General features: G+C 71.2%; 191 protein-coding genes and 13 pseudogenes (2 of these 204 cut by a window edge). 109 read left to right on the forward strand and 95 right to left on the reverse strand.

Annotated elements, in window-relative coordinates; genetic code table 11:
- Together FPZ22_RS07795 and FPZ22_RS07800 are read right to left on the reverse strand one after the other, a co-directional pair.
- Positions 1–778, reverse strand: partial view of a Tex family protein gene (locus tag FPZ22_RS07795; RefSeq protein WP_144891904.1) — the 5' portion only. Its footprint begins 1619 nt before the window's first position; the window shows 778 of its 2397 coding nt (coding positions 1–778); its start codon is at positions 776–778; its stop codon lies beyond the left edge, outside the window.
- A gap of 96 nt (positions 779–874) precedes the next feature.
- Positions 875–1321 carry a putative signal transducing protein gene (locus FPZ22_RS07800; RefSeq protein WP_144891906.1) on the reverse strand — a complete coding sequence of 149 codons (447 nt, stop codon included), beginning with the start codon at positions 1319–1321 and terminating at the stop codon, positions 875–877.
- Positions 1322–1348: 27 nt separating this feature from the next.
- Between FPZ22_RS07800 and FPZ22_RS07805 the strand changes: the two genes are divergently transcribed.
- Complete coding sequence (locus tag FPZ22_RS07805) at positions 1349–2659, forward strand: sialidase family protein (RefSeq protein ID WP_144891908.1); 1311 nt, start codon at positions 1349–1351, stop codon at positions 2657–2659.
- Here the strand turns inward: FPZ22_RS07805 and FPZ22_RS07810 are convergent.
- From FPZ22_RS07810 to glyQ, 4 genes and pseudogenes are all read right to left on the reverse strand, one after another.
- Positions 2656–6576, reverse strand: a complete 3921-nt coding sequence (locus FPZ22_RS07810; protein ID WP_144891910.1) for a translocation/assembly module TamB domain-containing protein — start codon at positions 6574–6576, stop codon at positions 2656–2658. The two genes, FPZ22_RS07805 and FPZ22_RS07810, sit on opposite strands and share 4 nt — an antisense overlap.
- A 3-nt stretch (positions 6577–6579) precedes the next feature.
- The gene (locus FPZ22_RS07815) at positions 6580–8487 is read right to left on the reverse strand and encodes an autotransporter assembly complex protein TamA (protein WP_342779159.1); all 1908 of its coding nucleotides are present in this window, start codon (positions 8485–8487) and stop codon (positions 6580–6582) included.
- Positions 8488–8568: 81 nt separating this feature from the next.
- Positions 8569–10779 carry a glycine--tRNA ligase subunit beta gene (gene glyS, locus FPZ22_RS07820; protein WP_144891912.1) on the reverse strand — a complete coding sequence of 737 codons (2211 nt, stop codon included), beginning with the start codon at positions 10777–10779 and terminating at the stop codon, positions 8569–8571.
- Positions 10780–10859: 80 nt separating this feature from the next.
- A pseudogene (glyQ, locus tag FPZ22_RS07825) lies at positions 10860–11747 on the reverse strand (glycine--tRNA ligase subunit alpha); the annotation flags it as partial.
- Between the two features lie 103 nt (positions 11748–11850).
- Between glyQ and FPZ22_RS07830 the strand changes: the two are divergent.
- Both FPZ22_RS07830 and FPZ22_RS07835 read left to right on the forward strand, forming a co-directional pair.
- Positions 11851–12579 carry a glutamine amidotransferase gene (locus tag FPZ22_RS07830; RefSeq protein ID WP_144891916.1) on the forward strand — a complete coding sequence of 243 codons (729 nt, stop codon included), beginning with the start codon at positions 11851–11853 and terminating at the stop codon, positions 12577–12579.
- 65 nt (positions 12580–12644) lie between these two features.
- Complete coding sequence (locus tag FPZ22_RS07835) at positions 12645–13553, forward strand: hypothetical protein (RefSeq protein WP_144891918.1); 909 nt, start codon at positions 12645–12647, stop codon at positions 13551–13553.
- A gap of 7 nt (positions 13554–13560) precedes the next feature.
- Here the strand turns inward: FPZ22_RS07835 and FPZ22_RS07840 are convergent, their stop codons facing one another.
- From FPZ22_RS07840 to FPZ22_RS07860, 5 genes are all read right to left on the reverse strand, one after another.
- Positions 13561–14283: an RDD family protein gene (locus FPZ22_RS07840; RefSeq protein ID WP_144891920.1), complete on the reverse strand. Its 723-nt coding sequence runs from the start codon at positions 14281–14283 to the stop codon at positions 13561–13563.
- Positions 14283–15035: a twin-arginine translocase subunit TatC gene (gene tatC / locus FPZ22_RS07845; protein ID WP_144891922.1), complete on the reverse strand. Its 753-nt coding sequence runs from the start codon at positions 15033–15035 to the stop codon at positions 14283–14285. The genes FPZ22_RS07840 and tatC overlap by 1 nt, the downstream gene beginning before the upstream one ends.
- On the reverse strand, positions 15022–15501 hold the full coding sequence (gene tatB / locus FPZ22_RS07850) for a Sec-independent protein translocase protein TatB (protein WP_144891924.1): 480 nt from the start codon (positions 15499–15501) through the stop codon (positions 15022–15024). The genes tatC and tatB overlap by 14 nt, the downstream gene beginning before the upstream one ends.
- A gap of 24 nt (positions 15502–15525) precedes the next feature.
- Positions 15526–15750, reverse strand: a complete 225-nt coding sequence (tatA, locus tag FPZ22_RS07855; protein ID WP_144891926.1) for a Sec-independent protein translocase subunit TatA — start codon at positions 15748–15750, stop codon at positions 15526–15528.
- A 72-nt stretch (positions 15751–15822) separates the two neighbouring features.
- Positions 15823–16725 (reverse strand): lipid-binding SYLF domain-containing protein, encoded by a 903-nt coding sequence (locus FPZ22_RS07860; protein ID WP_144894039.1) that lies wholly within the window; start codon positions 16723–16725, stop codon positions 15823–15825.
- Between the two features lie 208 nt (positions 16726–16933).
- Here FPZ22_RS07860 and hemH point away from each other — a divergent pair, with 208 nt between their 5' ends.
- Positions 16934–17899, forward strand: a complete 966-nt coding sequence (gene hemH, locus FPZ22_RS07865) for a ferrochelatase (protein WP_144891928.1) — start codon at positions 16934–16936, stop codon at positions 17897–17899.
- Positions 17899–18744, forward strand: a complete 846-nt coding sequence (locus tag FPZ22_RS07870; RefSeq protein WP_246121019.1) for an alpha/beta fold hydrolase — start codon at positions 17899–17901, stop codon at positions 18742–18744. Before hemH ends, FPZ22_RS07870 begins: the two co-directional genes overlap by 1 nt.
- Before the next feature lie 16 nt (positions 18745–18760).
- On the opposite strand, the gene FPZ22_RS07875 is transcribed toward FPZ22_RS07870, so the two are convergent.
- The 5 genes and pseudogenes from FPZ22_RS07875 to FPZ22_RS07895 form a co-directional block, all read right to left on the reverse strand.
- A complete protein-coding gene (locus FPZ22_RS07875; RefSeq protein ID WP_144891929.1) occupies positions 18761–19267 on the reverse strand; it encodes a hypothetical protein in 507 nt (168 codons plus the stop codon).
- Between the two features lie 48 nt (positions 19268–19315).
- Entirely contained in the window at positions 19316–20119 is an 804-nt protein-coding gene (locus tag FPZ22_RS07880; protein ID WP_144891931.1) for a M48 family metallopeptidase, read from the reverse strand.
- Positions 20120–20198: 79 nt separating this feature from the next.
- Positions 20199–21104, reverse strand: coding sequence for a recombination-associated protein RdgC (locus FPZ22_RS07885; protein WP_144894043.1), 906 nt, complete (start codon positions 21102–21104; stop codon positions 20199–20201).
- Between the two features lie 153 nt (positions 21105–21257).
- Positions 21258–22121, reverse strand: a pseudogene (gene ttcA / locus FPZ22_RS07890) (tRNA 2-thiocytidine(32) synthetase TtcA); the annotation flags it as partial.
- A gap of 44 nt (positions 22122–22165) precedes the next feature.
- On the reverse strand, positions 22166–22729 hold the full coding sequence (locus FPZ22_RS07895; protein WP_425462994.1) for a hypothetical protein: 564 nt from the start codon (positions 22727–22729) through the stop codon (positions 22166–22168).
- A gap of 130 nt (positions 22730–22859) precedes the next feature.
- Between FPZ22_RS07895 and FPZ22_RS07900 the strand changes: the two genes are divergently transcribed.
- The gene (locus FPZ22_RS07900) at positions 22860–23075 is read left to right on the forward strand and encodes a YdcH family protein (protein WP_144891933.1); all 216 of its coding nucleotides are present in this window, start codon (positions 22860–22862) and stop codon (positions 23073–23075) included.
- Positions 23076–23094: 19 nt separating this feature from the next.
- On the opposite strand, the gene plsB is transcribed toward FPZ22_RS07900, so the two are convergent.
- From plsB to FPZ22_RS07920, 4 genes are all read right to left on the reverse strand, one after another.
- Positions 23095–25743, reverse strand: a complete 2649-nt coding sequence (gene plsB / locus FPZ22_RS07905; protein WP_144894047.1) for a glycerol-3-phosphate 1-O-acyltransferase PlsB — start codon at positions 25741–25743, stop codon at positions 23095–23097.
- Between the two features lie 97 nt (positions 25744–25840).
- Positions 25841–26746, reverse strand: a complete 906-nt coding sequence (locus FPZ22_RS07910) for a hypothetical protein (RefSeq protein WP_144891935.1) — start codon at positions 26744–26746, stop codon at positions 25841–25843.
- A gap of 712 nt (positions 26747–27458) precedes the next feature.
- The gene (locus FPZ22_RS07915) at positions 27459–28388 is read right to left on the reverse strand and encodes a 5'-nucleotidase, lipoprotein e(P4) family (RefSeq protein ID WP_144891937.1); all 930 of its coding nucleotides are present in this window, start codon (positions 28386–28388) and stop codon (positions 27459–27461) included.
- 49 nt (positions 28389–28437) lie between these two features.
- On the reverse strand, positions 28438–30447 hold the full coding sequence (locus tag FPZ22_RS07920; RefSeq protein ID WP_144891939.1) for a UvrD-helicase domain-containing protein: 2010 nt from the start codon (positions 30445–30447) through the stop codon (positions 28438–28440).
- Between the two features lie 59 nt (positions 30448–30506).
- Here FPZ22_RS07920 and FPZ22_RS13640 point away from each other — a divergent pair, with 59 nt between their 5' ends.
- Positions 30507–31130: a thymidine kinase gene (locus tag FPZ22_RS13640; RefSeq protein WP_168199024.1), complete on the forward strand. Its 624-nt coding sequence runs from the start codon at positions 30507–30509 to the stop codon at positions 31128–31130.
- 777 nt (positions 31131–31907) lie between these two features.
- Here FPZ22_RS13640 and FPZ22_RS14080 read toward each other — a convergent pair.
- From FPZ22_RS14080 to mutM, 3 genes and pseudogenes are all read right to left on the reverse strand, one after another.
- A pseudogene (locus FPZ22_RS14080) lies at positions 31908–33953 on the reverse strand (serine/threonine-protein kinase); the annotation flags it as partial.
- A gap of 23 nt (positions 33954–33976) precedes the next feature.
- The gene (locus tag FPZ22_RS07930; RefSeq protein ID WP_144891943.1) at positions 33977–34543 is read right to left on the reverse strand and encodes an ECF-type sigma factor; all 567 of its coding nucleotides are present in this window, start codon (positions 34541–34543) and stop codon (positions 33977–33979) included.
- A 35-nt stretch (positions 34544–34578) separates the two neighbouring features.
- Positions 34579–35403, reverse strand: a complete 825-nt coding sequence (gene mutM, locus FPZ22_RS07935) for a bifunctional DNA-formamidopyrimidine glycosylase/DNA-(apurinic or apyrimidinic site) lyase (protein ID WP_144891945.1) — start codon at positions 35401–35403, stop codon at positions 34579–34581.
- 149 nt (positions 35404–35552) lie between these two features.
- Here mutM and FPZ22_RS07940 point away from each other — a divergent pair, with 149 nt between their 5' ends.
- From FPZ22_RS07940 to FPZ22_RS07955, 4 genes are all read left to right on the forward strand, one after another.
- Positions 35553–36761 carry a DesA family fatty acid desaturase gene (locus tag FPZ22_RS07940; protein WP_144891947.1) on the forward strand — a complete coding sequence of 403 codons (1209 nt, stop codon included), beginning with the start codon at positions 35553–35555 and terminating at the stop codon, positions 36759–36761.
- A gap of 139 nt (positions 36762–36900) precedes the next feature.
- The gene (locus FPZ22_RS07945; protein WP_144894049.1) at positions 36901–37197 is read left to right on the forward strand and encodes an EF-hand domain-containing protein; all 297 of its coding nucleotides are present in this window, start codon (positions 36901–36903) and stop codon (positions 37195–37197) included.
- A gap of 138 nt (positions 37198–37335) precedes the next feature.
- Positions 37336–37644 (forward strand): DUF485 domain-containing protein, encoded by a 309-nt coding sequence (locus tag FPZ22_RS07950; protein ID WP_144891950.1) that lies wholly within the window; start codon positions 37336–37338, stop codon positions 37642–37644.
- Positions 37641–39311 (forward strand): cation acetate symporter, encoded by a 1671-nt coding sequence (locus FPZ22_RS07955; RefSeq protein ID WP_144891951.1) that lies wholly within the window; start codon positions 37641–37643, stop codon positions 39309–39311. Before FPZ22_RS07950 ends, FPZ22_RS07955 begins: the two co-directional genes overlap by 4 nt.
- Before the next feature lie 641 nt (positions 39312–39952).
- Here the strand turns inward: FPZ22_RS07955 and FPZ22_RS07960 are convergent.
- Positions 39953–41374, reverse strand: a complete 1422-nt coding sequence (locus tag FPZ22_RS07960; RefSeq protein WP_168198968.1) for a DcaP family trimeric outer membrane transporter — start codon at positions 41372–41374, stop codon at positions 39953–39955.
- Positions 41375–41574: 200 nt separating this feature from the next.
- On the opposite strand from FPZ22_RS07960, the gene acs reads away from it, so the two are divergent.
- Together acs and FPZ22_RS07970 are read left to right on the forward strand one after the other, a co-directional pair.
- On the forward strand, positions 41575–43518 hold the full coding sequence (gene acs, locus FPZ22_RS07965; protein ID WP_144891954.1) for an acetate--CoA ligase: 1944 nt from the start codon (positions 41575–41577) through the stop codon (positions 43516–43518).
- 6 nt (positions 43519–43524) lie between these two features.
- Positions 43525–44193, forward strand: a complete 669-nt coding sequence (locus tag FPZ22_RS07970; RefSeq protein ID WP_144891955.1) for a response regulator transcription factor — start codon at positions 43525–43527, stop codon at positions 44191–44193.
- A gap of 81 nt (positions 44194–44274) precedes the next feature.
- Here FPZ22_RS07970 and FPZ22_RS07975 read toward each other — a convergent pair whose 3' ends face one another.
- The 8 genes and pseudogenes from FPZ22_RS07975 to FPZ22_RS08005 all read right to left on the reverse strand — a co-directional run bounded on the left by FPZ22_RS07975 (position 44275) and on the right by FPZ22_RS08005 (position 52117).
- On the reverse strand, positions 44275–44631 hold the full coding sequence (locus FPZ22_RS07975) for a PDZ domain-containing protein (protein WP_168198969.1): 357 nt from the start codon (positions 44629–44631) through the stop codon (positions 44275–44277).
- A gap of 110 nt (positions 44632–44741) precedes the next feature.
- Positions 44742–48191 carry a hybrid sensor histidine kinase/response regulator gene (locus FPZ22_RS07980; RefSeq protein ID WP_144894053.1) on the reverse strand — a complete coding sequence of 1150 codons (3450 nt, stop codon included), beginning with the start codon at positions 48189–48191 and terminating at the stop codon, positions 44742–44744.
- A 129-nt stretch (positions 48192–48320) separates the two neighbouring features.
- Positions 48321–48485: a 50S ribosomal protein L33 gene (gene rpmG, locus FPZ22_RS13655; RefSeq protein WP_133322566.1), complete on the reverse strand. Its 165-nt coding sequence runs from the start codon at positions 48483–48485 to the stop codon at positions 48321–48323.
- 15 nt (positions 48486–48500) lie between these two features.
- Positions 48501–48731 (reverse strand): annotated as a pseudogene (rpmB, locus tag FPZ22_RS13660) (50S ribosomal protein L28); the annotation flags it as partial.
- A gap of 356 nt (positions 48732–49087) precedes the next feature.
- On the reverse strand, positions 49088–50020 hold the full coding sequence (locus FPZ22_RS07990) for a ParB/RepB/Spo0J family partition protein (RefSeq protein WP_144891961.1): 933 nt from the start codon (positions 50018–50020) through the stop codon (positions 49088–49090).
- Positions 50017–50805 (reverse strand): ParA family protein, encoded by a 789-nt coding sequence (locus tag FPZ22_RS07995; RefSeq protein WP_144891963.1) that lies wholly within the window; start codon positions 50803–50805, stop codon positions 50017–50019. Before FPZ22_RS07995 ends, FPZ22_RS07990 begins: the two co-directional genes overlap by 4 nt.
- 65 nt (positions 50806–50870) lie before the next feature.
- Entirely contained in the window at positions 50871–51512 is a 642-nt protein-coding gene (gene rsmG / locus FPZ22_RS08000) for a 16S rRNA (guanine(527)-N(7))-methyltransferase RsmG (protein WP_246120671.1), read from the reverse strand.
- An 8-nt stretch (positions 51513–51520) separates the two neighbouring features.
- Positions 51521–52117 carry a 4'-phosphopantetheinyl transferase family protein gene (locus FPZ22_RS08005; protein ID WP_144891967.1) on the reverse strand — a complete coding sequence of 199 codons (597 nt, stop codon included), beginning with the start codon at positions 52115–52117 and terminating at the stop codon, positions 51521–51523.
- Between the two features lie 63 nt (positions 52118–52180).
- Between FPZ22_RS08005 and FPZ22_RS08010 the strand changes: the two genes are divergently transcribed.
- Together FPZ22_RS08010 and FPZ22_RS08015 are read left to right on the forward strand one after the other, a co-directional pair.
- A complete protein-coding gene (locus FPZ22_RS08010; RefSeq protein WP_144891969.1) occupies positions 52181–53557 on the forward strand; it encodes an AMP-binding protein in 1377 nt (458 codons plus the stop codon).
- Positions 53558–53651: 94 nt separating this feature from the next.
- Positions 53652–53909: a GlsB/YeaQ/YmgE family stress response membrane protein gene (locus tag FPZ22_RS08015; RefSeq protein ID WP_144891971.1), complete on the forward strand. Its 258-nt coding sequence runs from the start codon at positions 53652–53654 to the stop codon at positions 53907–53909.
- Between the two features lie 4 nt (positions 53910–53913).
- Here FPZ22_RS08015 and xth read toward each other — a convergent pair whose 3' ends face one another.
- Both xth and FPZ22_RS08025 read right to left on the reverse strand, forming a co-directional pair.
- On the reverse strand, positions 53914–54687 hold the full coding sequence (gene xth / locus FPZ22_RS08020) for an exodeoxyribonuclease III (RefSeq protein WP_144891972.1): 774 nt from the start codon (positions 54685–54687) through the stop codon (positions 53914–53916).
- 35 nt (positions 54688–54722) lie between these two features.
- Entirely contained in the window at positions 54723–55649 is a 927-nt protein-coding gene (locus FPZ22_RS08025) for a hypothetical protein (RefSeq protein ID WP_144891974.1), read from the reverse strand.
- 111 nt (positions 55650–55760) lie between these two features.
- On the opposite strand from FPZ22_RS08025, the gene FPZ22_RS08030 reads away from it, so the two are divergent.
- Positions 55761–56303, forward strand: a complete 543-nt coding sequence (locus tag FPZ22_RS08030; protein WP_144891976.1) for a gamma carbonic anhydrase family protein — start codon at positions 55761–55763, stop codon at positions 56301–56303.
- 100 nt (positions 56304–56403) lie between these two features.
- On the opposite strand, the gene aroE is transcribed toward FPZ22_RS08030, so the two are convergent.
- The 3 genes from aroE to FPZ22_RS08045 form a co-directional block, all read right to left on the reverse strand.
- Complete coding sequence (gene aroE, locus FPZ22_RS08035) at positions 56404–57243, reverse strand: shikimate dehydrogenase (RefSeq protein ID WP_144891978.1); 840 nt, start codon at positions 57241–57243, stop codon at positions 56404–56406.
- 141 nt (positions 57244–57384) lie between these two features.
- A complete protein-coding gene (gene hemB / locus FPZ22_RS08040; protein ID WP_144891980.1) occupies positions 57385–58374 on the reverse strand; it encodes a porphobilinogen synthase in 990 nt (329 codons plus the stop codon).
- Between the two features lie 10 nt (positions 58375–58384).
- Entirely contained in the window at positions 58385–59473 is a 1089-nt protein-coding gene (locus tag FPZ22_RS08045) for a chorismate transformation FkbO/Hyg5 family protein (protein ID WP_246120672.1), read from the reverse strand.
- A gap of 90 nt (positions 59474–59563) precedes the next feature.
- Here FPZ22_RS08045 and FPZ22_RS08050 point away from each other — a divergent pair, with 90 nt between their 5' ends.
- The 9 genes and pseudogenes from FPZ22_RS08050 to fabG all read left to right on the forward strand — a co-directional run bounded on the left by FPZ22_RS08050 (position 59564) and on the right by fabG (position 66951).
- Complete coding sequence (locus FPZ22_RS08050) at positions 59564–59833, forward strand: phosphopantetheine-binding protein (protein WP_144891982.1); 270 nt, start codon at positions 59564–59566, stop codon at positions 59831–59833.
- Between the two features lie 11 nt (positions 59834–59844).
- Positions 59845–60537 carry a COG4648 family protein gene (locus FPZ22_RS08055; RefSeq protein WP_144891984.1) on the forward strand — a complete coding sequence of 231 codons (693 nt, stop codon included), beginning with the start codon at positions 59845–59847 and terminating at the stop codon, positions 60535–60537.
- A 60-nt stretch (positions 60538–60597) separates the two neighbouring features.
- The gene (locus FPZ22_RS08060; RefSeq protein WP_168199025.1) at positions 60598–61350 is read left to right on the forward strand and encodes a lysophospholipid acyltransferase family protein; all 753 of its coding nucleotides are present in this window, start codon (positions 60598–60600) and stop codon (positions 61348–61350) included.
- 16 nt (positions 61351–61366) lie between these two features.
- Positions 61367–61645, forward strand: coding sequence for an ApeI family dehydratase (locus FPZ22_RS08065; protein WP_144891989.1), 279 nt, complete (start codon positions 61367–61369; stop codon positions 61643–61645).
- A pseudogene (locus FPZ22_RS08070) lies at positions 61642–62669 on the forward strand (LpxL/LpxP family acyltransferase). The gene FPZ22_RS08065 and the pseudogene FPZ22_RS08070 overlap by 4 nt, the downstream one beginning before the upstream one ends.
- The gene (locus FPZ22_RS08075) at positions 62615–63274 is read left to right on the forward strand and encodes a LolA-related protein (RefSeq protein ID WP_168199026.1); all 660 of its coding nucleotides are present in this window, start codon (positions 62615–62617) and stop codon (positions 63272–63274) included. Before FPZ22_RS08070 ends, FPZ22_RS08075 begins: the two are co-directional and overlap by 55 nt.
- Positions 63271–65706, forward strand: coding sequence for an MMPL family transporter (locus FPZ22_RS08080; protein WP_144891995.1), 2436 nt, complete (start codon positions 63271–63273; stop codon positions 65704–65706). The genes FPZ22_RS08075 and FPZ22_RS08080 overlap by 4 nt, the downstream gene beginning before the upstream one ends.
- A complete protein-coding gene (locus FPZ22_RS08085; RefSeq protein ID WP_144891997.1) occupies positions 65703–66149 on the forward strand; it encodes a hotdog family protein in 447 nt (148 codons plus the stop codon). The genes FPZ22_RS08080 and FPZ22_RS08085 overlap by 4 nt, the downstream gene beginning before the upstream one ends.
- Before the next feature lie 7 nt (positions 66150–66156).
- The gene (gene fabG, locus FPZ22_RS08090; protein WP_144891999.1) at positions 66157–66951 is read left to right on the forward strand and encodes a 3-oxoacyl-ACP reductase FabG; all 795 of its coding nucleotides are present in this window, start codon (positions 66157–66159) and stop codon (positions 66949–66951) included.
- Positions 66952–66966: 15 nt separating this feature from the next.
- Here the strand turns inward: fabG and FPZ22_RS08095 are convergent, their stop codons facing one another.
- The 11 genes and pseudogenes from FPZ22_RS08095 to FPZ22_RS14085 all read right to left on the reverse strand — a co-directional run bounded on the left by FPZ22_RS08095 (position 66967) and on the right by FPZ22_RS14085 (position 75482).
- Positions 66967–67575 carry a DUF1294 domain-containing protein gene (locus FPZ22_RS08095; RefSeq protein ID WP_144892001.1) on the reverse strand — a complete coding sequence of 203 codons (609 nt, stop codon included), beginning with the start codon at positions 67573–67575 and terminating at the stop codon, positions 66967–66969.
- Positions 67576–67610: 35 nt separating this feature from the next.
- Positions 67611–67931 carry a type II toxin-antitoxin system RelE/ParE family toxin gene (locus FPZ22_RS08100; RefSeq protein WP_144892003.1) on the reverse strand — a complete coding sequence of 107 codons (321 nt, stop codon included), beginning with the start codon at positions 67929–67931 and terminating at the stop codon, positions 67611–67613.
- A pseudogene (locus FPZ22_RS08105) lies at positions 67919–68107 on the reverse strand (type II toxin-antitoxin system prevent-host-death family antitoxin); the annotation flags it as partial. The gene FPZ22_RS08100 and the pseudogene FPZ22_RS08105, both read right to left, overlap by 13 nt.
- A gap of 73 nt (positions 68108–68180) precedes the next feature.
- A complete protein-coding gene (istB, locus tag FPZ22_RS08110) occupies positions 68181–68957 on the reverse strand; it encodes an IS21-like element helper ATPase IstB (protein ID WP_144891716.1) in 777 nt (258 codons plus the stop codon).
- Positions 68954–69967, reverse strand: a complete 1014-nt coding sequence (istA, locus tag FPZ22_RS08115; RefSeq protein WP_144891714.1) for an IS21 family transposase — start codon at positions 69965–69967, stop codon at positions 68954–68956. Before istA ends, istB begins: the two co-directional genes overlap by 4 nt.
- Positions 69968–70057: 90 nt before the next feature.
- A pseudogene (locus FPZ22_RS08120) lies at positions 70058–70129 on the reverse strand (type II toxin-antitoxin system prevent-host-death family antitoxin); the annotation flags it as partial.
- Between the two features lie 939 nt (positions 70130–71068).
- On the reverse strand, positions 71069–71383 hold the full coding sequence (locus FPZ22_RS08125) for a hypothetical protein (RefSeq protein WP_144892005.1): 315 nt from the start codon (positions 71381–71383) through the stop codon (positions 71069–71071).
- Between the two features lie 1402 nt (positions 71384–72785).
- A complete protein-coding gene (locus FPZ22_RS08135; protein WP_144892007.1) occupies positions 72786–73244 on the reverse strand; it encodes a hypothetical protein in 459 nt (152 codons plus the stop codon).
- Positions 73245–73272: 28 nt separating this feature from the next.
- Positions 73273–73674 carry a hypothetical protein gene (locus tag FPZ22_RS08140; RefSeq protein WP_144892009.1) on the reverse strand — a complete coding sequence of 134 codons (402 nt, stop codon included), beginning with the start codon at positions 73672–73674 and terminating at the stop codon, positions 73273–73275.
- Between the two features lie 205 nt (positions 73675–73879).
- Positions 73880–75076: a hypothetical protein gene (locus tag FPZ22_RS08145; RefSeq protein ID WP_210412655.1), complete on the reverse strand. Its 1197-nt coding sequence runs from the start codon at positions 75074–75076 to the stop codon at positions 73880–73882.
- A gap of 250 nt (positions 75077–75326) precedes the next feature.
- Positions 75327–75482, reverse strand: a complete 156-nt coding sequence (locus FPZ22_RS14085; protein ID WP_425462995.1) for an FKBP-type peptidyl-prolyl cis-trans isomerase — start codon at positions 75480–75482, stop codon at positions 75327–75329.
- A 64-nt stretch (positions 75483–75546) separates the two neighbouring features.
- Between FPZ22_RS14085 and FPZ22_RS08155 the strand changes: the two genes are divergently transcribed.
- Positions 75547–76020, forward strand: coding sequence for a hypothetical protein (locus FPZ22_RS08155; RefSeq protein ID WP_144892011.1), 474 nt, complete (start codon positions 75547–75549; stop codon positions 76018–76020).
- A 48-nt stretch (positions 76021–76068) separates the two neighbouring features.
- Here FPZ22_RS08155 and FPZ22_RS08160 read toward each other — a convergent pair.
- The 7 genes and pseudogenes from FPZ22_RS08160 to FPZ22_RS08190 all read right to left on the reverse strand — a co-directional run bounded on the left by FPZ22_RS08160 (position 76069) and on the right by FPZ22_RS08190 (position 84916).
- Positions 76069–77322, reverse strand: a pseudogene (locus FPZ22_RS08160) (cation:proton antiporter).
- Positions 77323–77342: 20 nt separating this feature from the next.
- Positions 77343–78966, reverse strand: a pseudogene (locus FPZ22_RS08165) (NAD(P)/FAD-dependent oxidoreductase).
- Positions 78966–79793 carry a glycosyltransferase family 2 protein gene (locus tag FPZ22_RS08170; protein ID WP_144892013.1) on the reverse strand — a complete coding sequence of 276 codons (828 nt, stop codon included), beginning with the start codon at positions 79791–79793 and terminating at the stop codon, positions 78966–78968. Before FPZ22_RS08170 ends, FPZ22_RS08165 begins: the two are co-directional and overlap by 1 nt.
- The gene (locus FPZ22_RS08175; RefSeq protein ID WP_144892015.1) at positions 79786–80580 is read right to left on the reverse strand and encodes a beta-ketoacyl synthase chain length factor; all 795 of its coding nucleotides are present in this window, start codon (positions 80578–80580) and stop codon (positions 79786–79788) included. The genes FPZ22_RS08170 and FPZ22_RS08175 overlap by 8 nt, the downstream gene beginning before the upstream one ends.
- Positions 80577–81773, reverse strand: a complete 1197-nt coding sequence (locus tag FPZ22_RS08180) for a beta-ketoacyl-[acyl-carrier-protein] synthase family protein (protein ID WP_144894061.1) — start codon at positions 81771–81773, stop codon at positions 80577–80579. The genes FPZ22_RS08175 and FPZ22_RS08180 overlap by 4 nt, the downstream gene beginning before the upstream one ends.
- A 106-nt stretch (positions 81774–81879) precedes the next feature.
- Positions 81880–84135 carry a S9 family peptidase gene (locus FPZ22_RS08185; RefSeq protein ID WP_144894063.1) on the reverse strand — a complete coding sequence of 752 codons (2256 nt, stop codon included), beginning with the start codon at positions 84133–84135 and terminating at the stop codon, positions 81880–81882.
- 76 nt (positions 84136–84211) lie between these two features.
- On the reverse strand, positions 84212–84916 hold the full coding sequence (locus FPZ22_RS08190; RefSeq protein ID WP_144894065.1) for a glutathione binding-like protein: 705 nt from the start codon (positions 84914–84916) through the stop codon (positions 84212–84214).
- 117 nt (positions 84917–85033) lie between these two features.
- Between FPZ22_RS08190 and FPZ22_RS08195 the strand changes: the two genes are divergently transcribed.
- Positions 85034–86914 carry a putative bifunctional diguanylate cyclase/phosphodiesterase gene (locus FPZ22_RS08195; protein WP_144892017.1) on the forward strand — a complete coding sequence of 627 codons (1881 nt, stop codon included), beginning with the start codon at positions 85034–85036 and terminating at the stop codon, positions 86912–86914.
- A gap of 9 nt (positions 86915–86923) precedes the next feature.
- The gene (gene uvrD, locus FPZ22_RS08200) at positions 86924–89104 is read left to right on the forward strand and encodes a DNA helicase II (RefSeq protein ID WP_144892019.1); all 2181 of its coding nucleotides are present in this window, start codon (positions 86924–86926) and stop codon (positions 89102–89104) included.
- A 10-nt stretch (positions 89105–89114) separates the two neighbouring features.
- Here the strand turns inward: uvrD and mntP are convergent, their stop codons facing one another.
- From mntP to FPZ22_RS08215, 3 genes are all read right to left on the reverse strand, one after another.
- Positions 89115–89693 (reverse strand): manganese efflux pump MntP, encoded by a 579-nt coding sequence (gene mntP, locus FPZ22_RS08205; RefSeq protein ID WP_144892021.1) that lies wholly within the window; start codon positions 89691–89693, stop codon positions 89115–89117.
- 165 nt (positions 89694–89858) lie between these two features.
- Positions 89859–90569 carry a DUF502 domain-containing protein gene (locus FPZ22_RS08210; RefSeq protein ID WP_210412656.1) on the reverse strand — a complete coding sequence of 237 codons (711 nt, stop codon included), beginning with the start codon at positions 90567–90569 and terminating at the stop codon, positions 89859–89861.
- On the reverse strand, positions 90560–90847 hold the full coding sequence (locus FPZ22_RS08215; RefSeq protein WP_144892023.1) for a DUF2782 domain-containing protein: 288 nt from the start codon (positions 90845–90847) through the stop codon (positions 90560–90562). The genes FPZ22_RS08210 and FPZ22_RS08215 overlap by 10 nt, the downstream gene beginning before the upstream one ends.
- A 97-nt stretch (positions 90848–90944) precedes the next feature.
- Between FPZ22_RS08215 and polA the strand changes: the two genes are divergently transcribed.
- The 4 genes and pseudogenes from polA to FPZ22_RS08235 all read left to right on the forward strand — a co-directional run bounded on the left by polA (position 90945) and on the right by FPZ22_RS08235 (position 96597).
- The gene (polA, locus tag FPZ22_RS08220; RefSeq protein WP_144892025.1) at positions 90945–93710 is read left to right on the forward strand and encodes a DNA polymerase I; all 2766 of its coding nucleotides are present in this window, start codon (positions 90945–90947) and stop codon (positions 93708–93710) included.
- 815 nt (positions 93711–94525) lie between these two features.
- Positions 94526–95532 (forward strand): annotated as a pseudogene (gene glk, locus FPZ22_RS08225) (glucokinase).
- An 81-nt stretch (positions 95533–95613) separates the two neighbouring features.
- Complete coding sequence (locus tag FPZ22_RS08230; RefSeq protein WP_144892029.1) at positions 95614–96141, forward strand: hypothetical protein; 528 nt, start codon at positions 95614–95616, stop codon at positions 96139–96141.
- Between the two features lie 9 nt (positions 96142–96150).
- Positions 96151–96597 carry a DUF421 domain-containing protein gene (locus FPZ22_RS08235; protein ID WP_144892031.1) on the forward strand — a complete coding sequence of 149 codons (447 nt, stop codon included), beginning with the start codon at positions 96151–96153 and terminating at the stop codon, positions 96595–96597.
- A gap of 9 nt (positions 96598–96606) precedes the next feature.
- Here FPZ22_RS08235 and hemF read toward each other — a convergent pair whose 3' ends face one another.
- Together hemF and FPZ22_RS08245 are read right to left on the reverse strand one after the other, a co-directional pair.
- Positions 96607–97539 carry an oxygen-dependent coproporphyrinogen oxidase gene (gene hemF, locus FPZ22_RS08240; RefSeq protein WP_144892033.1) on the reverse strand — a complete coding sequence of 311 codons (933 nt, stop codon included), beginning with the start codon at positions 97537–97539 and terminating at the stop codon, positions 96607–96609.
- Positions 97540–97698: 159 nt separating this feature from the next.
- On the reverse strand, positions 97699–100086 hold the full coding sequence (locus FPZ22_RS08245; RefSeq protein ID WP_144892035.1) for a S9 family peptidase: 2388 nt from the start codon (positions 100084–100086) through the stop codon (positions 97699–97701).
- A gap of 167 nt (positions 100087–100253) precedes the next feature.
- On the opposite strand from FPZ22_RS08245, the gene FPZ22_RS08250 reads away from it, so the two are divergent.
- From FPZ22_RS08250 to FPZ22_RS08265, 4 genes are all read left to right on the forward strand, one after another.
- Positions 100254–101663: a cytochrome ubiquinol oxidase subunit I gene (locus FPZ22_RS08250; RefSeq protein ID WP_144892037.1), complete on the forward strand. Its 1410-nt coding sequence runs from the start codon at positions 100254–100256 to the stop codon at positions 101661–101663.
- Complete coding sequence (gene cydB, locus FPZ22_RS08255; RefSeq protein WP_144892039.1) at positions 101663–102676, forward strand: cytochrome d ubiquinol oxidase subunit II; 1014 nt, start codon at positions 101663–101665, stop codon at positions 102674–102676. The genes FPZ22_RS08250 and cydB overlap by 1 nt, the downstream gene beginning before the upstream one ends.
- A gap of 108 nt (positions 102677–102784) precedes the next feature.
- Positions 102785–103057, forward strand: coding sequence for a YcgL domain-containing protein (locus tag FPZ22_RS08260; protein WP_144892041.1), 273 nt, complete (start codon positions 102785–102787; stop codon positions 103055–103057).
- Entirely contained in the window at positions 103050–106319 is a 3270-nt protein-coding gene (locus FPZ22_RS08265) for an ankyrin repeat domain-containing protein (RefSeq protein WP_144892043.1), read from the forward strand. Before FPZ22_RS08260 ends, FPZ22_RS08265 begins: the two co-directional genes overlap by 8 nt.
- Before the next feature lie 693 nt (positions 106320–107012).
- Here the strand turns inward: FPZ22_RS08265 and rho are convergent.
- Both rho and trxA read right to left on the reverse strand, forming a co-directional pair.
- A pseudogene (rho, locus tag FPZ22_RS08270) lies at positions 107013–108771 on the reverse strand (transcription termination factor Rho).
- A 159-nt stretch (positions 108772–108930) separates the two neighbouring features.
- Positions 108931–109257, reverse strand: a complete 327-nt coding sequence (gene trxA, locus FPZ22_RS08275; RefSeq protein ID WP_144892045.1) for a thioredoxin — start codon at positions 109255–109257, stop codon at positions 108931–108933.
- Between the two features lie 206 nt (positions 109258–109463).
- Between trxA and rhlB the strand changes: the two are divergent.
- From rhlB to rpoH, 6 genes and pseudogenes are all read left to right on the forward strand, one after another.
- Positions 109464–111249 (forward strand): annotated as a pseudogene (gene rhlB / locus FPZ22_RS08280) (ATP-dependent RNA helicase RhlB).
- Positions 111250–111341: 92 nt separating this feature from the next.
- Positions 111342–112034 carry a cell division ATP-binding protein FtsE gene (locus FPZ22_RS08285; protein ID WP_144892047.1) on the forward strand — a complete coding sequence of 231 codons (693 nt, stop codon included), beginning with the start codon at positions 111342–111344 and terminating at the stop codon, positions 112032–112034.
- Positions 112027–112974 carry a permease-like cell division protein FtsX gene (gene ftsX, locus FPZ22_RS08290; RefSeq protein WP_144892049.1) on the forward strand — a complete coding sequence of 316 codons (948 nt, stop codon included), beginning with the start codon at positions 112027–112029 and terminating at the stop codon, positions 112972–112974. The genes FPZ22_RS08285 and ftsX overlap by 8 nt, the downstream gene beginning before the upstream one ends.
- 4 nt (positions 112975–112978) lie before the next feature.
- Entirely contained in the window at positions 112979–113827 is an 849-nt protein-coding gene (locus FPZ22_RS08295; protein WP_144892051.1) for a response regulator, read from the forward strand.
- Positions 113824–114537 (forward strand): uracil-DNA glycosylase, encoded by a 714-nt coding sequence (ung, locus tag FPZ22_RS08300; protein WP_144892053.1) that lies wholly within the window; start codon positions 113824–113826, stop codon positions 114535–114537. The genes FPZ22_RS08295 and ung overlap by 4 nt, the downstream gene beginning before the upstream one ends.
- A 200-nt stretch (positions 114538–114737) precedes the next feature.
- On the forward strand, positions 114738–115619 hold the full coding sequence (gene rpoH / locus FPZ22_RS08305; protein WP_425462996.1) for an RNA polymerase sigma factor RpoH: 882 nt from the start codon (positions 114738–114740) through the stop codon (positions 115617–115619).
- A 4-nt stretch (positions 115620–115623) separates the two neighbouring features.
- Here the strand turns inward: rpoH and zupT are convergent, their stop codons facing one another.
- Positions 115624–116433 carry a zinc transporter ZupT gene (zupT, locus tag FPZ22_RS08310; RefSeq protein WP_144892057.1) on the reverse strand — a complete coding sequence of 270 codons (810 nt, stop codon included), beginning with the start codon at positions 116431–116433 and terminating at the stop codon, positions 115624–115626.
- A 117-nt stretch (positions 116434–116550) separates the two neighbouring features.
- Between zupT and FPZ22_RS08315 the strand changes: the two genes are divergently transcribed.
- On the forward strand, positions 116551–117393 hold the full coding sequence (locus FPZ22_RS08315) for an NYN domain-containing protein (RefSeq protein WP_144892059.1): 843 nt from the start codon (positions 116551–116553) through the stop codon (positions 117391–117393).
- 28 nt (positions 117394–117421) lie between these two features.
- Here the strand turns inward: FPZ22_RS08315 and FPZ22_RS08320 are convergent, their stop codons facing one another.
- Positions 117422–119644, reverse strand: a complete 2223-nt coding sequence (locus FPZ22_RS08320) for a primosomal protein N' (protein ID WP_144892061.1) — start codon at positions 119642–119644, stop codon at positions 117422–117424.
- A 440-nt stretch (positions 119645–120084) separates the two neighbouring features.
- Here FPZ22_RS08320 and FPZ22_RS08325 point away from each other — a divergent pair, with 440 nt between their 5' ends.
- From FPZ22_RS08325 to FPZ22_RS13795, 7 genes are all read left to right on the forward strand, one after another.
- The gene (locus tag FPZ22_RS08325) at positions 120085–121536 is read left to right on the forward strand and encodes a DUF3106 domain-containing protein (RefSeq protein ID WP_168198971.1); all 1452 of its coding nucleotides are present in this window, start codon (positions 120085–120087) and stop codon (positions 121534–121536) included.
- Positions 121533–122915 carry an MATE family efflux transporter gene (locus tag FPZ22_RS08330; protein WP_144892065.1) on the forward strand — a complete coding sequence of 461 codons (1383 nt, stop codon included), beginning with the start codon at positions 121533–121535 and terminating at the stop codon, positions 122913–122915. Before FPZ22_RS08325 ends, FPZ22_RS08330 begins: the two co-directional genes overlap by 4 nt.
- Positions 122916–122988: 73 nt before the next feature.
- Positions 122989–124884 (forward strand): signal peptide peptidase SppA, encoded by a 1896-nt coding sequence (sppA, locus tag FPZ22_RS08335; protein WP_144892067.1) that lies wholly within the window; start codon positions 122989–122991, stop codon positions 124882–124884.
- Positions 124881–125666 (forward strand): SDR family oxidoreductase, encoded by a 786-nt coding sequence (locus FPZ22_RS08340; protein WP_144892069.1) that lies wholly within the window; start codon positions 124881–124883, stop codon positions 125664–125666. The genes sppA and FPZ22_RS08340 overlap by 4 nt, the downstream gene beginning before the upstream one ends.
- Positions 125667–125692: 26 nt before the next feature.
- The gene (locus FPZ22_RS08345; RefSeq protein WP_144892070.1) at positions 125693–126163 is read left to right on the forward strand and encodes a YciI family protein; all 471 of its coding nucleotides are present in this window, start codon (positions 125693–125695) and stop codon (positions 126161–126163) included.
- 22 nt (positions 126164–126185) lie between these two features.
- Entirely contained in the window at positions 126186–126743 is a 558-nt protein-coding gene (locus FPZ22_RS08350; RefSeq protein ID WP_246121020.1) for an NnrU family protein, read from the forward strand.
- Between the two features lie 40 nt (positions 126744–126783).
- Entirely contained in the window at positions 126784–129393 is a 2610-nt protein-coding gene (locus tag FPZ22_RS13795; RefSeq protein WP_210412657.1) for a hemolysin family protein, read from the forward strand.
- Here the strand turns inward: FPZ22_RS13795 and FPZ22_RS08365 are convergent.
- Positions 129335–129901, reverse strand: a complete 567-nt coding sequence (locus tag FPZ22_RS08365; RefSeq protein WP_144892074.1) for a hypothetical protein — start codon at positions 129899–129901, stop codon at positions 129335–129337. The two genes, FPZ22_RS13795 and FPZ22_RS08365, sit on opposite strands and share 59 nt — an antisense overlap.
- Before the next feature lie 111 nt (positions 129902–130012).
- Between FPZ22_RS08365 and FPZ22_RS08370 the strand changes: the two genes are divergently transcribed.
- Complete coding sequence (locus FPZ22_RS08370) at positions 130013–130972, forward strand: cation diffusion facilitator family transporter (protein ID WP_144892076.1); 960 nt, start codon at positions 130013–130015, stop codon at positions 130970–130972.
- A gap of 24 nt (positions 130973–130996) precedes the next feature.
- On the opposite strand, the gene FPZ22_RS08375 is transcribed toward FPZ22_RS08370, so the two are convergent.
- The 8 genes from FPZ22_RS08375 to FPZ22_RS08410 form a co-directional block, all read right to left on the reverse strand.
- On the reverse strand, positions 130997–131683 hold the full coding sequence (locus FPZ22_RS08375; RefSeq protein ID WP_246121114.1) for a DUF4124 domain-containing protein: 687 nt from the start codon (positions 131681–131683) through the stop codon (positions 130997–130999).
- Positions 131683–132531 carry a DUF4124 domain-containing protein gene (locus tag FPZ22_RS08380; RefSeq protein ID WP_168198972.1) on the reverse strand — a complete coding sequence of 283 codons (849 nt, stop codon included), beginning with the start codon at positions 132529–132531 and terminating at the stop codon, positions 131683–131685. Before FPZ22_RS08380 ends, FPZ22_RS08375 begins: the two co-directional genes overlap by 1 nt.
- 70 nt (positions 132532–132601) lie before the next feature.
- On the reverse strand, positions 132602–133168 hold the full coding sequence (tsaC, locus tag FPZ22_RS08385) for an L-threonylcarbamoyladenylate synthase type 1 TsaC (protein ID WP_144892080.1): 567 nt from the start codon (positions 133166–133168) through the stop codon (positions 132602–132604).
- A gap of 46 nt (positions 133169–133214) precedes the next feature.
- Complete coding sequence (locus FPZ22_RS08390; RefSeq protein ID WP_144892082.1) at positions 133215–134459, reverse strand: peptidoglycan-binding protein; 1245 nt, start codon at positions 134457–134459, stop codon at positions 133215–133217.
- Positions 134460–134734: 275 nt separating this feature from the next.
- Positions 134735–137254 (reverse strand): DNA topoisomerase I, encoded by a 2520-nt coding sequence (locus tag FPZ22_RS08395; protein WP_144892084.1) that lies wholly within the window; start codon positions 137252–137254, stop codon positions 134735–134737.
- Positions 137255–137412: 158 nt separating this feature from the next.
- Complete coding sequence (locus FPZ22_RS08400) at positions 137413–137886, reverse strand: DUF494 family protein (protein ID WP_144892086.1); 474 nt, start codon at positions 137884–137886, stop codon at positions 137413–137415.
- 27 nt (positions 137887–137913) lie between these two features.
- Positions 137914–139068 (reverse strand): DNA-processing protein DprA, encoded by a 1155-nt coding sequence (gene dprA / locus FPZ22_RS08405; RefSeq protein WP_144892088.1) that lies wholly within the window; start codon positions 139066–139068, stop codon positions 137914–137916.
- Between the two features lie 76 nt (positions 139069–139144).
- Entirely contained in the window at positions 139145–140317 is a 1173-nt protein-coding gene (locus FPZ22_RS08410) for a LysM peptidoglycan-binding domain-containing protein (RefSeq protein WP_144892090.1), read from the reverse strand.
- A gap of 141 nt (positions 140318–140458) precedes the next feature.
- Here FPZ22_RS08410 and def point away from each other — a divergent pair, with 141 nt between their 5' ends.
- The 5 genes from def to FPZ22_RS08435 all read left to right on the forward strand — a co-directional run bounded on the left by def (position 140459) and on the right by FPZ22_RS08435 (position 145453).
- On the forward strand, positions 140459–140971 hold the full coding sequence (gene def / locus FPZ22_RS08415) for a peptide deformylase (protein ID WP_144892092.1): 513 nt from the start codon (positions 140459–140461) through the stop codon (positions 140969–140971).
- Positions 140972–141011: 40 nt separating this feature from the next.
- Positions 141012–141929, forward strand: a complete 918-nt coding sequence (gene fmt, locus FPZ22_RS08420) for a methionyl-tRNA formyltransferase (protein ID WP_144892094.1) — start codon at positions 141012–141014, stop codon at positions 141927–141929.
- Entirely contained in the window at positions 141926–143230 is a 1305-nt protein-coding gene (gene rsmB, locus FPZ22_RS08425; protein WP_144892096.1) for a 16S rRNA (cytosine(967)-C(5))-methyltransferase RsmB, read from the forward strand. The genes fmt and rsmB overlap by 4 nt, the downstream gene beginning before the upstream one ends.
- A 115-nt stretch (positions 143231–143345) precedes the next feature.
- Positions 143346–144323: a glycosyltransferase family 2 protein gene (locus FPZ22_RS08430; RefSeq protein WP_246120673.1), complete on the forward strand. Its 978-nt coding sequence runs from the start codon at positions 143346–143348 to the stop codon at positions 144321–144323.
- The gene (locus FPZ22_RS08435; protein ID WP_210412658.1) at positions 144320–145453 is read left to right on the forward strand and encodes a glycosyltransferase; all 1134 of its coding nucleotides are present in this window, start codon (positions 144320–144322) and stop codon (positions 145451–145453) included. The genes FPZ22_RS08430 and FPZ22_RS08435 overlap by 4 nt, the downstream gene beginning before the upstream one ends.
- A gap of 7 nt (positions 145454–145460) precedes the next feature.
- Here FPZ22_RS08435 and FPZ22_RS08440 read toward each other — a convergent pair whose 3' ends face one another.
- From FPZ22_RS08440 to FPZ22_RS08450, 3 genes are read right to left on the reverse strand one after another with little or no spacing between them, the layout of a single operon-like run.
- Positions 145461–147041: a PH domain-containing protein gene (locus tag FPZ22_RS08440; RefSeq protein ID WP_144892102.1), complete on the reverse strand. Its 1581-nt coding sequence runs from the start codon at positions 147039–147041 to the stop codon at positions 145461–145463.
- Positions 147022–147555 carry a PH domain-containing protein gene (locus FPZ22_RS08445; protein ID WP_144892104.1) on the reverse strand — a complete coding sequence of 178 codons (534 nt, stop codon included), beginning with the start codon at positions 147553–147555 and terminating at the stop codon, positions 147022–147024. The genes FPZ22_RS08440 and FPZ22_RS08445 overlap by 20 nt, the downstream gene beginning before the upstream one ends.
- Entirely contained in the window at positions 147552–148478 is a 927-nt protein-coding gene (locus FPZ22_RS08450) for a lauroyl acyltransferase (protein ID WP_144892106.1), read from the reverse strand. The genes FPZ22_RS08445 and FPZ22_RS08450 overlap by 4 nt, the downstream gene beginning before the upstream one ends.
- Positions 148479–148519: 41 nt before the next feature.
- On the opposite strand from FPZ22_RS08450, the gene dtd reads away from it, so the two are divergent.
- From dtd to FPZ22_RS08470, 4 genes are all read left to right on the forward strand, one after another.
- Positions 148520–148960, forward strand: a complete 441-nt coding sequence (gene dtd / locus FPZ22_RS08455; protein ID WP_144892108.1) for a D-aminoacyl-tRNA deacylase — start codon at positions 148520–148522, stop codon at positions 148958–148960.
- Positions 148961–149014: 54 nt separating this feature from the next.
- Positions 149015–150898, forward strand: a complete 1884-nt coding sequence (gene rpoD / locus FPZ22_RS08460; protein WP_144892110.1) for an RNA polymerase sigma factor RpoD — start codon at positions 149015–149017, stop codon at positions 150896–150898.
- A gap of 103 nt (positions 150899–151001) precedes the next feature.
- Complete coding sequence (locus FPZ22_RS08465; protein WP_144892112.1) at positions 151002–152390, forward strand: MBL fold metallo-hydrolase RNA specificity domain-containing protein; 1389 nt, start codon at positions 151002–151004, stop codon at positions 152388–152390.
- A 98-nt stretch (positions 152391–152488) separates the two neighbouring features.
- The gene (locus FPZ22_RS08470) at positions 152489–152866 is read left to right on the forward strand and encodes a hypothetical protein (RefSeq protein WP_144892114.1); all 378 of its coding nucleotides are present in this window, start codon (positions 152489–152491) and stop codon (positions 152864–152866) included.
- 469 nt (positions 152867–153335) lie between these two features.
- Here the strand turns inward: FPZ22_RS08470 and FPZ22_RS13665 are convergent, their stop codons facing one another.
- Positions 153336–153500 carry a hypothetical protein gene (locus tag FPZ22_RS13665; RefSeq protein WP_168198973.1) on the reverse strand — a complete coding sequence of 55 codons (165 nt, stop codon included), beginning with the start codon at positions 153498–153500 and terminating at the stop codon, positions 153336–153338.
- On the opposite strand from FPZ22_RS13665, the gene fabA reads away from it, so the two are divergent.
- The 5 genes from fabA to FPZ22_RS08495 all read left to right on the forward strand — a co-directional run bounded on the left by fabA (position 153499) and on the right by FPZ22_RS08495 (position 158153).
- A complete protein-coding gene (gene fabA, locus FPZ22_RS08475; RefSeq protein ID WP_144892116.1) occupies positions 153499–154014 on the forward strand; it encodes a 3-hydroxyacyl-[acyl-carrier-protein] dehydratase FabA in 516 nt (171 codons plus the stop codon). The genes FPZ22_RS13665 and fabA overlap by 2 nt on opposite strands.
- Positions 154014–155222 carry a beta-ketoacyl-ACP synthase I gene (gene fabB, locus FPZ22_RS08480; RefSeq protein ID WP_144892118.1) on the forward strand — a complete coding sequence of 403 codons (1209 nt, stop codon included), beginning with the start codon at positions 154014–154016 and terminating at the stop codon, positions 155220–155222. Before fabA ends, fabB begins: the two co-directional genes overlap by 1 nt.
- 141 nt (positions 155223–155363) lie before the next feature.
- Complete coding sequence (locus tag FPZ22_RS08485) at positions 155364–156497, forward strand: alkene reductase (protein WP_144892120.1); 1134 nt, start codon at positions 155364–155366, stop codon at positions 156495–156497.
- Positions 156498–156676: 179 nt separating this feature from the next.
- Positions 156677–157249 (forward strand): NADPH-dependent FMN reductase, encoded by a 573-nt coding sequence (locus tag FPZ22_RS08490; RefSeq protein ID WP_144892122.1) that lies wholly within the window; start codon positions 156677–156679, stop codon positions 157247–157249.
- A 7-nt stretch (positions 157250–157256) separates the two neighbouring features.
- Positions 157257–158153 carry a pirin family protein gene (locus tag FPZ22_RS08495; RefSeq protein WP_425463040.1) on the forward strand — a complete coding sequence of 299 codons (897 nt, stop codon included), beginning with the start codon at positions 157257–157259 and terminating at the stop codon, positions 158151–158153.
- Between the two features lie 49 nt (positions 158154–158202).
- Here FPZ22_RS08495 and FPZ22_RS08500 read toward each other — a convergent pair whose 3' ends face one another.
- The 3 genes from FPZ22_RS08500 to FPZ22_RS08510 are packed head-to-tail and all read right to left on the reverse strand — an operon-like array spanning position 158203 to position 160084.
- On the reverse strand, positions 158203–158763 hold the full coding sequence (locus FPZ22_RS08500) for a YceI family protein (protein WP_144892124.1): 561 nt from the start codon (positions 158761–158763) through the stop codon (positions 158203–158205).
- Position 158764: 1 nt separating this feature from the next.
- A complete protein-coding gene (locus FPZ22_RS08505) occupies positions 158765–159349 on the reverse strand; it encodes a cytochrome b (RefSeq protein ID WP_144892126.1) in 585 nt (194 codons plus the stop codon).
- Positions 159350–159376: 27 nt separating this feature from the next.
- Entirely contained in the window at positions 159377–160084 is a 708-nt protein-coding gene (locus tag FPZ22_RS08510) for a pirin family protein (RefSeq protein WP_144892128.1), read from the reverse strand.
- Positions 160085–160392: 308 nt separating this feature from the next.
- Here FPZ22_RS08510 and FPZ22_RS08515 point away from each other — a divergent pair, with 308 nt between their 5' ends.
- Entirely contained in the window at positions 160393–160989 is a 597-nt protein-coding gene (locus FPZ22_RS08515) for a YceI family protein (protein ID WP_144892130.1), read from the forward strand.
- Positions 160990–161127: 138 nt separating this feature from the next.
- Positions 161128–161394: a hypothetical protein gene (locus tag FPZ22_RS08520; RefSeq protein ID WP_144892132.1), complete on the forward strand. Its 267-nt coding sequence runs from the start codon at positions 161128–161130 to the stop codon at positions 161392–161394.
- Positions 161395–161589: 195 nt separating this feature from the next.
- On the opposite strand, the gene FPZ22_RS08525 is transcribed toward FPZ22_RS08520, so the two are convergent.
- A complete protein-coding gene (locus tag FPZ22_RS08525; protein WP_144892134.1) occupies positions 161590–162231 on the reverse strand; it encodes a TetR family transcriptional regulator in 642 nt (213 codons plus the stop codon).
- 152 nt (positions 162232–162383) lie between these two features.
- On the opposite strand from FPZ22_RS08525, the gene FPZ22_RS08530 reads away from it, so the two are divergent.
- From FPZ22_RS08530 to FPZ22_RS08545, 4 genes are read left to right on the forward strand one after another with little or no spacing between them, the layout of a single operon-like run.
- A complete protein-coding gene (locus tag FPZ22_RS08530; protein ID WP_144892136.1) occupies positions 162384–163616 on the forward strand; it encodes an efflux RND transporter periplasmic adaptor subunit in 1233 nt (410 codons plus the stop codon).
- 6 nt (positions 163617–163622) lie between these two features.
- Complete coding sequence (locus FPZ22_RS08535; protein WP_144892138.1) at positions 163623–166793, forward strand: efflux RND transporter permease subunit; 3171 nt, start codon at positions 163623–163625, stop codon at positions 166791–166793.
- Positions 166786–168255: an efflux transporter outer membrane subunit gene (locus FPZ22_RS08540; RefSeq protein ID WP_144892140.1), complete on the forward strand. Its 1470-nt coding sequence runs from the start codon at positions 166786–166788 to the stop codon at positions 168253–168255. Before FPZ22_RS08535 ends, FPZ22_RS08540 begins: the two co-directional genes overlap by 8 nt.
- A gap of 10 nt (positions 168256–168265) precedes the next feature.
- Positions 168266–169570: an NAD(P)/FAD-dependent oxidoreductase gene (locus FPZ22_RS08545; RefSeq protein WP_144892142.1), complete on the forward strand. Its 1305-nt coding sequence runs from the start codon at positions 168266–168268 to the stop codon at positions 169568–169570.
- An 18-nt stretch (positions 169571–169588) separates the two neighbouring features.
- Here the strand turns inward: FPZ22_RS08545 and FPZ22_RS08550 are convergent, their stop codons facing one another.
- Entirely contained in the window at positions 169589–170842 is a 1254-nt protein-coding gene (locus tag FPZ22_RS08550; RefSeq protein ID WP_144892144.1) for a TerC family protein, read from the reverse strand.
- 343 nt (positions 170843–171185) lie between these two features.
- On the opposite strand from FPZ22_RS08550, the gene FPZ22_RS08555 reads away from it, so the two are divergent.
- The 6 genes from FPZ22_RS08555 (at position 171186) to hemC (ending at position 178038) form a co-directional block, all read left to right on the forward strand.
- On the forward strand, positions 171186–172547 hold the full coding sequence (locus FPZ22_RS08555) for an OpgD/OpgG family glucan biosynthesis protein (RefSeq protein WP_246121021.1): 1362 nt from the start codon (positions 171186–171188) through the stop codon (positions 172545–172547).
- Entirely contained in the window at positions 172535–174460 is a 1926-nt protein-coding gene (gene mdoH / locus FPZ22_RS08560) for a glucans biosynthesis glucosyltransferase MdoH (RefSeq protein ID WP_144892146.1), read from the forward strand. The genes FPZ22_RS08555 and mdoH overlap by 13 nt, the downstream gene beginning before the upstream one ends.
- 68 nt (positions 174461–174528) lie before the next feature.
- Positions 174529–175524, forward strand: coding sequence for an energy transducer TonB (locus FPZ22_RS08565; protein ID WP_144892148.1), 996 nt, complete (start codon positions 174529–174531; stop codon positions 175522–175524).
- Positions 175525–175582: 58 nt separating this feature from the next.
- Entirely contained in the window at positions 175583–176251 is a 669-nt protein-coding gene (locus FPZ22_RS08570; protein ID WP_144892150.1) for an alpha/beta hydrolase, read from the forward strand.
- Positions 176252–176364: 113 nt separating this feature from the next.
- On the forward strand, positions 176365–177096 hold the full coding sequence (locus tag FPZ22_RS08575) for a LytR/AlgR family response regulator transcription factor (protein ID WP_144892152.1): 732 nt from the start codon (positions 176365–176367) through the stop codon (positions 177094–177096).
- A 24-nt stretch (positions 177097–177120) separates the two neighbouring features.
- Positions 177121–178038: a hydroxymethylbilane synthase gene (gene hemC / locus FPZ22_RS08580; protein WP_144892154.1), complete on the forward strand. Its 918-nt coding sequence runs from the start codon at positions 177121–177123 to the stop codon at positions 178036–178038.
- On the opposite strand, the gene FPZ22_RS08585 is transcribed toward hemC, so the two are convergent.
- The 5 genes from FPZ22_RS08585 to FPZ22_RS08605 all read right to left on the reverse strand — a co-directional run bounded on the left by FPZ22_RS08585 (position 178035) and on the right by FPZ22_RS08605 (position 185138).
- Positions 178035–178715 carry a DUF481 domain-containing protein gene (locus FPZ22_RS08585; protein WP_144892156.1) on the reverse strand — a complete coding sequence of 227 codons (681 nt, stop codon included), beginning with the start codon at positions 178713–178715 and terminating at the stop codon, positions 178035–178037. The genes hemC and FPZ22_RS08585 overlap by 4 nt on opposite strands.
- An 80-nt stretch (positions 178716–178795) precedes the next feature.
- A complete protein-coding gene (locus FPZ22_RS08590) occupies positions 178796–179752 on the reverse strand; it encodes a dimethyl sulfoxide reductase anchor subunit family protein (protein ID WP_144892158.1) in 957 nt (318 codons plus the stop codon).
- A 6-nt stretch (positions 179753–179758) separates the two neighbouring features.
- Positions 179759–180487 (reverse strand): 4Fe-4S dicluster domain-containing protein, encoded by a 729-nt coding sequence (locus tag FPZ22_RS08595; protein ID WP_144892160.1) that lies wholly within the window; start codon positions 180485–180487, stop codon positions 179759–179761.
- A gap of 5 nt (positions 180488–180492) precedes the next feature.
- Entirely contained in the window at positions 180493–182250 is a 1758-nt protein-coding gene (locus tag FPZ22_RS08600; RefSeq protein ID WP_168198974.1) for an SLC13 family permease, read from the reverse strand.
- 8 nt (positions 182251–182258) lie between these two features.
- A complete protein-coding gene (locus FPZ22_RS08605) occupies positions 182259–185138 on the reverse strand; it encodes a molybdopterin-dependent oxidoreductase (RefSeq protein ID WP_210412659.1) in 2880 nt (959 codons plus the stop codon).
- A 118-nt stretch (positions 185139–185256) separates the two neighbouring features.
- Between FPZ22_RS08605 and FPZ22_RS08610 the strand changes: the two genes are divergently transcribed.
- On the forward strand, positions 185257–186225 hold the full coding sequence (locus tag FPZ22_RS08610) for a helix-turn-helix transcriptional regulator (RefSeq protein ID WP_144892166.1): 969 nt from the start codon (positions 185257–185259) through the stop codon (positions 186223–186225).
- Between the two features lie 28 nt (positions 186226–186253).
- On the opposite strand, the gene FPZ22_RS08615 is transcribed toward FPZ22_RS08610, so the two are convergent.
- A complete protein-coding gene (locus FPZ22_RS08615) occupies positions 186254–186874 on the reverse strand; it encodes a lipocalin family protein (protein WP_144892168.1) in 621 nt (206 codons plus the stop codon).
- Positions 186875–186997: 123 nt separating this feature from the next.
- On the opposite strand from FPZ22_RS08615, the gene FPZ22_RS08620 reads away from it, so the two are divergent.
- The 12 genes from FPZ22_RS08620 to FPZ22_RS08675 all read left to right on the forward strand — a co-directional run bounded on the left by FPZ22_RS08620 (position 186998) and on the right by FPZ22_RS08675 (position 198075).
- Positions 186998–187249, forward strand: coding sequence for a hypothetical protein (locus FPZ22_RS08620; RefSeq protein ID WP_144892170.1), 252 nt, complete (start codon positions 186998–187000; stop codon positions 187247–187249).
- A 100-nt stretch (positions 187250–187349) separates the two neighbouring features.
- Positions 187350–189464 (forward strand): prolyl oligopeptidase family serine peptidase, encoded by a 2115-nt coding sequence (locus FPZ22_RS08625; protein ID WP_144892173.1) that lies wholly within the window; start codon positions 187350–187352, stop codon positions 189462–189464.
- Between the two features lie 58 nt (positions 189465–189522).
- A complete protein-coding gene (locus FPZ22_RS08630) occupies positions 189523–191706 on the forward strand; it encodes a S9 family peptidase (protein WP_210412660.1) in 2184 nt (727 codons plus the stop codon).
- A gap of 10 nt (positions 191707–191716) precedes the next feature.
- The gene (locus FPZ22_RS08635; RefSeq protein WP_144892175.1) at positions 191717–192136 is read left to right on the forward strand and encodes a YbaN family protein; all 420 of its coding nucleotides are present in this window, start codon (positions 191717–191719) and stop codon (positions 192134–192136) included.
- 9 nt (positions 192137–192145) lie between these two features.
- Positions 192146–192397 (forward strand): LPS translocon maturation chaperone LptM, encoded by a 252-nt coding sequence (gene lptM / locus FPZ22_RS08640; RefSeq protein WP_144892177.1) that lies wholly within the window; start codon positions 192146–192148, stop codon positions 192395–192397.
- On the forward strand, positions 192384–193253 hold the full coding sequence (dapF, locus tag FPZ22_RS08645) for a diaminopimelate epimerase (protein WP_144892179.1): 870 nt from the start codon (positions 192384–192386) through the stop codon (positions 193251–193253). Before lptM ends, dapF begins: the two co-directional genes overlap by 14 nt.
- On the forward strand, positions 193250–193924 hold the full coding sequence (locus FPZ22_RS08650) for a DUF484 family protein (RefSeq protein WP_144892181.1): 675 nt from the start codon (positions 193250–193252) through the stop codon (positions 193922–193924). Before dapF ends, FPZ22_RS08650 begins: the two co-directional genes overlap by 4 nt.
- Before the next feature lie 121 nt (positions 193925–194045).
- Positions 194046–194906, forward strand: coding sequence for a tyrosine recombinase XerC (gene xerC, locus FPZ22_RS08655; protein WP_246121022.1), 861 nt, complete (start codon positions 194046–194048; stop codon positions 194904–194906).
- Between the two features lie 89 nt (positions 194907–194995).
- Entirely contained in the window at positions 194996–195463 is a 468-nt protein-coding gene (locus tag FPZ22_RS08660; protein ID WP_144892185.1) for a DUF1203 domain-containing protein, read from the forward strand.
- Positions 195464–195572: 109 nt separating this feature from the next.
- Complete coding sequence (gene hslV / locus FPZ22_RS08665) at positions 195573–196124, forward strand: ATP-dependent protease subunit HslV (protein ID WP_144892187.1); 552 nt, start codon at positions 195573–195575, stop codon at positions 196122–196124.
- Between the two features lie 2 nt (positions 196125–196126).
- Positions 196127–197518 carry an ATP-dependent protease ATPase subunit HslU gene (gene hslU, locus FPZ22_RS08670; RefSeq protein ID WP_425462997.1) on the forward strand — a complete coding sequence of 464 codons (1392 nt, stop codon included), beginning with the start codon at positions 196127–196129 and terminating at the stop codon, positions 197516–197518.
- 104 nt (positions 197519–197622) lie between these two features.
- Entirely contained in the window at positions 197623–198075 is a 453-nt protein-coding gene (locus tag FPZ22_RS08675; protein WP_144892189.1) for a hypothetical protein, read from the forward strand.
- Positions 198076–198091: 16 nt separating this feature from the next.
- On the opposite strand, the gene FPZ22_RS08680 is transcribed toward FPZ22_RS08675, so the two are convergent.
- Positions 198092–198439 carry a hypothetical protein gene (locus FPZ22_RS08680; RefSeq protein ID WP_144892191.1) on the reverse strand — a complete coding sequence of 116 codons (348 nt, stop codon included), beginning with the start codon at positions 198437–198439 and terminating at the stop codon, positions 198092–198094.
- Between the two features lie 49 nt (positions 198440–198488).
- Between FPZ22_RS08680 and FPZ22_RS08685 the strand changes: the two genes are divergently transcribed.
- On the forward strand, positions 198489–198914 hold the full coding sequence (locus FPZ22_RS08685) for a hypothetical protein (protein WP_144892193.1): 426 nt from the start codon (positions 198489–198491) through the stop codon (positions 198912–198914).
- Between the two features lie 31 nt (positions 198915–198945).
- Here the strand turns inward: FPZ22_RS08685 and FPZ22_RS08690 are convergent, their stop codons facing one another.
- On the reverse strand, positions 198946–199401 hold the full coding sequence (locus FPZ22_RS08690) for a nucleoside deaminase (protein WP_144892195.1): 456 nt from the start codon (positions 199399–199401) through the stop codon (positions 198946–198948).
- A gap of 35 nt (positions 199402–199436) precedes the next feature.
- Here FPZ22_RS08690 and ubiE point away from each other — a divergent pair, with 35 nt between their 5' ends.
- The 3 genes from ubiE (at position 199437) to FPZ22_RS08705 (ending at position 203114) form a co-directional block, all read left to right on the forward strand.
- The gene (gene ubiE, locus FPZ22_RS08695; protein WP_144892197.1) at positions 199437–200195 is read left to right on the forward strand and encodes a bifunctional demethylmenaquinone methyltransferase/2-methoxy-6-polyprenyl-1,4-benzoquinol methylase UbiE; all 759 of its coding nucleotides are present in this window, start codon (positions 199437–199439) and stop codon (positions 200193–200195) included.
- A 94-nt stretch (positions 200196–200289) separates the two neighbouring features.
- Positions 200290–202350, forward strand: a complete 2061-nt coding sequence (locus tag FPZ22_RS08700) for a M1 family metallopeptidase (protein ID WP_144892199.1) — start codon at positions 200290–200292, stop codon at positions 202348–202350.
- A gap of 14 nt (positions 202351–202364) precedes the next feature.
- Positions 202365–203114, forward strand: coding sequence for a hypothetical protein (locus FPZ22_RS08705; RefSeq protein ID WP_144892201.1), 750 nt, complete (start codon positions 202365–202367; stop codon positions 203112–203114).
- Positions 203115–203130: 16 nt separating this feature from the next.
- On the opposite strand, the gene FPZ22_RS08710 is transcribed toward FPZ22_RS08705, so the two are convergent.
- Complete coding sequence (locus tag FPZ22_RS08710; RefSeq protein WP_144892203.1) at positions 203131–204063, reverse strand: carbohydrate kinase family protein; 933 nt, start codon at positions 204061–204063, stop codon at positions 203131–203133.
- A gap of 280 nt (positions 204064–204343) precedes the next feature.
- Here FPZ22_RS08710 and FPZ22_RS08715 point away from each other — a divergent pair, with 280 nt between their 5' ends.
- The 14 genes and pseudogenes from FPZ22_RS08715 (at position 204344) to rarD (ending at position 220133) form a co-directional block, all read left to right on the forward strand.
- On the forward strand, positions 204344–205387 hold the full coding sequence (locus FPZ22_RS08715; protein WP_144892205.1) for a rod shape-determining protein: 1044 nt from the start codon (positions 204344–204346) through the stop codon (positions 205385–205387).
- Positions 205388–205410: 23 nt separating this feature from the next.
- A complete protein-coding gene (mreC, locus tag FPZ22_RS08720) occupies positions 205411–206256 on the forward strand; it encodes a rod shape-determining protein MreC (protein ID WP_144892206.1) in 846 nt (281 codons plus the stop codon).
- Entirely contained in the window at positions 206253–206738 is a 486-nt protein-coding gene (gene mreD / locus FPZ22_RS08725) for a rod shape-determining protein MreD (RefSeq protein ID WP_144892208.1), read from the forward strand. The genes mreC and mreD overlap by 4 nt, the downstream gene beginning before the upstream one ends.
- Entirely contained in the window at positions 206735–208708 is a 1974-nt protein-coding gene (mrdA, locus tag FPZ22_RS08730; RefSeq protein WP_144892210.1) for a penicillin-binding protein 2, read from the forward strand. Before mreD ends, mrdA begins: the two co-directional genes overlap by 4 nt.
- Positions 208705–209817 carry a rod shape-determining protein RodA gene (gene rodA / locus FPZ22_RS08735; protein ID WP_144892212.1) on the forward strand — a complete coding sequence of 371 codons (1113 nt, stop codon included), beginning with the start codon at positions 208705–208707 and terminating at the stop codon, positions 209815–209817. The genes mrdA and rodA overlap by 4 nt, the downstream gene beginning before the upstream one ends.
- Positions 209818–209892: 75 nt before the next feature.
- Positions 209893–211026: a lytic murein transglycosylase B gene (mltB, locus tag FPZ22_RS08740; protein WP_144892214.1), complete on the forward strand. Its 1134-nt coding sequence runs from the start codon at positions 209893–209895 to the stop codon at positions 211024–211026.
- Positions 211023–212309, forward strand: a complete 1287-nt coding sequence (locus FPZ22_RS08745) for a septal ring lytic transglycosylase RlpA family protein (protein ID WP_144892216.1) — start codon at positions 211023–211025, stop codon at positions 212307–212309. The genes mltB and FPZ22_RS08745 overlap by 4 nt, the downstream gene beginning before the upstream one ends.
- A 76-nt stretch (positions 212310–212385) precedes the next feature.
- Positions 212386–213609, forward strand: coding sequence for a D-alanyl-D-alanine carboxypeptidase family protein (locus tag FPZ22_RS08750; RefSeq protein ID WP_144892218.1), 1224 nt, complete (start codon positions 212386–212388; stop codon positions 213607–213609).
- A gap of 107 nt (positions 213610–213716) precedes the next feature.
- Positions 213717–213929: a DUF493 family protein gene (locus FPZ22_RS08755; RefSeq protein WP_425462998.1), complete on the forward strand. Its 213-nt coding sequence runs from the start codon at positions 213717–213719 to the stop codon at positions 213927–213929.
- On the forward strand, positions 213917–214633 hold the full coding sequence (gene lipB, locus FPZ22_RS08760) for a lipoyl(octanoyl) transferase LipB (RefSeq protein WP_144892220.1): 717 nt from the start codon (positions 213917–213919) through the stop codon (positions 214631–214633). The genes FPZ22_RS08755 and lipB overlap by 13 nt, the downstream gene beginning before the upstream one ends.
- A gap of 109 nt (positions 214634–214742) precedes the next feature.
- Positions 214743–215753, forward strand: coding sequence for a lipoyl synthase (gene lipA, locus FPZ22_RS08765; RefSeq protein WP_144892222.1), 1011 nt, complete (start codon positions 214743–214745; stop codon positions 215751–215753).
- A gap of 157 nt (positions 215754–215910) precedes the next feature.
- Positions 215911–218098: pseudogene (locus FPZ22_RS08770) on the forward strand (carboxy terminal-processing peptidase).
- A gap of 143 nt (positions 218099–218241) precedes the next feature.
- Positions 218242–219228, forward strand: coding sequence for a drug/metabolite exporter YedA (gene yedA / locus FPZ22_RS08775; protein ID WP_144892224.1), 987 nt, complete (start codon positions 218242–218244; stop codon positions 219226–219228).
- Positions 219229–219230: 2 nt separating this feature from the next.
- Positions 219231–220133, forward strand: coding sequence for an EamA family transporter RarD (gene rarD / locus FPZ22_RS08780; RefSeq protein WP_144892226.1), 903 nt, complete (start codon positions 219231–219233; stop codon positions 220131–220133).
- A gap of 45 nt (positions 220134–220178) precedes the next feature.
- Here the strand turns inward: rarD and FPZ22_RS08785 are convergent, their stop codons facing one another.
- From FPZ22_RS08785 to FPZ22_RS08800, 4 genes are all read right to left on the reverse strand, one after another.
- A complete protein-coding gene (locus FPZ22_RS08785; RefSeq protein ID WP_144892228.1) occupies positions 220179–221504 on the reverse strand; it encodes an ABC transporter permease in 1326 nt (441 codons plus the stop codon).
- A gap of 24 nt (positions 221505–221528) precedes the next feature.
- Positions 221529–222695, reverse strand: coding sequence for an ABC transporter permease (locus FPZ22_RS08790; RefSeq protein ID WP_144892230.1), 1167 nt, complete (start codon positions 222693–222695; stop codon positions 221529–221531).
- A gap of 64 nt (positions 222696–222759) precedes the next feature.
- Positions 222760–223452, reverse strand: a complete 693-nt coding sequence (locus FPZ22_RS08795) for an ABC transporter ATP-binding protein (protein ID WP_144892232.1) — start codon at positions 223450–223452, stop codon at positions 222760–222762.
- Positions 223453–223487: 35 nt separating this feature from the next.
- Complete coding sequence (locus FPZ22_RS08800) at positions 223488–224732, reverse strand: efflux RND transporter periplasmic adaptor subunit (RefSeq protein WP_144892234.1); 1245 nt, start codon at positions 224730–224732, stop codon at positions 223488–223490.
- A gap of 149 nt (positions 224733–224881) precedes the next feature.
- On the opposite strand from FPZ22_RS08800, the gene FPZ22_RS08805 reads away from it, so the two are divergent.
- Positions 224882–225779, forward strand: the 5' portion of a protein-coding gene (locus FPZ22_RS08805; protein ID WP_144892236.1) for an ABC transporter ATP-binding protein. It continues 17 nt past the right edge of the window; the window shows 898 of its 915 coding nt (coding positions 1–898); its start codon is at positions 224882–224884; its stop codon lies beyond the right edge, outside the window.

The following is a 225779-nucleotide window of genomic DNA, read 5'->3' on the forward strand; positions in this document are numbered from 1 at the left end:
CCTCGGCGTACGCGTTGCCGGCCTCCACGTCGGCGCCGGGCTCGAGCTCGAGCTGCAGGAACTCCTCGCGGCGGCCGCGGAACAGGGCCAGCAGGCGGTGCGAGGGGATCTTCGCCAGCGGTTCGGCGTGATCGAAGTAGTCGCGGAACTTCTCGCCGGCGGCCTCCTTGCCCTCGACCACCTTCGACCGTATGAGGCCGCAGTCGGCGAGCCAGTCGCGCAGTTCGCCGATCAGCGCCGCATCCTCGCCCCAGCGCTCGAGCAGGATCGCGCGCGCGCCCTCCAGCGCGGCCTTCGGATCGGCGACGCCCTTGTCGGCGTCGACGAACCGCAGCGCGAACTCCTCCGGCACCTGCGTCGGATCGGCCAGCAGGCCGTCGGCCAGCGGCTCCAGTCCGGCCTCGCGCGCGATCTGCGCGCGCGTGCGGCGCTTCGGCTTGTACGGCAGGTAGAGGTCCTCCAGCCGCGCCTTGCTGTCGGCGCCCTCGATGTCGGCGCGCAGCTCGTCGCTCAGCTTGCCTTGCTCATCGATGCTGGCCAGGATCGCGGCGCGGCGATCCTCGAGTTCGCGCAGATAGCCCAGGCGCGTTTCCAGGTCGCGCAGCTGGGTATCGTCCAGGCCGCCGGTGACCTCCTTGCGGTAGCGGGCGATGAAGGGCACGGTCGCGCCTTCGTCGAGCAGGCCGACGGCGGCCTCGACCTGGGCGCGCTGCGCGCCGATCTCGCCGGCGATGGTCTGGGCGATCTTGCGCGCGAGCGCGGGGGAGAGTTCAGGCATCACGTTGCTGCATCGTGCGACAGGCGCCGCGGAACCACCGATTGTCCCCCCCGTCCGCCGCCTGCGGAACCCGTTGACAGCGCGCTCCCTCCGCGGTCAGGCGCGCCGGACCACCGTGTCGTCGTCGGTCCGGCGCCGCCATGGCAGCGGGATGCCGAACAGCATCAGCGCGGCCCAGGCGAGGCGGCTGGACAGGCTTTCGCGGCTGGGTGGCTGCAGCGCGGGGTCGTGCCCGCGTTCGCCGTCCCGGCCTTCATGGGCGCCGCCCGCGACCTCTCCGCGACCCTCGATGCCGGCCTCGGGCCAGGCGGTGTCGTCGAGTGCGTAATCGCCCGCATCCAGCGCCGCCAGCACCCGCCGCGCATGCACCACCTGCTCGTCGGGCACGCGCAGGCGCATGCCGCCGATCGCCAGCCGCCACTCCCAGTTGGCGATCGCGGTGCCGGTGTCGTCCAGGCGCGCCGGAATGCCCTCGGCCTGCAGCAGGCCGAGCGCCAGCTGGGCCTCGATCGGATCGGTATAGGCGGCGACGGTGGTGAACATGGGCGGGGCCTACGGTACGCTCGCGCCATGCGTATCGCCATCCTCGCTTCTGTCGTGCTTGCCCTCGCCGCGGGCTGTGGGGCCGAAGCGCCCGCGCCGGCCGCCTCCGTCCCTGATTCCGCCCCCGGCGCCGATCCAGCCGTCGAGCGCCTGGTGGAGCAGTGGCCTCTGCCAGCCATGCTCGCCGGGTCCGCGATGCCGGACCTCGTCGCCGCCGGCGACCGCAGGCTGCTGCTGTCCTGGGTGAACTCGCAGCGCGGGCGCCGCCACATCCTGCAGTTCTCCAGCTACGACCTGAACGCCTCGCGCTGGGAAATGGCGCCCGCGACCATCGCGGTGGGCAACAGCATGTTCGTGAACTGGGCCGACACGCCGCACATCATGTCCACGCCCGACGGCGCGCTGTGGGCGCACTGGCTGCAGAAGAACGGCGAAGCGCCCTATGCCTACGACGTCCGGCTGGCGCGCTCGAGCGACGGCGGCCGCAACTGGAGCGCGCCGGTGAGTCCGCACGACGACGGCACGCAGACCGAGCACGGCTTCGTGTCGATGTGGCCGCAGGGACCGGGCGCGCTCGGCATCGCCTGGCTCGATGGCCGCAATACCGCCGGCGGCACGCACGCCGGGCACGCCACGGGTGCCATGTCGCTGCGCGCCGCGAGCTTCGACGGCGCCCTGCGCAAGGATGCCGAGGTCGGGATCGACGCCAGCGTCTGCGACTGCTGCCAGACCAGCGCCGCGGTCACCGCCCGCGGCCCGCTGCTGGTCTACCGCGACCGCACCGACGGCGAGGTCCGCGACATCTTCGCCACGCGCCTGGACGGGGACGCCTGGACCGCGCCGAAGCCGGTGCACGCCGACGGCTGGGTGATGCCGGCCTGTCCGGTCAACGGCCCGGCGGTGGCGGCCGAAGGCGAGGCCGCGGTGGTCGCCTGGTACACCGCCGCGGACGGCGACACGCCGGAAGTGCGCATCGCCCACAGCGTCGACGCCGGCGACGGTTTCTCCGCGCCGCTCACGCTCGACCGCGGCGAGGCGGTGCAGGGACGCGTGGCCGTGGCCCTGGGCGCTGGCCAGGCCTGGGTCCTCTGGATGCGCGAAGACGGCGACGGCCAGTCGCTCTGGCTCTCGCGGCGTTCGCCCGACCTGGCGATCGAACACCAGCGCATCGAGGTCGCCAGGCTCGCCGGCCGCGGCCGCGGCACCGGCTTTCCGCAGCTGGCGGTGGCGGACGGCATTGCCCATGTGGTGTGGACCGATGTGGAAGACGGTGTCGCCGGACTCCACGGCGCCCGCATCGTCCCTCGCGGCCCGGGCGGATCCGGCGCGGCCCGCTAGCGCTCGTGGCGGTAGTTGATCGAACCGCGGCTCTCCACGGTGCTCGATTCGATCTCGACGTCGAAGCCCTTGCGCAGCAGGTACTTGAGCGTCAGCACCTGGCCGGTGCCGAGCAGCGACACGCCGAAGCCGACATAGAGCCGGGGTGAAAGCTGCTTGCCGATGCCGAACACGCTGCCACCGAGCGCGCGCGACTGGGTGACGCCGGCATCGTCGAGGCCGATCTGCTTTCCGAGCTGCCCGGCCAGCAGGCTTCCGCCGGCATTGAGCGCGGCCGACGCGGCATCGAGGTCGCTGGCCTGGCGACCGCTCAGGCTCGACAAGGGCCGGCCCAGGGCGAGGTAGGCCAGGGCCTCGGACTCGTCGCTGGCGGGATTCGTCCACACCTGCGCGCGTGGAGCCGAGGCGCGGCCGCTGACGTCGATGCCGGCGGTGATCTCGCCCACGCGGCGTTCGGCGCGGATGTCGAGCACCGGGTCGGAGACCGGCGTGTTCGACCAGACCATCCGGCCGCGGGTGATCGCCAGCTCCTGGCCGTAGGCCTCGTAGCGCCCGGCGACCTCGAGCAGGCCGTGGCCGGTCATCTCGCGGCCGGCGCGCGAGACCACGCGCAGTTCGCCGGTCAGCCGCCCTTCGAGGCCGAAACCGTCGAGATGGACGTCGTCGCCCATGGCCAGCGCAAGGTCGAGTTCCATCGGCAGCGCCGGCCCGGCCTCGGGATCCACCGGATCCAGGACCACCACGTCCGGCGAGGCGGAGACGCCGTCGCTCAGCCGCTCGAGGTCCATGCGCGCGCTCGGCACCAGCACCCGGCCGGCGACCTGCAGCGGCCGGCCGGCGGCGTAGCGCAGCTCGACGTCCGGGCTGGCCACGGCGCGCAGGTCGCGGGTGTCGGAGACCAGCACGTCGTCGCCGTGCACCCGCAGCAGCAGCGGCGCGCCCGGGGTGCGCCAGTCGAGGCTGCCGTCGATCGCCAGCCGGCCCTCGCCGCCGGTGCCCAGGCGACCGCTGATCGACGCGCTGCCGTCGGGCCGCGCATCGAGCCGCGCCTCGCCGTCAACGATGGCGATCGCCAGCGCGGGGATCTCGGCGCCGAAACCGGTGAGCGCGGCGCTGCCGCCGATGGTGGGCTGCGCGCGCGTCCCGGCGAGGCGGATGTCGGCGTCCAGGCGCCCGGTGGGCGAAACGATGTCGGGCGAGAACAGCTCCAGCCAGGTCAGCTCGCTGGTGGCCGCGGCGACCGAACCTTCCAGCGGCGCCCAGGCGTCCCAGCCGGTGCGCAGCGTCGCATCGATCCGGCCGCTGCCGTTGAAGCCCAGGCCCAGGGTGGCGGAGATGCGGCGGGCATCGAACCCGGCCTCCAGCGTCAGGCCGGCGTAGGACATCACGTCGCGGCCCGAACGCGGGCCGGTGCGCAGCGCTCCCCCGGCGGAGGCGACGTCCAGATGGCCCTGCCAGGCCCGGCCCGCGGGACGCAGCCGGCCGTCGAGGTCGATGTCTCCCTCGAGATGCCAGGGACGCCCGGTTTCCTGCTTCGGCAGGTAGGGTGCGAGCAGGGCCAGCGGCAGCTGCCTGCCGTCGATGGACAGGCCCTGCCGGGGCCAGTCGGCGCTGGCGCAGAGATATCCGCCGACGTCCGCCGCCAGGCAGGCCGGTGACAGCGTCCAGCGTGCGCCCGCGCCCTGCGCCAAGATGGCCGCGGACTGCAGCCGCCAGGCCGCGCCCGGCGACGGCGCGATCTCCAGTGCCTCCAGCGCGCCCCGCCACAGGCCGTTGCCGCCGCGCCGCGCGCTGCCCGACAGCGCGGCCCGGCCGATGTCGCCGCTGGCCGCGGCGTCGAGCCGCAGGTCCTCCACCGCACCGCGCGCGCGCAGCGTCAGCGTCTCCAGCGCGAGGCCGGCCTGCACGCCGTCGGCGTCGAGGGCCAGTTCGCCCCCGCCACCGCGCCAGGGCAGATGTCCGCGCAGGCGGAGGCGGCCGGCCGAGTAGTCGCCATGGCGCAGGCCGCTGCCGTCCAGGTCGGTGTGCAGGTCGGGACGGTCGCGGGCCCCGCTGAGCTCGAGCCTGCCCTCGAGGCGGCCGGCCGCCCCGGGCACCAGGTCGTCGAGGCGCAGCGGTGCCAGCGAGGCCTGGATGTCGAAGCGTTCGCCGACCCGGCCACGGGCGTCGACGCGGCTCCCGCCGATGCCGAGCGCGGCCTCGCCTTCATAGCCCGCCTGCGCCGTGCCGCCGGGCGCGGCGCCGTGCATGGCGAAGCGGGCCTGGCCCGCCAGCCGGCGCCCGCGCAGCTGTCCTCCAAGCTGCCCGACCTCGACCGCCAGCTCCAGGCCCCCGTCGTCGCGCGTGCTGCCGGTACTCGCGAGCCGGCCGTCGATGGCGCCGTCGAAGCCGGGCGCGAAGTAACCGGGATCGAAGCCGGCCAGCCCGGCGTCGATCGTCCATGCCAGCGATGGCGACCAGTCCACGCGGCCGCTGCCTTCCAGGCGCCCGCCGGGCGTGCGCGCGACCAGGCGGTCGAATCCGACGCCCCCCCGGTTGCCGCGGCCGCGAAGCTCCACCTCGGCCGCATCGCCGTTGCGGCGCAGCGTGGCCTTGCCCACCAGCGCCCAGCGCGCGGCGGTGCCTGCCAGGCCGATGTCGGCGTCGGCGCGCACCGTGGCCGCCGGGTCGGGCGCGGCGCCCTCCGTGGCCGGTGCCCAGGCCAGGCCCCGTGCGGCGAGGGCGTAGCGGACGTCGGCGGCCGCCGGGTCGGCGAAGTCGCCGCGGCCGGTCACGGTGATCCGTCCCTCCAGCAGGTCCACCACCAGGGGGTCGAACTCCAGTACCTGCCCGTCCAGCACCACCACCGAGGGCCGGATCGTGGCGCGGTATCCGCCGCGGGCGATGTCCCCCCGCACGGTCGCGCGGCCGCCGGTGCCGCTGGCGGCGAGGTCGAAGACCAGCGGCGTACCCGGCTCGCCGGCGCCGGCCAGCAGCGTCGGATCCAGGCCATCGCTCGCGGCGGCGAAGCTCCAGCGCGGCGCCTCCCGGCCGCCGCGCAGAGCGATGCGGGCGCGCACCCGGGCCGGCGCATGGCCGGACAGCGCCACGTCCAGCGCGTCGAGGTCGCCGCGCGCCACCAGGCCCAGTCGTGGCCGCGTGGTCCCCGCCGGCGCCGGCAGCAGCGCGGAAGCCGTGAGGTCCATGCGGTAGCCCTCTCCCGGGGCGTACTCGCCGCGCACGGTGAACAGGCCGCGGTCGCTGTCGACCACAACGTCGTGCAGCTGCAGCAGGCCGCTGCGCGCGTCCATGCCGCCGCGCAGGCGGGCGATGTCGATCATCGGCTCGCCGCCGCGCAGCACGCGGAAGCCGTCGATCACGATCACGTCGGCCTGCAGGCCCAGCGGCGGCTCGATCCGCGGCAGCACCTCGGGCCAGCGGGGCAGCGAGAATGGTTCATCGTCCGCGGGCGGCAGCTCCAGCACCGCTTCTTCGACCTGCAGCGCATCCAGGCGCAGCAGGCGGCCGAGCAGCGGGCGCAGGTCCGGGTCGATGGTGATGCGCCGGGCGCTGAAACGCAGTGTGTCCGGGGCGGCGCACCGGCCGTAGGGCACCGGCTGGCCGTCGACGTCGGGGCAGACCCGCTGCTCGAAGACGAGGTCGTGCAGGGTGAGCGGTCCCGCCGCCGGACCTTCGACATCGCGCCATTCCAGCGTCGTGCCGGCGGGCAGGCGCGCCACCACCTGCGCGAGCAGGAAATCGCGCCCTCCCAGGGTGGCCAGCAGCCACCACGCGGCCATCAGCAGCAGCGCCATCGCCGCCGCGCCGCCGATCGCGCTGCGCACCGCCAGCATCCGCATGCGCGCCTGCCGCCGCGCGCGCAGCGCCGCGATCCGCGCCTCGCGCTCTTCCGGCGTGATGTCGGGCGTGCTGGCCATGCGCTACAGGCTGGTGCCGATGTTGAGGTGCAGGGTGAACGGCGAGTCCGGATCGTTCAGCCCGCGCGCGACGTCGAGGCGCAGCGGGCCGACCGGGGTCTGCCAGCGCAGGCCGAATCCGACGCCGGTGCGCAGCTCGGCGGAGCCGTCGTGGGCGCTGCCGGCGTCGACGAAGGCGGCCACGCCCCAGGGGCCGCCGCGGAAGTAGTGTTCGTACTCGGCGCTGGCGGTGATCACGTGCCGAGCGCCGAGCGCGAAGCTGTCCTCGTCCGCGTCGACCACGCGCGGGCCCACCTCGCGCCATTCGTAGCCGCGGATGCTGCCGTCGCCGCCGGCGTAGAAGCGCAGGCTCGGCGGCATGTCGATCAGGGCGTCGGTCTCCGTGCGGCCGACCTCGCCGCGCAGGATCAGGCGGTCGCTGTCGCCGATGCCCAGGTACCAGTGCGCGCGCGCGTGCATCTGGATGAAGCCGGCCTCGGAGCCCGCGCCCTCGATGCCGCTGCGCAGCAGCAGGCTGCCGCTGTAGCCGCCGCGCGGGAACAGCGGGTCGTCGAGGTCGACGTACGTGGCGCGCACCGACGGATAGGTGAAGGTGGCATAGCGGTATAGCGGCGGCGTCGACGGGTCGTCATCGTCCTCGTATTCGTAGGCCCAGCGCTCGCGCAGCGCGTGCAGCGAGGCCACCAGGTTGAGGTTGCGGCTGTACTGGCCGCTGCGGCTGGCGACGAACTCGATGCGCCGGGTGTCGATGTAGTCCGTCTGCTCGTCCGCGCCCTGCAGGCTGGCGGTGTACCAGCCGTCGAGCCAGCGGAACGCGGGGATGCGGTACTGCAGCGTCATGGTCTTGCGGTTGCGGGCGTAGTCCAGCTGCCACAGCGCCTTGTGCCCGCGGCGGTTGACGTGGCGCCGCTCCTGGCCGAGGCGCACGCCCGGCCCGCTGTCCGTGCCGTAGCTCAGGCCGGCGGTATGGACATCGCGCCTGGCCGGCGTGAGGGTGACCTCGACCGGGACGCGGCCGTCCACCGCGTCCTCCGGTGCCGGAGCGATGTCGATGCGGCTGAAGTAGTCCAGGCCGGTGAGCGAGGTGCGCAGGCGGTCGAGACGGCCCTGGTGGTAGTACTGGCCTTCTTCCCAGTACACCAGGCGCTCCAGCAGGCCGGGATCGACCACCTCGTGCGGCGTCTGCACGAAGCGGGTCGGGCCCATGTCGTAACGCTCACCGCTGGTCCAGACCAGTTCGATGTCGGCGGCGTATCCGGCGCGGGTCACCGCCACCCGGCGCGCGGAGAAGTCGGCGTCGAAATAGCCGCGCTCGGCCAGGCGGCGGCTGATCCGGGTCTTGCTGGCCTCGTAGTCCGGGTGGTGCAGGATCGAGCCCTGGCGCGGGATGAAGTCGTCCAGCTCCTGGCGGAGATACGGGTCATCGTGGCCCTCGCCGATGATGGCGATGTCGGCGCGGCGCACGCGCACCGGGTCGCCCGGCTCCACGGTGACCACGACCGACAGCGGCGCCTGCCCGTCGCGCGCGTCGCCCGCGTCGCCGGTCCCGCGCACGCTGGCGACCGTGGCCGCGGCGCTCTCGCGGGAGGCGTCCCCGTCGTCGGCCGCGGTGTCCAGCACCACCCTGCGCTCGCCGTTGCGCACGCGCTCGACCACGATCCGCGGCGAGTAGTAGCCGAAGGGTTCCAGCGCCTCGCGGGTCTCGTCGCCGGCGGCATGCAGCATGTAGGCCAGGCGTCGCCAGGACAGTTCGGTGCCGATGGCATCCACCAGCGACAGCGAGGTGCGGACGTTTTCCTCCATCTCCTCGTCGAGTCCGCGGATCTCCACCGAGGTGACGCTGGCCGCGTGGGCGCCGCCGATCGCGGCGAACAGGAACAGGGCTGCGGCGGCGCGGGGGAACGACGGCATCGCGTGAGCATACCGGGCGGCGTCGGCGCGCGATCGACGCCGTTGCCGGGCGCGCGGTGCCCGCGCGACCCGGCCCCGCGTTCAGGCGGAGAGCTGGCCGAGTTCGGCCACGCTCCCCAGCCGGCGCGCCAGACGCTGCAGCAGGGCCAGGCGGTTGCGGCGCAGCGCCGGGTCATCGACGTTGACCATCACCGCGTCGAAGAAGGCGTCGACTTCGGGTCGCAGCCGCGCCAGTCGCGCCAGCGCCGCGACGTAGTCGCCGCCCTCCAGCGCAGGGCCGGCGTCGGCCCAGGCCGCGTCCATCGCGGCCGACAGCGCCTGCTCGGCCGGCTCGGCCAGCAGGGCCGGATCGACCGCCTCCGGCACGGCACCTTCGACCTTGCGCAGGATGTTGCGGATGCGCTTGTCGGCGGCGGCGAGGGCCTCGGCCTCGGGCAGCTTCGCGAAGCTGGCGATGGCGTCGACGCGGCGGTCGAAGTCGAGCAGCGAAGCGGGGCGCAGCGCGGCCACGGCGTTGAACTGCTGGACGGGCACGCCGCGGTCGCCGTAGTAGCCGCGCAGGCGATCGAGGATGAAGTCGTAGAGTTCACCGACCGGGTTGTTCCGCGTCAGGTCCAGCGCCGGGTCCGCAAGCGCCGTACCACGCGCTGGATCGCTGGACGTGGGGTGGAGGCCTTCGATCGCATCCGATACGGACCGCTGGAATTCGACGACGTTCGGGTCCAGAGCCGGCAACGCGATGATTGCGGCCGCCAGCACCGCCGGAAGATCGAGCTCCATCTCGCCCTCGATCATCGTCCGCGCCAGCCCCAGCGCCGCGCGCCGCAGTGCGAATGGATCCTTGTTGCCGGTGGGCTTCAGGCCTGCGGCGAAGCCGCCGGCCAGGGTGTCGATGCGCTCGGCCACGGCCAGCACCCGGCCCAGCGGCGAGGGCGCGATGGCGTCGCCGGCGCCGCGCGGTTGCCAGGCCTCGTCGAGGGCCACCGCCAGCGCTTCGCGGTCGCCCTGGGCGAGGTCGGCCAGCGCCGGATCCTGCATCGCGTAGTGGCGCCCGGCGACACCCTGCAGCTCCGGGAACTCGTTGACCATGCGCGACTGCAGGTCGGCCTTGGCCAGCCGCGCCGCACGCTCCGCAAGCGCCGGATCGACGCCGGCGGCGGGCGCCAGCGACCCGGCGAGCGTCGCCACGCGCGCGGACTTGTCGGCCACGCTGCCGAGCTTCGCCTGGTAGGTCACCGTGGCCAGGCCTTCGTTCATCGCCGTCAGGCCCTGCCTCATGTCCTCGAGGAAGAAGAACCTGGCGTCGGCGAAGCGCGGCCGGATCACCCGCTCGTAGCCCTTGCGCACCTCCGCCGCGTCGCGGGACTCGATGTTGGCCACGCCGATGAAGCGCTCGGTCAGGCGGCCATCGGCGTCGAGCACCGGGAAGAACTTCTGGTTGGTCTCCATCGTCGCCACCAGCGCTTCCTGCGGTACCGCGAGGAACTCCGGCTCGAACGAGCAGGCGACGGCCGACGGCCATTCCACCAGGCACTCCACCTGGGCGAGGTTGCCGGGGTCGATGCGCGCCACGCCGCCGCCCGCGGCGGCCGCGGCCTGCACGCCGGCGACGATCGCGTCCCGGCGCTCGTCGGGATCCACCAGTACCCTGGCCCCCCGCAGCGCGTCGACGTAGTCGTCGGGAGCGTTGATCCACACCGGCTTGTCGTGCATGAAGCGATGGCCGCGGCTCATGCGGTCGGCGGCGACGCCGAATGCCGTGGCGGGCACGACGTCACTGCCCAGCAGCACGACCAGCCAGTGCACCGGCCGTGCGAAGGCGTGCGCATGCGCACCCCAGCGCATCGGCTTCGGCACCGGGATGGCGGCGATCGCATCGTCGAGCACCGCCTGGAGCAGGTCGCGGGTGGCGGCGCCCGGCGTGACCGAGCGGTGCACGAAGCGCTCGCCCTTCTGGTCGCTGGTGCGCTCGAGCGCGGTCCACTCCACGCCGGCCTTCTGCGCGAAGCCCTGAAGTGCGCGCGTGGGCCGGCCTTCGGCGTCCAGGGCGATGTTGAGGTAGGGGCCGAGGACCTCCGAAGACTGCTCGGGCTGGGTCGTGGCCACGTCCTGGAGCAGCACCGCAAGGCGCCGCGGCGCGTACAGCGGCCGGGCGCCCTCGGCGAACGCCACGCCGCGCCGCGACAGCGCCTCGCGCACGCCGTCGAGGAAGGCGCGGGCCAGGCCGGGCAGCGCGTCGACCGGCAGCTCGTCGGTGCCGAGCTCGATCAGGAGGGGGGCGGTGTCGGTCACTGCAGGTCCTTCTCGATCGCGAGATGGTGGTCCAGGGCGTTGTCGCGGGATGCCGGCATGCGATCGACGCCGGGAGCCGGCTTCAGGCCGGGGAACCCGAGCTTCTCGCGCTGCGCGTAATACGCTTCGGCGACCGCCTGCGACAGCCTGCGGACCCGCAGGATGTAGCGCTGGCGCTCGGTGACCGAGATCGCGCGGCGGGCGTCGAGCATGTTGAAGCTGTGGCTGGCCTTCATCACCTGCTCGTAGGCCGGCAGCGGCAGGCCGAGCTCCACCAGCTTCATCGCTTCCGCCTCGCAGGCGTCGAAGCGGTGCGACAGCTCCGCCACGTCGGCGTGCTCGAAGTTGTAGGTGCTCTGCTCCACCTCGTTCTGGTGGTAGACGTCGCGATAGGTGACGGGGCTGCCATCGGGGCCCAGCGTCCACACCAGGTCGAAGACGTCGTCCACGTTCTGCAGGTACATGCACAGCCGTTCCAGGCCGTAGGTGATCTCGCCGAGCACCGGGCGGCACTCCAGGCCGCCGGCCTGCTGGAACCAGGTGAACTGGGTCACTTCCATCCCGTTGAGCCAGACCTCCCAGCCGAGGCCCCAGGCGCCGAGCGTGGGCGACTCCCAGTTGTCCTCGACCAGGCGCAGGTCGTGCACCAGCGGGTCCACCCCGAGTGCCCGGAGCGAGTCGAAGTACAGCTCGACGATGTTGTCGGGGCTGGGCTTCATCACCACCTGGTACTGGTAGTAGCGCTGCAGGCGGTTGGGGTTCTCGCCGTAGCGGCCGTCGGTGGGGCGGCGGCAGGGCTGCACATACGCGGCGTTCCACGGCTCCGGGCCGAGCGAACGCAAGAAGGTCGCCGGATGGAAGGTGCCGGCGCCGACCTCGAGGTCCAGCGGCTGGACGAGCACGCAGCCCTGCGCAGCCCAGAAGTCGTTGAGCCGCTGGATCAGCTGCTGGAAGGTGGGTGCGGGCATGCGTGCTCCGGCCGGCGGAAGGGCGCGACGAATGTGGGCGCGCTAGTATACCGGGGCCCCTCCGCGCGACCGCGCGGCAGCGTGACTTCCTACGGTGTCGTGCATGCTCAGAAATTCGCGTCCGTTCCTGGTCGTGGAGACCGGGACTCCGGTTCCCTCGATGCGTCGCCACGGGCGTTTCCCGCACTGGATCCGCACCGCCGCCGGCCTGTTCCGCGGCGAGGTCGACGTGGTCGACGTGCAGTCCGGCGAGGAGCCGCCGGCGCACCAGGGCTACGCCGGGATCCTGGTCACCGGTTCGGGTGCCATGGTCAGCGACCGCGAACCCTGGAGCGAGCGCACCGCCGACTGGTTGCGCGATGCCGCCCACGATGGCGCGCACGTCCTGGGCATCTGCTACGGCCACCAGCTGCTGGCGCACGCGCTGGGCGGCGAGGTCGCCGACAACCCGCGCGGCATCGAGATGGGCACCATCGGCCTCGACCTGCATCCGCATGCGGCCGACGATCCGCTGTTCACCGGCCTGCCCGCGCGCATCCTGGCCCAGGCCACGCATGTCCAGAGCGTGCTGCGCCCGCCCGAGGGCGCGGTCGTGCTCGCCGCCTCGTCGCTGGACGACTGCCATGCCTTCCGCTGGGGCGGGTCGGCCTGGGGCCTGCAGTTCCACCCCGAGTTCAGCGCCGGCCACATGCGCGGCTACGTCGCCGCGCGCGAACACCGGCTGGCCGAAGGCGGCCGCGATCCGGCGGCGATCCACGCCGCCGTGCGCGCGGCCCCGGATGCGCGCCGCGTGCTGCGCCGCTTCGTGCGTCGGGCACGCCGGCACGCCTGAAACCATCGGTTAGGATGGCCGCCGGGTGGCGCGGCCACGCACGAACGAAGGGGAAACGGATGGGCATGCGCAGCTTGGGTCCGGCGGCCGGCTGGAAGTGGCTGATGTTCGGCATCAACCTCGGCCGCGGGAATCCGCGGGCGATCTTCGGCGGCGCAGCGCTCCTGGTGCTGGCGGTGCTGGCGCTGGCGATCGTGCTCAGCATCGCGCTCGGCGCGATCCAGGCCTCGGCCGGAGGCGGTGGCGACCTGTGGCTGAGCCTGGTGATCACCGTGCCGCTGATGGTGGCGATGGGCGGCATGATGGTCGGCTATCTGCGCGTCATCGATGCCGTCGAGCACGGCCGCCCGGCCACCGCCGGCGCGGTCTTCGCCGGCTTCCGCGACCGCGGCGCGTGGCTCAACGCGAGCGGCCTGCTGCTGATGCTGGCCGTGATCCAGAACCTCGCCATCTACGGCCTGGTCACCTGGCTGGCCCCGGACGTGGTGTCCTGGTACATGGAGAACCTCGCCGCGGCCGGCGCCGAGGTGCCGGCGGAGACCATGGAGCTGCCCACCGGCTTCGGCCGCGCCATGGCGGTGGCCAGCGTGATCGGCCTCCTGGTGTTTGCGGTCCAGGCGATCGGCCTGGGACAGGTCGCGCTGCGCGGCCGCGGCGCCCTGGGCGCGCTGGGTGACGGCGCGCAGGGCGCACTTCGCAACATGCTGCCGCTGGTCGTCCTGTTGTTCCTCGCCCTCGCGGTCCTCCTGGTCTTCAGCCTGGTGGCGGCGGTGATCGCGCTCCTGTTCGCGGCCATCGCCGGCGCTGCGGGCGCGGCCGGCGCGGTGCTGGCGGCCGTGGTCGGCATCCCCCTGTACCTGCTGGCGATGCTGGCGGTGTTCGTGGTGATGATGGGCGTGATGTACGCCGTCTGGCGCGATGTCGCCGGGGACGGCGGCGCGCCTGCCGCGGAAGACCACACCGTCGCGGCCTGAGGCCGCCTCAGGGCCCGCCGTAGGGACCGCGCCCCGCGAGGGCAGCATCGAGCGCGTCGATCACGGCGCGTTCGAATCCGGCCAGCAGCCAGGCATTGGCGGCCAGAGCGGCCGCCGCCCACAGCAGCAGCCAGCACACGGCCCAGAAGGGCATGCGCGACGGAGTGCCCTCGGCAAGGCGCACGCGCGTGCCGCTGAGGCGATCATGCAGCGCCGCGTGCAGGGGCGGGAGCGCCGCCATCAGGTGGCCGAGGTTGAGCGTCAGCCAGGACAGGGTGCCGGCCACGAAGCGCAGCACGACGGCGCCGGTGGTGGCGCGTCCACCGTCGGCGGCGACCACGCGCAGGCCCAGCGCCCGCTTGCCCGGGGTGGCCTGCCAGCGCGAGCGCTCGAAGCCGACGCACCAGGCCAGGAACAGCGGCACGAATGCCAGCAGGGCCGGAAGCAGCATGGCCACCACGGCCGCGCGGATCCCGGACGCGGCGGCGTGCAGCGCCGGATCGCGCATCCAGCCCAGGGCGATCGCCAGCGGTGCGCGGCCGGCGTCGAGGGCCTCGAGCGCGTCCATCATCCGCCAGGCCAGTGCGTGCACCAGGGTGGCCCCGGCGGTGTCGAACGCCTCGGCGGCGTCGCGCAGCGCCGCCTGGCACAGGACGAACGCCGGCAGCGCCACCGCACACGCGTCGAGGCTCCACGCGGCGCTGCGCCGCCAGAAGCCGGCGGGGCGCATCACTCCGTCCCGTTCTCACCCGCGGCGGTCCCGCGCGGCGCAAGCATGCGCGCGGCGACGATCCCCGCCTCGTACAGCAGGCACATCGGGACCGCCAGCATCAGCTGCGAGATGACGTCGGGCGGAGTGATGACGGCGGCCAGGATGAAGATGCCGACGATCGCGTAGCCGCGCCCTTCCTTCAGCTGCGCCGGCGTCACCCAGCCCAGCAGCACCAGGATCACCAGCGCCACCGGGAGTTCGAAGCTCAGGCCGAAGGCGAGGAAGATCACCAGCACGAAGTCGAGGTAGGCGTTGATGTCGGTCATCATCGCCACGCCCTCGGGCGTGACCATGGTGAGAAAGCCGAACACCGAGGGCAGCACCACGTAGAAGGCGAACGCGCAGCCGGTGTAGAACAACAGCAGCGAGCTCGCCAGCAGCGGCAGCGCCAGGTTCTTCTCACGCTTGTACAGCCCCGGTGCCACGAAGGCCCAGGCCTGGTAAAGCAGCCACGGCATGCTGGTCACCATCGCGGCGAAGAACGCCAGCTTCAGCGGCGCGAAGAACGGCGAGGCGACCTCGACCGCGATCAGGTGCGCGCCCTCCGGAAGCTTGGCCACCAGCGGCGCCGACAGCCAGGCATAGAGCTTGTTGGCGAAGGGCAGCAGCGCCAGCAGCACCACGCCCAGGCCGGCCAGGCCGCGCATGATGCGGCTGCGCAGCTCCAGCAGGTGGTCGAAGATGTGGCCCTCGCCGTCAGCGCCGGTCATCGGCGTCTCCGGACGGGATGGGCGGGGTGGAGGGGGCGGTTCCATCCGCGGAAACGTCCGGGCGGGGCGGCACGGTGGCGTTTCCCGGAGCTTCCGGCGCGGCCGGATCCGCCGCGGATGTCGCGCTGCCGTCGCCCGTCACGCCCTCGAACCGGTCGCCGAGTTCCTTCACTTCCCGACGCGCATGCGCACCGGCGTCGCGCACGCCCGTCTCGACCCGGCCGGCGGCCTCGCGCACCTCACGGTCGAGGTCGGTGGCCGCGGTGCGCACGGCATCCAGGTTCTGCTTGAGCTCCTCGGCGGCCATCTCGCGCTCGAGCTCGGACTTCACCGAGTACCACTGCGCGCGCGCGCGGCGCACCCACAGCCCGGCGAAGCGCGCGGCCTTGGGCAGGCGCTCGGGACCGAGCACCACCAGCGCCACCAGCCCGATCATCAGCAGTTCGCTGAAGGCGAGGTCGAACATGTCCCAGTGCCGGGTGCGGCGCGGTCAGCGCTGCACGCTGTCGTCTTCGCGTTCGGTCTTGCGCTCGCCTTCGCGCGACTGGTCGCCGAGCTGGCCGGCCGGCTTGTCGTCGTCGTCGGCCATGCCCTTCTTGAAGCCCTTGACCGCCTCGCCCAGGTCGCGGCCGGCGCCGCGCAGGCGCTTGGTGCCGAAGATCAGCAGCACGACCACCAGGACGATGATCCAATGCCAGATGCTGAAGCTGCCCATACTGCGTTACCTGGATGTGTTCGGGCGCTCAGGATACCAATTCGCCCGTGGCTGCCGACGCTGCCGCCGGCCTCAGTCGATGGGGTCGGGCAGCGGGGCCGGCAGGTCGTCGGCCGGAAGCGGCTCCGAGGTCACAGACGGACCGTCGACCGGCTGGAAGCCGCTGGAGGCCTGTGCGGCGGGGACGCCCTGGCCGATGGGCGAGGTTTCCACGGTCGGCGCGCGGGCGGATGCCGGCGCCGATGCCGCGGCCGTGGTCGCGGCGCTGCCGCTCGTTCCCCGGTTCAGTCGCGCATGCGAGGTCGCCTCTTCCAGGCTGTCGCGGAAATCGACCACGGCGCTCGAGGGCCGTTCCCGGGCGCGGCCTTCGAAGATCATCCGCGGCGTGGTGTCGCGGCCGTAGACGGCCTCGTTGGCCTTGTCGTCGATCGACAGCACCGCGCCGTCCAGGGCCACGCCGGCGAACAGTCCGCGGGCGCGCGACCAAGACCAGATCTCGGCCTTGAGCTCGCCGTCGGTGGCCGTGGACGCGTTGCGCCCCACCGGGCCGGCGGCCACGCCGGCGTCGGCGCCAAGGGTGAACTTGCCGTTGACGATCGACTCCAGCCCGCGGTCGCTGCGGAACACCAGCACCACGTCCGACGACTGCACGCCGGCCTGGAAGCCGATGCTGCCTCCGGTGAGCTTGACGAAGCTGGGGTTGGACCAGGTGCCGTCGGGATTCTTCACCGACATGAGGCCGTGGCCGCGGCGGCCGCCGATCACCAGTCCGGCCTTGATCGTGTCGGGCACGACCACGATCGCGCGGCCCTCGTCGAACAGCTTCTCCGGGATCGCCGATTCCGGGATCGCCTGGATCTCGCCCAGCACGCGCACCGCGTTGCGCGCGCGTGCGTCCTCTCCGGGTCCGGCGGACGCGGGCGCGGCGGCCACGGCGAAACACAGCGCGGCGGCGAGGGCGGGCAGGCGGAGCATGGAGCGCTTGGGCATGGGGAACTCCGTGGCGGAATGCACAGGAAGGATGCGACGACGGTGGCGCGATGTCGACCGCGCGCAGGGCCTTCGAGCCTATGCGGGCCGCGATGAATCGGCCATGAGCCTCACCGTTCCGCGTGCCCGGCGTGCCGGGTCCGGGCCCCGGTCCGTACACTGGCCGCCGTCACCGCCCGCAGCCGGAATCCGCATGACCGACACCGTACGCCCCGCCAGCGATGTCCTGCTGCTGGCCAACCTCGGCACGCCTTCGGCGCCGACACCCCCGGCCGTCGCGCGCTACCTCGGCGAGTTCCTTGCCGACCCCCGCGTGGTGCAGCTGCCGCGCCTGTTGTGGCTGCCGCTGCTGCGCCTGGTGGTGCTGCCCCTGCGCTCGCGCAAGGTCTCGCACAAGTACGCCGAGATCTGGATGGACGAAGGCTCGCCGCTGGAGGTGCACACCCGGCGGCTGGCCGCGGCCGTCCGGGCGCGGCTGCCGGGCGTGCGCGTGGAGCACGTGATGCGCTACGGCGAGCCGTCGCTCGCCCGGCGCCTGAAGGCGCTGCGCGACGACGGCGCGCGGGTGCTGGTGCTGCCGCTGTACCCGCAGTACTCGACCACCACCACGGCCTCGGTGGGCGACGTCATCGCGCGCGAGCGGCCGCAGGCGCGCATGGTCGACGATTACCACGTCGATCCGGCCTGGGTGCATGCGGTCGCGGACTCGATCCGGGCCCACTGGGACCGCCATGGCCGCGGCGAGCGGCTGCTGTTCTCTTTCCACGGCATCCCGAAGCGCCTGGTCGACGGCGGCGATCCCTATGAGCGCCAGTGCCACGCCAGCGCGCGCGCGATCGCCGCCGACCTCGGCCTGTCCGGCGACGCCTGGATGACCACCTTCCAGTCCCGTTTCGGCGGCGGCAAGTGGCTGTCGCCGGCCACCGATGCCACCGTGGGCGCGCTGCCGGCGGAGGGCGTGCGCCGCATCGACGTCGTCTGCCCCGGCTTCTCCGCCGACTGCCTGGAGACCCTGGAGGAGATCGCGCTGCAGAACGCGGAGATCTTCCGCTCGGCCGGCGGCGACACGCTGTCCTACATCCCCTGCCTCAACGATTCGCCCGCGCATGCGCTCGCGATCGCCGGCATCGCGACCCGGGCCTTCGAGGCATGGCGCTGATGCGCGGATTCGAGCTGTCGCTGCCGATGGGCACGGTGCGCGGCCTTCGCGCCGGCACCGGGGGCGCGCCGCGCGTGCTGGCCCTGCACGGCTGGCTCGACAACGCCGCGAGTTTCGTGCCCCTGGCGCCGCACCTGCCCGGCATCGAGCTGGTGGCGCCCGACCTGCCCGGCCACGGCGCCAGCGACCACCTGCCGCGCGGCATGGACTATTCGTTCGCCGGTGCCGTGCACACGGTGCTCGACGTCGCCGACGCCCTGGGCTGGGAGCGCTTCGGCCTGCTCGGGCATTCCATGGGTGCCGGCATCGCCAGCCTGGTGGCGGCCGCCTGCCCGGACCGCATCGACCGCCTGGTCGCGATCGAGGCCCTGGGCGCCCTGGCCGAGGAGCCTGCGCGTACCGTCGAACGCCTGCGCGAGGCGGTCGTGGCCACGCGCGCGCTGCCGGGCAAGCGCTTGCGCGTCTTTCCGGACATCGGGGTCGCGGTGCGCGCCCGGATGAAGGCCAACAACCTCGGCGAGGAGGCGGCACGGCTGCTGGTCGAGCGCGGCACGGTGGCGGTGGACGGCGGCTGGAGCTGGAGCAGCGACCCGCGCCTGACCCTGCCGACGATGGTGCGCATGACCGAAGCCCAGGTCGAGGACCTGGTGGCCGGCATCGTCTGTCCGACGAAGGTGCTGTTCGCCGATCCGGCGCAACCCTACCTGCCGGACCCGTTGCGGCGGGCGCGCGCGGCGCTGCTGCCGGCGGGCGAGCTGGTGGTGCTGCCGGGCGGCCATCATCTGCACATGGAAGAGCCGTGGGCGGTCGCGGCCGCGATCGGCGGCTTCTTCGCCGCAGGCTGAGCGACGGCTTCGCCGGCTATGGATGTTCGCCGTTGTCGCGCAGCTGGATGCCGATCATCAGCTGGTCACCGTTGCGGCGGGTGAAGCTGTAGGTCGCTTCGCGCCGGCCGCGCCTGAAGCCGAGCATGGCGCTGTCGGCCTGCTGCATGGACAGGGTCTGCGACCAGCCCTTGCGCTCCATTTCGGCGCGCGCGGCTTCGAACATCGACGCCACCGAGCCGTTGGACTCCAGGTTCACCAGCCGCGCACCGCCGATGTCCATCACGCTGCTGACCCCATAGGTCGTCGGCAGGAACAGATCGTCCGGGAAGTCCGCCGGCAGCAGGACGCCGCTGCCGGAGGCGATCGCCCTGACGCCCTCCTCATCCTCGTCCCGCACGCGGTTGCCGTCGCGGTCCTCCTCCGCCTTCTGGCCGCTGGCGCTTTCTAGGGCCGCCTCGGCCGCAGCGTCCGTGCCCCGCTGGCAGCCGGCGATGGAGAGTGCGGCACAGGCCACGACCAGCAGAAGCAGCAGTGGATGCATGGAATCTCCCGGGCACGCCGAGATGGAAGCCTGAACACGTCAACGGCCTCAGGCCGCGGGACCGGACAGCACCCGCAGCATCGCCTTGAGCCGCCTCCCATGGACGCGGAACCAGTCGCGCTCGTTGCGCCAGTCGGGGCAGCGGGCCTCGACTTCGGCCCAGAACGCCGGCGAATGATCGGCGTACAGCAGATGGCAGAGTTCGTGCACCAGCACGTACTCGAACGCGGACGGGCGGCCCAGCACCAGCGCCAGGTCGAGTGCCAGGGTGCCGTCGGGCGCCAGCGAACCCCATTGCGAGGACATGGCCCGCAGCCGGATGCGCACCGGTGCACGCGGCAGCTCCGGCAGGTAGCGCGGCAGCCAGGCACCGACGTCGGCGCGGGCCTCGCTTTCATAGAAATCGCGCAGGGCGCGGCGCAGCGCGTCGTCGCCGCCGCGGCCGGTGTGGCGGAACAGCAGGCCCTCGCCGTCGCGCACGACGCAGGCGTAGCGCCCGGCTTCCCAGCGCAGCGGCACCATGGCGCCGCGCAGCGGCAGCGCCGGCGTGACGCCGCACTCGAGCGGCGCGACCAGGTCGTCGATCGAGTGCGCGCGCAGTTGCTCCTGCAGCCAGTCGCGGTGCTGTTCGAGGAACCGGTCGCCCGATGCGGCGCTCGCCCGCGGTGGCAGGGTCAGGCGTGCGCCGCGCTCGTCGACCGACAGCCGCAGCCGGCGCGCACGCGGATCGCGCACGCGCACCACCGCGACCTCGCTGCCGTCATCCATGGCGAGCGCGACGGTGTCGCGCTGGACGTTGCGGGTGCCCGGTGCGGCGGACTTCGTGAGCAGCAGGCGGAGCAGGGACGACATGCTGCAATTCTACCGGCGCTGGCGTCGCTCGATGTGCATGCGTGCGAGGCGCACGATGGCCATCGCCGCGCGAGCGCGTTCAGGCATCCACGCGCGACAGCTTCAGCGCCGGCTCGAGGATCTCGAACAGCCGCCGCACTTCGGCCGACATCAGCGCGAAGCGCGCATCCAGCTCCGCATGCAGGTCGTCGCGGTCGCCGGACTCGAGCTGCTCCACCGCGCCGTCGAGGAACTTGAGCTTGCGCACCACCAGGTCCTCGCCGAGCACGAAGGAGACATGGTCGTCGAGCACCAGCGCCAGCCGCGTGACCTGCTTGCCGGCCTCGAGGTGGTGGGCGATCTCGTCGCTGCCCAGGTCCTGGCGCTGGCACTTCACGATCGCGCCGGTGTCGCTGCCGTCCTTGAGCTCGCACTCCTCGCCCAGCGACAGCCCCTCGGGCAGCGGCTCGCCCGCGATCCAGCCGGTCAGCACGCTGCGGGGCGCGATCTCGGCGTTCGCCGGCAGCGCCGGGAAGCTGCCCAGCGCCTGGCGCAGCGCCGAGACCACGGCCTCGGCGTTCTTGCGCGAGGAGGTGTCGACGATGCACAGCCCGTGCTTCAGGTCGAGCATGGCGTCGGTGCGCGAGGGGCGCACGAAGGCGCGCGGCAGCAGCTCGTGCACCAGCTCCTCCTTCATGCGCTTGCGCGCGCGGCCGCCGGGCCGGCGACCCTCGCGCTCCTCGGCTTCGTCGAGCCTGTGCGCGAGCATGTCGTTGACCACGGCGGCGGGCAGCAGCCGGTCTTCGCCGCCCACCGCGATCCAGGCGGCGTCGCCGATCCGGTGCGCGAAGGCTTCCGAGTCGCGGCCGAGCGCCGGCACGAAGCCGCGGGAGGACAGCTCGAGTGGGCCCACCGGCTTGAGCGGCTGCGTGGCCAGGGCCTCCTCGAGGCCCTCGAGATCGAGCGAGAGGGGGAAGCGGAACAGGGTCAGGTTGCGGAAGAACATGCGGGATGGGTGCCGTTGTGGGGGTAGGGAGTCGAGGTCAGCTTGGGCGCGCCGGCGCGCGGCCGACACGGCGGTCGGCCCGCGCATGCGGGTCGGGGACTGCGGTACCGGGGCATCAGGCGGCGTCGCCGGAGAGGGGGCGTCGTGCGGTTCGCCGGCCAGCCAGCCGTGGGCGTCGGCGGTGGCCGCGGCATCGCGGTGACCGAGCCCGAGGAAGTCGAACAGCTTCGGGTCGGCCAACTGCGAAGGCCGGATGTCGCCCAGCGCGCGGGCGATCTGGTCGATGCGCCCCGGGGTCTCGCGCTCCCACTCGCGCATCATCTTCTGCACCTGTTTGCGCTGCAGGTTCTCCTGCGAGCCGCAGAGGTTGCAGGGGATGATCGGGAACGCCCTCGCGTCGGCGTAGGCCGCGATGTCGTCCTCGCGCACGTAGGCCAGCGGACGGATCACGACGTGGCGGCCGTCGTCGGACAGCAGCTTCGGCGGCATTCCCGACAGCTTCGCGTGGAAGAACAGGTTGAGGAAGAAGGTCGCGACCATGTCGTCGCGGTGGTGGCCGAGCGCGATGCGGGTGAAGCCGTGTTCGGCGGCGTACGTGTACAGCGCGCCGCGCCGCAGTCGCGAGCACAGCGAGCACATGGTCTTGCCCTCGGGCACCACGCGCGAGACCACCGAATAGGTGTCCTGCTCGATGATGTGGAAGTCCACGCCCTGCGAGCGCAGCCAGTCGGGCAGCACGTGCTCCGGGAAGCCCGGCTGCTTCTGGTCGAGGTTGACCGCCGTGATCGAGAACTCGACCGGCGCCTTCTTCCGCAGCTGCAGCAGGACGTCCAGCATCGTGTAGCTGTCCTTGCCGCCGGACAGGCAGACCATGACCCTGTCGCCATCCTCGATCATGCCGAAGTCGGCGATCGCGCGGCCGACCTGGTGGCGCAGGCGCTTGGCCAGGCGCTGCGCCTCGTGCGCGGCGCGGCGTGCGCGGGGCGCAGGTTCGGCGAGGGGCAGGACGATGCTCATGTGCGCTGCATTCTAGCCGTCCCGCGCCCCACCGTGCCGCCGGCTCAGTCCATCCAGACGCGCGTCCTGGTCGTCGGGCCGGCCACGATGTCGCGCACCTTGCCGCCGTCGTCGAACAGCACCTGGAACTCGTCGAAGCTGCTCAGCCAGAAGCGCCAGGTGGCGGCGTCGAGGTCCGGATTCTCGCTGCTCATCGGATAGCCGAGCGACATCAGGACCTGTTCACGGTCCATGCCCCGGGTCACGCGCGCGTTGCCGATCGCCTCCCGGATCTTCTGCGGCCAGGCGGCGGCCTTCACGCGCGGATCCTCGGCCACGATGTAGCGGCGCGCGAAGGTCTCGTTGTCGAGGTCGCGGCTGTAGTCGTTGCCGATCGCCTGGCGCTCGCCATCCACCAGCACCTTGACCCGGTAGCGGCCGTAGCCGGTGGCCTTGACCGGGGTGCCGTAGGGGATGACGCGTTTGCCGTTCTCGGCGTAGTTGCCATCGCTGATCCAGCTGCCGTCGGTGCGCATGTTGCAGCAGAGGTGGCCTTCGGGCGGCGAGGCGCGGGCGGCGGCGGCCGCGGTGCCGGCGATCAGTGCCAGCATGAGATGTCGGATTCGCAAGTGCAGCTCCTTCCCCTGGGGGCGGCCGGGCGCGCCGCCGGTTCGTCTGCGCGGGAACCCGGGTCGACCCCGGTTACCGGGCGCCGGTCTCCCCTCCGGCGCGGCGTCATTGTGTACCCTTTGGGCCACGATGCGACCCACCGACGCCAGCGAACAGGCACGGCTCTGCCGACGGCTGCTCGAGCTGCGGGAGGAGCATCGCGACCTCGACGCCGTGATCGCCCGCCTGCAGCTGGACATCCAGGTCGACGAACTGGTGGTCAAGCGCCTGAAGAAGCGCAAGCTGATGCTGAAGGACGCCATCGAGCGGCTGGACTCCGCGTTGATCCCCGACGAGCCCGCCTGATCCGCCCCCCAGCCGCTGCTCAGGATCCGGAGCCTGCCGGAGCGTCTTCCGCCGGCGCCGCTTCGGGGCTGATCTTTTCGATCGTATGTCGCAGCTCGCGACCCAGGATGATCTTGGCGTCGCGGGCGAAGGCGGCCAGGCGCTCGTCGAAGGCCAGCTTGCTGTTCCGGTCCAGCTTCACCAGCTCCATCTCGCGCAGCTTCTGGATGAAGCCGCGGAACAGTGCCCGGTCGAAGAACTCGGGCGCGGCCGGCGCGTACAGCAGGGAGAGCCGCTGCGCCGCGAGCTGGCACAGGCTTTCGAGTTCGCCCGCGCCGAGTGCGCCCGAGCCGTTCTTGGCCAGCACCGAGGTCGCGATGTAGTAGCGCTCGAACGCCTGCTGCAGCGGATGGCCGAGCGCGCGCAGGCGGAACACCTCGTCCGACTGCCCGGCCTGGCGGGCGAGGATGCCGCCGTCGTCCTCGCCCACGCGCTCGAGCAGGCCCTCGCGCACGAACAGCGCGATGGTGGCGTCGATGCGTTCGGCGAATCCGTCCTCGTCCCAGGGCAGGAACAGTTCGCCCTGCAGGAAGGGATACATGGTGCGGCCGATGCGCAGCAGGGTGTCGTGCGCCATGCGCCGGTTGTGCAGGAAGCAGCAGGCGATCCAGGCCGACGCCGTGAACAGGTGGACGACGTTGTTGCGGAAGTAGGACAGCAGGACGGCGGTGTCGCCGTCCACGCGCAGCACGTCGCCCAGCGGATGCACCACGCGGTGCAGCACGCCGATCTCCTCGCCGTGGGCGATGATCTGCTCCGGCGAATGCGGAGTCACCGTCACCAGCGGGCTGTAGGGCACCTCGGCCAGCAGCTTCTTGGACAGCACGATCTGTGCGGTCAGGTCGCCCTCGCCCATCGCGTGCTTGGGCGTGGACAGCAGGGCCAGCGCCAGCAGGTTGATCGGGTTGACGTCGGCGGCGCTGTTGACGTGCTCCTGGATCCGCTGGGTGGTGGCGTCGACGGTGTCCGACAGCCAGTCGGGCTTCTCGTCGTCGGGCAGCGGCTTCCCGTCCCAGCCGCCGGCGTGCTCGGCGAGCAGGCCGGCGAGCGGGATGGGCTCGCCGAAGTTCACCACCACCTGGCCGTAGTTCTGGCGCAGCACCTTCGGGATGCCCCACAGCAGCGCCCAGATCGACTCCTTCTCCTTGGGCTTTCCCGAAAGTTCATCGAAGTAGCTGTTGCCCTCCATCAGCTTCTCGTAGCCGATGTACACCGGCTGGAACAGTACCGGGCGCGTGGGCTGGCGCAGGAAGGCGCGCACGGTCATCGCCACCATGCCGCCCTTGGGCTGCAGCAGGCGCCCGGTGCGCGAGCGCCCGCCCTCGATGAAGTACTCGATCGAATAGCCGCCGGCCACCAGCTGCGCCACGTATTCGGTGAACACCGCCGAGTACAGAGCGTTGCCGCGGAAGCTCCGGCGGATGAAGAACGCGCCGCCCTTGCGCAGGATGGTGCCGATCACCGGCAGGTTGAGGTTGATGCCTGCGGCGATGTGCGGCGGCACGATGCCGCGGGTGTAGAGGAGATAGGACAGCAGCAGGTAGTCCATGTGGCTGCGGTGGCAGGGCACGTAGACCACCTCGTGGCCCGGCGCGGCGGCCTTGAGCTGATCGAGGTGGTGCACCAGCACGCCGCGGAAGATCCGGTTCCAGACCGTGGTCAGCAGGAAGCTGGCCGAGCGCACCACGGGGTGCGAATAGTCGGCGGCGATCTCGTAGGCGTAGCCGTGCGCCTTCTTCCAGGCCTCCGCCCGGGCCCTGTCGGCGTCGCCGCTCTCGCGGCGCGCCTGGTCGGCGATGGCCTCGCGCACCGGCGCCGAGGACAGCACCTTGTCCACGAGCAGGCGGCGGGTGGACAGGTCGGGGCCGATGACGGCGGCGCGGATGCGGTTGAAATGCGTGCGCAGCAGGCGCGAGACCTTGCGCACCTCGCGCTCCGGCTCCAGGCCCTCGGCGACGATGTCGCGCACCGCCACCGGTGGCGAGAAGCGCACCAGGGTGTCGCGTCCGTTGAGCAGGATCGCCAGCAAGCGCCGGAAGCGGCCGACGATCGCCCAGTTCTCCGAAAACAGCACCGAGAACCAGCCGCTGTTCTTGTCCGGCGCACGGCCGACGAAGATGGAGACCGGAACCAGCTGCACGTCCAGCGCCGGATCGACGCGGTGCGCCTCCAGCAGGCGGGCCAGCGAGTCGGAGTGGCTCTTCTTCTTCGGCTTGCGCGGAGTGGCGAGCCGGGTCGCCAGCTCCAGGGCGCTGCCGGCGTTGCGCCGCGACAGCGCCACGTAGGCGCGCTTGCGTCCCAGCGGGTCGCCGGCCAGCGGCAGCAGCGGCGACGGCAGCCCGGCTTCACCGCAGGCACGGTCCAGGATCAGCGCGTTGGAAAGACCGTAGTCCTCGAGCACATAGCAGACCGGACGGCCCTCCAGCGCCTCGCCGGGGCCCTGGGGTTCGATGCTGAGGTCGATCCACGGCGCCAGCACGCGGGCCAGCAGACGCGCCCACCAGGGCCGCGAGCGGCGACCCCCGGGGGGCCGCGGACCGCCGATGGGCTGGCGCGGCCGGCCGCCCGGGGACACGCCCGGGGCGGGGTCCTCGCCCTCGCCGGCCGGCGGACGGGCGTCGCCGGCCATGGCCGCACCCTGGGTACGTTCGGTCGCGGTGGGGTCGGAGTCGAAGAGGGAAGGCTGGTTCGGCATCTTCGGCATTATGCCCAAGGGCGGTCGGCGATCAGGGAACGGCCACCGGTCCCGGCGGATCGGCAGCCGCGGCGCCGGACGCGGCCGAGCGCGCATGGCGCAGGAAGTCGCTGAGATACCAACGGCCGTCGATGCGCTCGACCGGCACCACCGTGTCGATCGCGGTGCCGGCGAGCGTGTAGCGCAGGCGGACCGTCGCCTTGTCGCCCTGCTGGACCTGCAGCCCGGCCTCGACGCTGTCGAACGCGGCGTCGAGATCCAGCCCGTAGCCGGCCAGCACCGCCCTGACCTCGCTGGAGAACGCGCCCAGGCGCTGCAGCGACGCGTCCATGCCGGCGGCGGCGATGCCTTCCGCGGTGGTCGGGCCGGCCGCGCGCGCGGCCTCGGCGAGCCGGGCGATCGCGGCGGCGGCCTGCGCGCGGTCGGACAGCGGCGCCCGGGCGGCCCAGTGCGCGACCGCGGTCACCAGCTGGGCGTAATGCTCGCGTTCGTGGTCGCTGAAATCGCCCTGGTTGGAGACGTACTGGACGCCGAACATGCCCACGGTCGCGGCGGCCGCGCGGATCTCGCGGCCGTGGCCGGCGAACTGGCGCTCGAAGCCCGCCGTGAGCGCCGCTTCGGCGTCCGGGGCGGCCAGTGCGCCGAGGATCCCGGGCAGATGCTCCGAGAAGGGCAGTTCGTCGAGCGGCCAGCGCGTGTGCCCCGCCCGCCATGCGTCCTGGAGGCGGGCATGCAGCGCCGGCGGCACCGCGTCGCGGGCGAACGCGGCGAAATCGCCGCTGCGCATGTGCCCCGTCAGAGCCTGCACGGCCAGCGTGGGCCGGCTGAGGTCGCTGCGTAACGGCACCGCCGCGTCCGGCGGCGCCGGGCGGCACGCGACGAGCGCAAGGCCGGCCGCGGCGGTGGCGACCAGCAGCGGCCGCAGGAACGGTGGCATGGGCATCCCCCAAGGAGAAAGCCGGCATCTTGGCCGCGCGTCGTCGGACGCGGCAAGCCGACGCGGTCACAGGCCGGAAGACGCCCCGCCCGGCAGTTCCCCGGAAATTCCCTCTGGACGTCCCCCCTGCATCCGCGGCGGGCACGACCTTTGGTCGCGGTCTGGAGCGACGTCGACGTCAAAACGGAGAGCGTCAGGACCAGGACTTCCCCTGCTCGCGACCGCTCCTGCTCCTGATCTTCCCTCCCGAAGCCGGAGAACGCCGGAGCCCGTCCCGCGTACAGGGGGTGTGCGGACAGCCGGCCAGGGATGGCCGGCGGCCGGCCGTGGCAGCAGGACGCGGAGACGGCCGGGGGAGCACACCCCCTGTACGCGGGACGGGCGGCGCGGGCTCCAACGAAGCGGCCCCACGCCCGCGGGACGGGCGGCGCGGGGCCCAACGAAGCGGCCCCACCGCCCGCGGGACGGGCGGCGCGGGCCCCAACGAAGCGGCCCCACCGCGCGACGGTGCGCCAGGCGCGGGAGCGCGTGAGCGCGCCGACTGCCGCCATCACCCCCGGAGCCGGGAGAAGAACCAAAAAAAACGGGAAGCGCCGGGCCTCCCGTGGAAACCGGCCGGAGCCGGAGGACTGTGTTGTGGCGCGGAACAGCCTACTCCGGCTCAAATTCTTATGCAATACCTGAAGTATTCACCACTAACACATTGAAATTGTTACCTGTCGACGCGGAGCGCCTCGCGTTTCCGTGCGCGCCTCTCGGACCTCGGAAGGCGCCAGTCGTTGCCGAAGCTGGCCGGCTCCCAGGCCCCATACGACGGATTCGGGAGCACCCACCATCGCGCGCCGAACCAGTCCCGGTAGTCGACGTGCAACGCCTCATGCTGCTCCCGGGTGTTGGCCGCGGCCTGGACGAAGTCGCCCAACTGGTCGCCGAACTGCATCAGCACGCGGTGGCCGCGCCCGACCAGCTGCCGACGGCAGGTCTTGCCCGATCCGGCCTGCTCGCAGCCCGGCACCGGGGTGCCCAGCCCCAGGAACACCTCCCCGTGCTGGACCGGCAGCCCCTGGCTGCGCAGGTTGGCGAGCGTCGCATCGCCCAGCGCGGCGCTGCGGTTGGAGATGTAGAACACGGTGACGCCCTTCGCCGCCGCCGCCCGGGTGAACGCGACGGCGCCCGGCACCGCGATCGCCCGCCGTTCCTCCACCCAGGCGTCCCAGGTGGCGTCGGAGAACTCGCCGCCATCGATCACGAGGCGGGCCTGGTAGGCGGAGTTGTCGAGCACGGTCTCGTCGATGTCGAGGATCACCGCCGGGGGCAGCCCGGCCGCGTCGCCGGCGGCGGCACGTTCGGCGGGAACCAGCGCATCCCATGAGGGATCGGCGAGGGCGGCGTCCAGGCGCCCCGTGGCGGCATGGAACAGGGATTCCGAGATGGCCCGGTATTCCACCGAGCGCTGCAGCCAGAGCACGGCATTGAGGTTGTCGTCGGCGGCTGCGGCGATGGACGTCGCGGCCACCGCATCGGTCGCCGCGGCGGCCGGCACCTCGGTGGAAGCGGGAACATGCCGGCAGGCGGCCAGCGTGAGCGCGGCGGCGGCCAGGAAGGCGACGCGCGCCGGAGCGGCGCGGAGGTGGATGCGCATCGGGATGACCGGATCGGGAAAGCCCGGAGTCTACCCGCCGGGCGCGCGGTCAGCCTTCCAGCAGCGCCCGGATCGCGGCGAAGCCGACGTCGGCGCGCTCCTTCTTCCGGGCAGCGTCCGCCACCGGGTCGGCGCCGTCGCGCTGCAGCTCGGCGGCGGGCAGCTCGTCCAGGAACCGGCTCGGCGCGAGGCGCAGGCGCTCGCCCCAGCGCTGCGCCTCGCGCGCATACGACAGCCACAGCTGCTCCTTGGCGCGGGTGATGCCCACGTACAGCAGCCGCCGCTCCTCGTCGATGCGGCCTTCCTCGACGCTGGCCTCGTGCGGCAGGGTGTCGTCGTCCACGCCGACGATGAAGACGCAGCGGAACTCCAGGCCCTTGGCCGCGTGCAGGCTCATCAGCCGGACCTGGTTGCCGGGATCGCCCTTGTCGGCGTGGCTGAGCAGGGCCAGCGATGCGGCGAGCTCGCCCGGACCGGCGCCGCCGCGGGCACCGTCGAACCAGTCGGCCAGTTCGTCGAGGTTGCCGCGGCGGATGCGGAACATCTCCTCGGTCTTGCACTGCGCGCGCAGCGCCGCGAGCAGGCCGGAGCGCTCGTTGAGGCTGCGCACCAGCTCCGACGGCGGCAGCCGGGCCGCCTCCGCGCGCAGCCCGCGCACCAGATCGGCGAAGCCCGAAAGCGCCGCGGCCGCGCGCGGCGCCAGCTGTTTCAGCAGGCCGACCGATTCGATCGCCCGCGACATCGGCATTCCGGCGTGGCGCGAGAGTTCCGCCAGCTTCGCCAGCGTGGTCGCACCGACGCCGCGGCCCGGCGACTGCACCGCGCGCAGGAAGGCGGCGTCATCGTCCGGGTTGGCCAGCATGCGCAGCCAGGCCAGCGCGTCCTTCACTTCGCCGCGGTCCAGGAAGGCGGTGCCGCCGGACAGGTGATAGGGCACGCGCAGCAGCTGCAGGGCTTTTTCCAGCGCGCGCGACTGGTGGTTGCCGCGGAACAGGATGCAGAACTCGCTCCATTCCACCTTGCGCGCGGCGTTGATGAACTGGATCTCGGCGGCCACGCGCTCGGCCTCGTGGGCGGCGTCGCGGCATTCCCAGACGCGGATGCGCTCGCCGTCGGCGTTCGCGCTCCACAGCGTCTTCAGGTGTTCGTGCGGGTTGTTGGCGATCAGCGCATTGGCCGCGCGCAGCACCCGGTTGGAGCAGCGGTAGTTCTGCTCCAGCTTGACCACCTTCAGCGCCGGATAGTCGCGCGCCATCTGCGACAGGTTCTCCGGGTTGGCGCCGCGCCAGGCGTAGATCGACTGGTCGTCGTCCCCCACGCAGGTGAAGTTGCCCTTGTCGCCGGCCAGCGCCTTGAGCAGCCGGTACTGGGCGTCGTTGGTGTCCTGGCATTCGTCCACAAGCAGATAGCCGATGCGCTCGCGCCAGCCCAGTGCGCAGTCCTCATCGCCTTCCAGCAGTTGCACAGGGAGCCGGATCAGGTCGTCGAAGTCGACTGCGTTGAACGCCGCCAGGCGCGCCTGGTAGAGCTCGTACAGCATCGCGGCTTCGTGCTCGGGCGTGGAGCGCGCCAGCGCGCGCGCCTCGTCCGGCGACAGGCCGGCGTTCTTCGCGCGCGACACCAGGCCCTGCATGGCCTGCACGGCGTCGGGTTTGGCACCCGGCATGAGGTCCCTGAACTGGGCCGTCGCATCGTCGGCGTCGAAGATCGAGAATCCGCGGCGCAGGCCCGCCCGCTCATGCTCGATCTGCAGCATGCGCAGGCCGAGCGCGTGGAAGGTGGAGACGGTCAGGCCCTCGGCGGCGTCGCCCCGGAGCCGCCGGGTGACGCGCTCGCGCATTTCCTTCGCCGACTTGTTGGTGAAGGTGATCGCGGCGATCCGCCTGGCCGGGTAGCGTCCGGAGTCGACCAGGTGCGCGATCTTCTCCACGATCACCCGGGTCTTGCCGCTGCCGGCGCCGGCGAGCACGAGGAGCGGGCCTTCGCAGTGCATGACTGCGGCGCTTTGCTGGGGGTTGAGCGACAACGGTTCGACTGCCGGCGACGGGGGGCCGGGCATTCTAACCGGGCCCCGGCATGCCTTCGCGGGCCATGGCCGGACCGTCTTACACTTCGCGCATGGCCAAGCTCTACTTCTACTACTCGGCGATGAACGCCGGAAAGACCACCACGCTCCTGCAGTCCGCGCACAACTACCGCGAGCGCGGGATGCGGGTGCTGGTGCTGGCGCCTGCGCTCGACCATCGCGCCGGCCCCGGCATGGTGGCCTCGCGCATCGGGCTGCAGGCCGAGGCGCTGGCCTTCCGGCGCGACGACGATCTGCTGGCCCTCGTGGAGGCCGACATCGCCGCCCACGGCCGGCTGCACTGCGTGCTGGTGGACGAAGCCCAGTTCCTGTCGCGCGCGCAGGTCTGGCAGCTGTCCGAGGTGGTCGACGCGGTGGGCGTACCGGTCCTGTGCTACGGCCTGCGCACCGATTTCCGCGGCGAACTGTTCGAGGGCAGCCTGTCCCTGCTGGCCTGGGCCGACGAGATCCAGGAGATCAAGACCATCTGCCACAGCGGCAGCAAGGCGACCATGACCGTGCGCGTGGACGAGCGCGGCCGCGCGGTGCAGGACGGGCCGCAGGTCGAGATCGGCGGCAATGAGCGCTACGTGTCCGTGAGCCGGGCCGAGTTCAAGCGAGTGATGCGCGGCGAGGGCCGCATCGAGCCCCTGCAGCCACCGCTGCCGCTGGGCTGAGCGGGGATTCAGGCCGGCGGCGGATCGCAGCGCCGGCGCCAGCGCTGGACCTCGCGCACCACCACTCCGCCTTCGGGGCGGACCATGTCGATCCGTTGCCCGAGGGCGCTGAACATCGCCAGCGACTCCTTGCGCCGCGGGCCCCGGCAACGCAGCCCGGCGGCGGCGGCGCGCGCACTCCATACGATGCCGCGCAGCTCCGGATCCGATTCGGGCAGGCTGGCGAGGCGGTCCAGCCCGGCCAGCGCGCCCTCGGAGCCGTTCTCCGCCTCCAGCCGCGCCAGCGCCAGCTCCGGCGCGGCGCGCGGCGGGATGCGTCGAGCCGTGGGCCGCGCCGGTCAGCGCCGCAGCGCGCCGCAGCGTCGCCAGCGCCTTGTCGTACCGCCCGCGGGCAGCCTCCACTTCGCCCAGGAGCCGCAGGGTATCGCCGATGAGAGCGTGGTCGCGGTCGTGTTCGCCGCGCAGCCGCAGCGATTCCTCGAGCGCGGCCGCGGCCTGGGCCTGTGCACCGGCTTCATGCAGCACCCGTGCTTCGTTGAACAGCGCCGTCGCCAGCATGGCCGGCTCGTCCAGTGCGCGCCATGTCGCGGTGACGGCGCGCAGCCCGGCGATCGCCTCGTCGAGATCGCCGCGCTCCCAGGCCACCATCGCCATGCTTGTGCCGTTGCGGGCGACGTCGGCATGCCGGGTGCCCAGCCGCGACACCAGCCAGGCCTGGGCGTCGCGGAAGATCACATCGGCCTCGCCCAGGCGGCCACCGTCGAGGAGCAGCATGGCCAGCTGCCGGCGAGCGTCCACGGTCGCGCGATGATCCGTGCCGTGGACCTCCAGGGCGAGCTCCAGCGCTTCGCGGCAGTCGGCCTCGGCTGCGTCCAGGTCGCCGAGTTCGCGCTGCAGCAGGCAGGTCGAGCGCAGGATGTCGACCGCCTGCCGATGCCTCGGACCCACGCGCGCGCGCAGCAGCGCGAGCGCCGCGCGCTGTTCGCGCAGGGCCAGTGCGTTCTGGCCGGTGGCCGCGCGCAGGCTGGCGAGGTCGGAGAGGTTCTCGACTTCGCCGGCTTCGTTGCCGGGCAGGCCGCGGCGGATCGCCAGCGATCTCGCGAAGCCCGCGCGCGCGGCGTCGAACTCGCCGCGGTCGCGCAGGCATCGCGCGAACTGGGTATGGAAGTCCGCGGCGAGCGAGGACAGGCGCTCCTGTTCGCGCAGCGCCAGCGCCTGCATCGGCTGCATCACGTCGCGGCAGATGTCGGCCCGGCCGAGCAGGCGGTGGGTGCGGCCCAGGTCGGCGGCCGCCTGCAGCAGCAGCCCGGGCGGTGGCTCGGGGATGCCCGAGATGATCGCCGCCTGGCGCTGCTGCAGATGCAGCGCCACCGCGTAGTCGCCCAGGCTCGCGCGCAGGCGCCCGACCACGCCCAGCAGCTCGGCCAGCGCCACCGGCTGCTGCGCGAGCTCGAGCTCACCGCTGCGCACGCCGTCCTCGAGCAGCCAGCGCACGTCCAGCGGTGTTCCGCCGGGTGCGCTGCCCGCGTTCTCGAACAGGCCGATCATGAAGCTCTGCAGCGCGCGCGCCCGCGCCGCCTGCTGCATCGCCTGCTGCGCCTGCCAGGCCACGATCGCCAGTGCCGCGACCATCACCGACAGCACCGCGACGCCGGTCCCCAGCGCCCAGCGGTGGCGCACCATGTACTTGCGCGCGCGATATCCCAGGCTCTGCGCGCGCGCGCGCACCGGTCTGCCGTCGAGGTAGCGACGCAGGTCCTGGGCCAGGGCGTCGGCCGAGGCGTACCGCTGCTCCGGAGCCTTGGACAGCGCCTTGAGCACGATATTGTCCAGGTCGCCGGCGATCCGGCGGGCATCTCGCCGCAGCTGCGCCGGCGCGCCGCGGATGCGGCTCGTGTTCCGCTGCAGAGCCACCGACGGGCGCAGCGGATCGGCGCTCAGGATCGCCTCCTCCCACTCCGCGTCGCTGGGGCGGCGGAGCCGGTAGGGCTTGTCTCCGGCCAGCATCTCGTAGAGCACCACGCCCAGCGAGTACACGTCGGTCATGGTCGTGACCGGCTCGCCCCGGACCTGCTCCGGAGCGGCGTAGTGCAGGGTGAACGCGCGGGCATCGGCGCGCGTGCTCTCGGGGCCGCCGTCGGGCGTGTCGAGCAGTTTGGCGATGCCGAAGTCGAGCAGACGGACCTCGTCCAGCGGCGTCACCAGGATGTTCGAAGGCTTCAGGTCGCGGTGCACGATCAGGTTGGCATGAGCGTGGCTGACCGCCTCGCAGACCTGCAGGAACAGGCGCAGCCGCGCCTCCACGGAGGGTGCCCGCGAGCGGCACCAGTCCGTGATCGGTTCACCGTCGACGTACTCCAGCGCGAGGTAGGGCTGCTGGTCGGCGCTGATGCCGGCGTCGAGCAGGCGCGCGATGTGGGCGTGGCCGAGCCGCGCAAGGATCTGCCGTTCGCGGGTGAAGCGCAGGCGCAGGTCGGGGTCGGCCAGCCCGGGGCGCAGCAGCTTCAGCGCCACCTGGCGCTGGTACATGCCGTCGGCGCGGCTGGCCAGCCAGACCTGGCCCATGCCGCCCTCGCCCAGCATGCGTTCCAGCCGGTAGGGGCCGACGAGCACGCCGGCGCGGGCCAGCGGAAGCTGCGAGACCACGGGTTCGGCGAGGAAATCCTCCCGGCCTTCTTCCAGTCCGAGCAGGCCCTCGAGCTCGGCGGCCAGGGCCGGGTCGTCCGTGCGCATCGAGGCGAGCCTGTGGGCGCGCGCGCCGGGCTCGAGCTCGAGCAGAGCGTCGAGCAGCGGGGACAGGCGCTGCCAGCGGTCGGGATCCATGCCAGGCCCCGTCCCGCGCTCCGTCAGTCGGCCTTCAGCGAGGCGAGAAGATAGAGCCTCGCTTTCTGCCAGTCGCGGCGGATGCTGCGCTCCGAGCGTTGCAGCAGCTCCGCGATCTCGAGCTCCGAGAGGCCGGCGAAGTACCGCAGCTCCACCACGTGCGCCAGGCGCTCGTCGACCGCCGCCAGCCGGGTCAGCGCGGTGTCCAGGGCAAGCATTTCCTCGTCCAGGCGCAGGCCGCCCTCGATGTCCTCGGGCAGGTCGGTGACCCGGTGCAGGTCGCCGCCGCGCTTCTGCGCCATGCGCTGCCGCGCGTAGTCGACCACCACGCTGCGCATGGCGGAGGCGGCATAGGCGAAGAAGTGGGCGCGGTCGTCGAAATGCGCCTCGCGGCGGCCGATCAGCTTCAGGTAGGCCTCGTGGACCAGGGCGGTGGCATCCAGTGTCTGCCCGTACTGACCGGCCAGCTGGCGCCGGGCCATGCCGTGCAGCTCCTGGTAGAGCGCGGCGAGCACGTGGTCGAGCGCGCCGCGGTCACCGTCGCGGGCGGCGTCGAGCAACAGCGTGATGTTTCCTGCGGTGTCGGCCATGGGCCCCCTCTCTCAACCGATCATAGCGCCGCCGCTCAGCGCTGGCAGGCCGCGCACCAGACCGTGGTCCGCTGGGCGATCGTCGCCTGGCGGAGTGGACGGCCGCAGCGCGGGCAGGGCTCGCCGCCGCGGCCGTACGCGGAGAGCTCCTGTTCAAAGTAGCCGGGAGCGCCGTCAGGGGAGATGAAGTCGCGCAGGGTGGTGCCGCCGCGGTCGATGGCCCCGGCCAGGACCCGGCGGATCTCTTCCGCGATCCGCCCGTAGCGCTCCCGCGACACCCGCCCGGCCGCGCGCAGCGGCGACACTCCCGCGGCGAACAGGGCCTCGGCCACATAGATGTTGCCCACGCCGACCACCACCCGCTGGTCCATGAGGAAGGCCTTCACGGGGGCCCTGCGCCCGCGGCTGCGCTCGAACAGGTGGTCGCCGTCGAACGCCTCGCCCAGCGGCTCCGGGCCCAGTCCGGCGAGCAGCGGATGCAGTTCGCCCGGTGGCTGCCACAGGAGGCTGCCGAAGCGCCGCGGATCGGTGAAGCGAAGCACCCGCATGGGGCCGCCGCGGCCGGCAAGCGCGATGTCGACGTGGTCGTGAAGGCCGGCCGGAGTGTCCACCGGCAGCACGCGCAGGCTGCCGGACATGCCGAGGTGGAGCAGGGCGCTGCCGGCGGCGGTGTCGAGCAGGAGGTACTTCGCACGCCGGCGCACGGCGTCGATGCGCTGCCCGGGCAGCCGTTCGCCGACCTCGGGCGGGATCGGCCAGCGCAGGTCGGGGCGACGCAGCAGCACGCGTTCGACTCTCGCGCCTTCGAGGTGCGGCGCCAGGCCGCGGCGGGTGGTTTCGACTTCGGGCAGCTCGGGCATGAGCGGGAGCGTGGGGGCGCGGGCACCGCGCCACAAGCCGCGGTGGGAAGGTGAATCGGGGCGGCGCCATGCGCCGCCGCAGGGATGGCAATCGCCAGGGCCACGTCCCATCATGGGGCGGTACCTCCCGTCATCTCCTTCTCCCGCTCATGTCCGCTTCCCTGCTCGATTTCCTCGCCGGCGGCCTGGTCCAGTCCGGCTTCTGGGGCCTGTTCGCGTATTTCCTGGTCGTCACCCAGCTGACCATCTTCACGGTCACGCTCTACCTGCACCGCAGCCAGACCCATCGCGGCGTCGACTTCCACCCCGCGCTGGCGCACTTCTTCCGATTCTGGTGCTGGCTCACCACCTCGATGATCACGAAGGAGTGGGTGGCCATCCATCGCAAGCACCACGCGCGCTGTGAGACCGAGGAGGATCCGCACAGCCCGATGCACAAGGGCATCAAGGCGGTCTTCTGGCGCGGCGCCGAGCTTTACCGCGAGGCGCGCGCCAACCGCGCCGACATGGAGCAGTACGGCCGCGGCACGCCCGACGACTGGATCGAGCGCAAGCTCTACACTCCGCACGCGACCATGGGCCCGGTGCTGATGCTGGCCATCAACATCGTGCTGTTCGGCGCCGCGGGCGTCGCGATCTGGGCGATCCAGATGGCGTGGATCCCGTTCTGGGCCGCCGGCGTGGTCAACGGACTCGGCCACTGGTGGGGCTATCGCAACTTCGAGACTTCCGACACCGCCACCAACCTCAGCCCTTGGGGCGTATGGATCGGCGGCGAGGAGCTGCACAACAACCACCACGCCTTCCCGAGCTCCGCCAGGTTCGCGCTGCGCCGCTGGGAGTTCGACATCGGCTGGGCCGCGATCCGTGGCCTCCAGGCGCTGCGCTTGGCCAGGGTGCTGCGCGTCGCGCCCTCGCTCGACGTGCGGCCGAACATCCATGTTCCCGACTCGGACACCCTCAAGGCCCTGCTGGCCCTGCGCTTCCAGGCCATGACCGACTACCAGAAGCGGGTGCTCAAGCCGGCGCTGCGCGAGGAGGCCGCCAACGCCGGCGCGAAGCTGCGCGCGCTGCTCCCGCGCAAGCTGCGCCGCGGCCTGGTCGACGACGGCCGCTGGCTGCAGCCCGACGCGCGTGCGCAGCTGCATGACTGGGTCGAGCAGCGTCCGCGGATCCGGACCCTGGTGGAGTATCGCGCGCGCCTGGCGGCGGTGCTCGAGGCGCGCAGCCACACCGCCGCCGAGTCGCTCGCCCACCTGCAGGCCTGGTGCCGGGAGGCCGAGGCCAGCGGCATCCGCGCGCTGCAGGACTACGCGGCACGCCTGAAGGGCTATTCGTTGCAGCCGGCGCGAGGCTGACGGGGGCGACGCCGTGGACGCGTCGATCCAGTGCGACCCCTTCGGACGGCCCGGCTGGAAACAGCCGGGCCGTCGCATTGCGGGCATCACCCGTGGTGCGCTGGTCGTCTGGGTATCCGGCTCCGCCCTGGCTCTGGCCATGGCCGCGCCGGTGCGAGGCCAGGTCATGGCGACCGGTGACTACATCGCACGCATGGATGCCGACGGCGACGGCCGGGTGTCGCTGGCTGAATACCTCGACTGGATGGGCTACGCCTTCCATGCGATGGACCGCAACGGTGACGGCGTGCTCACGCCCGACGAAGTGCCGGGCGGACGCGGTCCCGCGCTGAGCCTGGAGGGGCATCGCGAGCGCCTCGCGGCCACCTTCGCGCGCCAGGACGTCAACCGCGACGGCTTCCTCGATGCCAGGGAGCTGGCCGCGCCGCCGCGGTAGCGCCGCCTTCCGGCATTCCGCCCGTCCGCCCGGAGGCCACGGCGGCGGCACGGCCCACCTACTACCAAAGTCGTCTGTCCGCTGCGTCGTTCCTGCTCCTACATTCGGCGCGAGTCCGAATTCCGGGAGGGACCTGCAATGACCAACGACGTGGTGGAGCGGGTGCTCGCGCACCCCAAGTACCAGGAGTTGCACAGGCGGCGCGGTCGCGCCAGCCTCGGCTTCTTCCTGCTGATGCTGGCGATCTATGCCGGTTTCATCCTGACCCTCGCCTTCTGGCCCGACGTGTTCGCGCAGCCGCTGGCGGCGGGCATGACCATGAGCGTGGGGGTGTTCACCGCGGTGCTGGTGGCGATCAGCGCGGTCGCGATGATCGCGGCCTACGTGCGCCTGTCGAACAAGCACTACGACCCGCTGATCGCCGCCATCGTGAGGGACGTGACATGAGGGCCGCGCACGCCATTGCCGCGGCGCTCGCCGCGGCCCTGCTCCCGCTTCCGGCGTTCGCGCAGGCGCCCGGGCAGGCCAACACGCCGGCCATCGTGATGTTCCTGATCTTCATCGTCGCGACCATGTACATCACGTACTGGGCGGCCAAGCGCACCCGGACCACGTCCGACTTCTACACCGCCGGCGGCGGCATCACCGGCTTCCAGAACGGGCTGGCGATCGCCGGCGACTACCTGTCGGCGGCGTCCTTCCTCGGCATCGCCGGCATGGTCTACGTCAGCGGCTTCGACGGCATGATCTATGCCATCGGCTTCCTCTTCGGCTGGCCGGTGGTGATGTTCCTGATCGCCGAACGGCTCAGGAACCTGGGCCGCTACAACTTCGCCGACGTGACCTCGTACCGGCTGTCGGAGACGCCGCTGCGCGTGCTCGCGGCCAGCGCCTCGCTGCTGGTGATCGCGCTGTACCTGATCGCGCAGATGGTGGGCGCGGGCAAGCTGATCGTGCTGCTGTTCGGCATCCGCTACGAGCTGGCGGTGGTGATCGTGGGTGCGCTGATGATCCTCTACGTGGGCTTCGGCGGCATGACCGCGACCACCTGGGTGCAGATCATCAAGGCGGTGCTGATGCTGTTCGGCGCCACCCTGATGGCCTTCCTCGTGCTGGCGGCGTTCAAGTTCAACCCCGACGCCATGCTGGCCGAGGCGGTCCGCGTGCACCCGACCGGCAGCGCGATCATGGCCCCGGGCTCCCAGGTCAGCAGCAACCCGCTGAATGCACTGTCGCTCGGCATCGCGCTGGCCTTCGGCACCGCGGGCCTGCCGCACATCCTGATGCGCTTCTTCACCGTCCCCAATGCCAAGGAGGCGCGCAAGTCGGTGATCTGGGCCAGTTCCTTCATCGGCTACTTCTACCTGCTGACCTTCATCATCGGCTTCGGCGGCATCGCCCTGCTGGTGCGGAACCCGCAGTTCTTCGAAGTCGCGTCGGACGGTTCGTTCGACATGATCAAGGGCCTGATCGGCGGCACCAACATGGTCGCGGTGCACCTCGCCAACGCGGTCGGTGGCAGCCTGCTGCTGGGCTTCCTGGCCGCGGTCACCTTCGCCACGATCGTGGCAGTGGTGGCGGGCCTGACCCTGGCCGGCGCGGCGGCGATCTCGCACGACCTCTATGCCAACGTCTTCGCGCGCGGCAAGGCGACGGAGGCGAAGCAGCTGAAGATCTCGCGCATCTCCACGGTGACGCTGGGCGTGATCGCGATCCTGCTGGGCATCGTGTTCGAGAACCAGAACGTGGCCTTCATGGTCGGCCTGGCCTTCGCGGTCGCGGCCAGCGCAAACTTCCCGGTGCTGGTGCTGTCGATCGCCTGGCGCGGCTGCACCACGCGCGGGGCGACCATCGGCGGTTTCATCGGCCTGTTCGTCGCGACGCTCTGGGTCGTGCTGAGCAGCACGGTCTGGGTGGACGTGTTCGGCAACGCCGCGCCGATCGTCCCGTTCCCGAACCCGGGCATCCTGTCGATCCCGCTGGCCTTCGTCGCGATCTGGCTGTTCTCCACGCTCGACCGGAGCCAGCGGGCCGTGCAGGAACGCGCGGCGTTCGACGCGCTGCGGGTGCGCAGCGAGACCGGCATCGGTGCCTCGTCGGCGAGCGACCATTGATCCGCGTCGCATAGCGGCACTGCAATGAAGGAGGGGGCGTGCATGGTGCACGCCCCTTTTTTCTGGTTCTTCTCCCGATCGCGGAGACGCTCCGTTCGAGTCCGGGTCGGCCGCCACGGGCGCTCCGTTCGAGTGCTCGCCGCCCGCCACGGACGCAGGGGGGATGCCCAGCCGGATTCTCCGCGTCCTGCTGCCAGATCCGGCCGCCGGCCATCCATGGCCGGCTCTGGGCATCCCCCCTGCATCCGCGGCGGGCACGACCTTTCGCGGGGTCTGGAAGATTTTCAAGAGCGACGCCTACGTCGAAAAGGAGAGCGTCATGACCGGGAGCAGCCCGACTCTGCCGCTCCTGATCTTCCCTCCCGAAGCCGCAGAACGCCGGAGCCCGTCCCGCGTACAGGGGGTGTGCGGACAGCCGGCCATGGATGGCCGGCGGCCGGCAGTGGGAGCAGGACGCGGAGACTGCCGGGGAAGCACACCCCCTGTGCGTGGGGCGGGCTGCGCGGACCCCAACGAAGCGGCCGAACCGTTTTTTTGACCACAGCCCTGAAACGCGAAACGCCCGGCACCAGGAGTGCCGGGCGTGCATCGCAACGGGGGAGCGGAGACCCGCGGCGCCTGGCGGCGCTGCGGGGTGGGGCTCAGAACGTGTACTTCACGTGCGTCTGCACGCGGGTCAGGTCGCCCTCGCGGTCGTCTTCGAGGAAACGCTGGCCGAAGATCACCTCGGCGCCGACGTCCAGCTTCGGGAACGGCGAGTAGATCAGGTTGGCGTGGAACGAATGCGCCATCTCGGTCACGCCGAAGCCGGTGAGCGCCCTGTCGTTGTCGAACTCGGCGCGCGAGTACATCAGGTTGCTGCGCAGCTTCGGGGTGAAGGCGTGGCGCCAGGCGACGAAGGCGCCGTAGCCGTCGAGGGCGTGGATGTCGCCGTTGGCGTCCGCCAGCACGTCGGTACCCAGGCCGAAGGCCAGGTAGCGGCCGATGCCCTGGCCGACGTTGACCGCGTAGCGGATGTCGTCGCTGGTGCCGATGTTGAAGCGGCCGGACACGCTGACCGAGGCGCCGGTGTCGGTCTCGTCCGCCAGCTTGTACTGGCGGAGCAGGCCGGCCACGGCGAAGTGGCCCCAGTCGCCCTTGGTGGTCCAGCGCGCGGTGACGTCGGGCAGGCTGTTGTCGCCGCTGCGGAACTTGGTGCCGCCGCCGAAGGGCATGACCGTGGTCTCGGGATTCTCGATCGAGAACGACCACGGGCCCTTGGTGTAGCGCAACTGGGCCTGGCGCACGAAGATCGTGCCGTCCGTCGGGCCGACGAAGTCGACGGCTTCCGGCAGGGCCGCCACGTCCATGAAGTTCGACCAGGTCTGGCCGGCCAGCCACTCGTTCCAGCTGACGTAGGCGTGGCGCACGGTCACGCCATGGGTGTTGGTGGATTCCTCGTTGCCGAGGTTGGCGCTGCCACCGCCGAACATGTCGACCTCGATCAGCGCCTTGAACTTGTCGCCGCCGTCGGTGACGTGGTCGGCGCTCAGCCAGAAGCGCGAGAACGCGGCGTGGGTGTCGAAGTAGGGATCGCCACCGTCGGCGCCCGGGCCGCCCACCGGGATCGTCGCCGGCAGGTAGAACATGCGGCCGGCGCCGCCGTCGGCGATCCGCCCGTCGCTGGTGTCGGTCACAAGGGTGTCGAACTTGATCATGCCGCCGTACGAGAACGTGGTGCCGGCGTTGGCCGAGGGCATGATCGGCGAGGTCTGGATGCGCGGCTTGCCGTCGGCCGGGGCGGCAGGTGCCGCGGTCTGTGCGGTGCGCACCTCGGCCACGTCGGCGCGGGTGTCGGCGACGGTGGCGCTGGTCTGCTCCTGCTGCGCCAGCAGCTGCTCGACCATGCGCTCGAGCTGGGCCACGCGGGCCTCGAGCTCGCGCTCCTTGGCGGTCTGCGCCAGCGCCACTCCCGGCGCCAGCAGGGCGAGCGCCACTGCGGCGGCCAGCAGGCGACGCGGGGCTTTCACGACAGGCGCGTGCCTGTCCGGACGAGTCCCATGGGGGACGGGCAGTGCGGTCATGTTCCCTCCGAGTGCGCAGCACGGACATCGCCCCGGCCGGACGGATGCCGGGCCGGAGCCTTCGCGCGATGCTCGAGCGCATCGCGCGACCATCCTATTCGCCTTTGGTCGAATCGGGGCTTCGCCTATACCAAGGTCTAAACCCGGTCCCGCTGCAATGCGGCAAACTGGGGGCGACACGTTCCAGGAGGCGAGCCGCCATGACCGATCTCTATCCAGTTCCCGAGGCCTTCGCTGCGCAGGCCAACGTCACGTGGGCCGACTACGAGCGCGACTACGCCGAGTCCATCCGCGACCCCGAGGCCTTCTGGGGCCGCGTCGCCCAGCGCCTGGACTGGATGAAGCCGCCGACCCGGATCCGCGACGTCAGCTTCGACCGCCAGAACTTCCAGATCCGCTGGTTCGCCGACGGCGAGCTCAACGTCAGCGTGAACTGCCTCGACCGCCATCTCGCCACGCGCGGCGACAAGACCGCGCTCATCTTCGAGCCCGACAGTCCGGACGAGCCGCCGCAGCGCATCAGCTACCGCGAACTGCACGCCCGCGTCTGCCGCCTCGGGAACGCCCTGCGCAACCTGGGCGTGGGCAAGGGCGACCGCGTCACCATCTACCTGCCGATGATCGTCGAGGCAGCGGTCGCGATGCTCGCCTGCGCCCGCATCGGTGCCATCCACACCGTGGTCTTCGGCGGTTTTTCCTCCAACTCCATCGCCGATCGCGTGCGCGACAGCGGCGCGAAGCTCATCATCACCGCCGACGAGGGCCTGCGCGGCGGCAAGAAGGTGCCGCTGAAGGCCAATGTCGATGGCGCACTGAAGCTCGCCGGCACCACGAGCGTGGAAACCGTGCTGGTCGTGCGCCACACCGGCGGCGCGGTCGACATGCAGATGCCGCGCGACCGCTGGTACGACGCCGTGGTCGACGGCCAGCCCGACAGTTGCGAGCCGGAGCGCATGAACGCAGAGGATCCGCTGTTCATCCTCTACACCTCGGGATCCACCGGCAAGCCCAAGGGCGTGCTGCACACGACCGGCGGCTACCTGCTGTTCGCGTCGTACACCCACTGGGCGGTGTTCGACATCAAGGAAGACGACGTCTACTGGTGCACCGCGGACGTGGGCTGGGTCACCGGCCACAGCTACATCGTCTACGGTCCGCTGGCCAACGGCTCCACCTCGCTGATGTTCGAGGGCGTGCCCAGCCATCCCGACGCCTCGCGCTTCTGGCAGGTGGTCGACAGGCACCAGGTCACCATCTTCTACACGGCGCCGACCGCCATCCGCGCGCTGATGCGGGAGGGCGAGGAGCCGGTGAAGAGGACCTCGCGCACGTCGCTGCGCCTGCTGGGCAGCGTCGGCGAGCCGATCAACCCCGAGGCCTGGCGCTGGTACCACGACGTGGTCGGCGACGGCCGCTGTCCGATCGTCGACACCTGGTGGCAGACCGAGAACGGCGGCATCCTGATCTCGCCGTTGCCGGGCGCCTGGGCGACCAAGCCGGGCTCGGCCACGCTGCCGTTCTTCGGCGTGCAGCCGGCGATCGTGGACGCGGCCGGCAACCTCCTCGAGGGCGAATGCGAGGGCAACCTGGTGATCATGGATTCCTGGCCGGGCCAGATGCGCACCGTCTATGGCGACGACCAGCGCTTCTTCGACACCTATTTCGCCGCCTATCCCGGCATGTACTTCACCGGTGACGGCGCCCGTCGCGACGCCGACGGCTACTACTGGATCACCGGGCGCGTCGACGACGTGATCAACGTCTCCGGCCACCGCATCGGCACCGCCGAGGTGGAGAGCGCGCTGGTGCTGCACCCGAAGGTGGCCGAGGCCGCGGTCGTGGGCTTCCCGCACGACCTCAAGGGCCAGGGCATCTACGCCTACGTGACGCTCGTGGCCGGCGAGGTCGAGAGCGATGAACTGCTGAAGGAGCTGGTGGCGCACGTGCGCAAGGAGATCGGCCCGATCGCCTCGCCGGACTTCCTGCAGTGGGCTCCGGCCCTGCCGAAGACGCGCTCGGGCAAGATCATGCGCCGCATCCTGCGCAAGATCGCCGAGAACGCGCCCGACCAGCTCGGCGACACCAGCACCCTGGCCGATCCCTCGGTGGTCGATGCGCTGCTGGGCAACCGGCGGGGTGCCTGAGCGCCAGTGGCCACCCTGCTGATCGCCGACGACCACCCCCTGTTCCGCGAAGCGTTGCGGGGGGCGGTCGCGCGCGTGCTGCCGGAGGCCACGCTGAAGGAGGCCGACAGCGTCGAGAAGCTGTACGCGCTCGTCGAATCCGAGCCCGACGCCGACCTGCTGCTGCTCGATCTGAACATGCCCGGCGCCCAGGGCTTCAGCGCCCTGGTGCATCTGCGCGCGCAGCACCCGGAGCTGCCGGTGGTGGTGGTCTCGGCGCGCGAGGAGCCGGCGGTGATGCGCCGCGCGCTGGACCACGGCGCCATGGGCTTCATTCCCAAGTCGGCGGACTCGGCCACCCTCGGCCAGGCGCTGGCGCGGGTGCTGGAAGGCGACCGCTGGGCACCGCCGGCCGCGCTCGCCGCACCGGCCGCGGGAGCCGAGGAACACGATGCCGCCCAGCGCGTGGCCGACCTGACGCCGCAGCAGTTCCGCGTCCTGCAGATGCTCGGCGCGGGGCTGCTCAACAAGCAGATCGCCTACGACCTGGGCGTCTCCGAGGCCACCATCAAGGCCCACATGACCGCGATCCTGCGCAAGCTCGGGGCGAACAACCGGACGCAGGCAGTACTGATCGCCGGCAGGCTGGCGCTCGAGCCCGGCGCCATCACCCTCCAGCCCGACGAAGGCGACTGATCGACGCATGAGCCGCCTTGACGCCGCCCGATCTGGTGAATGGATGTGGACAGACCGCCTGCATGATTGAGCATGCGCCGCTCAAGTGCCGGCAATGATGTCGATTAGCATTACGCCCTCGCCCGCCCGCTGAACCTTCAGCAGGAGGTGCTCGCCCGGCTTGACGTCTGCCAGCACCTTCTTCATGGCTAGCCCACTGGCTCCCTTGATCGGGAGCCCGTTCACCTCGACGATCAGATCACCTGCCTTCAGTCCAGCCTTTTCGGAAGCACTTCCAGCATGCACTGATGCCACCTTGACTTCAGCAAGCGTGGCGCTGAAAAAGCCGTCCGTCGCAATTGCAACACTGAAGCCCAGGCGAGGTTTGGCAAGCGCAACGCCCGGTCCAAGGATGCCGACCAGGAGAAGGGCGTAAAGGATCGCGGAAAGGGGTTTCACGTGCCACCTTGCGAGGGAAAGGGCGTGCATTAACCTCCACCCGAATTGTTGCCTCGCGTGCCATAAGTACCAAATCTCCCTGTCGCCAGTGAGCTTAGCCCCGCCTTCTCTCAGGGCCCATGCCCGGCCACGTGCGCACTCCGTTGCGCCGCCAGGAACGCCCGCAGCGACGCCGGCTTGATCGGCTTGGTCAGCACCCGGTAGCCCCGCGCCCGCGCTTCGCGCTTGACCTGGTCGCTGCCGTCGGCGGTGACCAGGGCGCCCGGCACCCGCGGCCCCTGCTCGCGCAGGGCGTCCAGCGTGTCCAGCCCGTCCAGGCGGTCGTGCAGGTGGTAGTCCACCAGCAGCACGTCGGGCGACTGCAGCATCTTCTCCAGCGCCTCGTCGACCGTGGTGGCGCGCAGCACCTCGATCTTCCAGCGGCCCAGCAGCAGCACCATGCCGGCGAGGATGTCGACGTCGTTGTCCACGCACAGCACGCGCATGCCTTCCAGCGAGTCGGGCAGCCGCGCCTCGCGATCGGGTCCCGGTCGCGGATCGGCGTGGGCGGCGCGCGGTGCGCGGATCGAGAACATGCTGCCGTGGCCCACGCGCGAGCGCACGTCGAGCGGATGGCGGAGCACGCCCGAGATGCGCTGGCAGATCGACAGTCCCAGGCCCAGGCCCTGCGCGTCTCCGCTGCCGGGCTGTTCGATGCGGTAGAACTCTTCGAAGATCTGCTGCAGGTGGTAGTCCGGGATGCCCGGACCGGTGTCCCAGACCTGCAGCTCCACGTCCGCGCCCCGGGGCCGCGCCGCCAGGACCACGCGACCCTCGCGCGTGTAGCGCAGGGCGTTGGCGAGGAAGTTCTGCAGCACGCGGCGCAGCAGGCGGCGGTCGCTGCGCACCGGCAGGCGGCGCGCATGCACCCGCAGGTCGATGCCGCGTGCGGCAGCCAGCGGCGTGTACTGCGCGGCGAGGTCGGCCAGCAGTTCGGCGGCGTCGAAGTCCGACAGCTGGGGCGCCAGCGCGCCGGTGTCCAGGCGCGACACGTCGAGCAGGCCTTCGAGCAGTTCCTCGGCGGCACGCAGCGAGGTGTCGACGCGTTCGGCGAGGTGGTGCTGCTCGGCCGCGGTGTCGCTCTCGCGCAGCGCGGAGGCGAACAGGCGCGCGGCGTTGAGTGGCTGCAGCACGTCGTGGCTGACCGCGGCCAGGAAGCGGGTGCGCGAGGCCTGGGCCGCCTCGGCTTCGCGGGTGCGGGTGGCGACACGCTGCTCGAGGGTCTCGTTGACCTCGCGCAGCTCGCGCTCGACGCGCTTGTACTCGGTGACGTCGCTGTAGCTGGTGACGTAGCCGCCGCCCGGCAGCGGCTGGCCCCGCATTTCGACCACCTGCCCGGTGGAGCGCACGCGCTCGAAGACATAGGGCGAGCCGGCGCGCATGTACTCGATGCGCTTGGCCACCTCGGCCTCGATGTCCGGATTGCCGCCGCCGAGCTCGCCGCGCTCGGCGTTGTAGCGGATCAGGTCCGCGACCGGGCGGCCGACGTAGAGCATGCCCTCGGGGTAGTCGTAGAGGTCCTTGTAGCGCAGGTTCCAGGACACCAGGCGCATGTCGCGGTCGACCACGCTCACGCCCTGGTCCAGGTTGTCGAGCGTGGCCGAGAGGATGGCGCGGTCGAAGCGCAGATCCTCGCCGGCTTCGTCGAGCACCGCGACCACTTCGGCCACGTCCATGCCCGAACCCTTGAGTGCGCTGGTCATGACCAGGCGCGCGGACGAGGCGCCGATGGCCGCGGCCAGCAGGCGCTCGGTGAACTGCGCCCAGGCGCGGTCGGTGGGCGCGGAGGGGTCGAGCTGGCGGCCGCTGGCGCTGGCGTGGTCGGCGAAGGCGCGGCGCGCGGTGGACTCGCCGGTGATGCGCCCGGCCAGGGTCATCAGGTCGCCGACCAGGACGCTGCTGTGCGGGACGCCGCTGCCCATCGGAAGCTGCGCGGAGGAGTACGGGTCGAGGAAGGGGGCGGTGCGGAGCCGCTCCTCGAAGCTCGGTCGCCAGCGCGCGGACACCAGGAACAGCGCGCCGATGTTGACCAGCAGCGACCAGAACGTGCCGTGCGTCAGCGGGTCCCAGCCGGCCAGCCCGAACAGCTGCCGGGGACGCAGCCATTCGATCCCGAAGGGCCCGGCCAGCAGCCATCCGCCGTCGAACCAGCCGGCCTCGGTCAGCGTCGGCAGCAGCAGGGTGTAGATCCACATCGCGAAGCCGAGCAGCAGGCCCGCCTCGACGCCCTGCCGGCTGGCGCCGCGCCAGTAGAGCCCGCCGATCAGCGCCGGCGCGAACTGCGCCACCGCCGCGAACGACATCAGCCCGTAGGAGGCCAGCGTGGTATCGGTGCCGCTGACGCGGTAGTAGCCATAGGCCATCGCCGCGAAGCAGACGATGGCGATGCGGCGGATCCACAGCACGGTCGAGGCGACGTTGCCGCCGCGGCGCTGCGCCCAGCCGCGCGCCAGCAGGGGCGGCATCACCAGATCGTTCGAGACCATGGTCGCCAGCGCCACGCTGGACACGATCACCATGCCGGTGGCCGCGGAAAAGCCGCCCACGTAGGCGAACAGCGCCAGCAGGTCCCGGCCCTCGGCCAGCGGCAGCGCCAGCACCAGGGTGTCCGGCGAGGCGCCGCCGGCCATCGCCAGCCCGGCGGCGGCGATCGGCAGCACCGCCAGCGACACCAGGGCCAGGTAGCCGCCGAACATCCAGCGCGCGCGGCGGATGTCGCCGACGTCCATGCATTCCACCACGGCCACGTGGAACTGCCGCGGCAGGCAGATGATCGCGGTGAACGCCAGCAGGGTCTGCCCGATGAAGCCCACCGGCGGCGCCTGCGACAGCAGGGTGGCGGTGGCCTCGGCCAGCGGCAGCCCGCGACCGGAGAACCACAGCACCGCGAACGCGCCGACGAACACCAGCGCCACCAGCTTGACCATCGATTCCAGCGCGATCGCCAGCATCATGCCGGGGCGGTGCTCGGTGGCGTCGACCTGGCGGGTGCCGTAGAGGATCGCGAACAGCGCCATCAGCACCGCCACGTACAGCGCCGGATCGCCGATGCTGGCGAGCAGTGCATCGCCGCCTCCGAGCACGTTCAGGCTCAGGGTCACCGCCTTGTACTGGAGCGCGAGGTAGGGGACGGCGGCGATGAGCGCGATCAGGGTGACCAGGGCCGCGAGGCGCTGGGCGCGGCCGTAGCGGGCGGCGATGAAGTCGGCGATCGAGACCGTGTTCTGCGACTGGGCGATGAGCGCGAGCCGCTCGAGGATGCGCCAGCCGAACAGCAGCATCAGCAGCGGGCCGAGATAGATCGCGAAATAGCCGATCCCGTTGCGGGTGGCCGAACCCACCGCGCCGTAGAAGGTCCATGACGAGCAGTACACCGCCAGCGACAGGCTGTAGACCAGCGGCCGCAGCCAGTTGGCGCCGGCGCGCATGTGCACCGGATGGCGGTCGCCCCACCAGGCCACCGCGAACAGCAGCGCGGCATAGCCCAGCGACACCAGCAACAGGATCCAGCCCGGCAGCATCCACACCCCCGAAAAGCCCTGCAGCGGCAGCTGCAGCTGCAACCACGGTACCGCGAAACCCGGCGGATCGCGCCCACGAAAAAGCCCGCCTGGCGGCGGGCTTTCCGGGATCGCGCAGGGCCTGGGGCCTTACTTGATCTTGCCTTCCTTGTAGATCACGTGCTTCCGGACCACGGGATCGTACTTCTTGATCTCCATCTTGCCGGGCGTGTTCTTCTTGTTCTTGTCGGTGGTGTAGAAGTGGCCGGTGTTGGCCGAGGAGATCAGTCGGATCTTGTCGCGCTTGCTGGGCATGGTGTTCTCCTCAGACCTTTTCGCGCGCGCGCGCAGCTCGGCGAGCACGACGTCGATGCCGTTCTTGTCGATGGTGCGCATGGCAGCCGTGGAAACGCGCAGCTTCACCCAGCGGTTCTCGCTGGCGACCCAGAACCGGCGCTCGTGCAGGTTGGGAAGGAAACGGCGGCGGGTCTTGTTGTTGGCGTGGGAGACGTTGTTACCCGTCTGCACGCCCTTGCCGGTGACCTGGCAAACTCGGGACATAACGCACCTCGATGGTGTCTGGATGTACCCCATGGCCTGGGGGACGGCGGCCCCGGCGGATCCGGCGGGGAGGCCCCGTGGAATGCGCCATGCGATGCGGGTCGTTGTCCGCTGCCGAGGCGGGCGCCGGATCGCATTCCGGGCCGCCGGGGCCATCCACGAGGGTCGGCCGGGCGCAGCGAGCCCGGCATTATGCGGGGCCGCCTGCCCCCAGCGCAAGTTCCGCCCTCCCTTTGCAGGAGCAGCTACAGCTGCGACCCCGGGATTCCCGCCAGGCCAGGTCGCAGCTGTAGCTGCTCCTGCAGGGCAGAGGCGGGTGTGCCGGGGAAGATGGGGACCGTGGAAGGCGCCCGGGCTCAGCGCTGCGCGCGCAGCCGCTCCAGCACGCCGTCGAGCGTATCCAGGTCGCTGTAGTGGATCACCAGCCGGCCCTTGTTCCCGCGCCCGTGGGCGATGCTGACCCTGGCCGCCAGCACTTCGGACAGCTCATTCTCCAGCGCCACGATGTCGGCATGCGGGCGCGCCCTCTCGGCCCCGGCCTTCTTCCTGGCCGTGCCCGGAAGCCGTCCGGCCGCGAACTGCTGGGCGCGGTGCTCGACCTCGCGCACCGACCAGCCGTGTTCGGCGGCCTCGGCCGCCAGCCGGGTGGCCAGCTCCGGAGACAGGGTGAGCAGGGCCCGGGCGTGGCCCATCTCCAGCCGGCGGGCCTCGACCAGGGCGCGGATCGCCGGCGGCAGCTCCAGCAGTCGCAGCAGGTTGGACACCGCCGCGCGCGAGCGGCCCACGGCCTCGGCGGCCGCGGCGTGGGTCAGGTCGAACTCGTCGATCAGGCGCTGCAGGGCCTGCGCCTCCTCCAGCGGGTTCAGGTCCTCGCGCTGGATGTTCTCGATCAGGGCCATGGCCACGACCGTCCGGTCGTCGACCTCGCGCACCACCACCGGCACCTCGGCCAGGCCCGCCTCGCGCGAGGCGCGCCAGCGGCGCTCGCCGGCGATGATCTCGAAGGTGCGATCGGGCAGCTGGCGGACCACGATCGGCTGGATCACGCCCTGGGCGCGGATCGACTCCGACAGCTCGGTCAGCTTGGCCGGGTCCATCTGCCGCCGCGGCTGGTACTTGCCGGGCGCCAGCGCGTCCACCGGAAGGGTGCGCAGGGCGTCGCCGGGGCGCGCCTCCAGCGCCGGCGCCTCTTCGGCGGCCTTCGGACCGAGCAGTGCCTCGAGCCCGCGGCCCAGGCCGCGCTTCTTCGCCGCGGCGGCCTTGGCAGGCACCTTCCTGGCTGCGGTCATGCGACCTTCTCCTTCTGTTCGCGCTCGCGCTGGCGGCGGATCATCTCCCCGGCCAGGCCGAGGTAGGCGATGGCTCCGCGCGAGGCGCGGTCGTAGCCGACGATGCTCTGGCCGTGGCTGGGCGCCTCGGCCAGGCGCACGTTCCGCGGCACGATGGTCCGGAAGACCTTGTCGCCGAAATGCTCCACCAGCTCCGCGGACACCGCGTTGGCGAGATTGTTGCGCACGTCGAACATGGTGCGCAGCACGCCCTCGATCTCCAGTGCCGGGTTGAGCCTCTGCTTCAGCGCATCGATGGTCTGCAGCAGCGAGGTCAGGCCTTCCAGCGCGTAGTACTCGCACTGCATCGGCACCAGCACGCTGTCGGCGGCGGTGAGCGCGTTGAGCGTGAGCAGCGACAGCGCGGGCGGGCAGTCGACGAGGATGTAGTCGTACTTCGGGCGCAGTGGATCCAGCGCGCGCTTGAGGCGCTGCTCGCGGCCCTCCTCGTCCATCAGCTCGATCTCGGCCGCGGTGAGGTCGGTGTTGCCGGGGATCAGGTCGAAGCCCTCGGGCGTGCGCACCACCGCGTCGGTGGCGTGCACTTCCTCGAGCAGCACGTCGCAGGTCGAGGCCGACAGCTCGCGCTTGTCCACGCCGCTGCCCATGGTGGCGTTGCCCTGCGCGTCGAGGTCGACCAGCAGCACGCGCTTCGGCGTCTGCGACAGCGCGGACGCGAGGTTCACCGCCGTGGTCGTCTTTCCGACGCCGCCCTTCTGGTTGGCGATGGCGATGATGCGGGCCATGGGCTCGTCTGCCTCGTGCAGGATGCGGCGGGAATCCGGCCCGGAACCCCCGGCCGGGTCGGTGATTATGCCCCGGCGGGCGCCGTGCGGCCCACCACCACCAGATGGCGCTCCGCGGCCAGCCCCGGGACGGCCAGCGGATGCACGGCCTCGACCCGCCAGCCCGGGGGCAGGTCGGCGATCTCCGCATCCGGGCGAGCACCCTTCATCGCCAGCAGGCGACCGCCCGGCGCGAGCAGGTGCCCGCCTACCGTCACGAGGTCGGCCAGCGTGGCCATCGCGCGTGCGGTGATCGCATCGAAGGCACCAGGCATGTCCAGCGCCTCGGCGCGGGACTCGGCCACGCGCACGTTGGCCAGGCCGAGGGTGCGCACGGCCTCGCGCAGGAAGCGCGCCTTCTTGCCGTTCGACTCCACCAGGGTCACCTGCAGCTCCGGCAGGGCGATCGCCAGCGGGATCCCGGGCAGGCCGGCGCCGGTGCCGAGGTCGGCCAGGCGGGCGACGCCGCGCACATGCGCGTGCATGGACAGCGAGTCGAGCAGATGCAGGGTCACCATCTCGCCGGGGTCGCGGATGGCGGTGAGGTTGTAGGTGCGGTTCCAGCGCGCCAGCAGTTCGAGGTAGCGGCGCAGCGGCGCGGCCAGCGATGCGTCGAGGCCGAGCGCGGCGAGGCCCGCGTCCAGCGCGGCGTGCGGAGGGGTGTGCATGGGGGCCATTATCGGCTCCAGCGCGCCCGCCAGGCCACGGTGGCCAGGTAGTCCGGCGCCGGCCGGAAGGTTTCCAGGCTCCAGTCCTCGGGCATCCCGAGCACCGGGTCGCAGGCGGCCAGACGCCAGTTCCCCTGTTCGCAGGCGAACTCCAGCCGGTGCAGGCCGAAGGACAGGCCCTGGCCGTGCGCCTTCAGCACCGCTTCCTTGGCGCACCACAGGCTCACGAAAGCGGCCTCGCGGCCGGCAGCGGGCAGCGCCGCCAGCGCCGCGGCTTCGCCCGGGGCGAAGAAGCGCTCGGCGAGCACCAGCGCCCTGGGCCTGGGCCGCTTCACCTCCAGGTCGATGCCCACGCGCAGCCCATGCGCCAGCGCCATCAGCAGACCCTCGCCGCTGTGGCTCCAACTGGTGTCCCAGCCCGCATGCTCGCCGCCCAGCAACGGTCGCCCCTGCCGGCTGCGGCTGATCTCGAGCGCGCCCGGCGGTGTCCCGAGTTCGTCCGCGAGCCACTCGCGGGCCAGCGGTTCGGCGCGTTCGCCGTGGCGGTAGGGCCGCCAGGCGCAGCGGACGGGGCCGACCTGGAGCTGGCCTGCGGCGAGAGGCATCGGTGCGGAGTTCCTGTCCCGGCGGTGGGCGGCCAGCGTAAAGTAAGGAGGAGAATGGAGCGCATGTCGGCAGTCATCAACGTCCAGGGACAGCCCGCCGGCTGCGGCGCGGCCTCGCTGCTCGCCGCGGGACCCGCCGGCCGGCCGGTCGCCTTCGGTGGCGCCGGCGGCGTCGTGCTGGAGGATTTCCTGGCCGAGGTGCGGGGCGTGGCCGCGCTGCTTCCGGATCGTCCTTTCGCCGTGAACCTGTGCGAGGACCGCTACCGCTTCCTGGTCGCCTTCGCCGCGGCCGCGATCCGCGGCCAGGTCACCCTGCTGCCGCCTTCGCGCACGCGCGCGGCGATCGACGAGGTCCGTGCCCACCATCCCGACAGCTACTGCCTGGGCGATGTCGACGCCTGCGGTTGCGAGGCCATCGCGCCGGTCCCGCACTACCTGCGCCTGCCCGACGTGCTGCCGCGCAGGGAGGGCGATGCGCCGCGGGTGGCCGATGCCGCCACGGTCGCCATCGGCTACACCTCCGGCAGCACGGGGATGCCGAAGGCCAATCCCAAGACCTGGGGGAGCTTCGCCACCAGCACCGCGCAGAACATGGTCGCGCTCGCCGGACTCCTGCCCGCCGGTGCCACGGCGCACGTGGTCGCCACTGTCCCGCCCCAGCACATGTACGGCATGGAGATGTCGGTGCTGCTGCCGCTGGCCGGCGGCGTGGCGGTGCACGAGGCGCGCCCCTTCTTCCCGGTGGACATCGCCGCCGCCCTGGCCGAAGCGCCGGTGCCCCCGCTGCTGGTGACCACGCCGGTACACCTGCGCGCCCTGGTCGAATCCGGCGTGGCGCTGCCGCCGCTGTCCGGCATCGCCACCTCGACCGCGCCGCTGCCGCCGGCGCTGGCCGCGGCCGCGGAGGCCGCCTTCGGCTGCGAGGTGCGCGAGCTGTTCGGCTCCACCGAGACCTGCATCCTCGCCCGCCGGCGTACCGCCAGCGAAGACGCGTGGACCCTGCTGCCGGGCATCGAGCTGCAGCCGCAGCCGGACGGCACCCTGGTGCATGCCGCGCACCTGGGCGCGCCGGTGGTGCTGGCCGACATCGTCGAACTGCTGCCCGGCGGCCGGTTCCGCCTGTGCGGACGCCAGTCCGACCTGCTGGAGATCGCCGGCAAGCGCGCATCGCTCGGCGACCTCGGCCACCGTCTGCTGGCCATTCCCGGCGTGGTCGATGCCGCCCTCGTGCAACTCGAGCCCGACGCCTGCGGCGTGCGCAGGCTGGCCGCGGCCGTGGTCGCTCCGGGCCTGGACGAAGCCGGGGTGCGCGAGGCGCTGCGCCGGGCCATCGACCCGGTGTTCCTTCCGCGACCGCTGCGACTCGTGGAAGCGCTGCCGCGCAACGAGACCGGAAAGCTGCCGCGCGCGGCGCTGCTGGAGCTGCTGTCGGGGACCTGACGGCCTCCGCGGACCGCCGACGCGGCCATCACGATCCGGTCCCCAGACTGGCGTCCGCGCCGATCCGGCGAGGAACGCTCGGAGGACAGGACCCATGAACTTCATCATCTACCTGATCGTCGGCGGCATCGCCGGCTGGCTGGCCAGTCTCATCATGCGCACCGACGGGCAGCAGGGGCTTCTGCTCAACATCATCGTCGGCATCATCGGCGGATTCCTCGGCGGCTGGCTGCTGCCGGCGATCGGCCTGGGCCTGGGTGGCGGCTGGCTGGGCTTCCTGATCACCGCGCTGATCGGCGCGATCGTCCTGCTCGCGATCGTGAATCTGTTCCGGCGCGGCAGCGTGCGCTGACGGCTCAGCCGCCGAGCTGGACCCAGGCGGGAGCGTGGTCGCTTGGGCGCTCCCAGGTGCGGGGTTCGCGATCGATGCCGGAGGCGACGGCCGAACCCAGCACCGCGTCGGACACCAGGGTCAGGTCGATGCGCAGCCCCATGTCGCGGCGGAAGGCCGCCTGCCGGTAGTCCCACCAGCTGAACACCCCGCCCTCCTGGCTGTGCAGGCGGAAGGCGTCGTGCAGGCCGAGGTCGAGCAGGGCCTTGAGGGCGGCACGCTCCTCGGTGGAGGTCAGGATGTGGCCGTCGTGCCAGATCGCGGGGTCGTGCACATCGCGTTCGTCGGGCGCGATGTTGAAGTCGCCCAGCACGACCATCGCCGGATGCCGCCGCAGCTCGTCGGCGAGCCAGTCGCGCACGGCGGCCAGCCAGCGCAGCTTGTAGGCGTATTTTTCCGTGCCCACGGCCTGGCCGTTGACCACGTAGAGGTTGACGATGCGGAGGTCGCCCACGGTGGCCGCGATCACCCGCTTCTGCTCGTCCGCGAAGCCCGGGATGCCGTACTGCACGTCGCCGATGGCCTGGTCGCGGGCGAGGATCGCGACGCCGTTGTAGGTCTTCTGGCCCAGGAAGACGCTGCGATAACCGAGCTCGGCCAGGGCGCCGTCGGGGAAGCGCTCGTCGTCGAGCTTGGTCTCCTGCAGGCCGACGATGTCCGGTGCGGACGCCGCGAGCCACTGCTGCAGGTGGGGCATGCGGACGTTGAGGGAGTTGACGTTCCAGCTGGCGATTTTCATGGGTGAAGCAAATCCTTCGGTTCTGTTGTCCGGCCTCAGAGGTTGAAGGACGGCGCGTACCCGTCGGCGAAGCCGTATGTCACCGGGATGCGTACCACGCGCGGGGTTTCGCCGTCGAAAGGCTCGAATTCGTAAACGCGCGCGCAATGCGCAAGCTTCTCCATCGCCACGGGGTTGCCGGAGAAGCTTTCCGGAACCACCCTGCCTATCCGGCCGCTGGGCAGCACTTCCATGAGATAGACGACGCTGGCGGCGGTGACGCCCTTCATGCGAAGCGGCTTGCAGGAGCCGACGCGCTTCAGTCGCAATTCACCCGGTTCCTTCGGTGCGAACACACTTTGCTCCGCCTTCATCCGGCCGTGGATGCGCTCGGCCACTTCGTTCCTGTAACGGGTGACATAGGTGGAAAGGTCCTCGTCGATCAGCGCCCGGTCCAGCCGTGGCCGGGCCTTCCTCCAGGCCTGTTCCGCGCGCAGCAGCAGGTCGGCGTTGTAGCCCGCGCTTTCGAACTGGGTGCGTTCCTTGTTCATGTAGACCTTCCCGACGTTCTTCAGGAAGTACAGGTAGACCTGCGTCCACTTCATCGCCTCGCGTGCTTCGCCTTCGGCCAGCGCCATTTCGGCCAGGTCCGCATAGGTGGACAGGCGCCCAGCCTCTGCGCTGCGCACGAGCAGCTCGCGCGCCTTGGCCGTGTCCTTCGGCAGCAGGTTGCCGGGGAGGTCGGGGCCATGGCGGTACAGCTGGCCCATGGTGTGTATGTCGTTCGTGCAGTGGGCGAGCGTGGACGCCTTCTGGAAGCCGTCCAACGCAGCGGCACGCAGGTGCGCGGGCGCTGCGGGGTCGAACACGTCCATGTGAGGGGTCGCATGACCGGGATCGAAGAACTGGTGGCATTTCGGCAGCGGGTCGCCTTCATCGGCATGGCAGGCGAAGCTTGCCGCCAGGGTGGCGAGCAGCAGCATCCGGTTCCATTTCCTCATTCCATCCCCTCCCTGTCGTGAATGCCGCGACGAGCGTCCGTGGCGGGCGCCCATGCCGCTGGCGCCCCCGTGCCTCCGGGCTAGAATCGCTCCATGGCCAACAATATCCGACCCTGGCGCGGCACGCTGCCGACCCTCGGCGCCCGCGTCTACGTCGACCCCGCCGCCACCGTCATCGGCGACGTGGTGATCGGCGACGACAGTTCGATCTGGCCCGGTACCGTGGTCCGCGGCGACGTCAACTTCGTGCGCATCGGCGCGCGCTGCAACCTGCAGGACGGCACCATCGTCCACGTCAGCCACCGTGGCCCGCATTCGCGCATGGACGGCTACCCGACCCTGATCGGCGACGACGTCACCATCGGCCACGGCGCGATCGTCCATGCCTGCACGATCGGCCACGGCGCACTGGTCGGCATGGGCGCGACGGTGATGGACGGGGTCGTGGTCGAGGACCACGGCTACGTCGGCGCCGGCGCGCTGGTGACGCCGGGCAAGGTGGTGCGCAGCCGCGAGCTGTGGCTGGGCAACCCCGCGAAAATGGTGCGCGTGCTCGACGACGCGGCCGTCGAGGGGCTGCTGTACAGCGCTGCGCACTATGTGCGCCTGAAGGACGAGTACCTCGCCGCCGGCTGACGCTGCGCGCCCGGTCCGTGCCCTGTAGGAGCTACAGCTGCGACCATCGTTCGCTCGCGGACGGGATGGTGCGGGTCGCAGTGAGGCGGGGGATGGGGCGTCAGTCGGCGGTCACGAGGTGCGAATGCTCCGCGCGCAGTTCGCCGTAGATCTCGTCGGTCTCCGGCCGGACGCCGTGCCAGCGCGCGAACGACAGCGCCGCCTGCTCGACCAGCATCCCCAGGCCGTCGACCACGGCGTAGGCGCCGCTGGCGCGGCCCCAGGCGAGGAAGGGCACCGCCGCCTCGCCGTAGTTGAGGTCGACCGCGGCCATGCGCCGGCCGACCAGCGAACGCGGCAGCGCCGGCAGGTCGCCGCTGCGCGCCGCCGACGTGGCATTGACCACCAGCTCGAACTCGCCCAGCGAGCCGATGTCGTCCAGGTGTCGCGGATGCACGCGTCCGGGCTGGCCGAGCAGGTCGGCCAGCGCGTCGGCGCGGCTGGGCGTGCGGTTGACGATGAAGAGGTCGCCGATCCCGGCGTCCAGCAGGGCCGGGGCGACCCCGCGCGCGGCTCCGCCGGCGCCGATCAGCAGGGTGCGGCGGGCGCGCAGGTCCAGCGCATGGCGTCCGGTGAGGTCGCGCACCAGGCCTTCGCCGTCGGTGTTGTCGCCGTGCCACTGCTCGCCGTTGCGGACCAGGGTGTTGACCGCGCCGGCACGGCGGGCCCGTTCGGTCACGTCGGCGCAGAGCGCGAGCGCTTCCTGTTTCAGGGGCAGGGTGACATTGGCGCCGGCGCCGCCACGGGCGGCGAATTCCGCCAGGCGCGTCCGGAAAACGCCGATGTCGGCGTCGATGGCCTGGTAGTCGATGGCGATCCCGGTCTCGCGGCCGAAGGCGGCGTGGATGCGCGGCGACAGGGAGTGCGCCACCGGATGCCCGAACACGGCGTAGTGCTTCATGACTGCCTCCGAAGCCTGGCGGCGCGGGGCGCGCCGCCCTCTCCGGGCCAGTCTACGCCTCGCCGGTGTCGCGCATCTGCAGGAGCGGCCGATGATCGCGGCCATGGCCGCTCCCACGCGAGCCGCCCTTGCGGCGGGACGTCAGCGGTCGCGCAGCCAGCGCGCGGCGTCGAGCGCGAAGTAGGTCAGCACGCCGTCGGCGCCCGCGCGCTTGAAGCCCAGCAGGGCCTCCATCGCGCATTCGCGCTCGTCCAGCCAGCCGTTGGCGGCGGCGGCCTTGAGCATCGCGTACTCGCCGCTGACCTGGTAGGCGAAGGTCGGCACGCCGAAGGCGTCCTTCACCTGGCGCACGACGTCGAGGTAGGGCATGCCGGGCTTCACCATCACCATGTCGGCGCCCTCGTCGAGGTCGGCGGCGACTTCGCGCAGGGCCTCGTCGACGTTGCCCGGATCCATCTGGTAGGTGCGCTTGTCGGCCTTGCCCAGCGCCGCGGCGGAACCGACGGCGTCGCGGAACGGGCCGTAGAAGGCCGAGGCGTACTTGGCGGCGTAGGCGAGGATCCGCACGTGGACGTGGCCGGCTTCCTCCAGCGCCACGCGGATCGCGCCGATGCGGCCATCCATCATGTCGCTGGGCGCGACCACGTCGGCGCCGGCGCGCGCGTGCGACAGCGCCTGCTTCACCAGGGCCTCGACGGTGACATCGTTCAGCACGTAGCCGCCGTCGTCGACGATGCCGTCCTGGCCGTGGCTGGTGTAGGGGTCCAGCGCGACGTCGGTGATCACGCCCAGCTCCGGGAAGCGCGTCTTCAGCGCCCGCACCGCGCGCTGGCACAGGCCGTCGTCGTTCCAGGCGGCGGCGGCGTCGAGCGACTTGGCCTCCGGCGCGGTCACGGGGAACAGCGCCAGTGCGGGAACGCCGAGTTCGCTCGCCTGCTCGGCCTCGCGCAGCAGCTCGTCGATCGACAGGCGCTCGATGCCGGGCATCGACGGCACCGCGGCGCGGCCGTCGGGCTCGTGCACGAACACGGGGTAGATGAGGTCGTCGACGGTCAGCGTGTGCTCGCGCATCAGGCGGCGCGAGAACGCGTCGCGACGCATGCGCCGGAAGCGGGTGTCTGGGTAGGCCATGGCGGCCATTCTACGCCCCGTGCACCCCGTCGATCTCCACCGCCAGCTCCCGCCGGCAGATCGCCGCATGCAGCAGCAGCCGCGGCACGGCGTCGCCGAAGCGTCGGTCGAGCGCCTCGGCCACCAGCGGCAGATCGCGGGCGTCGCGGACGTAGACCTTGAGCCGGGTGCCGCCGCCGAAGCGCGGCGGAAGCGTCGGGTCGTGCATGCGTGCGGCGCCGACCAGGGCGTCGAAGTTGGCGAAGGTCTCGTCGAGCTGGGCCAGCAGCTCGCCGTCGTGCATCGAGGTGTGACCGATGATCGCCGCGGTGCCGGAAAGCAGCAGCGGCATGGCGCCTCCGGTCGGCGGCAGCATGGCGCGCGCGAAGCTGGGCGGCTGCGGACCGTACTGGCGCGGGTAGCGATAGGCGCTGAGCTGGCGAGGGTTTTCCACCGGGGTGCCCGGCGTCACCGAGGCCAGCCAGTACACCTGCACCACGCGCCGCCCGTCGCAGCGCCCGATGGCGGTGGCCGCGGGCAGGCTGCGTACGTCGAAGGCGCCGAGCCCGCGCGCGCGGCCGACGCAGAAGGCGCGGTAGCGTTCGTCGTCGCCTTCGCCGAAGGTGATCGCGTCCAGGTAGTTCCAGATCCGCAGCAGGTGCGGAGTGCGGCTGCCGGAGGTGAACTCCGACAGCCTGGCGTAGGCGCGGCGCGCGGCCTCGCCGATGCCGTCTCCGTCTTCGGCGACCTCGATCGCACCGAACAGCAGCCGGCCGTCGCTGGCCCAGCGCAGGTCGCCGTCGCGGCCGCGGACGACCGGCGCCCGCGCGTGCCAGACCTCGAAGCAGGCCCGGCCATGCGGTTCCAGAGGGACGCGCAGGTAGCGCGGGTCGTCCAGCGATGCCGGAGCCGAGCCGCCGAATCCGAAGACCGCCAGCACGTCGTCGCCGTCCAGCAGCGGTGCGGGCGAGTCCGCCGCGACGTACTCGACCGCGAGCCGCGGCCCGCCGGCGGGCGCCGCGGGGCCGCCGTCGATCGCCGGGACGTCGCAGGCGGCGGCCGGCGGGGAGGCGGGGATGTCTGCTGCAGGGTCGTGCATTTCGCGGCGCGCGGCGGCCATGCGATCATCGGAGGCCGTGCATGATAGCGTGCGCCGGCGTCCCCGCCGGCCCGCGGCAGGCACGTCCACCGTCGCCACGGAAGCCCGCGCATGACCAGCATCCAGTCCCCCGCCGAACGCGAACTCGCAGAACTCCTGGTCGAGGCCCTGAGCCTGGACGAGGTCGATCCGGCCTCGATCGATCCCGAGGCGCCGCTGTTCAACGCCGGCCTGGGCCTGGATTCCATCGATGCGCTGGAGCTGGCGCTGGCGGTGGGCAAGCGCTATGGCTTCCAGCTGCGCTCGGACAACGAAGAGAACCGCCGCATCTTCGCCTCGCTGCGCGCGCTGTCCGCGCACGTCGAAGCCAACCGCGCCTGAGGCCCATCGCGGTGCCGGCCCTGGGCCTGGCCTTCACGGTGGCGATGGCGGTGGCCTACGCCGCGCTCGCACACGTCGCCAGCGCGACGCAGGACGACCGTTACGCCTACGCCGCACTGCTCAGCCTGGTGGCGATGATGCTGGCCGCCGGCCTGCTGGCCCGCCGAGCCTGGGCCTGGGTGGCGTTGCCGCTGGCGCTGGCGGCCTGCCACCTGCTGTACCGCTCGGGGCAGGCCGGGCTGCCGCTGCTGCTGGCGCCGGTGGCCTTCGTGGCCGCGGTGGCCTGGCTGTTCGCGCGCAGCCTGTGGTCGCCGCATGGCGCACTGATCACCCGCATCGTCGCCGCGCTCGACGGCACCACGCCGGCGACCCTGGCCCCGGACCTGCTCGCCTACAGCCGCGGCCTGACCGCGGCCTGGGCGGTGGCGCTGGCGGTGCTGGGCCTCGCCAACCTGGCGCTGGCCATGGTCGCGGAGCCGGGCGGGCTGTTGGACAGCCTCGGCCTGCGCGGGCCGGTGACGATCACCCGCGAGCAGTGGTCGCTGTTCGCGAACATCCTCACCTACGGCATCGTCGGCGGCTTCTTCGCAATCGAGTTCGCGTACCGCAAGCGCCGCTTCCCGGGCCGCCACGGCAGCTTCGCCGGGTTCGTGCGGCAGATGGTGGGGCTGGGGCCGGCGTTCTGGCGCGACTTCCTCCGCTGAACATGGGGGAGGGGCATGCCCATTGGGTATGCTTCGCCCATGCAGCAGCGCGTCGAAAACATGGAAGTGGCCGAACCGGCCGCGCTCCGGCTGGCCTGGGCCGCGCACAACGCCGTCGGCTTCGCCTTCACCCTGCTCTGGACGGCCGCCTGGATCAGCCTGGCGCTTCTTGTCCTGGTGCTCACTGGACGCCGCGATATCGCGCTGCGCATGGCCGCGCGCTGCTGGGCGCCCGGACTGCTCGGCGGAGCGGGCGCGAAGCTCGACGTCGAGGGAGCCGACGCCATCGACTGGTCGCGGCCCTACCTGCTGGTCTGCAACCACCAGTCGGTGATCGACATCTGCGCGCTGTTCCGCGCGGTGCCGGTGCCGCTGCACTTCCTGCTCAAGCAGGAGATGACGAAGGTTCCGTTCGTGGGCTGGTACGCGCGCGCCTGCGGCATGCTGTTCATCGAGCGCGACAATCCGCGCGCGGGGCCCCGCCTGCGCCGTGAGGCCGCCGCGCTGCTGTGCGAGGGCGGCACGCTGTGCCTGTTCCCCGAAGGCACGCGCAGCCGCACCGGCGCGGTGGCGTCGTTCAAGGGCGGCGCCTTCCAGTCGGCGATCGACGCCGGCGTGCCGGTGCTGCCGGTGGCGATCGACGGCGCCGGCGCGGTGCTGCCGCCCGACGGTTTCCGCGTGCGCGCGGGGGTGATCCGGGTGCGCTTCGGAGCGCCGCTGGACACCGCCGGCGCCGGCGGTGCGTCCGGTCGCCAGGCGCTGGCCGACGCCGCCCATGCCGCGGTGGTCGCCCTGCTGCAGCGGGCGACCTGAGGAGTCCGCGCGGTCCATGGAGTTCGTTGTCGGGCACGACCATCCCAGTCTTCCGGGCCACTTCCCGGGCCGGCCGCTGGTGCCCGGCGTGCTCGTGCTCGACCATGTGCTGGCGGCCATCGAGCTCCGGCACGGCCCGCTCGGTGCGCTGCGCCTGCCGCAGGTGAAGTTCGCCAGCCCGCTGCTGCCCGGCGAGGCCGCGCGCGTGGAGCTCGAGGGCGGGGCGCCGCGCTGGCGCTTCCGGGTCCTGCGCGACGCGACGCTCATCGCATCCGGCGAGGTCGTGCAGTCATGAGCGGGAGCTGGAAGCAGCGCCGCGAGGGCGGCGGCCTGTTCGCGCTGTCGCTGCTGCGCAGCCTGAGCCTGCGCGGCGGCCGCGGCCTGGCGCGCCTGCTGCTGTATCCGATCACCCTGTATTTCCTGGTCCGCCGCGCCGAGGAACGCCGCGATTCGCGCGCCTACCTCGCCCGCGTGCTCGGCCGCCCCGCGCGCCTGCGCGATGTCGCGCGACACATCCACACCTTCGCCGCCACCATCCTCGACCGCGTGTTCCTGCTCGGCGGGGACATGCACCGCTTCGACATCCGCGTCAGCGGCCTTGATACGCTGCACGCCGCGCTCGATCGCGGCCAGGGCGTGCTGGTGTTCGGCTCGCACCTGGGGAGCTTCGAAGTGCTGCGCGTCCTCGGCCGGCAGCGGCCGGAGCAGAAGATCCGCGTGGTCCTGGACAAGGCGCACAGTCCGGCCGTCACGCAGCTGCTCGACGCGCTCAACCCCGAGATCGCGGCCTCGGTGATCGACGCCGGCCAGGACGGCCCGGCGATCATGTTCGAGATCCAGAAGGCGGCGTCCGAGGGTGCCCTGGTGGCGCTGCTGGTCGACCGCACGCAGCCCGGCGAAGCGTCGACGGAGGCCCCGTTCCTCGGGACCGGGGCGCAGTTCCCGGTGGCCCCGTGGCTGCTGGCGGCGGTGCTGAAGGTGCCGGTGCAGCTGGCCTTCGGCCTGTACCGCGGCGGCAACCGCTACGATCTCGTGTTCGAGCCCTTCAGCGACGGCATCGACATCCCGCGACGAGAGCGCGCGACGGCGGTGCCGGCGCTCATCCGGCGTTATGCGGCGCGGCTCGAACATCACGTGTGCGATGCGCCGTTCAACTGGTTCAACTTCTACGACTTCTGGGGCGACCGTGAGCACAGCCGAAGCCAGCAGGACGCCATGCCGTGCGACGACAGGCCGGACGCGTCCGCACCGCAGGGACAGGCGCATTCCAGTCGCTCGCCGGACGTGGCCGTGGGCAGGCCTGCTGCTGGCGGCGATGACGCTGTCCTCGGCCGCGCAGCCGGCGGCGGTCGATAGCGCCTGGATCCTGGAGCGGCTGGCGCGACCCGCACCCGTGCGCACCCCGTTCGTGGAGCTGCGCGGGTCGGCCCTGCTCAAGGCGCCGCTGCGGATCGAGGGCGAGTACGCGCGTCCCGATGACGCGACCCTGGTGCGCGAGGTGCGTGCGCCCTACGCCGAGACCACCACCATCCGCGGCGACGAGGCCACCGTCGCCCGCGAGGGCCGCAGGCCGCGCACGTTCGCACTGTCGCGCGCGCCGGAGCTCGCGGGGCTGCAGGCCAGCTTCGGCGCGCTGCTTGCCGGCGACGCCGCGGCGCTGGGCCGCGACTACGGCATCGAGGCCAGTGGCGCGCGCGAAGACTGGACCCTGGTGCTGGTGCCGCGCGAGGCCGCGCTGGCCACCAGCGTCCGCGACATCACCCTGCGCGGCCGCGGGGCCGAACTGCGCTGCATCGAAACCCGGCCGGTGGAGGGCGAACCCCAGCGCACCCTGCTCGCCGGAGCCGCGCGCGCCGCGATCGCCGAGGGCGACGCGGCAGACCACGAGGCCCTGTGCCGCGACCCCGGCGCCGCGGCGCGATGAGCCCGGCGCGCCGCACCGCGCTCGCCCTGCTCTGGCTGGCCGCGCTGCTGGCCGCGGGCTGGGCCATCGGCCAGCGGCTGGAGCTTAGCGGCGACCTGCGGCGCTTCATGCCGGAGCCGCGCACGCCCGCGCAGGCGCTGCTCGTGGACGAACTGGGCGACGGCCCCGGTTCGCGGCTGCTGCTGCTGTCGCTCTCCGGCGCGGATCCGGAGACGCTGGCGGATCAGTCGAGGGCGCTGGCCGCGACGCTGGCCGGAAACCCGGACTTCGAGTTCGTCGCCAACGGCGCCGATGCCGGCCTCGAGGCGGTGCCGGAGTCGCTGCGCCCCTACCGCTACCTGCTCTCGCCGACGCTCGACCACCGTCGCCTGGACGCGGAATACCTGGGCGAACAGTTCGATGAACGCCTGCAGGACCTTGGTTCGCCGATGGCTGCGCTGGTGGAGCCCTTGCTGCCCGCGGATCCCACGCTGGAGATGCTCACCCTGGCCGAAGCCTGGCAGCCGAAGGCGGCGCCGCGACGGCTGCACGGCGTGTGGTTCGACACGGCGGGCGAAGAGGCCCTGTTGCTGGCGCAGACCCGCGCCGCGGGCTTCGACCCCAGTGCACAGCAGCGCGCGTACGACGCGGTGCATGCCGCCTTCGCCGACGTCGCAAGCGACAGCGGGGCCACGCTGCGGATGACCGGCCCGGGCGCGTTCTCGGTCGAGATCGGCGGCCGCACCGCGCGCGAGGCGCAGTGGATCGGCACCATCGACAGCATCGCGCTGATCCTGCTGCTGCTCGTCGCCTACCGCAGCTGGCGCGCACCGCTGCTGGGCGTGCTGCCGCTGGCCACGGCGGGACTCGCCGGGCTGGGCGCGGTGGCGCTGGCGTTCGAGGCGGTGCACGGCATCACCGTGGCCTTCGGCTTCACCCTGATCGGCGTGGTCCAGGACTATCCGATCCACTTCCTCAGCCAGCAGCGCGCGGGGATCAGCCCGCGCGACAACGTGCGCGCGCTGTGGCCGGCGCTGCTGACCGGCGTGGTCGCGACCTGCATCGCCTACCTGACCTTCCTGTTCTCGGGCGTGGACGGGCTGCGGCAGCTCGCGGTGTTCACCATCTCCGCGCTGGCGGCGGCGGCGCTGGCCACGCGCTACGGGCTGCCGGCGCTGGTGGATCCGGCACCGCGCGACCTGGCCGGCTCGCGCGTGCTGCAGACGCTGTGGGGAGGCATCCAGCGCCTGCCGCGGCCGCGCTGGTCGCTGCTGCTGCTGGCCGCGGCCTGCGTGACGGTGCTGGCGACCGCGCGGGGTCCGTTCTGGGAGAACGACCTGTCGAAGCTGACTCCGGTGCCGACCGAGGGCATGGCGCTGGACGCGCGCCTGCGCCAGGAGCTGGGCGCGCCGGACGTGCGCTACATCGTGGTGATGCGCGGCGCTGACGCCGACGCCGCCCTGGCCGCGACCGAAGTGCTGCACCCGCGCCTGGACGCGCTGGTCGCCGAGGGCGCGCTCGACGGCTACGACAGCGCCGCGCGCTATCTGCCCTCCGCGGCCACCCAGCGCGCGCGGCAGCGGGCGCTGCCGGCGCCAGTGGAGTTGCGCGCCGCCCTCGACGCCGCGCTGGCGGGATCCCCGTTCCGCGCGGACGCCTTCGAACCCTTCCTGGCCGACGTCGAGCGCGCACGCACCGCGGAGCCGCTGCGTCCGGCCGATCTCGCCGGGACGCCGCTGGCGGCCACGGTCGAAGGCTTGCTGCTGCAGGGCGACGGCGCCGCGTCGGCCGCCGGCGGGAGCGCGGTCGCGGAAAGCGCGGCGAACGACGGCCACACCGCCGCCGGGACGCGAGGCGCCACGGCGCTGGTCTCGCTCAGCGGCCTGGAGGACGTGGACGCCGTGGTCCGCGTCGCGGCGGACGCAGGCGGCGAGCTGCTCGACATGAAGGCGGCGTCCGAGTCGCTGGTGGCCGAATACCGCGGCCGCGTGCTCGCCGCGCTGGCGGTCGCCGCGCTGCTGCTGGCGGCGACGGTGTGGATCGCGCTGCGCTCGCCCGGACGCGTCGTGCGCGTGCTGCTGCCGATGGCGCTGACCACCCTGGTGACCCTGGCGGTGCTGCGCGGCCTCGGCGTCGAACTCAACCTGTTCCACCTGGTGGCGCTGATCCTCGCCGCCGGCCTGGGCCTGGACTATGCGCTGTTCTTCGAGCACGCCGGCGACCGCCGCGACGACCAGCTGCGCACCCTGCACGCGGTGCTGGTCTGCAGCCTGATGACCCTGCTGGTGTTCAGCCTGCTGGCGCTGTCCTCGATCCCGGTGCTGCGCGCGATCGGCGGCACGGTGGCCATCGGCGTGCTGTCGAACTTCGTGCTCGCGCTGCTGGTCTCCCGCCACGACGCCGGCGCCGGGGCGGCGCCCGATGCCGTGGAATCCGCTGGAGGAAGCTCATGATCGGCCGTGCGGAGATCCTCGCGCTGGTGCCGCACCAGGGCGCGATGTGCCTGTGGGACGACGTGCTCGAGGCCGACGCCGGGCGCATCGTCCTGCGCACCCGTACCCACCGCGATCCCGCGCACCCGCTGCGCAGCGGCGGCCGCTTGTCCGCGGTGCACCTGTGCGAGTACGGCGCACAGGCGATGGCCGTGCATGGCGGCCTGCGTGCACGCGCCTCGGACGGCCAGGTGCGCCCCGGCATGCTGGTCGCGCTGCGCGGCGTCACCCTGCACCGCGCGCGCATCGACGACCTCGAAGGCTCCCTGGAGGGCGAGGCCGAGCTGCTGCTGGAAGGCGAGGCCAGCCAGCAGTACGTCTTCCGCGTCCACCACGCCGGCCTGCTGCTGGCCGAAGGCCGTGCGGCGGTGATGCTCGCCGACGCGGCGGCGATGCCGGGATAATCGACGCATGAACCAGGACAGCACGCCCGCTCCGGACAGCCGCCCGCACCCCGCCACCGGACACGGTGGAGACGCGCGGCCTTCACGCCGCGCGCTCGTCACCGGCGGCAGCGGCGACCTCGGCGGCGCGATCTGCCGCCAGCTCGCCGCCGACGGCCTGCACGTCATCGTGCATGCCAACGGAAACCTCGCGCGCGCGCAGCAGGTGGTCGCCGGGATCGTGGATGCCGGCGGCAGCGCCGAGGCCGTGGCCTTCGACGTCGCCGACGGCGAGGCCACCAGCGCCGCGATCGCGGCGCTGCTCGAACAGGGTCCCGTGCAGGTGGTGGTCAACAACGCCGGCATCCACGACGACGCGCCCATGGCGGGCATGTCCGACGCGCAGTGGCGCCGGGTCATCGATGTCTCGCTGCACGGCTTCTTCCATGTCACGCAGCCGCTGCTGCTGCCGATGGCGCGCACCCGCTGGGGCCGCATCGTCAGCGTGTCCAGCGTCGCGGCGGTGCTCGGCAACCGCGGCCAGGCCAACTACGCCGCGGCCAAGGCCGCGCTGCACGGTGCCTCCAGGTCGCTGGCACGCGAGATGGCCAGCCGCGGCATCACCGTCAACGTGGTCGCCCCGGGCGTGGTCGCCGGGCGCATGGCCGCGGACGCGTTCCCGCCCGAGGCCGTGAAGCAGATGGTGCCTGCCGGTCGTGCCGGCACCCCGGACGAGGTCGCGGCGGTCGTGCGCTTCCTGTGTTCCGAGGCGGCGAGCTACGTCACCGGGCAGGTCATCGGCGCCAATGGCGGGATGGCCTGAAGGAAGAGTTCCCTGTCAGCCACTGACGCGCCCAACCAGGTCTGCGAGAAAACCGGACTTCTGGAGCCAGGCAGCCGCGGCCAGGTTGAGGACGACGGTAATCCAGAAGACGAGCTGGAATGACCGCTTCGCAGTCTTGTGTCGGAACTGTTGCTGGGCAATCAGCGCCCCGGGCCACCCTCCAAGCAGGTCCATGAGGTGCAGGCTGGCTTCCGGAGTGCGTTGCGCATTGCGCTGGGCCGCCACCTTGTCGGACCTGTACATGAGGTAGGACACGACGCTGAGTGCAAGATACGCCGCTACCAGGAGCCCCGGGACGAGGCCGATCGCAGCCGCAGCAATGCCGCTGACCAAGGCGCAGGCGCCAACGGCCGCCCTTGGAACGCGAGAAGGAGCTCGTGGCACTTCGATTCTCTGCCCCGCGTGACGGATCTGCCGGGCACTGGTCCGGCCTCGCTGGTCAACGCTGGGGAGGTAGGAAATCATGTCGCCGGCAACGGGCCGCCGCGAGCCACGCTGGAACTCGTTGATATGGACGAACGCGCGAGTACCGCCACCGTGGGGTACCACGAAGCCGAAGCCTTTGTCGTCGTTCCAATCCGTGATCCGACCTGCAAGTCGCATTGATGCCTCCGTCAGCGGCTTCGGCTTGAACGCATTCAGGCCTTCGCCTGTCGAGAACGAAACGCCAGCCGCCCCTTGCGAAGCAAACGCTCCGCGCGCATGACGTACGGGATGAACACCTTGTGCCCATCGTAGCGATAGAAGACGCGACAGGGCGGCTCCACGACCTGCCGATACCGTGACCGCCCAAGCTCCCGTGGGCGGCTGCCGCTTTCTGGATGATCAGCGAGTTGCTCGACATGAGCAAAGATGCGCTTGACCCGCTCCGCGGCAGCAACCCGGTCCTCCAACGCGATGTAGTCGGCAATGGCATCCAGGTCGCTCAGGACTGATTCTGACCAGACTATTTCAGCCATCTGGCAAGGCGCTTCCTGGCTTGTGCATGAGTTGCCACGCGACCCTCGGCAATCGCCTGCTCTCCGCGTGCGATTCCCTCGAGCACGGTCATGCGCTGCAGCATGAGCTCGAAGCTCTCGACGTCCACGAGGTACGCGCTCGGCAGGCCGTGCTGCGTGATGAGGATAGGCTCCTTGTGTCAACGCCGACTGAAATCTGACCCACTTTGGCCCGTTATCGCCGATTGAAATCTGACCCACCTCGGGCGCTCAAGTGGTGCTTTGCGGCCGGATGGTTCCGGCCTTTCTCTTGTCCTTCAGCCTGTAGCTGTCGCCGGTGATCTGCACGATGTGGGCGTGGTGCAGCAGCCGGTCCAGCAGGGCCGCGGTCAGCGTGGCGTCGTCGGCCAAAGCGCCGGCCCACTGCGGGAACGGCAGGTTGCTGGTCAGGATCATGCTGCCGCGCTCATAGCGCTTGGCGACGACGTTGAAGAACAGGCTGGCTTCCTCGCGGCCGAACGGCAGGTAGCCGAGCTCGTCGACGATCAGCAACCGTGGCCCCAGCACGGCGCGGTTGAAGTACTCGCGCAGCCGCCCTTGGCCGTTGGCCGATGCCAGCTGCAGCATCAGGTCGGCGGCTGACAGGAACCGGGTCTTGATGCCGGCGTGGACGGCGCGCATGGCCAGCGCGATCGCCAAGTGCGTTTTGCCCACGCCAGACGGGCCCAGCAGCACCACGTTTTCGGCCCGCTCGATGAAGGCCAGACTGGCCAACTCCATGACCTGGGGCTTGGAGACGCCGGCTGCGAAGCCGAAGTCGAACGCCTCCAGCGTCTTGACCGAGGGCAGAGTGGCCAGCTTCTGCAGGGTCTGGCGGGTGCGCTCGGTGCGGGCCGCCATCTCGGCCTGCAGCGCCTGCTCCAGGAAGTCCCCATAACTGGCCTCGTTGGCGACCGCATGTTGGGCCAGGGCTGGCCACTGGGCGGCGATCGCCGGCAAGCGCAGTTGCTCGCACAGCGCCTGCACCGTGTCGTGCTGCAGGTTCATGCCATCGCCTCCATCAGCTCGCCGTAGACCGACAGCGGGTGCTGGATCGACGGGAACGGGAGCACCCGGGCGGTCGGCGGTGGGGGCAGCACCCTCGACATCACAGCCTCTGGCAGCGGCTGCAAGTGTTGGTGCTCGTGCACCAGCAGGTCGCAGGGACGGGCCTGGGTGGTGCCGTGGGTCCGACGGTTGGCTACGTCATCCAGCCAGCGGCGCACCTCCCGGTTGGCTGTGTGCACGTCCAGCACCAGTCCGCCGCTGCGCAGAGTGGCCGTTAGCGGGACCACGAAGCTGCCCTTCAGGTAGCCGTTGAAGCGCTCCACCTTGCCCTTGGTGCGGGCACGGTAGGGCCGGCACGCGCGAGGGGTGAAGGCGCATTGCTCGGCCAGATCCAGCATCTGCGGGTTCCAGCGATGCTGGCCAGGGCCGTACACGTCGCGATCCAGCAGCACCGGCTTGGCGTTGTCGAACAGGACGTGCTGTGGCACGCCGCCAAAGTAGTCGAACGCGCCGACCAGCCCGGCCTCCCACGCCGGGAAACTCTCTTCTTCGCCAAAGCGCACGTAGGTCGTGCGGCTGTAGCCGAGCGTGGCCACGAAGGCCACCAGTCGGTCACGACCGCGCCGCACGGTGGTGAAGTCCGCCTGCATCTGCTCGCCCGGCGCCGTCTCAAAGCGCACCACCGGGTCGGCTGCTGCACGACGCAGCGGCGCCATGAACGCCTTGAGCTGGCTGATGCCGCCGGTGTAGCCCTGCTCGGCCAACTCGCGCATCAGCACCGTCGCCGGGATCACATCCGGCTGGGCCGCGGCCAATCGTGCCCGGACGTAGTCCTCATACGGCGCCAACTTGGTCGGCCGCTTGGGCCGTGGCGTGTACTGCGCCTGGGCGCCTCGCAGGTACCGCCGAACCGTGTTCCGAGACACCCCTAGATCGCGTGCGATCTCCCGGATCCCCTTGCCCTGACGGGCCATCACTCTGACTTCCACTGCTTCCTCCTGGGCTAACATCCAGGCGGCCTCCAAAAGACCGCCATCCTCGCCCGGGTGGGTCAGATTTACATCGGCGCGGGTGGGTCAGTTTTACGTCGGCGGTGACACCTTGTCCCGCTCGATATCGGAAAGGAGCTCGGTCGCCTGGCGCTTGAGGGTGGTAACGAGTTCCGTACGCATGGAGTGACACTGCAGTATCACTCTGGGCCTGCGCAAGCGCATGGAAGAAAAGGCCTCAAAGCCCAGGCAAGGCGATCATGCACTCGGGGTTGACGGGGAGCTCCTTGCGGAATTGCCAGGGTCCAACCACCGACTTGCCCCGATGTGTGTGAGAAAGGCGACGCCTACGCCGCCGGCAATGCTGTAGCCCATCACCGCGACGTCCAGCAGACCCACCAGCGCCCCGCCGATGGCGCCGGCGATAACCGCCTGGAACCATGTGGCGCGTTGCGACCGCCAGAACAACAGATAGATGGGAGGGGCAACCAGGAGTGCCGGGCCGGCGCCCGCAAGGAAAGCCACTGCGAATACACCCGCGGCAGCGCCCAGTGGGGTGAGCGGGACCGTCAAGCCTCCAACCCCCAGCCCAAACAGGAGAGCCATGGCCCCCGCAACGATGAGCAGGGCCACGAGTGCGACCGCCGCAATCTTCAACAGTTGCCGGATCACATCCATTGGCCCATACCATATCAACGAATACGCCACGCCCGCGCTGCGCTCAAGCAAAGGCCTGGAACCCGTGTTCCAAGCCACCGTCCTCGCGTTGCTCCCTGAGCTCGGCCACCTCGACCAGGTGCCGCACGGCCTCGCGCTTCTGCTCCGGCCCTACAGTTTTTTTGTGGTGCCGCCGCATGACACGGCTGATCCCAGTGCATGGGCGAAACCGATGAATGAGAGAGGCCTTCGGGTGCGGTTTTTACCCTGGTCCGGATCAGCCCCGCCGATCCAACAAGACCGATTACGGAAGTGCAGTCTGGCAACGCTTCGATCACCCATCACTCTGGCCAGTGGCACCGCAGCGACCACAACAGGAGAACCGCAAATGCCTCAACGCCCGGGCAAGGAACTCATGCACTCGGAGTTGACGGGAAGCTCCTTACGGAATTGTTAGGCCAACTCCTACCGAAGCTGCTCAACCCTGACAGCCTTGTCGATTCCTTCGACCTTCATTTTCCAACCGCCGCCGGATTGGTAGATCAGAACGTCTGGCATATAGGCGTAGTGGTAATGGTAGTAGTACTCGGTTTGAATCCAAATCTGGCCATTCATGAGCTTTACAACCGTCTCGCCCGCCCAACCCTCGAACTCGCCATCGACTTGGGACTCAATTACGGACTGTGCGATCGCTGTGGAAGGGTAGATGGCAGACACAAGAGCGCCGCCTACTAGAGCGGCGGACAGTGCGAGCGAGAAAATGCCTTTTGTGCGATTCATTGTGGAATCCCCCCCTGTTGGCCTAACGCCAGAATTAAGCCGTGCCGCGAAGAGGCATCGGCTTGAATGACTTGTTAGGCATGCGTGCGCGTCTACGCGGTCCGCTCCATGCCTTTGTTAGCCTTCTCGCCATGACGACTGCTTTCCGTCCTAACAAGAATCACTGCTCGCACAGGCGCAGGCTCTTCTCCCCTACGGGATGTACCGTCCTCGACGCTACGCCCCAGCTCCAGCCCCGTGAGGAGTTCCTGAGGGAGTTGCGACTCACGGTGCTCGCGCCCGAGCGCGACAAGAGCCCCAGCCAGCCAAGCCCGCAGCTCAGCTGATCTGCTCAAAAGATGTAGAACAGGAGTTCCGACATGCCCCAACTCTAGGGCCTCTCCAAACTTCCGGATGCAGCATGTTCCCAACACTTCCGTATAGCCAGCGACCTTGCGAAGCTGATGCAGCGGATGTGTCCATTGAAGCGTCCCGGACCGACTAGGTCCGTTTCTCAACGGATTCAGTCGGTCGGCAACAAAGTATGCGAACTCGAATCCAGCACTAGCCGGATAGAAAACACCGAACGACCCTACTGACGGAAGAAGCGCGCCCGAGAGAAGGTCTGACGGTGGTTGGAAAGTCTTAGTTGCTGGCCGTACAAGTGGCCGATTAGAGAGAAGATCCCATTGCTCCAAGTTGGCGCCGAAGCTATATGGCTGGTGTAACGAGGCCAATCCAAGGCATCCAAGCGGTTTCGACGCGGCCTTTGCTTGGTTGAAGGTGAGACGAGCAGCGCTCGGGTTGCCTGCCGGATAGTGAATAATGAGGACGTCGCATAACTCGCAGCGCGGGGTCGAGCGTCCGGCGCCGCGCGCCTGCTGAAACGTTACTTGGTAACGGTTGCCGTGATACTCCTTCGCTAACGCCTCAGGCCCAAGCGCATTGAAGGATTTGATAAACGCGCGGAACAGCGCTACTTCACCACGTGCACCGATAGAGTGGGTGTGAAAGGCGCGCTGAAGTTTCAACCCTGTGGTCAAATCCGTTCCTTTCTGGCTAACGCTAATTAGGGCCTATTGGTGCATGTGGCAGTAGCTGCCCTGGAGCGCTACCCAGCGGTGTGGATCCACGCCAGAACCGCCCACCACGACATTCCTGCAAGGCTTCCCTGCGCGAGTCCTGCCGACGCAAAGGACTGAGTAGCCTGATTGATGCCAAGAAAGATACTGCGCCTTTGAGATCCGGTAGTGGGCGGCCAAATAGCCGGCGGGATCTCGAGCATAGAGCAGCAGCTCTTTTGGAGTTAGCGAGACCGAAGCTTGTCCACCGTAAGTCGGATGTGTGCAGTAAAACCCAACGTCGAGTTGAGCAAGCTCTTCAACGATTCGCGAGATGTCTGCCATAGGCCCTAACGCCTGAGTTAAGCCGCGCCGCGAAGCGGCGTCGGCTTGAATGAGTTGTTAGGCGGCACGCGACGCCATGCAACCAGCCATGCCGCGACAGGTAGAGGGGCAACCTGCATGACGAGGACCCATAACGTGTACCAAGACAGCGGAATCTGGCCCAGCAAGTGAGCTGCAGGAAGGTATGCCCAGGCCAGGAACGCAAGCAGGGCAATCAACACATACCAAGCGTAATGCCGGGGCTTGAGCAGGCGAAGCACTAGGACGGCTGGCATGGACAAGAGAACATTCAGCGCGAGATCGATGGGGAAAAGCATCGCGTTTGAGGCAACAGTACCCATTCCCAGCGAATGAATCCAAGCTGCCACGGAAAAGTGCACGGCCAGGTAGGCGTGCGCAACCGATAGAAGCATGCCGTGCACAACGCCAATTGCAACCGCGCTGCCAACAGAAACCAGCGCTTTCAATCTTGCCATATCGCCCTCCTGCCGCCTAACGCCAGAATTAAGCCGCGCCGCGAAGCGGCGTCGGCTTGAATGACTTGTTAGCGCTCGACCCGGGATCGGCGGGCGCCTGCCTTGAAGAGAACAGCATGCTGTTACCTGAGACAATATTGCGGATGCCAATGTCATTGAAGTAGCAACTATCAGCGACGCGAATCTGTCGGCCGTTGAGGCTGTAAACAATCTCAACACCCGGTTGGGCGCGGATCAAGCCATCTTCTTGTCCTGGTATGCACTCAATCGGCCGCGCTGCACGCAAATGGTCGAGCACGGGGCGCATGAAATTGTGGCAATTGGCGCCACAGGCGCGATACACGCGGATCGAAGACTTGGCCGCAACCTCATCTGGCGTGTAGCGCCACTCCTCGGTCCGAGAGAGGAAATAGAACTTTACGGCACTCACTGAGCGAAGCTGCGATTCAACGGAGTCAGCAACCTGATCGGGAGACGCGGGTGCGGACGAACAGCCAGCGGCCGGAGCCGCGAGGGCTGCAGACAAGAACAACGTTATGGCTAGTACCCGTTGCGACATTGTTCTCTTAGAGCGCTAACGCTTGAGTTAAGCCGTGCCGCGAAGCGGCATCGGCTTGAACGAATTGTTAGATTTGCTACTCCACATCCTCTGCGTAGTCCTCCAGGCCATGATTAGTGAGCAACGTTTCGAACTCATGGGTTGAGAGGATCTTTCGCTTTCTGAGTGCGGAGATAAGTGGGCCAAGCTCAAAGCTTCCGAGCACCTCGCCGTTGGCGGACGCATCCTGCAGGATCCTCCTCACATGATCTGCAGAAAAATCGCCAGAGTGAGTGATCATATGCTTTGCCCAGCTATTAGCTTGGTCGAAGGACTGTGAGTCTAGATATATATCCACGAACCGGTCGCCCACTTCGGACGGGAGATCAAAGAAGATGATCTCTGCAAGTTCCTTTCGAGTTGCCCTCTTGATTCTCCTCTGTGCCGCTTCTCTGAGCGGCGCGAAGCTAAGTGCCGCGTCGACGTAGTCGAAGTGGCTAGAGGGCATGTCCAGCACGTAGTTGCTGAGTTTCTGCCGAACGTCTACCGCCAAGAACTGCCATACGTCGGGAACTTGTTGGAAGAACGAGAATGTTGAGTAGAGCTCTGAATCGGCCACCTGTCTGACAAGCGGGGATAGCTTCTCCTCCAATGTGGCGTTGAAGAGAGATGGGTGCAGGTGAGCAGTTGCTTTCAGGGCCGCGGAGATGCGTCTCTTGTACTTGAAGTCTTTCGTGACAAGCAGAAATGTTTTTGCTAGCACGACAACAAGGTTTCGAACTAAAGACTCTCTCGGCCGCCTCAGTGGCCCTGTCGAGAGGAAATCTAGCGCATCCTGGAACTTGGTAGGGAAGTAGTCTGACTCCACTTCTTTGAGAAGGCGGTCAAGGGCGTATTTACCTTGTGCTGGAGCGTGCTGAAGCACGCTAACGACGGCCGATCTGATATGAAGTCGTGCGAGCTCTGCAGATGGGTTATATGCCTCGCCCTCAGCTACGAGCGAGGGGTGCGCGCATCTGTTCCTGTCCTCTTGGAGTCGGGAGAGGTCAAGATATTCTAGCGGTGATATCAGCTCAAACTTATCTCGGGCGGACACCAAGAGATCTCTCTCAAACCTCAGGGCGCGCGCCACATCTCCGCTGGAACGAATTTTCTCTAGCTCACTAACCTGGCCCTCCGCCTCCTTGTCACCAGCTAGCGCGAGCTCTTGTAGCTTTTCAATGAAGTCAAAACATACGGCGATCCATGTGGCCACGATCGCCGAGCGGAATGCTCCTGCGCGGTAGCTGGCCACTGCCTCTCGCAAGTATGCTTTGGCCCTATCGTCTCGACAGCGAAGGATTAGTTCATCGAGATCTGTCAGTGGGGTACTCAAGGAGCCTCCAAGAAAATCTAACGCTAAGTAGACCCCGAATGCGGGGCGGTAATGATGTTCCGACGGATTAGACCCCAAGAATGAAGCGGTAAGTCATACCGCCCCGAACCTGCCGGTATGCGCCGCGCCGCCCCCTCAGGCACCCCACGCATCCCCGTCCTCAACCCCCTCACCGCCGAATATCCAGCAACTCCACCTCGAACACCAGCCAGGCCCCCGGCGGGATCACCCCACTCGCACCGTTCGCTCCTTGTCCCGGGTCCGCCGGAATCAACGTCCGCCGCGCACGGGAGCGCGCGGCCGGCGTCCCGGCGGCGTCCGCCACACCGCTGACGCCGGATTCATGGCCATGGGAGGATCATCCCGACCGTCCGCCCCGGAAAGCCGCCATGCGCATCGCCCGTACGCTCCGCATCGTCGCCGCCAGCGCGTTCCTGCTGCTGGCCGCTTGCACCACCTCGCACATCCTCACCGGCACGCCGCGGCCGCCGATCGACCCGTCCCAGGTCCGCGTCTACTACGGCTCGCCCGGTGTGCCGTTCGAGGAAGTCGCGCTGCTCGAGACCTCCAGCGGCGCCTTCACCTACGGCGAGCAGAACAAGACCGACTCGGTGATGCGCAAGCTGCGCGAGGAGGCGGCATCGCTGGGCGCCAACGGCATCCTGTTCCAGGGCACGGCCGACAGCTACGGGGGCGGCGGGGTCAGCGTGGGCGCCGGCACCGGGCGCTTCGGCGGCCGCAGCTACACCAGCGGGGGCGTGGGCGTGAACATCAGTCCGCGGCAGAAGCACGGCCGGGGCGTGGCGATCTACATGGCGAATCCGCCGCCGGAGCATCGGGCGCCGCCGCCGCCGGTCGAATGATCAGCGAAGGCCACGGGCCTGCCCTGCGACCAGCCATCCCCCGCAAACCTATCCGCTGGAAACCGCGCCGTCGCCGGAAGGAGCCGTGCGCCGCCTCCCCAGTGACAGCGACAGCAGCGGCCCGGTCATCACCGTGGTCAGGATCGCCATCACCAGCAGCATGGTGAACAGGTCCGGCCCGATGATCCCCGCGTCCAGGCCGACCTTCATCACGATCAGCTCCATCAGCGCCCGCGCGTTCATCAGCGAACCCACGGCGAAGCTTTCCCGCCAGCCCTGGCCCGACAGGCGCGCGCCGATGGCACCGCCCACGACCTTGCCCACGACGGCCACCACCAGGATCAGCAGCATCGCGCCGAAGGCCGCGCCGGCGAAGGCGTCGCGCGTGGTGCTCAGGCCCGCCAGCGCGAAGAAGATCGGCATCAGCACCACGATCGCCAGGTACTCCACGCGTTCGATCAGCGACTTCAGCAGCCGGTCGTCGCGCGGCAGGCAGGCCCCGAAGAGGAAGGCGCCGAACACGGCGTGCACGCCCAGCCACTCGGTCGCCGCCGCACAGGGCGAAGGCACCGATCAGCAGCGCCGCCAGCACCATCAGCGAGGGCGCGCCGTCGGGCGCATGGAGGCCCAGCAGCCGGGCATAGAGCGGACGCACTGCGAGGAAGACGATCGCCGCCAGGATCGCCAGCCCCCGGTCGCGCGCAGGAAGCCGCCGTAGCCGTCGCCGGCTCCGACCAGGGCCACCACCAGCGCCAGCATCACCCACGCCAGCACGTCGGCGATCGCGGCACCGCTGAGCGCGAGCCGGCCCAGCGGGGTGTGGGTCATGTTCCGTTCCTTGAGGATGCGCGCCAGGATCGGAAAGGCGGTGATCGACATGGCCGCGGCCATGAACAGCGCAAACGGGAACAGGGCCACGCCGTCGGGTGCGTAGGGATGCAGCCAGGGCGCCACCGCGAAGCCCAGCCCCATCGGCACCAGCACGCTGGCCACGCCGACGAGGCCGGCGGAGCGCAGCTGAGCGCGCACCCCGTCGGGCGCGCGCAGTTCGACGCCGACGATGAACATGAACAGCACCAGGCCCAGCTGTGCCAGCGAGGCCAGGCCGGGAAGCGAGTCCGGTGCGAACACCGTGGCGTGGAACTCCGGGAACCATGCACCGAACACGATCGGTCCGAGCACCAGGCCCGCGGCCATCTCGCCGATGACCGGCGGCTGGCCGACATGGCGCAGCAGCAGGCCGCAGGCGCGCGCCGTGCCCAGGATGATGACGAGCTGCAGCAGCAGGGGACTGTGGTGCACGGGCGGATCCCCCGGGGTGGTCAGGCGGCGGCGTACCAGGCGGCGTCGAGCGAGCGCGGCGGGTCGGGCAGGCCGGCGAGCAGGGCGTCGAGCCCGTGGCCGTCGAGGCCCGCGTGCACGGCGCGCGCCCGGGCGAGGATCTCGGCGGCCAGCGCCTCCATGCGCGCGATGTTGCCGGCGATGCGCGCGTCGAAGGCGTCGTCGTCGAGCGCGTCGGCCAGCGCGCGGTTGAGCTCGTGGAACCAGTCGATTCCGTGCTGGTCGAGCTGGCGGCCCTGGGCGGGCGCCTCCGCGTCGCCCGCGGCGTTGCGCTCGCCCCACTCGCGCAGCAGCGGCTGCATCGCCGCGTTCAGCGCGCGTCCGCGCTCGAACAGCGGCCGCAGGCGGCCGTACATCGCGATGTCGGTGATGCGTCCGGCGGCGAACACCGGTGCCAGCAGCGCCCAGTAGAAGGTGTAGTCCCAGATCACCTTGACCGGCAGCACCTGCTCGTCCCCGAACAGCGCGTACTGGCCCTCGTAGAGGGTCATGGTGCTGTCGTAGAACGATTGATACAGCTGCCCGTACAGCGCCGCGTGCGCCGCGAAGGGCGTCCCCGCCCGGTCGCGCGCCACCAGGTCGGCGATGAAGGTGTTGGCGATGCCGATGAAGTCGCTGCCCGGCGAATAGAACGGATCGAGGAACAGTCCGGCCTCGCCGGTCAGCGCCCAGCGCTCGCCGAACACGCGACGGCAGCCGTACGAGAAGTGGCGCAGGTAGCGGAAGTCCTTGACGGCATGCCCCTCGAGCGCCGCCGCCACCCGCGGCTGGCGGGATCGCAGCCACTCCATCGCCTTGTCGTGGCTGTCCATCCCGTCGAGCGGGTGCAGCTTCGCGTCGCAGACGATGCCCAGCGAATGCGCGCCCGAGGCCAGCGGGATGAGCCAGAACCAGTAGCCGGTTCCGCACATGTGATTGGTCGAGCGCCAGCGGTCGGGCGGGGTGCAGCGGGCGCGCCAACCGTCGTCGTCGGACCAGTCGTTGGGGTCGATCAGGCCTTCCACCCGCCACCAGACCGCGTTGGCGTCGTGGTCGTTGGCTTCGGCCAGGCCGAGCTGGCGCTTGAGCATGCCGGCGCGACCGCTGGCATCCACCACCCAGCGGGCATGGACGGGAGGCTGTGGGGCGCCGTCGCGGCCCAGGTCCACGCAGTGGTCGTCGTCCCCCTTCGGCCAGCGCGACGTGGCGCACCACGGTGCCTGCCCGGACGTCGATGCCCATCGCGCGTGCGCGCTCGACGAGCATGTTCTCGAAGCGGCCGCGGTCGATCTGCCACGACGGCGTGGGCAGCAGGCGGCTGACCCCGATCTCGGTGCAGCGATCGATGTCGGCGCGACCGTCGGAAAAGAAGAAGCGGAAACCGAACTTGCGGATCTGCTCCTGCTCCAGGTGCTCGCGCAGTCCGAGCATGTCGGCGAAGTAGTGCGCACCGATCTCGACCGTGGACTCGCCGACCTTGAACGCCGCCTCGGGCGCCGGCTGCGCGCGGCGTTCGAACACCGTGATCGACATCCCGGGGTCGGCCTGGCGCAGCTGCAGCGCGAGGGTGAGTCCGGCCAGTCCTCCCCCGAGGATGGCGACGTCCACGCGCTGCGGGCTGTCCATCAGTGTCTAGCCTCCCCTCCGGTGGTTTCGAAGCCCACGGCAACCGGTGGACCGTCATCGTCGTCGATCACCGGAGGGCGTCGCCGCGCGCGGCCGTACTCGGCCAGGACATCGCCGTGGCGCCACACCTGGGCGACGACGTGCGAAGTGATCGCCCACAGGTCGCGCACCAGCCGGAAGTGGCTCTTGCGGAATTCGAGCGGCTCCCCGGCGCCTGCGTAGCGGGTCTCGATCGGCACCGCGACCACGCCGGCTCCGGCGCTGCGCGCGGCCGAGATCAGCATCTGCGCTTCGAACACGAAGCCCTCGCCCGGCACGTCCGCCAGGGTGAACACGCGGCGCGGATACAGGCGCTGCCCGCTCTGGCTGTCGACCACGCGGAAGCCGCAGGCCCAGCCGATGCCCCAGTCGCCGAAATCGTTGCCGAGCCGGCGGTACCCGGGCTGCGACGCGCGCTTGCGCAGCCGCGCGCCCACGATCACGCAGCCGGGATGGCGGTTGGCGGCGGCGACCAGGCGCGGGATGTCGGCGGCGTCGTGCTGGCCGTCGCCGTCCATCGTCACCACGGCGCGCGCGCCCAGGCGCGCGGCCTCGGCGAAGCCGTCGCGCAGCGCCGCGCCCTTGCCCATGCGGCGCGGGTGACTGACCAGATGCACCGGCAGGTCGGCGATGCGCTCGGCGGTGCCGTCGTCGGAGCCGTCGTCGACCACGATCACCGTCGGCGCCCGGGCCAGCGCGCCTTCCACCACCCCGCGGATGCGCAGCGACTCGTTCAGCGCCGGGATCACCACGGCGATGTCCTCGCGGCGCAGCGGCGGCTCAGTCATGGGCGAGCTCCACCCGCAGGCTGCGGCCGTGCCCGGCGTGCAGGAGGGCGAGGTCGCCGCGGACGGCGAGGGCATCGAACAGCGGCAGCATGGGCGCCATCGCGTTGTCGGCGCCCAGCCGGGCCAGCGGGCCGGGGCGCACCGGGGCCTCGCCCTCGACCAGCGTCGCGCGCAGGCTGATGCCCTCGCCCCCGCTTCGTCCGTCGCCGCCGCTGGCCAGCACGAGCGCCCCGCCCAGCAGGCCCCTGCTTCGCGCCACGTTGCCCAGCGGCCCGCTGCCCTCGGTGTCGTAGCCCACCAGCAGCACCGCCGGGTCGCCGCAGGCCAGCTGGGCCAGCGCCTCGAGCAGGCCCTGGGCGAAACTCGCGCGATGCGCGCTCAGCGCGGTGGCCGGCCGCAGGCAGCCGGCGCCGATGGTCCAGTAGCCCGCGGCGGCGTTGTGCACCGAGTTGTGGAACTTCGTGGGCGAGATCGCGCGCGGGTCGTCCGCGAGCGTGGCGCACATGTAGTCGGTGATGCCGAGATCGCCATGGGTCGAGGCGAACACCGAGGGAAGCGTCGCGGGATCGCGGGCGGCGTCCTCGCAGGCGGCGAGCGCCACGTCCAGTGCCACGGCCACCGAGGGCGGTGCGCGCCGACGCTCGTTGGGCGCCAGCAGCCGCGGAACCGGCCTTCCACCTTCGCCCGGCGGCCTGCCGTGCCGGACGTGGTCCAGCGCGGCATGCCACGACGGCAGTCCGCCGGCCCAGAAGCCGATGCCCTCGATGCGCGCGACGAGCGTGTTCATGCGCGTCCGAACACCAGCGAGGCGTTGTTGCCGCCGAAGCCGAAGGAATTGTTCATGGCGTAGCGGATGTCGGCCCCCTCGACGTTGTCGAAGCGGATCTGCGGCCCGCAGGCCGTGTCGGGCGTCGTGCTGTGCAGGATGCCCGGGAGCAGGCCGCGCTCCAGGGCGAGCAGGGCGATCACCGACTCCACGATACCAGCCGCCCCCAGGGTGTGCCCGGTCCATCCCTTGGTCGAACTGGCGTGCAGCGTGTCCGGGAACAGGGCGGCCACCGCCGCTGCCTCCACCGTATCGTTGGCCGGCGTCGACGTGCCGTGCAGGTTGAGGTAGCCGACGTCGGCGGCCCGGATGCCCGCGCGCGCAAGGGCATCGCGCATGGCCAGGGTAGCGCCGAGGCCTTCGGGATGCGGTGCCGACATGTGGTGCGCGTCGCTGGACTCGCCATAGCCGCACAGGCGCAGGCCGCGGCTGCCCGGCGCGATCCGCTCGAGCACGGCGAAGCCGCCGGCTTCGCCCAGCGACAGGCCGTCGCGGTCGCGGTCGAACGGCCTGCAGGGACGCGCCGAGACCAGTCCCAGCGCGTTGAAGCCGAACAGCACGCTGCCGCAGAGGGTATCGACGCCCCCCACCAGGGCCGCATCGGCCAGCCCGGCGTGGATCAGCCGGGCCGCCTGCGCGAACACCTTGGCGCTGGAGGAGCAGGCCGTGGCCACGGTCGCGCAGGGGCCGCGCAGGCCGGTGGCCGCCTGCACGAAATCGCCCAGCGAGTGCGGCGTGTGCACGATCGGCCGCGCGAGGTCGGCCGGGAACCCGGGTGTGCCATCGGCCCCGGGCTCGAGGCGCGTGTACGCCTCCTCGCTGGCCCCGATGCTGGAGGTCGAGGTGCCCACGACGACCGCCACGCGTTCGGCGCCGTGGCGCGCGCGGGCCGCGGCGACCACGTCCAACAGGCCGTCGCATCGCAGCGCCATCCACGCCAGCCTGTTGTTGCGGCAGTCCCACTGCGCGAAGGCGGGCGGCAGCGCCTCGTCCTCGAGCCCGTCCACGCGGCCGATCCACGCGGGCAGCGGGTCCGGGCCGAAATCGTTCGGGCGCAGTCCGCCGCGTCGTGCCCCCAGTGCTTCGAACTGGGCCTCGCGGCCGCGGCCGAGCGCGGTCGTGGCCGTCCAGGAGGTGATCGCGAGGGCCGGCATGGGCGGCAGCGACTGCGATGGGGGCAAGGCGGAGGTCCGGCGCTGGAAACCGGGCGAGTATAGCCACGGTCCCGACAGCGCCGGATGATCGGTGCCGGCGGCCTGCCTACTCCCGCAGGCAGCCGTGGAGGAAGCGTTCCGACAGCCGGTAGCGGTGCAGCGCGTCCGTTCCGCGCAGCCCGTGCTTGGCACCCGGATACGTCATCAGCCCGAAGCCGGTGCCCGCGGCCTGCAGCCGCGACATCAGCGCGGTGGAGTTGCTGAACAGCACGTTGTCGTCGGCCATGCCGTGGACCAGCAGCAGGGCGCCGTCGCGGATGCCGTCCAGGTGGGTGAACACGCTCGCGGTGCGATAGCCGTCGACGTTGGCCTTCGGCAGGCCCATGTAGCGCTCGGTGTAGTGCGTGTCGTAGAGCGCCCAGTCGGCCACGGGCGCGCCCGCGATGCCGCAGGCGTAGTGGTCCGGCGCCTGGCCGAGCAGCATCAGGGTCATGTAGCCGCCGTTCGACCAGCCGTGCACGCCGATGCGGTCGCCGTCGACCCAGGGCTGCGCCCGCAGCCAGTCCACGCCCGCGCGCTGGTCTTCGACTTCCACCGTGCCCTGCCTGCGGTACAGCGCGCCGCCGAAGTCGCGCCCGCGCCGCGGCGTGCCGCGGTTGTCGAGGGAGAACACCACGTAGCCCTGCTGCGCGAGGTACTGGTTGAAGAAGGCGTCGGCGCGGCCGGGCCAGGCGTCGAGCACGGTCTGCGCGGCGGGACCGCCGTATACGTGGACGACCACCGGATGGCGCTTCGCGGGATCGAAGCCGGCCGGCCGGATCAGGCTGTAATGCAGCGGCGTCCGGCCGTCGGCGGCGGTGAGGGTGCCGAACTCGGTGGGCAGGTGCGCGGCCAGGTGCTTCGCGTAGGGATGCGCCGGGTCGGCGGGATCGTTGTCCACCAGCGTGGCGATGCGCGTGCCGTCCGCGCGGTACAGCTCCAGCTGCGGGGGCGTGCGCGTGTTCGACCAGCTGTCGACGTAGATGCTGGCGTTGCCGGCGAAGGTGATCGCATGCATGCCGGGCGTCGACGTGAGTTCGACGATGTCGCCGCCCTCCAGCGGCACCGAGTACAGCGCGCGCTGAGTGGGCGATGCCCGCCCGGCCGAGAAGTACGCCAGGCCACGCTCCTCGTCCACCGCCTCCAGCGCGTCCACCGGCCAGTCGCCGCGGGTCAGCTGGCGCATGCCCGAGCCGTCTTCGCCGGCGATGTACAGGTGCTGGAACCCGTCGCGTTCGCTCGACCACAGGAAGCGGCCGTCGGTCAGGAAGCGCAGGTCGTCGTGCAGCGGCACCCAGGTGTCGGAGGTCTCGGTCACCAGCGTGCGCTGGCGGCCGCTGGCGAGATCGACCTCGACCAGGTCGAGCCGCTGCTGCTCGCGCGACTGGCGCTGGAAGGTGAGCCGCTGCGGGTCGCGCCAGTCCACGCGAGCGAGATAGATGTCGGTCTCGTCGCCGAGGTCGACGCGCACGGGCGACGCGCCGGGCGTCGCCGGACGCGCCACGAACAGCTCGACGCGGACGTTGTCGTCGCCGGCCGCCGGGTAGCGCTGCTCGACCACCTCGGTGCGGTCGGGGTAGACCTCGTAGCGCTTCTGCACGGGGACCGGCGACTCGTCGATGCGCGCATAGGCGATGGCGGAATCGTCCGGCGCCCACCAGTAGCCGGTGTGGCGGGCCATTTCCTCGTCGGCGACGAACTCGGCCACGCCGTTGCCGATCGCGCCGCCGCCGTCGCGGGTCAGCTGCACCTCGTTGCCACTGGCGAGGTCGACCACCCACAGGTTGCGGCCGCGGATGAAGCTGACGTAGCCGCCCTTCGGCGACACCTTCGGATCGGTGGCGAAGCCGCCGCCGGAGGTCAGCCTGCGCACCGCCTCGCGGCCGGACTTCGCCAGGTCGTACAGGTACAGCTCGCCGCCGAGCGGAAACAGCAGGCGCTGCGAATCCGGCGCCCAGTGGTAGTCGACGATGCCCGACAGCGCGGCGATGCGCTGGCGCTCGCGGCGGGCCTTCTCCTCGTCGCTGAGCACTTCCTCGCCGGGCAGGACCACGGCGGAATCCACCAGCATCGCCGTGTCTCCGGTGGCGACGTCGTAGGCCCAGAGGTCGAGGCGGTTGCGATCGCTGTCCTTGCCGCGCAGGAAACTGACGCGCGAGCCGTCGGGCGCGACCTTCGGCTTCAGCAGCGTCGGCCCCGAGAGCGGCGCGTCGCCGGTGATGGCCTCGAGCGTGAGCGGCACGGCGGGTGCGACGTCGGGTGGAGCGGCGTGGGCGTTGGAGAGCGTCAGGGTCATCAGGGCGGCGGCCAGCAGCAGGCGCATCGGAGCGGTCCGGAAGGGATCGAAGCCGACATGATGCCGCAGGATCGCCACCGGCCCTACCTCACGGCCGCGGCGGTCAGGTCGGGCGGGCGTCGTCCTGCCCGAACAGCACGGCCTTCTGCGCATCGCTCATCGGCTTGCCCGCGTCGGGATTCACCTGCTTCGCCAGCGCATAGGCGCGCTGCGTCGCCGGGCGGGCGGCGATCGCGGCATGCCAGCGGCGCACTTCGGGGAACGGGGCCATGTCCAGCGGCGCGCTGTCGTAGGCGTCGATCCACGGATACGCCGCCATGTCGGCGATGGAGTAGTCGTCGCCGGCGATGAAGGCGCGGCCCGCCAGGCGGGCGTCGAGCACGCCCAGCAGGCGCCGGACCTCCCTGGTGTAGCGCTCGATCGCGTAGGGGATCTTCTCCGGCGCGTAGACGTTGAAATGGCCGTACTGGCCGGTCATCGGCCCCAGGCCCGCCATCTGCCAGAACAGCCACTCGAGCGTCGTGATCCGGCCGCGCGGGTCCGCGGGCAGGAACCGGCCGGTCTTTTCCGCCAGATAGAGCAGGATCGCTCCGGACTCGAACACGCTGAGCGGCGCGCCCGGGTCGGCGGGCTCCGTGTCGACGATGGCCGGCATCTTGTTGTTCGGCGAGATCGCCAGGAAGTCCGGCTCGAACTGCGCGCCGGCGCCGATGTCGACCGGATGGATCCGGTAGGGCAGGCCCGCTTCCTCGAGGAACAGCGTGATCTTGTGACCGTTGGGGGTGGGCCAGTAGTAGAGATCGATCATGTGGGTCTTCCTGCGCGTCACCGGGCCGGCCAGTCTAGGCCGTCGGCCGACACCTGGCCGTGACGCGGCCGTCCCTAGCATGCCGCGGATGTTGCGTGAGAATCAGCCACGGTGGGCATGAACCCGGCCACGCTGCATGCGGCCTGGTGGACCTTCGCCGTCGCCCTGGCTCTCGGCATTCTGGTGGTGGCCGGGGCCTGGGGAGCGGTGGTGGGCCTGCTCGCGCGCGCCGCGCGGCGCGAATCGCGGATGCATCGGGAGATCGCCGCGGACGTCGCCGATCGCGAACGCGCGGAAGCCGACCTGCGCCTGCTGCGGAGGGCGGTCGAGGCCTCGGAGGAGGGAATGTTCATCCTGGACGGTGCGGACGGGGGGCTGGTGTACGGCAATGCCGCGTTCTCCAGCCTGACCGGAGTCGACCCCGGCCACGCGGGCCCGATCGAGCCGGCCGCGCTCGAGGACATCGTCGATCCCAGGGCCCGCCGCATCCTGGTCGAAGCCGTGGAGCGCGCGCAGGACGCGCGCGTGGAGCTGGAGCACAGGCGCGATCCCGGCGGCCCGCGCTGCCTCGAAGTGCGGCTGACGCCGGTGCTCGATGCCGCCGGCGCCGCCAGCCACTTCGTCGGCATCATCACCGACGTCACGCTGCGCAAGCGGGCGGCCGAACAGATGGCGTTCCGTGCCAGCCACGACGCGCTCACCGGGCTGGCCAACCGCGACCGCCTGATCGAGGAGATCGACCTGGCCGTCACCGCCGATGCCGGTCCGCTGGTGATCTGCCACCTCGACCTCGACCGTTTCCAGCTGGTCAACGACAGCCTGGGCCATGGCGTGGGTGACGAGCTGCTGGTCTCGGTGGCGCGCAGGTTGAAGGCCGCGGCAGGCGCGGATGCCTGCGTGGCGCGGCTCGGTGGCGACGAGTTCGGCGTCCTGATGCCGCTCGCGCCCGCAACGGCGGAGCAGTCCGCCATCGTGCAGACGCGCGTCGAGGCCCTGCGCGCGGGGGTGGCCGGGACCATCGAGGTCCGCGGCGCGGCCTTGCACGTCACACCCAGCCTCGGCTACAGCCGCCACCCCGCGGACGGCAGCGACGGCACCACGCTGCTGCGCGCGGCCAGCCAGGCCGGCGCGCAGGCCAAGCGTCTCGGGCGCAACCGCAGCGTGGGCTACCGGCGCCAGTTCGATTCCCACGCCGGCAACCGCCTGCGCCTGGTGCAGGAGTTGCACCGCGCGCTGGAGCGGGAGGAGTTCGAACTGGTCTTCCAGCTGCAATTCGACGCCGATGACAGACCCTGCGGCACCGAGGCCCTCGTGCGCTGGCGCCATCCCCGTCGGGGTCTGCTCGGTCCCGCCGAGTTCATTGACGCCTGCGAGGACTCCGGACTCGTCCTGCCGCTGGGCCGCTGGGTGCTGCGCGAGGCCGTGAGGCACTGGCGCCGGCTCGACGAGCGGGGCTGGGGCGCCCTGCGCATGGGCGTGAACATCTCGGCGCTGCAGTTCCAGGAAAGCCTGGTGGAAGATGTCGGGCAGCTGGTCGCCGAACTCGGCCTCCCGCGCGGTGCGCTCGAGCTGGAACTCACCGAGAGCGTGCTGCTGGCCAATCCGGTGGACGCCGGCCGCGCCATGGGGGCGCTGAACGCGATGGGCGCCTCGCTGGCCATCGACGACTTCGGCACCGGCTATTCCAGCCTTGCCTACCTCATGCACCTTCCGCTGCAGCGCCTGAAGCTCGACCAGACCTTCGTCCGCGACGTCGGCCGCAATCCGGACAGCGAAGCCATCTGCTCGGCGATCCTGCGCATGGCGCAGGGGCTGGGCCTCGGCGTGATCGCCGAGGGCGTGGAAGCCTGGCACCAGCTGGATTGGCTGCGCCAGCGCGGCTGTGACGAATTCCAGGGCTACCTGCTGGCGCGCCCGGCCGCGTTCGATGCCGTGCTCGAGCGGCTCGGTGCCAGCCCCGGCAGGGGCGTCGTGGGGAGCGCGGCACGGCTCGCGTAAAATGCCGTGATGGATGTTTCCCATCTGCTCGACGGGCTCAACGACGCCCAGCGCGAAGCCGTGTCCGCGCCGCCCGGCCATTACCTGGTGCTGGCCGGCGCCGGCTCCGGCAAGACGCGCGTGCTCACCCACCGCATCGCCTGGCTGAACGAGGTCTTCGGGGTGCCGGTGCACGGCATCTTCGCGGTCACCTTCACCAACAAGGCGGCCGCCGAGATGCGGCACCGCGCCGACGCCCTCCTGCGCCATGGCGCGCGCGGGCTCTGGATCGGCACCTTCCACGGCCTCGCACACCGCCTGCTGCGCCTGCACTGGCAGGACGCGAAGCTGCCGGAAGGCTTCCAGATCCTCGACTCGGACGACCAGCTGCGCCTGGTCAAGCGCGTCGTTCAGCAGCTCGAGCTCGACGAAGCGCGCTTTCCTCCGCGTCAGATCGCGTGGTGGATCAACGCGCAGAAGGACGAGGGCCGGCGCCCGGCGCACATCCAGGACGGCCAGGACGAGTGGGGCTCGGTGATGCTCAAGGCGTACGCGCTCTACCAGGAGCGCTGCGACCGCGCCGGCCTGGTCGACTTCGCGGAGATCCTGCTGCGCGCGCACGAGCTGCTGCGCGACACCCCGGCGCTGCTGGCGCACTACCGCCAGCGCTTCGCGCACCTGCTGGTGGACGAATTCCAGGATACGAACGCGATCCAGTACGGCTTCATCCGCCTGCTTGCGGGCGACTCCGGCCAGGTGTTCGTGGTCGGCGACGACGACCAGGCGATCTACGGCTGGCGCGGCGCCAGGGTCGAGAACGTCCAGCGCTTCCTGAAGGACTATCCCGGCGCCAGGACCATCCGGCTGGAGCAGAACTACCGCTCCACCGCCGCGATCCTCGACGCCGCCAACGCGGTGATCGCCCACAACCCGGGGCGCCTGGGCAAGAAGCTGTGGACCGACAGCGGCGCTGGCGATCCGATCGACCTGTTCGCCGCCTACAACGAGATCGACGAGGCCGAGTACATCGTCGGCCGCATCGGCGAATGGGTGCGCGACGGCGGCAGCCACGGCGACTGCGCCGTGTTGTACCGGAGCAACGCCCAGTCGCGCATCATCGAGGAAAAGCTGCTGCAGGCGCAGGTGCCCTACCGGGTCTACGGCGGCGTGCGCTTCTTCGAGCGCGCCGAGGTCAAGGACACCCTGGCCTACCTGCGCCTGGTCGCGAACCGTGACGATGACGCGGCCTTCGAGCGCGCGGTCAACACGCCCGTGCGCGGCATCGGCGGGCGCACGTTGGACGAGGTGCGGATGCGCGCGCGCGCCGACGGCGTGTCGCTGTGGGAAGCATCGCGACGCTGCGCCGCCGGCGGCGGCCTGGCGGCGCGGGCGCGCAACGCGCTGGCCGGCTTCCACCAGCTCATCGACACGATCGAGTCGGAGCTGGCCGACCTGCCGCTGAAGGACAAGATCGACCACGTGCTGCTGCGCTCCGGCCTGCGCGAACACTACGCGCGCGAATCGACCGGCAGCCTGGATTCGCGCGTCGACAACCTCGACGAACTGGTCTCGGTGGCCTCGCGCTTCGTGCGTGGCGACGAGGACGAATCCGCGGCGCTGACCGAACTGGTCGCCTTCCTCGCCTACGCCGCGCTCGAGGCCGGCGAAGGCCAGGCCCAGGCCGGCGAGGACGGCGTGCAGCTGATGACCCTGCACAGCGCCAAGGGCCTGGAGTTCCCGCTGGTGTTCCTGGCCGGCATGGAGGAGGGCCTGTTCCCCAACGCGCGCTCGATCGACGAGAGCGGGCGACTGGAGGAGGAGCGGCGGCTGGCCTATGTCGGCATCACCCGCGCGCGGCAGAAGCTGGTGCTCAGCCACGCCGAAACCCGGCGCCTGCACGGCCAGGACATGTACGGCATGCCTTCGCGCTTCCTGCGCGAGATCCCGCCGGCGCTGCTCAACGAGGTGCGGCCGAAGGTCCAGGTCTCGCGGCCGCGCTACGGCCAGGCGCCGCGCCGGGACTACGGCCACGCGGTTGTCGATGAGACGCCGGGCATCAGCGTGGGGCAGGGCGTGGTGCATGCGAGCTTCGGCACCGGCGTGGTCACCGACATCGAAGGCGCGGGCGCACATGCGCGCGTGCAGGTGAACTTCGACGGCGCCGGCAGCAAATGGCTGGTGCTGGCCTACGCGAAGCTGCAGCCGGCCTGAGGCCGGAGGTTCACGCGGCGCCGCTCAGGTGCTCGTACAGGATGAACGCCCCGATCGCGATCAGCAGCAGGCCGCCGCCGATCTCCGCGCGCTTCCCCGCCATTGCGCCCAGCACGCGTCCCAGCATGATGCCCGCGGTCACCATGACCAGGGTGGTCAGGCCGATGGTCGCGGCGACGGCCAGGATGTTGACGTCGAGGAAGGCCAGGCCGACGCCCACCGCCATGGCATCGATGCTGGTGGCGAACCCGGTGGCGGCCAGCACCCAGAAGCCGTGCCGAAGCGGAGCGTCCTCCGCTGCGACGGGATCCCCGTCGGGGCGTACGCCCGCCCAGATCATGCGCAGCCCGAGCAGGACCAGGAGCGTGAAGGCGATCCAGTGGTCCCATGCGGTCACGTAGGCCGCAGCCGCGAGGCCCAGCGCCCAGCCGATGATCGGCGTCACCGCCTCGATCGTGCCGAAGATCAGCCCCGCGCGCAGCGCGTCGCGGAACCGCGGCGTACGCATGGCGGCGCCCTTGCCGACGGCCGCGGCGAAGGCGTCGGTCGACATCGCGACCGCGAGCATGAGGATCGAAAACGGATGCATTCAGGGTCCAGGACCGGGCGCGCACGGACGGCGGCATGCCGGCGCGCCCGGGTCCAGCTGCGCCTGCATACCGATGGTCTCGCCAACCTGGAAACGGGTGTCGCGCGCCACGGCACGAGTGCTGCCGAGTGTGTTGACGCGGACGCTTCCGGCTACGGAAGCAGGCTACTCCCCAACGGGAGGGCGCACTTTACCACGCGCGGCGACGACGGGCCGGGGCGCGGTGATGCCCATGGACAGATAGACGCTGGTCAGGGTGTCGATGCCGATCTCGGCGGGCTTCACCCATTCCGCGGGCACGTACAGCAGGCCGCCGCCGACCGGGATCGGCGCGGTCGGCACCAGCACCGTGAGGTACGCGCGGCCCTGGAGTTCGATCGGCTCGGGGTTGGGCAGCAGGCCGAGCACCGCCACCCCGTCGCCGCCGAAGAAGCACCACACCGGGCCCATCGCCGCGATGTCGGCCTGCTGGCGGTCGCCGATCACCGAGACGAAGCGCTCGGCCAGGGCGTACACGCTCCCGACGAGCGGAATGCGGCGCATGGTGTTGCCCAGCAGGGTCTTGAACGGCGCGATCAGTCGCGAGCGCACCAGCAGGCCCAGCAGGTAGATCACGCCGAGGGTCAACAGGGTGCCCAGCAGCCAGGCTCCCATCGGGTTCGCGGCGAACCATTCGCCGAACACGGTGAACGAGCGCCCGAACAGGCTGCTCGGGCCGAGGAAGCGGTTGACCACGCCCACCGCCCAGCCCAGCAGCACCAGGGTGAGCACCAGCGGCAGCACCGCCAGCAGGCCGGTGAGCCATGTGGTGATGATCGGCTGCAGGTGCCGGCGCAGTCCGGAGTGCCCGCCGTCGGGAGGGGCGCTCAGTTCCACTCGAAGAGCTTGAAGTAGACCGGCGAAACGCCGTCGCGCTGGTTGTCGACCACGCCATCGCCGTTGCGATCGAACAGGTAGAACTCCGGGCCGCGCGCGGGCTGCACGCGGAGCGCGCGCAGGCGGCCATCGACCCGGTATTCGGTGACGATGTCGCCGTTGGCCTCGGTGCGGGTGGTTGCGACGGCATCGGCCGGGATGGCCTCGAGAGGATCACCGGCGCTGGCGCAGGCACCGAGCAGGAGGGCGGCGGCGAGCGCGAAGGCGAAGCGGTGCATGGCGGTCTCCGGAAGTGGGCCGGACGCGGTATGCGCCAGCGGTGCCCATTATGCGTCAGCCGGCGGCGGCGCCCGGCGACGACGTAGAATCCCGGGCATGACGCGCCTGGTCCTGATCGACGGTTCCTCCTACCTCTACCGCGCCTTCCATGCGCTGCCCCCGCTGTCCAACGCGGAAGGCGAGCCGACCGGCGCGCTGTTCGGCGTGGTCAACATGCTGCGCGCGACGCTGAAGGAGCGGCCCGACTACGTCGCCTTCGTCGTCGATGCGCCGGGGAAGACCTTCCGCGACGACCTGTACCCCGAGTACAAGGCCAACCGCCCGCCCATGCCCGACGACCTGCGCGCGCAGGTGCAGCCGATGTGCGACGTGGTCGAGGCCCTGGGCATGCCGATCCTGCGCGTGCCCGGCGTCGAGGCGGACGATGTCATCGGCACCCTGGCCCTGGCGGCCGCGGGCGAGGGCATCGACGTCACCATCTCGACCGGCGACAAGGACTTCGCCCAGCTGGTGCGGCCCGGCGTGGCCCTCGTCAACACCATGAGCGGCACCCGCACCGACTCCGACGAGGCGGTGATCGCGAAGTTCGGCGTGCGCCCGGACCAGATCGTCGACCTGCTGGCGCTGATGGGCGATGCCATCGACAACATCCGGGGCGTGGACAAGTGCGGGCCCAAGACCGCGGCCAAGTGGCTGGCGGCCTATGACAGCCTGGATGGCGTGATCGCCGCGGCGCCGGAGATCAAGGGCAAGGTGGGCGAGAACCTCCGCGCGGTACTCGAGCGGCTGCCGCTCAACCGCACGCTGGCGACGATCCGCACCGACGTGCCGCTCGACGTCGGTGCGGCCGACCTCCGCCTGCGCGAGCCCCACGTCGAGACGCTGCGCGCGCTCTACACCCGCTACGGATTCGTGCAGGCGCTCAAGGAGCTCGACGGTGGCAGCGCCAACGGCGTGGTCCCGGCGAGGGCCGCGATCGGGCGCGCGGGCAGCGGATTCGTCGCGCCGGCCGCGACCGCGGCGGATGCGGCGCTGGACCCCGCGCTGGCGGCTCCCGGCGCGTACGAGGCGATCTTCGACGCGGCCGCGCTGGAAGCCTGGATCGCGCGCCTGCGCGAGGCCGGCATCTTCGCGCTGGACACCGAGACCGATTCGCTGGACCCGCTGCGCGCCAGCCTGGTGGGCGTGAGCTTCTGCTGCGAGCCCGGCCGCGCCGCCTATCTGCCGCTGGCGCATGACTATCCCGGCGTGCGCGCCCAGCTCGATCGCGACCAGGCGCTGGACCTGCTGCGCCCGTTGCTGGAGGACGCCGCGGTGCGCAAGATCGGCCAGAACGGCAAGTACGACCTGCACGTGCTCCGCCGCCACGGGATCGACGTCGCCGGCTATGCCGACGACACCCTGCTGGAAAGCTTCGTGCTCGACTCCGGGCGGGCGCGCCACGACATGGATTCGCTGGCGCGGCGCGAGCTCGGCTTCCAGACCACCGCCTACGCCGAGGTGGCCGGCAAGGGCGCCAAGCAGATCCCGTTCTCCCAGGTCGCCATCGACGATGCCACCGGCTACGCGGCCGAGGATGCCGACGTCACCCTGCGCCTGCACCGCGTGCTTTCCGCGCGGCTGGAGGCCGAGCCGGGCCTGCTGCCGGTCTACCGCGATATCGAGATGCCGCTGGTCGGGGTGCTGGCCCGCGTCGAGGCCAACGGCGTGCTGCTCGACGGTGCCGAACTGCGGCGCCAGGGCGCGGACCTGGGGCGGCGCATGCTCGAGCTGCAACAGCGCGCCACCGGACTCGCCGGGCGCAGCTTCAACCTGGATTCGCCGAAGCAGGTCTGCGCGCTGCTCTACGACGAGCTCAAGCTGCCGATGCTGGTGAAGACCCCCAAGGGCCAGCCTTCGGCCAACGAGGAGGCGCTGGAGGCCATCGCCGACCTGCACGAGCTGCCGCGGGTGATCCTCGACTACCGCGGCCTCGCCAAGCTGCGCGGCACCTATACCGACAAGCTGCCGGAGATGGTCAATCCGGAGACCGGGCGCCTGCACACCAGCTACCAGCAGGCCGGCGCCGCCACCGGCCGCCTGGCATCCAGCGACCCGAACCTGCAGAACATCCCGATCCGCACCGAGGACGGCCGTCGCATCCGCACCGCCTTCGTCGCCCCGCCGGGGCGGAAGATCGTGGCCTGCGACTACTCGCAGATCGAGCTGCGGATCATGGCCCACCTCTCGCAGGACGCCGGCCTGGTCGCGGCCTTCGAGGCCGGCGCGGACATCCACCGGGCCACGGCGGCGGAAGTCTTCGGGCGCAGGCTGGAGGAGGTCACGGGTGACGAGCGTCGCGCCGCCAAGGCGATCAACTTCGGCCTGATGTACGGCATGGGCGCGTTCGGCCTGGCGCGCAACCTCGGCATCTCGCGGGGCGAGGCCCAGGACTACATCGCGCTGTACTTTTCCCGCTACCCCGGCGTACGTGACTTCATGGAGCGCACCCGCGCCCATGCCCGCGAGCACGGCCATGTCGAAACCGTCTTCGGCCGCCGGCTGTGGCTGGAGTACATCAGCCGCGGCACCCAGGCCCAGCGCGCGGGCGCCGAGCGCGCCGCGATCAACGCGCCCATGCAGGGCACGGCGGCGGACATCATCAAGCGGGCGATGGTCTCGGTGGACGGATGGCTGCAGCCGCACCGCGAACGCGCGCTGATGATCCTGCAGGTGCACGACGAACTGGTGTTCGAATGCGAGGAAGGCTTCGTCGACACCCTGCTGGCGGAGGTCACTGCGCGCATGACGGCGGCGGCTGAACTGCGGGTGCCGCTGGTGGTCGACAGCGGGGTCGGAGACAACTGGGAGCAGGCGCACTGAGTATTCAGGAGTCCGGTGGACCAGCGTCGCAAAGGGGCAGAACCGGACGTTCGCGGGCAGCCCTGCGGGCGCTGGTAAACCCAGCCTGAATCCAACAGGACTTTAACGCCGATCTTCACGAACCATCAATGTTCAAGGTGGTCATATAGCCCGTGACAGATGCAAGGTCTGTCGCAGATCACTCCCCTCCCCTGGAGTTGATCGACCCCGGAACGACGGCTTCTCCCCGAGCCCCGTTCTCCAGCCCCGCCGGCCCCCCCTGCCTGCGGGGCTTTTTCTTGCGTGCAGTTGGCGCGTTGTCGCGCCTTGGAGTCGCCTCGTTGGGGTCCGCGCAGCCCGTCCCGCGCACAGGGGGTGTGCTCCCCCGGCCGTCTCTGCGTCCTGCTCCCATCGGCCGGCCGCCGGCCATCCATGGCCGGCTGTCCGCACACCCCCTGTGCGCGGGACGGGCTCCGACGTTCTGCGGCTTCGGGAGGGAAGATCAAGAGCAGCAGGAGCGGTCGCGAGCAGGGCGGCTCCTGGTCATGACGCCCCACGTTTCGACGTGGACGTCGACGTGGCCCTCGTCCCGACCGCGACCCAAGGTCGTGCCCGCCGCGGATGCAGGGGGGATGCCCAGAGCCGGCCATGGATGGCCGGCGGCCGGATCTGGGAGCAGGACGCGGAGAATCCGGCTGGGCATCCCCCCCCTGCGTCCGTGGCGGGCGGCCAGCACTCGAACGGAGCGCCCCTGGCGGCCGGCCCGGACTCGAACGGAGCGTCCCCTCGATGGGGGAGAAGAACCTTTTTCTTGGTCCGGTGATTACAGTGGCCCCATGAGCCCGCCCGAACCGATCGGTGCCGACCTCGCCCTGATCGCCGACATCGGCGGCACCAATGCGCGCTTTGCCCTGTGCGATCCTTCGCGGCCGCTGCCCGAGCTGCTGCGACCGGTATCGCTGCGCGACGCGGACCACGCCAGCCTGCAGCACGCCGCGGAGGCCTACCTGGCTAGCGTCGGGATCCGGCCGCGGCGCGCCTCGATCGCGCTGGCCTGTCCGGTCGTGGGCGACGACATCCGCCTGACCAACCGCGCCTGGTCGTTCAACCGCCACGAACTGCGGGCCTCGCTCGGCCTGGACGAACTGCGCCTGATCAACGACTTCGGGGCCATCGCGCGTGCGGTGCCGCTGCTCGGGCCGGAGGAGCGGGAGGTGCTCCATGGCCCGGACCAGACGCTGGCGCAGGGACCGGTCAGCGTACTGGGACCCGGGACAGGCCTGGGCGTCGCCCTGCTCGTGGGCGACGCCACCGGGGGCTGGCGGGTCGTGGAGACGGAGGGCGGCCACGTCGGCTTCGCGCCACAGGACGAGGAGGAGCGTGCACTGGCCGACCGGGCCACCGTGCTCCACGGCCGGGCCTCGTGGGAGCGGCTGCTTTCCGGCAGTGGACTCGCGTTGATCGACGCGGTGCTCGGCGAGCGCGCCGGCGCGCCGGCATCTCCGCCGCGGGAAGCGCCGGAAGTCGTGGCTGCGGCCCTCGGCGGCGGCGATCCGGTCGCGCGGCAGGCGCTCGCGCGCTTCTGCGCCATCCTCGGCAGCGTGGCGGGCGACGTCGCCCTGGTGCACGGTGCGCGCGCGGTCGTGGTCGCAGGGGGATCGTGCCCCGCTTCCTGCCCTTCCTGCGCAGCAGCGCGTTCCGGGAACGCTTCCTCGACAAGGGCCGCTTCGCCGCCTGGCTGGAGCCGGTCGCCATCCAGGTCGTGACCCATCCCAACCCGGGCCTGCTGGGAGCGGCCGCGGCGCTGCGCGAGCCCGTACCCGATCCGATCGGACGCCCGTAGGGAGGGCGTCGCAGCCTACACGTGCCATGCACCGCGGCCGGGCCATGGTCCGACATCCGCGGGGCCGGCGAGGTGACGGGCATGACCCGGACGGGTGATGGAGGACAGAAGGCTGTCGCCGAAGCGCGACCCGAGGCCGTGATGCGCCATCATCGCGCGGCATGGCGCGTGGAGCGCATCGCCTGGGCGACGATGGCGCTGCTGTTGCTGGGGGCGGTGCTGGGCGCGTTCGGAGGAGGCCCCCTCAGTCACGCCCGCTCGGGTTCGCCGGAGGCGGTGCAGCTCGAGTACCAGCGCCTGCTGCGTGCCGCCGCGCCCACGGAGTACCGGTTGCTGATCCAGCCTTCGTTCGCGGCCGATGGGCGCGTGGCGGTGCGGATCGACCAGGCCCTGGTGGAGCTGATGCAGCTCGAGTCCATCGTCCCCGAGCCCGACGCGGTGGCGGCAGGTGCCGGCTACACGGAGTTCTCCTTCCGCATCGCGCCGGACAGGCGTTCGGTCGCGCACGTGGTCCTGCGCTTCAAGCCGGCCACCTTCGGGCGCTTCAGCGGCGAGCTGTCCGTGGACGGGGCGCCGCCGCTGGCGGTCTCCCATTTCGTCTATCCCTGAGGGCGTCCCATGGAACCCGTCTTCCGCGGCATCACCATCTATCTGTTCCTGTGGCTGATCTTCCGCGTGTCCGGGAAACGCACGCTGGCCCAGACCTCGCCCTTCGAACTGGTGCTGCTCCTGATCATCTCCGAGGTGACCAACCAGGCCATGGTGGACAGCGACCATTCGATCACCAATGCGATCCTGCTGATCATCACGCTGGTCGGGATGAGCATCCTGCTTTCGGTGATCAAGCATTACTCGCCGGCGGCGAGCCGCTGGCTCGAAGGCCTGCCGCTCCCGCTGGTGCGGGATGGAGAGCTGCTGCGGGAAAACCTGGACAAGACCCGGGTCGACGAGGCCGAGATCATGAAGTCGGCCCGCTGCACCCAGGGCGTGGACAGGATGGACGACGTCAGGGACGCCACCATCGAGAACGATGGAACGATATCGATCGTGCCCAGGGAGCCCTGAACCGCCGGCTCAGCCCAGCTCCGCCAGCCAGTCCCGCGGCCGCAGATAGTCCGCCAGGCGGGCCTCCGGAGTGCCGGGTTCGGGCTGGTAGCCGTACTCCCAGCGCGCCAGCGGGGGCATGCTCATCAGGATGGATTCGCTGCGGCCGCCGGACTGCAGGCCGAAGTGGGTGCCGCGGTCCCAGACCAGGTTGAACTCGACGTAGCGGCCGCGGCGGTAGAGCTGGAACTCGCGCTCGCGCTCGCCGTACTGCGTGGCGCGCCGGCGTTCGACGATCGGCAGCCAGGCGTCGAGGAAGCCGTCGCCGACCGCGCGCGTGTAGCCGAAGTCGCGTTCGAAGTCGTCGGCCAGGTCGTCGTAGAACAGGCCGCCCACGCCGCGCGTCTCGCCGCGGTGCTTCAGGAAGAAGTACTCGTCGCACCACGTCTTGTGCGCGTCATAGCGCGCCTGGCCGCCGAAGGGTTCGCACAGCCCGCGGGCGGTGCGGTGCCAGTGCAGCACGTCCTCGTCGAAGGGATAGAAGGGCGTGAGGTCGAAGCCGCCGCCGAACCATGACGCCACCGTCTCGCCGTCGCGTTCGGCGCGGAAGTGGCGCACGTTGGCGTGGGTGGTCGGGAGGTAGGGGTTGCGCGGGTGGAACACCAGCGAGACTCCCACCGCGCGCCATGAGGCGCCGGCGAGCTCGGGCCGGCTGGCGGTGGCCGAGGGTGGCAACCGGGTGCCGCGCACGTCGGAGAAGCCGATGCCGGCCTGCTCGAACACCGCGCCGTCGCGCATGACGCGGGTGCGGCCGCCGCCGGCGAGGCCGCCGCTGGCGCATTCGTCGGGCCGCGTCCAGGTGTCCTCGCGAAACCGGGCGGTGCCGTCGGCGCCCTCCATGGCGGCGCAGATGCGGTCCTGCAGGCCGGTGAGCCAGTCGCGTACGGCGTTGAAATCGTTCATGGGGCAATTGTAGGACGCCAGCGGAGACCGGTCCGCACCCCGGACGCACCCCGTAGGAGCTACAGCGGCGACCGGAATCGCCACGGACCGTGGTCATGCGTCGTCGCGTCGGCGGTCGCCGCTGTAGCGGCTCCTACAGGTGTTGGCGAGGTGCGGGTTTCAGGGCTTCAGCGCGCGCTCGAAGAGTTCGAAGATCCGCCGGTACTGGTCGTACCACGAGTCGGAGTGCACGTAGCCGTGCCGCTCCATCGGATAGCTCGCCAGCTCCCACTTGTCCTTGCGCAGCTCGATCAGACGCTGCGCCAGCATGACCGAGTCGCGGTAGAACACGTTGTCGTCGATCATGCCGTGCGCGATCAGCAGGTGGCCCTGCAGGCCTTCGGCGTATTCCATCGGCGAGGACTTCGCATAGGCCTCGGGATCGAGCTCCGGCGTGTTGAGGATGTTCGACGTGTAGCCGTGGTTGTACTGCGACCAGTCGGTGACCGGGCGCAGTGCGGCGCCGGCGTGGAACTTCTCCGGCTCGCGGAACATGGCCATGAAGCTCATGAAGCCGCCGTAGCTGCCGCCGTAGATGCCCACGCGCTCGCGGTCGCCCTGGCGGTTGGCCACCAGCCAGTCGATGCCGTCGAGATAGTCCTCGAGCTCGGGATGGCCCATCTGGCGGTAGATCGCCGTGCGCCAGTCGCGGCCGTAGCCTTCCGACGCGCGGAAGTCGAGGTCCAGCACGATGTAGCCCTGCTGCACCAGCAGGTTGTGGAACATCTGCTCGCGGAAATAGTTCGGATAGCGGTCGCTGACGTTCTGCAGGTAGCCGGCGCCGTGCACGAACAGCACGATCGGATAGGTGCGGCCCGGCTCCCTCGTCGCGGGGCCGTAGTACTTGCCCCAGATGGTGCCGGCGCCGTGCTTCGAGGGCACCTGCACGGTCTCCGGCTGCAGCCAGTCGTAGGCCTTGAACTCCGTCGTACGGGTGTCGGTGAGCTGGCGCGCTCGGCCGCCCGCGGCGTCGACCACCGACAGCTGCGGCGGCATGTAGCTTGAGGAGTGGCGCACCAGCAGCCTGCCGCCGTCGGGCGAGGCCACGAAGTCCTCGACGCCGTCGAGCGCGGTCAGCTCGCGCACCTCGCCACCGCCGGTGTCGACATGGCAGACCTCGTAGTCGCCCGGGCGTGCACGGTTGCAGAGGAACAGGAAGCTCCGGCCGTCCGCGGCCAGCACCGGCATCGACGCCTCCCAGCGGCCCGAGGTCAGCGCGCGGGCGCGGCCGCCGGCCGAGGTGTACAGGTGCGACCAGCCCGATTCCTCGGAAAGGAACCAGAGCGTGCGACCGTCCGGCAGCCAGCCGAACTCGTTGAAGCTCCAGTTGATCCAGGCCTCGTCGGTGAGGCGATGGACCGGCTGCAGCGTCGCGCCGGCCAGGTCGACGGTCGCGAGCCAGCGATCCTTGTTGTCCACCGAATGCAGCATCAGCGCCAGGCCGCGGCCGTCATCGCTCCAGCGCGCGCCGGTCGAGACATCACCGCCCCAGCCCTCGATGCGCACGGGACGGTTGCCCTTGAGCGCGTCCTTGCCGGCGGCCTTGCGCAGCGCCGACAGCGGATCGGAGGCGATTCCCGGCAACGGATCGGTCTTCAGTTCGCGCACCGTGCCGTCGGCCACCGAGACCAGCCAGAACGACTGCGGTGCCGGGTCGTTGCGGCCGACCCGGGTGCGCACGTCCTCGAATTCCTCGTAGCCGGATTCGGTGACGTACTTCGGCATCTTCCCCGCCTGGCCGGAATCGCCCTTGGCCTGGGTGACGGCGAACAGCCAGCGGCCGTCCGGTGACAGCGCGCTGCCCTGGATCTCCACGTCCTTGCCCAGGTAGGCCGGCGCCGGCGGCCGGCTGGGGTCGGCGCTGCGCCAGGCCTCGGCCTGGAGGCGCATCTCCTCGCGGCGCTCGCGCTCCGTGCGCAGGGTCTGGATGTAGCGAAGCTGGCGCTCGCGCAGCGCATCCGCCTTCGGCGGCGTGCCCGGCGCGTCCTCCGCCTTCAGGCTCGCGGCCTGGCCGGCGCCGGTCGCGGCGGTCCAGCGGAACCAGTCGTTGCCGCTGCGCCAGGACAGCGCGCCCTCGCGCCCCCACTGCAGCTGCGATTCGCCGGCCTCGGTGCGGGTCAGCTGGGTCAGGACGCCGCTCCGCAGGTCGCGGACGAAGACGTCGCCGTTGCGCAGGAAGGCCATGCGCGCGCGGGTCGCGTCGTAGACCGGATCGCCAGCGTCCATGCGACCGCGCGCCGCACCGTCCAGCAGGCTCGCCGCGCCGCCTTCGATCGGCTGGGCGAAGGTGTCGCGCACGTTGCTGCCGGCGCGCTTGGCCGTGTAGTAGGCGGTGGCGCCGTCCCAGGACCACCACGCGCGCTCCACCGGCGCCCCGATCCAGTCCGGGTCGGCCATGACCCGGTGCAGGTCCAGGACCTGTGCCGGCTGGGCCAGGGCCGTGGAGGCGGGCGCGATGGCGAGCAGCAGCGACAGCGGAAGGAGGACGAGGGCGGAGCGATGGCGCATGGTGCGGAGATCCCCAGGGTCGGTCGACGCGCCAGCCTATCAGTCGCGCGCGCGGGGGCTGTGGGCCGGTGGTCATGGGCCGGCTTCACGCGACCTGAACGCGGCGCGCGGCGCGGCCGCGCAGAATGCGGAGGCGCGCGGCGCCCGTCACCGCCGCGGAGAACGGCGTGGACGCCCTGCTGCTGTCGCGGATCCAGTTCGGCTTCGTGATCACCTTCCACATCCTGTTCCCGGCCTTCACCATCGGCCTGGCGCACTGGCTGGCCTTCCTCGAGTGGCGCTGGCTGCGCACGCAGGACGGCAAGTGGCGCGACCTCTACTTTTTCTGGCTGCGGATCTTCGCCATCAGCTTCGGCATGGGCGTGGTCAGCGGCATCGTGATGAGCTTCCAGTTCGGCACCAACTGGGCGGTGCTGTCGGACCGCGCCGGCGCGATCCTCGGCCCGCTGCTCTCCTACGAGGTGCTGACCGCGTTCTTCCTCGAGGCCAGCTTCCTGGGCGTGATGCTGTTCGGCTGGAACCGGGTGTCGCCGAAGCTGCACTTCCTCTCGACCTGCATGGTCGCGCTGGGCACGCTGTTCTCGACCTTCTGGATCCTGGCCGCCAACAGCTGGATGCAGACGCCGCAGGGGCACGAGATCGTCGACGGCATGTTCGTGCCGGTCGACTGGCTGGCGGTGATCTTCAATCCCTCGTTCCCTTACCGGCTGGTGCACATGGTGCTGGCCGCCTTCATCACCACCTGTTTCGTGATCGGGGGTGTCGGCGCCTGGTACCTGCGCCGGGGCGTGCACCTGGAGCAGGGCCGGACGATGCTGGCGCTGGCGGTGGCCTTCGCCGCCATCGCGCTGCCGCTGCAGGTGCTGGTCGGCGACCTGCACGGACTCAACGTCCGCGACCACCAGCCGGTGAAGCTGGCGGCGATGGAAGGGCACTGGACGGCGGGCGAGCCCGGTGCCGGCGTGCCCCTGGTCCTGTTCGGCTGGCCGGACGAGGCCGGCGAGAGCAACCGCTACGAGATCGCCGTGCCCCGCCTCGGCAGCCTGATCCTGACCCACAGCTGGGACGGCGAATTCGACGCGCTGGACACGGTGCCCCCGAGCGAACGGCCGCCGGTCGCGCCGGTGTTCTGGGGCTTCCGGATCATGGTCGGGCTCGGCGTGCTGATGCTGCTTCTGGCGCTGGCATCGGCCTGGGCCTGGCGGCGCGGCCGGCTGTTCGGATCGAAGTGGCTGCTCGACGGCTGGCGCCTGCTCAGTCCGGCCGGCTTCGTGGCCCTGCTCGCGGGCTGGTACGTGGTCGAGATCGGCCGCCAGCCCTGGGTGGTCTACGGGCTGATGCGCACCAGCGAGGCGGTCAGCCCCAACATCACCGCCGCCGCGGTCATGTCCTCGCTGCTGACCTACGCCGCGGCCTACGCGGTGATCTTCGGCGCCGGCAGCTGGTATCTGCTGGGCCTGGTCCGCAGGGGCCCGCAGCCCTTCGAGGAGCCGCCACGCACCGAGGGCGGCGAGAAGACGCCCGCGCGCCCCCTGTCGGTGGGCGAACCCGGACACGCGCGCTCGGAGGGTCCCTGATGGACACCGCGACCTGGCTGCCGGTGGCCTGGTATTTCGTGATCGGCTTCGGCGTGCTGATGTACGTCCTGCTCGACGGCTTCGTGCTCGGCCTGGGCGTGCTCGCGCCCTTCGCCGAGGACGAGGGACAGCTCGACACCATGATGAACACCGCCGCGCCGATCTGGGACGGCAACGAGACCTGGCTGGTGCTGGGCGGCACCGGGCTGCTGGCGGCCTTCCCCAGGGCCTATGCGATCCTGCTGTCGGCGCTGTACCTGCCGGTGCTGGCCATGCTGGTCGCGCTGATCTTCCGCGGGGTGGCCTTCGAGTTCCGGTTCAAGGCGCGCAGGGGCAAGCGGTTCTGGGGCGGCGCCTTCGCCGTGGGCTCGATGGTGGCGTCGTTCTCCCAGGGCGTGATCCTCGGCGCCCTGGTCGAGGGCATGCCGCTGGAGGAGGGCCGGTACCTCGGCGGCGCCTTCGCCTGGTTCAGCCCGTTCTCGATGCTGACGGGCGCATCCGTGATGTGCGGCTACGCGCTGCTGGGCGCCGGCTGGCTGATCCTGAAGACGGAAGGCAGGCTGCAGCAGGTGGCGCGCACCACCACCCGGCCGCTGGTGCTGGTGGCGGTGATGTCGATGGGCCTGGTCAGCGCCTGGCTGCCCTTCCTGGACTCGCGGATCATGGCGCGCTGGTTCGAGGGCGGGAACTTCTGGTGGCTGGCGCCGGTGCCGCTGCTCGCGCTGCTGAACGCGTTCATGCTGTGGCGCGCGGCGATGGAGGAAGGTCGCGATGCCCGGCCATTCCTGTTGACGCTGAGCTTCTTCGTGCTCGGCTACGCCGGCCTGGTGATCGGCATCTGGCCCAACATCATCCCGCCGTCGCTCAGCATCTGGGACGCGTCCTCGCCGCCTTCGAGCCAGGGCTTCACCCTGGTCGGCCTCGCCATCCTGCTGCCGATCGTCCTCGGCTACACGGCGTGGTCGTACTCGGTGTTCCGCGGCAAGGTGCGGGCCGACGCCGGCTATCACTGACGCGCAATCCACCCGCGCGCGATCGCATGCAGCCGTGTCCGCGGAGCGCAGCCGCGCGCTTGCTTTATGCTTCCCCGGGACGCGTGCGCCCGCCCGCCGGATCTGCAGATGCAAGCCTTCGTCTACAAGAGCCTGAAAAAGGCCGATACCTACGTCTATCTTGCCGGCCGCGAAGATTTCGGCCGCATCCCGGACCCGGTCCGCGCCGGACTCGGGGAACTGCGCTTCGTGCTCGAGGTCGCGCTGGTGCCCGGTCGCCGACTGGCGCGCGAGGATGCGGATGTCGTCCGCGCCAACCTCGTGAGCCGCGGCTTCCATCTGCAGATGCCGCCGCGCGCCGACGCCGATCCGCTCACCGGCGACTGGGGTACGGATGCCTGAGCCCGACGCAATGAAGTCCTGGCTGCTGTTCTCCGGCGGCGTCGCGCTTGCGTTCCTTGCCGGCGCGGTCCCCGAAGGCGCCGCGGTTGCCGCCTGGCTGGCGCAGCCGGCATTCGCGCTCGGCCTGCGTGGCCTGCGCGGTGGCGGGTTTCCTGCCGGCACCGCCCTGCGCCGGGACCTGCTGGCAGTGCTGCTGCTGTGGGCCCTGGCCATGACGGCCACGGCGCTGCTGGCGGCCTGGCCGCTTTCGGCCCTGCTGCAGAGTCGGGGCGCCTCGTCGGGCGCGGTGCTCGCGCTCAGCGCCGGCACCGGCCTCGGCGTGATCGCGCTGTGGCGGTTGTGGCCGCTGTGGGCGATGGCGGAGGGCGAGGGCGGTCGCGGGCTGTCCGGCCACTGGCAGGCGCTGGACGGATACGAGGGCTGGAGCTGGCGCGGCCTCGGCGCCGCGCTGGCCCTGGCGGTGGTGCTCGGTCTGGGGCTGGTCCTGGCCTGGCCGGGCCTGCTGGACGGCGTCGCGCGCTGGCCGCTGGCCGCGATCGCGGCGGTGGCCTGGCCGCTGCTGCACCTGGTCGTGGCGCGCACGCCGCTGCCTGCGACCGGACTGCAGGTGGTGGACATGCCGGAGCCGGCGCAGCCGACGGCGGCGGAGGACGGCGATGGCGTGGACCCGGTCGCGGCGCTGTACGCCGCCGCCCGCGGTGGCCGCGTCGAGCGTGCCCTGGCCCTGCTTGATGCCGGCGTCGACCCGCACGCACTGCCCGACCCGGCAGACCGCGACCAGCGCGCGCTGGCGGTGCTGGCCGCGGTGCTGCCCGATCTGCGCCTGCTGCGCGCCCTGATCGCGCGCGGCGTGGACCTGAACCAGGCCCATGCCGGCCTGACGCCGCTGCTCGCGGCGACCCGCGACAGCTGGCACGGCCGCCCCGAGGCGGTGATGACCCTGCTCGCCAACGGCGCCGACCCCCGCGTCGCCGACCGCGAAGGCAACACGCCGTTGCATCACGCCGCGCGCAGCTCCGATCCCGGCGTTGCCGCCCTGCTGCGCGATGCCGCCGCCGAGATCGATGCGCGCAATGCCGAAGGTGTCACCCCGCTGGGCATCGCCTGCGGCTGCGGCAACTGGCGCCTTGCGAAATTCCTGCTCGAGCGCGGCGCGCGCGCCGAGCCCGCGGGCGGCTCGCCGCCGCTGCTGGCCGCGGCCGGCGGCGAGGACGACGACGTCGCCGGCGTCGAGCTGCTGCTCAGGCACAAGGCCAGGGTGGACGCACGCGACGCCCGCGGACGCAGCGCCCTGCACGAGGCCGCACTGGCCGGCCATGCCGGGATCATCGCCGCCCTGCTTGCCGCCCGCGCCGACGCCGACGCCCGCGACGCCCGCGGCCGCAGTCCGCTGCACGAATCCGCGGCCGGCGGCCACGCCGCGGCGCTGGACCTGCTCGCCGGCGTCGCCGACGTGCACGCGATCGATGGTGACGGTCGCAACGCCCTGCACCTCGTCGCCCTCTGCGACTCCGGCACGGCCGCGCTGGCCGAGCGTCTGCTGGAGCTCGGAGTCGATGCCGGCCTCGCCGACGGCGAAGACAAGCGCCCGGTCGACCATGCCGCCGCGGCCGGGCGCTGGGCGATGGTGGCCGCGCTCGATCCCGCGCATCCGCTGCCGGCCAGCGTGCTGGGCGGCGACAGCACGCTGCCGCCCGATCGCCCGCCGCTGGAGGTGTTGCGCGGGCGTCTGGCCGAGGGCGATCTCGAAGGCCTCGAGCCGCTGGCCCGACTGCTGACTCCGGCCGAGCTCGGCGGCCTGCTGCTGGATGGCGCCACCGCGCCCGCGCCGGCGCGGATCGAATGGCTGCTGCTCAACGGCGCCGATCCCGAGGCGCGCGCCGAGGGCCAGGACACCGCGCTGCTGCGGCTGCTCGACCGCGGCGCCGCGGCGGTGCCGGCCGCCCAGGCCCTGCTCCGCGGCGGTGCCTCGCCCGCGGGTGCAGGCGGCCTGGCACGCTTCCTCGACGCCTGCGTGCGCGAGGACCGGGCCGCGCGAGGGCTGGAGCAGTTCGCGCTGGAACTCGTCGAGCGCGGCGCCGATGCCTCCGCCACGTCGCCGGCCGGCGATCCCCCGGCGGCGCTCGCCGTCCGCCTGGGCTGGATGCGTCTGCTCGAGCGTCTGGTGGCCGACGGCGTCGACCTCGACCGCCGCGACGCCCACGGAATGACCGCCCTGCATCTGGCGGCGGCCCTGGCCCGCGAACCGGCACTGAGGCTGCTGGTCAAGGGCGGCGCCTCGCCGGACGTGCGCGCCGCCGACGGTCAGACGCCGCTCGGCGTGGCGCTGTCCGCCGGCCGCCGCGATCTCGCCGACTGGCTGGACTGGCGCGGCTGGACGCTGCCGCGACGCCTTCTCGAGGCCAGCGACCTGCCGGCAGCGGCGATGGCCGGAGATGCCGGCGCGGTGAAGCGCCTGCTGGATCTCGGGTTCCCCGTCGATGCCGCCGACGAGAAGGGCTGTACCGCCCTGCTGCGCGCGGCCGGCGGTGGCCACGCCGAGGTCCTGGAGCTGCTGCTTGAGCGGGGCGCCGACCCGCAGCGCGCCGCGGATACCGGCGCCACCCCGCTGTCGGCCGCGGTGAGCATGCGCCACGGGGCCATCGTCGAGCGCCTGCTCGCCGCCCGGGTCCCGCTCGAACACCGCCTGCCGGGCGAAGTGACCGTGCTGATGCTGGCCGCCGCGCTCGGCCTGCCGGACATCTGCGCGCGCCTGCTCACCGCGGGCGCCAACATCCAGGCCACGGACGCGCAGGGCCTGACGCCGCTGCACTGCGCCGCGCTCCATGGCTTCACCGCGCGCGACCGCCCGCGTCTGCTGGCGCTGTTCGACACCCTGCTGCTGGCCGGCGCCGAAGCCGACGCCGCGGCCGCCGGCGGCGTGACCCCGCTGCTGCTGCTGCTGGGCGCGCGCGCCGAGCCGGGCACCGCCTGCGACGAGGACGTGGTGCTGGCCGCGGTCGATCGGCTGCTGGACGAGCACACGCGTCTCGACGCCCAGGATCCGCGCGGCTTCGGTCCGCTGCACCTGACCGCGCTGCACGGCCTGCTGCGCCTCGCCCGGCACCTGCTCCGCGCCGGCTGCGACCCCGAGCTGCGCGATGCCCTCAACCGCACGCCGCGCGAAGTCGCGGTGATGCGAGGTTTCATCGACGTGGCCGCCGAGTTCGCGCCGGCGCCGACCGGCGTTTCCATGGCGCGGTTCCTGCGCGATCGCGGCTGAGCCGCGGCCGCGTCCACCGCGGCCGATGAGCTTCCGCGGAAGGACCGCGGGTGGAAGAAGGGCCAAAAAAGGTTCTTCTCCCAACTCCGGGGCGATGGTGTCGCGTCCCGGTTGCTCCGCTGTGACTCCGCGCTGCCCGTCCCGCGTGCAGGGGGTGTGCTCCCCCGGCAGTCTCCGCGTCCTGCTACCACTGCCGGCCGCCGGCCATCCATGGCCGGCTGTCCGCACACCCCCTGCACGCGGGACGGGCTCCAGCGCTCTCGGGCTTCGGAACGGAAATCACGAGCAAGAGCAAGAGCGGTCACGCGCTCGCCGAGCGGCTCCTGCCATGGCGACCGAACCGTCTTCGGCATCGACCTCGACATCGACCTTGTCTCGACGTCGCGTCGCCGTCGCCGTTGCTGTTGCCCTTGCTCTCCTCCAGACCGCGACCAGAGATCGGGCCCGCTGCGGAGGCCGGGGGGATGCCCAGAGCCGGCCATGGATGGCCGGCGGCCGGATTCGGTAGCAGGACGCGCACGCTTCCGGCTGGGCATCCCCCCGGCCTCCGCGGTGGGCTGCGACCAGCTCACTGGAGCGGCGGCCCCGGCCTCCGCGGCGGGCGGCGCGAACCTCGACGGAGCGCCCCTCACTTGGGAGAAGAACCAAAAAAACGCCCCGCGGTGCGGGGCGTTTCCTCCAGGCCGGGCCGGCTCAGCGCTTCATCGAAGCGAAGAACTCGTCGTTGGACTTGGTGGTCTTCATCTTGTCCAGCAGGAATTCCATCGCCGCGATCTCGTCCATCGGATGCAGCAGCTTCCGCAGGATCCAGATCTTCTGCAGCAGCTCCGGCTCGATCAGGTAGTCCTCGCGGCGCGTACCGGACTGGTTGACGTTGATCGCCGGATAGACGCGCTTCTCGGTGATGCGGCGGTCCAGGTGCACCTCGGAGTTGCCGGTGCCCTTGAATTCCTCGTAGATCACCTTGTCCATCGCGCTGCCGGTGTCGACCAGGGCGGTGGCGATGATGGTCAGCGAACCGCCTTCCTCGACGTTGCGCGCCGCGCCGAAGAAGCGCTTCGGGCGATGCAGCGCGTTGGCGTCGACGCCGCCGGTCAGGACCTTGCCGCTGGAAGGAAGGACGTTGTTGTAGGCGCGTGCCAGGCGGGTGATGGAGTCGAGCAGGATCACCACGTCCTTCTTGTGCTCGACCAGGCGCTTGGCGCGCTCGATCACCATCTCCGCGACCTGCACGTGGCGCGCGGCCGGCTCGTCGAAGGTCGAGCTGATGACTTCGCCGCGCACGGTGCGCTGCATCTCGGTCACTTCCTCGGGCCGCTCGTCGATGAGCAGCACGATGAGGTGCACGTCGGGATGGTTGTAGGTGATGGCGCTGGCGATCTGCTGCATCATGATCGTCTTGCCCGCCTTGGGCGGCGAGACGATCAGCGAGCGCTGGCCCTTGCCCTGCGGCGCCATGAGATCGAGGATGCGGCCGGCGATGTCCTCGCTGGAGCCGTCCCCGCGCTCGAGCTTGAACTTCTTGCGCGGGAACAGCGGCGTCAGGTTCTCGAACAGCACCTTGTTCTTCGACGCTTCCAGCGGCTCGCCGTTGATGGTGTCGACGACGTTGAGCGCGAAGTAGCGCTCGCCGTCCTTCGGCCAGCGGATGCGGCCGGAGAGGTGGTCGCCGGTGCGCAGGTTGAAGCGGCGGATCTGGCTGGGCGAGATGTAGGTGTCGTCCGGGCCGGCGAGGTAGCTCGCCTCGGCCGCGCGCAGGAAGCCGAAGCCGTCGGGCAGGATCTCGAGCACGCCGTCGGCGACGACGCCCTCGCCGTGGCGGGTCAGCACCTTGAGCAGGGCGAAGATCACGTCCTGCTTGCGGGCGCGGGCAACGCCCTCGTGGATGCCCAGCTGCTCGGCGATCTCCAGCAGCTTGTGCGCGGGCATGCGCTTGAGGTCGGACAGCGAGTACTGCGGGAAGCCCTCGGGGATGTTCGGCGGCGGCAGGCGGTTGGCCTGGTCGTTGTTCTCGGTGGGCAGGCCATCGTCGCGGGGACGATCGCCACGCTGGCGGTCGCGGCGGTTCTTGAAACGCTCGCGGCGGCCGCCCTGGCCCTGTTGCTGCTGGCCGCCAGGCTGTTGCTGGCCGCCATGCTGCTGGCGCTGGCCGCTCTCGTGGCCCTGCTGGCGCTCACCGCCGCCGGAGGATGCGTCCGCATCGCCCTGGGGCGCGGGGGCGGAGGCCGGGATCGCGGCCGGCGCAGGGGGGCGCAGCCGGAGCCGGAGCGGGCGCCGGAGGCGCCTTCGCGGCCACGACCGGCAGCTCGGCCTGGACGGGCTGTGCGGCGGGCGCGGAGGACACGGAGGACTGGGTCGGGGCGTCGGCCGGAGTGGCGGCGGCCTTGGTCGCGCGCGGCTTGCGCACGCGCTTCGCGGCGGTGTCGCCGGAATCGGAAGGATTGTCTGACAAGTGCGGAACCTCGCTTGCTGCGAGCGCCCTGTGCGGGCGGCGTGCGGGATGGGCTGGGTGGGGTGTTGCAGAAGGTGCGGCATCGCGATCGCGCGCCGGGGTACCGCGGAAACTAGCACTCCCGGCCTGCGACGGCAAGCCGGGAGGGGGCGGCGGCCCTCAGAGGGCCTTGTCGATCATCTGCGCAAGGACCGGCTTGCCGACGGCGCCGATCTGGGTGGCCTGGACCTGGCCGTCCTTGAACAGCAGGAGCATCGGGATCGAGCGCACGTGGTATTTCAGGGCGGTGGCCTGGTTCCTGTCCACGTCGACCTTCACCACCTTGGCGCGGCCGGCGTACTCGGAGGCGAGTTCGTCCAGGGCGGGGGCGATCATCTTGCACGGACCGCACCAGGGCGCCCAGAAATCGACCAGGACCGGCTCGCTCGAGGCGAGGACGGTGGCGTCGAAATCGGCGTCGCTGGCGTGGATGACGGCTTGGCTCACGGGGGTCTCCTGCGTGGGGGCGGCCTGCCCGGCCCCGGCCTGCGGGGCGGCTCGCGGCCGCGGTAGCTGCTAAACTTGGGCGGTTCGCGGCCAGGTTCAAGTGGCGGCCCCGTCGGAGGGGGCACGCCGCCGCGCATTCTCCTACGGCAGTCTGATCGGCTGCCGCCTTCCACGCAAGCGCGCCCCGCCGCGCAGACTTCCGACGCATGACCGACAAGCCACTGACCGACGTCACCTTCTCTTCCTTCGACCTGCACCCGCGGCTCCAGGCCGGCCTCGAGGCCGCCGGATTCACGCGCCTCACGCCGATCCAGGCGCTGACCCTGCCCGTCGCGCTGCCCGGCGGCGACGTGGCCGGGCAGGCCCAGACCGGCACCGGCAAGACGCTGGCCTTCCTGGTGGCGGTGGTGAACCGCCTCCTGACCCGCCCGGCGCTGGCCGAGCGCAAGCCCGAGGATCCGCGCGCGCTGATCCTGGCGCCCACCCGCGAGCTCGCCATCCAGATCCACAAGGACGCGATGAAGTTCGGCCCGGAGCTGGGTCTGCGCTTCGCCCTGGTCTACGGCGGCGTCGACTACGACAAGCAGCGCCAGCTGCTGCAGGAGGGCGTGGACGTCATCATCGCCACCCCGGGCCGTCTGATCGACTACGTCAAGCAGCACAAGGTCGTGTCCCTGCATGCCTGCGAGGTCTGCGTGCTGGACGAGGCCGACCGCATGTTCGACCTCGGCTTCATCAAGGACATCCGCTTCCTGCTGCGGCGCATGCCGGTGCGAACCGAGCGCCAGACCCTGCTGTTCTCGGCCACGCTCAGCCATCGCGTGCTGGAGCTCGCCCTACGAGCACATGAACGAGCCGCAGAAGCTGGTGGTCGAGACCGAGACCATCACCGCCGCGCGCGTGCGCCAGAAGCTCTACTACCCCTCCGACGAGGAGAAGCTGCCGCTGCTGCTCGGCCTGCTGTCGCGCGGCGAGGGTGCCCGCACCATGGTGTTCGTCAACACCAAGGTGTTCGTCGAGCGCGTGGCGCGCGCGCTGGAGCGTGCGGGCTACCGCGTCGGCGTGCTGTCGGGCGACGTGCCGCAGAAGAAGCGCGAGAGCCTGCTGAAGAAGTTCCAGGCCGGCCAGCTCGAGATCCTGGTCGCCACCGACGTCGCCGCCCGCGGCCTGCACATCGACGGCGTGAAGTACGTCTACAACTACGACCTGCCCTTCGACGCCGAGGACTACGTCCACCGCATCGGCCGCACCGCGCGCCTGGGCGAGGAGGGCGATGCGATCAGCTTCGCCTGCGAGCGCTACGCCATCGGCCTGCCGGACATCGAGGCCTTCATCGAGCAGAAGATCCCCTCCGAGCCGGTGTCCGCCGAGCTGCTGACGGCGCTGCCGCGCAAGCCGCGCGAAGGCGTCGAGCTCGAGGCCGCCGAGGGCGAGAGCGTCAGCGAGATCTTCCGCGAGGCGCGCGAGCAGCGCGCCGCCGACGAGGCCCGCCGTGGCGGTGGCCGCCGCGATGGCGGCGGGCATTCGCGCGGTCCGCGCGGCGAAGGTTCCGGCGAGGACCGCCGCGAGCGTCGCCCGCGCAAGCCGCGCCCGCCCCGCGCCGAAGGCGAGGCTGCCACGAGCACCGGTGCCGCCGAAGGCGCAGTCGCCCCGGCCGATGTCGCGGCTCCGCCGGCGGCCGCCCGGGCCGCCGCTGCCGCGGGTGCGTCCGCACCGGGCGCGGAAAGCGAGCGTGCGCCGCGCAAGCGCCGTCGCCGCCGCAGCGGACGCCGTGTCGACGGCGACGGACAACAGGCGCAGGAAGGCCAGCAGGCGGCTTCGTCCGCGACCACCGTCGAACAGGCCCGTCCTCCGCGCCAGCCGCGTTCGCCGAAGCCGCAGCCCGCGGGCCAGGCCGCCGCTCCCGCACAGCCGGCCGCGCCCTCGCTCCTCGGCCGCATCGGCCAGGGCCTGCGCAAGCTGGTCACCCGGGCGCCGCGTTCGCAGCACTGACGCGCGCAGGGCGCGGTAGCCGGAGCGCGCGCGGTTGGCCGCGCGCCGGCCTCCGGGCGATACTCGCGCATCCCCCGCCTTCGAGTCCCGCGATGTCGCCGGTCCTGCGCTTCGACAACGTCTGCAAGCAGTACCCGGGCGGACATGTCGCGCTCGAGAACGTCAGCTTCAACGTCGAGGCGGGCGAGATGCTGTTCGTCACCGGCCATTCCGGCGCCGGCAAGAGCACGCTGCTGAGGCTGATCCACCTGTCCGAACGCCCGAGCCGCGGCACGGTGCTGTTCGGCGAGCGCAACCTGCTGAAGGTCCGTGGCGGGCGTGTGGCGCTGCACCGGCGCGAGGTCGGCGTGGTGTTCCAGGACCACCGCCTGCTGGCCGACCGCAGCGTGCACGACAACGTCGCCCTGCCGCTGGTGCTGCGCGGCATGCGTCGATCGGACGCCGGTCGCCGGGTGCGCCCGGTGCTCGAGCGTCTCGGCCTGGGCGCGCGCGGCGGCGCGCTGCCCGGCGAGCTTTCCGCCGGCGAGCAGCAGCGCGTCGGCATCGCCCGCGCGGTGGTCGCCGAGCCGCGCCTGCTGGTGGCCGACGAGCCCACCGGCAACCTCGATCCCACCCTGGCCGCCGAGATCATGGCGCTGTTCGCTTCGCTGCCGGAGCAGGGCACCAGCGTGCTGGTTGCAAGCCACGACCTCGGCCTGGTCAAGCGCATGAAGAAGCGGGTGCTGGTGCTCGACCACGGCCGCCTGGCCGACGACATCGCGCCGGAGGACCTGGCCGATGAATGAGTCCGTCGCACGCGGCAGGACAGCCGCCCGGTCGCGAGCGGGCGCCTGGCTCGACCACCACGCCTACAGCATCATCGCCAGCCTCGGTCGCGTGCTCGACAAGCCCTGGTCCACCGCGCTCACCGTCGGCGTGATGGCGGTGGCGCTGGCGCTGCCGCTGGGGCTCTGGCTGGTGCTGGCCAACGTCGAGCGCTTCGCCGGCGAGGTCCAGGCCTCGCGCCAGCTGAGCATCTTCCTGAAGCAGGACGTCGCGCCCGCCCGCGTGGCCGAGCTGGTGGCGGTGCTTGGCGGCCGCGCCGACATCGGCGGGGTCGAGCACCGCACGCCTGACCAGGGGCTGGCCGAACTGCGCGAACGCAGCGGCCTGCACGAGGCCATCGACGCGCTCGGCGAGAACCCCTTGCCGCACGTACTGATCGTGACCCCGGCCGGCGACGAGACCCTGCTTGCCGGTTCGCTGCGCACCCTGCCCGAGGCCGAGCTGGTGCAGCACGACGCCGCCTGGCGCCAGCGCCTGGACGGCTGGCTGCGCTTCGGCGGCCGCCTGGCCTGGGTGCTGGCGGCGCTGCTGGGACTGGGCGCCCTGCTGGTGGTCGGCAACACCGTGCGGCTGGACATCCAGTCGCGACGCGAGGAGCTGGGCGTGCTGCAGCTGCTCGGCGCCAGCGACGGCTTCATCCGTCGCCCCTTCCTCTACCTCGGCGCCTGGTACGGCCTCGGCGCCGGCGTGATGGCGCTGGCGCTGCTGACCGCGGCGGGTGCCGCGCTGCGCGCTCCGCTGGCCGAGCTTGCCGCCAGCTACGGCAGCGGCTTCGCGCTGGACGGGTTCGCGCCGCGCCAGGCGCTGGCGGTGATCTTCGGCGCCACCGCGCTGGGCTGGCTGGGCGCAGGTGCGGTCACCGGCCATTTCCTGCGCCAGACCCGGCCCACGGAGACCTGAGCGCATGTCCGGGCCCACCGACATCCGCCATCTCGACGGCAGCGCGCCGCGGATCATGGTCGTCGACGGCTCGCGCCTGGTGCGCAAGCTGATCGGTGACGTGCTGCGGGCGGAGCTGCCCGCGGCGGAGGTGGTGTCCTGCGCCGGCCTGGCCGAGGCACATGCCGCGCTGGAGACCGCGCCGATCGACCTCGCCACGACCTCGCTGGTGCTGCCGGACGGCTACGGCCAGCAGCTGGCCCAGGCCGTGCGCGCCGCCGCCGGCCAGCGCTACGTGCCGGTGATCGTGATCTCGGGCAACGTCCAGGAGCATCTCGAGGGCCGCCATTTCAGCGACGACGTCACCGACTATTTCGACAAGTCGCACGGCCACCGCGCGCTGGCGGAGTTCATCCGCGGCTACGTGCAGCCGTCGCCGATCCCGGGCGCGCGCGTACTCTATGTCGAGGACAGCCGCACCGTGGCGCTGGCGACCTCGCGCATGCTCCAGGCGCAGCAGATGGAGGTCGAGCATGTGACCAGCGTCGAGGCCGCGCTGGAGTTCCTGCATGGGAGCATCGCCGCCGGCCAGGGCCCCGGCGCCGACCTGGTGATCACCGACGTCTACCTCAAGGGTGAACTCGACGGCGGCGACCTGGTGCAGGCGATCCGCGGCGATCTCGGCTGGTCCAGGCGCCGGCTGCCGGTGCTGGTGATGACCGGCGACGCCAACCCGGGCAACCAGGCGGCCCTGCTCCGCGACGGCGCCAACGACCTGGTGCTGAAGCCGATCGAGGAGAGGCTGCTGGTGACCAAGGCGCTGTTCCAGCTGCGGCTGTCGCGGCTGCCGGAGGCGGGGACGCCCGTGGCATGACCGTGGCCGGGGACCGCATCCGCCTGGAGCCGTCGTGGAAGGCGCGGGTCGGCGAATGGTTCGCGCGCGACGACATGCGGGCGCTGTCGGATTTCCTGCGCGACCGCAAGGCCGCCGGCGCGCGGATCTTCCCGCCGGGCCCGGAGATCTTCGCCGCCTTCGACGCCACGCCCTTCGAGGACGTCCGCGTGGTGGTGCTCGGCCAGGACCCCTACCACGGCGCCGGCCAGGCGCACGGGCTGTGCTTCTCGGTGCGCCCGGGCGTGCGCGTGCCGCCGTCGCTGGACAACATCTACAAGGAGGTCCAGCGCGACCTCGGCCTTGCCCGCCCCGACCACGGCTGCCTGCTGCCCTGGGCCCGGCGCGGCGTGCTGCTGCTCAACGCGGTGCTGACGGTGGAGGAGGGGCGGCCGGGCTCGCACCAGGGCATGGGCTGGGAAGGCTTCACCGACCACGTCGTCGATGTGCTCAACCGCGAGCGCGAGGGCCTGGTGTTCATGCTCTGGGGAAGCTACGCCCAGGCCAAGGGCAGGGTGATCGACCCGCGACGCCACCGGGTGCTGCGCAGCACCCACCCCTCGCCGCTGTCGGCGCACCGCGGCTTCCTGGGCTGCGGGCACTTCTCGGCCGCCAACCAGTATCTGGCCCGGTCGGGCGCGGCGCCGGTGGACTGGTCGCTGCCGCCGTTGGCTGCGCTGGCGCTGGACTGACCGCCAAGCGCGATGCACCCGGGCGTCACCGGAGCGCTGGCATGCTCGGCTCCCGTCGGTCCGTCGGCTCAGGCAGTTGGCCGTGTCCCTTTTGCGCGGGCCGTTTCGTAGCAACTGGACGGATGCCTGGCTGACTGTTTCATTTACAGGACAATGGGAACTTCTCGACGGCCCGGCTGTCGAAGTTGTCCACTGCTAGAATGATGACCATGACCGGAACCACCTATCCCCTCGTCGCCAGCAATCTGCCGGTACCCAGCGCGATCGGTTCGCTGGATGCCTACATCGGCGCCGTGCACCAGATTCCCGTGCTCTCGGTGGAAGAGGAACAGGCGCTGGCCCGCCGCTTCCATGACGAAGAGGACCTGGGCGCCGCCCGCGAACTGGTGATGTCGCACCTGCGCTTCGTGGTCCACGTGGCCCGCGGCTACAACGGCTACGGCCTGCCCCTGGGCGACCTGATCCAGGAGGGCAACATCGGCCTGATGAAGGCGGTGAAGCGCTTCGATCCCGACGTCGGCGTGCGCCTGGTCTCGTTCGCGGTGCACTGGATCCGCGCGGAGATGCACGAGTACATCATCCGCAACTGGCGCATCGTCAAGGTCGCGACCACCAAGGCGCAGCGCAAGCTGTTCTTCAACCTGCGCAGGAGCAAGAAGCGCCTGGGCTGGCTGAACGCCGAGGAGGTCCGCGCCGTCGCCGAGGACCTCAACGTTTCGGAGCGCGAGGTGCTGGAGATGGAGTCGCGCCTGTCCGGCCGCGACATCGGTTTCGACATGTCCGCGGACGAGGACGACGAGCGCGCACCGCCGGCGCCCGCCGCCTACCTGATGTCGCACGACGAAGACCCTTCGCAGGCGTACGAACGCGAGGACAGCGAGTCCAGCCAGCTCGAGCTGTTGCGCGAGGGTCTGGCGGGCCTGGATGCGCGCTCGCGCGACATCGTCCAGCGCCGCTGGCTCGCCCCCGACAACAAGGTCACGCTGCAGGAGCTGGCCGACGAGTACGGCGTCTCGGCCGAGCGTATCCGTCAGATCGAGGCCAATGCGCTGAAGAAGATGAAGGCGCTGTTCGCGGCCTGACCGCTCACCACTTGAACAGCACCAGGCTCACCGCGAGCACGGCCATGCCGCTGACCAGGCCGTAGACGGTTTCATGGCCGCGCGCGTAGCGCTTGGCCGCCGGCAGCAGCTCGTCCAGCGCGAGAAACACCATCACTCCGGCGATGATGCCGAACACGCTGCCGAAGACCGCGTCCGACATCCACGGCCGCAGAAGCACATAGCCGATGATCGCTCCCAGCGGCTCGGCCAGTCCCGAGAGCATGCAGGCGCCGAAGGCATAGGATTTGTTGTCGGTCGCGAAGTACACCGGCACCGCGATCGCGATCCCTTCCGGCACGTTGTGGATGGCGATGGCGAAGGCCAGGGGCAGGCCGACGCCCGGGTTCTCGAGCGTCGCGAAGAAGGTGGCCAGGCCTTCGGGGAAGTTGTGCACGGTGATCGCCAGCGCGGTCAGCAGGCCGACGCGCTTGATGTAGGCGGCGTTGTGCTCGCGGAAGAACGGGTCGTCGGCTTCCAGGCGCTCGTGCGGATTGGGCACCAGGCGGTCGATCAGCATGATCAGGCCGACACCGCAGAGGAAGGCGAGCGTGCCGAGGCTGAAACCGGCGCGGTCGCCATAGCCCTGGCTGAAGGACAGGATGGACTTGTTGAGGATCTCCGACAGCGAGACGTAGACCATCGCGCCGCCGGCGAAGGCCAGGCCGAAGGCGAGCAGGCGCGCGCTGGGCGTCTTCTGCGCGAACACCAGCAGCCCGCCGACGCCCGTGGCCAGCCCGGCCGCCGTGGTCACCGCCAGCGCGAGGAGGATGTTGGCGGTGGAGTACTCGATCATCGGGCGTCCTCATGCGACGTGCGGGGCGCATGCGCAGCCGCGGCGCCATCCTAGCCGAACCGGGTGCGCTATCGTGCGCGCATCGCGCCGCCTTGGCGCCACCCACTGGAGCCGGGGATGCCCGACCACGAGAAACGCATCGCGTTGCTGATCGACGCCGACAACGCGCCTGCGTCCAAGATCGAGGTGATCCTCGCCGAGATCGCCCGCCACGGCGTCGCCAACGTGCGCCGTGCCTATGGCAACTGGAAGAGCCAGCACCTGGTGGGCTGGGAGAAGTGCCTGCACACCTGGGCGATCCGCCCGATCCAGCAGTTCGCCTACTCGACCGGCAAGAACGCATCGGACATGGCGATGGTGATCGACGCCATGGACCTGCTCTACGCCGGCAATCTCGACGGCTTCGCCATCGTCTCGTCCGACGCCGACTTCACCCCGCTGGTGATGCGCCTGCGCAGCGATGGCGTCGCGGTGTACGGCTTCGGGCAGGAGAAGACGCCGCAGCCCTTCGTCCGCGCCTGCTCGACCTTCCTCTACCTGGAGAAGCTGGGCGAGCCCGAGGACGAGGGCGACGACGAGGCGTCGACGCCGCTGCAGCTGCAGCACGACGCCGACCTGGTACGCCTGCTGCGCGGCGCGATCGACGCCACCCAGGGCGACGATGGCTGGTCGAAGCTGGGCGCGGTCGGCAGCCACATCGGCAACCAGGGCCCGTTCGACTCGCGCAACTACGGCTACCGCAAGCTCAGCGATCTGATCGAGGCGATCGGCCTGTTCGAGATGCGGCGCCAGGGCCAGGTGGTGGAGCTGCGCGAACGGCCGGCGCGCGGGGGCGGGCGCAGGGCGCGCACAAAGGCGGTCGAAACGAAGTCGGCGGTCGAGGGCACGGCGAAGGCCGTGGCGAAGCCGGAGGCTGCGGCCAGGACGGCGAAGAAACCGGCGCAGCCGAAACGGGACTGAAGGGTCCGCGCACCACCGCGTCCTCGCGTCAGTACAGGTCGACGGGATCCACGTCCAGCGACCACCGCACCCGCCGCGCTTCCGGCAGCGCGTGCAATCCGTCCACCACCGCATCGAGCGCTGCGTGCAGCGCCGGCCGTGCCTGGGAACACAACAGGAGCTGCGCCCGGTGCATCCCCGCGCGTCGGGGCATCGGTGCCGGCACCGGCCCCGAGACCAGCAGCGTGCGCGCCTGTCCGTGTGGCAATCCATCGCGCGCCTGGTTGAACGCCGCGGCGGCCACGCGCAGGAAGTCCTCCGCCGCGCCCGCCTGCTTCGCTTCCGCACGCAGCAGGGCCATGTGCGCGAACGGCGGAAAGCCCGCCGCCTCGCGCTGGCCGAGTTCGGCGTCCGCGAACGCGCGGTAGCCGCCGCCGACCAGCACCTGCAGCAGCGGGTGCTCCGGATGGTGGGTCTGCAGCAGCACCTCGCCCGGGCGCTCGGCTCGACCCGCGCGCCCGGACACCTGCACCAGCAGCTGCGCGAGCTTCTCGCTGGCGCGGAAATCGGCGGAGAACAGGCCCTCGTCGATCCCGGCCACGCAGACCAGGACCAGCTTCGGGAGGTCGTGGCCCTTGGCCAGCATCTGCGTGCCGACGAGGATTCCGGGACCGTCGCCGAGCTTCGCCAGCTCGCGTGCCAGGCCGTCGCGGCGGCGGGTGCTGGCGCTGTCGATGCGCAGCACCGGCACGTCGGCGAAGCGCGCCGCCAGCAGTTCCTCGATGCGTTCGGTGCCCACGCCCTGCGGCTGCAGCGCCAGGCCGGCGCAGTCGGGGCAGGCCATCGGCACCGGCCGTCGCGAGCCGCAGTGGTGGCACTGCAGGCGGCGGCCGCCGGCGTGCACCGTCATCGGCATCGCGCGCTCGTCGGTGCTGCAGCGCGGACAGGCCGCGCTCCAGCCGCAGTCGTGGCAGAGCAGCACCGGCGCGTAGCCGCGGCGGTTGCGGAACACCAGCACCTGGCCGTCGGCATCGAGCGCGCCGCGCACCGCCGCCAGCAGCTCGTCCGAGAGTCCGGCATGCAGTGCGCGCTTGCGCACGTCGAGCACCCGCACCCGCGGCGGCCGCGCCGCACCGGCGCGGGTGCGCAGGCGCAGGTGCGCATAGCGGCCGGCGCGTGCGTTGTGCAGGGTTTCCAGCGAAGGCGTGGCGCTGCCCAGGAGCACCGGAACCTGCAGCGCCTTGCCGCGGACCAGGGCCAGGTCGCGTGCGTGGTAGCGGATGCCGTCCTGCTGCTTGTAGCTGCCGTCGTGTTCTTCGTCGACCACGATCAGGCCGGCCTCGGGCAGCGGCACGAACGCCGCCGAGCGCGTGCCCACCACCACCCGTGCCTCGCCGCGCCAGGCCGCGGCCCAGGTGCGCGCGCGCTCGCCGTCGGAGAGGCCGGAGTGCAGGGCATGCACGGGCACGCCCAGGCGGGCCCGGAAACGGCCCAGCATCTGCGGCGTCAGGCCGATCTCGGGCACCAGCACCAGGGCCTGGCGGTCGCGTGCCAGGCAATGCTCCGCGATCAGCTGCAGGTAGACCTCGGTCTTGCCGCTGCCGGTGATTCCCTCCAGCAGGACCGGTGTGAACCCTTCGGTCGCGCGCAGCGCCGCGAGCACGTCCGCCTGCTCCGCGGTGGGCGTCGGGCCGGGCTGCACCGCGGCCGGGAGTGCGGAGGCGTCGAGTGCCACGCGTTCGACCAGGCCCCGCTCCTCCAGGCCGCGTGCCGCCGCGCGCCAGCCCGGGATGGCGTCGTCGAGAAGGTCATCGGCGACCGGTCCGGCGCGCAGCAGTTCGGCCAGGCGACGGGGGCGCCCGCCCGCACGCAGGGTGTCGACGGCGCCCGCGCCGGCCGCGGTCAGCGCCCGGCCGTGGGCGGCGGTCGCGGGCAAGGGGTCGCCGCGGCGCAGGCCGGCCGGCAGCGCGGTGGCGAACACCTCGCCCAGCGGGACATGGAGGTAGCGTGCGAGCCAACGCGCCGTGGCCAGCGACTCACCCTGGAACAGGGGCTGTTCGTCCAGCCACTCCAGGGCCTCGCGCAGCGGTGGCGCGTCGGTGCCGGCGGGACCGGTGGCGGCGACCACGCCCACCAGCTGGCGCGGCCCGAACGGCACCCGGATGCGGCGGCCGACGTCCGCCGGCACGGCCTCGGCGGCGCCGGGCGCGCGGTAGTCGAACAGCTGCGGTAGTGGCAGCGGCAGGGCGATGCGCAGGACGTCGGCGGGCATCGGGAGAGTCTAGCGAGTCGCCGGGAGTCGTCCCCGGCCGCTTGCAGGCCAAAGTTGCCTTGCAAACTACGATTCCCCTGCAAGTTGCGGAACCACAAGGAGATTTCGCTTATCCACACGAGCTGTGGATAAGTCTGTGCATGGTCGATGCGTCCCGACCCTCAAACCCCGTGAAAACAGCGTTCAGGCGTGTTTGGCGAAAAAATGATCAATCCAGGAAACAGCTTCTGATTCAATGGCTTGCTCGTGAAACATACGTGTAGCAATGCTCCACGTCATGGCCTGGACCACGACCATGACGATGGCATGACCGCTGTGCACAACCGTCGGGGCCCCCAGGAGCGGGTCCGCGCGTTCCGTTCGCTGACTGGGCGGCCTGTCAAGCCTCGGGCGCCATCCGGCCACGGCTTATGATGGCGCTCCTGACTGCCCCCGCTTCCATGCCTTCTCCCCCTTCGCCCGGTTCCGTCGATGCCGCCGCGCCTACAGCGCTCGGGGCGTTCCTGCGCGGCGTCGAGCGACGCGGCCTGGTCTTCGCCTGGCTGCTGGCGGGCTCCCGCACATCCGCCGAGAGTGCGCTGGCCTGGACGCTGGACCGGTTCCGGCGGGAGGCCGGGCGGACCGCCTTCAGCGAATGGCCGCGGCACTTCTGGTCCCTGATGCTGGCCGCGCCGACGCTGCGCCAGCCGCCGCCCGACCCGCGCTGGGAGCGGGGCTTCGAGCCGCTGTCACGGATCGGTCACGGACCGCGGGCGGCATTGCTGCTGCGGCTGGTGGCCGGCCTGGCCGAGTCGGACGCCGCCATCGTCCTCGGCATCACACGCCCGACCTATCGCCTCGGTCTGCGGCGGGCGCTGCCCCATGCGGGAGATGGCGATGCCGACGTCGCGGCCTGGGAAGCGCTGGGCGGAGCGGTGCAGGACATGCTCCGCAGGCTTCCCGTGGGCCCGTCGACGCCTCCCGACGCCGACGCCGACGCCGCGGGCGCGGCGGACCGTCCCGCTTCCGCGCGCCGCCCGGCGGGACGCGGCCTGAAGGTAGCGCTGTGGCTGGTGGCCCTGCTCACCCTGCTGGCGCTGGCCGTGACGTTCCGGTCCGTCGACCGCCTTCCCGAGGGACTGGCGGAAGCGCCCGACCGCATCCTGATCGAGCCCCTGCACGCGGCCGAAGCTCCGGCGGGGCGCTACCCGGCCGAGGCCGCGCTGGCACTGCATCCGGATCTCGGCCTGTTGCTGGATGCCGCGGACCCGGATCCGGCCGCCGCGGATCCGGCGTTCCACGCCTGGCTGCTGGCCGAGGTCGAGCCGGAGTCCGGCACCGCCGTGGATACAGGTGTCGAGACCGACCCGGGTGACTCCGTCCCTTCTCGCGATCACGCCGTGCGCGCGGCGCAGGCGCGGCTCGATGCACTCGGACCGGCGGCGCGCGCGCGGCTGGACGGACGGCGCGAGGCCTGGGACGCGCTGCCGCACTCCGAGCGGGGTGAACTCCGCGAGCGCTGGCAGACCTGGCAGGCACTGTCCCCCGCCGAGCGGCGGAGGCTGAGCGCCGCTGCGGTGCGCCACACGCAGCGCTCACCGGACGAGCAGGCCGCGCTGCGCGCCCGCTTCGACGCGCTGGACGCCAGCATCCGTCGCGGCTGGCTGCTCGGACCGGACCTCGGTGCCGACTACCCGCGACTGCATCCGCTCATCGCCCAGGTGCCGGACGACGTGCGCGCCCCGTTGCTGGCGGCGCTGCGCGGCCTCGACGCGCAGGCCCGCGACGACCTTGCCGTGCTCGCCGTGCGCACGCCGCCGCAGGCGCGCGCCGGACTGCGCGTCGAGCTGTTGGCCACGCCGCCCGAGCAGCGCGGCCCCTGGCTGCGGCGCCAGGTGTCCCCGGCCCAATGAGCGACGCCTCCGGCCAGCCGCCCGCGTTGTCCGTCCCGGGCTTCGCGGCCGAGGTGCGGGCCACCGGCCTGCTGGCGCTGCCGCTGGTGGCCGGGCACCTGGCGACCGGGCTGATCGGCTTCGTCGACAGCGTGATCGCCGGCCGCCACGGCACCGCCACGCTGGCCGCGGTGTCGGTGGGCACCGCCATGTTCTGGCTGCCGATGATGATTCCGATGGGCACTCTGATGGCGCTTCCGCCCGCGGTCTCGCAGCTCGACGGCGCCGGCCGCCGGGACGACATCGCGCCGCTGTTCCGGCAGGCGCTGTGGCTGGCGCTGGGGCTCGGCCTCCTGCTGTTCGCATTCCTGAGCCTGGCCTCGCTCGCGCTGGGCCCGATGGGCATCGCGCCGGAGATCCGGCCCGGCGCCGCGGCCTTCCTGCACGGCATCCGCTGGGGCGTGCCGGCGCTGACGCTCTACTACGCCATGCGCTACCTCAGCGACGGCCTGCACTGGACCCTGCCGACCATGCTGTTCGGCTTCGGCGGCCTGCTGCTGCTGGTGCCGCTGGGCTACGCCTTCGCCTTCGGCGCGTTCGGGCTGCCGGAGCTGGGCGCCGGCGGTCTCGGCCTCGCGTCGGCGCTGATGATGTGGGCGCAGGCGCTCGGCTTCGCCGCGTACCTGGCGTGCTCGAAGCGCTTCGCGCCACTGGCGCTGTTCGCGTGCTTCGAGCGGCCGCGCTGGCGGTCGATCCGCGACCTGCTCCGTACCGGACTGCCGATCGGGGTGACGGTGGCGATGGAGGGTGGGCTGTTCATCGCCACCGCGCTGCTGATCGGACGCCTGGGCCAGGTCGAGTCCGCGGCCCACCAGATCGCGATCAACGTCGCCAGCCTGTGCTTCATGATTCCCTTCGGCGTCGCCGAAGCGACGACCGTGCGCGTGGGCCACGCGGTGGGCTCGCATGGCAGCCGGGAGGGTGTGCGCCGCGTGATGCTGGCCGGATTGGCGCTGGTGCTGGGCACCCAGGCGCTGTCGGCGCTGGTGCTGGTGCTGGGCCATGACGCGATCGCGGCCGTCTACACCGCCGATGCCGCGGTGGCGGCGCTGGCCGCCTCGCTGCTGTTGTTCGCCGCGGCGTTCCAGTTCCCGGATGGCGTGCAGGTGCTGTCCGCCGGCGCGCTCCGGGGCCTCGAGGACACGCGCGTGCCGATGGTGCTGGCCGCCTTCGCCTACTGGGCCGTGGGCATGGCCATCGGCGTCTGGCTGGGCCTGGGGCTGGGGCTGGGCCCGCGCGGCATGTGGATCGGGTTGATCGCCGGGCTCTCGGTGGCCGCAGTGCTCATGGCCGGTCGATTCGTCCGCACCAGCGGACGGCTGCCCCGAAGGGGAGGGTGACCGGCGGCGGGTGACGCCCGCAGCCCGCAGCGGTGATACTGGCCGCACTGTCCGTCCATCCGTCGAGCCGTCCATGTCCGCACCACCCAGTCACGCCCCCCGCCGCCGAGGCCCCATCGCCCGCGTGCTGGTCGGGGCGTGGGACGCCCTCAACTTCACCCGCCGGCTGGTGTTCAACCTGCTGTTCCTGTTCCTGCTGGTGATCGTGCTGGTAGCGCTGGCCTCCGCCGAACGCGCAAGGCCGCTGCTCGACCGCACCACTCTGGTGATCGCGCCCGAGGGCGCCCTGGTCGAGCAGTTCAGCGTCGATCCGGTGAGCCGCGCCTTGGGCAAGCTCAGCGGCCAGGACGTGCCCGAGGTCCGCCTGCGGGACCTGCTGCGGGTGGTCGAGAAGGCCGCCGGGGACAAGCGCATCGAGCGCGTCCTCCTGCGCACCGACCGCATGGCGTTCTCCGGCTACGCCTCGATGCGCGAGCTGGCCGACGCCATCCGCGCGCTGCGCGCGGCCGGCAAGCAGGTGATCGCCTATGGCGACTACTTCGGACAGGCGCAGTACCTGCTGGCCGCACAGGCCGACGAGGTCTACATGGATCCCTATGGCGGCATGGTGCTGGAAGGCATCGGCCGCTACCGCCAGTACTACCGCGAGGGCCTGCAGGACAAGCTCGGCGTCGACGTGCACCTGTTCAAGGTCGGCGAGTACAAGTCGGCGGCCGAACCGTACGTGCTCGACCAGGCCTCGCCCGAGGCCAAGGAAGCCGACCTGTACTGGATGAACGACATCTGGCAGCGCTTCCTCGGCGACATCGCGGCGGCGCGCGGCCTCGACGTCGCGGCGCTGGCCGCCGGCGTCGAAACCCTGCCCGAGGGCGTGCGTGCCGCCGGCGGCGACCTCGCGAAGTTCGCGCTGGACGCGAAGCTGGTCGACGGCCTGAAGACGCTGGAGGAGGTGCAGGCGCTGCTGGCCGAACGCGGCGTGGCCGACGAGGACACCGACAGCGGCGTGCGCGACATCGCCTGGGACGACTACCTCAAGCACGTCACCAGCCCGATGGCCGCCGCCGATGCCCGGCCGCAGGTGGCGGTGGTGGTCGCCGAAGGCACGATCATGGGCGGCGAGCAGAACCCGGGCAGCGTCGGCGGCGAGTCGACCTCGGCGCTGCTGCGTGCCGCGCGCGACGACGACAAGGTCAAGGCCGTGGTGCTGCGCGTGGATTCGCCCGGGGGCGAGGTCTTCGCGTCCGAACAGATCCGCCGCGAGGTGGTCGCGCTGCGCGAGGCCGGGAAGCCGGTGGTGGCCTCGATGGGCGACCTGGCCGCGTCCGGCGGCTACTGGATCAGCATGGATGCCGACGCGATCTATGCCGACCCGTCCACCATCACCGGCTCGATCGGCATCTTCGGGATGTTCCCGACCATCCCGCGCACACTGGAAAAGATCGGCGTGCGCACCGACGGCGTCGGCACCACCTCGTTCGCCGGCGCCTTCGATCCCACCCGGCCGCTGCAGCCGGAGGTCGGCGCGGTGATCCAGAGCGTGATCGAAAAGGGCTATCGCGACTTCACCGGCAAGGTCGCCGCCGCTCGCGAGCGCAGCGTCGAAGAGATCGACCTCGTGGCCCGCGGCCGCGTGTGGAGCGGCGCGCAGGCGAAGGACCGCGGCCTGGTCGACGAGTTCGGCGGCCTGCGCGACGCGCTGGCCGCCGCCGCCGCCCGCGCGGAGCTGGGCGGGCCAGACGCCTGGGGCGTGAAGTACATCGAGAAGCCGCTGACGCCGTTCGAGAGCTTCGTCGCCGGCATGGCCGAGAGCCGCATCGCGGCGCCGGTGCTCGCGCGCAGCGGGCTGGCGACCGACCTGCTGGCCAGGGTGGCGCCGGGCCTCGCCTCCGAACTGCGCTTCATCGAACAGGTCATGGCCCGTGGCGGCCACCCGGTGAAGGCCGTGGCGCACTGCTTCTGCATCCCATGAGCGCTGCGGACCCCTCCCGCTGGCGCCTCGACGGTCAGCTGGCCCTGGTCACCGGGGGCAGCGCCGGCATCGGTCGCGCGATCGCCTCCGAGCTGCTCGGCTTCGGCGCGCGGGTGCTGATCGCCGCCCGCGACGGTGATGCGCTCGAGGTCGCGCGCGAGGAGCTGCTGGACCTGCATCCCGACGGCGACGTGCGCGCGCTGATCTGCGATGTCGCCGACGACGAGCAGCGCCGCGAGCTGCTGGACTGGATCGAGGACCAGGGCGAAGGCCTCAACATCCTGGTCAACAACGCCGGCGGCAATCTGGGCAAGGCCGCGGTGGACTACACCGAGGACGAGTGGCGCTCGATCTTCGAGGTCAACCTCTTCAGCGCCTTCGAGCTCTCGCGCTACGCGCATCCGCTGCTCACGCAGCATGCGGCCAGCTGCATCGTCAACGTGGGCAGCGTGTCGGGCGCGACCCATGTGCGCACCGGCGCGCCCTACGGCATGAGCAAGGCCGCGCTGCACCAGATGACCCGCAACCTCGCCTGCGAATGGGCGGAAGACGGCGTGCGCGTGAACTGCGTCGCGCCCTGGTATATCCGCACACGGCGCACCTCACCGAAGCTCGCGGATCCGGACTACCTCGACGAAGTGCTGCTGCGCACGCCGATGGGCCGCATCGGCGAACCGGAGGAGGTGGCCGCCGCGGTCGCCTTCCTGTGCCTGCCGGCGTCGGGCTACGTCACCGGCGAATGCATCGCCGTGGACGGCGGCTTCCTGCGCTACGGCTTCTGACCCATTTTTCCCGCGCGGAGGCTGCGATGAATCGATCAGGGACTGTCCGCCCGCTGCTGCTGGCCGGGCTTGTCGCGCTGGCAGGCGCGTCGGCCATGGCACAGGACGCGCCGGGCTACGACGCAGCGCTTGCCGGAAAGCTCGGTGCCGACGATTACGGCATGGCCCGCTACGTGCTGGTGATCCTCAGGTCCGGCCCCACGCCGATGCCGAAGGGCGAAGCCCGGGACGCGATGTTCCAGGGCCACTTCGCCAACATCACTCGCCTGGCGGAGGAAGGGAAGCTGGTGCTGGCCGGCCCGCTGGACGGTGTCGACGGGCGCCGCGGCATCTTCGTGCTCGACACCGCCGACCTCGAGGAGGCCCGCGCGCTGGTGGCCACCGACCCGGTGATCGCGGAGGGCGAGATGGTCGCCGATCTCCATGTCTACTATGGTTCGGCGGCGCTGCGGATGGTCAACGAGACCCATCAGCGGATTGCACGGAAGGCGTTCTGAGGGAGGATCCGCTGTGACCCTGATGATCATCGGTCTGCTGCTGTTCCTGGGGGTGCATTCCGTGCGCATCTTCGCCGACGATTGGCGCAGCGCGGCGATCGCCCGGATCGGCGAGCCGGCCTGGAAGGGCATCTACTCGCTGTTCGCGATCGCCGGCCTCGCGCTGGCCATCATCGGCTATGGCCGGATGCGGCTGGATTCGGCCCTGGTCTGGGTCCCGCCCGCGGGGCTGCGCCACTTCGTGGCGCTGTTGATGATCCCCGCCTTCATCCTGCTGGTGGCGGCCTACGTGCCGCGCAACCACCTCAAGGCCAGGCTGGGCCACCCGATGATCATTGCGGTGGCGCTTTGGGCCCTGGCCCACCTGCTGGCCAACGGCCGGCCGGGCGACATCGTCCTCTTTGGCGGCTTCCTGCTGTGGGCGCTGCTCGACTGGCGCGCCGCGGCGCAGCGGCCGGCTGCCGCGGCGGCAGCGCCGACGTGGGCGCGCACCGCCGTCACGGTCGTCATCGGGCTGGTCGCGTACTGGCTGTTCGCCTTCCACCTGCATGTTCGGGTGACCGGGGTGCCGGTGATGTAGGGGCGCCGCATCCGGCCTTTACCATCCGCCACGGATTCCCATGCCCCCTCTCACCGCCACCCTGATCATCCTGCTGATGGTGGCCGCCAACGCGCTCTACGTCGCCGCGGAGTTCGCCACGGTGGGGTCGCGCCGCTCGCGCGTGCAGGAGGTGGCCGAGGCCGGCAACGCCACGGCGTCGTCGTTGCTGGAAATCCTGAAGGACCCCGTGCGGCTGGACAACTACGTCGCCGGCTGCCAGATCGGCATCACCCTGACCAGCCTGATCGCCGGCGCCGTCGCCCAGGCCCGGCTCACGCCGCTGCTGGAGCCGCACCTGGGCGCCGTGGGCGGCGCCACCGCCGCGATCGTGGCCGTGCTGCTGGCAATCACCGTGCTGCAGGTGGTTCTGGGCGAGCTGCTGCCCAAGACGGTGGCGCTGCGCTACCCCGAGAAGCTGGCGATGGCCACCCTGCTGCCGATGAAGGCCAGCCTGGTGCTGTTCAGGCCGCTGATCGTGCTGTTCAACGGCACGGCATTCTCGCTGATGCGGCTGTCCGGCCTGGGCGGCACCCATGACCGCGCGCATGTGCATTCGCCGGAGGAGCTCGAGGGGCTGTACCGGGAGAGCGCCGCCGGTGGCCTGATCGACGCCGCCGAACGCGACATGCTGGCCGGCGCGCTCAACGTCGATGGCCGCCTGGTGCGCGAGATCATGACCCCGCGCACGCGCATGCACGTGGTGCGAGGCGGGGACACCGTGCGCGATGTGCTGCTGCGCGTGGTCGACGTGCCGCATTCGCGCTTCCCGGTGGTCGGTGAAACCACCGACGACGTCACCGGCATCGTGCACCTGCGCGCGCTGTTCGCCGCCAGCGAGCGCGAGCCGGGCGCGACCGTGGCCTCGATCCAGCGCGAGCCGCTGGTGGTGGCCGACGTCATGCCTGTGCCGGCGCTGTGGCGCGCGCTGCGCGCGGCCGGCCGGCACAGTGCGATCGTGGTCAACGAATACGGCACCGTGGCGGGCATCGTCACCCCGGAGGACGCGCTGGAGGAGATCTTCGGCGAACTCCAGGACGAGTTCGACCAGGAGGAAGAGCCGATCATCGAGACCGGCGAGGGGCTGAGCGTGCGCGGCGATGTGGTGCTGTCCGTCCTCAACGACCGCTACGGCCTGGGGCTGCCGGAGGACCACGTGGACACCATCGGCGGACTGGTCTGGCACGAGCTGGGCCGGCTGCCGGCCGCGGGCGACGAAGTCGACGTCACCGGCACCGCGTACCGCCTGCGGGTGGAAGCGATGGACCGGCAGGCGGTGCGCCGGGTGCGCCTGCTGCGCGGGGGGGGAGGACCGGCCATGACCGACGTGCTGGCGGTCATCGGCATCATCCTGCTGCTGGTCGTGGTCAACGGCGTGTTCGTCGCCGCCGAGTTCGCCCTGGTCGGCGCCCGGCGCAGCCGGCTGGCAACGCTGGCGCAGGGCGGCAGCGGCGCCGCGGCCTGGCTGCTGCAGGTGTTCGACCGGCGGACCGGCAAGGACGCCTACATCGCCGTCGCCCAGCTCGGCATCACGCTGGCCAGCATCGGCCTGGGCATGTACGGCGAGCCCGCGGTCGCGCGGTGGCTGTACCCCGCGCTGGAATCCCTGGGGCTGGACGCCGGGCAGGCGCGGCTCGCCGGTTTCGCCGTCGCGCTGGGCGCGATCACCTGGCTGCACGTCGTGCTGGGCGAGATGATCCCCAAGGCGATGGCGCTGCAGGCGCCCGAGCGCACGAGCATCGCGGTGAACCCGGTGATGCGCCTGTTCGGCATCCTGTTCCGACCCATGGTCTGGGTGCTCAACCGGATCGCGTTCGCACTGATGCGCCTGCTCGGCATCCCCGACCCGGGCCGCTCGGCCTCGCTGTACACCAGCAAGGAGCTGGAGATCGCGACCGGGGAAGTGGCCGAGAGCGGCCAGTTCGGCATCGCGCAGCGCCTGCTGATCGACAACATCTTCGAGATGGAAGAGCGTACCGCCGAGGAGCTGATGACATCGCGGGTGCGGATGCAGGCGATCAACGTCGAGGCCGATGCCGATGCCGTGGCGCTGCTGATCGCCAACCGGTCCGCCAACCGCTATCCGGTGTATGCGGACACGCTCGACAACGTGGTCGGCGTGCTGCACGTGAAGGACTTCATCCGGGCCCGCGCCCGCGGCGAGGACACCGCGCTGGAGCGGCTGGTGCGCAGGCTGCCCGCGGTGGCGGCCAGCACGACCGCCGAGGAGCTGCTGGCCACCTTCAAGCGCCATCGCGTGCACGCCGCCGCTGTCGTGGACGAGTTCGGCGGCACGCTCGGCTTCGTGACCATGGACGACCTGGTGTCGGACGTGATCGACGCCGAGGACGCCACGCCCAGCGACTGGATCCGCCGCAACGAGGACGGCAGCCTGACCCTGGACGGCGAAGTGACGCTGGCCGAACTGTCGGAGGACCACGGTATCGAGCTCGAGCACCCCGAGGTCGTGACCGTGGCCGGCCTGTTCCTGGCGCGTAGCGGCACCCTGCCCGCGGTGGGCGAGCGGATGGTGGTGGCGGGGCACCAGCTGCGGGTCGAGGAAATGAAGGGACTCAAGGTGACGCGGATCGTGCTGGTGCCGGCGGCGCGGGGGCAGGTTCCCCACCGGTGAACATCCCCTGTCCGGCATCCAGCTGCACATCGAAGTGCGAGATGGACCCGCCGAGGCCGATCTTCCGCCGGTACTGGACCTGCAGGGTGCCGCTGATGGCCTCCGTGCTGCCGGCGGGAATGGCGATCTCGGAGACCGCCTGCTCGGCCAGCAGCCGATGGCCGACCCAACGGACGTTCTCCCTGTTGAACGTCCGGACGAATTCGACCATCTCCGGGTCCCCGGCATGGTCGCCCAGCGGCAGGGGCTCTTCCGCGAACCCGGCGGGTGGCGCCAGCCGCAGCCGCGCCGCGGTCGCGCGCGGCAAGGTGATCTCGCAGATGCTCTGCTCCTTGTCCGGGTTGTTCACCGCAAGCACGATCCGCTCATCGGGGACGACGCTCGCAACCACCGCGGAAGGGCGCTTTCCGGAGTCGGGAACGACGAGTGCCAGCGCATCGCCCATGACCACGAAGCGCCAGGCGAAGTAGGCGAGCAGGGCAAGGAACAGGGCAGCGATGGTCTTCAAGGGTTGGCTCCGTTCGCCTGGCGCAAAGCGCCGACAACCGACAATCGCGCAACGGCGCTTGACCCCGCCACCTGGGCAAGGATCATGCAGGCGACCGGAGGATGGCAACCCATGACGCACCAGCCTCGTGGCCACGGGCACGAAGACGCGCACGGCCATGGCCGCCGCCACGGGCATGGCCATGACCACCACGACCACGCCCCCGCCGTCACCGCCGGCAACGAGCGCCGCCTGCGCTTCGTCTTCCTGCTGACCGCGGGCTACGCGGTGGTCCAGGCCATCGGCGGCTGGTGGTCGGGTTCGCTGGCGCTGATCGCGGACTCGGGACACATGGTGTCCGATGCCGCGGCGCTGCTGCTGGCGCTGGTGGCGTACCGGATCGCGCGGCGGCCGGCGGATTCCACGCGCACCTACGGCTTCCACCGGGTGCGTGTGCTGGCGGCGCTGGCCAACGGCGCGGCGCTGCTGCTGCTGGTGGCCTGGATCGCATGGGAGGCCGTGGCGCGCTTCCGCCAGCCGGTGGAGGTCATGGCCGGGGCGATGCTGGTCGTGGCCGTGATCGGCATGCTGGTCAACCTGTCCGGGGCATGGATCCTGTCGCGCGGGGATCGCGGCGACGGCAACCTGCGCGGCGCGCTGCTGCACGTCATCGGCGACCTGCTGGGCTCGGTCGGCGCGATCGCGGCGGCGGTAGGGATCATGCTCACCGGCTGGATGGTGCTCGACCCGGTCCTGTCGCTGCTGGTGGCGTTGCTGGTGGTGCGTTCGGCCTGGCGGCTGGTCTCGGAATCCCTGCGCGTGCTGCTGCAGGCGGTGCCGCAGGGCGTGGACGCGCGTGCGGCCGAGGAGGGGCTGGCGGCGCTGCCGGAGATCGCCGAGGCCGGGCACTTCCACGCCTGGACGCTGACCGACGAGTCCAGCGTGGCGACGGTGCACGTGAGCCCGGCGCCGGGCGTGGACCCGCTGCTGCTGCCGAAGCTGGTGTCGGGATGGCTGCACGACCGTTACGCGATCGACCACGTCACCGTGCAGGTGGACCCGCCGGGACAGCTGGACCGCGAACACTGTTGAGCCGGCTGCGGCCGGCCCGGTGCTTCAGTGGCTCCCGGACAGGCCGCAGGTGGTGTCGCTGAGGATCGTCGACACGCGCGCGAACTCCTGCTGGAGCGGCGCCCTGGCGTCTCCGCGGGCGTAGCGCCAGGTGGATTCGATCTCGCGGCCGCGCTGGCGCCAGCCCTCGCAGGCCTCTTCGTCGGGGATGCGCTCGCAGCGGTCGTGCTGCCATTCGCAGGCGGCACCCGCGCCGAGCCCCGGGTCGCCGTCGATGCCGACGGTCCGCAGCGGCACGCAGCGCGGCTGCGGATCGGAAGCCTCGTGGATGTAGCGGCCGTTGCCCGGCGTGTGGCAGCGGTAGATCGGGGGCGGCGGCAGGCGGTCGGCGGGTGCGAGCGCTGCCGGCGGCGGTGCCTGCAAGCGCTCGGCGGCCCCGGGCGCGGCCGCGGCGGGGGTCGGCGGCGCGATGTCCTGCACGGCCTGCGGCACGTAGGCCGGCATGGGCGGTGGCGGCTCGACCACGGTGCGTTCCTGCCGGCTGCCCGCGGGGCAGGGCACGTCGTTCTGCACCGTGAGCGCGCCGCTGGCGTCGGTGCAGCGGTAGATCACGACCTGTGACGCCGCGCCTGCGGGTAGCACGGCGGCCGCAAGGGCGGCCAGGGTCACGGGGATGGCGAACAGCGCGGCGGGCGGTACTGTCCGTCCGGGCCGGCGTCTGGATCGGGGCATCATGGGGTCCTGCAATCGCTGTCGATGCGGGCGTTGAGCCCGCGTTCCTCGATGCGCAGGGTATCGCGCTCGCTCTGCTGGGCGTTGAAGAAGCGCCGGCGGATGTCCTCGCGGCGGTCGCGCAGACGGGCGCAGGCTTCGGCCTGTGGCAGTGCGTGGCAACGGTCGGCTTCCCAGGTGCCGGCTTCGGTGCCGAACCAGCCACTCCCGCGATGCGGCGGACGCGGACGCGGGCCGGTGGCGGTGTCGGGATCCGGGCGGGGCGGGTCGGGCGGAATGCTGATGCGGCTCACCGGCGGCGCGCTCAGGCCGTCGCCGGCGCGGGTGGAAGTCCCGCGGGCGCCGATGTCTCCGCGGCCGCTTCCCCCGGGAGGTTCCGGCCGGCCGGGGTGCCGGCCGCCGTCGGCATGCCCGGGCCGGCCGTGGTGCCAGCCGCCGCCGACCGGCCAGCCACTGGTCCACAGCGTGACCCGGCGCAGTTCGCCTTCGCCGCTGTCGCTTTCGTAGACGCTGCCGTCGGGGCGCACGCATTCGTACAGCGGCTGCGGGGACGGGGCCACAGGGCGATTCGACGCCGGCGGCGTCGCGGGCAGGATCATCGGGCGCTCCGATGGCCCCGGCTCGGGCCCGGGCGGGGCGTCGACCGGGCGCGCCATGCTGCGCACCTCTTGCTTGGTGCCCTTGGGACAGGGCTGGTTGCCGATGACGACCTCACCGTCCGTCCCGGTACAGCGGTAGATGGTGACGTCGCCGGCGTCCTGCGCCGGCGCGGCCACCGCCCATGCCAGCAAGGCGATCAGGCAGGCCGCGGCAGGCGCGGAGGCGAGGCGTGCCGATGGAGCGCTCATGGCCGCATCTTGCTCCGGCGATGGCATTGCCGGAAGCGAAGGCGCCGCGACCCTCGGTGGCGATTCAGCTTCAGTCGCGAAGTGCCGCCCCGCTGCGGGCGTCCCGGATCGGCGTCGGCCGCTCCAGTCCGCCGGTCGCACCGGGCAGCACGCAGTCGACGGCTTCGCGCACCCCGGCCGCGAGCCCGGTTTCGCTGCGGGCGGGCGGATCGCCGGCGAGGTTGGCGCTGGTGGAGACCAGCGGGCCGCCGAACATGCGGCACAGCGCCGCGACCAGCGGGTGGGCGCTGACCCGGATGGCGACGCCGTCGTGGTCGCCGGTGATCCAGCGCGGTACCCGCGCGGTCGCCGGCAGCACCCAGGTGTTGGCACCGGGCCAGGAGGCGAGAACGGCGTCGCGGCGCTCGGGCGGCAACGCGCCCCAGTCGACCAGGCCGTCGAGCTGGGCCGGGTCGGCGGCGACCAGCAGCAGGCCCTTGGAGACGTCGCGGCGCTTGATCGCGAGCAGGCGCATGACCGCGGCCTCGTCGAAGGGATCGCAGCCCAGACCCCACACGGCCTCGGTGGGACAGGCGACCACGCCGCCCCGGCGTAGCGCGGACACGGCGGCTTCAAGCTGCGGGGTGCGGGGCGTCATTGGTCGGGAGCGGCGAAGGTCGGGAACGGGCGGGTGCGCTGCGAGCTTACCCCTGCAGCGTCGGGCGCGGCGTGTCCCGGCCTGGAAGGTGCGTGTGCTCTGGCGGTCCATGCCGGTGCCCGGATTCACGCTCGCGGGCGGCCGGGACATTCAACCCGTCCACGCGACGGTCGGATTCTCCGGTCGGGCCCAGCCCGACGTCGGAGAGTGAAACCCACGCTCGCCGCTGTGCCGGATCGTCCAGCCTGCCCTCGATGGCGAACAGGTGTCCGGTGCGGCCCATCACCACGTGGTCGACACGCCGGAGCGCGGGACCTGTTGCCGCGGGATCGGCGGCATCGGTGCCGCCAGCGGCGCCCTTGCAGCGGGCCAGCAGGCAGCGGCTGATGCGCTCGCCGGTCTCTTCGCAGGACGTGCCACTGCCCTCGTTGAGCGCACGGACGCCCGCTCGTATGCGCGCGTACATCGCATGGTCGGGATGGGCCGGGTCGCGGGGGCCACGGAGCAGGGCGCGCGTTTCCCGGTCGGCCACGCCGGTGACATCGAGCCCGTTCCAGAGCTGGAAATTCTCGACCGCCTGCCGCGTGTTGCGTCCGAAGATTCCATCGACGGCCAGCGGACGCCCCCGACCGTCGCGGATGCCGAGCCTGTCCAGCTCCCGCTGCAACGCCACGACATCTCCGCCGCGCACACCTTGGCGCAGGTCGGCGGCGGCAGGGGCTGGTTCGATTCGCGCCCTCGATTTCTCGATCAGCGCCGGGACGGACCGCTCCCATGCCCTTGCGTAGCGCTCACAGTCTTCCGCCGCCCTGATCGTCCAGGCCTGTCCCGTGATGCCGTTGACCACCCGCCGCGCGTTGTAGGCGTCTCGCGTTCCGTCGTTGATGTACCGGTCCAGCCGCCTGCCCGTGAACAGGCCGTCACGCATGCCGATGACGAGGATCCTGGCCGCCAGCTCCGGCTCCCGTGCCCGCGCGGGATTGTCGACCAGCGTGCCGTCCAGACCGAAGAGGTCGTCGAACTTCCGGTAGTTGTAGTCGTGGGTCAGGTGGACGTAGCCGCGGCCGTAGAACGCTTCGCCACCGCTGTAGCCGAGCTTCCTGGCCTGGCTTCTTCCGAAATCCTCCTCGGGCGCGGAGAAGTCCCGGGTTTCGTGCTGCGCCGTTGCCAGCAGGTAGGCGATCTGGCGGTGGTCGTCGACGCCGTGTCGCAGCGCCGTGTCGACGATCAGCTGTATCGAAGCGTCGCGATCGATTCCGAACCCGCCGGTACTCCTGCCGTGTCCATCCATCACGCCACCTCCCTGTGGGTCCGCTGCCCGGCATCACCGACGATGCGGAGCGCGCGATCGACCCGCCGTTCCGTGGCGGTCACCGGTCCCGTTCCCCCCGAAGTGATAGCACGGCGGGCCCGCGCCCGCCTGAGGGAGCATGACGGGGCGCTGTCGGATCCTTCCGGATTGCCGCCCGCGTGGGTGGGACGAAGGACGGTCAGGGCGTCCCGACCCGGACCCGGACGCTGCCGAACCGCATGCGGTCCCGCAGGCGTGCCGATGTCCCCGGAGGCTCAGAAAGGAGCGTCGTCGCCGGTCGCGGCGGCGCGGGACGTCACGGCCTTCTTCGCCACCGTCTTCTTCGCCGTCTTCTTTGTCGCAGCCTTCTTTGTCGCGGCCTTCGTTGTTGTCTTCTTCGCGGCCTTCTTTGCCGGCGCCTTCGTCGCGGATGCCTTCTTGGCCGGGGCCTTCTTCGCAGGCGCCTTCTTCGCCGCGGTCTTCTTGCCGAAGCGCCCGCGCGCCGGCTTTCCGGTCTCCTCCAGCAGCTGCGTGACCTCTTCCAGGGTCAGGGACGCCGGTTCGCGGTCCTTCGGGATCTTGCCGTTGAGCCGGCCATCGCTGATGTACGGCCCGAAGCGGCCGTTGAGGACCTGGATGTCGCTGCCCGGGAACTCCTTGATGATCCGGTTGCGCGCGATCTCCTCTTTCTCTTCGATCAGGAATACCGCGCGCTCGAGTTCGATGGTGTACGGATCGTCTTCCTTCTTCAGCGAGGCGTAGACGCTGCCGCGTTTGGCGAAGGGTCCGAAGCGGCCGATGCCCACGCTGACCTCCTCGCCATTGTTCTCGCCGAGCATGCGCGGCAGGCGGAACAGGTCGATGGCCTCCTCCAGCGTGATCGTGTGCATGCTCTGGCCGGGACGCAGCGAGGCGAAGCGCGGCTTCTCGGCCTCGTCCTCGGCGGTGCTGCCGATCGCGGCGTAGGGCCCGTAGCGGCCCAGGCGCACGCTCACCGGCTTGCCGGACTTCGGATCGGTGCCGAGCTCGCGCGCGCCGGTGGCCTGGCTGCGGTCGACGCTCTCGGTCTTCTCCTCGACCAGTTCCTTGAACGGACCCCAGAACTTCTCCATCAGCGGCACCCAGTCCTCTTCGCCGCGGCTGACCGCGTCGAGTTCGTCCTCGAGCTTCGCGGTGAAGTCGTAGTCGACGTAGCGGGTGAAGTGGCCGCTGAGGAAGTTGGATACCGCGCGGCCGACATCGCTGGGCCGGAAGGCGCGGCCCTCCATCTCGACGTACTTGCGGAACAGCAGGGTCTGGATGATCGAAGCGTAGGTGGAGGGGCGGCCGATGCCGTATTCCTCCAGCGTCTTCACCAGCGAGGCCTCGGTGAAGCGCGGCGGCGGCTGGGTGAAGTGCTGGTCGGCGTGTACGCGGTCGAGCGGGATGCGATCGCCCGGCTTCATCGCCGGCAGCTTGCGGCCCTCGTCGTCGTCGTCCTTGCCCTTCGCGTCCTTGCCTTCCTCGTAGACGGCCAGGAAGCCCGGGTCGACCACGGTGGTGCCGCTCGCGCGGAAGCCGTGCTCGCTGCCGGCGGCGAGGTCGACGGACACGGTATTGAGCGTGGCCGGCACCATCTGCGAAGCCACCGAGCGCTTCCAGATCAGCTCGTACAGGCGGCGCTCGTCGTCGGACAGGAAGCGCGCGACCTGCGCCGGCGTGCGCAGCGCCGAGGTCGGCCGCACGGCCTCATGGGCCTCCTGCGCGTTCTTGGATTTCGTCTGGTAGAAGTTCGGCTTGTCGGGCAGCGCGCGGGTGCCGTAGTCGCGGGCGATGACGTCGCGGATCTCGGACAGCGCCTCGACCGACAGGCTGACCGAGTCGGTACGCATGTAGCTGATCAGGCCGACGGTGCCCTCGTCGCCGATGGCCACGCCCTCGTACAGTTTCTGCGCCACCTGCATGGTGCGGCGGGTGGTGAAGCCCAGCTTGCGCGAAGCCTCCTGCTGCAGGGTGGAGGTGGTGAAGGGCGGGGCGGGGCGGCGCTTGCGCTCCTTGCTGGCGACGTCGGTGACGTGCAGCGCGCCCTGGGCGGCGGCCACGATGCGGCTGCGCGCGTCCTCGGCGGTGTCGCCGTCGGTGACCGTGAACTGCTCGAACTTCTTCCCGTCCAGCCGCACCAGTTTGGCGGTGAAGGCCTGCGAGGGGTGCGCGCACTCGGCCTCGATGGTCCAGTACTCGCGCGGCACGAAGGCCTCGATCTCCTCCTCGCGCTCGACGATCATGCGCAGCGCCGGCGACTGCACGCGGCCGGCGGACAGGCCCCGCTGCACCTTGCGCCACAGCACCGGGGACAGGTTGAAGCCGACCAGGTAGTCCAGCGCGCGGCGCGCCTGCTGCGCGTCGACCAGGTCGCTGGCGATGCCGCGCGGCTTCTGCATGGCTTCCTTGATGGCGCGCGGCGTGATCTCGGTGAACACCACGCGGTGCAGGTCCTTCCCTTCGAGCAGCCCGCGCTCCTTCAGGATCTCGGCGATGTGCCAGCTGATGGCCTCGCCCTCGCGGTCCGGGTCGGTGGCGAGGTAGATGTCCTCGGCCGCCTTCGCCGCCTTCGCGATTGCCTCGACGTGCTTCTCGTTCTTGTCGATCAGGTCGTAGCGCATCCGGAAGCCGTGCTCGGGATCGACCGCGCCCTCCTTCGGCACCAGGTCGCGCACGTGGCCGTACGAAGCCAGGACCTGGAAGTCCTTGCCGAGGTACTTATTGATGGTCTTGGCCTTGGCGGGCGACTCGACGATGAGGAGGTGCTTGGCCATGCGGCTGGGGATTCCGGGGACGGCGGGCGCCGCGCCTTGAGGGTGGGAGGTGTGTGCAGACGGTAACGCCCGGGACGGAGCCCCGGGCGCGCAGCGGACGCTCTTTATAGTGGAATCACGGCCGCAATGGGACTGTCAAGCAGCGGCCGGGGCGAGGCTCAGTGCACGGTTTCGGGCTCGTCCACGAACATCTGCGTTTCCATCCAGGCGTAGGCGGCCTCGGCCCCGGGCTGGTTGAACAGCACCATCAGCACCACCCACTTGAGGTCATCGAGATCGAGCTCGTCCTGGTCCAGGGCCATGGCGCGGTCGACCACCAGTTCACGGCGGTCGGCGTCGATCACGCCATGCTGTTCGAGGAACAGCAGGAAGCCTCGGCATTCCACGTCCAGCTTGGCCTCTTCGCGCGGGGAGAACAGGCGGGTGGGACCGTTGGCGCGCGGTACGGCGGCCGCCGGCGGCTGCGCCGCCAGTGCGTCAAGCCAGTCGAAGGCCTTGCTGGTTTCCGCGGGGCTGAATCCGGCCTGGAGCAGGCCGCTCTGGAGGGAGTCGCGATCGCGGACGAGGTCCGCGTCTTCGGTGAAGTAGTGTTCGAACAGATAGAGCAGAACGTCGAGGATGCTCTCTTTCATTTCCCCCGGCCTGCGCCCGGAGGCGCGTTACTGAGACTTTCGGGAATACCGGCCATGCTCGACCGCGACACGACCCTCCAGCTCCATGAGCGGCAGCATGCTGCCTAGCTCCGCGGCCGTCAATCCGGTGCGCGAGACCAGTTCATCCATACTGGTTGGGTCGTGGCCCAGTGCCTGCCACAAGCGCTGGTGGCAGGGGCTGGCGGTCGGGCCGTCATCGCCGGCCATCGCGGAGGTGTCCCCGGTACACGTCATGGGGGCGGCCAGCCGTCCGCGCAAGCGGTGCGCCAGCGCGGCCGCCAGCGGGGCCAGGCCATCGAGCACTTCGCGCGGGGTTTCCACCAGCGCCGCGCCGTCGCGGATCAGGCGGTGGCAGCCGCGCGCCTTGGGGTTGTGGATCGAGCCCGGGATGGCGAACACCTCGCGACCCGACTCGGCGGCGAGCCTCGCGGTGATGGCGGCCCCCGAGCGCAGCGCGGCCTCGACCACCAGCACCCCCAGCGACAGTCCGGCGAGGATCCGGTTGCGGCTGGGGAAGGCGCCGCGACCGTACTCCGCGCCCGGCGGCAGCTCGCTGACCACCGCGCCGGTCGCGGCGATGCACGCATGGAGGCCGGTGTTGCGCCGGGGATAGGGGCGGTCGATGGCGGTTCCGAGGACGGCCACCGTGCGCCCCTCCGGTGCCGCCAGCGCGCCCTCGTGGGCGGCGGTGTCGACGCCCGCCGCCATTCCGCTGACCACCACCAGGCCCGAGTCCGCCAGCGCACGGGCGAAGGCCCGGGCGTTGCCGATGCCCCCGGCGCTGGCGGCCCGGCTGCCGATCACCCCCACCGACGGGTGCCAGAGCAGGTCGACGTCTCCGGCCACCCACAGCGCCAGCGGCGGGCTGTCGATCTCGCGCAGCAGGGCGGGATAGTCGGGCTCGTGCCAGCCGACGACCCGACGCCCGGGCGCGGCATCGAGCCAGCCCGCCCAGGCGGTGACGACGTCCGCGCCGCTGCCGCTGCGCAGGCCGAGGCTGCCCTGCTGGGCGGTGTCGAGTCCGGCCGCGCGCCAGGCCGCTCGCCCGGCGGCCAGCGCCGCACTGGCGCTGCCCTGTGTCTCGAGCAGCCGACGGCGCGGCGCACGACGGCCGGCGGCGGCGATCAGGCGCAGCAGCGCCAGGGTCTCTTCTCGGTCCATCGGCCCAGCCTGGGCCGGAGACGGCGACGGCGCCCTCGGGCGCCGTCGCGTGCATCGGTCGGAGAAGGCCGCGGCCTCAGTAGGGCGCGTCCGGATGCTTGAGATGATAGCCCGCGCGGGTCGGTTTGATGCCGTTCATGACCAGACCGTAGCTGACGCGGTCGAAGGTGCGGAACACCATCACGTGGCCGGCGAACTCGTCGGGCAGGCGCACCTTGTCCCCGAAGGCCACGGTATCCGCGTCGCGGTCCAGCCCCTTCTCGACGCGGTCGACGACGTTGCTGCCCTCGCGCCAGATCGAGAACACGGTGCCGTTGTCCACGCCCTCGCGGGCACCGACCGACAGCGCGACCACGTCGCGCGGGCCGCCGGAAGTCAGCATGTCGGTCACCGCGAGCACGCGCGCCTTGCCGTAGTCGGTCTGGACCTTCGGCGGGTGCGGGAAGAACTGCAGGTCGTAGGGCCGGGCGTCCACCGGCACCACGCGGTCGCCGACGCGGACCTCGCGGCCCTCCTCGTCCAGCAGCAGGGTACTGGCGCCGATGCCGCCCGCCTCGCCGCGGGTCAGGGTGCCGGCGGTCACCCGCATCAGTTCGTGGCCCAGCACTTCCTGGCCCTTGTCGGGCATCACCACGTTGGCCCAGTACCGGCCGAAATCCACGCTGTAGCGACCGCTGCTGTCGAATTCGTCGGTGCCGAAGGTGTCGCAGCACATGCCGGCGCGCAGCAGGTGGGTATAGCGCACGGTCGGGCGCAGCACGGCATAGCGCGTGCCGGGCGTCGCATCGCCCAGGCCGCGCACGTAGGCCACCTGGCCGCGGCTGGCCCGCAGGCGGTCGTCCTCGAGGCCGACCACATGGGGCAGGTGGTCGAAGGAATCGACCACGCGCAGGTCCTTGAGGAAGGGTTCGATCTCGGACAGCGGCACGGCGTCGATCGGCGCCGCCTCGGTCCGCGGTCCCGGCGTGACGGCGACGCGGTCGAGGTAGGCCAGGCTGATCACGTCGCCCGGGTAGATCAGGTGCGGATTGGCGATCTGCGGGTTGGCCTGCCAGATCTCCGGCCACAGCCAGGGTTTCTGCAGGAACCGGCCCGCGATGTCCCACAGCGTGTCGCCGCGCACGACGACATAGGTGTCGGGATGGTCACCGCGCAGCCCCTGGGCCGCCGCGAAGGTCGCCACCGTCAGCATCGCTACCGCGGTGCCCGTGCGTAGCGCGTTAGAAAGGCGCTGAAGCTTGCCGGCCATCTACCTGCTCCCCTTGGAGATTTCCCCGTGTAGCGGCCGCACTATGCCTACAGGAATGGACCCGGCGCAAGCCTGCCGGCGCTACAATCCCCTGCCGTCCCGCATGGTTGTGACGGCCGACTCCTTTCCCTGTCCGCCCGCATGTCCCTGATCACCATCCTCGAGCACCCACACCCGAACCTGCGCAAGGTCGCCGCCGAGCGCGAGGCCGCCGGCATCGCCGATCCCGCCTTCCAGCGCCTGCTCGACGACATGTTCGAGACCATGTACGAGGCACCGGGCATCGGCCTGGCGGCCACCCAGGTCGACGTGCACGAGCGCTTCATGGTCATCGACGTGACCGAGACCCGGGACCAGCCGCTGGTGTTCATCAACCCGGTGATCCGCGAGCGCTCGGTCGACCTGCGCGTGCACCAGGAGGGCTGCCTGTCGATCCCGGGCATCTTCGCCGACGTCACCCGTGCCGACGGCATCGAGGTCGAAGCCCTGGACCGCCATGGCAAGCCCTTCACGCTGGCGGTCGACGGTCTGCTGGCCACCTGCATCCAGCACGAGGTCGACCATCTGGATGGCAGGCTGTTCATCGACCATCTCTCGCCGCTCAAGCGCGAGCGGGCGATGAAGAAGTACGAAAAGATGAGGCGGCATGACTGACCGCCGTCGGGGCGGGGCGAGCCGCGCCGGGAGCGACGCGATGAGGATCGTTTTCGCGGGCACGCCGGAGTTCGCCGTGCCCTCGCTGCGCGCCGCCTGCGGCAAGGCCGAGGTGGTCGCGGTCTACACACAGCCCGACCGGCCCGCCGGCCGCGGGCGCGGGCTGCAGGCTTCGCCCGTGAAGCGGGAGGCCCTGGCCCGCGGCATCCCGGTGGTTCAGCCGGAAAGCCTGAAGACGCAGGTCGCCCGCGACGCGCTGCGCGCACTGGAGCCGGATCTCATGGTGGTGGTGGCCTATGGCCTGCTGCTGCCGCAGAAGATCCTCGACATCCCGGTGCATGGCTGCTGGAACGTGCATGCATCGCTGCTGCCGCGCTGGCGCGGCGCGGCCCCGATCCAGCGCGCGATCGAGGCCGGCGACACCGGAACCGGCGTCTGCCTGATGCAGATGGAGAAGGGCCTGGACACCGGCCCGGTGCTGCTGTCCCAGTCGCTGGCCATCGACGAACACGAAACCGGCGGCCAGCTCCATGACCGGCTTGCGGAACTCGGCGCGCAGGTGCTGTCCGACGGCCTGGGCCTGCTGCGGGCCGGAATCCGCCCGGTGCCGCGGCCGCAGTCGGCGGAGGGCGTGACCTATGCGCACAAGCTCGAGAAGGCCGAGGCCAGGCTCGACTGGTCGCTGCCGGCCGCGGTGCTTGCGCGCAAGGTCCGGGCGTTCAACCCGTGGCCGGTCGCCGAAGCGGTGCTGGCCGGCGAGCGCCTGCGCATCCACGCCGCGGTCGCGATCGAGGCGCCGGCCGGGTCCGCACCGGGCACCCTGCTCGCCGCCGGCCGCGACGGCATCGACGTCGCCTGCGGCGAGGGCGCGCTGCGCATCCGCGTGCTGCAGCGCGAGGGCGGCAAGGCGATCACCGCCGCCGACTGGCTCAACGCGCGTCGCGACGTCCTGTCATGAGCGGCGCCGCACCGCGAGTGGCCGCAACGCGCGTGCTCGACGCGGTGCTGCACCATGGCCGCTCGCTGAAGGCCGAGCTCACCCGCGTGCTGCCCACCTTGCCCGACGCGCGCGATCGCGCCCTGGTCGAGGCGATCTGCTTCGCCGCGCTGCGCCAGCGCGCGCGGGCCGATGCCGCGCTGACGGCGTGGATGCCGAAGCCGCCGGGTCGTCGCGACGGTGACCTGCGCGCGCTGCTGCACGCGGGCTTCGCCCAGCTCGATCCGCTCGGGCTGGCGCCGCATGCCGCCGTCGCCGAGACCGTCGATGCCGCTCGCGGCATCGGCCGCGCCCATCAAGCGAAGCTGGTGAACGCCCTGCTCCGCAGGGCGCAGCGTGAAGGCCTGCCGGAGGCCGGCGCGGATGCCGCCTGGCCGGGCTGGCTGCGCGACCGCGTCCGCGCCGACTGGCCCGACGATGCCGACGCGATCTTCGCGGCCAGCGCGCGGCCCGCGCCGACCTGGCTGCGCGTGAACCGCCGTCGCGGGACGCGCGACGCTTACCTGGCCCGACTACGCGACGCCGGCATCGAGGCAGCGTCCGACGCGGCACTCGCCGATGCCCTGCGGCTGCCCGAATCCATCGCCGTGGCGACGCTGCCCGGTTTCGCCGACGGCGACGTCTCGGTGCAGGACGGTGCCGCACAGGCCGTGGCCGATGCCCTGGCGCCGCCTCCCGGCGCGCATGTGCTCGACGCCTGCGCTGCGCCCGGCGGCAAGTCGGCCCATCTGCTCGAACGCGATCCTTCGCTGCGCCTGCTTGCCATCGACGTCGACCCGGGGCGCCTGGCGCGGGTGCGCGACACCTGGCAGCGGCTGGGGGTGGGCGAGGGCGTCGATCCGTGGGCCTCCGCGCGCGTGGCGGATGCCACCACGCCGGCCGCCTGGTGGGATGGCAGGCCCTTCGACGCGATCCTCGTCGATGCCCCCTGTTCGGCCACCGGAGTGGTGCGGCGCCAGCCCGACGTGCTGCTGCACCGACGGCCCGGCGACCTCGGCGCGCTGGTGGCGCTGCAGGCGCGGCTTCTGGACGCGGCCTGGGCCATGCTGCGCCCGGGCGGCGTGCTGCTGTACGCCACCTGTTCGATCCTGTCCGCGGAGAACGCCGGCCAGGTGGAGGCGTTCCTCGCACGGCACCACGATGCCGCGACGGATCCGCTGGACGCGCGCTTCGGCCGCCCCAGCGGCGGCGGTCGCCAGCGCCTCCCCGGGGAGGGCGGAATGGACGGCTTCTACTACGCGCGCATCGTCAGGGCGTCCTGATTGCGCGAAGCTCCCGGAGCGCGCGGCGCGTGCGCCCCCGCCGTGTGCGCTAGACTCGCGTCGGCCACACTCCCAGCCAAGCCGACCCATGGCGATGCCCGAAACGCCTCCCTGGTTGAGCGTTCTCGTTCCGGTCTACAAGGTCGAACCCTATGTCCGCGAATGCCTGGAATCGGTGCTCGAACAGGCCGATGAGGGTGTGGAAATCGTCGTGCTGGACGACGCATCTCCGGACGGCTCCATGCGCGTGGTGCAGGCGCTGCGCCAGGAGTGGCCCGACCGGATCCGTGTCGCGGCACACGGGCACAACCGCGGCCTGTCGGCGGCGCGCAATTCACTGTTGGCCCTGGCGAATGGACGTTACGCCTGGTTCCTGGATTCCGACGACATGCTGCTTCCCGGCGCGATTCCCGGTCTGCGGGCCATCGTCGAGCGCGAGGCGCCTGACCTCGTGATCTGCGACTTCCGTCTGCTTCGTGAATCTCCCGGCCTGCTGCACCGGCTGCGCGGGGAACTGCACCGGCGCGCATACGCCGGAAGGCCCGGGGAGGGTTCCGGGGATCGGGACCTCCTGCTGACCGGCCTGCTTGATGGCCGGCAGCTGCACGCATGGTCGAAGATCGCGACGCTGGACGCATGGCGCGGTGCCCGCTTCCCGGAAGGACGCTATTTCGAGGACATGGCTGTGATCGGACGACTCTGCGCGCCGGTGCGCCGCTGGCGGCACGTTGCACAGCCCTGGGTCGGATACCGCCAGCGCGGCGACAGCATCATGGCGTGCATGACCCCGGACAAGTCGCGCGACCTTCTGCAATCGCTGCGCGAACTCCACGACGGCGTGCTGGCCATGCCCGGCGGCGTGTCCGCGCGGACGCGCCAGGCGCTGCACTACTTCTGCGTGCGCACCTTCGCCTCGCTCGCGCGCAAGGTGCCGCGCGACGACAGCCTGCTCGCGCACGAGTGCAGGCAGGCGATCGCGATGATCCTTCCCCAGGGACTTCCGGTGGTGCTGTCGGCCTACCGTGCGCGCGGCTGGTGGCTGCGCGCATGGCGTGCGCAACGCAGCCTGGCGCGCAGGGGATGGCTGGTGTGAGCGCGGTCCCGGTGCGGCGCCCGGTGCGCGTGCTGCACTTCGTCACGGGCGGATTCTCCGGCGGCGCCACCCAGGTCGCGATCCAGCTCGTCAATGCCGCGCGTGCAGGCGGACGGATCGAGCCGCTGCTGGTGCTGCGCCGCAAGCGGCACACCGACCCGGCGCGCGTCGAGGAACTGCGCGCCGCCGGGACACCGCTGCGGCTGGTGCCCGGTTGGTCGCACCTGGCCACGATCCAGGCGCTGGTGCGGGTCTGCAGGGAGTTCCGGCCCGACGTCCTGGTAGCCCACGGCTTCAGCGAACATCTGTGGGGCCGGTATGCCGGACTGCTGGCGCGCGTGCCGCACCTGGTGCACGTCGAGCACAACACCCGCGAGCGCTACACGCGCTGGCGGCTGGCACAGGCCCGCTGGCTGGCGGAACGCACCTCGCGCATCGTGGGCTGCTCCGAAGGCGTGCGCCAGGTGCTGCTGGACATGGGGATGCCCGCGGAGCGCACCGTGGCGATCCCCAACGGGATCCGCCTGGACCCGTTCGTGGCGGCCGACGCGCATCCGCTGGCGGAGCGCACCCCGGGGATCGTGATGGTGGCGCGTTATTCCCGGCAGAAGGACCACGAAAGCCTGCTGCGCGCGCTGGCGCTGCTGCGCGCGCGCGGGCTGCAGCCGCCCCTGTTGCTCGCCGGCGGTGGCAAGGCCATGCACCGCGCGCCGCTGGAGGCCCTGTCCACGGAACTCGGGTTGGCCGGCCAGGTGCACTTCCTCGGGGTGGTGCGCAACGTTCCCGAACTGCTCATGACCCATCGCATCGCGGTGCTCAGCACGCATTACGAAGGCATGCCGCTCGCGCTGATCGAAGGCATGGCGGCGGGATGCGCCGTCGTGGGCAGCGCCGTGCCCGGCGTGCGCGAGGTGCTGGTCGATGGCGTGGACGGGTTGCTGGTGCCGGAGTCAGATCCCGCGGCGCTGGCCGACGCGCTCGAGCGGCTCCTGCGCGACGACGCGCTGGCCATCCGCCTGGGCCAGGCCGCGCGCGCGGCTGCCCTGCGCGAGTACGGCCGCGATCGGATGAACGCGCGCTACGAAGCGCTGTTTGTCGAACTGGCCGCGCATCGCCCGCCTGCGGACTGAGGTCGCTTCACCAGCGCAGCGGCATCGATCCGAGTTCGGTGGCCAAGCGATGGTGCAGCGCCCGCGCCTCCGCTTCCGGCATGAAGCGCACACGCAGGCTCGGCGCGGTCGGCCGGGCGCCGGCGGTGTCCAGCCACAGCGTGGCCATTCCGAACGCGCGGTCCAGCGGCGTCCGCTCCAGTCGCAGCGCCTGGATCTTGTCGATCCCGGCGAAGCGCCAGTGGCGCGACCACCATCCGGAACGCACGGCCAGCAGGCGGTCGTCCAGCGCATAGCCGGCGCGACGGGCGTGCTGGCGCGCGGCATGCACCGCCCACGGCGCCCAGGCCAGGGCGAGCAGGCCCACCGGGCCGAAGCGCCAGCAGGCCGCGACCGCGGCGACGACGGCCAGGCCGATGCCGGGGAGGGCGAGGCGCTGCCAGGCGCGCGGATGCAGCCGGCGCCAGCCCACCGGGGGCCAGGTCGCACCCGGCAGCAGTTCGCGGACGAGCCGGTCGCAGTCGTCGGCGGTGGCGATCGGGGCGACTTCGCGCAGGCCCCGCTGCTCGCCGCCCTGACCGACGCCCGCGGCGGTGTCCACGTGCAGCGAGCGGCGCCGCAGCAGGCGGTGCAGCAGTCCCTCGCGCAGGGTCCAGGCCTGGATGCGCCGGCGCGGAACGCTGGTGCGCAGGCGCGTGAGCAGGCCGCGCTCCACCGTCAGCCGCCGGCCCTGCAGCAGCAGTCGGAAGCCGTGGTACTGGACCAGCGCCAGCAGCACCGACAGCAGCCGCAGTGCGACCAGGGCCAGCGCCACCAGCATCGCCAGCGCCGCCACCCGCGCATGCAGCCCGGGCATCACGGAGTCGGCATAGCCCATGGCCTGCCGGGCGGCTTCCTCGACGGCATTGGCCATGAGGCGGTCCGGCACCGCCTGCCAGGCCAGGGCGAACGCGCCGGCCACCACCACCATGCCGCGGTTGCTGGCCAGTCCCAGGCGCACCAGTTCGCCGAAGGGCAGGGCCAGCAGCAGCCGTCCCTCGGGTTCCGCGAGCGCATCGCCGGTGCCCGCCACATCGTCGCCATCCGCGGCACGCGCCGCCTCCGCGCCGCCTCGGATCCGGATCAGCCGTTCCAGCGCCAGCGCCTCGTCCATGCGCAGCACGCGCATCTCGGCCTCGGGCCGGGTGCCGCCCGCGGACTCCAGGCGCACCTCGGCGACGCCGAAGACGCGGTGCAGCAGGGTCTGGTGCAGGGCCACGTTGTGGATGCGCGCGAACGGCACCTGCCTCACCTCGCGCTGGAGGATTCCCTGGCGCACGACCAGCCGGTCCTCGTCGACCCGGTAGCGGTACGTGAAGTACTGCCACACCGAAGCCGCGGCCAGGGCCGCCACGCCGGCCAGCGGCCACAGCGCATGGCTGTCGCCGCGGCCCAGGAACACCAGCACCAGCAGCGGCACGATGAACTGGCGCAACTGCTGCAGCAGCACGAACAGCCACGACCAGGGATGCAGCCGGCGCTCGTGCCCGTCGGGCAGCGTCGAGGCGGCGTCGGCCGCGGCCGCACCGCCGGACTCCACGGCTGGCGGCTCAGGCGTCGGCGTCGTCATCGTCGTCGATCTGGCGGGCGAGCGTGTCGCGCAGCCGGGCGGCATCCCCGGCGTCGAGCCCGGCCACGGCCACGGCGCTGTCCCTGGTGCCTGCGGTGTGCACCACCAGGGTCGCGAGCCCGAAGCGCCGCTCCAGCGGGCCGTGCTTCAGGTCGACGTGCTGCACCCGGGTCCGCGGCACCCTGGTGTCGCGCTGCCAGAGGCGCCCGCGGCGATAGCCCAGCCCGGTCGCGTCGAGCCGCCAGTGCGTGTAGCGGTAGCGGCGCAGCCCCAGCCACAGCCCCCAGCAGGGCAGCAGCACCAGGCTGGCGATCGCGACCGGAAGCGTGGGCAGGGCGTCCGGCAGCAGCCGGGTGACCGGTATGAGACTGGCGATGGCGAGCGCCGCCCAGGTGAAACCATGGGAGAGCAGGAACAGAGTCCGCGCGCGCGCGGGCAGCGGCTGCCAGTCCTCGGTGGGCGGCGCTGCGTCGTCGTGGTCGCCGGCCGCAGCCGGCAGTCCGGATCCACTCATCGCCGGCGCTCCAGATCCTGGTAGGGGTTGGGTTCGCCGCTGTCCGGCGGCCGCGCCTTGAAGCGCTTGTAGGTCCACTGGTACTGCGCCGGCGCGCGCCGCGCCATGGCTTCGACGCCGGCGTTGAGTGCGGCCACCGAGACTGCGGGATCGGGGTCGATGATCGCGCCTGGCGCCGGTTCGATGCGCAGGGCGTAGGCCAGGTCGCGGCCTTCGAGACGCTCGCAGCTGGCGAACAGCACCGTCGCACCGCTGCGTTCCGCGAGCCGGGGAAGAAGGGTCATCGTCAGCGCCTGGATACCGAAGAAGGGGGCGAAGGCGCCGTCCCCGGCCTTGGGCTGCTGGTCGGGCAGGATCCCGACCACGCCGCCGTCCTTGAGTGTCCTGTACAGCTGGCGGATGCCCGGACCTTCGGCGCGGACCTGGGTGATGCGGCCGGCATCGTCGGCGGCCCGCACCCGGCGCAGGAAGGCTTCGCCGATCCTCGATTCCGGCGGCTTGTAGAGGATCGCCAGCGGCGTGCGCGCGGCCAGCCACTGGTTGAGCAGCTCCCAGTTGCCATGGTGGGGCGCGGCGACGATCAGTCCGCGGCCTGCGGCGAGCGCGGCATCGAACAGCTCCACGCCGTGGAATTCACGGATCAGGGCCAGGTTCTCCGCGTGCGTCCGCGTCCACAGCCGAAGGGTCTCGACCGCCTGGCGGCCGGTGGTACGCATCACCTCGCGATGCAGGATCCGGCGCTCGTCGGCGGCAAGGCCGGGCAGCGCCAGCTCCAGGTTGCGCAGTGCGACCACGCTTTCGCGGCTGCGCAGCGCCCGGCTGGCGTCGCCGAGCGCGGTCCCCAGCGCGCGCTGGACCGGCCAAGGCAGGCGGCCCACGGCGGTGGCGGCGGCGTGCAGCAGGCTTGCGGCGATCGCGGTCATCGCGAGAGTCTAGCCGGCGGATCCGACGCACGAGGCCTTCGATGCTCCTGCTGCTGCAGCGCGTGACCCGGGCCCGCGTGGAGGTGGCCGGCGAAACCGTCGGCGCCATCGGGCCCGGGCTGCTGGTCCTGGCCGGGATCGAGCCCGGGGACGGCGACGCGGAAATCGCGAAGATGGCGCCGCGGCTGCTCGCCTACCGCGTGTTCGCCGACGAGGCGGGGCGCATGAACCGTTCGCTGGCGGACACCGGGGGCGGTCTGTTGCTGGTGAGCCAGTTCACCCTGGCCGCCGACACGCGCTCGGGGCTGCGGCCGGGCTTCAGCACCGCCGCCCCGCCGGCCGAGGCTGAACGCACGTTCAGCGCCCTGGTCGAGGAATGCCGGCGACTCCACGCGCCGGGGGTGGAAACTGGCCGCTTCGGGTCCCATATGACGATAGACCTGGTCAACGACGGCCCGGTCACCTTCCTGCTGCGGTCCTGAGCCGACGCGCGGGTGGTATAATTACTGGTTCACTTTTTCCATGGTGCGCGCCACATGGCGAACGAGCGTCCTGCCCCCCAGTCCGACATCAAGCTCCTGATTTCCAAGGGGCTCGAGCAGGGCTACCTCACGTATGCCGAGGTCAACGACCACCTGCCCGACGACCTGGTCGATCCGGAGCAGATCGAGGACATCATCGGCATGATCAACAGCATGGGCATCCAGGTGCATGAAACCACCCCGGATGCCGAGACCCTGCTGTTGGCCGGCGAATCCGACGGTGGCCGCGACGTCGACGACACCGCGGCCGAAGAGGCCGCCGCCACCCTGACCGCGCTCGACGGCGAGGGCGGCCGCACCACCGACCCGGTGCGCATGTACATGCGCGAGATGGGCACGGTCGAGCTGCTGACCCGCGAGGGCGAGATCGCCATCGCCAAGCGCATCGAGGAAGGGCTGAACCAGATGCTGGCCGCGCTGGCCAGCTTCCCGTGGTCGGTCGAGCTGCTGCTCGAGGACTACGAGCTGCACAAGGCCGGCAAGAAGCGCCTGGCCGAGATCGTGGTCGGCTTCACCGACGGCCTGGACGACGAGCCGGAGCCGGCCGCCGCCGAGCCCGAGCCCAGCGCCAAGGACGCCGCGAAGGACACCTCGAAGGATGACGACGAGGCCGAGGAGGAAGAGGAAGAGGACGACACCACCGCCGACGAGCCCGCGCCCACCGGCCCGGATCCGGCCGAGGTCGCTCGCCGCATGGAGGAGATGGCCGCCGCCTACGCCCGCTTCCAGAAAGCCGTCGCCAAGGGCGGCCCGTCCGCGAAGCCGGCGCTCAAGCTGCGCGAGGAAATGGCCGCGGTCTTCACCAGCCTGAAGCTGCCGCTGCCGCTCATGGACGTCCTGGTCAAGAAGCTGCGCGACGCGGTCGGCGAGATCAAGGACCACGAGCGCCGGATCCTCGACCTGTGCACGCGCGTGGCCAAGATGCCCCGCAAGGACTTCATCCGTGCCTGGGAAGGCAACCAGACCAACCTCGAGTGGGTGGACGAGCTGCTCAAGCGCAAGCAGAAGTGGGCCAGCGGTCTGCGCGAGGTCAAGGACCAGATCATCGCCGAGCAGGAAGCCACGCTGGCGATCGAGAAGGCGATGATGGTGACCCTGGCCGACCTGCGCGAGATCAACCGCGCCATGGCCTACGGCGAGGCCAAGGCGCGCAAGGCCAAGAAGGAGATGGTCGAGGCCAACCTGCGCCTGGTGATCTCCATCGCCAAGAAGTACACCAACCGCGGCCTGCAGTTCCTGGACCTGATCCAGGAGGGCAACATCGGCCTGATGAAGGCCGTCGACAAGTTCGAGCATCGTCGCGGCTTCAAGTTCTCGACCTACGCCACCTGGTGGATCCGCCAGGCGATCACCCGCTCGATCGCCGACCAGGCGCGCACCATCCGCATCCCGGTGCACATGATCGAGACGATCAACAAGCTCAACCGCATTTCCCGCCAGATGCTCCAGCAGTTCGGCCGCGAGGCCACGCCGGAGGAGCTGGCCAAGGAAATGGACATGCCGGAGGACAAGATCCGCAAGGTGATGAAGATCGCCAAGGAGCCGATCTCGATGGAGACCCCGATCGGCGACGACGAGGACTCCCACCTGGGCGACTTCATCGAGGACACCAACGTGATGTCCCCGGTCGACGCCACCACCGACACCAACCTGTCGGAAACGGTCCGCGACGTGCTCGCCGGCCTGACCCCGCGGGAGGCGAAGGTGCTGCGCATGCGCTTCGGCATCGACATGAACACCGACCACACGCTGGAAGAGGTCGGGAAGCAGTTCGACGTCACCCGCGAGCGCATCCGCCAGATCGAGGCCAAGGCACTGCGCAAGCTGCGCCATCCGAGCCGTTCGGAGCAGCTGCGGAGCTTCCTCGACATCGAGTGATCCGCCGCGGTCGCGTGGACGAAGGAAAGGCGCACCCGGGTGCGCCTTTCCTTTTTCCGCCGCCAGCTCGACACCGCGCCGCCGCGCGCGCTAGCGTTCGGCGATGGATATCACCTTCCTGGGCGCTGCGGGCGGCGTCACCGGCTCCTGCCACCTGGTCCGCGTCGGCGACCGTCGACTCCTCCTGGACTGCGGCATGTTCCAGGGGGGCCGGGAAGAAGAGGCGCACAACCGTGACCCCTTCCCCTTCGACGCGGCCGCGCTCGACGCCGTCGTCCTGAGCCATGCCCACCTCGACCACAGCGGGCGCCTGCCCCTGCTGGCGCGGCGCGGTTTCCGCGGGCCGGTGCATGCCACCCCGGCCACCATCGATCTCGCGCGCGTTCTGCTCCGCGACGCCGCGCACCTGCAGGAAAGCGACGCGGAGCGCGAGAACCGCCGGCGGCTGCGCCAGGGCAAGGGCCTGGTCAAACCGCTGTTCACCGCGGACGACGTCGAGGCCGCGCTGCGCCTGTTCCGGCCGCTCGACTTCGATGTCCCCGCCGACATCCTGCCCGGCGTCCGCGCCACCCTGGTTCCCGCCGGCCATATCCTCGGGGCCGCCAGCATCGTGCTCGACCTGGAGGAGGACGGCCGCCGGCGCCGCGTCGCCTTCAGCGGCGACATCGGCCAGGACGACAGCTGCATGCTGCCGCCGCCGCGCCCGCCCGACCGCGCCGACCTGGTGCTGCTCGAGAGCACCTACGGCGATCGCAACCACCGGGCCCGCGCCGCGACCCACGAGGAGATCGCCGGGGTACTGGAAAGCGCCTGGGAGGCCGGGGGCAACCTCTTCATCCCCGCGTTCTCGATCGGCCGGACCCAGGAACTGCTGACCCTGTTCGCACAGCACTACGACGAGTGGCGGCTCGACCGCTGGCTGCTGTTCGTGGACAGCCCGATGGCGATCCAGGCCAATACGGTGCATCTGCGCCACGACCACCTGGTCCGCGAGGAGGCCCGGCCGCTGTTCGCCGGCCGGGGCCTGCGCGAACGGCTGCCCAACCTGCGCGAGACCGCGTCCACCGAAGAATCCATGCGGATCAACAGCGTGCGCCGCGGCGCCCTGGTCATCGCCGGCAGCGGCATGTGTACCGGGGGGCGCATCCTCCACCACTTCCGCCACAACCTCTGGCGGCGCGAGTGCCGGGTCATGATCGTCGGCTACCAGGGCGAGGGCACGCTCGGCCGCCGGCTGGTGGATGGCGCGGAGCGGGTCACCATCCACGGCGAGGAGATCCGCGTGGCCGCCGGCATCCACACCATCGGCGGCCTCTCCGCGCATGCCGGACAGGACGAACTGGCGGCGTGGTACGGCGCCATCGAAGGCCGTCCGGCGGTGGCGCTGGTCCACGGCGAGGCGCGGGGGCGCGAAGGACTGGCGCGGCGCCTGTCCGCCGCCTGGGGCGTCCAGCCGACGCTGCCGCGGGCCGGCGAACTGATCGCACTCTGAATGACGATCGGCGCGGGGCGCCGCTTTTCGCGCCGCGCGCACAGGCGGGCGGGGCATGGTGCGGCCACGGCGCATCGAGCGCCCCCACAGGAGACATCATGAATACCGCAAAGACCCTCATCGCCCTTGGCTTCGCCACCGCGCTGGCCGCGTGCACCAATGCCGACCAGGCCAACCAGTCCGCCCAGGACGCCGCGGAGTCGGCCACGGAGGCCCGCGAGGCCGCCCAGAACGCGCAGGCCACCGGAGACATGGCGGCCGCCGACTCGGCCCGCGCGGCGGCCGACGCCGCCGACGCCGCGGCCGATGCCTCCGCCTACATCGCGGGGCAGGTGGACGGCAGCGACGACATGACCCGCCGCGAGGATCTTTCCGACGCCGCGGAAAAGGCGGCCGATTCCGCCGAGCAGGCCCAGGACGCCGCCGAGGAGGCCAGCGCTGCCGCGGATGCCAAGAACAACACCGACGGCATGTGAGCCGTTCCCTCCCGATCCCGTGGCGGCGACCGCCATGGGACCGGGTCGCGTGGCCGTGGCCGGCAACTCGTCGTCTGGCCACGGTCGCGCGATTCTTTCGCCGGCCGGCGGAATCCGTGCGTGCGCTTTGCTAGCATCCGCGCACGGGCCTATAGCTCAACGGTCAGAGCAGGGGACTCATCGAGAAGGTGCCGCCGCGCAGGAATGCGCGGACGGGAACGGGATGAATTCAGGGAAACCTCAGCGGCGCGCCCAGGCGCGGACGGTGGCAACCCTGAGCCAAGCCGGCGGTACACCGCCGGAAGGTGCAGAGACTACCTGGGGGCTGCAGTGCCCTTGATGACAGGCTCGAGCGTCCCGCACCCCACCCGCCGCGGCGGAGGGTGAAGAGATAGTCCGCGCCGCGGGGAAACCCGTGGACCACGCGAATCCCTTGGTTCCAGGTTCGAATCCTGGTGGGCCCACCAAGTCAACGCACCATACGCGCACGCATGCGCATACGGATCGCATGCGTATGCGTTTTCCCGTGATGGACCGGCGCGGCCGCTGACTGGTGCCAATGCCCGGCCGCGCGCGCGTGGTGCACAATATCGTTCTTTTCCGGCATCTGCGCCGCACCGATCAGGAGTCCCATGACGCGTCCTTCCTCCCTCGACCGCGAGCAACTGCTGGCCTGCGGCCGCGGCGAAATGTTCGGCGAGGGCAATGCCCGCCTGCCGGCCCCGCCGATGCTGATGATGGACCGCATCACCCACATCGCCAGCGAGGGCGGCGCCTACGGCAAGGGCGTGATCCGGGCCGAGCTCGACATCACCCCGGACATGTGGTTCTTCGACTGCCACTTCCTCAGCGATCCGGTGATGCCGGGCTGCCTGGGCCTGGACGCGATGTTCCAGCTCGCCGGCTTCTACCTGCCGTGGCTGGGCGAGCCGGGCCGCGGCCGCGCCCTGGGCTGCGGTGAGCTCAAGTTCTCGGGCCAGGTGCTGCCGTCGGCCAGGCTCGTGAGCTACGAGATCGACATCCGCCGGGTCATGCGCGGCAAGGTGCCGCTGGTGATCGCCGACGGCCGCACCTTCGTCGACGGCAACGAGATCTACGTCGTCAGCAGCATGCGCGTGGGTCTGTTCAAGGATCTGGAGAACACGTGATGCGCCGGGTCGTCGTGACGGGCATGGGCATCGTTTCCTGCCTAGGCAACACGCTTGATGAGGTCTCGCGCGCGCTGCGCGAGGGGCGCAGCGGGATCACCGCGGTGCCGGAGTACGCGAAGCTGGGCCTTCGCAGCCAGGTCGCCGGCGTGCCCGCGATCGACCTCGACGCCGAGATCGACCGCAAGCGCAAGCGCTTCATGGGCGACGCGGCCGCCTACGCATGGGTCGCGATGCGCGATGCGATCGCGCACGCGGGCCTGTCGGCGGATCGGGTCAGCGACCCGCGCGTGGGCGTGATCGCCGGCTCCGGCGGCGGTTCGGCCGAGTGGCAGGTCGCCACCGCCGATCTGCTGCGCGAGAAGGGCGTGCGCAAGGTCGGCCCGTACATGGTGCCGCGCACGATGTGCTCGACGGTCTCGGCCACGCTGGCCACGGCCTTCGGCATCCTCGGCCTGAGCTATTCGATCTCGGCGGCCTGCGCCACCTCGGCGCACTGCATCGGCGCGGCCGCGGACCTGATCCGGCACGGCGCGCAGGACGTGGTCTTCGCCGGCGGCGGCGAGGAGGAGCACTGGGCGATGACCAGCATGTTCGACGCCATGGGTGCGCTGTCCTCGGGCTTCAACGACAGGCCGGCGGTGGCCTCGCGTCCCTACGATGCCGCTCGCGACGGCTTCGTCATCGCCGGCGGCGGCGGCATCCTGGTGCTGGAGGACTACGACCACGCGAAGGCCCGCGGCGCGACCATCCACGCCGAACTGGTCGGCTACGGCGTGACCTCCGACGGCGCCGACATGGTCGCGCCCAGCGGCGAGGGCGCGGTGCGCTGCATGAAGAACTCCCTGGCCGCGGTGCAGGCGCCGGTCGACTACCTCAACACCCACGGCACCTCGACGCCGCTGGGCGACATCGTCGAGCTCGAGGCGGTACGCACCGTCTTCGGCGATGCGATGCCCCCGCTGTCCTCGACCAAGGCCCTGACCGGCCACTCGCTCGGTGCGGCCAGCGTGCACGAGGCGATCTACAGCCTGCTGATGATGCGCGACGGATTCATCGCGGGCTCGGCGCACATCGACCAGCTCGATCCGCGCGCCGAGGGCTACTCCATCGTCCGCGAAAGCCGCGAGGCGAAGCTCGACACGGTGATGTCGAACAGCTTCGGATTCGGCGGCACCAACGCCAGCCTGGTGTTCGCGCGCGTCTGAGGCATGGAAAGGTGCCCGGCGCCCTGCGCGGCGCCGCGGCACAGGGTGTCCGGGACCCATCGTTCCATGCCTGCATCCCCGGGCGCCGTGCCGGCGACGTAGATTGACTGCATACGTCACCGGAACCTCGGAACACTGCGCATGAATTCCCTGTTCGACCGCTACGACCTGCGCGGCCTGGAGCTGCGCAACCGCATCGTCATGGCCCCGATGACGCGTTCGCGCGCCATCACCACCGTGCCCGACGCGCTCACCGCCACCTACTACGCGCAGCGTGCCGGCGCCGGGCTGATCGTCACCGAGGGTGCCCAGGTCTCCGAGCAGGCGCGCGGCTACCTGTTCACTCCGGGCCTGCATTCGAAGGCCCAGACCGCGGGCTGGAAGGCGGTCACCGCCGCCGTGCATGCCGAAGGCGGCGCGCTGTTCGCACAGATCTGGCACGTGGGCCGGCTGTCCCATGTCTCGCTGCAGCCCGGCGGCCGTGCGCCCGTGGGCCCCGTGGCGAAGGCGGCCGAAGGAGTGCACGCCTTCGGCTACCGCGAGGACGGCACGCCGGGACAGATGCCCGTGAGCACGCCGCGCGCGCTGGCCGCGAACGAGCTTCCGGGGATCACCGCCGACTTCGTCGCGGCGGCGCGCAATGCGATCGAGGCGGGCTTCGACGGCATCGAGATCCACGGCGCCAACGGCTATCTGTTCGAGCAGTTCATCAACGGCGGGCTCAATATCCGCGACGACGCATACGGGGGCGATGACGTGGGCAATCGCCTGCGCTTCGTGCTCGAGACCGTGGATGCCGTCGCGGCCGCGATCGGCAGCCATCGCGTCGGCATCCGCCTGTCGCCGTTCAACCGGGTCTTCGACATGCCCGCGTTCGATGGCGAGGCCGGGACCTGGCTGACGCTGGCCCGCGAGCTGGCCGCGCGCGAGCTCGCCTACGTGCACCTCAGCAACCGCGAAGCGATCGTGCGCGCCGCGGGCGAAGGCTTCCTCGCGACCTTCCGCGAAACCTGCGGCGGCGGCACCACCCTGATCCTGGCGGGCAACTACACCCGCGAAGGCGCCGCGGCCGACGTGGCAGCGGGCGTCGCCGACCTGGTCGCCTTCGGCCGGCCGTTCATCGCCAACCCCGACCTGGTGGAGCGGCTGCGCAACGACTGGCCGCTCGCCGAGGGGGACGGCGCCACGTTCTATGGCGGCAGCGCGGCCGGCTATACCGACTATCCGGCATACCGGGCCGCCGCCGGAGCGGAATCCGAGGCCGAGCCGGCCTGAGGACGTCGGGGCCGGGACGGACGGGGAAGGACGCGTCCCGGAAAGCGTGCCCGTTCCGTGACGCCCGGGAAATCCAGCCGGGCATACCATCGGCTCCAGCCGACCGTGCTCCTCCCGGTGTGCCCGGTCACGCCACCGGCGTCCTCCCCGATGCCGTCCCCCGAAGCTGGAGATCGACGATGAAGACCTACAACGTTGGCTACCTGATCGGAAGCCTTGCCAAGGACTCGATCAACCGCAAGCTCGCGCACGCACTGATCAGGCTCGCGCCGGAGCAGCTGAAGTTCAGGGAGATTTCCTTCGCCGACCTGCCGGCCTACAGCTACGACTACGACAGCGACTATCCACAGGCCGGACGCGACTTCAAGAAGGCGATCGAGTCCTCGGACGCCATCCTGATCGTGACCCCGGAGTACAACCGCTCCATCCCCGGCGCGCTCAAGAACGCCATCGACTGGGCCAGCCGTCCCTGGGGCAAGAACTCCTTCGCCCACATCCCTTCGGGCGTGATCGGCACCTCGCCCGGCGCGATCGGCACCGCCGTGGGCCAGCAGCACCTGCGCAGCATCCTGGGCTTCCTCAATTCGCCGCAGATGAACTCGCCTGAGGCCTACATCCAGTTCAAGGACGGAATGCTCGACGACGCCGGCGGGATCGCCGATCCGGGCACCGCCAAGTTCCTGGCCGACTACCTGGAGGAGTTCCACCAGTTTGTCGCCCGGGTGCTGACCGTGCTGCCGCGCGGCGCCTGACGCCATGATCGAGCTCGTCATCCGGCAGCGCAGCCGTGACCTGGGTGCGTTCGAAGTCGGTCGCGTGCTGCCGTTCGCGCAGCGCCGCATGGTCGGCCCCTACATCTTCTTCGACCGCATGGGCCCGAAGGACCTCGCGCCGGGCTTTCCGCGCGAGGCCGACGTCCGCCCGCATCCGCACATCGGCCTGTCCACGATCACCTATCTGTTCGAAGGCGAGATCATGCACCGCGACAGCGTCGGCTCCGAACAGTCGATCCGGCCGGGCGAGGTCAACTGGATGACCGCCGGCCGCGGCATCACCCATTCCGAACGCTTCGAGGAACTGCGTGCACACGGCGGCCCGCTGGATGGCATCCAGGCCTGGGTGGCCCTGCCCGACGGGCGCGAGGAAACGGATCCGGGCTTCTGGCACTACGCGAGCGGCGCGTTGCCGGTGTTCGAGGGCGATGGCCTCGTCGGCCGCCTGATCGCGGGACGGCTGGCGGGCGTGGAATCGCCGGTGAAGGTGGACTCGCCGCAGTTCTACGTCCATTGGCAGCTCCACGCCGGTTCGCGCGCATCGTTGCCGGCGGAGTACAGCGAGCGCGCGGTCTATGTCGTCAGCGGCGCGGTCGAAGTGGATGGCCAGCGCGTGGAGCCCGGCAGCATGGCGGTGCTTGCGGCCGGGAAGGCGGCGACCGTGGCCGCGCTCGACGATGCCGTGGTCATGGCCCTGGGGGGCGAGCCCGTCGGGCCGCGCTACATCGACTGGAACTTCGTGTCCTCGTCGAAGGAGCGCATCGAGCAGGCCCGCGCCGACTGGGCGGCGGGGCGGATGAAGCTGCCGGACCTCGACGACCACGAGTTCATTCCGCTGCCGCCGAGGCTCGGGCGCCTGGTGGAGCCGGAGCCGATGTCCTGATGCCGGCCGAGGAAGCGGCTGTCGCCGCTCCCGCGGGATCGGAAGACGGTCAGCGGGCGGGGGCGAAGGTCACTTTCGTCGACACCGCGACCTCGTCCGGGATGATCGAGACGTCGCTCCAGTCGCCCGCGCCGACGCCGAAGTCCAGGCGCTTCACCGTGGCCTTGCCCGACAGCACCGGACGGTCGCCCGGGGTCCAGGTGATGGTCAGCGGGACCGTCTTCTTCACGCCCCGCAGCTCGAGCGTGCCATCGGCGACGTAGCGGTTGTCGCCCAGGCTGCGGAAGCCCGCGGCGGTGTAGCGCGCGGTGGCGAACTTCGCGACGTTGAAGAAGTCGGCCGTCTCCAGCGTGCTGTCCCGGTCGCCGTTCTTCGTGTCCGCGGTGGCCAGCGGAATGCTCACCTCCAGCTTCGCGTCCTGCGGCGCCGCGGGATCGAAGCTGAGCGTGGTCCTGAAGTCGGGGAACAGGCCGACGAAGGTCTCGCCCTGGTATTCGCTGGCGAAGCTCAGTGCGCCCGAGGACTGGACGTAGTCGGCGGCGGCGGCGGCGGGGGCGGCGGCGAGTGCGCCGGCCAGCGCCAGCGGAAGGAAATGGTTGCGGATGGACATGTCAGTGCTCCGGTGCGGGGTCGGTGGGCGCGTCGGCGCGCCGCAGCGCGGGCAGCATGCGGCGCAGGGTGTCATCGCCCTGGAAGAGGTGGTGGTAGAGGGCGGCGCCGGCATGCGCCAGCACCAGCAGGAGCAGCAGCCAGAAGCCGTACTCGTGCACCTGGACGGCGGTCGCGGCCAGGTCTTCGCTGCGGCCGGCGATCGCCGGCAGGTTGAACTGCTTGAACCACTGCAGCGGGTAGCCCGAAGCCGAGTTGAACACCCAGCCGCTGATCGGGATCGCGAACATCAGGGCGTACAGCGCCCAGTGCGTGGCCGACGCGATGCGCTCCTGCCAGGTCGGGGTGCCCGGCACCGGCTTCGGCGCGCCCGCGAACAGGCGCCACGCCAGGCGAAGCGCGACCAGCGCCAGCAGCGTCAGGCCCAGCGATTTGTGCAGCGCATAGGCGTTGATCTTGGCCGGAGTGGGCGGCATGTCGACCATGGTCAGCCCGAGCCAGGCCAGCCAGGCGATCAGGCCCAGGATCGCCCAGTGCAGCAGCATGCTGACGGCGCCCCAGCGGCGGTCGGAATTTCGAAGTTGCATGGTGTCGGCTCCGTTTCGAAAGCGTGGCTACTGCAGGCGCGGAAGATCGAACACGAGGATCTCGGCGCCGTCGCCACGCTCGATCTCCACCCGCGGCTCGTCGGCGTACAGCAGGGCGTCGCCGGCGGACAGGGCGTGGCCGTTGACCACCGCCCTGCCGCGCGCCATGTGCACATAGGCCAGGCGGCCAGGCGCGATGTCCAGCGCCGCGTCCTCGCCGGCGTCGAACAGGCCGGCGTACATGCGCGCGTCCTGGTGGATGCGCACCGAGCCGTCGCCGCCGTCGGGGCTGGCGACCAGGCGCAGGCATCCGCGCTTGTCGGCCTCGGGATAGGCCTTCTGTTCATAGCCGGGCCGGATGCCCTGGCGGTCCGGGATGATCCAGATCTGCAGGAAATGCGTCGTGCGGTCGGCTTCGTGGTTGTACTCGGAGTGGGTCACGCCGGTGCCGGCGCTCATGCGCTGCACTTCGCCCGGGACGATGCTGGCAGCGTTGCCCATCGAGTCCTTGTGCGCCAGGCTGCCGTCGAGCACGTAGCTGATGATCTCCATGTCGCGGTGGCTGTGGGTGCCGAAGCCCTGGCCGGCCTGGACGCGATCCTCGTTGATGACCCGCAGCGGTCCCCAGTGCACATGGCGGGGATCGTGGTAATCGGCGAAGGAGAAGCTGTGCCAGGAATCCAGCCAGCCGTGATTGGCATGGCCGCGTTCGGTGGCGGGACGCAGGGTGATCATGGTCGGGGACTCCCGGGGCTGGCGGAGCGGCAGGGCCGCGTTGAAGTCATTCTGATTGTGCTGGCGTTAGCGATAAACATGCTTCAAGTGACATCATTGTTTCATTTCTGTGGTGAATTTCGCCCGGCCCGTAGAAATGGTGCCACGGCTGAAGGGGATGGCGTTTGTTCCATTAAAGTCCCTATTTGTTCCATGAGTAACTGGTAAAAGACAAAAACAGAACGATATGCTGTGCACCCGGCGCCCGCACCTTCCGCCCTGCCGGCCCGTACAGCCACCACCATCCACAGCATTCCGGAGCGTTTCCCATGAACATCAACCGACTGTCCCGCGGCGTCCTGGCCGCCACCCTGCTCGCCGCCTCCGCCTCCGCACTGGCCGCGCCGCTCACCTACACCATGGACCCGACGCACACCGACGTGGTCGCGCAGTGGAACCACTTCGGCTTCTCCAACCCGATCGCGCATTTCGGCCAGGTCGAGGGCACCATCACCTATGACCCCGACAACGTCGCGGCTTCCAGCGTCGAGGTGGTGATGCCGCTGGCGGGCCTGGACTCGCACGTCGCCAAGTTCGACGAGCATCTGCGCAGCGCCGACTTCTTCGACGCGGAGAAGTTCCCGCGGGCCACCTTCAAGAGCACGGCCGTGGAGCCGGCAGGCGAGGGCAAGCTGAAGATCACGGGCGACCTGACCATCAAGGACATCACGAAGCCGGTGGTGCTCGACGCCACGATCAACAAGGTCGGCACCAACCCGATGACCAACCAGCCGGCCGCCGGCTTCGATGCGGTGGCCACGATCAAGCGCACCGACTTCGGCCTGGGCATGTACGCCCCGAACGTCAGCGACGAAGTGCAGTTGCGCATCACCACCGAAGCCTCGGTGCAGAAGGCCGGCGAGTAAGTCCCGGCTCGCGGACACGCGGCCGCCGCCATCCCCTGGATGCGGCGGCCTTTTTTTGGTTCATCTCCCAAGTGAGAGACGCTCCGTCGAGGTTCGCGCCGCCCGCCGCGGAGGCAGGGGGGATGCCCAGCCGGAAGCGTGCGCGTCCTGCTACCGAATCCGGCCGCCGGCCATCCATGGCCGGCTCTGGGCATCCCCCCTGCCTCCGCGGCGGGCCCGATCTCTGGTCGCGGTCTGGAGGAGAGCAAGGGCAACAGCAACGGCGACGGCGACGCGACGTCGAGACAAGTCGATGTCGAGGTCGATGCCGAAGGCGGTTCGGTCGTCATGCAGGAGCGGCGCGACGAGCGCGTGACCGCTCTTGCTTCTGCTCGTGATTTCCGTTCCGAAGCCCGAGAACGCTAGAGCCCGTCCCGCGTGCAGGGGGTGTGCGGACAGCCGGCCATGGATGGCCGGCGGCCGGCAGTGGTAGCAGGACGCGGAGACTGCCGGGGGAGCACACCCCCTGCACGCGGGACGGGCAGCGCGGAGTCACAGCGGAGCAACCCAGGGACGCGACACCATCGCCCCGGAGTTGGGAGAAGAACTTTTTTTCGCGGCTCAGTCCAGGTCGTCGAACCGAGAGGGATCGCGCGCCACGGCGCGCAGCGCCAGGTCGACGGCGGCGAGCCCGTCGCGCCGCAGATCGATGCGCGCAGGATCCAGCAGGTGCATGCGCAGCGCGCCGGAGATGACGAAGTGGAGGGTGCGCGCGCAGGTCTCGGGGGAAATGCCGTCGCGCAGCTGGCCCAGTGCCGCGGCGCGCGCGAAGGCCGCCGAGATCCTCGACTGGGTCTGGTGCATGCCCGACTTGCGGATCGCGGTGATGGCGTCGCCCTCGGCGGGCACTTCGCAGCGCAGCTCGATCACTTCCAGTGCGTTGCGCACCCGTGGCTGCTCGCTCAGGTCGATGAAGGACTGCCGCAGCAGTGCGCGCAGGTCGCGCAGCGGCGTGTTGCCATCGGGCCGCGACACCCGCTCCAGGCCGTGGAAGAAAGGCACGCTGACACGGTTGATCACCGCTTCCAGGACCTCGTCCTTGTTCTTGAAGTGCCAGTAGACCGCGCCGCGCGTCACCCCGGCGCGGGCGGCGATCGCCTCCAGGCCGGTGCGTGAGAAGCCGTGGTCCATGAAGCAGTCCTGGGCTGCGTCGAGGATGGCCTCGCGGGTGTCGAGGGCCTCTTCCCTGGTTCGTCGAGCCATTTCAAATGCACACCTAAGCCATCGCCGGATCGGCGTTGACTAACATACATCCATGTATGTATATTGCGCAACCAACGATGCACGCCCAGCGCCGAACGCTCAAGCCGGCCCTGGGCGTGTTCCTTTTCCAGCTACCGACCAAGGCCACCCCCATGACCTCGAATGTCCGTCGCCGCGCCCTTCCCGTGCTTGCCGCACTCACGCTCGCCCTCGCCGCCTGTGGCGGTGGCGGACAGGATGCGGAGCCGCCGAAGCCGGCGGTGACCGTCGCCGTCCTCGAATCCGGGCCGGTCACCCTCCGCCGCGAGCTGCCGGGCCGGACCAGTGCCTGGCTGGTGGCCGAGGTCCGACCCCAGGTCAATGGCCTGGTCGCCAAGCGGCTGTTCACCGAGGGCGACATCGTCGAGGCCGGCCAGCCCCTGTACCAGATCGACGACGCCAGCTATCGCGCGGCCGCCAACAGCGCGCGCGCCCAGCTGAAGCGCGCGGAGGCCACCCTCGTCGCCGCACGGCTCACCGCACGCCGCACCGGCGAGCTGGTGGAAGTGAGCGCCGTCAGCAAGCAGGACCATGACAACGCCGTGGCGGCGCTGGGCCAGGCCGAGGCCGACGTCGGCGCCGCCCGAGCGGCGCTGGACGCCGCCAACGTCACCCTGGGCTACGCGCGCATCACGTCACCGATCAACGGCCGCATCGGTCGCTCCAGCGTCACCCAGGGCGCCCTGGTGACCGCCAACCAGCCCCAGGCGCTGGCCACCGTGCAGCAGCTCGATCCGATCCATGTCGACCTCACCCAGTCCAGCGCCGAACTGCTGGAGCTCCGCCGCTCGCTGGCCGAAGGCCGGCTCGAGCGTGGGGAAGAGGCCATGGCGGTCACGATCCTCATGGAGGACGGCAGCGAATTCCAGCATCCCGGCGCCCTGAAGTTCTCCGAGGTCGCGGTCGATCCGCGCACCGGCAGCTACACCCTGCGCGTCGAAGTGCCCAATCCCGACCATGTGCTGATGCCCGGCATGTACGTGCGCGCCATGCTCGGCGCGGGCGTGCGCAAGGACGCGGTGCTGGTGCCGCAACGCGGCATCGCCCGCGACCCCAAGGGCAACACCACGGCGATGGTGGTCAATGCCGAAGGCGTGGTCGAACAGCGGCCGGTGGTGGTCAGCCGGACCATCGGCGACCAGTGGCTGGTCGAGTCCGGCCTGGCCGCGGGCGACCGCGTGGTGATCGAAGGCCTGCAGAAGATCGGACCCGGCGCCGCGGTGGAGGTGACGGAGGAAGTCCGCGCCGCGGGCGCGCCCGCCGCCGTGGCACCGGCGACCGCCACCGCCGATGCAGCCGATGCGGGCGACGCGACCGACGCCGCCATCCCGGCCGGTCAGGAGTAAGCACGCATGGCACGCTTCTTCATCGACCGGCCCATCTTCGCGTGGGTCATCGCGATCATCATCATGCTGGCGGGCGCGCTGTCGATCACCAGCCTGCCGGTGTCCATGTATCCCACCGTGGCTCCACCCGCGGTCGAGATCCGCACCATGTATCCGGGCGCATCGGCGCAGGTGCTCGAGGATTCGGTGACCCAGGTCATCGAGCAGAACATGAAGGGCCTCGACGGCCTGATGTACTTCTCGGCGCAGTCGTCGTCGAACGGCTTCGCGACCATCACCCTGACCTTCGAGAGCGGGACCGATCCCGACATCGCGCAGGTGCAGGTGCAGAACAAGCTGCAGCTGGCGATGCCGCTGCTGCCGCAGGAAGTGCAGCGGCAGGGCGTCAACGTCGCCAAGTCGATGACCAGCTTCCTGCAGGTCGTCGGCTTCGTGTCCGAGGACGGCTCGATGGACGAGATCGACATCGCCGACTACGTCAGCGCCAACATCGTCGATCCGCTCAGCCGCGTGCCCGGCGTCGGCAACATCCAGGTGTTCGGCGGCAAGTACGCCATGCGCATCTGGCTGGACCCGAACAAGCTGCACGCCTACAAGCTGTCGACCGCCGAGATCACCACTGCGATCCGCGCCCAGAACGCGCAGATCGCCGTGGGCGTGCTCGGCGGCGCGCCGGCCATCGACGGCCAGCAGATCAACGCCACCATCAACGCCCAGGACCGGCTGCAGACCCCGGAGCAGTTCCGCGACATCATCGTGCGCAGCGAGCCCGACGGCTCGGTGCTGCGCCTGGGCGACGTCGCGCGCGTGGAAATGGGCACCGAGACCTACGAGTTCAAGTCGCGCTACAACGGCCAGCCGGCCACCGGCGTGGCGATCTCGATGTCCACCGGTGCCAACGCGCTCGACACCGCCGCCGGCGTGCAGGCGGCGATGGACGACCTCCGTCCCTACTTCCCGCCGGGCCTGAAGGCGGTTCTGCCCTTCGACACCACGCCGTTCGTGAAGGTGTCGATCAAGGGCGTGGTGGTGACCCTGCTCGAGGCCATCGCGCTGGTGTTCCTGGTGATGTACCTGTTCCTGCAGAACTTCCGCGCCACGATCATCCCGACGATCGCGGTGCCGGTGGTGCTGCTGGGCACCTTCGCCGTGCTCGCCGCGCTCGGCTTCTCGGTGAACATGCTGACGATGTTCGCGATGGTGCTGGCGATCGGCCTGCTCGTCGACGACGCCATCGTCGTGGTCGAGAACGTCGAGCGCATCATGAGCGAGGAGGGGCTGTCGCCGCTCGAGGCCACGCGCAAGTCGATGGACCAGATCACCGGCGCCCTGGTGGGCATCGGCGTGGTGCTGTCGGCGGTATTCGTGCCGATGGCCTTCATGTCCGGCTCGACCGGCGTGATCTACCGCCAGTTTTCGGCCACGATCGTGTCGGCGATGGTGCTGTCGGTGATCGTCGCGATCGTGCTGACGCCGGCGCTGTGCGCGACCATGCTGAAGCCTCTGGAGAAGGGCGGGCAGCACGACTCCGGCAACGGCCTCTTCGCCCGCTTCTTCCGCCGCTTCAACCGCGGCTTCGACGCCACCAGCCACCGCTACCGCGGCGTGGTCGGCGGCGTGCTGGAGCGGCCGTGGAAGGGCATGGCGGTGTTCGGCGTGCTGGTGGTGGTGATGGGCCTGATGTTCGTGCGCCTGCCCACCGCCTTCCTGCCCGACGAGGACCAGGGCGTGCTGATGGCGATGATCCAGACGCCGGTCGGCGCGACCCAGGCGCGCACCGTGGAATCGATCGAGCGCCTGGAGAAGCACTTCCTCGAGAACGAGCCCGACGCCGTCGAGTCGGTGTTCTCGGTGCAGGGCTTCAGCTTCGCGGGCATGGGCCAGAACACCGGCATGGCCTTCGTCAAGCTCAAGGACTGGGGCGAGCGCACGGATCCCGGACTCGGCGCCAGCGCCGTGGCCGGCCGCGGCATGGCCGCGCTGAGCCAGGTCAAGGACGCCTTCATCTTCGTGTTCGCGCCGCCGGCGATGCCGGAGCTGGGCGTGGCCAGCGGCTATGCCTTCTACCTGAAGGACAACGGCGGCCAGGGTCACGATGCCCTGATCGCCGCGCGCAACCAGATGCTGGGCATGGCGGCCGAAAGTCCCCTGCTGGCCAACGTCCGTCCCAATGGCCAGGAAGACACGCCGCAGCTGCGCATCGACGTGGACGTGGCCAAGGCCGGCGCGCTCGGCCTCACCCAGGATGCGATCAACGCGACCCTCGCGGCGGCCTGGGGCGGCCAGTACATCGACGACTTCATCGACCGCGGCCGGGTCAAGCGCGTCTACGTTCAGGCCGACGCACCGTTCCGCATGACCCCGGAGGACTTCAACCTGTGGTCGGTGAAGAACAACGTCGGCGAGATGGTGCCCTTCAGCGCCTTCGGCAGTTCGCGCTGGGACTGGGGTTCGCCGCGCCTGGAGCGCTACAACGGCGTGCCCGCCGCGGAGATCCAGGGCGAGGCCGCGCCGGGGGTGGCCTCGGGCGATGCCATGGACGAGATCGAACGCCTGGCGGCGCAGCTGCCGGAGGGCTTCGGTATCGAATGGACGGCGGTATCGTTCCAGGAACGCGAGTCGGGCGCCCAGACGCCGCTGCTGTACGCGCTGTCGCTGCTGATCGTGTTCCTCTGCCTGGCCGCGCTGTACGAAAGCTGGACGGTGCCGACCGCGGTGCTGCTGGTCGCCCCGCTGGGCATCCTCGGCACGGTGCTGGCCAACACCTTCCGTGGCATGGAGCGCGACGTGTACTTCCAGGTGGCCATGCTGACCACGGTCGGCCTGACCAGCAAGAACGCGATCCTGATCGTGGAGTTCGCCAAGGCCAACGTGGAGCAGGGCATGGAACTGGTCGCTGCGACCATGCAGGCCGTCCGCGACCGCCTGCGTCCGATCATCATGACCTCGCTGGCCTTCGGCCTGGGCGTGCTGCCGCTGGCGATCGCCACCGGCGCCGGTTCCGGCGCGCAGCAGGCGATCGGTACCGGCGTGGTCGGCGGCATGCTCGTGGGCACCGGCCTGGGCGTGTTCTTCATCCCGCTGTTCTTCGTGGTCATCCAGAAGCTGTTCGGCGGCAAGGCAAAGGCCGGCGCGGGCGGGCAGGCCGCGGCCGCGAGGGAGATCGGCCATGGGTAAGCACGCGAACCTCGCGCTGGCACTGGCCGCGGCTCTTGCCGCCAGCGGCTGCGCCACCCTGGTGCCCGCCGCGCCACAGGCGCAGGCGGGGATTCCCGCCGAGTGGCCGCTGCCGGCGACCACCGCCGAGGCCGAAGCCACGACGGATGGCAGGACGCCGACGGTGGCGGTTGCCGATGTCGGCTGGCGCGACTTCCTCGCCGATCCGCGGCTGGAGGGCGTGGTCGCGCTGGCGCTGGACAACAACCGCGACCTGCGGGTGGCGATCCTCAACGTCGAGCGCGCGCGGGCGCAGTACCGCATCCGGCGCGCCGACCGGTTGCCCTCGATCGGTGCCGAGGCCTCGATGGAGCGCGTGGGCGGCGACGTCCCGGTGAGCGAGCAGCACACCGCCGGCGTCGGCCTGGCCGCGTTCGAACTCGACCTGTTCGGGCGCGTGCGCAACCTGGGCGAGTCGGCGCTCCAGCAATACCTGGCGACTGAAGAGGCGCAGCGTTCGGCACAGCTGTCGCTGGTGGCCGAGGTCGCCAGCGTGTGGCTGGCCCTGGCCGCCGACCAGGAGCAGCTGCGGCTGTCGCAGGCGGCGCTGGAGACCTATCGTGAGACCCTCGACCTGACCACCCGGCGACAGGAGCTGGGCGCGGCCTCCGCGCTCGAGATCGAGCAGGTGCGGGTGCAGGTGGCGGGCGCGCAGGCCGACGTCGAGCGCCTGGCCGCCCAGGTCCGTCAGGACCGCAACGCGCTGGAGCTGCTGGTCGGCGCGCGCGTCGATGCCGCGCTGCTGCCCGACGCCCGCGTCGGTCCGGTCACCGGCCTCGCGGCGGTGCCCGCCGGGCTGGATGCCGACGTGCTGCTGCGGCGTCCGGACGTGATGGCCGCCGAGCACCGCCTGCTCGCCGCCAACGCCAATATCGGCGCGGCCCGCGCGGCGTTCTTCCCTTCGATCACGCTGACCGGCAGCGTGGGCTCGATGAGCGACGAGTTCTCGGGCCTGTTCGAGAGCGGAACGAAGGTGTGGAGCTTCGTCCCGCGCATCAACCTCCCCATCTTCCAGGGCGGCCGCCTGAAGGCCGCGCTGGGAACGGCGACCGCGGACCGCGACATCGCGCTGGCGCAATACGAGCAGGCGATCCAGTCGGGCTTCCGCGAGGTCGCCGATGCGCTGGTGCTGTCGGCGTCGCTGGCGGCGCAGGTGGCAGCGCGGCAGGAGCTGGTCGATGCGGCCGCCCGCGCGGAGTCGCTGGCGACCGCCCGCTACGAAGGGGGTGTCGACAGCCACCTGGTGCAACTGGATGCGCAGCGGACGCTGTACTCTGCGCAGCAGGCCCTGGTCGCCACGCGACTGGCCGAGCAGGCCAACCGGGTCAGCCTGTACCGTGTACTCGGTGGCGGCTGGCCGCATGCGGGCGCGGACCTTGCGGCGACCGGCGCCGACCTGTCGGGAGGCCAGGCCACACCTTGAGGACATGCGCATGGCGACGTCCGGAGGGCAGCAGCGGATCGTGATCGTCGGGGGCGGCGTTGGCGGACTGGAAGTCGCCAGCACGCTCGGCCGCCGCTGGCGCCGGCGCGCCGACCGGCCGTCGATCACCCTGGTCGACCGTGATTCCGCCCATGTCTGGAAGCCGATGCTGCACACCATCGCGGCCGGCACCCGCGACATTTCCCAGCAGCAGACCGCCTACCTCGCGCAGGCGCGCGATGCCGGCTTCACCTACCAGCCCGGCGAGCTGTGCGGGCTGGACCGGGACGCGCGGGAAATCCTGATCGCCGCCCAGCACGCGCCCGACGGACGCCTGCTGCTGCCGCCGCGCAGGCTCGGCTACGACCTGCTGGTGCTGGCCATCGGCAGCCGGGCGAACGACTTCGGCACGCCCGGGGTGGCCGAACACTGCTTCTACATCGACTCCCGCCGGCAGGCCGACACGTTCAACCAGGAGATCCGCATGCGCCTGCTGCAGGCGCTGGGGCAGGAGGCGCCTTTGTCGATCGCCATCGTCGGCGGCGGCGCCACCGGCGTGGAGCTGGCGGCCGAGCTGGTGCAGCTGGTCGAATCCGCCTCCGCCTATGGCGTGCCAGACCTGGCCTCGCGGATCACCATCACCCTGGTCGAGGCCGGCCCGCGCGTGCTGGCGGCGTTCCCGGAAGACATCTCCAGCGCCACGCGCGAGCGCCTGGAGGCGATCGGGATCCGGGTCCTGGTAGGGACCCAGGTGCGCGCCGCCACCGCCGACGGCTTCGTGCTGGCCGACGGCAGCCAGCTGCCCGCATCGCTGAAGGTCTGGGCGGCGGGGGTGAAGGGTCCGGAACTGCTGGCCGGGCTCGACGGGCTGGAAGCCACCCGCAACAACCAGCTGGTGGTCCGGCCCAGCCTGCAGACCACCCGCGACCCCGCCATCTACGCGCTCGGCGACTGCGCCAGCCTCGTCCCGGCCGGCGCCGAGCGGCCGCTGCCGCCGACGGCCCAGGTCGCGCACCAGCAGGCGCAGTACCTGATCCGCTCCCTGCCCGAGGTCCTGCAGGGTCGCCCCGTCCCGGATTTCTCCTATCGCGATCTCGGTGCCCTGGTGTCGCTGGGCGATTACGACGCGTTCGGCTCGCTCGGCCAGTACGGCCTGTTCACCGGCGTCACCTTCCGCGGCCGCCTGGCCCAGCTCAGCCACGTGATGCTCTACCGCAGCCACCAGGCCCGGATCCACGGATTCTGGCGCGGCAGCATGCTGTGGCTGGTCGATCGCCTGAACTCGCTCCTGCGCGCGCCGATCCGGCTCGACTGATCGGGGGGGCGAGGCACTTCAGCGGGGGCGATCCCCGTCGTCCCCGTGCGGAGGCGGCGGCAGCCCGAGGTCGCTGGGCTGGGGCGGCGAGGCGGTGGCCGCGGCGTGGACCTGGTGCGCGCGCTCCAGGTCGTACTGCAGCACGTCCGCCCGATGCACCATCGCCTTGAACTTCGGCTCCAGCGCGTCGACGCGCTTCTGGGCCGCGCTCATGTCCGCGAACACCGCGCGGCGCACCACCGGCGGCGTCTCGGGAGACAGCGACAGGTAGTCGGCGACCTTGGCGCGCAGGGTCGAGACCGCCACCTTCGCCTTGCCCTTCGGGCTCCACAGCGAGGCCGCCACCGTGACCAGGAGGATCGCGACGATGACCACCAGCGAGGTCCAGGTGCTGACCTCGATCACCGTCACCGGCTCGCCGTCGTTGATGAAGGGCAGGTTGTTCTCGTGCAGCGCGTGCAGCACCAGCTTGATGCCGATGAAGCCCAGGATCGCCGCCAGGCCGATCGACAGGTAGACCAGCCGCTCCAGCAGGCCGCCGACCAGGAAGTACAGCTGCCGCAGGCCGAGCAGCGAGAAGGCGGTCGCGGTGAAGACGATGAAGACGTTCTGGGTCAGGCCGAAGATCGCCGGGATCGAGTCGAAGGCGAAGAGGATGTCGGTGCCGCCGATCGCCAGCATCACCAGCAGCATGGGCGTGAGCGCGCGCTTTCCCTGCCAGGTCGTGAACAGCCTGTCGCCGTCGTAGTGCGGGCTGGCATGGAACATCCGCCGCACCATCCGGACCACGACATTCGGCCGGTCGGCGTCGTGGTCGTCGGGTGCGAGCAGGTTGCCGGCGGTGATCAGCAGCGCCAGGCCGAACAGGTAGAACACCCAGGCGAAACGGTCGATGAGCGCCGCGCCGAGCAGGATGAACACCGTGCGGGCGATGAGCGCGAAGGTGATCCCGAACAGGAGCACTTTCTGCTGGCTCTCGCGCGGTACCTGGAAGCTGGACATGATCACCAGGAACACGAACACGTTGTCGACCGACAGCGCCTTCTCGGTGATGTAGCCGGCGAAGTATTCGGCGCCCATGTCGCGCCCGCCCCAGATCCAGACCACGACGCCGAACAGCAGGGCGATGCCGATGTACAGCGCCGACCAGATCGCGGCCTCGCGCAGGCCGGGAGCGTGCGCCTTGCGCACGTGGAAAAAGTAGTCGAAGGCGAGCAGGCCGATGATCAGGGCGATCGTGGCTTCCCATACGAGCGGGGTGGTCGTCGGCATCGGAGGCCCGTGGATGGACAAGTGGCCGAGAATCCCATGGCGGTCGTGGCCGCCGCGTCATCGCGCGCCGGCGCGGAAAGCGTTAGCCATGCGTGAAGACGGTCGCCCTGCACAGGCTATATTCCGCCGCCTTCCCCATCCCGGCGTTTCCCTTGCACCGACGTGAACTCCTGCTGGCGGGTCTGGCGCTGCCGGTGGCCGCCGCGCTGCCACGGTCGGCCATGGCCGCCGCTCCAGCCAGGGGGACGCCCTTCGACGAGGGCACGGTGCCGGCGCTGGCACGGGGGCTCGCCGCCGGGGTCTATGCCCCTCCCGCGCGCGACCTCCCCCTGCGCTGGAGGGCATCGGCTATGACCGCTACCGCGACTACCGCTTCCGCGCCGAGCGCGCGCTGTGGCACGGCCAGGGCCGCGGCTTCGAGGCGATGTTCTTCCATCGCGGCTACATATTCAGCGAACGCGTCGACATCCACGTGGTCGACGGCGGGCTGAGCCGGCCCTTCGCCTACGCGCCATCGCTGTTCCACTTCGAGCATGGCGCGCCGGTGCCGCCCGAAGGCGGCGACCTGGGTTTCGCGGGCTTCCGCCTGCATGCGACCGGGCAGGCGGACGATGGCCTGGACGAGGTCGCATCCTTTCTCGGTGCGAGCTACTTCCGTGCGGTCGCGCGCGGCCTCGGCTACGGACTGTCCGCCCGCGGGCTGGCGTTGGGCAGCGGCGATCCGGGGCCGGAGGAGTTTCCGGTGTTCCGCGCCTTCTGGCTGGAGACGCCGCCGGCCTGCGGAAGCGGCCGCGACTGCACCGCGCGCGGTGCCAAGGCAGTGGTCGTGCATGCGCTGCTGGATTCGCCCGCGGTCGCCGGCGCCTTCCGCTTCGTGATCGTGCCCGGCGACGACACCGTGTTCGACGTCGACGCGCGCCTGTACCCACGCGTGGATCTCGCCACGGCCGGCATCGCGCCGCTCACCAGCATGTACGAGTTCGACGGCCACGACCGCGCCTGCGTCGACGACCCGCGGCCGGCGGTCCATGACTCCGACGGCCTGCTCCTGCTCACCGGCGCCGGCGAACAGGCCTGGCGGCCGTTGCGCAATCCGCACGGCGTCGAGCACAGCGGCTTCCAGGACCGCGACCCGAAGGGCTTCGGGCTGATGCAGCGCAAGCGCCGCTTCGAGGATTACCAGGACACCGAGGCCGGGTACGAGAAACGTCCCGGTTGCCGGGTGGAGCCACTCGACCCCTGGGGCGAGGGGGAGGTGCACCTGGTCGAGATCCCGACCGCCAACGAATTCGCAGACAACATCGTCGCCTTCTGGCGCCCGCGCGCGCCGCTGCGCGCCGGCCGCGAACACCGCTGGCGCTATCGCCTGCACTGGACGTCGGCGGACGGCGGAAGCCCCTCGCTCGCGCGCGTGGTGGCGACGCGCTCAGGCGCCCTCGATCGCGCGGAGGGGCGCCAGTACCTGGTCGATTTCGCCGGCGGCGCGCTGCCTGCCGGCGACGCCGGAGGCGGAGTGCGCGTGCGCGCCACGGCCAGCGCCGGCGCGTTGCGCAATGCGGTCGCATACCGCAATCCGCAGGCCGGAAGCTGGCGCGTCGGCTTCGAGCTCGAGCCCGGCGCGGCGCAGGCCGTGGAGATGCGGCTGTGGCTGGAGGGCGATACCGGGCGCCTGTCGGAAACCTGGCTGTCGCGATGGACACCGTGAGCCTGCAGGAGGACCCGCCGGGACCGGATGGTCGGCGCCATGTTCTGCCGGCACTGCCGCCGGACGCGCCGCTGGACATGCCGGTGCAGGCCCTGGACCGCGGCGTGCTCGCCGATCCGCCACGGCCGACCACTCCGCCGAACATGGCCTGGCGGCGCTTCGCCGTGATCGGCAGTGCGGTGCTGCTCACCGCCGTCGCCACCTACCAGCTGTGGTGGCTGCTGCGCGGCGACGGCATCGATCCGCTCGAGGGCACGCTGCTGGTGCTGTTCGTGGCCCTGTTCGCCTGGATCGTGCAGTCCTTCGTCGGCGCGATCGCCGGCTTCGTGCTGCTGCTCCAGCGCCGGCCGCTGCGCATGGGCATGCATGCCACCGGCCCGCTGCCGCAGGTCAGCTCCCGCACGGCGCTGCTGGTGCCCGTCTACAACGAGGATCCGCAGCGGGTCGCGGCGGGACTGCAGGCCATGCATGAGTCGCTGGCAGCCACCGGGCAGCTGCAACGCTTCGATTTCTTCCTGCTCAGCGACACGCGCCGGCCGGAGATCCAGGCCGCCGAAGCCGCGGCGGTCGCAGCGCTGCGCAGGCGCCTGGGCCCGGAGGCGCGGGTGTACTACCGCCTGCGCAAGGACAACACCGAACGCAAGGCCGGCAACATCGCCGACTGGGTGCGGCGCTGGGGCGGGGCCTGGCCCCAGTTCCTGATCCTCGACGCCGACAGCGTGATGTCGGGCGACACCCTGGTGCGCCTGGCCGCGGCGATGGAGCGCCACGACGACGTCGCGCTGATCCAGACCCTGCCGGTGATCGTCAACGGCAGCACCCTGTTCGCGCGCATGCAGCAGTTCGCCGGCCGGGTCTATGGTCCGGTGATCGCCTACGGCGTGGCCTGGTGGCACGGCGCGGAGAGCAACTACTGGGGGCACAACGCGATGATCCGCAGTCGTGCGTTCGCCGCATGCGCCGGACTGCCGGAGCTGCGCGGGGTGAAACCCTTCGCCGGCACCGTGCTCAGCCACGACTTCGTCGAGGCCGCGCTGATGCGCCGCGGCGGCTGGGCGCTGCACATGGTCCCGGGCCTGGGAGGCAGCTACGAGGAAGGGCCGCCCTCGCTCACCGACATGCTGGTCCGCGACCGCCGGTGGTGCCAGGGCAACCTGCAGCACGGCGGGGTGCTGCCGGCGCGCGGCCTGCACTGGGTCAGCCGCTGGCACCTGATGATCGGCATCGGCCACTACTTCACCGCGCCGATGTGGGCGATGCTGATGATCGTCGGCATCTCGATCCCGCTGCTGCACGCGGGTTTCAGCTGGGACCGGCCCTCTCTGGCGGGCTTCACGCCCACCGCCTACTGGCGCGAACAGGACGGCGACCGCTTCATCGGCGTCTTCATCGTCACCATGACCATGCTGCTGGCGCCGAAGCTGATGGGCTACCTCGCCACCGTGGTCGACCCCGTGACGCGGCGCGGCTGCGGCGGCGCCCTGCGGGTGGCCGCCGGCGTGCTCCTGGAGACGCTGCTGGCGGCGCTGATGGCACCGGTGACGATGTACGTGCAGTCGCGCGGCGTGGCCCAGGTGCTGGCCGGCAAGGACTCGGGCTGGGAGTCGCAGCGGCGCGATGACGGCGGCCTGCCGCTGCGCGAGCTGCTGCGCCTGTACGGCGGCATGACCCTGGTGGGCGTGGTCGCGGGCGTGGCCGCATGGATGGTGTCGCCGGCGCTGGCGGCGTGGATGTCGCCGGTGGTCCTGGGCCTGGTGCTTTCGATCCCGATCGTGGCCCTGGGCGCCTCGCGCGCCGCCGGACTCTGGCTGCGCAGGCGACGGCTGTTCGCCACGCCCGAGGAGCTGTCGCCGCCGCCGGTGCTGGTGCGCGCGGGCGAACTGCGCGAGCCGCGAAGTGTGAAGGCGAACTGACTTCCAGTCGCAGCGGCTTCGTCATCCGCGCTTCCTAGGCTGTCCCCGGAAGCCACAGGGGGCTCGAAATGAGATTGCACGCGATGGCCGTGGCACTGGTCGCGGCCCTGGTCACGTCCGCCTGCCAGCAGGCGCCGCAGGGCGGGGCGGCGGCGGAGGCCGCGGCCGTGGCTGTGGCCCCGGCCGCCCCGTCCGCGGTGGCGCCCGCGGTCGATCTGTCGCGGCGCACGATCGCCGACCTGGAAGAGGCCGCCGACCGGGCGCTGCGCGAAGGGCGGATCTACACGCCGGCCGGTGACAGCGCCGTGGAGTACTGGCTGGAGGCGAGGGCGCGCGATCACGACCGCATCGCCGTGGTCAACGCGGTCGCCGGACTGCAGCCCTACCTGCTGATCGGCTGCGAAGAAGCGATCGCGCGCCGCGACTTCGCCGAAGCGCGCCGGCTGCACGGGCTGATCGCGGCCGCCGACCCGACCGCACCTGCGCTGCCGCGCCTGGCCGCGGCGATCGCGGAAGCCGAAGCCGGCGACCGCGCGGAAGCCGTGCGGTTGGCCGCGGAGGCGTCGCGTCGCGAGGACGAGGCGCGGACGGCCGCGCAGACCCGGGCGGAGGCTGCCTCCGCACAGGCGCCGCCGACCGGCGTATCGGAATCCGCAGCGATGGCGTTGGTGCCGGCGCCCCTTGCCGACACCGACGCACCGCCCGCCGAGGCGCGGGCGGACATCCGGGCCGACGCAGGAGCCGCGGATACCCGTCAGGCCGGCATCGCCGGCAGTCCGCCATCGGTGCCGGCCTCCGGGCCCGGGTCCGCGCCCCCGCGCCTGCTGTACCAGCCGGCGCCGCGCTATCCGCCGCTGGCCCTCGGTCGCCGCATGGAGGGCGCGGTGGAAGTCGCCTTCACCATCCGCCCCGATGGCCAGGTGGAGAACACGCGCGTGCTCCAGGCCAGCCCCCCGGGCGTGTTCGATCGCTCCGCGCTGGCGGCCGTGGGCGATTACCGCTTCGAGCCCACCGGCCGGAACGTGCCCTCTACGGTCACCGTGCGCTTCACCCTCGACCGGTAAGGGCCGGCCCTCTGCGTGCGCCATGCATAATGGCGCGCCCATCGCAACGAGGCCCCTCATGCTGCTGGACTGCATCGAGCGCGAGACCGGTCCGGACCCGGCCTGGAGCATCATCTGGCTCCACGGGCTCGGCGCCGACGGCAACGACTTCGTCCCGATCGTGCCCGAGCTGGTGCGCCCCGGCTGGCCCGCGCTCCGCTTCGTGTTCCCGCACGCGCCGGTGCGCCCGGTGACGATCAACAACCGCGTGCCGATGCGCGCCTGGTACGACATCGTCGACGTCGACCTGGCCAACCGCGCCGACGAGGCCGGCGTCGCGGAGTCCATGCGCCAGGTGGAAGCGCTGCTCGCCCGCGAGGGCGGGCGCGGCGTGCCGCGCTCGCGCGTGGTGCTCGCCGGGTTCTCGCAGGGCGGCGCGATCGCGCTCGCCGCGGGCCTCCGCAGCGCGGAACCGCTGGGCGGGATCGTGGCCCTGTCCACCTACGTGCCCTCGGCCCCCAGGGCGCGGGAAGCACTCGTCGCCGGGGCCGAGCGGCAGCCGGTGTTCATGGCCCACGGCAGCCAGGATCCGGTCGTGCCCTTCCAGGCAGGCCTGCAGAGCGCGGAGCTGCTGCGCGCGCTGGGCTTCCAGGTCGACTGGCACGCGTATCCGATGCCGCATTCGGTCTGCGCCGAGGAGATCCGCGACCTTGGCGACTGGCTGGGCAGGCGGTTCGCCGCGGGTTGAGGCTGTGGCCGACGCGCGCCCCCCGGTCCGCGGGCGCGCATGACCGCCGGCCGGAACGCGGGCTACCATGCCCATACGCTGCAGCTGCCGCCGGGAACGGGAAGGAGGACGCCGTGAAGGTGGTCATCGCCGACGACGAACCACTGGCCCGCGAGCGTCTGCGCGGCCTGCTGGCCGCGCACGCCGACATCACCGTCGTGGCCGAGGCCGGCGACGGTCGCGCCGCGCTGCAGGCCTGCGCCGAACACGAGCCCGACCTGGTGCTGCTGGACATCGCGATGCCGGGGATCGACGGCCTCGAGGCCGCGCGCCATCTGGCCGCCTTCGAGCCGCGTCCGGCGGTGGTGTTCTGCACGGCCTACGACGCCCATGCGCTGTCGGCCTTCGATGCCGCCGCGGTCGACTACCTGGTCAAGCCCGTGCGGCCGGAGCGCCTGCAGGCCGCGCTCGAACGCGTGCGCACCTTCGCCGCCGGGCTGGAGCATGGCCGCAGCGGAGACGGTGGCGGCAAGCGCCGCACCCATCTCTGCGCGCGCCTGCGCGGCAGCCTGCGCCTGATCCCCATCGAGGACGTCCATTACCTCCAGGCCGAGGAGAAGTACGTCGTGGTGCACCACGCCCGCGGCGAGGACCTGATCGAGGAGTCGCTGAAATCCCTGGAGGAGGAGTTCGGCGACAGGTTCCTGCGCATCCACCGCAACTGCCTGGTGGCGCGCCACGAACTGGTCGAGCTGCGCCGGGAGCCCGACGGCCAGGTCCACGCCATCCTCCGTCACGGCAGCCAGCCGCTGGAGGTCAGCCGGCGCTGCGTGGCGCCGCTGCGGGAACTGTTGCGGCAGCCCTGACGCGCGGTCGGGGATAATCCCCCCATGACCACACTCCGCATCGCCACCCGCAAGAGCCCGCTCGCCCTCTGGCAGAGCGAACACGTCGCCGCCCTGCTCCGCGCCGCACACCCCGGCCTCGAGGTCGAACTGGTGCCCATGTCCACGCGCGGCGACGAGGTGCTGGACCGTTCCCTGTCCGCGATCGGCGGCAAAGGCCTGTTCCTGAAGGAGCTGGAGCTGGCGATGCTGCGGGGCGAGGCCGATTGCGCGGTGCATTCGCTCAAGGACGTACCGATGGAGGTCGACGCGCCGTTCGCGCTGCCGGCCTTCCTCGAGCGCGCGGACCACGCCGACGCCTTCGTCAGCAATCAGTTCGCCACCTTCGAGGCCCTGCCGCCCGGCGCCTGCGTGGGCACCTCCTCGCTGCGCCGGCAGGCCCAGCTGCGCGCGCTGCGCCCGGATCTCGACATCCGTGACCTGCGGGGCAACGTCAATACCCGGCTGGCGAAGCTCGACGGCGGCGAGTACGACGCCATCCTGCTCGCCTGCGCGGGCCTGGAGCGCCTGGGCCTGGGCGGACGCATCCGCACGCGCCTGGATGCGCCGGAATGGCTGCCGGCGCCGGCGCAGGGCGTGATCGCGATCGAATGCCGCGGCGACGACGCGGCGGTGATGGACCTGTGCCGCGTTCTCGACCACGCGCCGACGCGGACCTGCGCCTCGGCCGAACGCGCGCTCAATCTGGCGCTGCATGGCAGCTGCCATGTGCCGGTGGCGGCGCTGGCGCGGCTCGACGGCGACGTGCTGCGGCTGCAGGGCCTCGTCGGGTCGGCGAGCGACGGTCGCGCGGTGCGGGCGGAAGCCGCTGGACCCGTCTCCGAGCCCGATGCACTGGGCCGCACGGTGGCGGCGAAGCTGCTCGAGGGCGGTGCCGGCGAATTCCTGCCGGCAGCGGGCTAGAAGCGATAGCGGAGGTGCAGCGAGCCCTCGGTGTCCGTGGCGCCGGTGCCACCGTTGCCGGCGCTGTCGTGGCGCAGTTCGAAGTTCGAGTGCAGCGTCCACTGCGGCTGCAACTTCAGGTCCAGGCCGATCACCTGCCGGGTGGTGGTGTTGAACTTCCCGGCTTCGACCAGCAGGTTCTGCGTCAACATGGCGCGTTCGGCGATCGACTGGCGCAGTTCCAGCCGACCGCGGGCGATCAGGCCCTCGGCCGCGGTGCCGTGGTCGGCATAAGGCCGCAGGCGATAGCCGGTGCCGAACTCCAGCTTCACGCTGGTGTCGGGGGTGCGGATGGCCTCATAGCCGAAGCCGGTGGTGAAGCGCGAATGGCTGCCATGGTTGACGCGCCAGTCGCGGCGCACCGCCGGGGAGTACAGCGGATAGCGGCGCGCGGCCAGCGCGGGCAGGCGGCTCGCGACCAGCGGATCCACGCTGCCGGGGGCCCGCGCCGGCTGGATGCGGGTGAAGCGATTGGGCGCGCCCCAGCCGGCATCGTCACAGACGAGCTGATAGCACGGGCGGCGCAGGTCGGCGCGACCCGCCACCAGCGCGAGCGCCGCCGGCTCGCCGGGTGATTCCGGCAAGGGCTGGATGAACACGGGTGGTGTGGCGAGGGCCAGCCAGAGGGCCGCAAGCATGCGCCGGGCTCCGATGACGAACGCTGGGCACCATTATCGCGATGATCCGCCGGCGTTCCAAGGCACTCGCGCCGGGCCGTTCAGTAGTACGCGGCCACCACGTGCTTCGCCTGGGCGAAGAACAGCCAGCGCTCGGCGAACGCGCCCGCAAGCAGCCCCAGCGCCGCCAGCAGGCTGGCGGCGAGCGCCGGCATCCAGCCCAGCGCCGCCGCCGCCGATGCCAGCAGCGGCAGCACCGCCAGGCCTGCGATCGCCGCAGCCCGCAGCCCGCGGGCATGCCGACGCGCGACTTCGAAGACCATCTCGCGGGTGATGTAGCTGGCCTCGGTGTGCGGACGCTCGAATACCCGCACTTCGCGTCCGGGAAGGCCCACCGCCGCACCGCGCGCGGCCGGCTGCGGCGCGCGGTCGATGGCACGCCAGTACAGCCACTTCAGGGCCGCGACCACCAGCCCGGACAGCGTCAGCGCCGGCAGCATCCTGCCGGGATCCGGGCCGACCGGCACGGCCGCCAGGATCACCAGCTGCAGCGCGAGTCCGGTCAGCAGGGCGAACAGCAGGTACACGGGCAGCACCAGCGGGTGCCGCCAGGCGGGAATGGGTCTGAGCGAGGCGTAGATCATCGCGGTGCAGGCCACCGTGGCCAGCGCCAGAGCCAGCATCAGCCCGCCCAGGCAGGCCAGCGCGGCGGTCCGGGTGGCGCCGGACGGCATCCACAGCAGCAGGCCGACGATGGCGAGCGCCGGAAGCGGGGTGGCCACCGCCAGCACACCCTCCCGCGACAGCCAGGACGTGCGCCACTGGCTGAAGGCGCGCCAGGCGCGCGCGGGCTTGCCCAGGTGGGCGAGCGAACAGAGCAGCCCGACGGTCGACAGCACCAGGCCGAGCACGACTCCCGCCAGCTGCACGCCCTCCGGCGCCAGGGGCAGGCCGCCGCGCAGCGCCGCCAGCGCCAGGGCCAGCCCCGACCAGGCGAGCAGGCCGTACCCGGCGCCGGACAGGGTGGTGAAGAAGATGACCGAAAGGGCGGGATGCATCGGGTGTCAGCGCCTCAGGACGCGGGTGAGCCAGTGCAGCGGCGAGGTCGCGCGAGTCGGCGCTTCGGCCTCGGCACCATCCCCGTCGCGCCGCGGCCGCGGCGGCAGGTAGCGGTTGACGGGCGCGTAGCCGAGCTCCGGCATCAACGCCACGCCGCCGCGCGCGGCGACCAGCTTCGACACGTCGGACTCCGGGTCGCCGAGGTCGCCGAAGTGGCGCGCACGCGTCGGACAGGCCTGCACGCAGGCCGGCACGCGTTCGGATTCGTCGAGATGGGTGTTGTAGATGCGGTCGACGCACAGGGTGCACTTCTTCATCACCCCCTCGACCTCGCTGTACTCGCGCGCGCCGTAGGGACAGGCCCAACTGCAGAGCTTGCAGCCGATGCACTTGTCCTCGTCCACCAGCACGATGCCGTCCTCGGCGCGCTTGTAGCTGGCGCCGGTGGGGCAGACGGTGACGCAGGCCGGTGTTTCGCAGTGCAGGCAGGAGCGCGGGAAGTGCAGGGTCATCGCGGGCTGCTCAGGCGTGCGTTCGACCTCGTAGCTGTGCACACGGTTGAACCACACGCCCTCCGGATCCTTTCCGTACGGTCGCTCGTCGGTCAGCGGCCCGGCGATGCCGCCGGCGTTCCATTCCTTGCAGCTGGTGGCGCAGGCGTGGCAGCCGACGCAGGTGTCGAGGTCGATCACCAGGCCCAGTTTCTTCATCGTCGGCGGCGGCAGGTCGGTCACGGCGTTCAGGCGCTGAAGGGGAAGTGGCGGGGGATCAGCACGATCGCCATCACGATGAAGATGAGGTTCAGCGGCAGTCCCACTTTCACGAAATCGCGGAAGCGGTAGCCGGCGGCGGCGTAGACCATGGTGTTGGTCTGGTAGCTGATCGGCGTGGCGAAGCTGGTGGACGCGGCGAAGGCCACCGCCACCAGGAAGGGCTTGCTGTCGAGTCCGAGCGACTCCGCGGTGGCGATCGCGATCGGCACCACCACCGCGGCCGAGGCGTTGTTGCTCATGATCTCGGTCAGCAGAGAGGTCAGGATGTAGATCACCGCCAGCGTCGCCACCGGGCCGAAGCCGCCCACCATGTCGATCGAGAAGTCGGCGAGCATCGCGGCCGCGCCGCTCTTCTGCAGCGCGATCCCCAGTGGCAGGACGCCTGCAAGCAGCAGCACCACGCGCCAGTCGATCGAGGCATAGGCCTCCTCGGGTTCGAGCACGCGCAGCAGCAGGAGCAGGCAGCAGCCGATGATCGCCGCGGCGACGATGCTCATCAGGCCGGCGGCGGCCACCGCCACCACCGCGGTCAGGATCCCCAATGCCAGCAGCGAGCGCCGGAGCGAGGTGCGGGTCTGCTCGCGCTGGCCGAGCACCACCAGCCCCGGGTCGGCGCGCATCAGCTCGAGCGCGCTCTGCGGGGCGTCGAGCAGGAGCACGTCGCCGACCGCGAGGGGCACGTGGTCCAGCGGCTGCCGGATCGACAGCCGGTGCCGGTGCAGGCCCTGCACACGGGCGTGGTACATGTGCGCGAAGCGCAGGCTGGCCAGGGTGTGGCCGATAAGGTGCGAGCCGGGCGCGACCATCACTTCGGCGTGCACGCGGCCGTCCTCGTCGTCGCCCTCGAGGTCGCCGGCGACCTGGTGGTGGCGCAGCTTGAGCATGCGGCGCGCGGCCTCGATGTCGTTCCAGTTTCCACGCAGCAGCAGGCGGTCGCCGGCCTCGACCTCGGCGGCGCGTGGCGATGGAACGGTCGCGCGCTGGCGGAAGATCTCCAGCAGTACCACGTCGCCGTCGTTGCCGGGCAGCAGCTCGCTGCCGCGGCGGCCGATCGCCGACGACTTCTCCGTCACCAGCAGCTCGGTGACGTAGCGTCCGGCGTGGCCGCTGTCGGCCTGCTGCGGCACGCCCAGGTCGGGCAGCAGGAAGCGGCGAGCGACCATCAGGTACACGGTGCCGATCACCACGAAGAGGATGCCGAGCTGGCTGAACTCGAAGATGGTGAAGCCGGCGTGCCCGGCCTGCCGCGCCATCGAGTCCACCAGCAGGTTGGTCGAGGTGCCGATCAGGGTGCACACGCCGCCGAACTGGGCGGCGTAGGACAGCGGGATGAGGAACTTCGACGGCGGCAGGTTGTTGGCCACCGCGGCGGCGATGATCAGCGGCAGGAACACGGCGACCGCCGCGGTGTTGTTGATGAAGGCCGAGACCGCGGCGGTCAGCAGCATCATCACCAGCGCCAGCAGCCAGCCCCAGCGGATGCGCGCGATCGCCTCGCCCAGGCGGTTGAGCGAGCCGCTCTGCTGCAGGCCGGCGCTGAGCACGAACATCGCCGCCACCGTGACCGTGGCCGGGCTGCTGAATCCCGACAGCGCCTCCTCGGTGGTGACCAGCCGCAGGGTGAGGAGCGCCGCCAGCACCAGCATCGCCACCACTTCCGGCGGCATCCTCTCGCTGACGAACAGCGCCACCGCGCCCGCCAGAACCAGGAAGGTGAGCAGCATGTCCGGCGTCATCGACGGGCCCCGTAGCGGAGCGGGCCGGCGGGTGCGCTGCCCAGGTCGAGGGGCTCGAACTGCGGTTGCGCTGCCGGACCGTCCGCGCCGGCCGCGCCCTTCTCCGCGCCCGCGCCGGTGGCGGCGGGCCGCAGGCCCACGCGCAGGTCGAACCACGCCGCCTGGCCGGTGACCGGGTCGGCATTGGCGTAGTCGCCCCGGGGCGTGATGTCGGAGATCAGGTGGTTGAGCAGGAAGCCCTGGCGGCCTTCGGGCGCGTCCGGATCGAGCCGCCATGCGCCGCGGCGCTTGCCGATCGCGTTCCAGGTCCAGAGCGTGTCGGGCTGCACGTTGGCGGCGAACTTCGCCTGCACCGTGATCTCGCCCAGGTGCGAGGCGACCACCACCCAGCCCTCGTCGGCCACCCCGAAGCGCGCGCCCGTGTCGGGATGCATGTACAGCCAGTTGCGCGCGGCGATCTGCCGCAGCCAGGCGTTCTGCGAGCCCCACGCGTGGTACATGAACATCGGCCGCTGGGTGATGGCGTGCAGCGGGAAGGCCTCGCCGTCGACCTGGGCCTGCTCGAAGGGCGCGTACCAGATCGGCAGCGGATCGAAGTAGGTGGCGACGCGTTCGCGGTGCTCTTCCGGAGGCTGGTGCGCGCCATGCCCCTGCGCCGCGAGCCGGAACTTCTGCAGCGGCTCGGCGTAGAGGTGCAGCGTGATCGGCGCGGCCGAGCCGATGAAGCCCAGACCGTGCGCCCAGTCGAGGTAGGCGCGGTTGGCCATCTTGAACCAGCGCGCGGATTCCGGGACTTCCTCGCGCCAGAAGCCGCCGTTGTCGATGTAGCGCTGCAGCTGTTCCGGGTTCGGCGCGCCCTTCCCCGAACGCGAACCGTCCTCGCCGCGCCAGCCCGCGAGCAGGCCGACGCCCGGCATGCGTTCGTGGCGCACGATGTAGTCGGCGTAGTCGCGGTACTTCGGCGAGCCGTCGGCATGCACCATGCCCGGCAGGCCCAGGCGCGCGCCCAGCTCCAGCAGCACCGACTGGAAGCCGCGCACGTCGCGCGGGCGGCCGTCCCTGTCGGGCTGGGTCGTCGGGTCGAACAGCGGCTGGCGGATCGCATCGGCGGCACCGTCGGCGTCCGAGATCGGCCGGTCCAGCAGGCTGATCGCGTCGAAGCGCTCGAGGTAGGTGGTGTCGGGCAGCACCAGGTCGGCGTAGGCGACCATCTCCGAAGCGTAGGCATCGGCATAGATGATGCGCGGGATGCGGTATCCGCCATCCTCTTCGCGATCGGTCAGCCAGGCGATGGTCTCGCGGGTGTTCATCGCCGAGTTCCAGGCCATGTTGGCCATGAACATCATCAGCGTGTCGATGCGATAGGGATCGCCGGCGTGCGCGTTGCGCAGCAGGGTGTGCATCATCCCGTGCGCGGACAGCGGATAGGCCCACGAATAGGCATGGTCGATGCGGCGCGGTCGGCCTTCGGCGTCGACCAGCAGGTCCTCGGGGCCGTGCACGAAGCCGAGCGGACCGGCATCGAGCGTGCCGTCCTCGCGGCGCGCGCGACCGGGGCGGTTCGGCGGCGGGATCGGTTTCGGATACGGCGGCTGGTAGCGGAACGAACCCGGCGCGTCCACCGCGCCGAGCAGCAGCTGCAGCAGATGCAGGGCGCGGCAGGTGTGGAAGCCGTTGGAGTGCGCGCTGATGCCGCGCATCGCGTGCAGCGAGACCGGGCGGCCGACCATCTCCGCGTGCTCGCGCCCCCAGGCGTCGGTCCAGGCGATCGGCAGCCGCAGGTTGGAGTCGAACGCGGCTTCGGCGAGTTCCCGCGCGATGCGGCGGATGGTGTCGGCGGGAATGCCGCAGCGCCCCGCCACGGCATCGGGCGCGAACTCCGGATCGAGGTAGCGCTCGGCGACCAGGTGGAAGGCCGGCACGGCGTGGCGCCCGTCGGGCAGCGTGTATTCGCCGACCACGGCGGGCGCGATGCCGGGCGCGTCGGCCGGGTGCGGGCGGCCATCCACCCAGCACTGCGGCCGTCCCTCCGCGTCGCGCGCGAACAGTCCGTCCTCCGCGCCGCCCGGGTCGCGGACCACCAGCCAGTGCGCGTCCGCATACCGCACCAGGTAGTCGAGGTCGATGCGGTCCGAGCGCAGCAGTTCATGGATCAGCGCGAACGCGAACAGCCCGTCGGTCCCCGGCCGGATCCCGATCCACTCGTCGGCGATCGCGCCGTAGCCGGTGCGCACCGGGTTCACGGCCACGATCTTCGCGCCGCGGGCCTTGAGCCTGCCCAGTCCGAGTTTGATCGGATTGGAGTCGTGGTCCTCGGCCACGCCCCAGAGCATCAGGTAGCGCGTGTGCTCCCAGTCGGGCTCGCCGAACTCCCAGAACGAGCCGCCCAGGGTGTACAGCCCGCCGGCGGCCATGTTCACCGAACAGAAGCCACCGTGCGCGGCGTAGTTGACGGTCCCGAACTGCTGCGCCCACCAGCCGGTCAGCGCCTGCGACTGGTCGCGGCCGGTGAAGAAGGCGAACTCGTCGGGGTTGCGTTCGCGGACCGGCGCCAGCCAGGACGTGGCGATCTCCATCGCCTCGTCCCATTCGATCTCGCGGAACTCGCCGCTGCCGCGCTCGCCCACGCGCAGCAGCGGCTTCGTCAGGCGCGCCGGCGAGTGGTGCTGCATGATCCCGGCGGCGCCCTTGGCGCAGATCACGCCCTGGTTCACCGGGTGCGCCGGGTTGCCCTGGATGTAGCGGATGCTTCCGTCCCGCAGCCACACCTTGATGCCGCAGCGGCAGGCGCACATGTAGCAGGTCGTCGTCTTCACCGCGTCGCCGGGCGAGGGCGAGGTGTCGAGCACGGGTTCGTCGGGACGGTGCGCGCGCATGGGCGCCATTGTGCCTGCTCCCGGAACGGGGCAGGGAGGCCCGGCACCCACGTCGGCGGGGTTCGGGGCAGAATACACGGTGGCCCGCGCCGCTGGCCGCACTCCATCCGGGATCGCCATGGACCGCTACGAACGCATCCTTTCGCTGCACCGCATCCTCGGGGCGGCGCGCTATCCGGTCACGGTTGCCCGCTTGCAGGACGAACTCGGCTGTTCGCGCGCCACCGTCTATCGCGACGTGGCCTTCCTGCGCGATGCCTTGATGGCGCCGATCGTGGGCGACGGCGAGGCCGGCATCCGCTACGACCCCGAGGAGAGCGGCCGTTTCGAGCTGCCCGGACTGTGGCTGAACTCGGAGGAGCTGCATGCGCTGCTGGCCGCGCAGCAGCTGCTTTCGCGCAGCGGCGGCGGAGTCCTGTCCTCGGCGCTGGCTCCGCTGCAATCGCGCATCGAGAAGCTGCTCAATGAACACGCGAACGGCAGGCAGTGGCCGATGGAGCGGGTGCGCGTGATCCCGCACCGCACCCGGCACCTGGATGAACACGCGTTCCGCACGGTGTGCTCCGCGGTGCTGGAGCGCAGGCGTCTGGCCTTCGAATATCGCGCACGCTCCACCGACGAAAAGACCCGGCGCACGGTCAGTCCGCAGCGCATCACCCACTACCGCGACAACTGGTACCTGGACGCGTGGGACCATGAGCGCGAGGGCCTGCGCAGCTTCTCCGTCGACCGCATCGCCCAGGCGCGCGCGCTCGGAGAGGCCGCGGTCGATGTCGACGAGGCCGAGCTGGACCGGCACCTGGGGAGCGGCTACGGGATCTTCTCCGGTGCTCCCAAGGACGTGGCCACGATCGTGTTCAGCGCCAAGGCCGCGCGCTGGGTCGCCGACGAGCATTGGCATTCGCAGCAGCAGGGCCGCTACCTGGCCGACGGCCGCTACGAGCTCCGGCTGCCGTACAGCAATGCGCGCGAGCTGCTGATGGACGTGCTGCACTACGGCAGCGACGCCGAGGTGCTGGAGCCGCCGTCGCTGCGCGAGCAGGCGAAGGCGCTGCTGTCGCTGGCGCTGTCGAAGTACGAACGCTGAAGGAAGGGGCGCGGGTCCGGCCGGACCGTCAGCGGCCCGGCGTGCGTATCGCTGCCGGTTCGAAGCCCAGCCGGCCTTCCTGCTCCGGCACCTGGGGCACGCGGCGCAGCTTGTCGGTGTTGACGCCGTGGCGCCCGATGCGGCGCTCCAGTTCGAGATAGGCCTCGTCGCCGACCACCTGCGCGCGGGTCAGGATCCAGGCCTGGTCGCGGCGGCCCGGCGAGTCGAGCAGCAGCCAGCTCCCGTCCTCGGCCGCCTCCAGCACGCGCAGCCGGGCAGGCAGCACGCCCCAGGCACGCAGCGACCAGAACCTGCCGCTGCCGCCTTCGCGCCGGGCGGTGGATCTGTCGTACTCGACCGGTTCGGAGAAGCCGTCGCGCCAGCTGCGGCCGATCACGATCCGTCCGCCCTCGTCGGTCGCCAGGCGCAGGCCCGATGCGACGCGCCCGCGCTCGCCGAACCAGGGCACGCGCGCCGCCACGTACCAGTCGCCCATCAGGACCTCCAGCGGCGGCATCGGTGCGTCGCCGGCCTCGCCGCGCCTTTCGCCGACGCCGGCGCAGGCCGCCAGCAGGCACAGCACGAGCGCGCACAGGGCGCGGGCGGAGCGGCGGGAGCGGACAGTGGCGCGTCGGAAGGGCAGGGTCATCGCTGGATCCGGGGGGCGCCCGCAGGGTGCCGGCGCATCGGCGAAGACGTTGTCAATTCAGGTCGCAGTCCATGAGATGGCCGGTGGGCACGCTGGCCCGAAAGCAAAGTCTGGAGAGCCATCATGACAGCACGACGCCTCACCGCCAGCGGCCGCACCCGGCTCCGTTTCGCCACCGCTTCCGTTCCGGCGCCGGACTGGCCCGCCCGGGTGGTGCTTGCCGCCATGTTCCTGGCCGTCGTCGCCATGCTCTCGCTGCCGCAGGCGCGCGGTGCCAGCGCCGTCCTCGGCTGGCTGCCGCTGTGGCTGGCCGGCCTGCCGGCCTCCGCCTGGCTGGCGCTGGCTGCCGCCCGCCGCCGCGCCGAATCCCGCTGATACCCCGCTGAATCCCGCCCGGGCGCGACCTTCGGCCCGGGGCCGGGCACTGCGCCCTGTGCTAGGTTTGCCGGCCACCAGAATCGCCGGAGCCCGCCGCATGCCGAAGCTGCCCCTCGCCTGCCTGTCCCTCACGCTTGCCGCGGTCTCCTTCGGCATACATGCACAGGAGGACGCCGCAGTGACCGATCCCCATCAGTGGCTCGAGGACGTCGAGGGCGAACGGCAGCTGGCCTGGGTCCGCGAGCAGAACGCGAAGGCCGAGGCCGAACTTGCGGCGACGCCGGACTTCAAGCGGCTCGAGGCCGACCTGCTCGCCATCTACGACTCCGACGACAAGATCCCCGGCGTCTACAAGCAGGGCGAGTGGTACTACAACTTCTGGCGCGACCGGAACCATGAGCGCGGCATCTGGCGCCGCACCACGCTCGACGAGTACCGCAAGCCGCAGCCGCAGTGGGAAACCGTGCTTGACCTCGACGCGCTCAACAGGGCCGAGGGCGAAAACTGGGTCTGGCATGGCGCCAACTGCCTGCGCCCGGAGTATGCGCGCTGCCTGGTCGCGCTCTCGCGCGGCGGCGCCGACGCCAACGTCACCCGCGAGTTCGACCTGACAACGATGCAGTGGGTGGAGGGCGGCTTCTTCCGCCCCGAGGCCAAGGGCGGCCTGCAGTGGATCGACCGCGACACGGTCTACGTCTATACCGACTTCGGCGATGGCAGCCTGACCAGCTCCGGGTATCCCCGGGTGGTCAAGCAGTGGACGCGCGGCACGCCGATGGCGGATGCGACGGTGGTGTACGAAGGCACCGCGGACGACATGTACATCGCCGCCGGCCGCGACCACACGCCGGGCTTCGTGCGCGACTTCGTGACCCGCACCATCGCCTTCTACAACGACGAGCTCTACCTGCGGAACGCCGATGGCAGCCTGGTGAAGGTCGACGCGCCGAACTCGGCGCAGAAGTCGGTGCACCGCGAGTGGCTGGGCCTCGAGCTGCGCGAGCCCTGGGAGGTCGGAGGCACCACCTACAGAGCGGGCTCGCTGCTGGTGGCCAGGTTCGACGAGTACATGGCCGGCAAGCGCGAGTTCGAGGTGCTGTTCGAACCGACCGCGACCACCTCGCTGGCCGGTGCGTCGTTCACGAAGAACCACCTCGTGCTCAACGTCCTGGACGACGTGAAGAACCGGCTGTCCGTGCTCACGCCCGGTCCCGGCGGCTGGACGCGGAGCCCGCTCGCGGGCGTGCCCGAGTTCGGCACCGTGTCCGCCAGCGCCGTGGACAGCGACGAATCCGACGCGCTCTGGCTGACGGTCACCGACTACCTCACCCCGACCACGCTGATGCTCGCCGGTGCCGGGCCGGACGCCGGCGCGCCGGAAGTGCTGAAGACGCAGCCGGCGTTCTTCGATGCCTCGAAGCACGAGGTCGAGCAGCACTTCGCGACCTCGAAGGACGGCACCCGCGTGCCCTACTTCCTGGTGCGCCCGAAGGACATGCGGTTCGACGGCGGGAATCCGACCCTGCTGTACGGCTATGGCGGCTTCGAGATCCCGATGATGCCCGGCTACTCCGGCGGCGTCGGCAAGGGCTGGCTGGAGCTCGGCGGCACCTACGCGGTGGCCAACATCCGCGGCGGCGGCGAGTACGGCCCGCGCTGGCACCAGGCCGCGCTCAAGGCCAACCGCCACAAGGCCTACGAGGACTTCGCGGCGGTGGCGCAGGACATGATCGACCGCGGCATCACCTCGCCGAAGCACCTGGGCATCCGCGGCGGAAGCAATGGCGGCCTGCTCACCGGCAACATGCTGACCCAGTATCCGGAGCTGTTCGGCGCCGTGGTGATCCAGGTGCCGCTGCTGGACATGCAGCGCTACCACAGGCTGCTGGCCGGTGCCTCCTGGATGGCCGAGTACGGCAACCCGGACACGGCGGACTGGGAATTCATCCGGACCTTCTCGCCCTACCACCTCTTCGACCCGGCGAAGGACTATCCGCCCACCCTGATCCTCACCTCGACCCGCGACGACCGCGTCCATCCGGGCCACGCGCGCAAGATGCATGCGCTCATGAGCGACGCGGACAAGGACGTGCGCTACTACGAGAACATCGAGGGTGGCCACGGCGGCGCCGCCAACAACCGGCAGGCCGCACACATGGACGCGCTGTACCTCACCTTCCTCTGGCGACACATCGGACGTGACGCCGAATGAGAACCGACGGGGCGCCTGAATGGCGCCCCGTTGCATTGCAACCCACGGATCCCCATCCATGAAGACCCTCGCCATCGCCAGCCTCCTGCTCATGACCGCCACCAGCCACGCCGCCACGCCGATCCCGCCCGACGCCGAAAAGCGCGCCCACGAGGTCCGGGCGCCGCATGGCGCCGTGCGCCAGGACGAGTACTACTGGCTGCGCGACGACACCCGCGAGGACAGGGCGGTGCTCGCCTACCTCGAAGCGGAGAACGCGTACGTCGACCAGGTGATGGCGCCTCTCAAGCCGCTGGAGGACGCGCTGTACGACGAATTCGTGGGCCGCATCAAGCAGGACGACGCCAGCGTCCCCTTCCGCGAGCGTGGCTGGTGGTACTACCAGCGCTACGAGACCGGCAAGGACTATCCCGTGCACGCGCGCCGCAAGGATGTCGAGGGCCTGGGCGCCGCGGAGATCATGCGCCTCAACGAGGCCGGCGATTTCGCCTCCGAGCAGGTGCTGCTCGATGTCAACGCCATGGCCGAGGGCAAGGAATACTTCAGCGTCGGCGTCTACGAGGTAAGCCCGGACAACCGCATCCTGGCCTGGGCCGACGACAGCATCGGCCGGCGGCAGTACACCATCCGCTTCCGCAACCTCGAGACCGGCGAGGTCTATCCGGAAAGCATCCCCGGCCTGTCCGCGGACATGGTCTGGGCCGACGACAACCGCACGCTGTTCTACGTCGAGAACGACCCGGACACCCTGCTCACGGTCCGGGTGAAGAAGCACGTGCTCGGCACCCCGGTGGCCGACGATGAACTCGTCTACGAGGAAGAGGACGACAGCTTCTACATGGGGCTGGACCGCACCCGCGACGACCGCTTCCTCTGCATCGGCGTCGAAAGCACGGTGTCCAGCGAACTGCGCTGCGCGCCGGCCGCGGACCCGCGCGAGTTCACCGTGCTCTCGGCTCGCGAACGCGACGTCGAGTACGACGCCGACCATTTCGACGGCCGCTGGGTGATCCTCACCAACGCCCCGGACGCGCAGGGCAACAAGGCGCCGAACTACCGCCTGGCCACGGCACCCACCACCGCCACCTCGCGGGCGGAGTGGAAGGAGTGGATCCCGCACCGCGACGACGTGCTGCTGGAAGGCTTCGAACTGTTCGACGGCTTCACCGCCCTGGCCGAGCGCTCCAACGCGCTCGAGCGCATCCGCCTGCTCAAGGCCGACGGCGAGGAGTACGTGGCCGCCGACGAACCTGCGTACTCGATGGGCCTTTCGGTCAACGCCGAGCCCGGCACGCAGTGGCTGCGCTACGGCTACACCTCGATGACCACCCCGGCCACCACCTACGAACTCAACGTGGCCACCGGCGAGCGCAGGCTGCTCAAGCAGCAGCCGGTGATCGGCTACGACCCGTCGAAGTACGCCACCGAGCGCAGCTGGGCCACGGCCCGCGACGGAACCCGCATCCCGGTGTCGCTGGTCTACCGCAAGGGCCTGGCGAAGGACGGCACCGCACCGCTGCTGCAGTACGCCTACGGCAGCTACGGCATGTCGATGGACCCCGGCTACAGCCTGACCACCACCAGCCTGCTCGACCGCGGCATGGTCTACGCCATCGCCCACGTCCGCGGCGGCCAGGAAATGGGCCGCAGGTGGTACGACGACGGCAAGCTGCAGAACAAGATCAACACCTTCACCGACTTCATCGACGTCACCGACCACCTGGTGGCCGAGGGCTGGGCGGCGAAGGGCCGCGTGGCGGCCTATGGCGGCAGCGCCGGCGGCCTGCTGATGGGCGCGATCGCGAACATGGCGCCGGAGAAGTACCGCGTGATCCTGTCGCAGGTGCCGTTCGTGGACGTGGTCACCACCATGCTCGACGCGACCATCCCGCTGACCACCAACGAGTACGACGAATGGGGCAACCCGGAGCGCAGGGCCGACTACGACTACATCGTGCGCTACTCGCCCTACGACAACCTGGAGGCGAAGGCCTATCCGGCGATGTTCATCGGCACCGGCCTCTGGGACTCGCAGGTGCAGTACTGGGAGCCCGCCAAGTACGTGGCGCGGCTGCGCGACCTGGACTCCTCCGACGCGCCGGTGCTGTTCCGCACCAACATGGACGCCGGCCACGGCGGCAAGTCGGGGCGCTTCCGCCGCTACCGGGAGCTGGCTGAGATGTATGCGTTCATGCTCGACCAGCTGGGCGTGAGGCCGGAGGTCCCGGCCCGGGCCCCGTAGGAGCACGTCAATGCCGCCCCGGATCGCGTCGCCCGGCGCGCGTCGCAGGCGCTTCCGCTGGGCGTGGTGGCTGCTGGCCTATGCCGCGCTTGGCCTCGGCCTGCTCGGCGTGGTGGTGCCGGGGTTGCCCACGGTGCCTTTCATCCTGCTCTCGGCCTGGGCCGCGGCGCAGGGATCCGAGAGATTGCACCGCTGGCTGCTGGCGCACCCGGAGTTCGGGGTGATGATCCGCGACTGGCATGACCACGGCGCCATCACCCGGCGCTCGAAGTGGCTGGCGACCGGCGCGATGGCGGCCTCGTCCGCGATCCTGCTCGCCTTCGCCTGGCTGACCGGCTACGGACGCTGGTGGGCGGTGGCGCTGCCGATCGCGTGCATGGTGGCGGTCGATGTCTGGCTGTGGATGCGGCCGGAACCACCGCCGCGCTAGACTGCGGACATGAACCTCCGCGCCCTGCTGCCCCTCGCCCTGCTGTCCTCCGCGCTCGCGCTGTCCGCCTGCGGCAACAAGGGCCCGCTGCTCCCGCCGCCCGCGCCGGAAGACGACGAGTTGCCGGTCGGGCCGGCCGAGCGCGGCGACGCCGAAGACCTGGACGATGCAACCCTCCAGGAGATCGAGGAAGGCGTGGATGGCGAAGGCGACGACCCGGCGCCGCCGGTCACCGGCGATGACGGTGATGACGACGCCTGATCCGACGCCCCCCGGCGCACCGGCCGGGCTGCGCTTCAGCAAGATGCACGGCGCCGGCAACGACTTCGTGGTGCTCGACCTGCGCGACGGCCGTCCGCCTCCCGGCGCCGCCCAGTGCCGCCTGCTGGCCGACCGCCATCGCGGCGTGGGCTGCGACCAGGTCCTGACCATCTCTACGCCGCGCAGTGCGGAGGCGGTCGCCTCCTATGGCATCTGGAACGCCGACGGCTCGCCCTCGCAGCAGTGCGGCAACGGCGCACGCTGCGTGGCCGCGTGGCTGGTGCGCGACGGCTCCGCATCCGGCAGCTTCGTGCTCGACAGCCCGGTGGCCAGCCACCGCGTGCGTGCGCTCGACGATGGCGGCTTCGAGGTCGCGATGGGGGTGCCGGCATTCGCGCCGGCGGAGATCCCGCTGGCCGGTTTCGACGCCGAGTCCGAGGGCTATGCGATCGAGGCCGGCGACGGCACCCTGCACGTGGGCGCGGTCTCCATGGGCAATCCCCACGCCGTGCTCGAGGTCGGGGACGTGGACGCCGCGCCGGTCTCCGAGGTCGGTCCGGCGCTGCAGCGGCACGCCGCTTTTCCGCGGCAGTGCAACGTCGGCTTCGCCCAGGTGCTGGACCGTCGCCGCATCCGCCTGCGCGTGTACGAACGCGGCGTCGGCGAGACCCTGGCCTGTGGCAGCGGCGCCTGCGCCGCGGTCGCCGTGCTGGCCCGGCGCGGCCGGGTGGACGCGGCCGCGGGCGTGGACGTCGAACTGCCCGGCGGCACGCTGCGCATCCATCATGACGCCGACGGCGGCATCCGCATGGCGGGACCGGCGGCGTTCGTCTTTGAAGGGGAATTCAACGCATGACCGACATCGTGGAAAAGATCGGCGCCCATGAGGTCGCGGCCTGGCTGCGGCGCCACCCGAAGTTCCTGCAGCAGTTCCCGGACCTGGCCATCAGCATGGTGGTGCCGCGCGAGGACGGCCCGGCGGCGTCGCTGGCCAGCTATCAGCTCGAAGTGCTGCGCGACAAGAACCGCGAGCTCTCGCGCCGCCTGCAGGACCTGTACACGGTGTCGCAGGAGAACGAGCGCCTGGCCGTGCGCACCCACCAGCTGACGCTGGCGCTGATGCGCCCCCGCAGCGCCGCCGGCGTGGTGCGCGCGATGGTCGCGACCCTGGCGGAGGACTTCAACGGCGACCTGGTGCGCGTGGTGCTGTTCGACTCCGTGCCGGGCCTCGGCGAGGAGGAATGGCTGCAGGTCATCGCCCGCGAGGATCGCCGGCTGCAGCCCTTCGTCGACAGCATCCGCGATGGCGAACCGCTGTGCGGCCGCCTGCATCCCGACAAGCAGGCGCTGCTGTATGCCGCGCGCGTCGACGAGGTCGCCTCCACGGCGCTGCTGCCGGTCGAGGGCCTGGGCCTGGTCGCGGTCGGCAGCCGCGACCCGAACCGCTTCTATCCCGGCATGGGCACGCTGTTCCTGCGCATGATGGGCGAGGCCTTCGCGGTGGCGCTGCTGCGCCATCGCGACTGAGCGGCGCAGGCCGCGGCGGGGACGGCGCACGGTGACGACGGTCGATGCACGGCGCGCCGCCGCCGCGGGGCCGCATCCTGCAGTCGACGGGTACCTGGCGCATCTCGAGGTCGAGCGCCGCATGTCGGCGCACACGCTCGACGCCTATCGCCGCGACCTCGATGCCCTGGCGGCCTGGGCGGCGGCGCAGGGCCAGGGTGACCTGTTGGCGCTCGACGGCGCCGCCATCCGGGCCTTCGTCGCCGCCGAACACCGCCGCGGGCTGTCCCCCAAGAGCCTGCAACGCCGGCTTTCGGGCTGCCGCAGCTTCTACCAGTGGCTGCTGAAGCATGGCCGCGTCAGGGCCAATCCCGCCACCGGCGTGCGCGCGCCGCGTGCGCCGCGCAGGCTGCCGCAAGTGCTGGACGTGGACGAGGCCGTGGCGCTGGTGGAAGTGCCGACCGATGCTCCGCTGGGCCTGCGCGACCGCGCGCTGCTGGAGCTGTTCTATTCATCCGGCCTGCGATTGTCCGAACTGCGCATGCTGCGCTGGCGCGACCTGGACCTGGAGCAGGGCCTGGTGACCGTGCTCGGCAAGGGCAGCCGGCAGCGCACCGTGCCCGTGGGTTCGCATGCCTGCCGGGCGCTGTCCGACTGGCGCGCCGAAAGCGTCGGAGCCGCCACGGGCCAGCCACCCGGGCCCGACGCGGCCGTATTCCCCGGCCGCGGCGGCGCGCCGATCAGCGCCCGCGCCATCCAGCTTCGGCTGCGCGCGCTGGGGCAGCGCCAGGGGCTGTTCAAGCACGTGCACCCGCACCTGCTGCGGCATTCGTTCGCCAGCCACGTGCTGGAGTCGTCGGGCGACCTGCGCGGCGTGCAGGAACTGCTGGGGCACGCCGACATCGCCACCACCCAGATCTACACCCACCTGGACTTCCAGCATCTGGCGAAGGTCTACGACGAGGCGCATCCGCGGGCGAAGCGGCGCAAGGGCAGCGGCTGAGGATCCGGAGCGCGCACTCCGTGTCCGGATCCGGCGAGTATCCGCTGGCCTGGTGCCGCAGGCTCCGTCTTCCCCCAGGAGCCCCGCCCATGGCCTTCCGACTGAGTGGCATCGACCCCGCACCCTTCCGCGCCCTGTTCGACCTCGACGACGACGCCCTGTCGCGGCTCGGGGCCAGGCGCTGCATCGCCGACCGCGACTTCGGCTATCCCTGCCGGGTCTCGCTCGAGGATGCGCAGCCCGGGGCGGAACTCCTGCTCCTGCCCTACCGGCACCAGCCCGCGGACTCGCCATACCGCGCCTCCGGCCCGGTCTTCGTCCGCCGCGACGCGACGCCGCGGGTCCTGGCGCCGGGCGTGGTGCCGCCGTATGTCACCCGGCGCCTGATGTCGCTGCGCGCGTATGACGCCGCGCACATGATGGTGGACGCGACGGTGTGCGAGGGCGACGAGGTCGCGGCCGGGCTCGGGCGCATGTTCGACGACGGCGCGGTGGCCTACGTCCATCTGCACAACGCACGCCGCGGCTGCTTCTCCTGCGTCGCGCACAGGGCCTGAGCCCCATCGGCGCGCCTCCCCCCCTTGGGGCCGGCCGTCTGGAACCCCGGAAGAACTTGATGGCGCCGGTTCCCGGCCCCATCTGGAAGTTTCAGCCTCCGGAGGCCGCATGGACCCCAGCCAGAACCCCCACGTCTTTCACGCCACCACCATCGTTTCGGTGCGCCGCGAGGGCCGCGTCGCCATCGCCGGCGACGGCCAGGTGACCCTCGGCAACACGGTGATGAAGGCCAATGCGCGCAAGGTGCGCCGCCTCGGCAAGGACGGCCGGATCCTGGCCGGATTCGCCGGCGCCGCCGCCGACGCCTTCACCCTGTTCGAACTGTTCGAGTCCAAGCTCGAGAAGCACGGCCAGCTCACGCGTGCGGCGGTGGAGCTCGCCAAGGACTGGCGCACCGAGCGCCGCTCTGGAAAGCTCGAGGCCCTCCTCGCCGTCGCCGACAGCGACACCTCGCTGATCATCAGCGGCACCGGCGACGTGATCGAGCCCGAGGACGGCCTGGTCGCGATCGGTTCAGGAGGCCCGTTTGCGCTGTCCGCGGCGCGCGCGCTGCTCGCGCACACATCGCTGGATGCGCGTTCGGTCGCCGTCGAGGCGCTGAACATCGCCGGCGACATCTGCATCTATACCAACCGCAACGTCGTGGTCGAGGAGCTGTGAGCATGAAACCCGACACCTCCCACGCCACCATGACCCCGCGCGAGATCGTGCAGGAGCTCGACCGCCACATCGTCGGCCAGCAGGAGGCCAAGCGCGCGGTCGCGATCGCGCTGCGCAACCGCTGGCGCCGCGCCCAGCTCGGCGACGAACTGCGCAACGAGGTCATGCCCAAGAATATCCTGATGATCGGGCCGACCGGCGTCGGCAAGACCGAGATCGCGAGGCGCCTGGCGACGCTCGCCAACGCCCCGTTCGTGAAGGTCGAGGCCACGCGCTTCACCGAGGTCGGCTACGTCGGCAAGGACGTCGAGCAGATCATCCGCGACCTCGCCGACACCGCGGTCAAGCTCTACCGCGAGCAGGCCAAGCAGAAGATGCGCACCCAGGCCGAGGAGCGCGCCGAGGAGCGGATCCTCGATGCCCTGCTGCCCAGGCGGGAATCGCAGTCGCCGGGCTTCGGCTTCGGCGCCGCACCGCAGGGCAGCACCACCGTCGACATCGGCGCCGAGCCGTCCTCGCGCGAGTCCGAGACCCGCCAGAAGCTGCGCCGCCAGCTGCGCGCGGGCGAACTCGACCAGCGCGAGATCGAGCTCGACCTGTCCATGGGCGGCGGCGTCGACATCATGACTCCGCCGGGCATGGAGGAGATGGGCCAGCAGCTGCGGCAGATGTTCGCCAACCTCGGCAGCGGCCGCACCCAGAAGCGCAGCATGGCCATCCGTGCCGCGCGCCCGCTGCTGGTCGAGGAGGAGGCCGGCAAGCTGATCAACGAGGACGAGGTGCGCGCCGCCGCGATCGAGGCCTGCGAGCAGCACGGCATCGTCTTCATCGACGAGATCGACAAGGTCGCCAGGCGCAGCGAGGGCGTGGGCGCCGACGTCAGCCGCGAGGGCGTGCAGCGCGACCTGCTGCCGCTGGTCGAAGGCTCGACGGTCAGCACCAAGTACGGGCCGGTGAAGACCGACCACATCCTGTTCATCGCCTCCGGCGCCTTCCACCTTGCCAAGCCCAGCGACCTGATCCCGGAGATGCAGGGCCGGTTCCCGATCCGCGTCGAGCTGTCGGCGCTGTCGAAGGACGACTTCGTGCGCATCCTCACCGAGCCGAAGGCCGCGCTGACGAAACAGTACGTGGAGCTGATGAAGACCGAGGGCCTGGAGCTCGAGTTCGGCGCCGACGCGATCGAGCGCCTCGCCGAGATCGCCGCCGAGGTCAACGAGCGCCAGGAGAACATCGGCGCGCGCCGCCTGCACACGGTGCTCGAGCGCCTGCTCGACAGCCTGAGCTTCGAGGCGCCGGACCGCGGCGGCGCCGTGCGCATCGACCGCGCCTATGTCGAGGGTCAGCTGGGCGGGCTGGTGCAGGACCAGGACCTGAGCCGCTACATCCTCTGAGCCGGCGAGACTGACGCGCGAATGAACCGCAGGCAGCGGCCTCGACGCGACCGGCCATAGGTGCGGACTAAGCTCGGTGGATCAACGCACACTGGAGATCCTCCATGTCCAGGCATCCGCTGGTCGCCCGCCTCGTCCTTGTCCCGTTCGCCGCGCTGGCGCTCTTCGCCGTCGCGCTGCCGGCTTCGGCGCGCGACGTGTCCTGCCGCCTCGACTTCGACATGGCCGGCTGGTCCCTTCTTTACAAGACCGCGTCCGGCAGCGGCCGCGTGAGCTGCGACAACGGCCAGTCGATGGCGGTGAGCATCAAGGCCAGGGGCGGCGGGCTGAGCGTGGGCAAGTCCGAGATCCGCGGTGGTCGCGGCGAGTTCTCCGCGGTGCGCGACATCCGTGAGGTGCTCGGCACCTACGCCAGCGCCGAGGCCCACGCCGGCGCGGTGAAGTCCAGCAAGGCCCAGGTGATGACCAAGGGCGAGGTGTCGCTGGCGCTGGCCGGCACCGGCGAGGGCTTCGACCTGGGCGTGGCGTTCGGAGCGTTCACGATCGAGGCGCGCTGAGGCGCGCGCGCCAGCTTCACCCCGGTCCGGGATCCGGACCGGGGTGGCGTCTGCAGTTGAATCCGAACCGCTTCGAAAGCGCGACCGTCGTCCCCCGGTCGAGTTCGGCGTCGAGCTTCTTCTGCGTCCACGCGAAGCGTCCTTCAACGCACAGCCCCTCGACGATCCGGCCGCCCAGCACGGTGAAGGGGGTCAGGAAGTACAGGCCGGTGAGTGCATCTCCGCGGAAGCCGGCCTCATAGCGGCCGTCGCCCAGCGTGGTGGCTACCGCGTCATCCCGGAAGCGGAGCACCTTCGGCCTGTGGCTGCGCCTCACCAGCGGCTGCGGCTTCCGGGCAGGGGCGTCCTCGTCTCGGCCGGGCATGGTGGGGCCGCAGCATGAAGTGAGAATTGATCATGGCATGAATCAATAATTGATTGATGCCACCATCCGGCCGCCTACCGTCGCCCGGATGACGAGCGAGCAGAAAAAGTTCGGCCTCCGGCTGCGCAAGGCGCTGCGCGAGGCGAAGGTGCCCGAGAGCGCCGTCGAGCTGGCGCGGCTGCTCCCGCAATACGGCGGCATGGCAGTGACCCCGGCCGCGGCTCACCGCTGGCTCAGCGGACGGTCCATTCCGCGCGCGGAGAACATGCGGGCGCTCTCGACGCTGCTCCGGGTCCGGCTCGATTGGCTCTACGGCGAGGAGGCGGAGCGGCGCGAAGTGCGGGAGCCCAAGGCGGCATGGACGGCCAGCGCGCAGGACCGGCACGCGATCGACGCCTTCCTCGCACTGGACGAGCGCCATCGCCGGCTGGTCCGCGAACTGGTGGCGGCGCTGGCCACCGCCGGAAAGGGCTGACCGCGATCCGGCCACCGGCGGAGCAGCCTGCTCAGTCTTCCCCGATGTCCTCGTTCCACAGCCCGGGATTGGCCGCGATCCACTCCCGCATCATCGCGACGCAGCGCTCGTCGTCCAGCACCACGACTTCGGTCCCGGTCTCGCGCAGCCAGTCGATGCCGCCGGCGAAATTCACCGCTTCGCCCACGACCACCGTGCCGATGTTGAACTGCCGCACCAGGCCGCTGCAGTACCAGCAGGGCGCGAGCGTGGTGACCATGATGGTGTCGCGGTAGGAGCGCTGGCGGCCGGCCTTGCGGAAGGCGTCGGTCTCGCCGTGGATGGAGGGGTCGCCCTCCTGCACGCGGCGGTTGTGGCCGCAGCCCAGCAGGCGGCCGTCGGCGTGGTACAGGGCGGCGCCGATCGGGACGCCGCCCTCGGCCAGGCCGCGCCTGGCCTCCTCCAGGGCGGTCTCGAGCAGGGCAGGGTAGTCGGGGGTGGCGATCATGGGCGGCTCCGGCCGGCGGGTGCGATAATCCTCGCATGACCGACCGCGCGCCCCGCCCCGACACCACCCACTTCGGCTTCCGCGACGTGCCGGTGGCCGAGAAGCAGAAGCTGGTGGGCGAGGTGTTCTCGTCGGTGGCCGGCAACTACGACCTGATGAACGACCTGATGTCGTTCGGCATCCACCGCATCTGGAAGCGCTACTTCACCGCCACCGCGCAGGTGTCGCGCGGGGACCGGGTGCTCGATCTCGCCGGTGGCACCGGCGACATCGCCGCGCTGCTGCGCCCGCGCGTGGGCGAGACCGGCGAACTGGTGCTGGGCGACATCAACGGCAGCATGCTGCGCGTGGGCCGCGACCGCATGGTCGACCGGGGCAACGTGCGCGGCTTCAGCTACGTGCAGTGCAACGCGCAGTCGCTGCCGTTCCCGGACGGGAGTTTCGACCTGGTCACGATCGCCTTCGGCCTGCGCAACGTGACCGACAAGGACGCGGCGCTGCGCGAGATGCTGCGCGTGCTCAAGGTCGGTGGCCAGGCGCGGGTGCTGGAGTTCTCCGAAGTCCCGGACTGGTTCAGGCCACTCTACGACTTCCACTCCTTCCAGGTCCTGCCGAAGCTGGGGCGCCTCTTCGCCGGCGATTCCGACAGCTACCGCTACCTGGCCGAGTCGATCCGCAAGCACCCGCCGCAGGAGGAGCTCAAGGCGATGATGGAGGCCGCCGGCTTCGCGCGCTGCCGCTACCGCAACCTGTCGGGCGGCATCGTCGCCATCCACGACGGCTGCAAGGCCTGAGGCGTCACCGGCGGAGCCGGATGCGCCGCCGGGGAGACGCGCCCGACGCGGCCAGCGGCTAGAATCGGCAGCTGTTCCAGCTGTCGGACCCCCCATGATCCCGAGTCGCTTCTTCCGCCTGGCCGCCTTCGCCGCCCTGGTCCTGATCGCCGTGGCCGCCTGCAAGCGCGAACCCACGCCCGCCGAGGAGCCCGTGGCCGCCCGGCCGGCGGCCGCCTCCGCCAGCGACGATTACGACGAGCACTCCTACGCCGAGCCCGACAAGGTCGCCATCGACGACCTGGCGCTCGACCTGGCGCTCGACTTCGGGGCCCGCACCATCAGCGGCACCGCCACCTACACCCTGGACTGGCGCGACGACACGGCCACGGCGCTGGTGCTCGATACCCGCGACCTGACCATCGAGCGGGTCGAGGCCGAGGCCCCGGGCCTTGCCTGGAAGCCGTTGGAGCATGAGCTCGCCGACCGCGACGACCTGCTGGGCAGCAGGCTCACGATCCGGTCGCCGGAGCGCGACGTGCGCATCCGCGTCACCTACCGCACCTCGCCGCAGGCCTCGGGACTGCAGTGGCTCGACGCCTCGATGACCGAGGGCAAGGTCACGCCCTTCATGTTCAGCCAGTCGCAGGCCATCCACGCGCGCTCGTGGGTCCCGCTGCAGGACACGCCGCGCGTGCGCTACACCTACAGCGCCCGCGTGACCGCCCCGGCCGACGTGATGGTGCTGATGAGCGCCGACAACGACCCGGCCGCCGTGCGCGACGGCGACTACAGCTTCCGCATGCCCCAGCGGATCCCCTCGTACCTGATGGCGATCGCAGCCGGCGACCTGGTGTTCAGGCCGATCTCGGCGCGCTCGGGCGTCTGGGCCGAGCCGGCCGCGGTGGACCGCGCAGTGGCCGAGTTCGAGGACACCGAGCAGATGATCGCGACCGCCGAGTCGCTGTACGGGCCGTACCGCTGGGAGCGCTACGACATCCTGGTGCTGCCGCCGTCCTTCCCCTACGGCGGCATGGAGAACCCGCGCCTGACCTTCGCCACGCCGACGGTGATCGTGGGCGACAAGTCGCTGGTGGCGCTGATCGCGCATGAGCTGGCGCACAGCTGGTCGGGCAACCTGGTCACCAACTCCAGCGCCAAGGACGGCTGGCTCAACGAGGGCTTCACCAGCTACGTCGAGAACCGGATCATCGAGGCGCTCTACGGCAAGGAGCGCGCCGTCATGGAATACGTGATCTCGCGCAACGGGCTGAAGGCCGAGATCGGGAAGATGAGCCCCGAGGAGCAGGCGCTGGCCGTGCGCCCGGGCGTGGTCAAGGACCCTGACGCCTCGCTGAGCGCGGTGTCCTACGACAAGGGCGCATGGTTCCTGCAGTTCCTGGAGGAGCGCTTCGGCCGCGCCGAATTCGACGCCTTCCTGCGCGGCTACTTCGACCACTTCGCCTTCCAGTCGATCCCGACCTCGCGCTTCGTCGAGTATGCGCAGGAGCATCTGCTCGACGCGTATCCGGGCAGGGTCAGCCGCGAGGAGTTCGACGCCTGGCTGTACGAGCCCGGCATTCCCGGCAGTGCGCCGCAGGTGCGGTCGCGCAACTTCGGCGTGGTCGACAGCGCGCGTCTGGCGTGGATGGGCAGCGGCACCCTGCCGCCGCAGGTGATCACCGGCGAATGGAGCACGCAGGAATGGGTGCACTTCCTCGAGGGCCTGCCGGAGACACTGTCGATCGAGCAACTGTCGCAGCTCGATACCGCCTACCGCCTCACCGGCACGCGCAACGGCGAGCTCGCCCAGCGCTGGTACCCGCTCGCGGTGCGCAGCGGCTATGTCCAGGCCTATCCGGCGATGGCCGACTTCCTGCGCAGGATCGGCCGCCGCAAGCTGATCATGCCGACGTACCAGGCGCTGGTGGCCACCGAGGCCGGCCTGCAGTTCGCGAAGCAGCAGCTGGAGGCCGCGCGTCCCGGCTACCATCCGATCACCACCGCATCGGTCGAGCGCGTGATCGCGGAGGCGAAGCCGGCCCCGGGCAGCGGCACGTCCCTGCCGGCGGAGGCCGCGCGTCCCGCTCCGGAAGCCGGACCCACCGCTCCGGCGAGGACGAGGATGCCCGCCGCGGACGGCGACCCCACGCGTCCCGCGCCCAGCGGCCCTTGAGTCCGGCGGCCACCATGGACAACCGGTCCCCCGCACGTCTCCGCGCCGCCCTGGCGACCGCGTTCTGCGCGTCGCTGCTGGCGCTCGCCGCCTGCCAGGACCCCGCGGCCCGCGCCGAGGCCGAAGCCGCCGCCCGGGCGCAGGCCGACGAGGCCGCGGCGGAGCAGGCCGCCGCCGACTTCGATGCTGCGTATGCCGCGGAAAACTGGGTGCTGGCCGGGGCGCAGGGCGACGTGCTGCTGGCGCGCTGGCCCGACACCGCGGCGGCGGAGCGCATCCGCCCGCTGCACGTGGAGGCGCGCGCCAGGGGCAATGCCGCTCGCGAGGATGCGCGCCTGGCATCGCTCTGGGCCTACAACGCGGAGCCGCTGAAGGGCGGCACCCAGCTCTCGGCGGCGATCTTCTCGAAGGAGAACGTGGACAGCGACGGCAGCGGCGCGAAGCCGGTCCGGCTGATCTTCCGCGACCATCCGGAGTGGGGGCGTTCCAGCTACCTGGTGATGCAGGCCGGCGATTTCGACTGCTACGGCGCCTGCCGGGTGACGGTCACCGTCGACGACGCCGAACCGAGGCGCATGGCCGCCAACCGGCCGGACACCGACGAGGCCATCGCCATGTTCATCGACGACGAGCGCGCCCTCTGGCGGATGATCGACGGCGCCAGGCGGCTGAAGGTCGAGTATCCGGTCAAGGCCGGCGGCACGCGCACGGCCGAGTTCGAAGTGGGCGGCCTGGACCGCGCGCAGCTGCCGGCCTGGAACTGACGGCCCGCCGCAGGGCCTACAGCGCGTAGCCGAACTGCAACCGGAACTCCGCCGCGAACGCGGCGTAGTCGAAGCGCTGGTTCTGCGTGCCCGGATGCTCGACCTTCAGCGCGCCCATCAGGTTGCCGATGCGGCCGATGGTCTCCCAGTCGTAGCCCTTCTCGATGCCGAAGATCAGGCCTGCGCGGAAGGCGTCGCCGCAGCCGGTGGGATCGGTGATGCGGCGTTCCTGGGCCGGCGGGATGTCGTGGCGCCTGCCGCCGGCCAGGATGCAGGCGCCCTTGGGCCCGCGGGTGGCGATGTAGGCCTTCACCTTGCTGGCGATGGTGTCCTCGTCCCAGCCGGTGCGCTCCTGCAGCAGGTTGGACTCGTAATCGTTGACGGCGACGTAGTCCGCCTGCTCGATGAAGGCACGCAGCTCGTCGCCGTTGAACAGCGGCATGGCCTGGCCCGGGTCGAAGATGAACGGGATGCCGGCCTCGTGGAACTCGCGCGCGTTCTGCAGCATGCCCTCGTAGCCGTCGGGGCTGACGATGCCGATGGTGACGCCGGGCACGTCCCGCACGTGGTTCTCGTAGCTGCGCATCATCGCGCCCGGGTGGAAGGCCGTGATCTGGTTGTTGTCGTGGTCGGTGGTGATGAAGGCCTGCGGGGTGAACAGGTCCTCGATCACCTTGACCCGGTCCAGCGTGATCCCGTTGTCCTCGAACCAGGCCCGGTAGGGGGCGAAGTCCTGGCCCACGGTGGCCATCGGGATCGGGTCGCCGCCCAGCAGCTTGAGGTTGTAGGCGATGTTGCCGGCGCAGCCGCCGAACTCGCGGCGCATGCGCGGCACCAGGAACGACACGTTCAGGATGTGCACCTTGTCCGGCAGGATGTGGTTCTTGAACTGGTCGGGGAACACCATGATGGTGTCGTAGGCCAGGGAACCGCAGATCAGTGCAGGCATCGGGAAGGCGCTCCGGGGGCTGGGTGCCGGCCCGGTGGGACGGCGTTCTCGTTTTCGGGGAGGTGCCGGGAACCGGCGGAGGGGCGCGGGGTCGGCCTGACTGGGTCCGGGGCCGCGCGGCCGCATAGGTTAGCGCCCGGGGCCGGGCCGGGCCAAGCGCGATGCGGTTCCCGGACCGGTGTTCCTTGCCGGGGCAGGGGGTGGTTGCTACGCTGCACGATCCCGATTTCCCGGGAAATCCCCCGTTCCCCGCCCCCCTCCTGACGGACGCGCGCATCCGATGTTCAAGAAGTTCCGCGGCATGTTTTCCAACGACCTGTCCATCGACCTGGGCACGGCCAATACCCTCATCTTCGTCCGCGGCCAGGGAATCGTGCTCAACGAGCCGTCGGTGGTGGCCGTGCGCCAGGACCGCAGCGGCGGCGTCAGGGCGGTGGCCGCGGTGGGCAGCGAGGCCAAGCAGATGCTCGGCCGCACACCGGGCAACATCACCACGCATCGCCCGATGAAGGACGGCGTCATCGCCGACTTCACCTATACCGAGGAGATGCTCAAGTACTTCATCCGCAGGGTGCACAAGAGCCGTTTCCTGCGGCCCAGCCCGCGGGTGCTGATCTGCGTGCCGGCCGGCTCCACCCAGGTGGAGAAGCGTGCGATCCGCGACTCGGCGATGGAGGCCGGCGCCCGTGACGTCTCGCTCATCGAGGAGCCCATGGCCGCCGCGATCGGCGCCGGGATGCCGGTCACCGAGGCCCGCGGCTCGATGGTGGTCGACATCGGCGGCGGGACCACCGAGGTGGCGGTGATCGCGCTCAACGGCGTGGTCTATTCGCAGTCCGCGCGGATCGGCGGCGACCGTTTCGACGAATCCATCATCAACTACGTGCGCCGCAACCACGGCATGCTGATCGGCGAGGCCACGGCCGAGCGGGTCAAGATCGAACTCGGCTGCGCCTACCCGCAGGAGAAGGTGCAGGAGACCGAGATCTCCGGCCGCCACCTTGCAGAGGGCGTGCCGAAGATGGTCCGGATCAGCTCCAACGAAGTGCTCGAGGCGCTGCGCGAGCCGCTGATGGGCATCGTCGCCGCGGTGCGACAGGCGCTGGAACAGACGCCGCCGGAGCTCAGCGCCGACGTCGCCGAGCGCGGCATCGTGCTCACCGGCGGCGGCGCCCTGCTGCGCGACATCGACCGCCTGCTCAGCGAGGAGACCGGCCTGCACGTGCAGGTGGCCGAGGATCCGCTGACCTGCGTGGCCCGGGGCGGCGGCCGTGCGCTCGAACTGCTCGACATGCACGGCAACGAGTTCTTCGCCTCGGAGTGAGCTGACAGCACCCGGCCCGTCCCGTGTCCAGCTACGCCAGCCCCGCCGCCCCCCGGTCCAGTGACGTCGCCGGCACCCTGCGGCTGCTGGCCTATCTGGCGATCAGCGTGGTCCTGATCGTGTCCGACCACCGCGGCGACTGGCTCGCCCAGCTGCGCGGCCATGCCAGCGTCGCGGTGCAGCCGCTGTGGTGGCTCGCCGGACTGCCGTCCCGCCTGGGCGAAGGGCTGCGCGACGACGCCGCCACCCGCGCACGCCTGTCCGAGGAGAACCGCCGCCTCCGCAACGAGCTGCTGCTCGGCGCCGCGCGCCAGGCCCGGCTGCAGGTCGAGGCCGAGGAGAGCGCACGCCTGCGCGGCCTGCTCGGCGCCGCGGAGCGTGGCGGTTTCGACGTGCAGCTGGCGCCGATCCTCGACGTCGACCTCGACCCGACCCGCCAGCGCCTGATGCTCAACGCCGGGACGCGGGCCGGTGTCCGTCGCGGGCAGGCGGTGATCGACGCCGGGGGCCTGGTGGGGCAGGTGATCGAAGCCACGCCCACCACCGCCGTGGTGCTGCTGCTGACGGACCCCGACCACGCCGTGCCGGTGGTGGTGGCGCGCACCGGCGTGCGCCTCATCGTCTACGGCGCGGGACGCAGCGATGTGCTCGAGCTGCGCAACGTGCCGCTGTCGAGCGACGTCCGCGCCGGCGACGTGCTGATCACCTCCGGCCTGGGCGGGCGTTTTCCGCCGGGCTTCCCGGTGGGCACGATCGCCGCCCTGCGTCCGGACGAGAGCCGCGCCTTCCTGCTGGGCGACGTCGAGGCGGCCGCCCAGCTCGACCGTGGCCGCGACGTGCTGCTGGTCCGCGAGAGGGAGGGGGAATGAGCGCCCGTGCGCGCCCCTGGGTGCTCCCGGTCAGCGTCCTGCTGGCGCTGCTGCTCGGCCTGCTGCCGATGCCCGCGCTGCTGCAGCCGCTGCGCCCCTACTGGCTGGCCCTGGTGGTCGCCTACTGGGTGATCGAGGACAGCGAGCGCGTCGGGCTGGGCTTCGCCTTCACCGTCGGTCTGGTGGCCGACCTCGCGTTCGGCGGCCTGCTCGGCGAACAGGCGCTGCGGCTGGTGGTGATGGCCTTCATCCTGCAGCGCTTCCGCACCCAGCTGCGCTTCTTCCCGATGCCGCAGCAGGCGCTGGCCATCGGCGGCCTGCTGCTCAACGACCGCGTGATCAGCACCGTCATCCACCTCGCACTGGGTGAACCGCTGCTGCCGCTGGCCTACTGGTGGGCGCCGCTGCCCGGGATGCTGCTGTGGACGCCCCTGTTCGTGCTCCTGGACGCGCTCCGCATGGGCCGCGGCGCGCGCCGGTGAGACGGCCGGACGCGCACGGCCGCCTGCGCAACGCCGAGGCCGAAGCGCGCCTGTTCCGCGGGCGCGCACTGATCGGCTTTGCCGTGGTGGTGCTGTCGTTGCTGGGCCTGGCCGGCTGGTATTTCAAGCTGCAGGTGCTCGACCACGACGACTACGCCCGGCGCTCGCAGGCCAATCGCATCAAGCCGCGGCCGGTGGTGCCGGGCCGCGGTCTCATCCTCGACCGCGAGGGCCGGGTGCTGGCCGACAACGTGCCCGCCTATCGCCTGGACGTGACCCCGGAGGACGCCGGCGACATCCCGGCCCTGGTCGCGGCGCTGTCGGAGGTCGTCGAGCTCTCGCCGGAGGATCTCGCACGCTTCGAGGCTGCCCGCAGGGCCACGCGTCCGTTCCGCGCGATCCCACTCAAGCTCCGCATCGACGACGAGGAAGCGGCGCGCTTCGCGGTCGAGCGCTGGCGCTTCCCGGGCGTCGAGCTGGTGCCCTACCTCAACCGCCGCTATCCCTACGGGGAACTGCTGGCGCACGTGGTCGGCTACGTCGGCCGCACCGACGAGGACGACATCGCCCGCTTCGGCGAAGGTCATGCGGTCTTCACCCACACCGGACGTACCGGCGTGGAGCGGTACTACGACGAGGCCCTGCGCGGCGCGGTCGGGTACGAGCAGGTCGAGACCAACGTCGAGGGCCGCGCCCTCGGGCGTCTCGGGCTGATGCCGGCCACCGCCGGCGCCGACCTCAGGCTCTCGATCGATGCCGAACTGCAGCGGGCGGTGGTGCAGGCTTTCGGCGAGATGCAGGGATCGGCGGTGGCCGTGGATCCGGCGACCGGCCAGGTGCTGGCCATGGTCAGCCTGCCCGGCTACGACCCGAACCTGTTCGTCAACGGCATCTCCACCAGCGACTACCGCACGCTGATGGACGATCCCGCGCGGCCGCTGTTCAACCGCAACGTGCTCGGGGGCGGGCCGCCGGGCTCGATCGTGAAGCCGTTCATGGCCCTGGCCGGACTCGACAGCGGCCTGCGCACGCCCGAGAGCCGGGTGTTCTCGACCGGTGAGTTCTTCATCCCCGGCCAGCGCCGCGGCTACAGGGACGCCGGACGCGCCGCCGGCTGGGTCGACCTGCGCGACTCGATCTCGCGCTCGATCAACTACTACTACTACCAGCTCGCCTACGACATGGGCATCGACCGGCTGGCGGCGGCCATGCACCGCTACGGCTTCGGCGAGCCCAGCGGCATCGACCTGACCGGCGAGACCGCGGGCATCGTGCCGTCGCGGGAATGGAAGGCCGGCAACAGCCGCGAGCCCTGGTACCCGGGCGAGACCGTGATCGCCGGCATCGGCCAAGGCTACTGGGTGGCCACCGCGCTGCAGATGGCGCGCGCCACCGCCGCCATCGCCAACGGCGGCACCCTGTACCCGTTGCGCCTGGCGGCGGAGCGGCGCACCGGCTACGACGCACCCTGGACCCCGCTGCCGGCCGCGCCCGCGCCGCGCATCACCGACAACCCGGCGCACCTGCGCGCAGTGCAGGAAGGCATGGAGAACACGATCCACGGCCGCGGCACCGCCACCGCGATGGCACGGGGCGCGCCCTACCGCATGGCCGGCAAGACCGGCACCGCGCAGAAGATCGGCCGCCGTGGCGACGTCAGCCTCGATCCACGGACCCTGCCGTACCACCTTCGGCACCAGGCGCTGTTCGCGGGCTATGCGCCCGCGGAGAACCCGACCATCGCGCTGGTGGTGGTGGTCGAACACGGCGGCTACGGTGGCGCCACCGCGGCACCGATCGCGCGGCGCATCTTCGATGCCTGGCTGCTGGGGGAGATGCCGGGGCCCGCGGTGGGCGAGGGCGAGCTGGAGGCGCCGGTCGATCCGTTCGAAGGCGTGGTCTCGGCGGTGTTCTCCGGGCCGGGAGCCGTGGCCGTCGAACCGCGGGACGACGGGAGTGTGACGCCGTGAACGACATCCTCCGCTTCCTGCTCGAACTGCTGCAGCGCTTCGTGCGCACCCTGGACTGGATGCTGCTGGGCGCGCTGCTGGCGCTGATGGGCATCGGCCTGGCGGTACTGCACAGCGCCGGGGGCCAGGACAATGCCCTCGTGGTTTCGCAGGGGGCGCGCTACGGCGTCGGCCTCGGCGTCCTGTGGCTGCTGTCCCGGGTGCCCCTGCAGCGCCTGCGCGAAGCCGCGCCGGCGGCCTACCTGTTCTCGCTGCTGCCGCTGGTGGCGGTGCTGTTCGTGGGCACCGGACGCAGCGGCGCCCACTGGCTCGATCTGGGCGTGTTCTATTTCCAGCCCGCCGAGCTGCTCAAGCTCAGCCTGCCGATGGCGGTCGCCTGGTACCTCAACGCGCGGCCGCAGCCGCCCGGCTTCGTGGTCACGGTCGTGGCCATGCTGCTCGCGGCCGTGCCCACCGGACTGATCCTGCTGCAGCCGGACTTCGGCACCGCCATGCTGGTGGCGAGCAGCGGCGCCTTCGTGCTGTTCCTGGCCGGCATGTCGTGGTGGTGGTTCGTGGCCGCGGCCGCGGCGGTCGCGGCCGCGGCGCCCGCGGCATGGTTCTGGCTGCTGCGGCCGTACCAGAAGGACCGCATCCTGACCTTCCTCGATCCGGAATCGGACCCGCTGGGTGCGGGCTGGAACATCATCCAGTCGAAGATCGCCATCGGCTCCGGCGGCCTGCGGGGCCAGGGCTGGGGACAGGGCACGCAGTCGCACCTGAACTATGTTCCCGAGCACACCACCGACTTCATCTTCGCGGTGCTTTCGGAGGAGTTCGGCTGGCTCGGCGTGCTGCTGACGCTGGGTCTGTACCTGGTGGTGGTGGGGCGCTGCCTGTGGATCGCGGCGGAGTCGCGCGACGGCTTCGGGCGCCTGCTGGCCGGCGGCCTCGGGCTGGCGCTGTTCGTCTACGTGCTGGTCAACGGCGGAATGGTCTCCGGCCTGCTGCCGGTGGTGGGCGTGCCGATGCCGCTGCTGAGCTTCGGCGGGACCGCGGCGGTCTCGTTGCTCGCGGGCATGGGCGTGGTGATGGCGGTGGGCGCGCATCGTCCCGCCCGGAAACGCTGACGCGGCCCTCGGTTGGTGTTCCGTTCACGTCGTGCCGGGACGTGTCCGCGGGGCTGCGTGATAACCTCGCGGCCGATGCCTACGCGACCCCTGACCCTCATTGCAGCCTCCCTTGCGTCGCTCGCGCTGTTCGCATGCGCGACCCCGGCGGAGACCGTTCCCATGCCGGATCCCGCCGCAGGGGCGAAGCAGGTACAGGCGACGTCGTCGTCCGGCGCCGGACCGGCGATCCTGCCCCAGGTGCCGCAGCCGGCCGAGCGGCCGGTGGCGCCGGCGTCGGTCACCGACCCCGCGATCGGCCGCGAGCAGCGCATCGCCGCCTTCGTCGACTACGCCGCGGAGACGTATGGCGTCGATCGCCAGCGCATCCGCGACGCGCTCGCCGGCGCCGAGCACAAACAGTCGATCATCGACGCCATGTCGCGCCCGGCCGAGGCCGTGCGCCCGTGGCGCGACTACCGCCCGATCTTCATCAACGACGCCCGCATCCAGGGCGGCCGCGCCTTCCTCGCCGAACACCGCGAGGCGCTGGAACGCGTGGCCGCGGACAGCGGCGTGCCGCCGGAATACATCGTCGCGATCATCGGCGTCGAGACCAGCTACGGCCGCGTCACCGGCAACCATCGCGTGCTCGATGCGCTGTACACGCTGGCCTTCGGCTTTCCCAAGCGCGCGCCGTTCTTCGCCGGCGAGCTGGCGCAGCTGTTCGCGCTGGCCGAAGAGGAGCCGCAGCTCGACATCAGCGGGCTCAAGGGCAGCTACGCCGGAGCCATGGGCATGGGCCAGTTCATGCCCTCCAGCTATCGGCTGTGGGCGAAGGACGGCGACGGCGACGGCCGTCGCGACCTGATCACGCACACGCCCGACGTGTTCGCCTCGATCGCCAACTACTTCGTGGTCCACGGCTGGGAGCGCGGAGCGCCGGTGGTCGCGCGCGCCGCCCGCGACGACGGCGCCGAGGATTTCCGGCCCGAAGGCCTGGACCCGGTGCACCGGCTCTCCGACCTGGCCGCGCGCGGCTATCGCCCGCTGCCGGGGGAGCCGCTGGCCGAAGGCGCCACCCTGCTGTCCTTCGACGGTGCCGATGGTCCCGAGTACTGGTTCGGCTACCGGAACTTCTACGTCATCAGCCGCTACAACCGCTCACCGATGTACTCACTGGCCGTGCACCAGCTGGCGCAGGCGATCGCGGGGAACGGGGCGCAATGAGCGTCGGGCGCGCGAAGTCCGCGTGCCGGGCACTCGCCGCGCTGGTCGTGCTGCTCGCCGGCTGCGCGGGCGCACCGAAGCGCGAGGAGCCGCCGGTCGCACCCCCGACCAGCGCCGTGACCCCGGCCGGCCCCAGGGTCTCGCCCTATGCGCCGGCGCAGGAGGATCCTTCCACCCGGGGCGACTACGTGGCGGGCGGCCTGTACAAGCCCGGGGTCGCCGACACCATCCCCGACTACCTGCCGGACGTCGACGCCATCCCGGAGCCCGAGGTGGTGGCGCTGCCGCGGTCGCGCTACGGCAATGGGCCGACCTATACGGTGCTGGGCAAGTCCTACCGCGTGCTCGACGAGCCCGAAGGTTTCGTCGAGACCGGCCTGGCCTCGTACTACGGCCAGAAGTTCCACGGTCGCCGCACCTCCAACCAGGAGGTGTACGACATGTACGCGTTCACCGCGGCGCACAAGTCGCTGCCGCTGCCGAGCTTCGCGCGGGTGACCAATCTCGAGAACGGGCGCTCCGTGGTGGTGCGGGTGAACGACCGGGGGCCCTTCCACGCAGGCCGCGTGGTCGACCTGAGCTACGCGGCGGCGGTCAGGATCGGCGTGCATCCCCGCGGGACGGCGCGGGTCGAGGTGCGCGCGCTGAGCCCCGGTGAAAATGCACGCCACGCGCCCGACACCCGGGTCGCGGCGGTCGAGCCGTCCGACGGGCAGCCGCCCGGGGTGCGTGCGGCCACGGGCGGGGGGCAGCCGGCGCCGCCGAGTGCGATGGACGGTCTGGTCGCGGCCCTGCCGGCCGCCGCGGCGGCCACGGCGGCCACCGTGGCCACTGCGGCCGTGGTCGCAGGCGACGATGACCGTGGAAGTGACAACGACTGGCGTTTCGACATGACCCGGGACGGTCGCGCGATGACCGCCGACGAGTTCGATGCCTGGATGAAAGTCCGTCGCGTGGCTGTCGCCACCGGCAGTCCCGGCACGCCCGACCCCGCCGTCGACGCTCCCGTGGCTCCGCCTCCGCCCACCGCGAAAATGATCGCGGATGCGGCCGGAAGCATCCTGCTCCAGATCGCCGCCTTCGGTTCGCGGGACAACGCCGAGCGCGCCCTGGCCATGCTGCGCGGCGCCGGCATCGCCGGCGCGCGCCTGCACGATGGCATCGCCGCCGGCAAGCCGGTGTGGCGCCTGCGCGTGGGCCCGGTCGAGCCCGCCGGGCTGGCCGAGCTGCGCGACCGCGTCGCGGGCCTGGGATTCGGCACGCCTCATCCCGTGCGCGAATGAAGCGCACGGTTACCATGTCCGTCAGTCCACGCCGCCCGTCCGCGGGCGGCACGAAGTCCCCGGAGTTCCGTTGCCGATGAAAGTCCCCGCCATCCGCGTCGCGCTGATCGCCGCTGTTTCCGTCGCCACGCTTGGCCTCGCATTCGCCCAGGACCCTGCGCCCGCGGCGCCTGCGTCCCCCTCCGCACCCGCCGCGCTGAGCGACCAGCTGCCGATGCCGGACGCGCCCGCCGTCACCGGCACCGCCTGGCTGCTGATGGACTACACCACCGGCCAGGTGCTCGCGGGCGAGAACGTCGACCAGCGAGTGGAGCCCGCGAGCATCACCAAGGTGATGACCAGCTACGTGATCGCCGCGGAGATGGCCGCGGGCAAGATCAGCGCCGACGACGACGTGATGATGAGCGTCAACGCCTGGCGCACCGGTGGCGCCGGCACCGACGGCAGCTACAGCGGTTTCGAGGTCAACAAGACCGCGAAGCTGATCGAGATGGAAAAGGGCATGACCGTGCAGTCGGGCAACGACGCCGCGATCGCCCTGGCCGAACACGTCGCCGGATCCGAGGACGCCTTCGCCTCGCTGATGAACGCCTATGCCGCGCGCATCGGCATGAAGAACACCCACTTCGTGAACTCCCACGGCCTGTCCGACCCGGAGCACTATTCGACCGCGCGCGACCTGGCGCTGCTCGGCCGCGCGCTGGCGCGGGACTACCCGGAGCACTACGCCTTCAACGCGATCAAGGAATTCACGGTCGGCCCGATCACCCAGCGCAACCGCAACGTCCTGCTCTGGCGCGACAGCACCGTGGACGGCATCAAGACCGGCCACCATTCAGGTGCCGGCTACTGCCTGATGGCCTCGGCCAAGCGCGGCGAGCAGCGCCTGATCTCGGTGGTCATGGGCTCGACTGGCGAGGCGCAGCGCGCCACCGATTCGCAGGCGCTGCTGAACTGGGGCTTCCGCTTCTTCGAGACGCACGAGCTGTACGCCGCCGGGGCGCCGGTGGCGACGCAGAAGGTCTGGAAGGGCAAGGCCGACGAGCTCCAGCTGGGGGTCGCCGAGCCGCTGCTGGTCAGCATGCAGCGCGGCCAGTACGCGAAGCTGCAGCCGAGCATGGACGTGCCGCGGACCCTGGTGGCGCCGATCGCGCGCGGCCAGGAAGTGGGCAAGGTGCGGGTGATGCTCGACGGCAGACTGCTGGCCGAGGCGCCGCTGGTGGCGCTCGAAGAGATCCCGGAGGCCGGGTTCTTCAAGCGGCTGTGGCACGAACTGTTGATGTGGTGGCAGTCGCTCTGACGGCGTTGGGAACGCGCGCCGGCGGCCCCATAATCCGCACATGGAAATCAAGTCCGACAACCCCGAGCACGGCTTCCCAGTTCCCCGGGGACTTCGAGATCACCGCCATGGGGCCGGCGTCGGCCGGGCTCGAGGTCGAAGTGCCCAACCTGCTGCGCGCAGCCGGCCTTCTGGTGGTCCACGAGACGCTGACCAGCCGGTCTTCGAGCGGCGGCCGCTTCGTGTCCGTGCGTCTGACCTTCCGCGCCAACTCCCGCGAAGAGTACGAGAGCGCGCACGCCGCGCTGCGTGAGCATCCCGAGGTGAAGTGGACGCTGTAGCGGCGGCCGGGGCACGCCCCCTGGTGGTGCGCGATCTCGGCCGGCGCGCCTATGGGCCGGTCTGGCGCGCCATGCAGGCGTTCACCGATGCCCGCGGCGACGGGACCGCCGATGAACTGTGGCTGGTCGAGCACGATCCGGTGTTCACCCTGGGCCAGGCCGGCAAGCCGGAGCACGTGCTGGCGCCGGGCGACATCCCGGTACTCAAGGTGGATCGCGGCGGCCAGGTCACCTACCACGGTCCGGGGCAACTGGTGGCCTATCCGCTGCTCGACCTGCGGCGCCTGCGGATCGGCGCGCGCGAATACGTCTGCCGCATCGAACAGGCGCTGATCGACACCCTGTCCGGCTGGAACATCCACGCGCAGCGCCGCGAGGGTGCACCGGGTGTCTACGTCGGAGGCGCCAAGATCGCGGCGCTCGGAATCCGCGTCCGCCGCGGCTGCACGTTCCACGGCCTGGCCTTCAACATCGCGATGGACCGCGAGCCGTTCCGGCGCATCAACCCCTGCGGCTACGCCGGGCTGGAAACCACCTCGGTGGTAGAATGCGGTGGTCCCTCGAGCCTCGACGTCGTCGCGCCCGCGCTGGTCGCGGCGCTTGCCGCGCAGTTCGGTCTTGCGCCCGTGGAGGCCGTGAAAGACGACGCTTTGCCACGGATTCACGCGGATTTCCCGCGGATTCACGCGGATGGAAGCGATTGATTGAAAGAGCCCGGGATGAGGGCATTTCGCTTTTACCCACCTGGCTCCTGTTTTTGCTCCATCCGTGTAAATCCGCTCTTGACCCGCGTGAATCCGTGGCGAAAAAACAATGTCCGAAACCGCTGAAAATTCCCGCTCCATTCCGCTGAACGTGGTCAACGAGGCGCCGCCTTCGCTGGTGCCCGGCGTGAAGCAGGTGGCCGGTGACAAGATCGGGCGCTCGCCGGTGGAATTCGTGGATGCGCCGGTGCTGCGCAAGCCGTCGTGGATCCGGGTCCGGATCCCGTCCAATGGCGCGGTCGCGGCCCTGAAGTCGAAGCTCCGCGAGAACCGCCTGGTGACCGTGTGCGAGGACGCCAGCTGCCCGAACATCCACGAATGCTTCGGCCACGGCACCGCCACCTTCATGATCCTGGGCGAGGTCTGCACGCGGCGCTGCAGCTTCTGCGACGTCGCCCACGGCCGCCCGAAGCCGCCCGACGCCGACGAGCCGCGCCGGCTGGCGGAGACCGTGGCCGACATGGGCCTGAAGTACGTGGTGGTGACCAGCGTCGACCGCGACGACCTGCGCGACGGCGGGGCACAGCATTTCGTGGACTGCATCACCGCGATCCGCGCTGCCACGCCGGGCACGAAGATCGAGATCCTGACACCCGACTTCCGCGGCAAGGGCCGCATGGACCGGGCGCTGGAGATCCTGGCGACGAACCCGCCCGACGTCTTCAACCACAACGTCGAGACCGTCCCGGACCTGTACCGCAACGTGCGTCCGGGCGCCGACTACCAGTGGTCGCTGACCCTGCTGCAGCGCTTCAAGGGGCGACACCCCGACATCGCCACCAAGTCCGGGATCATGCTCGGCCTGGGCGAGACCCGGGAGCAGGTGGAAGCCACCCTGCGCGACCTGCGCGCGCACGACGTCGACATGGTCACCATCGGCCAGTACCTGCAGCCCAGCGCGCACCACCACCCGGTGCTGCGCTACTGGACGCCGGACGAGTTCAAGGCCTTCGAGGACTACGGCATGGCGCTCGGCTTCAGCCATGTCGCCTCCGGACCGCTGGTGCGCTCCTCCTACCACGCCGACCGCCAGGCCGCGGGCGCGGGCTTCGCCGCCTGAGCGACGCGCCGCTGGCGAACCATTCACACCCCGCCCCCGGACCGCGGTTAGAGTGGCCCAGGGCGCACCGGGGCGACTTCCAGCACTGTCCGGCCCTTCGCAGGGTCTGCATGGTGCGGTGGACGCCGCGCCTCCCCCGCGAGCATCGAGCACTGCCATGAACGCACGCCACGTCCTGTCCGCCACCGCCATCGCGCTGGCCCTCGCCATGCCGCTGGGCATGATGGCGCGCGCCGCCGGCGACGTGATCCCGGCGGTGCCGACCACCGACCACGCCACCACCTCGCGGCTGGTCTACGGCCTGCTGTCGGACAGCCGCTACGCCTACCGGCCGCGCGGCCTCGACGCCACGCTGTCGCAGGACATCTTCCGCCGCTACCTCGAGGCGCTGGACGGCAACAAGCTGTTCTTCGACGCCGGCGACATCGCGCGCTTCCAGGGGCTGAAGGCGCGCATGGGCGAGGCGGTCCGCCAGGGCGACACCGACCCGGCGATGGAGATCTACGGCCTCTACAAGCAGCGCGTGGCCGAGCGGGTGGAGCATGCGCGCGGACTGCTGGAGCAGGACATCTTCGATTTCACGGGCGCGGAGCGCTGGTACTACGACCGCGAGGACGCGCCCTGGGCCGGCGACCAGGCCGAGCTCGACGCGCTGTGGAAGAAGTCGGTGCGCAACGACTGGCTGCGTCTGAAGCTGGCGGGCAAGGAGCCGGCCGAGATCCGCGCCACGCTCGACAAGCGCTATTCCAACATCGCCACCAACGCCTCCCAGCTCAACGCCGAGGACGCGTTCCAGACCTTCCTCAACGCCTACACGGCGTCGATCGACCCGCATACCGACTACTTCAATCCGCGCACCGCGGGCCTGTTCAACCAGAGCATGTCGTTGTCGCTGGAAGGCATCGGCGCACAGCTGCAGAAGCAGGACGACGTGGTGGTGATCCGCGAGCTGATCCCGGGTGGTCCGGCGGCGGCCAGCAACCGGTTCACCCCCGGCGACCGCATCGTCGGCGTCGGCCAGGGCACCAGCGGGCCGATGGAGGACGTGGTCGGCTGGCGCATCGACGACGTGGTCGAGAAGATCAAGGGCAAGGCCGGCACCGCGGTGCGGCTGGACGTGGTGCCCGTGGAGGCCGTGCTCGACAGCGAGCCGGTGCGCATCACCCTGACCCGCGCGCGGGTGCGGCTGGAGGAACAGGCGGCCAAGGCCAAGGTGCTCGACGTTCCGCGCGACGCGACCGGCGGCGCGAAGCGCATCGGCGTGATCGAGCTGCCTGCGTTCTACCAGGACTTCGAGGGCCGGCGCAGCCGGCAACGGCGACTACGCCTCGGCCACCCGCGACGTGGCGCGGCTCCTCGGCGAGTTCCGCGGGCAGGGCGTGGACGGCATCGTGCTCGACCTGCGCAACAACGGTGGCGGCTCGCTCAACGAGGCGGTGGAGCTCACCGGACTGTTCATCGATACCGGTCCCGTGGTCCAGGTGCGCGAATCGGGCGGCCGGGTCAGCGTCGAATCCGACCGCAAGGCCGGCGTGGCCTGGGACGGCCCGCTCGCGGTGCTGGTCAACCGCGCCTCGGCCTCGGCCTCCGAGATCGTCGCCGGCGCCATCCAGGACTACGGCCGGGGACTGGTGATCGGCGAGACCACCTTCGGCAAGGGCACGGTGCAGAACCTGTTCGACCTCGACCGCTGGCCGGCCAACGAGGGCACGCGCCACGGCCAGGTCAAGATGACGGTCGCGCAGTTCTTCCTGCCGGGCGGCGCCAGCACCCAGAACAAGGGCGTCGTGCCGGACATCCGCTTCCCGGCCACGGTCAACGGCAGCGAGTTCGGCGAAAGCACCTACGACAACGCGCTGCCCTGGACCCGGATCTCGGCGGTGCCGCACATCCGCTACGGCAACTTCGCGCCGCTGCTGCCGCAGCTGGGCGAACTGCACGCCGGTCGCGTGGCGGAAGACCTGGAATTCAAGTGGTGGAAAGAGGACGTGGCCGAGTTCCGCGCCGAGGCCGAGAAGGAATACATCTCGCTCAACGAGGCCGAGCGCCGCGCCGAGCGCGATCGCCAGGCCGCCAAGCGCCAGGCGCGCCAGGAGGAGCGCAAGCGGCTGGGCCTGGACCTCGATCCGCTGGCCGAACTCGCCGCCGACGACGGCCTGACCGCGAACGAGCGCGACATCGCCGCCGACACTGCACGCGAGGAGGCCGCGGAGAAGCGACCGGACCCGCTGTTGAGGGAGTCCGCCGCCATCCTCGCCGACGCGGTGCGCCTGCTCGACGGCGACCGCCAGCTGTCCGCCGCCGTGCTGCCCGAGTCCACCGGCCCCGGCCGCTGGGCGCGCTGAACCCGCCCGCGGCGGACCCGCCTCCGGACGGTCGGATGATGGGCAGGCCGAGGGGTCGAATGACGGGCCAGAGCGTAGAATGACGGGCGGCCGGCGGATTTCCGCCGGCCGCTTCCTTTCCTCCCCTACGCACGGATCGCACCATGGGTGCCGCTTCGCCGACCCCTGTTTCCGCAGCCACGCCGCCCGGCGCGATGGCCGTCGCGCTCGCGCTGGGAGCGGTCTACCTGGTCTGGGGCTCGACCTACCTGGGCATCCGCTTCGCGCTCGAGGGCGGCTGGCCGCCGCTGCTTATGGCGGGACTGCGCTTCCTCGCCGCCGGCGGGTTGCTGTACGCGGTGCTGCGCGCCCGCGGCGTGCCGGCGCCGACGCGCGTGCAGTGGCGCGACCTGTGGTTCATGGGACTGCTGCTGCTGGGACTCGGCAACGGCATGGTATGCATCGCGCAGCAGACGGTGTCCTCCGGCCTCGCGGCCGTGGCCGTGGCCTCCTGTCCGCTGTGGATCGGCCTGTTCGCGGCGCTGCGCGGCGAGCGGCCCTCGCGGCTGGAGATCGTCGGCCTGGCGATCGGCTTCGCGGGCGTGGCCTGGCTCAACGCCGGCAGTTCGCTCACCGCCTCGCCGCAGGGACTGATCGCGCTGCTGGTGGCGCCGCTGGCCTGGGCCTTCGGCTCGGTGTGGAGCCGTGGCCGCGCGCTGCCGTCGCCGTTCATGGCGGCCGCGGCGCAGATGCTCTGCGGCGGCGTGCTGCTGGTGCTGGCGGGCGTGCTGCTGGGCGAGCGCATCGAGGCCATGCCCACGCTGCGCGGCTGGCTGGCGGTGTCCTACCTGGCCGTGTTCGGTTCGATCGTGGCGTTCTCGGCCTATGCCTGGCTGCTGCAGAACGTGCGCGCCTCGCTGCTGGGCAGCTACGCCTACGTGAACCCGGTGATCGCGGTGCTGCTGGGCACCCTGCTGGCGGGCGAGCGCTTCGGCGCCAACGACCTCGGCGCGATGGCGGTGATTCTGGCCGGCGTGGTCGCGATCACCGTGGCCAGCGCGCGCCGGCGCCGGCCCGTGCCGCTGCAGGCGGCGCCGTCGCCCGTGGCAGAACCGGTCGCCGCGGCCGGCGACGCGGATCCGCGCCGTTGAGCATGGACGCGCGCACCCGCGGCCTCTGGATGGCGGTCGCGGCCTTCGTGATCTGGGGCCTGATGCCGCTGTACTGGCACCTGCTCAAGCAGGTGCCCTCGCTGCAGGTGGTCCTGCACCGCGCGCTGTGGTCGGCGCTGCTGGTGGCGGCCTTCCTCACCCTGACGCGCGGGCGCGGCTGGCTGCGCGCGGTGCTGTCGCAGCCGCGGCTCGCGGCCATGCTGCTCGCCTCGGGCCTTCTGATCGGCTTCAACTGGAGCCTGTACGTCTGGGCGGTGAACGCCGGTCACGTCGTCGAGACCAGCCTGGGATATTTCATCAACCCGCTGCTCAACGTGGTGATCGGCGTGATGTTCCTGCGCGAGCGCCTGCTGCCGGCGCAATGGGTGGCGGTGGCGCTGGCCGCCTGCGGCGTGCTCTGGCTGACCTTCAACTACGGCAGCTTCCCCTGGATCGCGATGGCGCTGGCGGGCTCGTTCGCGCTGTACGGCCTGATCCGCCGGCAGGCGCAGGTGGACGCGGTGGCCGGGCTGGGCGTGGAGAACCTGTACCTGCTGGTGCCGGCGGCGGCGCTGCTGGCCTGGCTGGAGCCGGGCGGTGGCGGCGGCTTCTTCAGCCTGCGCTGGGGCTGGGGCACCAACCTGCTGCTGGTGCTGGGCGGAGCGCTCACCGCGCTGCCGCTGATCGGGTTCGCCTACGCGGTGCGCCAGGTGTCGCTGTCCACCGTCGGCCTGCTGCAGTACCTGGCGCCGACGCTGCAGCTGCTGTGCGGCGTGCTGGTGTTCGGCGAGGCCTTCGGCCGCGACCGCGCCATCGGCTTCGCGATGATCTGGGCGGGGCTGGCGGTCTTCGCGATCGACGGCTTCCTGCGCGCGCGGCGCCGGATCGTCGCGCAGCAGGCCTGACGCCCCGGCGTTCCTGCCCGGGGCCATGCGCCGCCGGCAGGCGTGTCAGGCCGCGCGCAGGGCGTCGGTGACCGGCATCGTGGCCGCACGCACCGCCGGGAACAGTCCGCCGACGAAGCCGATCGCCAGCGCCCACTTCAGGCCTTCCCACAGCAGCCCCGGCGAGACCTTGAACTCGAAGGTCAGCTGCGACATGCCGCCGGCCAGGGTGGACGCGGTATAGCCGTTGAACACCAGCCAGGCCAGCAGCCCGCCGAGCGCGCCGCCCAGCAGGGCCAGCAGCATGGTCTCCAGCATCACCGCCACCACCACCGGCATGCCGCGGAAGCCGATCGCACGCAGGGTGGCGATCTCGCGGGCGCGCGAGGCGACGCTCGCGAACATGGTGTTGAGCGCGCCGAACACCGCACCGATGGCCATGATCGAGCCGACCACGATGCCGATGATGCGCAGCAGCTTCGACACGCTTTCCGACTGCGCCTGGAAGTACTCGAGCGTGGTCCGGGCCTCGACCTGCAGCCGCGGGTCGGCGGCCAGCGTGGCCTTGAAGGCCTTGAAGGAGGAGGCGTCGGCCAGGCGCGCGAACACCGAGGCGCGGCTGCTGCCGCGGCGATAGGTGGTGGCGACGATCCCGGCGTCGGCCCACATCTCCGACTCCATCGAGTCGCCGGATTCGAACACGCCGACCACGGTCCAGGGCTGGGTGCCGAGCCGCACCTCGGCGCCGGGTTCGAGTCCGGTGAACTGGCGCCGCGCGCCCTTGCCCACGACCAGTTCGCGCTTGCCGGCCTCGAAACGGCGGCCTTCCACCACGGTCACGTTCGGCCGCACCGCCCAGGCCATGTCGCCGACGCCGCGCAGCTGCACGCTGCCATCCTCGTCGGCGCCGCCGCCGCGGAGCGGCAGGTTGGCCGCCACCACCAGCTCCGGCGAGGCCAGCGGCCGGCCGTCGGCATCGCGCGCGATCTCCGGCGCGCGCTCGATGGTGGTGATGGCGTCGCGCCCCAGCACGGACATCAGCTCGGCCGAGGAGCCGCCGCGGAGGACGATCGCCGTCTCCTCGTCGCCGCTGCTGCTGACCGTGTGCCGATAGCCTTCGGCCATGGCCAGCAGCGCCACCAGCACGCCGACCACGCCGGCGATGCCGATCACCACCACCGACGACGCGCCCAGCCGCTGCGACAGCGTGCCGATGCCGACGCCGGTCACCGAGGCCGCCTGGCGACCGCTGCGCGTGCCCAGCATCCACAGCGCGATCGCCGCGGCCACGGCCAGCAGCGCCCACCAGGGCAGGACGATCCACACCGCGAGCGCCGCCGCGAGCAGCAGGACCAGTCCGGCGCCGCGGAGGAACTTCCCGAAACCTTTCATCTGCATGTCCCCTTGTGTCTGCGGTCAGCGGCCCGCGAGGGCGTCGACGATGTTCAGGCGCATGGCGCGCAGCGCGGGCAGTGCGCCCACCAGCAGGCCGATGCCGAGCATCAGGGCCAGGCCCAGCAGCCAGCTCTGCAGGCCCACGGGAGGCAGGTTGACGAGGCCGCCGCTGGCGGTCGTGGCGCCGGCGCCGATCAGCGCCGCCAGGCCCAGGCCGATCACGCCACCGATCACCACCATCAGCATCGACTCGGCCAGCACCATCCCCAGCACGCTGCCGCTGGAGAAGCCGAGGGTCTTCAGCACCGCCAGCTCCGAGGTGCGTTCCCGCACCGCCTGCGCCATGGTGTTGCCGGTGAGCAGGAGCAGGGTGAAGAAGACCGCGCCCATGATCGAGCCGACGATCAGACCGATGTCGGCCATCTGCTTGAGCTGCGAGGCCATCGCCGCCTGCTCGCTCATGGTCCTGGTCTCGTGCGGCGAGTTGGCCGACAGCGCGTCGATGGCCCTGGCCGCGGCGTCGCTGCGCCGCACGTCGGAGACGCGGCTGATGTACCAGCCGACGTCGCCGTCGATATAGGGCGTGGATTCCTCGAAATAGTCGTAGTGCATCAGGATCAGTGCGTCGGTGAAGCCGCCGCCCTTGCCGTCTTTCGCGCGCAGCGTGCCCACGATGTCGAAGGCCCAGTCGAGGCTGCCGTCGCTGTTGGGATAGATGGTCGACTGCAGCGGGATGCGCTGGCCGACTTCCCAGTCGAAGCGCCTCATCATCGTTTCGCCCACCAGCATGCCGGTACGGTTGCGCTTCCATGCTTCGAGCTCCGCCGGATCGACTTCGATCTCCGGGTAGAGGTCGAGGTAGTTCGATGCGACGGCGAAGGTGAACAGCTGGTTCTTCGGGTCCTGGTAGGCGCCGCCGAACCAGTTGGCGTGGGTCACCGCCTCGATGTTGTCGATGCCGGCGATGCGCGACTGCAGCGAGATCGGCAGGGTTTCGATGAAGGACAGCTTCGAGGCGGTCTGCAGGCGCTGCGCGCCGTCGGCATTGCGCCCGAGCTCGGCGAAGCTGGTGCGGATACCGTCGAGCAGGCCGAACAGCAGGAACGCGGCCACGATCGAGGCCAGGGTCAGGAAGGTGCGGGCCTTGCGCCGGAACAGCGCCGCCCAGATCAGGTGCAGGTACTTCATGGCGGTCTCCTTGGGCCGGGCCGGTGCCGCCGCGTGCGGCGGTCCGGCCGGTCAGGCGGGACTCTCAGGCGGCGTGCTCGGGCTGCTCGACCAGCACGCCCTTGTCCAGGTGCAGGGTGTGGCTGGCGTAGCCGGCGGCCTTCGGGTCGTGGGTGACCATGACGATGGTCTTGCCGTGCTCGCGGTTGAGTTCCTGCAGCAGGCCCAGGATCTCCTCGGCCGAATGGCGGTCGAGGTCGCCGGTGGGCTCGTCGCAGATCAGCAGCGTCGGGTCGGAGACGATCGCGCGCGCGATCGCCACGCGCTGCTGCTGGCCGCCGGAGAGTTCCGCCGGTTTGTGCGACACACGGTCGGACAGGCCCACCAGCTCCAGCGCGATCTGCGCGTGCCGCTTGCGCTGCGCGCCGCCGAGCTTCGTCAGCAGCAGCGGCAGCTCGACGTTTTTCTGCGCCGTGAGCGCCGGCATCAGGTTGTAGAACTGGAAGACGTAGCCGACGTTCCGGCTGCGCCAGCTGGCCAGTTCGCCGGCGCCCATGCGGTCGATGCGCTGGCCGTCGACGTCGATCTCGCCGCTGGTGGGCGCATCCAGCCCGCCGATCAGGTTCAGCAGCGTGGTCTTGCCCGAACCCGACGGCCCCATCAGGGCCACGAAGTCGCCGCGGGCGATGTCGAGGTCGATGCCGTGCAGCACGTCGACCTTCTCCGGCCCGCGCTGGTAGGTCTTGGTGAGGTTGCGGATCGATACTAGGGTGCTCATGGGGCCTGCCTTGTGTCCGATGGGGCGACGCGGGGTCATTCGGCGACGATGCGGATCCTGTCACCGTCGCCCAGGGACGCCGGTGGATCGAGTACGACGGTCTCGCCCGGCGCGATGCCGGAGACCACGGTGCGCTGGCCACCGGGAGCGGCGGTGGTGCCCACGGTGCGCAGTTCGGCCACTTCGCCGCCGGCCTCGCCGGCGACCACGAAGGCGACCTCGCCGCCGTCGCGGCTGGCGATCGCGGCGGCGGGCACGCGCACGCCGCGCGGCACCTCTCCGGCGTCGCCCGGCGCGCGCTCGAGGAAGCTCACGGTCACGCCCATGTCGGGCACGATCCGCGGATCCTTTTCCTTCAGGGCCACGCGCACCTTGACCGTGGCCTTGCCGCGGTCGGCGGTGGGGATGATGGCGATCACCTCGGCCGGGATCTTCCAGTCCGGGTAGGCGTTGAGCGTGGCCTCGACCGGCATCTTCGCCTGTACGCGACCGATGTAGGCCTCGCCGACATCGACTTCGATCTCGAGCGAGTCCATGTCGACGATGGTGCCGATGCCGGTACGGGTGAAGCCGCCGCCGGCCGACAGCGGCGACACGATCTCGCCGGGCTGCGCGGCCTTGGCGATGACCACGCCGGCGAAGGGCGCGCGGACAATGGTGTTGTCGACGCCGATGCCGCTGATGCGCAGCTGCTCGTCGGCGACACGGGCACTGCGCTGCGCCGTGGCGAGCTGGGCGCGCAGGGTGTCGCGCTGCGCCACCGCCTGCTCGTACTGCGCCCGCGACACCAGCTGGCCCTGCACCAGCTGCGACAGCCGGCGGGCGTTCGCCTCGGCCTCCACCAGCTGGGCGCGCACGCCGTCGACCTGGCTGCGCGTGGCGGCGAGCTGCGCACGCGCAAGGTCGTTCTGGGCATCGGCGTCGATCGGGTCGAGGGTGGCCATGACCTGGCCCTCGGCCACCGCCATGCCTTCCTCGATCAGCACCTCGCGCACGCGGCCGGTGATCTTGGCCGAGACGGTCGCCATGCGCCGCGCGACGACGTAGCCGCTGGCGTCGAGCACCGAGGCCGCGCCGCTGCCGCCGGCACCACCGACCGCGATGGCCGGGGCGGTGCGCACCTCCACGCCGCGCTCGCCGCCCAGCAGCGCCCAGACGGCACCCGCCAGCAGCGCCACGACGATGACCGCGAGCGTGATCCACAGGCCGCGCCGGGACGGTGGCGGCTCGGGCCGCCGCTCGATGCGGAGTTCCTTCAACAGGTCGGCTTTGCTGTTCATCGGATCCCTTGACGACGGCAAGGGCCGGAGTGTGACCGCTGGACGGGCCGACGTCACCTGACGGCTGTCAGGTTCGATGGGTGATGGCCGCGACTGCCCTGCGAATGCGCCAGCTCGCACTCTGGACGCCTCCCGAAGGAGGGCGATCCATGACACACCGCTTCGACATCCCGCTGGCCAGCCTCGAGGGCGCGCACAAGCGCTACGGGCGGACGCTCGCCCTGGACGGCGTCGACCTCGAGCTGCACGGCGGCCAGGTGCTGGCCCTGCTCGGCGCCAATGGCGCGGGGAAGACCAGTGCGATCTCGCTCCTGCTCGGCCTGGTCGCACCCGATGCGGGCGAAGTCCGCCTCTCGGGCCGTGCCCCCGGCACGCTGGCCGCGCGTCGCGGCGTCGGCGTGATGCTGCAGTCCGGCGCGCTGCCACCGACGCTGAAGGTGCGGGAGTTGCTCGACCTGACCCGCAGCTACTATCCCGACCCGCGCAGTGTCGCCGAATGCGCGGCGATCGCGGGCCTCGCCGGACTGCTCGGGCGTCGCTATGACGCGCTCTCCGGCGGCCAGCAGCGCCGCGTCCAGTTCGCGCTCGCGATCTGCGGACGGCCGACCCTGCTGTTCCTCGACGAGCCCACGACCGGCCTGGACATTGAAGCCCGCCAGGGCCTCTGGCATGGCGTGCGCGATCTGGTCGCTGAAGGTGCCTCGGTGCTGCTGACCACGCATTACCTGGAAGAGGCCGAGGCCCTGGCCGACCGCGTGGTGGTGCTGGCCGGCGGACGCGTCGTGGCCGAAGGCAGCCTGGAGGCGGTGCGCGCGCGCGTCGACCAGCGTCGCATCCGCTGCGTGACCACGCTCGACGTCGAGGCGGTCGCGCGCTGGCCGGGGGTACGTTCGGCCAGGCGCGATGGTGTGCGCCTGGACGTGGTTGCCGGTATCGCGGAGGACGTCGTGCGCCGCCTGCTCGCCGCCGACGCGGCGCTGTCGGACCTCGACGTCAGCCGCGCCGGCCTCGCCGAGGCCTTCCTCGAAATCACCCGCGAAGCGCCGC

The organism is Luteimonas granuli, assembly GCF_007795095.1.
GTDB lineage: Bacteria > Pseudomonadota > Gammaproteobacteria > Xanthomonadales > Xanthomonadaceae > Luteimonas > Luteimonas granuli.

What these genes read in the sequence shown, in the direction of transcription:
- FPZ22_RS08030 (WP_144891976.1), top strand. Translation starts at nt 55,761, where the DNA reads ATGGCCAACAATATCCGACCCTGGCGCGGCACGCTGCCGACCCTCGGC.
- rpoH (WP_425462996.1), top strand. Translation starts at nt 114,738, where the DNA reads ATGATGACCATGACCGGAACCACCTATCCCCTCGTCGCCAGCAATCTG.
- rsmG (WP_246120671.1), bottom strand. Translation starts at nt 51,512, where the DNA reads ATGCACACCCCTCCGCACGCCGCGCTGGACGCGGGCCTCGCCGCGCTC.
- FPZ22_RS08630 (WP_210412660.1), top strand. Translation starts at nt 189,523, where the DNA reads ATGAAGACCCTCGCCATCGCCAGCCTCCTGCTCATGACCGCCACCAGC.
- FPZ22_RS08660 (WP_144892185.1), top strand. Translation starts at nt 194,996, where the DNA reads ATGGCCTTCCGACTGAGTGGCATCGACCCCGCACCCTTCCGCGCCCTG.
- hemC (WP_144892154.1), top strand. Translation starts at nt 177,121, where the DNA reads ATGACCACACTCCGCATCGCCACCCGCAAGAGCCCGCTCGCCCTCTGG.
- FPZ22_RS08340 (WP_144892069.1), top strand. Translation starts at nt 124,881, where the DNA reads ATGAGCGCTGCGGACCCCTCCCGCTGGCGCCTCGACGGTCAGCTGGCC.
- FPZ22_RS08470 (WP_144892114.1), top strand. Translation starts at nt 152,489, where the DNA reads ATGAATACCGCAAAGACCCTCATCGCCCTTGGCTTCGCCACCGCGCTG.
- FPZ22_RS08745 (WP_144892216.1), top strand. Translation starts at nt 211,023, where the DNA reads ATGAGCGTCGGGCGCGCGAAGTCCGCGTGCCGGGCACTCGCCGCGCTG.
- FPZ22_RS08215 (WP_144892023.1), bottom strand. Translation starts at nt 90,847, where the DNA reads ATGCACCGCTTCGCCTTCGCGCTCGCCGCCGCCCTCCTGCTCGGTGCC.
- rarD (WP_144892226.1), top strand. Translation starts at nt 219,231, where the DNA reads ATGGACGCGCGCACCCGCGGCCTCTGGATGGCGGTCGCGGCCTTCGTG.
- tsaC (WP_144892080.1), bottom strand. Translation starts at nt 133,168, where the DNA reads ATGACGCCCCGCACCCCGCAGCTTGAAGCCGCCGTGTCCGCGCTACGC.
- cydB (WP_144892039.1), top strand. Translation starts at nt 101,663, where the DNA reads ATGGACACCGCGACCTGGCTGCCGGTGGCCTGGTATTTCGTGATCGGC.
- FPZ22_RS08230 (WP_144892029.1), top strand. Translation starts at nt 95,614, where the DNA reads ATGACCCGGACGGGTGATGGAGGACAGAAGGCTGTCGCCGAAGCGCGA.
- FPZ22_RS08045 (WP_246120672.1), bottom strand. Translation starts at nt 59,473, where the DNA reads ATGGCCGCCGCGCGCCGCGAAATGCACGACCCTGCAGCAGACATCCCC.
- yedA (WP_144892224.1), top strand. Translation starts at nt 218,242, where the DNA reads ATGGGTGCCGCTTCGCCGACCCCTGTTTCCGCAGCCACGCCGCCCGGC.
- FPZ22_RS13665 (WP_168198973.1), bottom strand. Translation starts at nt 153,500, where the DNA reads ATGGGACTCCTGATCGGTGCGGCGCAGATGCCGGAAAAGAACGATATT.
- FPZ22_RS13795 (WP_210412657.1), top strand. Translation starts at nt 126,784, where the DNA reads ATGCCCCCTCTCACCGCCACCCTGATCATCCTGCTGATGGTGGCCGCC.
- FPZ22_RS08190 (WP_144894065.1), bottom strand. Translation starts at nt 84,916, where the DNA reads ATGATCGATCTCTACTACTGGCCCACCCCCAACGGTCACAAGATCACG.
- def (WP_144892092.1), top strand. Translation starts at nt 140,459, where the DNA reads ATGTCCCTGATCACCATCCTCGAGCACCCACACCCGAACCTGCGCAAG.
- FPZ22_RS08370 (WP_144892076.1), top strand. Translation starts at nt 130,013, where the DNA reads ATGACGCACCAGCCTCGTGGCCACGGGCACGAAGACGCGCACGGCCAT.
- FPZ22_RS08195 (WP_144892017.1), top strand. Translation starts at nt 85,034, where the DNA reads ATGAACCCGGCCACGCTGCATGCGGCCTGGTGGACCTTCGCCGTCGCC.
- FPZ22_RS08625 (WP_144892173.1), top strand. Translation starts at nt 187,350, where the DNA reads ATGCCGAAGCTGCCCCTCGCCTGCCTGTCCCTCACGCTTGCCGCGGTC.
- FPZ22_RS08755 (WP_425462998.1), top strand. Translation starts at nt 213,717, where the DNA reads ATGGGGCCGGCGTCGGCCGGGCTCGAGGTCGAAGTGCCCAACCTGCTG.
- FPZ22_RS08005 (WP_144891967.1), bottom strand. Translation starts at nt 52,117, where the DNA reads ATGCCTCTCGCCGCAGGCCAGCTCCAGGTCGGCCCCGTCCGCTGCGCC.
- hemF (WP_144892033.1), bottom strand. Translation starts at nt 97,539, where the DNA reads ATGAACGATTTCAACGCCGTACGCGACTGGCTCACCGGCCTGCAGGAC.
- FPZ22_RS08325 (WP_168198971.1), top strand. Translation starts at nt 120,085, where the DNA reads ATGCCTTCTCCCCCTTCGCCCGGTTCCGTCGATGCCGCCGCGCCTACA.
- FPZ22_RS08600 (WP_168198974.1), bottom strand. Translation starts at nt 182,250, where the DNA reads ATGCTGCTCACCTTCCTGGTTCTGGCGGGCGCGGTGGCGCTGTTCGTC.
- FPZ22_RS07920 (WP_144891939.1), bottom strand. Translation starts at nt 30,447, where the DNA reads ATGCCCGGCCCCCCGTCGCCGGCAGTCGAACCGTTGTCGCTCAACCCC.
- FPZ22_RS08710 (WP_144892203.1), bottom strand. Translation starts at nt 204,063, where the DNA reads ATGCCTGCACTGATCTGCGGTTCCCTGGCCTACGACACCATCATGGTG.
- rpoD (WP_144892110.1), top strand. Translation starts at nt 149,015, where the DNA reads ATGGCGAACGAGCGTCCTGCCCCCCAGTCCGACATCAAGCTCCTGATT.
- mdoH (WP_144892146.1), top strand. Translation starts at nt 172,535, where the DNA reads ATGGACACCGTGAGCCTGCAGGAGGACCCGCCGGGACCGGATGGTCGG.
- mntP (WP_144892021.1), bottom strand. Translation starts at nt 89,693, where the DNA reads ATGCATCCGTTTTCGATCCTCATGCTCGCGGTCGCGATGTCGACCGAC.
- FPZ22_RS08400 (WP_144892086.1), bottom strand. Translation starts at nt 137,886, where the DNA reads ATGAAAGAGAGCATCCTCGACGTTCTGCTCTATCTGTTCGAACACTAC.
- FPZ22_RS07860 (WP_144894039.1), bottom strand. Translation starts at nt 16,725, where the DNA reads ATGCTCCGCCTGCCCGCCCTCGCCGCCGCGCTGTGTTTCGCCGTGGCC.
- zupT (WP_144892057.1), bottom strand. Translation starts at nt 116,433, where the DNA reads ATGATCGAGTACTCCACCGCCAACATCCTCCTCGCGCTGGCGGTGACC.
- FPZ22_RS08085 (WP_144891997.1), top strand. Translation starts at nt 65,703, where the DNA reads ATGATCGGCCGTGCGGAGATCCTCGCGCTGGTGCCGCACCAGGGCGCG.
- fabB (WP_144892118.1), top strand. Translation starts at nt 154,014, where the DNA reads ATGCGCCGGGTCGTCGTGACGGGCATGGGCATCGTTTCCTGCCTAGGC.
- FPZ22_RS07940 (WP_144891947.1), top strand. Translation starts at nt 35,553, where the DNA reads ATGTCCGCTTCCCTGCTCGATTTCCTCGCCGGCGGCCTGGTCCAGTCC.
- FPZ22_RS07885 (WP_144894043.1), bottom strand. Translation starts at nt 21,104, where the DNA reads ATGTTCTTCCGCAACCTGACCCTGTTCCGCTTCCCCCTCTCGCTCGAT.
- acs (WP_144891954.1), top strand. Translation starts at nt 41,575, where the DNA reads ATGACCGATCTCTATCCAGTTCCCGAGGCCTTCGCTGCGCAGGCCAAC.
- FPZ22_RS07800 (WP_144891906.1), bottom strand. Translation starts at nt 1,321, where the DNA reads ATGTTCACCACCGTCGCCGCCTATACCGATCCGATCGAGGCCCAGCTG.
- FPZ22_RS08540 (WP_144892140.1), top strand. Translation starts at nt 166,786, where the DNA reads ATGGGTAAGCACGCGAACCTCGCGCTGGCACTGGCCGCGGCTCTTGCC.
- FPZ22_RS08245 (WP_144892035.1), bottom strand. Translation starts at nt 100,086, where the DNA reads ATGCGCCATCGCTCCGCCCTCGTCCTCCTTCCGCTGTCGCTGCTGCTC.
- ung (WP_144892053.1), top strand. Translation starts at nt 113,824, where the DNA reads ATGACCGTGGCCGGGGACCGCATCCGCCTGGAGCCGTCGTGGAAGGCG.
- FPZ22_RS08535 (WP_144892138.1), top strand. Translation starts at nt 163,623, where the DNA reads ATGGCACGCTTCTTCATCGACCGGCCCATCTTCGCGTGGGTCATCGCG.
- hslV (WP_144892187.1), top strand. Translation starts at nt 195,573, where the DNA reads ATGGACCCCAGCCAGAACCCCCACGTCTTTCACGCCACCACCATCGTT.
- FPZ22_RS08445 (WP_144892104.1), bottom strand. Translation starts at nt 147,555, where the DNA reads ATGAGTGGATCCGGACTGCCGGCTGCGGCCGGCGACCACGACGACGCA.
- FPZ22_RS08295 (WP_144892051.1), top strand. Translation starts at nt 112,979, where the DNA reads ATGTCCGGGCCCACCGACATCCGCCATCTCGACGGCAGCGCGCCGCGG.
- FPZ22_RS08395 (WP_144892084.1), bottom strand. Translation starts at nt 137,254, where the DNA reads ATGGCCAAGCACCTCCTCATCGTCGAGTCGCCCGCCAAGGCCAAGACC.
- FPZ22_RS08155 (WP_144892011.1), top strand. Translation starts at nt 75,547, where the DNA reads ATGCGCATCGCCCGTACGCTCCGCATCGTCGCCGCCAGCGCGTTCCTG.
- FPZ22_RS08100 (WP_144892003.1), bottom strand. Translation starts at nt 67,931, where the DNA reads ATGGCTGAAATAGTCTGGTCAGAATCAGTCCTGAGCGACCTGGATGCC.
- hemB (WP_144891980.1), bottom strand. Translation starts at nt 58,374, where the DNA reads ATGGCCTACCCAGACACCCGCTTCCGGCGCATGCGTCGCGACGCGTTC.
- tatB (WP_144891924.1), bottom strand. Translation starts at nt 15,501, where the DNA reads ATGTTCGACCTCGCCTTCAGCGAACTGCTGATGATCGGGCTGGTGGCG.
- FPZ22_RS07955 (WP_144891951.1), top strand. Translation starts at nt 37,641, where the DNA reads ATGAGGGCCGCGCACGCCATTGCCGCGGCGCTCGCCGCGGCCCTGCTC.
- FPZ22_RS08715 (WP_144892205.1), top strand. Translation starts at nt 204,344, where the DNA reads ATGTTCAAGAAGTTCCGCGGCATGTTTTCCAACGACCTGTCCATCGAC.
- FPZ22_RS08080 (WP_144891995.1), top strand. Translation starts at nt 63,271, where the DNA reads ATGAGCCCGGCGCGCCGCACCGCGCTCGCCCTGCTCTGGCTGGCCGCG.
- FPZ22_RS08570 (WP_144892150.1), top strand. Translation starts at nt 175,583, where the DNA reads ATGCTGCTGGACTGCATCGAGCGCGAGACCGGTCCGGACCCGGCCTGG.
- FPZ22_RS08515 (WP_144892130.1), top strand. Translation starts at nt 160,393, where the DNA reads ATGAACATCAACCGACTGTCCCGCGGCGTCCTGGCCGCCACCCTGCTC.
- FPZ22_RS08350 (WP_246121020.1), top strand. Translation starts at nt 126,186, where the DNA reads ATGATCATCGGTCTGCTGCTGTTCCTGGGGGTGCATTCCGTGCGCATC.
- FPZ22_RS08050 (WP_144891982.1), top strand. Translation starts at nt 59,564, where the DNA reads ATGACCAGCATCCAGTCCCCCGCCGAACGCGAACTCGCAGAACTCCTG.
- istB (WP_144891716.1), bottom strand. Translation starts at nt 68,957, where the DNA reads ATGAACCTGCAGCACGACACGGTGCAGGCGCTGTGCGAGCAACTGCGC.
- hslU (WP_425462997.1), top strand. Translation starts at nt 196,127, where the DNA reads ATGAAACCCGACACCTCCCACGCCACCATGACCCCGCGCGAGATCGTG.
- FPZ22_RS08060 (WP_168199025.1), top strand. Translation starts at nt 60,598, where the DNA reads ATGGAAGTGGCCGAACCGGCCGCGCTCCGGCTGGCCTGGGCCGCGCAC.
- FPZ22_RS07960 (WP_168198968.1), bottom strand. Translation starts at nt 41,374, where the DNA reads ATGACCGCACTGCCCGTCCCCCATGGGACTCGTCCGGACAGGCACGCG.
- FPZ22_RS07980 (WP_144894053.1), bottom strand. Translation starts at nt 48,191, where the DNA reads ATGCTGCCGGGCTGGATCCTGTTGCTGGTGTCGCTGGGCTATGCCGCG.
- FPZ22_RS08375 (WP_246121114.1), bottom strand. Translation starts at nt 131,683, where the DNA reads ATGCCCCGATCCAGACGCCGGCCCGGACGGACAGTACCGCCCGCCGCG.
- lptM (WP_144892177.1), top strand. Translation starts at nt 192,146, where the DNA reads ATGAACCTCCGCGCCCTGCTGCCCCTCGCCCTGCTGTCCTCCGCGCTC.
- FPZ22_RS08680 (WP_144892191.1), bottom strand. Translation starts at nt 198,439, where the DNA reads ATGCCCGGCCGAGACGAGGACGCCCCTGCCCGGAAGCCGCAGCCGCTG.
- FPZ22_RS08015 (WP_144891971.1), top strand. Translation starts at nt 53,652, where the DNA reads ATGAACTTCATCATCTACCTGATCGTCGGCGGCATCGCCGGCTGGCTG.
- FPZ22_RS07930 (WP_144891943.1), bottom strand. Translation starts at nt 34,543, where the DNA reads ATGGCCGACACCGCAGGAAACATCACGCTGTTGCTCGACGCCGCCCGC.
- FPZ22_RS07875 (WP_144891929.1), bottom strand. Translation starts at nt 19,267, where the DNA reads ATGCATCCACTGCTGCTTCTGCTGGTCGTGGCCTGTGCCGCACTCTCC.
- FPZ22_RS08590 (WP_144892158.1), bottom strand. Translation starts at nt 179,752, where the DNA reads ATGCATCCCGCCCTTTCGGTCATCTTCTTCACCACCCTGTCCGGCGCC.
- FPZ22_RS08065 (WP_144891989.1), top strand. Translation starts at nt 61,367, where the DNA reads ATGGAGTTCGTTGTCGGGCACGACCATCCCAGTCTTCCGGGCCACTTC.
- FPZ22_RS08545 (WP_144892142.1), top strand. Translation starts at nt 168,266, where the DNA reads ATGGCGACGTCCGGAGGGCAGCAGCGGATCGTGATCGTCGGGGGCGGC.
- FPZ22_RS07815 (WP_342779159.1), bottom strand. Translation starts at nt 8,487, where the DNA reads ATGCCGTCGTTCCCCCGCGCCGCCGCAGCCCTGTTCCTGTTCGCCGCG.
- FPZ22_RS08170 (WP_144892013.1), bottom strand. Translation starts at nt 79,793, where the DNA reads ATGACTGAGCCGCCGCTGCGCCGCGAGGACATCGCCGTGGTGATCCCG.
- FPZ22_RS08705 (WP_144892201.1), top strand. Translation starts at nt 202,365, where the DNA reads ATGGACAACCGGTCCCCCGCACGTCTCCGCGCCGCCCTGGCGACCGCG.
- lipA (WP_144892222.1), top strand. Translation starts at nt 214,743, where the DNA reads ATGTCCGAAACCGCTGAAAATTCCCGCTCCATTCCGCTGAACGTGGTC.
- FPZ22_RS08530 (WP_144892136.1), top strand. Translation starts at nt 162,384, where the DNA reads ATGACCTCGAATGTCCGTCGCCGCGCCCTTCCCGTGCTTGCCGCACTC.
- FPZ22_RS07835 (WP_144891918.1), top strand. Translation starts at nt 12,645, where the DNA reads ATGCGCAGCTTGGGTCCGGCGGCCGGCTGGAAGTGGCTGATGTTCGGC.
- FPZ22_RS08610 (WP_144892166.1), top strand. Translation starts at nt 185,257, where the DNA reads ATGGACCGCTACGAACGCATCCTTTCGCTGCACCGCATCCTCGGGGCG.
- FPZ22_RS08010 (WP_144891969.1), top strand. Translation starts at nt 52,181, where the DNA reads ATGTCGGCAGTCATCAACGTCCAGGGACAGCCCGCCGGCTGCGGCGCG.
- FPZ22_RS08345 (WP_144892070.1), top strand. Translation starts at nt 125,693, where the DNA reads ATGAATCGATCAGGGACTGTCCGCCCGCTGCTGCTGGCCGGGCTTGTC.
- FPZ22_RS08510 (WP_144892128.1), bottom strand. Translation starts at nt 160,084, where the DNA reads ATGATCACCCTGCGTCCCGCCACCGAACGCGGCCATGCCAATCACGGC.
- FPZ22_RS07990 (WP_144891961.1), bottom strand. Translation starts at nt 50,020, where the DNA reads ATGACCGCAGCCAGGAAGGTGCCTGCCAAGGCCGCCGCGGCGAAGAAG.
- rsmB (WP_144892096.1), top strand. Translation starts at nt 141,926, where the DNA reads ATGAGCGGCGCCGCACCGCGAGTGGCCGCAACGCGCGTGCTCGACGCG.
- FPZ22_RS08490 (WP_144892122.1), top strand. Translation starts at nt 156,677, where the DNA reads ATGAAGACCTACAACGTTGGCTACCTGATCGGAAGCCTTGCCAAGGAC.
- FPZ22_RS08505 (WP_144892126.1), bottom strand. Translation starts at nt 159,349, where the DNA reads ATGCAACTTCGAAATTCCGACCGCCGCTGGGGCGCCGTCAGCATGCTG.
- FPZ22_RS08285 (WP_144892047.1), top strand. Translation starts at nt 111,342, where the DNA reads ATGTCGCCGGTCCTGCGCTTCGACAACGTCTGCAAGCAGTACCCGGGC.
- FPZ22_RS08795 (WP_144892232.1), bottom strand. Translation starts at nt 223,452, where the DNA reads ATGAGCACCCTAGTATCGATCCGCAACCTCACCAAGACCTACCAGCGC.
- FPZ22_RS07840 (WP_144891920.1), bottom strand. Translation starts at nt 14,283, where the DNA reads ATGCGCCCCGCCGGCTTCTGGCGGCGCAGCGCCGCGTGGAGCCTCGAC.
- FPZ22_RS08585 (WP_144892156.1), bottom strand. Translation starts at nt 178,715, where the DNA reads ATGCTTGCGGCCCTCTGGCTGGCCCTCGCCACACCACCCGTGTTCATC.
- xerC (WP_246121022.1), top strand. Translation starts at nt 194,046, where the DNA reads ATGTCGGCGCACACGCTCGACGCCTATCGCCGCGACCTCGATGCCCTG.
- mltB (WP_144892214.1), top strand. Translation starts at nt 209,893, where the DNA reads ATGCCTACGCGACCCCTGACCCTCATTGCAGCCTCCCTTGCGTCGCTC.
- FPZ22_RS08615 (WP_144892168.1), bottom strand. Translation starts at nt 186,874, where the DNA reads ATGACCCTGCCCTTCCGACGCGCCACTGTCCGCTCCCGCCGCTCCGCC.
- FPZ22_RS08620 (WP_144892170.1), top strand. Translation starts at nt 186,998, where the DNA reads ATGACAGCACGACGCCTCACCGCCAGCGGCCGCACCCGGCTCCGTTTC.
- FPZ22_RS08175 (WP_144892015.1), bottom strand. Translation starts at nt 80,580, where the DNA reads ATGAACACGCTCGTCGCGCGCATCGAGGGCATCGGCTTCTGGGCCGGC.
- FPZ22_RS08025 (WP_144891974.1), bottom strand. Translation starts at nt 55,649, where the DNA reads ATGCTGCTGCTCGCCACCCTGGCGGCAAGCTTCGCCTGCCATGCCGAT.
- FPZ22_RS08800 (WP_144892234.1), bottom strand. Translation starts at nt 224,732, where the DNA reads ATGAACAGCAAAGCCGACCTGTTGAAGGAACTCCGCATCGAGCGGCGG.
- FPZ22_RS08565 (WP_144892148.1), top strand. Translation starts at nt 174,529, where the DNA reads ATGAGATTGCACGCGATGGCCGTGGCACTGGTCGCGGCCCTGGTCACG.
- ftsX (WP_144892049.1), top strand. Translation starts at nt 112,027, where the DNA reads ATGAATGAGTCCGTCGCACGCGGCAGGACAGCCGCCCGGTCGCGAGCG.
- FPZ22_RS08500 (WP_144892124.1), bottom strand. Translation starts at nt 158,763, where the DNA reads ATGTCCATCCGCAACCATTTCCTTCCGCTGGCGCTGGCCGGCGCACTC.
- FPZ22_RS07910 (WP_144891935.1), bottom strand. Translation starts at nt 26,746, where the DNA reads ATGCCACCGTTCCTGCGGCCGCTGCTGGTCGCCACCGCCGCGGCCGGC.
- FPZ22_RS07830 (WP_144891916.1), top strand. Translation starts at nt 11,851, where the DNA reads ATGCTCAGAAATTCGCGTCCGTTCCTGGTCGTGGAGACCGGGACTCCG.
- FPZ22_RS08410 (WP_144892090.1), bottom strand. Translation starts at nt 140,317, where the DNA reads ATGGCCGGCAAGCTTCAGCGCCTTTCTAACGCGCTACGCACGGGCACC.
- FPZ22_RS08320 (WP_144892061.1), bottom strand. Translation starts at nt 119,644, where the DNA reads ATGCCCGCCGACGTCCTGCGCATCGCCCTGCCGCTGCCACTACCGCAG.
- FPZ22_RS08465 (WP_144892112.1), top strand. Translation starts at nt 151,002, where the DNA reads ATGGATATCACCTTCCTGGGCGCTGCGGGCGGCGTCACCGGCTCCTGC.
- polA (WP_144892025.1), top strand. Translation starts at nt 90,945, where the DNA reads ATGACGCGCCTGGTCCTGATCGACGGTTCCTCCTACCTCTACCGCGCC.
- FPZ22_RS07880 (WP_144891931.1), bottom strand. Translation starts at nt 20,119, where the DNA reads ATGTCGTCCCTGCTCCGCCTGCTGCTCACGAAGTCCGCCGCACCGGGC.
- FPZ22_RS08750 (WP_144892218.1), top strand. Translation starts at nt 212,386, where the DNA reads ATGAAAGTCCCCGCCATCCGCGTCGCGCTGATCGCCGCTGTTTCCGTC.
- fmt (WP_144892094.1), top strand. Translation starts at nt 141,012, where the DNA reads ATGAGGATCGTTTTCGCGGGCACGCCGGAGTTCGCCGTGCCCTCGCTG.
- FPZ22_RS08265 (WP_144892043.1), top strand. Translation starts at nt 103,050, where the DNA reads ATGCCTGAGCCCGACGCAATGAAGTCCTGGCTGCTGTTCTCCGGCGGC.
- ubiE (WP_144892197.1), top strand. Translation starts at nt 199,437, where the DNA reads ATGACCGACCGCGCGCCCCGCCCCGACACCACCCACTTCGGCTTCCGC.
- FPZ22_RS08180 (WP_144894061.1), bottom strand. Translation starts at nt 81,773, where the DNA reads ATGCCGGCCCTCGCGATCACCTCCTGGACGGCCACGACCGCGCTCGGC.
- FPZ22_RS08095 (WP_144892001.1), bottom strand. Translation starts at nt 67,575, where the DNA reads ATGCGACTTGCAGGTCGGATCACGGATTGGAACGACGACAAAGGCTTC.
- xth (WP_144891972.1), bottom strand. Translation starts at nt 54,687, where the DNA reads ATGAAAATCGCCAGCTGGAACGTCAACTCCCTCAACGTCCGCATGCCC.
- plsB (WP_144894047.1), bottom strand. Translation starts at nt 25,743, where the DNA reads ATGGCCGGCGACGCCCGTCCGCCGGCCGGCGAGGGCGAGGACCCCGCC.
- FPZ22_RS08785 (WP_144892228.1), bottom strand. Translation starts at nt 221,504, where the DNA reads ATGAAAGGTTTCGGGAAGTTCCTCCGCGGCGCCGGACTGGTCCTGCTG.
- mreD (WP_144892208.1), top strand. Translation starts at nt 206,253, where the DNA reads ATGAGCGCCCGTGCGCGCCCCTGGGTGCTCCCGGTCAGCGTCCTGCTG.
- mutM (WP_144891945.1), bottom strand. Translation starts at nt 35,403, where the DNA reads ATGCCCGAGCTGCCCGAAGTCGAAACCACCCGCCGCGGCCTGGCGCCG.
- FPZ22_RS08125 (WP_144892005.1), bottom strand. Translation starts at nt 71,383, where the DNA reads ATGAATCGCACAAAAGGCATTTTCTCGCTCGCACTGTCCGCCGCTCTA.
- FPZ22_RS08260 (WP_144892041.1), top strand. Translation starts at nt 102,785, where the DNA reads ATGCAAGCCTTCGTCTACAAGAGCCTGAAAAAGGCCGATACCTACGTC.
- FPZ22_RS08390 (WP_144892082.1), bottom strand. Translation starts at nt 134,459, where the DNA reads ATGGATGGACACGGCAGGAGTACCGGCGGGTTCGGAATCGATCGCGAC.
- tatA (WP_144891926.1), bottom strand. Translation starts at nt 15,750, where the DNA reads ATGGGCAGCTTCAGCATCTGGCATTGGATCATCGTCCTGGTGGTCGTG.
- FPZ22_RS08450 (WP_144892106.1), bottom strand. Translation starts at nt 148,478, where the DNA reads ATGACCGCGATCGCCGCAAGCCTGCTGCACGCCGCCGCCACCGCCGTG.
- tatC (WP_144891922.1), bottom strand. Translation starts at nt 15,035, where the DNA reads ATGACCGGCGCTGACGGCGAGGGCCACATCTTCGACCACCTGCTGGAG.
- FPZ22_RS08485 (WP_144892120.1), top strand. Translation starts at nt 155,364, where the DNA reads ATGAATTCCCTGTTCGACCGCTACGACCTGCGCGGCCTGGAGCTGCGC.
- FPZ22_RS08635 (WP_144892175.1), top strand. Translation starts at nt 191,717, where the DNA reads ATGCCGCCCCGGATCGCGTCGCCCGGCGCGCGTCGCAGGCGCTTCCGC.
- dtd (WP_144892108.1), top strand. Translation starts at nt 148,520, where the DNA reads ATGCTCCTGCTGCTGCAGCGCGTGACCCGGGCCCGCGTGGAGGTGGCC.
- dapF (WP_144892179.1), top strand. Translation starts at nt 192,384, where the DNA reads ATGACGACGCCTGATCCGACGCCCCCCGGCGCACCGGCCGGGCTGCGC.
- FPZ22_RS07995 (WP_144891963.1), bottom strand. Translation starts at nt 50,805, where the DNA reads ATGGCCCGCATCATCGCCATCGCCAACCAGAAGGGCGGCGTCGGAAAG.
- aroE (WP_144891978.1), bottom strand. Translation starts at nt 57,243, where the DNA reads ATGAAGCACTACGCCGTGTTCGGGCATCCGGTGGCGCACTCCCTGTCG.
- FPZ22_RS07870 (WP_246121019.1), top strand. Translation starts at nt 17,899, where the DNA reads ATGCGCGGATTCGAGCTGTCGCTGCCGATGGGCACGGTGCGCGGCCTT.
- FPZ22_RS13640 (WP_168199024.1), top strand. Translation starts at nt 30,507, where the DNA reads ATGGCCAAGCTCTACTTCTACTACTCGGCGATGAACGCCGGAAAGACC.
- FPZ22_RS08185 (WP_144894063.1), bottom strand. Translation starts at nt 84,135, where the DNA reads ATGCGCCTGCTGCTGGCCGCCGCCCTGATGACCCTGACGCTCTCCAAC.
- sppA (WP_144892067.1), top strand. Translation starts at nt 122,989, where the DNA reads ATGTCCGCACCACCCAGTCACGCCCCCCGCCGCCGAGGCCCCATCGCC.
- istA (WP_144891714.1), bottom strand. Translation starts at nt 69,967, where the DNA reads ATGTTAGCCCAGGAGGAAGCAGTGGAAGTCAGAGTGATGGCCCGTCAG.
- FPZ22_RS08380 (WP_168198972.1), bottom strand. Translation starts at nt 132,531, where the DNA reads ATGAGCGCTCCATCGGCACGCCTCGCCTCCGCGCCTGCCGCGGCCTGC.
- dprA (WP_144892088.1), bottom strand. Translation starts at nt 139,068, where the DNA reads ATGGACCGAGAAGAGACCCTGGCGCTGCTGCGCCTGATCGCCGCCGCC.
- FPZ22_RS07805 (WP_144891908.1), top strand. Translation starts at nt 1,349, where the DNA reads ATGCGTATCGCCATCCTCGCTTCTGTCGTGCTTGCCCTCGCCGCGGGC.
- FPZ22_RS08135 (WP_144892007.1), bottom strand. Translation starts at nt 73,244, where the DNA reads ATGGCAAGATTGAAAGCGCTGGTTTCTGTTGGCAGCGCGGTTGCAATT.
- FPZ22_RS07945 (WP_144894049.1), top strand. Translation starts at nt 36,901, where the DNA reads ATGGCCGCGCCGGTGCGAGGCCAGGTCATGGCGACCGGTGACTACATC.
- fabA (WP_144892116.1), top strand. Translation starts at nt 153,499, where the DNA reads ATGACGCGTCCTTCCTCCCTCGACCGCGAGCAACTGCTGGCCTGCGGC.
- FPZ22_RS08650 (WP_144892181.1), top strand. Translation starts at nt 193,250, where the DNA reads ATGACCGACATCGTGGAAAAGATCGGCGCCCATGAGGTCGCGGCCTGG.
- FPZ22_RS07900 (WP_144891933.1), top strand. Translation starts at nt 22,860, where the DNA reads ATGCGACCCACCGACGCCAGCGAACAGGCACGGCTCTGCCGACGGCTG.
- rpmG (WP_133322566.1), bottom strand. Translation starts at nt 48,485, where the DNA reads ATGCCCAGCAAGCGCGACAAGATCCGACTGATCTCCTCGGCCAACACC.
- FPZ22_RS08700 (WP_144892199.1), top strand. Translation starts at nt 200,290, where the DNA reads ATGATCCCGAGTCGCTTCTTCCGCCTGGCCGCCTTCGCCGCCCTGGTC.
- FPZ22_RS08675 (WP_144892189.1), top strand. Translation starts at nt 197,623, where the DNA reads ATGTCCAGGCATCCGCTGGTCGCCCGCCTCGTCCTTGTCCCGTTCGCC.
- FPZ22_RS08440 (WP_144892102.1), bottom strand. Translation starts at nt 147,041, where the DNA reads ATGACGACGCCGACGCCTGAGCCGCCAGCCGTGGAGTCCGGCGGTGCG.
- FPZ22_RS08690 (WP_144892195.1), bottom strand. Translation starts at nt 199,401, where the DNA reads ATGATCGCCACCCCCGACTACCCTGCCCTGCTCGAGACCGCCCTGGAG.
- FPZ22_RS07915 (WP_144891937.1), bottom strand. Translation starts at nt 28,388, where the DNA reads ATGCGCATCCACCTCCGCGCCGCTCCGGCGCGCGTCGCCTTCCTGGCC.
- FPZ22_RS07810 (WP_144891910.1), bottom strand. Translation starts at nt 6,576, where the DNA reads ATGGCCAGCACGCCCGACATCACGCCGGAAGAGCGCGAGGCGCGGATC.
- uvrD (WP_144892019.1), top strand. Translation starts at nt 86,924, where the DNA reads ATGGATGTTTCCCATCTGCTCGACGGGCTCAACGACGCCCAGCGCGAA.
- FPZ22_RS08550 (WP_144892144.1), bottom strand. Translation starts at nt 170,842, where the DNA reads ATGCCGACGACCACCCCGCTCGTATGGGAAGCCACGATCGCCCTGATC.
- FPZ22_RS08330 (WP_144892065.1), top strand. Translation starts at nt 121,533, where the DNA reads ATGAGCGACGCCTCCGGCCAGCCGCCCGCGTTGTCCGTCCCGGGCTTC.
- hemH (WP_144891928.1), top strand. Translation starts at nt 16,934, where the DNA reads ATGACCGACACCGTACGCCCCGCCAGCGATGTCCTGCTGCTGGCCAAC.
- FPZ22_RS08605 (WP_210412659.1), bottom strand. Translation starts at nt 185,138, where the DNA reads ATGCGCGCGCACCGTCCCGACGAACCCGTGCTCGACACCTCGCCCTCG.
- FPZ22_RS08315 (WP_144892059.1), top strand. Translation starts at nt 116,551, where the DNA reads ATGCCCGACCACGAGAAACGCATCGCGTTGCTGATCGACGCCGACAAC.
- FPZ22_RS08525 (WP_144892134.1), bottom strand. Translation starts at nt 162,231, where the DNA reads ATGGCTCGACGAACCAGGGAAGAGGCCCTCGACACCCGCGAGGCCATC.
- FPZ22_RS08235 (WP_144892031.1), top strand. Translation starts at nt 96,151, where the DNA reads ATGGAACCCGTCTTCCGCGGCATCACCATCTATCTGTTCCTGTGGCTG.
- fabG (WP_144891999.1), top strand. Translation starts at nt 66,157, where the DNA reads ATGAACCAGGACAGCACGCCCGCTCCGGACAGCCGCCCGCACCCCGCC.
- FPZ22_RS08790 (WP_144892230.1), bottom strand. Translation starts at nt 222,695, where the DNA reads ATGAAGTACCTGCACCTGATCTGGGCGGCGCTGTTCCGGCGCAAGGCC.
- FPZ22_RS07950 (WP_144891950.1), top strand. Translation starts at nt 37,336, where the DNA reads ATGACCAACGACGTGGTGGAGCGGGTGCTCGCGCACCCCAAGTACCAG.